This is a genomic window from Streptomyces hawaiiensis (genome assembly GCF_004803895.1).
Lineage (GTDB): Bacteria > Actinomycetota > Actinomycetes > Streptomycetales > Streptomycetaceae > Streptomyces > Streptomyces hawaiiensis.
This window is the reverse complement of sequence record NZ_CP021978.1, coordinates 2,449,996-2,676,885: the sequence shown is the minus strand read 5'-3', so window position 1 is coordinate 2,676,885 and position 226,890 is coordinate 2,449,996. Positions and strand designations below refer to the sequence as shown.

Below are 226,890 nucleotides of genomic sequence, written 5' to 3'. Positions count from 1 at the left end.
TGCTGGCCACGACCGGTGGTGCCATACCCGAGGTCGCCGGCCGCGACGGGGAGACGTGCCTGGCGGTACCGCCCGGCGACGCGGACGCGCTGGCCGCCGGCCTGGGCCGCCTGCTGTCCGACGCGGACCTGCGCGCCCGCCTCGGCACGGCCGGGCGCGAACGGGTGCTGCGGAACTTCACCTGGGCCAGGGCCGCGGAGGGCACGGTGGCCCGCTATCGCGAGGCGATCGCCCGCGCCGGGCGCGACGGCGGGAACGCCGACCCCGGGGCTCCCACCAGCTCCACAACGGCCCGGACCGGCTTCGTGCCGGTGGTTTCCGGCCGTTCCGCGCCGGGAGGCACCGGCTCCGTGCCGGCTCCCACAGATGTAGAAGGCGTCAACTCCGAAAGCAGGGCCACGTGCTGACCGTCGACTTCTCCCGGTTCCCGCTGGCACCGGGTGACCGTGTGCTGGATCTCGGCTGCGGTGCCGGGCGGCACGCGTTCGAGTGCTACCGGCGCGGCGCGCAGGTCGTGGCGCTGGACCAGAACGCCGAGGAGATCCGCGAGGTCGCGAAGTGGTTCGCGGCGATGAAGGAGGCCGGCGAGGCCCCCGAGGGCGCCACCGCCACGGCCATGGAGGGCGACGCCCTCGCCCTGCCCTTCCCCGACGAGTCCTTCGACGTCGTGATCATCTCCGAGGTGATGGAGCACATACCGGACGACAAGGGCGTCCTCGCGGAGATGGTGCGGGTGCTGAAGCCCGGCGGGCGCATCGCCGTCACCGTCCCGCGCTACGGCCCCGAGAAGGTCTGCTGGACCCTCTCCGACGCCTACCACGAGGTCGAGGGCGGCCACATCCGCATCTACAAGGCGGACGAGTTGGTGGAGAAGATCCGTGAGGCCGGCCTCGAGCCCTACGGCACGCACCACGCACACGCCCTGCACTCGCCCTACTGGTGGCTCAAGTGCGCGTTCGGCGTCGACAACGACAAGGCGCTGCCGGTGCGGGCGTATCACAAGCTGCTCGTCTGGGACATCATGAAGAAGCCGCTGGCCACCCGGGTCGCCGAGCAGGCCCTGAACCCGCTGATCGGCAAGAGCTTCGTGGCGTACGCGACCAAGCCGCACCTGCCGCGTCTGGCCGACACCGGGGCGGACGCCAAGTGACCACTCCCCGGACGGAACATCTGGTCCTGCCCGGGGTCCTCACCGCGGGGGAGGCCGCCGCGACCGTCGCCGGCATCCTCGCCGTGCAGCGCGAGGACGGTGCCATCCCCTGGTTCCGGGGGCACCATCTCGACCCGTGGGACCACGTCGAGGCGGCCATGGCCCTGGACACCGCCGGCGAGCACGAGGCCGCCGAGCGGGCCTACCTGTGGCTGGCCCGGCACCAGAACGAGGACGGCTCCTGGTACGCCGCCTACACCGACGGCGAGTTCGACGCGGTCACCGACCGGGGCCGCGAGACCAACTTCGTCGCCTACATAGCCGTCGGCGTCTGGCACCACCACCTCTCCACCGGCGACGACGCGTTCCTGGACCGGATGTGGCCGGCGGTGTACGCGGCGGTGGAGTTCGTGCTCCGCCTCCAGCAGCCCGGCGGCCAGATCGGCTGGCGGCGAGACGACGACGGTACGGAGACGACGGACGCCCTGCTGACGGGGAGCTCCTCCATCCACCACGCGCTGCGCTGCGCGCTGGCCATCGCCGAGCAGCGGGAAGAGCCGCAACCGGACTGGGAGTTGGCGGCGGGCGCGCTGCGGCACGCCATACGCCACCACCCCGAGCGGTTCCTCGACAAGAACCGCTACTCGATGGACTGGTACTACCCGGTGCTCGGCGGTGCGCTGACCGGCGCTCAGGCCAAGGCCCGCATCGAGGAGGCCTGGGACCGGTTCGTCGTCCCCGGGATGGGCGTGCGGTGCGTGGTTCCCAACCCGTGGGTGACGGGGGGTGAGTCCGCCGAACTCGCGCTCGCGTTGTGGGCGATGGGGGAGTCGGACCATGCGCTGGAGATCCTGCAGTGGATCCAGCACCTGCGCGATCCGGAGAGCGGGCTGTACTGGACCGGGTACGTCTTCGACGACGGCGCGATCTGGCCGCGTGAGCTGACGACGTGGACTGCGGGGTCGTTGTTGCTGGCCGTAGCCGCGCTCGGGGGCCACGAGGCCACGTGCCAGGTGTTCGGTGGGAACTTGCCCGTGGGGCTCGAGTCGGACTGCTGCGCCTAGGAGCTCGGGGGGTTTCGCCTGTGGTGCGGGCGCGGGTCGTGCGTGGTTGATCGCGCCCACGCGGCGGAGCCGCATATCGGCACGGACCCGCGCCCCTGGAGGGCGAGCCCCGTAGGGCGTCGTCAGTGGCGGTGGGCCCGGTTCGCGATGGCGTGGCCCACGAACAGGTACACCACCGCTGCCAGGCCGTAGCCGCAGACCACTCGGGCCCACGCCTCGTCGAAGGTGAACAGGTCGTGCGACCAGCCGGCGAGCCAGCGGGCCGCGTCGTGGATGAACTGGACGAACGAGTTGCCGGGGTTGGCGTCCAGCAGGTACATCAGGATCCAGAGACCCAGGATCAGGGCCATGATGTCGGCCACGACCGCCACGATCGTGCCGGCTTGATTCGCACCGTTGCGATATCGAGGGGACATACCTTCCGGATTGCCCTTGAACTCTGGATGAAACCAGGGGATTCGCTCAGGAGTTCAACTCCGCGAGAACGCGCAGGGTATGAGGATCGGGGCTGAGCACCAGCAGGTCCGTCACCGGGCCCTTGCGCCACAACTCCAGTCGCTGTGCGATCCGCTCGCGCGGACCGACCAGGGAGATCTCGTCGGCGAAGGCGTCGGGGACCGCCAGCACGGCCTCCTCCCTGCGGCCGGCGAGGAACAGCTCCTGGATGCGGCGGGCCTCTGCCGCGTAGCCCATGCGGGCCATCAGGTCGGCGTGGAAGTTGCGGGCCGCGTGGCCCATGCCGCCGATGTAGAAGCCGAGCATCGCCTTGACGGGCAGCAGGCCTTCGGCGACGTCGTCGCAGACCCGGGCCCGGGCCATCGGTGCGACCAGGAACCCCTCGGGCAGCTCCGCCAGGGCCGGACCGTAGACCTCCGGCCGGGTCGGCGCCCAGTACAGCGGCAGCCAGCCGTCGGCGATCCTGGTCGTCTGGGCGACGTTCTTCGGGCCCTCGGCGCCCAGCAGGATGGGCAGATCGGCGCGGAGCGGGTGGGTGATCGGCTTGAGAGGCTTGCCCAGGCCCGTGGCGTCCGGGCCCCGGTAGGGGTGGGAGTGGAAGCGGCCCGCCAGTTCGACGGGGGCCTCGCGGCGCAGCACCTGGCGCAGGACGTCGACGTATTCGCGGGTGGCGGTGAGCGGTGAGGCGGGGAACGGGCGGCCGTACCAGCCCTCGACGACCTGCGGACCGGAGAGCCCGAGGCCCAGCATCATGCGGCCGCCGGACAGATGGTCCAGCGTGAGGGCGTGCATGGCGGTCGTGGCCGGTGACCGGGCCGCCATCTGCGCGACGGCCGTGCCGAGCCGGATGCGGGAGGTGTGCGCCGCGATCCAGGTGAGCGGGGTGAACGCGTCCGAGCCCCAGGACTCCGCCGTCCAGACGGAGTCGTAGCCGAGCCGCTCGGCCTCCTGCGCGAGGGCCACATGGCCGGGAGAGGGGCCACGGCCCCAGTAACCGAGCGCGAGACCGAGCCGCATCTCAACTCCTTGACGGTCCGTCAGTTCCCAGCGGGACGCCGACTGTACGACAACGGCCCCCCGCCCGGAAGGGCGAGGGGCCGTGAAGGGCGCGTGGACTCAGCCGCGCTGGATGCCCGACGTGTCCTGCAGGACACCGCGGCGGCCGTCCTGCGTCTGGGCGACCAGGGCCGCTCCGCGCTGCTCGACGGCCAGGTACCAGGTACCCGGGGCGAGTTCGGCGATCGGCGTGGGCGAGCCGTCCTCCGCGAACAGCGGCCGCGGCACCGGCACCGCGAACCAGAACGGGGAGAAGTCCCCGGCCGGCGGCTGCGGAGCCTGGGCCTGCTGGGGCTGGCCGCCGAACGGCTGCCCGGCCTGCTGCGGCTGGCCCGGCTGCGGGTGGCCGTAGCCGCCGGGCTGCTGCGCGCCCGGGTAGCCGTAACCACCGGGGGCTGGGCGCCGTAGGGCTGCGGGGCGGCCGGTCGGGGCGCCGGCAGGAGGGCGCCCTTGAGGGCCGGGACGAGGGGGGTGGCGAGGGCGGCGGCGGCCATCAGCAGCGTGGCGACGAGGGCGAGGATCATGCCGATGCCGGGGCTCGGGGCGCCCTCGCTCGCGTTCTCCCCGATGTTGTCGAAGCCACTGGGCGCGTCGAAGACGTTGCCGAGCGCGCTCCACGCGGCGAACACCGTGAAGGCGGCGCCGAACTGGCCGAGCTCGATCCCCGCGACCTTCGGGGCCTGCGGCAGGCCCCTGGAGACGACGACGAGCGCGGCGCCGATGATCCCGGCCAGCACGACGCTGAACACGACCGGGCCGCTGCCCCACAGCATGGGGAGGTCGACGCTGTCGGGGACATTGTCGAACGAGTAGAGGTCGAGGAACGACGCGATCAACAGCAATACCGCTGCTCCGATCACCACGCCGTCGCCCCGAGTGAGGGAGCGGATATTCACTTCAGGTCCTTCGTAGGTCGTCTCATCGTCGGTAGAGGCGTCGCTGTCACCATGCCGCCGTCCGGACTCGGTGTGAAGCGCGGGGGTGGCCCCTCATCGTAGGAGGACCCTATCGTCCGCCCGGTCAGGGTGTCCGCCGGGATCTGCCGGTCTCGGACTACCCGCGCAGAAAACTCACGATTCCCTCGGAGATCCCTTGCGCCGCCTTCTGTCGCCACGCGCCGCTGGTGAGCAACGCCGCGTCCTTGCTATCGCGCATGTTGCCGCACTCGATGAACACCTTGGGAACCGTTGACAGATTGAGACCGCCCAAATCCTTACGCGTGACGAGACCGCTGCCGTCGCCGATGTAGTTGGAGGGCGCGCTGCCGGTGACGGCCACGAAGCGGCCCGCGACGCGCTCGCCGAGATCGCGGGACGGGCCGACGATCGCCCGGGTGTCCGCGGCGCCCGACTTGACCGCGCCGGGCAGGATCACGTGGAAGCCGCGGTTTCCGGCGCCCGAGCCGTCCGCGTGGACCGAGACCACGGCGTCGGCCTTCGCCTCGTTGCCGATCCGGGCCCGCTCGTCCACGCACGGCCCGAACGGCCGGTCGCCGTCCTGCGTCAGCTTCACTGTGGCGCCCTGCTCCTGAAGGAGCGTGCGCATCCGGTGTGCCACGTCCAGCGTGAACTTGGCCTCGGTGTAACCGTCGTTGGTGGAGGTGCCCGTGGTGTCGCACTCCTTCCAGTTCGTCCCGATGTTCACCTTGCGGTTGATCTCGGAGGCGTGCTGGAAGTTGCCCGGGTTGTGCCCCGGGTCGATGACGACGACCTTGCCCTTGAGCGGACCGGAGGCGGCAGGCGCGGAGGCCGAGGGCGTGCCGGTGGGCTTCGGTGAGGCGCCCGGCTCCTTGGCGTCGTCGGAGGGCGCGCTCGACGCGGCGGGCGGGGAGGACCGTACGGCCGCCTGTCCCGAACCCCCGTCATCCCCCGAGCCGCCCGCCGTCTCGTACACCAGCCAGCCGAGCAGCGCCCCCGGCACCAGCGCGGCGAGCGCGACGGTCAGGGGGCCGCGGCGGGGGCGGCGGGGCTGGGGAGGTTCGAAGTCCGGGCCTACGTACGACACGCCTGCCACCCTAGCGGCCGTGCGCGGGGGCGGTGGTCCGAGGACGGCCCGATCGGGTGGCGGCTACGTCCCGTTCCCGCCGCGGTCCCCGTGCCGTACCGCCTCCTTCACCCGCGCCTCGATCTCCTGGCGCGGTGTGCCCTCCTGCTTCGCGTACCCGGTCACCGCCGCCTGGACGTCCCGGGCGAGGTCGCGCCAGGCGCGCCAGGCCGTCTCCCAGGTGGTGGTCTGCCGGTCGCTCCACTTGGTCTGGGTGGGCGGCCCGTACGCGTCCTGGAGGTGACGCACGCGGGCGTACGCCTCGTCCGCCGCGCGCTGCTTCTCCACGAGCTCTGCGAAGGTGTGTGCCACGCGCCCGGATCCTTGGGCAGCGGCTCTCGCCCGCCGACTCGCCACGCCGCCCGTGGGCCGACCGGGAGGGGGTGCGGGGGGCGCGGTTCACCCGCCCAGCCGTTCGTTCAGATGCCCGGGCCCGTGCGTAGCACGACCGCCGCCCGAGTCCGTGAGCCAGACCTCGGCGAATGCCGCCGGGAGGGCGTGCCGGTGCGTCAGATGCCCGGCCCCGTACGCCGCAGGACGCGCAGCGAGTCCGTCGCCGAGACCTCGGTGAACGCGCCGGAGGCGAGGGCCCGGAGGTAGACCCGGTAGGGAGCCTGGCCGGTGAACTCGTCCTGCGGGTCGGGGAAGACGTCGTGGATGAGCAGCAGCCCGCCCTCGGCGACGTGCGGGGCCCAGCCCTCGTAGTCGGCGGTGGCGTGCTCGTCGGTGTGGCCGCCGTCGATGAAGACGAACCCCAGCGGCGTCCGCCAGAACGCGGCGATCCGCGGGGAACGCCCGACCAGCGCCACCACGTGCTCCTCCAGGCCCGCCCGGTGGAGCGTACGGCGGAACGTGGGCAGGGTGTCCATCAGCCCGACCTCCGGGTCGACGGTCTCCGGGTCGTGATACTCCCAGCCCGGCTGCTGCTCCTCGCTGCCGCGGTGGTGGTCGACGGTGAGCGCGCTGACCCCGGCCAGGCGGGCCGCGTCGGCGAGCAGGATCGTGGACCGGCCGCAGTAGGTGCCGACCTCCAGCAGCGGCAGCCCGAGCCGCCCGGCCTCCACGGCCGCCGCGTACAGCGCCAGGCCCTCACCGGCGGGCATGAACCCCTGCGCCGCCTCGAACGCGGCCAGGATCTCGGGCTTCGGGGCCGCGGGCATGGGGTTCCTCTCGGTCGTACGACGGTCGCCGCGCCCATCGTGCCGCACCCCCTGCCGCGGGGACGACAGGGGGTACCGGTGAGTAGGCGGGGCGGGCGGCAGGTCAGGCGGGGACCGTCTCACCCGGCAGCGACAGGTCCAGCTCGACCGGGCGCTCGTCGCCCGCGTGGGTCGCGGACGAGGCGAGCGGGCCATGGCCCGTGGCGCGTGCGGCCACGACGTAGGAGCCCTGGGCGGGGACGATGAGCGCGTAGCTGCCGTCCTCGGCGGAGAGCGTCGCGCCCGCCTGGCGGCCGCGGCGGTCGATCAGCGTGACCTTGGCGCGGGCGACCGGGGAGCCGTCGGCGCCCAGCACCCGGCCGCGGAAGCCGCGCAGGACCCGCTCGGCGCGCTCCAGCGCCGCGTCCTCCTCGCTGCTCGCCCGCAACTGCGGCTTGTCCGACGGCCGCCGGCCCGGCAGGAACAGCGCCAGGAGCAGGCCCACGGCCACCGCGCCCGTCGCGATCAGGAAGGAGACCCGGAAGCCGTGCATGGTCGGGACCTCGACGCCGCCGACGTTGTTCGCGGTGTTGGCCAGCACCATGCCGATCACGGCGCTCGACACCGACGTGCCGATGGAGCGCATCAGGGTGTTGAGGCCGTTGGCCGCACCGGTCTCCGACGCCGGGACCGCGCCCACGATCAGGGCGGGCAGGGAGGAGTAGGCGAGCCCGATGCCCGCGCCCAGGAGGACCGAGATGACCAGGCTCTGCCAGGCGGCGCTCATCAGGCCGAGGCCGGCGCCGTAGCCGATCGCGATGATCAGCAGGCCGAGGATCAGGGTGACCTTGGGGCCGTACTTCGCCGACAGCCGGGCGTAGACCGGCGCCGTGAACATCATCGTCAGGCCGAGCGGCGCGACCAGCAGACCCGCGACGACCATCGACTGGCCGAGGCCGTAGCCGGTGGACTTCGGCAGCTGGAGCAGCTGGGGCAGGACCAGGGAGACGACGTAGAAGGAGACGCCGACCATGATCGAGGCGAGGTTGGTGAAGAGGACGGCCGGGCGGGCCGTGGTGCGCAGGTCGACCAGCGGGGCCTTCAGGCGCAGCTCCATCACGCCCCACAGCACGAGCACGACCGCCGACGCGGCGAACAGGCCGAGCGTGGTGCCCGACGCCCAGCCCCAGTCGCTGCCCTTGGTGATCGGCAGCAGGAACAGGACGAGCCCGGCGGACAGGCCGAGCGCGCCCGGCAGGTCGAAGGTGCCCTCGGCGCGCATCGGGGACTCCGGTACGACGAGGAGGGTGAGGCCGATGGCGAGCACGCCGAGGCCGGCGGCGCCGTAGTAGAGGGCGTGCCAGTCGCTGTTCTGGGCGACCAGGGCGGCGGCGGGCAGGGCGAGGCCGCCGCCGACGCCTATGGAGGAGCTCATCAGGGCCATCGCCGAGCCGAGCTTCTCGCGGGGCAGCATGTCGCGCATCAGGCCGATGCCGAGCGGGATCGCGCCCATCGCGAAGCCCTGGAGCGTACGGCCGGTGATCATGAGCAGCAGATCGCTGGTGAGCGCGCTGACCAAGGCGCCGACGACCATCACGGCCAGGCTGAGGATCAGCATGCGGCGCTTGCCGTAGAGGTCGCCGAGGCGGCCCATGATCGGGGTGGCCACCGCGCCCGAGAGGAGGGTCGAGGTGAGGACCCAGGTCGCGTTGCTGGGGGTGGTGTCCAGCAGTTGCGGCAGATCCTTGATCACCGGAACGAGCAGGGTCTGCATCACCGCGACAACGATGCCCGCGAAGGCGAGCACCGGGACCACGGCCCCGCTCGCTCTGCCGGCGGGGCGGTCTGTCGTCGTCTGCGTCATTGAGGAGGGCCTCCAGGCCGGGGAGCGTCGGGTTACGTGGACTCTGAACCTTGTATCTCCAGGCAACTATTCCGTTGCTTCGGCACTCTAACGAAATCTTGACCTTCCCTTGGGATTACGGGAGGCCCCAGGCCCGGGGACCGAGGTCCCGGCCCGGCGAAGTAAAACCGCGGTCGGCGTGGCCGGGAACGGGGCCATGGCGGCCCGGCACGGGTGCGCCACCGGTATGTCACTCCGGGGGTGGGGTCGCCCGTCCCAGGGGCGTCCCCCCGCCGCGCGGCGGCCTGTGCACGGCCTTTCGATCCTGCTGAGCCACCCGCTCTGACCTGGCCTTTCAGTCCCTCGGGACCTACCGTTGGCGCATGCGGAAGGGGGACCGGATGGACCGGAACATACGCACCGTCGACGACGTACTCGCCCTGCTCGACGGCTTGTTCGCGCCCGAGACGGATCGGTGGACCGAACGCGGCGCCGACTGGTGGGACGGCTTCTACACCGACCGTTCCCGGCCGGTGCCGTTCTTCGTGGCGAAGCCGGACGAAAGCCTGGTGGCCGCCGTGGAGCGGGGGCAGGTCCGCGGAAGGCGGGCGCTCGATCTGGGGTGCGGGCCGGGGCGCAACGCGCTGTATCTGGCGGCGCGGGGCTTCGACGTCGACGCGGTCGACCTGTCCTCGGCGGCCGTCGACTGGGGCCGCGACCGGGCCCGTGCGGCGGGGGCCGAGGGCGTGCGCTTCCACTGTGGGGACGCGTTCGTGCTCGCCGGCAGGGAACTCACCGGTCCGTACGACCTCGTCTACGACTCCGGCTGCTTCCATCACCTGCCCCCGCACCGCCGGGTCAGCTACCTCGCCCTGCTGGAGCGACTCCTGGCGCCCGGCGGCCTGTTCGGTCTCACGTGTTTCGCTGCCGGCGCCGACGGGATGGGCTCGGAGCTGTCCGACGCGGACTTCTACCGTGAGGCGGCCGGACTGCGGGGCGGGCTCGCGTACACGCCCGAGGCGTTGCGCGGGATCTTCTCCGGTCTGACCGAGCTCGAACTGCGGCGGATGCGGGACGAGCCGGAGGAGTCGGAGCGCTTCGGGGAGTCCTTCCTGTGGACCGCGTTCTTCCAGCGGGCATAGGACTACAGCCAGACCTGGCGGCGGGCCTCGCGGAGGGCTTCCATGCGGTTTCGGGTGGCTGTCCTGCCGATGGCGGTCACGGGCTCGGGGCGGTGCGGCGGGTATCCAGCAGCGAGGTCAGCGTCTGGATGAACGCCCCCGTCGAGTAGTCCGCGTGGTCGCGGATGCGCGCCGCGACGGCCTCGGCGCCGCCGCCCTCCAGTAGGTGCACGAGCCGGTCGAGGTCCTGCCCGTGCCCCTCCTGGGTGGTCAGGTAGAAGTCCGTCGCGTCGTACGCCATGTGGAAGACGTGCTTCTTCACATCGCTCAGCGTCAGGTAGTCGTCGTGCGTCTTGGGGGTCGGCTCCGGCGCGCCGACACACACCGCCGGGGTACCGGCGCCCCAGGAGTTGACGGCCAGGTGGTACGTGTCCGTGATGACCAGCCGGTAGCGGGGGAGGACCCCGACCAGGTCGCCGACGGTGTGATCCCCCGGACGGACCTCGATGTGGCTCACCGGAGCGGGGACGTCCCGGTCGAACCAGGGCAGCCACTCCAGCGGGGCGCCCAGCCGGTCGGACAGGCCCTGGCAGAAGGCGGGCAGCCAGTCGGGGATCGGCGTACGGGCACCGAGGAAGACGCCGATCGCGCCGCCGTCGGGCACCGACCGGGACCACGCCGTGGTCGGGAGGTGGTCGAGGTCGCCGGGGCGGGACAGCAACGCCGCGTCCGAACCGAAGTGGTCGGTCGTACGGTCCCCGCGCAGATGCGCGATCTTCGCCGCCGAGAGCGGATCCCGCACCCACATCCGGTGGCTGCGCGTGACGAGGCGGGAGAACAGCGGGCCGTACTCCTTGTCCTCGTAGTCGGACTGCGTGTTGTGCAGGATCGTCCCGCCGTAGCTGAGGGTCCGCGCGAGGACCTCGTCCGGCTGGTCCGCGAACAGCAGGGCCCGGTTCAGCTGCACCCGGGCGTCGTCCCGGTCCGCGGCGAAGCCGAAGTCGAGCAGACGGTTCGTCGCGTCCTGCGCCAAGTAGTGCCGGGTGTGCAGGAAGTCGCCCCAGAAGACGACCGCGTCATGGTCGCGGAGCGTGTCGAGGTGCTCGGCCAGCGGATGGAAGCGGAACGGGAGATCGATGCCGCGCGCACCGTCGCGCAGCGGCACGGTCTCCGGGGTGTGCAGCGTGTACCAGGTGGCGTCGAACGCGGTGTCCATCCGCCGCCGCACGGACTCGAACGCCAAGTCCACGGTCAGCATGCCCGTGTTGCGGTACCCGATGTTCGGCGCGGTGATGACGGCGACGCGTCCCATGTGCTCCAGTTCTCCCAGCCGTTGCCGACGCCCTCGACGGGTGGGGGCGCGGACCACCGGTCAACGTACACGTCCGCGTCGCTGCGGAAACGTCCCGCCCCCGCGGGCCGCTCCTCCGCCGCATCCGGTGGCAACTCCACCGTCACCGCGACCCCGCCCCGGCCCCGCGACCCCGCCGCCAACGAACCACCCGCCGCCGCGAGACCTTCCCTCAGCCCGATCAGACCCGTACCGCCGGGACCGGCCGGCCCGGTGTGGTCGGTGATCCCGCCCTCCTTCCCGACTGTGCCGGCCAGGGGCACGGCCCGTCGGTCCCGCGTGGTCATGGCAGCGACGTTACGGACCGGCCGGGGCCCGCGGCAGAGGCGCTTGTACGGATGTACGGACTCCGGCAGGGCAAACGTCACCGCACACGCCGATCTGACACAGTGTCAGGAGCCTTCACAACTGCCGGACCCTCGGCTATACAGAGGGGCGCGGGACTGGAACGCGTTTCAGTTCGCGTCCCGGCCCGGTCCCAGACGGCCTCGGTGCGGCCGACGGTGCGGACGGCCGTACCGAGGTCCTTCCTCCGGCGATCAGGAGCCCCATGCCCATCGACGCAGCCAAGGCGCTCGCGGCCGAACCCCGGACCGCCGAGCTCTCCTGGGGCCACAAGGACGTGCAGCTCTACCACCTCGGCATCGGCGCGGGCAGCCCCGCCACCGACCCCGACGAACTGCGCTACACCCTGGAGTCCCGGCTGCACGTCCTGCCGAGCTTCGCCACCGTCGCGGGCGCCGGAAAACCCGGCGTGACCGGCGGTCTGTCCATGCCCGGCGTCGAGGTCGACCTGGCCCGCGTCCTGCACGGCGGCCAGAACCTCGTCATCCACCGGCCCCTCCCGGCGACAGGCTCCGCCACCGCGACCCACCGGATCGCCGCCGTGTACGACAAGGGCAAGGCGGCCGTCCTCGTGCTGCGCACCGAAGCCGCCGACACCGACGGCCCGTTGTGGACCAACGACGCCCAGATCTTCATCCGCGGCGAGGGCGGCTGGGGCGGTGACCGCGGCCCCTCGGCCCGGCTGGAACCCCCCTCCGGCGTACCCGACCGGACCGTGGAGCGGCCGATCCGCGAGGACCAGGCCCTGCTCTACCGCCTCTCCGGCGACTGGAACCCGCTGCACGCCGACCCGGAGTTCGCCAAGGTCGCCGGATTCGAACGGCCCATCCTGCACGGCCTGTGCACCTACGGCATCACGCTCAAGGCCGTCGTCGACACGCTGCTCGGCGGGGACGTGACCCGGGTGCGGTCCTACGCCACCCGGTTCGCCGGGGTCGTGTACCCGGGGGAGACCCTGCGGATCCGCATGTGGCACACGCCCGAGTCCACCCGGGCCGCCGTCAGCGCGGTCGAGCGGGACGACGCGCCCGTCCTCGCCGACACCATCGTCGAACACACCTGAGTTCTGAACGCCGTACGAGGGGAGCCCGCACCATGCGCGCAGCCGTACTGCACGAGATCGGCCAGGACAAGCTGGAGGTCCTCGACGACGTCGAGGCGGTGGGGTTCGGGCCCGGCAAGGTGAGGATCCGGGTGCGCGCCACGGGGCTGTGCCACTCGGACCTGTCCGCGATGAGCGGGGTGCTGCCGCAGCCCGCGCCGTTCGTGCCCGGGCACGAGGGGGCGGGCGAGATCCTCGAAGTCGGCGAGGGCGTCACCCGCGTGAAGGCCGGTGACCGGGTCGTCGTGTGCTGGCTGCCCGCCTGCGGTGCCTGCCCCGCCTGCAAGCGCGGGCAGACCGAGTTGTGCCTGGCTGGGTTCATGAACGCCGGCACTCCCAACTTCAAGCGCCCCGGCGGGGACGTCTTCGGCTTCGCCGGCACCGGCACCTTCACCGAGGAGGTCGTCGTCGACGCCGGCTGCGCGGTGCCGATCCCCGACGACGTGCCCTTCGACATCGCCGCCCTGATCGGCTGCGGGGTGACCACCGGCCTCGGCGCCGCGCTCAACACGGCCGACCTGGAGGCCGGTTCGTCGGTGGCGGTCATCGGCTGCGGGGGCGTCGGCATCTCCGTGATCCAGGGCGCCCGACTCAAGGGTGCCGCGGAGATCGTCGCCGTGGACCCCGTGGTCTCGCGCCGGGAGGCAGCCGTCCGCTTCGGCGCCACCCGGGCCGTCTCCCCGGACGAACTGCCCGGCGCCAAGCAGCAGATCACCGGCGGCGAGGGCTTCGACCACGTCTTCGAGGTCGTCGGCAAGTCGGCCACGGCACGCACCGCGTACGAGAACACCCGGCGCGGCGGCACCCTCGTCGTGGTCGGCGCCGGCGCCATGGACGACTTCCTCCAGCTCAACATGTTCGAGCTGTTCTTCGACGAGAAGCGGATCCTGCCGTCCATGTACGGCGGCGGAGACGTGCTGCGCTCCTACGAACGCACCATCGCCCTGTGGCGCGCGGGCCGGATCGACCTGGCGGGCCTGATCACCCACCGGGTCCCGTTCGCCGACGTCAACGAGGCCCTGGACCAGATGCGGACCGGGACCGCCCTGCGTACCTGCATCGAGATGTGAGGACCCACGCCATGCCGCTGCCGCTCCAGGGACTGTCCGCGATCGTCACGGGCGCGGGCCGCGGGCTCGGCCGGGCCGAGGCGCTGGAACTCGCCCGGCTCGGCGCCGCCGTCGTCGTCAACGACTACGGGCAGCCCGGCCGCGACGGCACGGGTGAGGCATCCGCAGGGCCCGCCGAGGAGGTCGCCGCCGAGATCCGCGCCACGGGCGGGACCGCCCTCGCGCACACCGGCGACGTCTCCGACTTCGAACAGGCGCGCACTCTAGTCGAGTTGGCCGTCGACGCGTTCGGCAGGCTCGACATCCTCGTCAACAACGCGGGCATCCTGCGCGACCGCATGGTGTTCTCGATGGCCGAGGAGGAGTGGGACTCCGTCCTGCGCGTGCACCTCAAAGGCCACTTCAACACCATCCGGTTCGCCGCCGCGCACTGGCGGGAGCGGTCCAAGCGGGCCGGGGAGCCGGTGTTCGGACGGATCGTGAACACCTCCTCGGAGGCGTTCCTCGCCGGTTCCGCCGGACAGCCCAACTACGCCGCCGCCAAGGGCGGGATCGTCGGCCTCACCACCTCCACGGCCCTCGCCCTCGCCAAGTACGGCGTGACGGCCAACGCCATCTGCCCTCGCGCCCGCACCCGGATGACCGAGGACGTCTTCGCGGGCCTCGAGCAGCCCTCCGGCACCGGCCTCGACCCGCTCGCCCCCGAGCACGTCGCCCCGCTCGTGGGCTATCTGGCCTCGCCGGCCGCCGCCCATGTCAACGGGCAGCTCCTCGTGGTGCACGGCGGGATGGTCGCCGTCGTCGAACGGCCGCGGGTCGCCGCCAGGTTCGACAGCAAGCAGGACACCTTCACGTACGACGAGCTGGAGGCCGTCCTCGGGCCGTACTACGCGGACCGGCCGGCGGGAGAGACCTTCGCGGCGGCCGAGGTGCTGGGGCTGAAACGCGGTTGAGTGACGGTGAGTGACACGCAACGGCCCTCCCCGCTTGTGGCGGGAAGGGCCGTTCGCCGTCTGGTGACCGGCGTGCCGTCAGGCCGCGGTCACGGACTGCTCGGTCTCCGCCACCGGCTTGCGGTGGCGTCCGCGCGGAGCCGTCTCGCCGTCCTGCGTGGAGACCTCACCACGGTGCCGGCCGGGGCCGGAGGAGGTCTGCTGGACATCGGCATGACGCGGCTGGTTCGTGCTGGCGTCGTTCATCGGTGGAATTCACCCCGTCAACATGATCTTTTTTACAGCCGGGTGAGTCTAACCGGCACCCCTGACCCCGGATCCAGGCAGCCACACCAACCGGCACTAGTTCGTTACAAGGCGTCCCAACGGCGCTTCCTGGAGCGGCACAGGACGTGGAGCCGAGGGTGTCGGAGGCTTGGTGGGCGGCCCGGAGTGTTCCGCGACCGGGGCCGCCGGATCCGCGACCGGGGCCGCCGGCTCCGAAGCCGGCTCCGCTTCCGGATACGACTCCGCATGCGGCTCCGGGTGCGGTGCCGACGCGGCCGCGGGCTCCGGCTCGGCGGCCGGCGGCGGGCTGACCCGCGCCACCCCGCAGGGCACGGCCTCCGTCGCGTACGGCAGCCGCAGCACCCCCTCCGGCGTCCACAGGCCCGTGCCCGCCAACCACCCGTCGGGCGCCCGGAGATGGTGCACCCGCCGCTCGGCGGGCCGCCAGACACCGACCCAGCTGCCCCTCGGCCCGTCCACCCGCAGTGCCACCGCACAGCTCTCCGGTGTCAGCACCTGCCCCGGCTGGATCGCGAACGGCGTGACGGAGCAGTCCCGCACCCGCAGGCACTCGGGAAACCGCACCGGCAGCGTGCTGCCGAGGACACCCCAGCCCAGCCGGTCCTGCCCCGGCGAGGGCGCGTCCGAGCGGACGATCAGCAGCCCGCTGTCTTGGTCGGCGAGCAGCAGCCGGTCGTCGCTCTCGGCGGCGATCTGCAGCAGCGGCGACACCTCGCCACCGCACTCCAGGTCCACCACGACGGCCTTGGTGCGGCCGCCCGTCTCCCGGTCCAGCGCCAGCAGCCGCCCCGTCCGGTCCAGCCAGACCCCGCCCGAGCAGCGGCCGGGCAGCTCGGCCAGCCGCTCGGGCCTGAAAGCGCCGCCCGCCACCAGCCACACCGACGTCGTACGCGGCCCGACAGCGAGCGCGTAGGCCCGTTCACCGCCCGGGGCGGGCGGCAGCAGCCGCAGCCGGGCGGTCCCGTCCGGGCACTCGACCGCGCCCAGGGGCAGCTCGCCGGTGCCCGGCCCGGTCGGATACAGCAACGAGAAGGCGTGCCGCCCGGCCACCACCCGGTGGATGAGGACCCGCCCGTCACCCATCGGCTGCACCTCGGTGCCGGGCTCCTCCGGCTGGTTGCGTGGCAGGGGCACCGCATACGGCTCGGGGCCGTCCAGAGTCCAGCGCTCCGGGAACCAGGAGTCGCCGGCCGACGCGAGGCGTGCGCCGTAGGCGCCGTCCGCAGTGAGCGTGCAGCCTGCCGGCGTGACCCCGTCCTCGTCCTCGGGTCCCGCCGAAGGCTCGATCGCACAGGCCGTCATCGTTCGGTCACCTCCAGTGACGAACCGTAGTTTCGCACGCACGGGCGGGGATTCCACGGGCGCAGGCTTCACACATAAGGGTGTTCCAGGAACGATTCGCCTGAGGAAAAGGGGGCGATTGTGCTGAGCGGGGCCATGGGTGCCAGGAGCGGGCGGCGGCGGTGCAACGCCACAGATCAGGCGGGTAGCCTTGCTCCTGTGCCCCGTCTGTCTGAAGTCATCGCCGCGCTGGAGACCCTGTGGCCCGCCGCGCGGGCCGAGTCCTGGGACGCGGTCGGCACCGTCGCGGGCGACCCGGACCAGGAGGTCACACGGGTCCTGTTCGCCGTCGACCCGGTCCAGGAGATCGTCGACGAGGCGGTGAAACTGGGCGCCGACCTGCTCGTCACCCATCACCCGCTCTACCTGCGCGGCACGACGACCGTCGCTGCGACGCACTTCAAGGGCCGTGTCGTGCACACCCTCATCAAGAACGACATCGCGCTGCACGTCGCCCACACCAACGCCGACACCGCCGACCCGGGTGTCTCCGACGCCCTCGCGGGCGCGCTGGACCTGCGCGTGACCGGGCCGCTCGTGCCGGACCCCACCGACCCCGAGGGCCGCCGCGGCCTCGGCCGGCTCTGCGCGCTGGACCACCCGCTGACCGTCCGCGCGTTCGTCGCCCGCGCCGCCGAGCGGCTGCCCGCCACCGCGCAGGGCATCCGCGTCGCCGGCGACCCCGAGGCGCTCGTGCGCACCGTCGCCGTCAGCGGCGGCTCCGGCGACAGCCTCTTCGACCACGTACGCGCGGCCGGAGTCGACGCCTTCCTCACCGCGGACCTGCGCCACCACCCGGTGTCGGAGGCCCGCGCCCACAGCCCCCTCGCGCTGCTCGACGCCGCGCACTGGGCCACCGAGTGGCCCTGGTGCGAGCTGGCCGCGAGCCAGCTCGACGAGATCTCCGACCGACACGGATGGGACCTGCGCGTCCACGTCTCGAAGACGGTCACCGACCCTTGGACCGCGCACGCGGCCTCTGCCACTTCCGACCCCCTTGGAGCCCCGAACTGAACGCCGCGCCCGCCGACCAGATCCGACTCCTCGACCTCCAGGACCTCGACGTCCGCCTCCAGCAGCTTGCGCACAAGCGCAGGTCGCTGCCCGAGCACGCCGAGATCGAGTCGCTGACCAAGGACCACACCCAGCTGCGCGACCTGCTCGTGGCCGCGCAGACCGAGGAGAGCGACACCGCCCGCGAGCAGACCAAGGCCGAGCAGGACGTGGACCAGGTGCGCCAGCGCGCCACCCGCGACCAGCAGCGCCTCGACTCCGGTGCCGTCACCTCCCCCAAGGACCTGGAGAACCTCCAGCGCGAGATCACCTCCCTCGCCAAGCGGCAGGGTGCTCTGGAGGACGTGGTGCTGGAGGTCATGGAGCGCCGGGAGTCCGCGCAGGAGCGGGCCGCCGAGCTGACCGAGCGCGTCACCTCCGTCCAGTCGAAGATCGACGACGCGACCGCGCGCCGCGACGCGGCCTTCGAGCAGATCGACGGCGAGGTCGCCACGGTCACCAAGGAGCGCGAGGTCATCGCCGGTTCGATCCCCGCTGACCTGCTCAAGCTCTACGACAAGCTGCGCTCGCAGCAGGGCGGCGTCGGCGCGGCGAAGCTGTACGCGCGCAGCTGCCAGGGCTGCCGGCAGGAGCTCGCCATCACCGAGCTGGCCGAGATCCGCAAGGCGGCGCCCGACACGGTGATCCGCTGCGAGAACTGCCGTCGCATCCTGGTGCGCACGTCCGAGTCCGGTCTCTAGGCCTTCAAGGAGCCCTTCCGGTGCGGGAGTTCATCGTCGAGGCCGACGGCGGCTCGCGGGGCAACCCGGGGCCCGCCGGCTACGGGGCCGTGGTCAGCGACGCGGCGACGGGGGAGACCCTGCGGGAGACCGCCGAGTACATCGGCGTCGCCACGAACAACGTCGCCGAGTACCGCGGCCTCCTCGCCGGCCTGCACGCCGCCCGGGAACTGGACCCGGCCGCGACGGTCCACGTCCGGATGGACTCCAAGCTGGTCATCGAGCAGATGTCGGGCCGCTGGAAGATCAAGCACCCCGACATGAAGCCACTGGCCGCGCAGGCGGCCCGGGTCTTCCCACCCGGGCGGGTCACCTACGAGTGGATGCCGAGGGAGCGGAACAAGCACGCCGACCGGCTGGCCAACGAGGCGATGGACGCGGGGGCCAGGGGCGAGCGGTGGTCGGAGACGGGGTCTACGGCCGAGCTGGACACGGCTGCGGGGGGTGCCGGGCGTGACCGGCGTGCCGGGCGTGCCGAGCCTGTCACGCCCTCCGGGCCGCCCGGTGACGCGGCGGCGGGTGCGGCGCGGGTCCGCGGAGCTCTGGCGGAGGGACGCGCGTCGGCGGCGGCAGGTGCGGCTGACTCGGGTTCGGATGCCGGGCGGGGTGCGGCGGAATCTTCCGGGGTGGTCTCGGCGGGGGCGGCGGCCGACTCGGGTTCGGATGCCGGGCGGGGTGCGGTGGAGTCCTCTCGGGCTGTCCCGGCCTTGCCGGTGGCGGGCTCGGGCGTGGATGCCGGGCGGGGTGCGGCGGAATCTTCCCGGGCCGTCCCGGCCGGGGCCGCCCCGGGTGCGGCGCCTGCTTCCGGCCGCGTCGCGACGAGCACGCCGGGCGGCGAAGCCGTGACGGCCGAGGCCGGCGAAGGCGGGGCCGTTTCTGGCTCGGCGACGGATGACGCCGGCACCCGTGCCGTGAGGGCCGTCGGGGATGCCCGTGCCGCGAAGGCCGATGCCGATGCCCGTGCCGCCAAAACCGTAGCCGCTCCGGGCTGGGCGCCCGCCGACATGGGCGCGCCCGCCACCTTCGTGCTGCTGCGGCACGGCGAGACGCCGCTGACCCCCCAGAAGCGGTTCTCCGGGAGCGGCGGCACCGACCCGTCCCTCTCCGGCACCGGCCGGGAGCAGGCCGAGCGGGCCGCCGCGCTGCTGGCCCGGCGGGGCACCATCCAGGCCGTCGTGTCGTCGCCGCTCGCCCGTACGCGGGAGACCGCGGGGATCGTCGCCGCCCGGCTCGGGCTCGACGTCGCCGTCGACGACGGGCTGCGCGAGACGGACTTCGGTGCCTGGGAGGGACTCACCTTCGCCGAGGTGCGCGAGCGCCACCCCGACGACCTGAACGCCTGGCTGACCTCCCCGGACGCCGAACCCACGGGCGGCGGCGAGAGCTTCGCGGCGACGGCCACCCGGCTCGCCGCCACCCGCGACAAGCTGGTCGCGGCCCACGCGGGCCGCACGGTCCTGCTCGTCACGCACGTGACCCCGATCAAGACGCTCGTCCGGCTCGCCCTGGGCGCCCCGCCGGAGTCCCTGTTCCGCATGGAACTGTCGGCCGCGTCCCTGTCGGTGGTCGCGTACTACGCGGACGGCAACGCCAGCGTACGGCTCCTCAACGACACGTCCCACCTGCGCTGAGCGCCGCCGCCGCACGGGCCAGCGCCTCGACGCGGCCCCAGTCGCGAGCCGCGACGGCATCCTGCGGCAGCATCCAGCTCCCGCCCACACAGCCGACATTGGGCAGGGCGAGGTAGTCCGGAGCGGAGGCCGGGCCGATCCCGCCCGTGGGGCAGAAACGGGCCTGGGGAAGCGGCCCCGACAGCGACTTCAGATACGCCGTGCCGCCCGCGGCCTGCGCCGGGAAGAACTTCATCTCCCGCACCCCGCGCTCCAGCAGCGCCACCACCTCGGACGCGGTCGACACCCCCGGCAGGAACGGCACCCCCGACGCCCGCATCGCCTCCAGCAGCACGTCCGTCCAGCCGGGACTGACCAGGAAGCGGGAGCCCGCGGCCACCGCCTCCGCGACCTGCCCGGAACGGATCACCGTCCCGGCCCCGACCACCGCCCCGGGCACCTCCCGGGCGATCTCCCCGATCGCCTCCAGAGCCGCGGGCGTCCGCAACGTCACCTCGATCGCGGGCAGCCCGCCCGCGACCAGCGCCCGCGCCAGCGGCACGGCGTCGCCGGCATCCTCGATGACGACGACAGGAACGACGAGCGCGAGGTCCAGCACGGAGGCGGGCAGGGGAGGGGAGGCCATGGCCACATCCTGCCGTCGGCGTGCAAGGAGCGCAAAGGTCGTTGCGTACAGCGCAACGCCCGCGTAACGCCCGCTAGTGCACCACGTCCACCAGCACATCCAGCGACCACGCCTGCCCCGACTTCGCCGGAGCCTGCCCCTCCACGACGTACCCGAGATCCCGGAGCGCCTCCACCAGCTCGGCCGGTCCCTTCGGGTCGGCCCCGGAGGCCAGCAGAGCGCGCACGATCCGCCCCTTGGTCGCCTTGTTGAAGTGGCTGACCACCTTCCGCGTGGGCGCGTGCAGCACCCGCACGGACGCCGTGCGCCCGGCGACCTCGCCCTTCGGCTTCCAGGCGGCTGCGTACGCGGCGGACCGCAGATCCAGCACCAGCCCACTCCCGGCCACCTCGGGCAGCACCGACGCCATCGGCGTACGCCAGTGCGCGCCCAGCGCCCCGAGCCCCGGCAGCTTCACCCCCATCGAGCACCGGTAGGACGGAATCCGGTCCGTCACCCGCACGGCACCCCACAGCCCGGAGAACACGAGCAGCGACCGCCCGGCACGCCGCTTGGCCGCCGTGTCGAGGGACGCCAGGCCCAGGGCGTCGTACAGCACACCGGTGTAGATCTCCCCGGCCGGCCGCGCCCCCGCCGTCCGCAACTCCGCGTTCTTCGCGACCTCGCCCCGCAGCCCCTCGCTGAGCCCCAGCACCTCACGTGCCTTGTCCTCGTCGCCGGCGCACAGCTCGACCAGCTCGGTGAGGACGGCCTCCCGGGCGTCGGTCAGCCCCGGCAGCGACAGCGACTCCGGCTTCAGCGGGGCACCGCGGCCGGAAGAGGCCTTGCCTTCGGACGGCGGCAGCAGGACAAGCACGCGTACTCCTTCGATCGAACCGCAGCCGACAGCGTACGGGGACGTACCGGAAGCTCAGACGCGCGCCCGGCCGAGGGCGCGGACCAGGCCGTCGGGGTCGTCGGCGTGGAAGCGGACGACCCGTACCTGGCGGCGCCGGCCGAGAAAGGTGAGGTGGGTGACCGGCTCGGTCAGTTCGAGCGTGACGGTGGTCTGCGAGCCGACCTCGACGTTCAGCTCGCCGTCGGCCGGCTCGTGCGTCATCCGCAGCTCACGCCGCACGGAGCCGATCCGCTCCAGTGGCACGCACAGATCGACATGGACGTACCGCCGTATCCGCAGCGAGCCGCCGTCCGCATCCAGCACATGCGGACGTACGACGGACGAGGCGTGCAGCGCTACGACGAACACGATCGTGTACACGTCCAGGAAGAGAAACGCCGCGTGCACGGCGGGCCAGTCCCGCAGCAGCACGGACAGCGCGACCGTCTCGACCAGGCACACGAACGCGAACCCGGCCATCATCGCCCCCTGCCCGCCCGCGTACCCGAAGGCCCGGCCCCCGCCCGTCCCGTGCGTACGCCGCGCCACCCACAGGGCAAGACTCACGAGCAACCGCACCTCGTGCCGCACCAGCAGCCCCCCGATACTCAGGCCGACCCTCATCGTCGCTCCTCGGTGAGAATCCGCAGCGCCCGGCGAACGGCCTCCGCCTGCCCGGGGCGAGATCGTCGTAGAACGCGCGCAGGACGTTGTCGTGCTGATCGAGCTCACCGACCTGAGGGAACAGCGTCGACGGAATGCAGCCGGCGAGCGCCCGGGCCGCCTCGTCGACGCGCGGGTCGTCCGGCTCGGCGCCGGCGAGCGCGTCGAGCAGCGCGTAGGCCTCACCGGCCCGCGCCACGGCCGCCGGACTGCCCAGCGCCTCACCCACCGACGACACCAGCCGCTCCCGGTCCCCGGCCGGCATGGCGGTATCCAGGAACGCGATGATCTCGCGGTCCTTCACGGCCATGGGCGAGTCCGACAGATGCGCGGTCCCCGCGAACAGGGCGGCCAGCCCGGGCGACACGGGCCCTTCGGCGGGCACCCCGCCCTCCGCGTCCAGCAGGGTCCGCAACCGCGCCCGCCGCCCCCGCAGGGCCTCCTCCTGCCGCGCCAGATCCTCGTCCAGCTCGGTCAGCACCTCGACGAGATCCTTCCCGGCGTCGTCCGCGAGTACGTCCCGCACCTCCGCCAGCCCCAGCCCCAGCTCGGTCAGCCGCCGGATCCGCGCCAGCACGACGGCATGCCGCAACCCGTACTCCCGATACCCGTTGGCCCGCCGCTCGGGCTCGGGCAGCAGCCCCAGATGGTGGTAATGCCGCACGGCCCGCGTGGTGACGCCGACGACCGCGGCGAGTTCTCCGATCCGCATGCCCCCAGTGAAGACGTTGACGCTGCGGCAGGGTCAAGCGAGCCGTTCGGCCTTCTGACGAGGACCGTGATCCTGTGCCACGATCGAGGGAACGGTTCCCGATCTCACGGACGGGTGGTTCGGCGATGTCCCAGTCTGGCGGGCGACAGAAGGAGGGGCGTGACATGACTGCCATGGCCCACGAGCCGCTCTCACAGGAAGACGTCCTGCTGGAGGGCTTCCTCGCCCTGGACACCCCGGAGGGTTTCCGGGCCGAGCTGATCGAGGGGGAGATCGTTGTGACGCCGCCGCCGGACGGGGATCACGAGGACTACATCGGGCTGATCGTGAACCAGGTGATCAGGCGTTCACGGACCGACATGCAGTTCTCAGGGAACAAGGGGCTGAAGTTGCGACGGGGAGGCGAATGCCCGAAGGACCATGTGGTCCCGGACGGCACGTTCGCTCCCATGGAACTGCGCCTGTACCGGGGAGCCGACTCCTGGATGCCCTGCGACGGCGTCGCCATGGTGATGGAGGTGACCTCCACCAAGCCGCAGGCCGACCGCGAGGCCAAGCGCCGCTGCTATGCCCGCGCGGGCATCCCGCTCTATCTGCTCGTCGACCGGGACACGGCCCAGGTCACGGTGTTCAGCGAGCCGAAGGAGGACGACTACCGCGAGCACTGCGCCCGCCCCTTCGGGAAGTCCATCACTCTCCCGGAACCCTTCGCCTTCGACCTGGACACCACGGATCTCCTCTGATCCCCTGTGGGGTGGGGGGCGCGACATGGGGACACCGGAACAGGCCAGATGGACCAGAGCCCGGCTGGGCCGGTCCGGGTCGCCCCTCGACCTCCTCACCGCCCACTTCGACCAGCACGTCTACGCACCCCACGCCCACGACGAATTCACCATCGGCGTCACCGTCGGCGGCTCGGAGGTCATCGCCTACCGGGGCGGGCACATCCACTCCTACCCCGGGTCGATCGTCGTCCTGGAACCGGGCGAGATGCACACGGGCGGCCCCGCAGCGGCCGACGGCTACGCCTACCAGGCCCTCTACGCCGAGCCGTCCCTCCTCACGGACGGCACTCTCGGCGGCGGCCTCCCGCACTTTCGAAACGCCGTCCTCCACGACCCGGAGCTGGCGGCGGCCCTGCGCGCCGCCCATACGGACATCAGCACCTGCCCCGACCCGCTGGAGACCGAGTCCCGGCTGCCCTGGCTGCTCACGGCCCTGGCCCGCCGCCACTCCACGGCCCGGGCGAGCGAGGACGCGGTGCCCGGTGCCGGCCACATCGCCAGGTCCGTACGCGACCGCCTCGCGGACGAGCTGCTGGACCCTCCGCCCCTGGCAGCCCTCGCCACCGACCTGGGCCTGTCCCGCTACCAGCTCCTGCGCGCCTTCCGCACGACCATGGGCGTACCGCCGTACGCCTGGCTCGCCCAGCACCGGGTGGCCAGGGCCCGCGGCCTCCTGGAAGCCGGACTGCGCCCCGCCGAGGTCGCCGGCCTCGTCGGCTTCGCCGACCAGGCGCACCTCACCCGCTGGTTCCGCAGGGTGCTGGGGGTGACCCCGGCGGCGTACCGCAACAGCGTTCAAGACACCACCGGGTGACACGGCCGAGACTCGCCGCATGACTGCACGCGGCTGGTTCCTGTTCTCCCTCATGGGAGTGATCTGGGGCGTCCCCTACCTGATGATCAAGGTGGCGGTGGACGAGCTGTCCCCGTCCATGGTGGTGTTCATACGCTGCGCCCTCGGCGCCGCGCTCCTGCTCCCCTTCGCGCTCCGCCAGGGCGGCCTCGGCCGCACCGTCCGGACCCACTGGAAGCCGATGCTGGCCTTCGCCGTCATCGAGATCATCGGCCCCTGGTGGACCCTGACCGACGCCGAACGCCATCTGTCCAGCTCCACCGCCGGACTCCTCATCGCGGGCGTGCCGATCGTCGCCGTACTCCTGGCCCGCTTCTTCGGCGCGGAGGAGCGCGTGGGCGCCCGCCGTGCCACCGGACTCGCCCTCGGCCTCGCGGGCGTCACCGTCCTCACCCTGCCGCACCTCACCGGCGGCGACGCCCGCTCCCTGGCCGAGGTGCTGGTGACGGTCATCGGCTATGCCACCGCCCCGCTGATCGCCGCCCGGCACCTCAAGGACGTCCCGACCCTCCAACTGATCACCCCCTGCCTCACGCTGGCCGCCGTCGTCTACGCCCCAGCCGCCTACCTGACGCGGCCCGCCACCGTGCCCTCGGCCGACGTCCTGGCCGCCCTCGCCGGCCTCGGCATCGTCTGCACCGCGATCGCGTTCGTGGCCTTCCTGGAGCTGATCAAGGAAATCGGCCCGACCCGGGCCGGCGTGATCACCTACGTCAACCCGGCGGTCGCCGTCGCCGCGGGCACCCTCTTCCTGGACGAGGAGCTGACCCTCGGCATCGGCGTGGCCTTCGCCCTGATCCTGGCGGGCTCGGTCCTGGCCACGGCCGCGGCGCCGAAGCGGGGCGTCCGCCGGGTACCATGGTCGACACGGCAGACGAGCCGGGCGGACGGCCGCGTGGAGTCCCCCTGACGGGGAGCTTCCCGAGGAACGTCCGGGCTCCACAGGGCAGGGTGGTGGCTAACGGCCACCCGGGGTGACCCGCGGGACAGTGCCACAGAAAGCAAACCGCCGGGGACCTCGGTCCTCGGTAAGGGTGAAACGGTGGTGTAAGAGACCACCAGTGCTTGAGGTGACTCAGGCAGCTAGGTAAACCCCACCCGGAGCAAGGTCAAGAGGGGGCACCTCGGTGCTCCTGCGCGGACGTTCGAGGGCTGCCCGCCCGAGTCCGCGGGTAGACCGCACGAGGCCGGTGGCAACACCGGCCCTAGATGGATGGCCGTCGCCCGGGGCTCCGCGAGGAACCCCGGGAACAGAACCCGGCGTACAGCTCGGCTCGTCTGCCGCTTATCAGGATTTCATCCGCGTCTCAGATGATGGATGAGTCGCTGGAACACGCTCCAGGTACCGGGGTCGCTTCCGTCTCCCAGGGAGTAGTGAAGGGCGGGCTTGGCTCCGAGCCCGAGCCGCTCGGGCACGGGGCCGAGGGGCGGATGCCCGGCACGGGCCTGACCGACGGCGTCAGCCTGGTCGCTGCCGAGGGTGAACGCGACGGGGACGGGCGGGGCTTCCAGGCGCGGCGGGGCCGTGAGGTCGCGACGACCTGCGCGCAGTGGCGTGAGCAGGGTGACCAGACCGTGCTCGGCGTCGAGTGCGGTCGCGAGTTCCTCGAAAGCGTCCAGGGGCGGTGTCTCGTCACCGCCGTAGCCGAGCGCGAGGGTGACGTCCTCCTCGACTCCCGCGGGTGTGCGGAGAACGCGGAGTGTGGCGAGGGCGGGCCGGTCGGGGTGTCCGACGGCGACGAGCCAGGTGGGCCTGGGAGCGCGGGCGCGGGCCAGGTCCGTCAACTGGCGGGTGGACCAGGGGAGGTTGACCGGCTCGGCGGTGCTCCATCCTGCGGGCGGTGCGCCGGTCAGGTGCCGGAAGGCCGTTTCGAGGGCGCGGCCCAGGACGAGGTTCTGGTCGGAGGCACTGGCCGACTACCTGAAGGTCCCCCAGCACCTGCGCGGATACGACATCGACGGAACCGGCCCCGTGCCGCGCCGTCGCGAGCCGTCGCGCGCCACACGCCGTTTCGAGATCTTCGAAGAACTGCTCAGCACCGCTCCGCGGTTCGCGACACGATCCGTTCCGTTCGCCGAGGCGGGAGAGCACACCTTCCGGGTGCAGGACCGTACCCACTCGGTGGTGTTCGACGAGGAACTGCTGACGGACACCCTGCCGCGCGCCCACGTGCTCGACGCACCACCCGCCGGGCAGGGAGAGCCCGTCGATGTCACCTGGAAAGAGCTCGAAAAGGCCGCCGGCGAGATGGACGCCGCCGCAGGGAGCGCGGGGCGGATGGGCCGGGCGGCTCCGGCGAGTGAAACTGCTCGTGCGCGACACGGAACTCGGCCGCTTCACCGAACAGGGACGGCTGAGGATCGACCGGCTGCTGCACCTCGTGGGGATGGTGGGAGCCGGCAAGTCCACCCTCCGGGACATCCTGACCTACCACCTTGTGACCCGAACACCCCGTCGGGTCACCATCGTCGTCGGCGACGTGGCCGAGACGCTCGCCGTGGTGGAGCAGTTCGACCGGCTCGGTGTACGGGCGGCGCCGATCCTCGGGCACTCCACCAGGGAGCGCAATATCAACCGGCTGCACCGCCGCACCGCCACGGCCGGCGCCGCCACCATGCTCGGGCACGACCACGCGGGCTTCGCCCACCTCAGCAGCGCCTGCCCCGTCGACGTACTGCGCGGTTTGGAAGCCCGCCGCCCGCTCGGCGTCCGTGAAGCACCGTGCATCACGCTGTACACCGTCCCCGAGCAGGAGACCACGGACGGCGATCCCCTCCTCGACGACGAGAACAGCACGCAGCGCGACGCACAAGGCCCGAAGCCACAGCGGAGACTGTGCCCGTTGTGGAACCGCTGTCCGCGCCACCGCGGGGCCCGTGATCTGGTCGACGCACAGGTGTGGGTCGCCACCCCGGCCGGTCTGGTGCACAGCTCCGTCCCGCTGCACCAGCACCAGGAACAGCTCCGGTACCTCGAACTCGCGTGCCGGCTCAGCGACCTGATCATCGTCGACGAGGCGGACCGGGTCCAGATGCAGCTCGACACAGCCTTCGCGCCGGCCAGCACTCTGGTCGGCAAGGCCCCGAACTCCTGGTTCGACGAGGTCGCCGTCCACAAGTTCCAGCAGATGGCCCGGGACGGGCGGCTCCAGCTGTCCGCCCGTGACGTCGACGACTGGACCAACGCCGTCAACACGGTCAGCGCAGCCACCGACCGCCTCTTCGCACTGCTCGTCAAGGACGACAAGCTCAGGCGGTGGATCAGCGTCGACTACTTCAGCGCCTTCACCCTCCACAACCTGCTGCTGGACAGCTGGTTCCCGGGGCGGAAGGAGGGCGAACGCCCACCTGCGGCGGCCCGGACGCTGGACGGTGCGCTCGGCCGGTTCCGCGACGACCCGCTGCACGAGCAGCAGAGCATGGGAGACGACGATGAAGTGACACCCTTGGTGAACACCTTCGTCCACCTCACCCTGGAACTCCTGCACGCGCCCCAGGGAGCACGGACGCGTGAGAGGCTGCGCGACACGCTCACCGGCATCGTCGGAGACGACAGCACGGTGCTCGCCGACGCCGGCCTCAAGGCCCGGCGCTTCGAGTTCACCCTGCTCCTTTCCGCCCTGCACAGCCGTCTCGACTTCATGACCACGCTGTGGCCGCGCGTCGAGGCCGCCCTCAATCTTGAGAGCGCCTCGAACGTGCTCTCCCGCAGGCCCCCGAAGGACTACGAGGCGGTCATCCCAGAGTCGCCCATGGGTAACGTGCTCGGCTTCCAGTTCCGCCACGACGACCGTGAGCGTGACGGCGACCGCAGCGGTGAACTCCGCTTCTTCCACTGTGCGGGCCCGGGCGGCCGTCCACGGCGCACAGGTCACCGAGCCGCATGAGCAGTTCGCGGGGAGATCGACGATCCGGACCGCCGCCGCATCCTGTTGCTCGTCGGCAGCTACGACGAGGCACGCCGGGCCGCCGAGTACCTCAACCAGATCCCCGAGTGGAACGGCCGCGTCACCCGGCTCGTATCCGACGACGCGGACTCCGACACCGCCTGGACCCGGCTGCCGGAGAATGCCGCCGCACGAACCCTGCCCCGCGGTGACGTAAAGGCATTCCCTGCGGTCGGCGGCGACATTCTCGTCGCGCCGCTGCTCGCCGTGGAGCGAGGACACAACATCGTCCTGCGCGGTGGCAAGGCCGCCATCGGCACCGTCTACTTCTTGGCACGCCCCCACCCTCGGCCCGACGACATCTCACTCGCCATTCAGTCCATCAACGACTGGGCCGTACGCCAACTCCGGGACCCCGGCGGGCCCTTCCGGCAGAACGCGCTCGCCGCCGCCACCCCCGACCAGGCGGCCGTGGCGTTCCGCAGCCGCGCACGCCGTCAGTGGAACCGCTTCCTCACCCGGCGGCTGGCCTGGTCCAGCCTGCGGGACGAGGAGAAGGCGGCGTTCACCTGGGACCAGCTCGTCGTCATGTGGCAGGTCATCGGTCGTCTGGTGCGCGGTGGCGTGCCGGCCCGGGTGGTCTTCGTCGACGCGGCTTTCTCCCCGCGAGAAGCCGGATTCCAGGACACGGACACCCCCGACACCAGCCTGCTGGCGAGCATGCGTGAGGTGCTCGCCCCCTACTTCGAGGACGGGAACGCGGCGGAGCGGGACCCCGCCCCGATCGACAAGTCCCTCGTCCGTGAGCTGTACGAACCGCTCTACCGCGCCCTGGTGGACATGGGCTGACGGCGTCCGTCACCACACCGCACCGCACCGCATCCGCGACGTGACTGCGTCGCGTCCGCGCACTTCACACCTGCCCCGAGGAGAACGGCACCATGGCCTACCAGTACAACCGCCCGGCGGCATACCTTCCCGACCCGGCACAGGGGCCCTTCGTGTCCCGATGCACACGCTCTCCCTGCCTGCCCACTGGGAGGAACCACTCCTGCGCCTCTACCACGGTGGAATGACCGAGGGGCAGGCCGAGCGACGGCGCCGCGTACCCACAGCGGCGGTCAACCAGCTGATGCGCGCCACCGCGCCGGACATCGTCACGGTCGACTCCACGGCACGGTTCGGCTCGGAGAGCCCCTGGCTGTACTGCCAGGACGCGTACCCGATGGCGGTGACGAACCTCTACATCGCCACCTGGCTCAAGAGCCTCCCGCGTGATGCCGACGATCCCGAGACCACGGCCCTGCTGATGAACTGCTTCCGTGATCTCGACACCGGGGCTCTCAGCTGGCGGCCCGGCAAGATCGACCTCCTCGAACAGGAGTTGTCGCCCGGGGGAACCGCTCTGCCCGCGTCCCACGTGTACCGGTTGCTTCCCGACATCCTCGCCGAACGGATCGTGCGCCAGGGACCGTACGAACACCACGGGCAGCAGCTGTCGTTCCGGCAGGTCGCCGGCCGCACGGGTGCCCGGGGTCAGGGAAGCGGGGGCGCCGAGCTGATGTCGAACGTGATCGAGTACGTACCCAGGCGGCGCGGCGGCGACGCCAAGCCGGCCTACTACGCGGCGACCCTCCGCATCACCGTGCGCACCGTTCCCTTCTCGCCCGTCCCGCGCGTCCATGTAGCCGCCGGTGTGCGCCGGTTCGTCACCGGCAAGGTCTACATGCCGTACGGCAAGGGCGTGTCCGCGTACCTCCTCCCCGACGACTCCCTCGTCCACGACGGCCCGCAGCCGCAGCGCTTTGCGGTCGCCATGCTGGAGTGGAAGAACGGCACCACAGACTGGCGTCAGGGCGGAGCTGAAGGAATGCTCGCCCGGATCAGCGCACTCGACGCACCGCCGTCCCCGGACCGGCTGGTGAAGGAGGCCGGCCACTGGATCCACGGCCGGGATGGCATCCGGATCGCGATCGGGCACCAGGCCGCCATGGGCAGGCACACGATCGGCACCGGACTGATGCCCAGTGAACGGCGACGGTTGATCGAGTGGGCGGAGCAGGCGATCGCTCCCGAGTTCGTTCCCGTTCCGAAGCTCGAGCGCAGCGCGTACGCGCGGCCGCCCAGGAAGCAGCTCAAGAAGCTGCCGTCCATTCCCAAGAACGTGGAAAGAAGGATCCCGAAGACCTCGCGGTCATCCTGGATGAGCGTGAGCTGAACGCGGCCCACAACGCTCAGGTGCTGCGGGCACGCCTGGCCGAAGCACTCGAAGGGGAAGACCTCACCGCGGTCGTGCTCCACCAGAGCGACGCCATCCGCGAGCAGATGATCGCCGCGGCGGAGACGGGGCTGGGGCTGGCCGGGCACCGGCGTGCGCAGGGTCCCGACACCTGGGTGTGGAAGACGGAGGAACTCACTGTTCAGCTGCACGCTCAGCCCCTGGGGGTTTTGGGTGCACCGCTGGGAGACGACAGTGCGCCGCGCCGGGGGCAGGAGCACGACAAGGCCATCGAGGAGCGCCGTACCGGTGTCGCGCGCGCCATGGCAGCCCTGCGGGAAGCCGTCCCCGGGGTCCGGCTGGCCTTCGTGGAACTCGACGGGCAGGACGCCTTCCGCCATGCCAAGCGACGGAGCGACCCCAAGCACGCCACCCGCCTCGGCTGCGCGGACGCAGGCCTGGTGACCCAGTTCATCCGGCCGCCAGACCCGGATATGGAGGCGGACGAGGCTCTCGCCGATGCAGGTCTGCGTGCAGCCGCAGCCTGGTCTGACGGCCTGCGTCAGACCGGCATGCGGCTGGTGCCCCAGCACACGCTCGGCGACACGCTCATCCCCGCGAACCTGAACCAGGTGGCCTTCCATCTGGTGGAACGCCGCCTAGACGGACCCACGGGCAAGCAGCAGTTCACGCCGATCGCGGTGCTCATCCGGCCGGGCGCGAAGTGCGTGCTGGGCAAGTCGGCCGACATGCACGAATGGGTGCCGTACCCCGAACTCCTCAAGACCTTGACGGGACGGGTTGAAGGACGGAAGAACAGCGCGGAGCAGTCGGCCCTCACGGCGGCCTTCGTCAAGAAGACCCTCGCGCAACTGCGCAGTACCCCGACGCTCGTCCTGGCCCACGCTCAGGACTTCCGGAAGCGATGGCCTTGGCTGAGGAACGACGGTTTGGAACGGGACAGGCTCGGCCTCGACGGAGGCCCCACCCAGCGGATCGGTCTGTACGGCAAGCAGCTTCGTGTCGTCCGGGTCGCCGACGGCAGTCGGGACGAGACGGCCCAGTGCTGGGCAGAGGCGGAGGAACGCTCTCCGGAGTTGGAGGGCCAGCAGCGCGGGGGCATCGCGATGGGGCTGTGGCGGCCCGGGGCGCGGGGCGACTCGGACCGCGTCTTCTACAGCACGACCGGCAAGTCCGGCACGCAGACGAAGCTCACCAACGATGACGCGAAGCTTGACTCCGCACACCAACGCAGCGGGTAACAACTCCTACCGTCCGACAGTGAATGCCTGGAACCCGGACCTCCTTGAGCTGACCGTTGCGTGCCTTCAGCCGGGCGATGACGCCGAGGCATGGTTCGCATTCGTACACCAGCAGCGTTTCAGTGAGGACTACCGCGTGGGCCGTGAAGGGTTGGCTCTACCGCTGATCTTGTACCTTGCACGGCTCGCGGACGACTACGCTCTGCCGCACGAGATCGACGAAGTTGTGGACCTGGCAGATCCTCAGACTACGGCCTCTCCGGACGACGCCCTATGGGGCCAGATCGCCTTCGACTTCTGCATCGATGGTGGAGTTATTGGCGAGTGACCTGCGTGCTTCCTGGGTGATGTGCGAGGGAGCTGCGCTCGCAGATCGGGTGGTTGTCCCCGGCGTACGCCCGACTGGTCCGCCACTTCGGCACACCTGCTTTTTCGCACACCCTCTTGAGACACCCGGACCCCACGCAGCCCCCCGTGCGGCATATCGCCCTGCTCGCAGCCGTCCCGCCGGCCGTCCCATCGCGCGGAGAATCGCCAGGTCAGGCCGGGTGGGACATCCCTGCCTCCCGTACCTTCCGCATCTGATTGACGCCCCCTGCCCGGCCATGACGACCATCCACCCGTGAACTCAGCGCCCTCGGACGAGCGCCGAGTCTGCAGCACACGCACACTCACCAGCCCATGGGGGACAATCACGTGAACAAGACCCGCGCACTGCGCTCCAAGTCGGCCATCTCCGCCGCCGCCGTCCTGCTGTCCTGCGCCGGGATCGGCCTGGCCACCGCGACACCGGCCGCCGCCTATGCGGGCTACTGCAATGCCGAGGTGACCAAGAAGAGGGCGGCCGCTTCCGGCGGCTCCTACAAGGCGTACCTCCCCGCCCACGGCGGCGATATCGACTGCTACATGAACCAGGGTGCGGAAAGCAAAGCCGTCAAGGCGCTGCAGAAGAACCTGAACTGGTGCTACGACCGCAACCTCGAAGTCGACGGAATCTTCGGCAAGGACACCAAGGAGGCGCTCGAGTACGCCCAGGGCAAGGAAGGCATCGGAAAGGACGGCAAGTACGGCGAGCAGTCGCGCACCAATCTCAAGTGGCGTTGGTACGAGAACCGCAATCTCTGGTACTGCGGTGAACTCCGAAACGGTGCCTGAGACGGTGAGGCGCGGCTGAACCTCCTTGCCCCGCGCCCGTCCCGATACCATCACTCCGTCTGCACGCGCACCGTGTCATCGGGGGAGGACCGGGATGGGGCACTGCGGAGGGACGGAGTTCGCGGCGGCGTTGCGGGAGTTGAAGGACCGTACACCGCACAGTTTCGAGACCTTGGCGGCGCGGACCGGTATCAGCCGGTCCGCGCTGCACCGTTACTGCTCGGGCACGTCGGTTCCGGCCGACTTCGCGACCGTGGAGCGCTTCGCCAAGCGGTGCGGGGCGGACCGGGACGAACTGGTCGGGCTGCACCGGCTGTGGGTCCGGGCGACCGAACCGGATGCCCCGGGGAGGGATGCGGAGCCGGACGAACCGGATGCTTCGGGACGGGCACCGAAACCGGTCGAGCCGGAGGTGCCTCGGCCGCGGGCGCGGCCGACCGTGGCCGCAAGGGCCCGGTGGAGGTCCAGGGACCTGGTCGGCGTCGCGGTCGCCGTCGTCGTCGGCGCGGGGCTGCTGGGTGTCGTACGGGGCACCGCGGGAGCATCCGACGAGGAGCGACTGCTGCTCTCGCAGGCCTGCGAGGGGCCGGTCGGCATGGGAGAGAGGGGAGAATGCGTCCGGGAGGTCCAGCGCCTGCTGGTGGAGGCCGGCGGGGATCTCGACGTCACCGGGCGTTTCATCGGGGACACCCGCAGTCTGGTCGTGGCCTTCCAGACGTTCGCCGGGCTGCACGACAACGGCGTCGTCGACACGGCGACCAAGCAGGCGCTGTACGACGAGGACATGGACGTCTCCCTGCAGACCTGGAGCGAGGAGCGCGTGGCGGACCGCATCCGCGAGGTCTTCGACCGGGACGCCGGGCAGGCCGTGCGCACAGCCGAGTGCCAGTCCCTGCTTGAGCCGCTCGCCACGACGTCCCAGGCCGATTCCACCCGTACCTGGGGCGTCTTCCAGCTCTCCGAGTCCCACCTGCGGGAGCTGGACGGAACCCCCGTGGACGCGCTGGACCCGGAGTGGAACATCCGGGCCGCCCACCGGCTGTGGTCCCGGCACGAGGACTTCCGTGCGTGGCCGCACTGCAACGTCACGGTGGAACCCGTGGATCAGCTGTGAACTCATCTGCATGCGACCACAGTTGATGCCGAAGCGCCCGCTTTTCCGTAGCATGGGCACCGCGTGCGCCGGGGGATCATGCTGCGGAGGTCCGAGAAGATGCAGGGCGATCGGGCCGAGGCCCGTGTCAGGGAGTTCGCCGAGGCGCTTCTCGCGCTGAAGGAACGCACGCCACACAGTTACGAGACGCTCGCCACCCGGCTGGACATCAGCCGTTCCGCGCTGCACCGGTACTGCTCGGGCAGGGCCGTACCCGCCGACTTCGACGTGGTCAGGCGGCTGGCCCGGCAGGCCGGGGCTGACCGGGACGAGGTGACGGAGCTGCACCGGCTGTGGGTGCTGGCGAGCGAGCCGCGTACGCCGTCTCCAGTGCCGGAACCCGCTGCCGCCGGGGTTCCGACGCCGACGCCTGTCGAAGACCGGCCCGTAGGCGACGAAGCCCTGAGACCGGCAGCAACTCCAGTTGCCGACGGGGGCGATGAGACCCCGGAGACCGGCGGCTCCCGTGCGCGCCGGTGGCCGTGGGCCGTTGCCGCCCTGCTCGCTGCCGCCGCGCTCGCCGCCGCCCTGACATGGAACAAGGGCGGTGACGAACCGTCCGAGACGGTGGCCGACAACCGTCCCCTGTTCACCGGTGAGTGCAAGGAGCCGGTCCGCGACGGTCAGAGCGACAGGTGCGTCCGGGAGGTCCAGCTGCTGCTGTCCAGAACCGGAGTGACCATAGGGATCGACGGCATCTTCGGCCCCGAGACCCTGCGCCGGGTCGAGGCGTTCCAGCTTCGGGTCGGACTGAACGTGGACGGCATCGTCGACGACGACACCAAGCGGGCGCTGTACGACGAGGACGTGTCCCTGAAGACCTGGAGCAAGAAGCAGGTGGCCGACCGTATCCACGAGGTCTTCGGGGAGAAGGCGGACACGGCCGTGCGGATCGCCCGCTGCCAGTCCTTCCTGGACCCCCTCTACATCACACCCAATACCAACGGCACCCGGAACTGGGGCGTCTTCCAGATTTCCGACGCCCGGCTGCGCGATCTGCGGGGCACTCCGGAGAAGGCCATGGACCCGGACTGGAACATCCGGGCGGCGCACCGGCTGTGGGCTCAGGACGAGGACTTCTCCGACTGGCCGCACTGCGCCGCCGCCGCCGAGGACCCCCCGCCGGACGAGGGCGGCGACGCCCCCTGACCGGCTCGGGTCAGTGATTCGCCGCCCGTCGGCCGGCCAGGTGCGCCGGCGGACCGTGCGTCGGTCAGCGGCAGTTGACCCACTTGTTGGAGAGGACCTTGATCGTCACTTCGTCGGAGCTGCCCTTCTGGCCACGCTTGAGCGTTCCGAGGGACTTGGTGTAGTTCTTACCGCCGTACACCTGCACATCGCAGCTGTTGCCGTTGTTGAAGGCGGAGCGGAAGCCGTTGGCGAAGACGGTGTGCGAGGACAGGTCCGCGTTGTCGTACTGGACCTTCTGCATGCGGCCGGTGTAGTTCTCGCCGGCCCAGACGCAGAACCAGCCCTTCGGGCAGTCGCCCGACGCGGCGGCCGCGGTGCCGCTCGTCGCGCCGATTCCCAGACCGGCCAGCAGCACGGCGCCCGAGACGACCCCCGCCTTGGTGCGCACCCCGCTGAACACGCTCATGTGTTTCCCCCTTCGTCGGATCGGAACTCAGCGCCTTCGTCCTTCCGCGCCGAGCCACGAAGAGGTCTCTCACACCGCTGCGTGACCGATCAACCGCCGAGGGCCCCTGTGGGAGGCTGGGATGTCTCACCCCCGCCGGCCTGCCGGTTCTCGGGGAGACGGGATGTCGCGAGGGAGGGAGAAACCGCCCCCAGTGACCGCTGCGCGACCCGCTCCAGATGCCCCCCGAACACCTCCCGCGCCTGAGGCGTCAGCGTCCGCAGTGCCATCAGCGCCGTGATGACGACGTCGCACAGCTCCGCCTGCACGTCGTCCCACGTGTGCGTGACGCCCTTGCGCGGGTTCTGTCCCGTCGCCCCGATCACCGCCTCCGAGACCTCGCCGACCTCCTCCGAGAGTTTCAGGATGCGTAGGAGGACGCCTTCGCGGCCCTCGACGGGGCGGGCGGTGTCGAGCCACTCCGACAAGGCGTCGATGGTGGACCAGAGTTCAGGGGTGGGGGTCTGCTCGTTCATAGGGGCGCAGCCTGCCACGAGGGTCTGACAACGCCCCGGCCCCGACCCCTGCCGCCCCCTACTCCATGTACTCCTCCTCGAACAACGACTCCTGCTCCCCCTCCTTCGCCTTCCGCAGGCGCCTCGCCCGGGCCCCCACCACCACCGCCGTGCCCGCCGCCGTCGCCGCGAAGGCCGCCGGGATCATCCAGCCGCGGTTCACCGCGTGGCCGAGCAGATGGTCCAGGGAGAGGCGGCCCGGGCCGGTGACGGCCAGGCCCGCTGCCGTCAGGCCCAGGGTCGCCGCGTACTCGTAGCCGCCGCCCTGGTTGAAGAAGCCGTTGGGGGCGTGCACCGCCGCCGCGCCGGCCATCGCGCCGGCGGCCGCCGCGCCCGCGGCCGGGGTGGCCAGGCCCAGGGCCAGCAGCGTGCCGCCGCCGGTCTCCGCGAGGCCCGCCGCCGTCGCGCTCGCCTTGCCGGGGACGTAGCCGACGGACTCCATGAACTGGCCGGTCCCCTCGATGCCGTGCCCGCCGAACCAGCCGAACAGCTTCTGCGCGCCGTGGGCGGCCAGCGCACCGCCCGTCCCCAGCCGGAGCAGCAGCAGGCCCAGATCACGTCGGTCGTTACGCCTCACGTCGACTCCCGGAGCAGACAGCAGGAACAACAGCAGGAACAGAGGAACGCTCCTCTTCGCGTTTCCACCGTCGCACCCCTCACACCCCGCGACACCCGGCGGACCCGTGCGGGACGCCGTTCGGGTGGCACGGGTGGCGTGGGGCGGTGGCCGGTACGAGGCTGGCTCACATGACGATTCAGACCACGCGCCTGAGCGATCCGGCCGTCCGGGCCTTCGTGGCCGCCGTGAACAACCACGACCGCGAAAGCTTCATGGCGCTCCTCGCGCCGGGCGCGACCGTGACGGACGACGGCTCCGACCGTGACCTCGACGACTGGGTGGACCGGGAGATCTTCTCCTCCCACGGCCACATGGAGGTCGACAACGAGTCCAACGGCGGCCGTTCCCTCATCGCCCGCTACAGCAACGACACCTGGGGCGAGATGCGCACCCGGTGGAGCTTCACCGTGGACGACGACGGCAGGATCACGCGCTTCGAGACCGGGCAGGCCTGAAAAACCCAGACCCCCGCGGGGCTTGTCCTCGCCTGCACTCCAACTTCTAGCCTCCCTGCATGGAGACCACACGGCCGCTGGGACGCAGCGGCATCGAGGTGAGCGCCCTCGGCTTCGGCTGCTGGGCGATCGGCGGTGAATGGCAGGCCGCGGACGGGCAGCCGCTCGGCTGGGGCAAGGTCGACGACGAGGAGTCGGTACGGGCGGTGCGGCGCGCCCTCGAACTGGGCGTCACCTTCTTCGACACCGCCGACACCTACGGCGCCGGGCACAGCGAACGCGTGCTGGGCCGGGCCCTCGGCAAGCACCGGGCCGATGTCGTTGTCGCCACCAAGTGGGGCAACGTCTTCGACGAGGCCACCAGGACCCTCACCGGCAACGACGACTCCCTGGGCTACCTGCGCCGCGCTCTGACCGCGTCCCTGCGCCGGCTCGGCACCGATTACGTCGATCTCTACCAGTTCCATCTCTCCGACGCCGGTCCCGAGCAGGCCGCCCTGCTCCGGGAGGCCTGCGAGGACCTGGTCCGCGAGGGACTCATACGGGCCTATGCGTGGAGCACCGACGATCCCGCACGCGCCGCCGTGTTCGCCGAGGGGCCGCACTGCGCCGCCGTCCAGCACGCTCTCAACGTCTTGAACGACGCGCCCGCGATGCTCCGGCTGTGTGAGGAGGCGGGCCTCGCGAGCGTCAACCGCAGTCCACTCGCCATGGGGCTGCTCACCGGGAAGAGCCGGGACCGGCAGCCGTTGGAGGCCGGGGACATCCGCAGCAGGCCCCCGGCCTGGTTGCGGGGTTTCGGCGACGGGTCCGGCGCCGACCCGGAGTGGCTCGCCCGCGTCGACGCCCTCAAGGATGTCCTCACCAGCGAGGGCCGTACGCTCGCCCAGGGCGCCCTGGCCTGGCTGTGGGCGCGCAGCCCGCGGACGGTTCCCATCCCCGGTTTCCGCTCGGTCGCCCAGGCGGAAGAGAACGCGGGAGCGCTGGAGAAGGGGGCGCTCACCAGCGCGCAGCTCGCAGAGGTCGACCGGCTGCTCGAGGCCGCACGCACGCGGTGAGCCTTGCGGGACCTTGGGCCAGTCTTTGAACGTTCCGGGCACGCCGGTGCGGTTCCGCTTCGTACCGTCGCGGGATGTGTGACTCTGCCCGGCTGTCCAGACGTACTCTGCTCGCCCTGGCCGCGGCGGTCCCCGTGGCCGTCGCCGCCCCGGCCTCCGCCGCCGGCCCCGTCCTCGGCGGCGACCGCCTCGCCGGTAACGCCGTGCAGGTGGGCAGCGCCGCCGGACTGCCTCGGCGGCTCACCGCCCGTTCCTGGCTCGTCGCCGATCACGACACCGGCGAGGTGCTGGCCGCCTACCGTGCGCACCGGCGGCTGCCGCCCGCGTCCACGCTGAAGATGCTGTTCGCCGACACGGTGCTCGACCGGTTCCCGCGCGGCGGACGGCACACCGTCACCGCCGCCGACCTCGCCGGCATTCCGGCGGGCTCCAGCCTCGTCGGCATCCAGGCCGGGACCACGTACACCGTCGACCAGCTGTGGCAGGGCGTCTTCCTGCGCTCGGGGAACGACGCCGTGCACGTCCTCGCCCACATGAACGGCGGGGTGGCGAGGACTGTCGCCCAGATGCGGGCCAAGGCGCGGGAACTGCGGGCCCTGGACACGCACGTGGTCAGCCCGGACGGCTTCGACCACCCCGGGCAGCTGTCGTCGGCGTACGACCTGACGCTGTTCGCCCGGCACGGGCTGCGCGACCCCGGGTTCCGTGCCTACTGCCGGACGAGGACGGCGGACTTCCCGGCGGGGGGCGGGAAGACGTTCCAGATCCAGAACACCGACCGGCTGCTGAGCGGGGCGTGGGGTCTGCGGGCGTATCCGGGGCTGATCGGTGTGAAGAACGGTTACACCAGCCACGCCGGCAACACCTACACCGGCGCCGCCACGCGCGGCGGGCGCACCCTGCTCGTCACCGTCATGCACCCCGGCAACAGTGCCAACGCCGTCTACGAGCAGGCCGCCGCGCTGCTCGACTGGGGCTTCGCGCAGGGTGCGTCGGCACGGCCGGTGGGCGCGCTGGTCGAGCCGGTGAGCGAGGGGCAAGGGGCGGTGAGCGAGGGGCGCGGGGCCGGGCCGTCACCCATGAGCGGGTCCGTCGCCGGCGGTACGGTCGCGCGCGGGCCCTCGGCGGGGCGGCTGGTGGAAGGCGCCGGAACCGCGGTCGCGCTGCTGGCGGGAGGCGCCTGGGCGCTGCGCCGGCGCCGGGCACCCGGGCGGGCGAGAGGACGGCACCGCGAATGACCTCCACCGGCCGCGGCGCGTCCGCTCCTTGACGTGTGCGGCAGTCGTTCCACGCCCACCGGTGCGTACTCCGCGGTCCCTCGCGGAATCCACCCCCACCCGGTGCCGTGGAACGACTGCCGTCTCCCCCTGGATGTGGTCGACGGGAGCGCTCTGCTCCAACTGTGAAGCTTTGGTGTAGGGGAGTTGAGCATAAGCGCCCTACCGGCCGCAATGGTGCGGACATTCCTATTCCGTTTGTGCAGGTTGACGACTTGACGAACGGCGCCGCGCGCTCAGCCGCGTCCGACGTACGGCATCGCCGTCGCCAGTACGGTCGCGAACTGCACGTTCGCCTCCAGCGGCAGCTCCGCCATGTGCCGCACCGTGCGGGCCACGTCCGCGACGTCCATGACCGGTTCCGGGGCGACTTCCCCGTTTGCCTGCAGGGCTCCCGACTGCATACGGGACGTCATGTCGGTGGCCGCGTTGCCGATGTCGATCTGCCCCACCGCGATGCCGTACGGCCGCCCGTCCAGGGAGAGGGACTTCGTCAGGCCCGTCAGCGCGTGCTTGGTCGCCGTGTAGGCCACAGACAGCGGGCGGGGCGTGTGCGCGGAGATCGAGCCGTTGTTGATGATCCGGCCGCCCCGCGGGTCCTGCTCCTTCATCTGCCGGTACGCCGCCTGCGCGCACAGGAACGCCCCGTTGAGGTTGGTGTCCACCACGTGCCGCCAGGCCTCGTAGGGCAGTTCCTCGACCGGCACGCCACCGGGCCCGAACGTGCCCGCGTTGTTGAACAGCAGGTCGACCCGGCCGAAGCGCTCGACGGTGGCGGCGAAGAGGGCGGCCACGTCCTCGGGGCGCGAGACGTCCGTCCGTACCGCGAGAGACGCGGCCCCGGGTGCCAGGGCCGCCGTCTCCTCCAGCGTCTCGACGCGACGGCCCGCCAGCGCCACCGACCAGCCCGCGCGCAGCAGTTCCACGGCGACCGCCCGGCCGATGCCGGAACCCGCCCCGGTCACCACCGCGATTGCATTGTCCTTGGCGTTCATGGGCCCGCAGCGTACGGGAGCCACTCCCGCCGAAGGGCCCATGCCTCCTGCGGGACCAGGACGTCAGGCCGGCGTGAGTTCCGGCTCGCCCGCCTCGTCGGGGTAGCGGACGCCGACGCGGTCCCGGATCGCGTCGAGCGTCCGCATCACGGCGAGCGTGCCGTCGAGCGGGACCAGCGGGGACTCGGTCTCACCGGCGCGCACGGCCCGCATCACCTCGGCCGCCTCGTGCCGCAGGCTGTTGCGGGGACCGTCCGCAGGGTCGGCCGTGAACTCCTCGGCGTCGCGGCCGTCCCGGTGCAGGACGAAACGGTCCGGGAAGAAGAACCCGTGCGGGATGTCGATCCGGCCCTTGGAGCCGGTCACCGAGGCGGAGGTCGCCGTACCGCCCACGATGGAGCAGTGCACCGAACCGAGCGCGCCGCTGTCGAAGGAGAGCACCGCCGCCGTCTGGAGGTCGACGCCCTCCTCGGAGAGCACCGCCCGCGCCGCGATGTCCGACGGTTCGCCGAGCAGCAGCTGCGCGAACGACACCGGATACACGCCGAGATCGAGCAGCGCGCCGCCGCCCAGCTCCGGGTTCCGCAGCCGGTGTGAGGGCGGGAAGGGGCCGGCCAGCCCGAAGTCGGCCTGGACGCTGCGCACCTCGCCGATCGCCCCGTCGTCGACCAGGGTCTTGAGCCGCCGTACCAGCGGGTTGCAGTACATCCACATCGCCTCCATCAGGAAGCGCCCGTGCTCCCGCGCCAACGCGACGAGTTCCTCCGCCTCGCGCACGTTCAGCGTGAAGGGCTTCTCGCACAGCACGTGCCGCCCGGCCGCGAGACACAGTCCGGCGGCGGTCCGGTGCGCCGTGTGCGGGGTCGCGACGTAGACGACATCGACGTCCTCGTCCTGCGCGAGCGCGTTCCAGTCGCCGTAGGCCCGGGGGATCCCGAACCGCTCCGCGAACGTCTTCGCCGACGCCTCGGACCGCGACGCCACCGCCACGACCTCCGCGTCCGGCAGATCGATCAGATCCGCGGTGAACGCGCTCGCTATCCCGCCGGTCGCCAGGATCCCCCACCGCACCGTGTCCGCCGTCATTGCGCCCCGCCTCCACCTCGTGACCCCGAGCAGTCCGTACGAGCTGAGAGCATAGGTGGCGATCGACTCGCAGAGGGAGGGACTCATGCCCGAGGGTGGGGCGCCCATATCGAAGACCACGCAGGAGGCATCGAGCACCGCGCAGGAGGCCGCAGCCGGGACGGAGCGGCCCGACCGCACACCGCACCGCCGCACCGGGCTGCTGGTCACCTTCCTCCTCGGAAGCCTGACCGCCGTGCCTCCGCTGGCGATGGACATGTACCTCCCGTCCCTGCCGGAGGTCACCCGCTCCCTGCACGCGCCCGCCGCGACCGTCCAGCTCACCCTCACCGCCTGCCTGGCCGGCATGGCGCTCGGGCAGCTCGTGGTCGGGCCGATGAGCGACCGGTGGGGGCGCCGCCGCCCGCTGCTCGCCGGGCTCGCCGTCTTCGTCGTCGCCACCGTCCTGTGCGCGCTCGCCCCGACCGTCGAGCTGCTGGTCGCCTTGCGGCTGGCCCAGGGCCTCGCGGGCGCCGCCGCCATCGTCATCGCCCGGGCCGTCGTCCGCGACCTCTACGACGGCATGGCCATGGCCCGCTTCTTCTCCACCCTCATGCTGATCTCCGGCGTCGCCCCGATCGTGGCGCCGCTGATCGGCGGGCAGGTCCTGCGCGTCACGGACTGGCGGGGCGTGTTCGCCGTGCTCACGGTCGTCGGCGTGCTGATCGGGGCCCTGGTCTGGGCGCGGCTGCCCGAGACCCTGGCGCCGGCCGACCGGCACAGCGGCGGCGTCGGCGAGGCCCTGCGTTCGATGCGCACGCTGCTCGCCGACCGTTCCTTCACCGGCTACACGCTCACCGGCGGCTTCGCCTTCGCCGCCCTCTTCGCCTACGTCTCGGCGTCCCCGTTCGTCATCCAGGAGATCTACGGCGCCTCCCCGCAGACGTTCAGCCTGCTGTTCGGACTCAACTCCGTCGGGCTGGTCCTCGTCGGCCAGATCAACGGCAAGATCCTCGTCGGCCGGGTCAGCCTCGACCGGGTGCTGGGGATCGGCCTCGCGATCGTCGTCACCGCCGCGACCGCGCTGCTGCTGATGTCCCTGGGCGTCTTCGGCGAGGTCGGGCTGGTGCCCGTGGCCGCCGCGCTGTTCGTGCTGATGTCCGCGATGGGCATCACCCTGCCCAACACCCAGGCCCTCGCCCTGATGCGCACCAAGCACGCGGCCGGTTCCGCGTCGGCCCTGCTCGGCACGTCTTCCTTCCTCATCGGCGCGATCGCCTCCCCGCTCGTCGGCGTCGCCGGGGAGGACACCGCCCTCCCGATGGCCGTCGTCCAACTGGCCGCCGCACTGGTGGCAGTGGCCTGCTTCGTGGGAATGTGCCGACCCTGGAAGAAGGAGAGCAGCCGCGCGAACGTGGAGGGAGCAGTCAGCTGAGCGCACCCAGACTGCGCGACGGCACGCCGGAGCGGGCCGGACTCGACCCCGCGGAACTGCGTCACCTCGTCCGGGAGATCCACGTCCTCACCACCGGGCAGCGCCCCTGGGCACCCGGCGCTGTCCTGGTCGTCGGACGCGGCCCGGTGATCGCGGTCGAGGAGGCGGCGGGCTGGGCCCTGCGCTACGCGGCCTACGACCCGGACGCCGACGCCGGGGTGGAGCTGCCGCCCGAGGAGCGGGTCCCGATGACCGTCGGCACGCCCTTCGACCTGGCGTCCCTGACCAAACTCTTCACGTCCGTGGCCGCCGTGCAGCAGATCGAGCGCGGCACGCTCGGCATCGACGCGAGGGTCGGGGCGTACCTGCCCGACTTCACGGCGGCCGCCCGGCACGGCATCACCGTACGGCAGCTGCTCACCCACACCTCCGGGCTGCGGCCCGAACTCCCGCTGTACGACTGTGCCGACGACGGACAGCGGCTGGCGGCGCTCCGGGCGGAGGCGCCGACCGGGGTGCCGGGCACGTACCGCTACTCCGACCTCAACATGCTCCTCCTCCAGTACGTCCTGGAGCGCGTCACCGGCCGCACCCTCGACGTCCTCGTCCACGACGGCATCACCCGGCCACTGGGCATGACGGCGACGGACTTCGGGCCGTGCCCGGGCGCCGCGGCGACGGAGGACCAGCGGCGGCCCTGGGCCAAGGCGGACCGGGGGATGCTGCGGGGCGAGGTCCACGACGAGAACGCCTGGGCCCTCGGGGGAGTGGCGGGCCACGCCGGGCTGTTCTCCACCGGCCGGGACCTCGCGGTGTTCTGCCGCACCCTCCTGGCCGGCGGCTCCTACGGGCCCGCCCGCATCCTCGGCCCCGACTTCGTCGAGCTGCTCTTCACCCCGCCGGGCCTCGGCTTCTCCCTCGACCAGCCGTGGTTCATGGGCGACCTGGCGGGCCGCGGCGCGGCGGGCCACACGGGCTTCACGGGCACGTCCCTCGTCCTCGACCCGGCCACGGACACGTTCCTGATCCTCCTCACCAACGCGGTCCATCCGCGCCGCCGCCGCCCGGACAGCGCGCCGAGGGCGGCAGCGGCGTCGCGAGTGGCCCGGGCGGTGCGGTGACCTCTGCCGGAGCTCCGCTGAGGGGTGTGTCGGGGGAGCCCGGTCAGGAGTGACGTCGTCGCGTCACGGCCTCGGCGGACTCGGACTCCATGGGGGCCGCCCCATCCTCCCGCGGTGACCGGCGCCGGCGGCCCGGGGGAGCCCGGTCTTGCTCCCAGCCCGTGCCGTGCTCCGGGCGGTCATGGCCCGGCCGCCGAGCCGAGCCGGGCCCGGAGCCGGGGCCGGTGGAGGCGGGTGGCGGCGGCGCCATCGGCCGGTGGTCGGGGAGCCGGGGGCGGGGGTCGCCCCCGGCTGCGGGGGCCGCCCTGGGTGACGCCGCGCCCGCCCCTGGCTGCCGCCCCGGCCCCTGGCTGCCGCCCCCACCCCCGGCCGCGGGGGCCGCCCTGGGCGACGCCGCGCCCGCCGCCGTCCGTCGCGCCCGCCCTCGGCTGCCGCGCGCGCCCCCGCCCGCCTCGTCCGCCCCCGGCCGCTGGGGCCGCCTGGGTGACGCCGCGCCCGCCCCCGCCCGCCTCGTAGAATCACCGGGTGAACGCCCCCGCACCCCCGGCCGAAAACCTCCGCGCCGCCCTCGCCGGTCTGCTCGACGGGCTGCCGCCCCGGCAGGCCTCGCAGGCGGTCGAGCGGCTGATCGCCAGCTACCGGGGGGCCACCCCGACCGACGCTCCCATCCTCCGGGACAGGGCCGACGTGGCGGCCTACGCCGCCTACCGGATGCCCGCGACCTTCGAGGCCGTGCGCTCCGCGCTGGAGGCGTTCGCGGACGCCGCGCCCCGGTGGGTGCCGGGCGGGCACACCGACCTCGGCGGGGGCACGGGCGCCGCGGCCTGGGCCGTGAGCGCGGTCTGGGGCGGGGAGCGGCCCGTCACCGTGCTCGACTGGGCCGAGCCCGCGCTCGCCCTGGGGCGCGAGATCGCCGCGGCCAACCCGGAGCTGAGGGACGTACGCTGGCAGCGCTCCCGGATCGGAGCGGCGCTCACCCTCGAGAGCACGGATCTCGTCACCGTCTCCTACGTCCTCAACGAGCTGACCGCCGCCGACCGCACCGCCCTGGTCGACGCCGCCGCGGACGCCGCCCAGGCCGTCGTGATCGTCGAACCCGGCACCCCCGACGGCTACGCCCGTCTCATCGAGGCCCGCGACCGGCTGATCACCGCCGGCTTCCGGATCGCCGCCCCCTGCCCGCACAGCGCCGCCTGCCCCATCGAGCCCGGCACGGACTGGTGCCACTTCTCCGCCCGGGTCAGCCGCTCCTCCCTGCACCGCCAGGTCAAGGGCGGGTCCCTCGCCTACGAGGACGAGAAGTTCGCCTACGTCGCCGCCGCCCGCTTCCCCGTCGAACCGGCACCCTCCCGCGTCGTCCGGCGCCCCCAGATCCGCAAGGGCCAAGTGCTCCTGGACCTGTGCGAGAGCGAACCGTCCCTGCGCCGCGCCACCGTCACCAAACGCCACGGCGACCTCTACAAGGCCGCACGGGACGCCGACTGGGGAGACACCTGGCCGCCCTCCGGCCCCGCCGTGTGAGCTACCTCCGGCCCGCCCAGCGGACCAGCGTGTCCTCCGCCGACGTCCGGTCGGCGGGGGGCAGGTCCGCGAGGTCGGCGCCGTGGTTGCCGCCCGGCACCCACAGCACCCGTGAGTCCGGGCCCCCGGGGCGGAAGTGCTCGGCCACCGCCGGGTCCTGGGTGCCGTAGAGGAACAGCAGCCTGCTGCCGTGCCGCCGGACCCAGCGGTCGATGTCGGGCATGGCGGCCCGGTCGAAGCGCAGGGGGATGTCCCGGGGGACGAAACTGCGCGGCTCGGCTGCGCCCGGGTGGCGGAGCAGGTCCGCGAGGTGGGCTGTGGGGAAGCTGCTGTACCCCAGCTGGGTGCCGATCTGGTACCAGTACGGGACGTAGTTCCGGGCGGTCGTGTCGGCGTACAGCGCCAGGCCCGCCGTGTCGTCCAGCCAGGTGTACAGCTCGCCGGCCGTCGCCCCCGGACCGGGGATCGCGGCGACGTCGGCCGGTGTGCCGCGCTGCCAGAACATGAACGGCACGCGCAGGACGGCGATTTCGAGTGCCTTGTCGGCACTGCCGACGAGCCGGAAGGTGTCGCCGGTGGCGGCCGCCCAGGCCTCGTAGCGGGCGGCCAGGTCGGCCCGGCGCAGCAGGATCGCCCGTTGGGCCGCCTCGAGGGACTCGCGGGCGGCGGGAGTGCCGACCGTCTCCAGGAAACGGAGGTACGCCGAGTCGTCGCGGTCGTCGACGTTGTTCGGGGCCGAGTAGACCACCGTGCCGGCCACGTCATGGGGATGGAAACGGCGGTGGTAGACGCTCGTCATGCCGCCCTTGCTGCCGCCGGTGGAGATCCAGGCGCCGGGGTAGAGCCGGCGGAAGAGCCGGACGACGCGGTGGTGGTCGTCGGCGGCCTGGCGGATGGTGAGGTGGGCGTAGCCGGGGTCCGCGGGGCGTGAGGCGCCGAAGTAGCGGTGTTCGACCTGGAGTTGGTTGGCGCCGAGCAGGACCGCCGGTTCGGTCCGCCGTGGGGTGAGGACCGCGTGGTAGCCCGTGCTGAACAGCACGGTGGGACGCTCGGCGGCGGTGTGGAGCAGGGTGAGGCGCTGTTCGAAGGTGCCTGCGGCGGGGTTCGTGTGGTCGACCGGCTGGCGCAGGCCCAGGACGAAGTGCCGGTACCCCGGCTCGGCGTCCTGCCGCTCCTCGATCAGGCGCAGTCCGGGCAGGGCTCGTAAGGCGTCGGCCACGTCGACGTCCCCCGGCGCCGTGGCCGTCGCGGCCGCCGCCCGGGCGGGCGGGGCCGCCGTGGTGGCGAGGCCCGCCGCCGTGACGGCCGTGGCCGCCGAGGTGAGCAGCCGTCGTCTGGTCCATGCGGTCATGAGCCGAGTCCTCCCGGGTGTCCGTGGGGCGAAGGTCCGCCGGTCGCAAGCCGCGACCGCCTCAGTACATCCGCCGGACAGCCCGGGAGGATCCCGCGCGCGGGGGTCCGCTCTCCCTCGCACGGGGGAGGCTCACGACGCCTCGCCGGCCGTGCCCTCCTCCGGTGCTTCCTGCTGCCGTTTCTCCTGGAGCTTGCGCAGCAGTTCGCGCTTGTGGGCCCGCGGGTCGAGACCGCCGCCGATCCGGTCGCCCCGGCCGCCGCCGCGCAGTGCCCTGCGGCCGAGGTTCTTGCGCGATCCGCCGACACCCAGCATGTTTCCGGCTCCGCCTCGGGTCATCTCGGTTCCTTCCCTGTCTCCTTTTCGCGACGAGACGGTTCGTCTCGTTCACGGGCTCCACTTTCCGCGAGACGCTCCGTCTTGTCAACCTGATAAATTCGACCCATGGCCGTCCAAAAGTCCGCCCAGCCCGCCCCCGGCAAGCCCGCCCCCGACTCCACCCGGCGCAGCGAGAAGTCCCGCCGCGCCATCTACGACGCCGCCCTCGCGCTCGTCGTGGAGGTCGGCTACCCGAAGACCACCATCGAGGGCATCGCCGCCCGCGCCGGTGTCGGCAAGCAGACGATCTACCGATGGTGGTCGTCCAAGGCGGACGTCCTGATGGAGGCGTTCCTCGACCTGGCCGAGCAGTCCATGCGGGAGGCCGGACCGGAGCCCTACGTCTTCCCGGACACCGGCGACCTCGCCGCCGATGTCAAGGCGGTCCTGCGCGCCACCGTCGACCAGATGTGCGACCCCAGGTTCGACGTGCCGTCCCGCGCGCTGGCCGCCGAGGGCGTCGTCAACGAGCAGCTCGGGCGCGAACTCGTGGCCAAGCTGATGCAGCCCTCACTCGACCTCTACGTCGGCCGGCTGCGCGCCGCACAGGAGGCCGGCCAGATGCGGCCCGAGATCGACCCGCGCATCGCCCTGGAGTTCTTCATCTCCCCGCTCGCCCAGCGCTGGCTCCAGCACACGGGCCCGATCTCCCACGAGTACACCGACACCCTCGTCGACTACGCCCTTCACGGCCTGGCCCCGCGCTGAGCGGCCCGGGCCAGCCGCCCCGGCGCGTCCGTGATCACACCGGAGCAGCCCAGCGCCAGCACCCGGTCCCGCTGCGCGTCCGTGACCACGGTGTGCGCCCACACCCGCGCGATCCCCGAGTTCACCGCCCGCACCAGATCCGCGTCGCGCGCCCGGTGGTCCACGTCCAGCAGGTCCACGTACGACCGCCAGCGCTCCGGGCGGTCCGTGCGCAGTTGCTCCGCCGAGCGCCACAACTGCGCGAGCAGCCCGAGGCGGTGGACACGCCGGGCCACCTCGGGGTCGTTGGAGTTCACGAACACCGAGCGGGTCAGGCCGCGGGCCCGGATCAGCGCGGCCAGCCGGTCCAGGCTCCGCGGGTCCTTCGCCTCCAGCATCAGCACGATCCGCCCGCCGAAACGATCCAGCACCTCGGCGACCGTCGGCGGCCGCTCCGACCGCCAGCTCCCGGGGAGCCTGTCCTTCGGGCGCAGCCGTACGCCCTGCCACTCCCGGGCGTCCAGGCCGCGCACCTCGCCGCCCAGGTACGTGGTGCGGTTCAGGGTCTCGTCGTGGAACACCACCGGCGTGCCGTCGCGCAGCAGCCGCGTGTCGAAGTCCAGCACCTGCGCCGTCCCGCGCTCGTAGGCGGCCACCAGCCCCGCCATGCTGTTCTCGGGGACCTCGCGGGCTCCGCCGCGGTGCGCGACGTACGTGATCCGGGGCAGGGCCGCCACGGTCAGCGGACCCGCCCCCCACTCCAGCGGGGCCGGGGCACGGCCGCCGGGTCCCGTGAGGGTCAGCGAGACCACGGAAGCCACGGAGGCCAGACCCGTCAGCGCGATCCAAGTGACCATGGCGACCACGGTAGGGCGCCATGTCATGGCAAAGCGGGCAATGACACCCGATCATGGGGCAGAGCGGGGCTCGCCGCTTCTCTCCCGTCGGGTGCCCGGTGTACGTTGCGTCCCTCCTGTCCCGGATGTGGGCACTGGCCCCCCGGTGCGCGCGAAGATGGGACCATGAGGCATGCTGTTGCGCACGACGGCGAGGCGAGGGGATAGATGAGCGCGGAGTTCGGCGGCCGGACCGGCCTGCGGGGCAAACTCACCCAGTGGCTGCGCGCCGGGCGCCGGCCGAAGGAGACCGCCGGGGACGGCGGCCGTGAGGCCCTGCTGCTCGCCGCCGCCGGCGCGGGACTGCCCCTCGCGCCCGCCGCGCACCCGGCCGGGTACCGCTGCTCCTGCGACCGGGTCGGCTGTCCCACCCCCGCCCGGCATCCGGTGTCCTTCGCCTGGCAGACGCAGTCCACCACCGACGGCGCCCAGATCGAGCGCTGGGCCCGCCATCAGCCGCAGGCCAACTTCATCACCGCGACCGGCATGGTGCACGACGTCCTCGACGTGCCCCTCGATGCCGGTCGCGAGGCGTTGGAGCGGCTGCTCGCCGCCGGTGTCGAGGTCGGGCCGGTCGCCGAGAGCGACGACGGCCGCATCCTCTTCTTCACGCTCACCCGCGGTACGCCCGAGGACGAGGACGAGTGGTGGCCGTGCGAGCTGGACTGCCACCCCGAGACCGTGGACGAGCACCCCGGGCTGCGCTGGCACTGCCGGGGCTCCTACGTCCTCGTACCGCCGGCGCGGCTGCCCGGTGACGACCAGACGGTGCGGTGGGTGCGCGGGCCGGAGCACGCGCTGCCGGATCCGCTGAGCCTGCTGGAGGTGCTCACGGAGGTCTGCGGGCGCTACGTCGGTGAGGACGACGCGGACCACGCCGCCGGGGCCAGCTGGCCGCTGCGGCGCTGAGCGCTGAGGCCTGTCGGCGACTGTGCCGTGCGGGCGGGCGGGCCTGGCTACGAGCCTTCCGCCGAGGTCAGGCCCTGGATCCTGCCCAGGATCGTCACCTTGCCCTGGCCCTTGGGGTCCAGCGCCACCTCGTTGGAGACGAACTCCATCGTGAGGGACTGCTTGATCTCGCCCTTCGTCAGGGCGAGGACGTCCTTGTTGGGGGCGGGGACGGACGTGCCCGCGTAGGCGGTCTGCTTCTCGTAGTGGCGTGTGGTGAAGAAGACCAGTGCCCCGCCGTCCGCCGTGCGCAGCCCCAGCGGTGCGTAGTCGCCGTTCGTCAGCGGCTCGTCGATGTACTGGGTGACCATGCCCGGCTTCTTGGAGTTCTTCTGGCGCAGGGCACGCCACTGGCTGGTGTGGGCGCCGTCCGCGAAGGTCTCTCCGCCGCTCTTCAGGTACGTCGCGTACGTCCGGCTCAGGGCGCCGGGGTCCGTGGCCAGGTCGGTGGAGTTGACGGGGACCGACTCGGCCCAGCCGTCGGCGTCCCTCTTGAACTGCGGGACCTTGCCCGGCGCGACGAGCGTCAGGTACGCGACCTGGAACGGGTCGTCCAGGCTGCTGCGGGTGAACACCAGCAGCCAGCGGGCGGTGCCGCCCTTGTTGCCGGCCGCGTCGACGACGAACCAGCGGGGCCAGCCGGCCTTCTTGGGGATGGTGAACTTCGCGTCCGTCAGCTTCAGCGGGGAGTGGCTCGGGTTGCCGTCCGGGTTGTTCGCCTTCCCGGCCTTCAGGCGGGCCGCGTCGATGTCGGCGAGGGCGCCGGTGGTGTGGTCGGCGTCCAGGGTGCCGTCGAAGGCCTTGTCGGCCTCGTTGTACGCGGTCGTGAACTCCTGGAGGGCCTTGGCGGCTTCGGCGCGGGTCGTGGACGGGAGGATCTCCCGTTCGCCGTGCACGACGACGCATCCGCTGGCCGTCAGCGACAAAGCGGTCGCCGAGGTTGCTATGAGGGCGCTCCGGGCGGGCCTGCGGAGCGTTCGAGGGTCGCGATCCCTGCTCATCGGGTACCTTCACCTTCCCCTTTCCGGAGGCGAACCCTACCGGGTGCCTCCGGCGGTTGGGCCGGGGGTGTGGGGTGTGGGGTGGAGGTGGGTGCGCGCCTTCGCCTGATCGCCGGGGGTGGGTCGGGGCCGTGTCGGGGGGTGTCCGTCCTCGGAACGGCGCGATGGGGTCTCACGCCGACTGACTGTCCGTTGACGCGCCAACCAGCTGCGGGCGGACACCCCCCGACACGTCCCCTTGCGTACGACGGCGGGTGCGGGCCGCCCCAGCTGCGGGCATGAGTGCCGCTAAGGGCGGCACGGGTGGGCGCAGCGGCGCCCCGCTGCGCCGGGTTGCGGGCCCACCCGGCCTCAGTGTCAGTGGCGGTGTGTTGTCACGCCCTGTCGTGCACCGGCGCCTTCACAGCGGTCCGGGCCGGGGCCAGGAAGAGGGCCAGGGTCGGGATCAAGTACAGGAGCCAGACCGCTACTTGGAGGGTGGTGGGGTCGGGCTGGAAGTTGAAGACGCCCTTGAGGAGCGTGCCGTACCAGCTGTCCGGAGGGATCGTGCCGGAGATGTCGAAGGCCTTGTCGGTGAGGCCGGGCAGGAAGTCGGCCTCCTGGAGGTCGTGGAAGCCGTAGGCCAGGACGCCGGCCGCGACGACCACCAGCATGCCGCCGGTCCACGTGAAGAACTTCGCCAGGTTGATGCGCAGCGCGCCCCGGTAGAACAGCCAGCCCAGGAGGATCGCCGTCAGGAGACCGAGGGCGACGCCGAGCAGGGGGCGGGGCGTGCCGTCGCTCGCCGCGTGGATCGACGCCCAGACGAACAGGGCTGTTTCCAGGCCCTCCCGGCCCACCGCGAGGAAGGCCGTGGCGACCAGCGCCCCCGTGCCCATCGCGAGGGCCGCGTCCAGCCTGCCGTGCAGCTCCGACTTGAGGTGGCGGGCCGTACGGCGCATCCAGAACACCATCCACGTCACCAGGCCCACCGCGAGGATCGACAGCGAGCCGCCGAGTGCCTCCTGCGCCTGGAACGTCAGCTCCTGGGAGCCGAATTCGAGGGCGCAGCCGAAGCCGAGTGCGAGGGCGATCGCGACGGCTATGCCGGTCCAGATCGGCTTCAGGGCGTCCCTGCGGTCCGTCTTGACCAGGTAGGCGATGAGGATGCAGACGACGAGGCTCGCCTCCAGGCCCTCACGCAGGCCGATCAGGTAGTTGGAGAACACGGGCTCAGGCCTCCTTGGAGAACAGCGTCCGGCCCCACCAGTCGTCCTGGTCGCGGACGCCCGGCGGGATGGCGAAGAGCGCCGAACCCACGTGCTGGATGTACTCGTTGAGCGCGTCCGCGGCCAGGCTGCGCTGGATCGGGATGAAGCCCTCGCGCACGTCGCGCTGGTAGGCCAGGAAGAACAGGCCCGCGTCCAGGCGGCCGAGGCCGTCCGTGCCGTCGGTGAAGGAGTAGCCGCGGCGCAGGATCGTCGCCCCGTGGTTGGTGTCGGGGTGCGCGAGCCGGACGTGAGCGTCGGGCTTCATCGCCTTCAGGAACGGCTCGTCGCGCTCCTTGGCCTTGCCGACCGGGGCGCCCTCGCCCTTGTCGCGGCCGAAGATGTCCTCCTGCTCCTGCAGCGAGGTGCGGTCCCAGGTCTCGATGTGCATGCGGATGCGGCGGGCGACCAGGTAGGAGCCGCCCTCCATCCAGGGCGGGCCGTCCTTGCCGTCCACCCAGACGAACTTCTTCAGGCGGTCCGTCTCCGTGCCCGCTATGTTGCGCGTACCGTCCTTGAAGCCCATGAGGTTGCGCGGGGTCTGGGCCTCGGGCGTCGTCGAGGAGGTCTTGCCGAAGCCGAGCTGCGACCAGCGGATGACGACCTTGCCGAAGCCGATGCGGGCCAGGTTGCGCACGGCGTGGACCGCGACCTGGGGGTCGTCGGCGCAGGCCTGGATACACAGGTCGCCGCCGCTGCGGTTCTTGTCGAGGTTGTCGCCCGCGAACTTCGGCAGGTCCACCAGGGCCTCGGGGCGGCGGTCCGTGAGGTCGAACTTCTCGAACAGGGACGGGCCGAAGCCGATCGTGAGGGTCAGGCGGGAGGGCTTCAGGCCCAGCGCCTCGCCGGTGTCGTCAGGGGGCGCCTCGGCCAGGCCGCCGTAGGCGCCCTCGCCGACGGCGTGCCCGGCCGTCATGCGCCGGGCGGCCGCCGTCCAGTCCTTCAGCAACCGGACGAAGGCGTCCCGGTCGTCGGTCGTCACGTCGAACGCGGCGAAGTGCAGGCGGTCCTGCACCGGGGTGGCGATGCCCGCCTGGCGCGGGCCGTGGAAGGCGATCGCCGAGCCGGCCGGTTCGCTGTCGTCCTCGGTGCGGGCCATCGCCACCGCGCCGCCTGCCGCTGCCGCGCCGATCGCCAGGCCCGCGCCGCCCCAGCCGAGCAGGGAACGGCGGCTGGGGGAGGGGGAGCCGGTGTCCGTCATCGCTACTTCACCACGGCCGCGGCGAGCTTCGACAGCGGCTCCGCCAAGGCGTTGACCGCGTCCGAGAGCTCCTTGCGGTCGGCCTTGCCGACCTTGTCGTAGGAGGTGAAGTCGTACGACCTCGGGTTCGGGCGGTACCGGTCGAGCAGCTTGTCCAGGGCCGCGAACTGCTCGTCGAGTTCGGTGACGAGGGCCGCGTCGTTCTCCTTCGCGACCGGCTTCAGCAGGGCGTACGACTTCTGCGCGCCTTCGACGTTGGCCTTGAAGTCGACCAGGTCGGTGTGCGAGTAGCGCTCCTCCTCGCCGGTGACCTTGCCGGTGGCGACCTCGTCGAGGAGTTCCTTGGCGCCGTTGGCCATGGAGGTGGGGGTGATCTCGGCCTTGCCGACCCGGTTCTGCCAGTCCTTCAGGTCCTTGATCAGCAGGTCGGCGAGGTCCTTCTCGCGGGTGCCGATCTTCTTGTCCTGCCAGAGGGCCTTCTCCAGGCGGTGCCAACCCGTCCAGTCGGTGGCGGGGTCCTGGCCGTCCTCCAGACCGTCCTCGCGGACGTCGACCTTGGGGTCGATGTCGCCGAACGACTCGGCGACCGGCTCGGTGCGCTCCCAGCCGATGCGGGAGAGGGCGTACGCCTTCTTCGCGGCTTCGAGGTCACCGGACTTGACCGCCTTGGCGAAGGTCTCGGCCTTCGGCAGCGTCTCGTCGGCCTGCTGCTGGACGTAGGCGCGGTAGGCCGCGACGGCCTTGTCCAGGCGCGGGTCGCGCTGGACGGCCTTGCCGCCGGTGGCCTTCACGGCCTGGCGGATGCCGTCGCCCTTCATGCCGGGCTTGCAGGCGATCTGGTAGTCGCCGGCCTTCACCTCGGCGGTGACCCGCTGCTTGGTGCCGGGGCCTATGTTCTCCCGCTCGGTGACCACGCGGTCGTCGGGGAAGAGGACGTAGACCTCGGTGACCTTGGAGCCCTTGTTCTCGACGGCCAGCTCGACGTGCCCGGCCGGGAACTCCTTCTTCGACACCTGGCACTTGTCGTCCGTCGCCGTCACGTTGATCACGTGGTCGCCGTCCTTCGCGTCGCTCTTCTCGGTGCAGCCGGTGACGGCGGCCAGGGCCGCCGCGGCGGCGATGACGACGGAAGCGGGGCGGGCGGGTCGCATGAGGGCTCCAGAAGAGAGAAGGTGAGGCTCACCTAAGACAGCCACATAAGGATCACCTAAGTGGCTCAAAATCGCTCCCATGGTGGAGTCAAGGGAAGGTCAAAGGTCGCACCACGACCCCTGCGTCCCCGGCCGGTGCCCTTGACCGGCGAGAATGCTCCTCGTGACTGACTACGACGTGCTCCGCGTCTTCTGCGGGCCGAACGGTGGGTACGGCAACGAGCTCGGGGTCGTGCGTGAGGGTTCCCAGATGCCTGAGCCGAGTGAGCGGCAGGCGTTCGCCGCGAAGATCGGGTTCAGCGAGACCGTGTTCGTCGACGATCCCGAGCGCGGAGTGATCGACATCTACACCCCGACGCTGCGGCTGCCCTTCGCCGGGCATCCCTGCGTGGGCACGGCTTGGCTGCTCGACGTGCCCGAGCTCGTCACCCCCGCGGGGGTGGTCGGCGCCCGGCAGGACGGGGAGTTCTGCTGGATCGAGGCCCGGGCGGAGTGGGTGCCGCCACGGACCCTGCGGCAGTACGGCAGCTCCGCCGAGGTCGACGACCTGGCCGTGCCGCCGCCGGGGGACTGGGTGTACGCCTGGGCGTGGGAGGACGAACCCGCCGGGCGGATCCGGGCCCGGGCCTTCCCCGGCCGGGACGACGGCATCGACGAGGACGAGGCGACCGGGGCCGCGGCCCTGCTGCTCACCGACCGGCTGGGCCGGGCCCTCAACATCACCCAGGGCGCGGGCTCCCAGATCCTGACGGCACCCCAGCCGGGCGGATGGACCGAGGTCGGCGGCCGGGTCCACCTCGAACGCTGACCCGCTGACCCGGGCGGAGCGCGTCCGTACGGGTGGAACAGCGTGTGTGCGCCGTGGTGAACGGGGACCTCTGGGCGTGACCGAGCACCACCGCGAGAGGAACCTCATACGCATTCGATCCGCTCTGGCCGTCGTCGCCCTCACCGCCGCCCTGTCCGCCACCGGTGCGGCGACGGCCTCCGCCAACGACGACGGCCCGGGGTACCGCAACGACCACCACGTGGCGTGCACCCCGTACTCCGCCGAGATCGAGTGGGGCGGGGCCGACTGCCACAACGGTCCGTTCGACATCTGAGCACGACAGGCCGGGCTCTCTCCCGAGCCGGAACCGGGGCCCCTCGCCGTGTGCGAGGGGCCCCGCCCGTTCACGCCATCAGGGGGAATTCCTCGCCCAGCGCCTCGAACATCCCGTTGTTCAGCCCGTACGCCCGCTTGCACTCGGCCACGATCCGCTGCCGCTCCAGCTCGTCACCGGGCACCGTGTCCAGCAGCCGCGCGTAAGTCCGCTTGAAGGCGGCCGGGTTGGGGATCTCCTCGAAGACGTAGAAGCGGACCCCATCGCCCCTCTTCGGGAAACCCCACGTCTTCTCAGCCGTGTCGCGGATGATCTGGCCGCCGGAGAGGTCGCCCAGGTAGCGGGTGTAGTGGTGGGCGATGTAGCCGGCCGGCCAGGTGCGGGCGCACGCCCTGATCCGTTCCGCGTACTCCAGGGTGGCCGGCAGTGCGCTGACCGTCGTCCGCCAGCCGGGGCCGCGCAGATACTCCAGGTCCCGCTCCAGCGCCGTCATGCGGAACAGCTCCGGACGGACGAAGGGGCCCACCACCGGGTCCGCGGCGAGCTGCCGGGCGCCGGACTCCAGTGCGCCGTACACGAACCACAGCTGCTCCGTGTAGCGCGCGAACGCGTCGACCCCCAGCCTGTGCCCCAGCAGGTCGCCGATGAAGGTCGAGCCCCTGACCTCCTCGTGCTGCTCACGGGAAGCGGTCCGAAGGAGCGTCGAGAAGGATTCCATGGTCGGTGACTTCCCGACGCCGTGTCGGTAAAAACCTGTCGGTACATACCTGTGGGTGGTTCCGGTCGTTCGGGTGGTTCCGTCGTTCGGGTCGTTCGGGTCGTTCGGGTCGTTCGGGTCGTTCGGGTGGTTCGGGTGGTTCGGGTGGTTCCGTGGTGCGGTGGTGCCTCCGGTGGGCCCCCTCACAGGGAACGGCCCGCCCTCCGGGGAGAGCGGGCCGTGCGGTGGTGTGCGGGTGGTGGTGCTACGGCAGCGTGAGGATCTCCGCGCCCGAGTCCGTCACCACCAGTGTGTGCTCGAACTGGGCCGTCCGCTTCCGGTCCTTCGTGACGACCGTCCAGCCGTCGTCCCACATGTCGTACTCGTGCGTCCCGAGCGTCAGCATCGGCTCGATCGTGAACGTCATGCCGGGCTGGATGACCGTCGTCGCGTGCGGGCTGTCGTAGTGCGGGATGATCAGGCCCGAGTGGAACGACGAGTTGATGCCGTGCCCGGTGAAGTCCCGGACCACCCCGTAACCGAAGCGCTTGGCGTACGACTCGATGACCCGGCCGATGATGTTGATCTGACGGCCCGGCCTGACCGCCTTGATCGCCCGCTCCAGGGACTCCCGGGTCCGCTCCACCAGCAGCCGCGACTGCTCGTCCACGTCACCCACCAGGTACGTGGCGTTGTTGTCGCCGTGCACACCGCCGATGTACGCCGTCACGTCGAGGTTGACGATGTCGCCGTCGCGCAGCACCGTCGAGTCCGGGATGCCGTGGCAGATGACCTCGTTGACGCTCGTGCACAGCGACTTCGGGAAGCCGCGGTAGCCCAGCGTCGAGGGGTAGGCGCCGTGGTCGCACATGTACTCGTGCGCGACCCTGTCCAGCTCGTCCGTGGTCACCCCGGGGGTGATCAGCTTCGCGGCCTCCGCCATCGCCCGGGCCGCGATCCGGCCGGCCACGCGCATCGCCTCGACGGTCTCGGGCGTCTGCACCTCCGGTCCGGTGTACGGCGTCGGCGCGGGCTTGCCGACATACTCGGGGCGGCGGATGTTTCCGGGCACGGAACGGGTGGGGGACAGTTCCCCTGGAACGAGCAGCGACTGGCCAGACATGCCAGCGAGTCTAACCAGCGGCCACGGGGGAACATGTCGGTGGCGAGAGGAGCTGGTCATGGCCCTGTTCAAGAAGCGGACGGTCGGCAAGCCGGGTGAGTGGTACTACTGCCTGGAGCACAAGAAGGTCGAGGAGGGGCCCGAGTGCCCCAACAAGGACCGGTTCGGGCCGTACGCCACCCGCACGGAGGCCGAACACGCGATGGCGACCGCCCGCGAGCGCAACCTCCAGTGGGAGAACGACCCCAAGTGGCACGACGCCCCGGCGGGCAGCCGGGACGACGAGAACTGAGCCCCACGCACGCCCTGGGCGACCGCAGCCCAGGGCGTGTGTGATGCCCGGGCGCCCCGGCGGACGGCGGGACGCCTGCACGTCACCAGCGGGCCGGCGGCGGTGCCGTCAGGTGCTCCGCCAGTCGCGCCACCCGGTCCCGCAAGCGGCGCCGCCCCCGCGGGACCGGCACGGCGTTCTCCCCGGCCGCCGCGCTGACCAGGTGCTGCACCGTGTCGAGGTCCAGTTCCGAGCCGTCGGGCACGGCCAGGGTCTCGTGCGCCAGGGACGGGAGCTCGCCCTGTCCGGAGCCGAGGGCCAGGACCGTCGCGCCGGCCCGACGCGCGTCGGACACCCGCTCCAGGAGGGGCGCCGCGGGCCCCTCGGGAGCGACCACAAGCAGCGTCTCGCCCCGCCGGGCCGCCTCCAGCCGGCCCAGACCGACCGCCAGATGAGCCGGATCCGAGGGGCGCGCGTCGTGCCGTACCAGCGTCGGGGCCAGCTCCGGCGTGCCCGACCAGGCGGCCTCGTCCACCAGGTGCGCGGCGAGATGCCACGGCTCGAACTCCGGCGTGCCGACGAGCAGCAGCCCGCCCCTGTGCGACACCACCGAGCCGCGCAGCGCCCCGGCGAACCGGCGCGTGGCGCCCAGCCACTCCGTCCCGGCGAGCACTTCCCGCAGCAGCGCGACCCGTACGGCATCCATGTGACCGCATCCTGCCCCAAACGGTCACCCGTGACGCGGAGTTCACCACGCGTTAGCCCGGCCTGGGTAGGCCGACCGGTCACCCGTACCGCCGTCGAACGTACGGGACCGGAGACTTCGGTGGCGGTGGCACGGTCGTAGAGTCGGGGCCATGACCTCTACCGACAGTGCTGCCACCGACAACGCCCAGAAGGCGCCCGCCAAGGACCCCTGGGACCTGCCCGACGTCTCCGGACTCGTGGTCGGCGTGCTCGGCGGAACCGGGCCTCAGGGCAAGGGCCTGGCCTACCGGCTCGCCAAGGCCGGCCAGAAGGTGATCATCGGCTCGCGGGCGGCCGACCGCGCCCGGGCCGCCGCGGACGAGCTGGGCCACGGCGTCGAGGGCGCAGACAACGCCGAGACCGCACGCCGCAGCGACGTCGTGATCGTCGCCGTGCCGTGGGACGGCCACGGCAAGACCCTCGAATCCCTGCGCGAGGAACTGACCGGCAAGCTCGTCGTCGACTGCGTGAACCCGCTCGGCTTCGACAAGAAGGGCGCCTACGCCCTCAAGCCCGAGGAGGGCAGCGCCGCCGAGCAGGCCGCCGCCCTGCTGCCGGACTCCCGGGTCACGGCCGCCTTCCACCACCTGTCGGCCGTGCTGCTCCAGGACCCGCAGGTCGACGAGATCGACACCGACGTGATGGTGCTCGGCGAGGTCCGCGCCGACGTCGAGATCGTGCAGGCCCTCGCCGGGCGCATCCCCGGCATGCGCGGCATCTTCGCCGGACGGCTGCGCAACGCCCACCAGGTGGAGTCACTGGTGGCGAACCTGATCTCCGTGAACCGTCGGTACAAGGCGCACGCGGGGCTCCGCGTCACCGACGTGTGAGCCGGTGAGGTCCATGGGGGACACTGGACGGCATCAGCGGTACCAGCTGTGCCGTCCGTGCCGTGTGTGCCAGAAGTGTCCCCCGACAGGAGCCGACCGACATGCCCCGCCTCGCCCTCTACGCCCTGATCGTCTGCGTCCTCTCCGTGGCCGCGGCCGTCGTCTCCTTCACGCGGGGCAGCTTCCTGGGGATCGTGTGGGTGCTGCTGGCGGGCCTGTCGTCCAACATGTGCTGGTACTACGTCAAGCGCGCCAAGCAGCACAGGTCGGTCAACGGCTGACCCGCGCCCGTCAGGGAGCCGCCGAGCAGAACTCGTTCGAACCCTGCCAGAAGCGGTAGAGCTCCTGACCGCAGTACGTCTCGAAGTCGCTGATCCCGAGGGACTTCAGGATCGTGTCGATCACGTCGAAGAAGACACCGTTCACCGCCGGCAGCCACAGCAGCGCGAACACGAAGAGCAGGCCGAACGGCGCGAACGGCTCCACCTGGCGCCGGATGCCGTACGACAGCCAGGGCTCGATCACGCCGTAGCCGTCCAGGCCCGGCACCGGCAGGAAGTTCAGCAGCGCGGCCGTCACCTGGAGCAGCGCGAGGAAGGCCAGCGCGAACCGGAAGTCGTTCGGTACGCCGTCCAGCGCGTCCAGCCAGAACGGGGCGGTGCAGACGACGGCGAACAGCACGTTCGTCAGCGGGCCCGCCGCCGAGATCAGGCTGTGCTTCCAGCGGCCCCGGATCCGCCCCCGCTCGATGAACACCGCGCCGCCGGGGAGACCGATCCCGCCCATGATCACGAAGATCACCGGCAGCACGATGCTCAGCAGGGCGTGCGTGTACTTCAGCGGGTTCAGGGTCAGATAGCCCTTCTCGCCGACCGAGATGTCGCCGCTGTGCAGGGCGGTGCGCGCGTGCGCGTACTCGTGCAGACACAGCGAGACGATCCACGCCGTCGTCACGAACAGGAACACGGCGACGCCGGGCTGCTCGGCGAACCCGGTCCAGGTCGCCCATCCCGTGACCGCCGTCACGGCGAGGATCCCGACGAACACGGGACTGATCCGCCGCTCGCTGTGGCGGGTGGTGGCGGTGGTCATGGGGCTCCCTGCACTCTCGGACATGGGGTGGGACGGCCCGACAGTACTGGGCGCAGGTGAAAAACGTCTCGCGCGGGGCGGTCGGTTCCGGAGAGGGTGGGGGCATGGGGCTGTGGCACGTGTTCTACGCGGACTGGCAGATGGAGTGCTGCGGCACGCCGTTCTCGGTGGGGGACGAGGTGAGCTGGCCCCTGCTGCTCCTCGACGCGGACGACGTGTTCGGCGGCGGCTGGCACGACCAGCTCACCGAGGTCGCCGGGCCGGTGGAGGACGTGGGCGGCGTGCGGATGGTGCGGGAGGAGACGGGCCTTCCGGTGGCTCTGGGGGCGGACCCGGACGCCGAGGAGGACCGGCGCCCTGAGCCGGGGGAGCGGACCAGGTCGGTAGGGCTGCTGTCCGTCGAGCGGCACGGCGCGCGGTGGCCCCAGGCCGGCGGGCGGGTGCGGGCCGTGCAGGTGCTGACCCAGGCCTGGGCCGAGACCGCGCCCGGATCGCGCTGCTACGAGCCGGTGGCGGGGCAGCGCGGGCTTCGGGGGGTGGACCGGTGCCCCAAGTGGTTCACGAAGACCGAGAGCGAGACCGAGGTGGAGCCGGCAGCCGACGGGCGGGGACGGCGATCGCGCGAGTCGGGGGTGGTGGTGACCCTGGACGTGCCGGGCACGGACTCCCGGCTCTCCCACGCCGTCCGCGGGGCCCGGGGCATCCCCCAGCGGGGCGCGGAACCCGGCGCGGAGACGCGGGGCATCCCGGCGGCGGATCTGGCGGTTCTGCTGGAGAGCCTGAGCACCCCGGCGAGACGAGGCCGGTCCGCCGCCGGGCGGCCGACGGACCCGAAGCCCGTCGCACGAGGCAGAGCAGACGAAAGACCGTGACGAGCCCCCGCTCCGGAGCCGTCGCCCCGTGCCCCGCTCCCGTGCCGTCGCCCCGTGCCCCGCTCCCGTGCCGTCGCCCCGCTCCGGGCCGGCAGCCCAGCCCCGGGGGCTGCCGTGCCCGGAGCCGTTCGCCGGTTCCAGTGGGCCGTGTCCGGCGGCGCCGGTGGTCCTGACGTCCTGCCGCCGGCCCCGGGTCCGGACGCTGCCCTGCCCGGCGTGGCCGGTGACCCTGGCGTCCCGCCGTCGGCGCCGGGCCTGGGTGCTGCCCTGTCCGGGCCCATTCGCCGGCTTCGGTCGGTCGTGTCCGGTGCCGCCGGTGGCCCTGACGTCGTGTCACCGGCGCCGGGCCTGGGTGCTGCCCTGTCCGGGCCCGTTCACCGGTTCCGGTCGGTCGTGTCCGGTGCCGCCGGTGGCCCTGACGCTCCGCCACACGCCTCTGAACGCCCCGCCGTGCCGTCAACCGTCGTGACCCGCCCCTGTACACCGGAGACAATGAGCCCGTGCACTACCGCATCCTCGGCACCACGCAGGCGCTCCGCAGCGACGGGACGGTCGTTCCGGTCGGTGGGGCGCGGCTGCGCGCGTTGCTGACCGTGCTCGCGCTGCGGGCAGGACGGACCGTGCCCGTGGGGCTGCTCGTCGACGAGGTGTGGGGCGGGCAGCCGCCCGCTGACGCGCCGGCGGCGCTGCAGGCGCTGGTCGGGCGGTTGCGCAGGGCGCTCGGGGCGGACGCGGTCGCCTCCGTCGACGGCGGGTACCGGCTCACGGCGCTGCCCGACGACGTCGACCTGCACCGGTTCGAGCGGTTGGCCGGCGAGGGTCTGCGGGCGCTGGCCGACGGCGACGCCGCCAAGGCCGCCGTGGTCCTCGACGACGCGCTCGCCCTGTGGCGGGGCCCCGCCCTCGCCGACCTGCCCGACCGCACCGCCGAGGCGGCCCGCTGTGACACCCGCCGCCTGGACGTGCTGCGCGCCCGCCACACCGCCGCCCTCGCCCTCGGCCGGGCCGAGCAGGCCCTGCCGGAACTGACCGCCCTGTGTGACGGCCATCCCCTGGACGAGTCCCTCCAGACCCTGCGCCTGCGCGCCCTGCGGGATGCCGGCCGTGCGGCGGAGGCGCTGGACGCCTACGAGGACCTCCGGCAGTTGCTCGCCGACCGCCTCGGCGTCGACCCGGGGCCGGAACTGCGTGCCCTGCACGCGGAGTTGCTCAGCCCGGGGGACGCGCCCGTACCCGTGCCCGTCGCCGGGGCGCCGGGCAGGTCCGCCGGCAACCTCCGCGCCCGCCTCACCTCCTTCATCGGCCGGGAAACCGACATCGAGACCATCCGCGCAGATCTCGCGGCGGCCCGGCTGGTCACCCTGCTCGGACCCGGCGGCGCCGGGAAGACCCGCCTGTCGCAGGAAACCGCGGAGACCGTGCGCGAGGCCATGACCGGAGGCGTGTGGCTGGCCGAACTCGCCCCCGTCGACGACCCCGACGCCGTACCGGAGGCCGTACTCACCGCCGTCGGCGCCCGCGAGACCGTGCTGTACGGTGCCGGCGCCGAGGGCATCCGGGCCGCCGTCGCCGACCGGCTCGACGACCCCGTGGAGCGGCTCGCCGAGCACTGCTCCCGGCCCCGCATGCTGCTGATCCTCGACAACTGCGAGCACGTCGCCGACGCCGCCGCCCGGCTCACCGAGGAGCTGCTGGCCAGCTGCCCGGACCTCACCGTCCTGGCCACCAGCCGCGAACCCCTCGGAGTACCGGGGGAACTGGTGCGCCCGGTGGAGCCGCTGCCCGAGCCGGTCGCGCTGCGCCTGCTCGCCGACCGGGGCGCGGCGGCCAGGCCCGGCTTCCGGATCGAGGACGACCCCGAGGCGTGCGCCGAGATCTGCCGGCGCCTGGACGGCCTGCCGCTGGCCATCGAACTGGCCGCCGCCCGGCTGCGGATGCTCACCCCCCGCCAGATCGCCGACCGGCTGGACGACCGCTTCCGTCTCCTCACCTCCGGCAGCCGCACCGTCCTGCCCCGCCAGCAGACCCTCAGAGCCGTCGTCGACTGGTCCTGGGACCTGCTCGACGAGGACGAACGCGACGTCCTGCGGCGGCTGTCGGTGTTCGCCGGCGGCTGCGACCTGCCCGCCGCCGAGGCCGTGTGCGGACCGGCCGCCCTGGAGGCGCTCGGCTCCCTCGTCGACCGCTCCCTGGTCGTGGCCGCCCCGCCCGGCGAATCGGCCGACGGGGAGATGCGCTACCGGCTCCTGGAAACGGTCGCCGAATACGCCGCCGAACGGCTGGACGAGTCCGGGCAGCGCGCCGACGCCGAACGCGCCCACCTGACGTACTTCCGCGAACTCGCCCGCCTCACCGACCCGTTGCTGCGCGGCCCGGGCCAGCTCGCCGCCATCCACCGGCTGGAGCGCGAGTACGAGAACCTGCGCACCGCGCTGCGGCACGCCGTCGCCCTGCGCGACGAGCAGGAGGCGCTGTGCCTGGCGCTGTCCCTCGTCTGGTACTGGCAGATGCGCGACCTGCGCATCGAGGCGCGCAACTGGTGCCGCGAGGTCATGGCGCTCGGCCCCGACCCCTTCACCGAGCCCGTCCGCCCCGCCACCGCGGTGTGGCAGCGCTGCACCGACGCCCCGCCCCCGATGACCGGCGAGGTCCTGTGGGAGGCCCGGCGCGGGATCCACCTGGCCCATCTCGCCTGCATGGACACCGAGCTGGACGCCTGGCAGAACCCGCGGTCCCAGGAGAAGCTGCGCACCATCGCCCGGACCTACGAGCCCGGCCTGCCGCAGAACTGCCGCCTTCCAGGCCTGCTCTGGTTCTTCGCCGTGATGCTCACCGGCGACATGGACCGCTTGCGCGTCATCATCGACACCTCCATCCGGACCTGCCGCCGGACCCCGGGCTTCGACTGGGAGCTGGCCTCCGGCCTCCAGATGCGGGCCAACTTCCTCGCCAACCGCACCGACTGGGCGGGCGACGCCGCGCGTGACGCCGACGAGTCGCTGGAGATCTACCGGCGCCTCGGCGACGCCTGGGGCACCGCCGAGGCCCTCTCCGCCCGCGCCGAGGCCCACGAACGCAAGGGCGACCACGCCCTGGCCGCCGCCGACTACGAGGCGGCCATCGCCCACGCCGAGCACCTCGGCGCCCGTGCCCAGGCAGCCGTCCTCGGCGCCCGGCTCGGCAACGCCCTGCTGGAGGCCGGCGAGGGCGAACGCGGCGAGCGGCTGCTGCGCGAGGTGATCGCCCAGCGCGAGGACTCGCACAGCGAGGCCATGCCCGCCGCCCGGCTGTTCCTCGCCGGCCGGCTCGGCATGACAGGCCGCATCCCCGAGGCCCGCGAGGAACTGCGGCGGCTGCGCAAGGACTTCCGTATCGCCCACTTCATCGTCTTCGACGCGTTCATCCTCGGCGCGGAGGCCTGGCTGGACGCCGCGGAGGGACGGTACGAGGAGTGCCTGGACCTGATCCGCAAGGCGCTTGAGCGGGCCGACGATCCGCTGTCCGCGGCCATCACGCCCCATATGCGCTCGGGGTACCTGGTCATCGGCGCCTGGGCCCTGGCCGGCCTGGACGGCGGGCGGCGTGCCGTGGACGCGGCCCGCTGCCTGGGCGCCTTCGACGCCCTGCTGCCGCCCGGCCATGTCGCCCGGCTGCAGGAGCGCGCGACCCGTGAGCAGGCGGAGCGGCACGCCCGGGCGTCGCTCGGCGACCCGGTGTACGAGGCCGCGTACGCCGAGGGCGGCGGCCTCTCCCTCGAAGAGGCCGTCGCCCTCGTCTGACGCGGACCGTGCGCCGTCCGGTCAGCTCTTGGTCCGGAACTTGTGGATCGCGACGGGCGCCATCACGGCCGTGATGGCCACCGACCAGCCGAGCGTCACCCACAGGTCGTGCGCGACCGGCCCGCCCACCATCAGACCGCGCGCGGCGTCCGCGAGCGTGGACAGCGGGTTGTAGTCGGTGAAGGCCTGCAGCCAGCCCGGCATCGACGTCGTCGGCGCGAAGATCGACGAGCCGAACTGGAGCGGGAACAGCACCAGGAAGCCCATCGCCTGTACGGACTGCGCGCTCTTCATGATCACGCCCAGGGTGAGGAACACCCACATGATCGACGAGGCGAACGCCGTGGACAGCGCCACGGCCGCGAACAGCCCGGGCCAGTTGGTGATCTCGAACCCGACCGCCACGGAGACGATCATCAGCACGGTGGTCGCGAACAGCATCCGCAGCAGTTCCACGGAGATCTTCGCGAACAGCACCGAGCCGCGCCCGATGGGCAGGGACCGGAAGCGGTCCATGACACCGGAGTTGAAGTCCTGGCTGAAGCCGGTGCCGACGCCCTGGGACAGCGTCATGCTCATCATCGCGATCATGCCGGGGATCACGTACTGCACGTACTGGTCCTGCCCGCCGCCCAGCGCCTGCCCGATCGAGCCGCCGAACACGAACACGAACAGCAGGGTGAAGATGACCGGCATCAGCAGTGCGTCGGCCATCGACTCCGGGTCCTGGCGGATCCACAGCAGATTGCGGCGGACGAGGGCCCCGGTGTGCCGCAGATGCCCGCGCAGTGAGATACGGGCGTCGTCGGTCGACGCGGGAGTGGAAAGGGCGGTGGCACTCATACGGCGACTTCCTCGCGGTCCTCGGCGGGCGCGGTGTCCTGCGGGGCACTGGCACGGTGGCCGGTGAGGGACAGGAACACCTCGTCCAGGCTGGGCAGTTCGGTGGTGACGGCGGCGAGCGTGATGCCGCGGGACGTGACGGCGCCCACGACGGCGGTCAGCTGCTCGTCGCTGAGGATCGGGACGAGGAGGGTGCCGGAGTCGGTGTCCACGGTGGTGGTCGCGAGCCCGGTGATGCCGAGATCGTCCAGGTACCCGGCCAGTGGCCGCAGGTGCACGGCGTCGGCCGGCCGGATCCGCAGGGTCCGCCCGCCGACCTTGGCCTTGAGCTCCTCGATACGCCCGCCCGCGACGACCTTGCCCTTGTCGACGACGGTCAGCTCGGAGGCGAGCTGCTCGGCCTCCTCCATGTACTGCGTGGTCAGCAGCACGGTCACGCCGTCGCCGACCATGGACTTGACCTCGTCCCACACCTCGTTGCGGGTGCGCGGGTCGAGGCCGGTGGTCGGTTCGTCGAGGAAGAGGACGGCCGGCCGCCCGATCATCGAGGCGGCCAGGTCCAGCCGCCGCCGCATACCGCCGGAGTAGGTGCTGGCGGGCCGTTTGGCGGCGTCGGTCAGCGAGAACCGCTCCAGCAGCGCGTCGGCACGCGCGCGGGCCTCCTTGCGGGGCAGGTCGAGCAGTCGGCCGATCATGTACAGGTTCTCCCAGCCGGGCAGCTTCTCGTCGACGGAGGCGTACTGCCCGGTGAGCCCTATCACCCGCCGCAGGTGCCGCGGCTGCCGTACGACGTCGTACCCGGCCACCGTGGCCTGCCCCGAGTCGGGGGCGAGCAGCGTGGACAGGATCCGCACGAGGGTGGTCTTCCCGGCCCCGTTCGGCCCGAGCACCCCCATCACGGTGCCCTCCCGCACCTCCAGGTCGACCCCGTCCAGCGCCTTGGTCTCCCCGTAGTGCTTCACCAGCCCCCGCACGGTGACAGCGGCGCCGCCGGTTCGTGTGTCGATTCGCGTCATGAGACAGACGGTCTCAGGCCCCACCGACAAATCACCGACAAGCCGCCGACACCCGCTGTCGGTGGTTCCGGCGGAGCCGGTGGGTCCCGGCACAAGCGGACAGCCCGCCGGCTGGGGGAAGGCCGGCGGGCTGTCCGTGGTACCGCGGTGGCTCTAGTGGACGGAGTTCTCCTCCTGCGGGAACGTTCCGCCGACGACCTCGTCGGCGAACGCCTTCACCGCGTTGCCCATGACCTCACGCAGGTTGGCGTACTGCTTCACGAACTTCGGCACGCGCCCGCCGGTCAGACCCAGCATGTCGGTCCACACCAGCACCTGCGCGTCGGTCTCGGGGCCCGCGCCGATCCCGACGGTCGGGATGTGCAGCACCCGGGTCACCTCGGCGGCCAGCTCCGCGGGAACCAGCTCCAGGACCACCGCGAACGCGCCCGCGTCCTGTACGGCCTTGGCGTCCCGCAGCAGCTGCTGGGCCGCCTCCTCGCCCCGCCCCTGCACGCGGTAGCCCATCGCGTTGACCGACTGCGGGGTCAGGCCGATGTGCGCCATGACCGGGATGCCGGACTCGACGAGCAGCCGGATCTGTTCGTGCGACCGCTCGCCCCCCTCCAGCTTCACGGCCTGCACGCCCGCCTCCTTCACCAGCCGGGTCGCCGAGCGCAGCGCCTGCACCGGACCCTCCTGGTAGGAGCCGAAGGGCAGGTCGCCGACGATCAGGGCACGCGAGGTGCCCCGTACGACCGCCGCCGACAGCATCGTCATCTCGTCGAGGGTGACGGGCACGGTCGTCTCGTACCCGAGGTGGCAGTTGCCCGCCGAGTCGCCGACGAGCATCACCGGGATGCCGGCCTCGTCGAAGACGGACGCGGTCATCGCGTCGTACGCGGTGAGCATCGGCCACTTCTCGCCGCGCTCCTTGGCGGCGGCGATGTCGCGCACGGTGATACGGCGGGTGCCCTTGCCCCCGTACAGCGCCTTGCCGCTGTCGGAGCTCTTGATCTGAGCATTCTGGGCAGCCGGAAGCTGCGTCATTGCACGGCTCCTAACACGTCATCTCGAGGCGCCCTGACGGCGTCCCCGGACCACGTCCATGGTGGCACCTCGTGCCATCGACGGCTAGGGGAGCCCCTGTGAGTTCCGCCCGGAACCCGGAAGCGGGCGCTGCGTAAGACCCCGGTAAGAGTATTCCAATACGAGACGGTCTCGTATCGAAATGGTTCTAGTCTCGACGTCATGACTACCCCTGCCGCCCCGGCCGCCCCCACCGGCCCGCGCATACCGGAAGCGGTGCACCGGCGCCGCTGGGCGATCCTCGGCGTGCTGATGCTGAGCCTGCTGATCGTCGTGCTCGACAACTCGATCCTGAACGTCGCCATCAAGACGATCTCCACCCCGGCCCCGACCGGCCTGGGCGCCACGCAGGGCGAGCTGGAATGGGCGATCAACGCCTACACCCTCGTCTTCGCGGGCCTGCTGTTCACCGCCGGGCTGCTCGGGGACCGGCTGGGGCGCAAGAAGGTGCTGATCGGCGGGCTCGTCGTGTTCGGCATCGGCTCCGCGTTCGCCGCGTTCTCCGGCTCGCCGGGCGAGCTGATCACCTTCCGGGCCGTGATGGGCTTGGGTGCCGCGTTCGTCATGCCCGCCACCCTCGCCGTCCTCATGAACGTCTTCGAGCGCGAGGAGCAGCCGAAGGCCATCGGTATCTGGGCGGGCGGCGTCGGCCTGGCCATCGCCATCGGCCCGATCACCGGCGGCGTGCTGCTCGACCACTTCTGGTGGGGCTCGGTCTTCCTCGTCAACGTGCCGATCGTGCTGCTCGCGCTCGCCCTGATGCTCTGGCTGGTGCCCGACTCGCGCGACCCGAACCCCGGCCGGGTCGACCCCGTCGGCGTCGTGCTGTCCGTCGTCGGCCTGGTGCTGCTCGTCTACGGCATCATCAAGGGCGGCCAGCTCGCCGACTTCACCGACGCCACCGTGCTGGCGACGATCGGCTCCGGACTCGCCGTGCTCGTCGCCTTCGTCGTGTTCGAAAAGCGCAGCGACCACCCTTCGATCGACGTGACGTACTTCCAGAACAAGGTCTTCTCGGCCGCCGTCGCCGCCATCGCGCTGGTCTTCTTCGCGCTGATGGGCGTGACCTTCTTCTCCGTCTTCTACACGCAGAGCGTGCGCGGCTACTCGCCGCTGCAGACCGGTCTGCTGATGCTGCCGCTGGCCGCCTCCCAGATGATCTTCGCGCCGCGCGCCCGGCTGGTGGTCGACCGCTTCGGCAACAAGGCCACGACCACGGCCGGACTGCTCGTCATCGCCGCCACGCTGGCCGCCTTCGCAACCCTGGAGGCCGACACGCCCATCTGGATCCTGGAAGTGATCTTCTTCCTCATGGGCACCGGCATGGCGCACATCATGACGCCGGTCAGCGTCGTCATCATGCAGGCCCTGCCCCGCGAGAAGGCCGGCTCCGCCTCCGCGCTCAGCAACACCTTCCGGCAGGTCGGCGGCGCCCTCGGCATCGCCGTCCTCGGCTCGGTGCTGTCCACGGCGTACCGCACGGGCATCGAGGACAAGCTCGGCGCCCTGCCCCGGCCCTGCGCCACACCGCGGGGGAGTCCATCGAGGCCACCCTCGGCATCGCGGACCGGCTGGGCCCGCAGGGCGAGTCCCTCGTCACCCCGGCCTACGACGCGTTCCTGCACGCGATGCACATCACCGCCCTGTGGGGCGCGGGCGTCGCCCTGATCGGCGCGGTCGTCGTGGCGCTGTTCCTGCCGGGGAAGCCTTCGGCGCCGCAGCGGGCCGAGGAGGAGAAGGAGTTGTCGCACACGGGCTCGTAGGCCTGCGGGAGAATGCGGCGACACCGGGTCGAGAAGGGACGCAGCGCGTGAGCCTCACCGAACGGCACACCCCGCACGACGGTCCGCAGAGGGGCCGCCCCAGAAGCGAGGCCGTCGAACGCGCCATCATCGAGGGCGTGATGAGGCTCCTGGAGGACGGCGTGCCCCTCGCGGAGCTGTCCATCGAGCGCGTCGCCCGCACCGCCGGCGTCGGCAAGGCCACGATCTACCGCCGCTGGAGCGGCAAGGAGGAACTCTTCGTCGACGTCGTGCGCGCCGCCGAACCCGCCGCTCTCCCGCTCCCCGGCACCTCCATGCGCGACGACATCGTGGCCCTGCTGGAGCAGGCGCGCCAACGGGGTCTGGCCAACCGCTCGTCGGCGATCCTGCACAGCGTGCACGCCCAGATGAAGAGCAGCCCGAAGGTCTGGGCGGCGTACCACGCCACGGTCGTCGCCCCGCGCCGCCGGCTCGGCACGGAGGTCCTGCGCCGCGGCCGGGACAACGGTGAACTGCGCACGGACCTCGACCTCGAACTGCTCTACGACCTGTTCGTCGGCCCGATGCTCCTGCGTTCCGTACTGCACCCGGACGACGACCTCCCCGACGACCTCGCCGCGCAGATCGTCGACACCCTTCTCGAAGGCCTGCGTCCTGTCGGTTCCGAGCCGCACCGGCCCGGGTGAGTGTGCGCGTTTCGTCACAGACGGCGCTTTCGACGGGCGTGCCCGGAACTCGCCGTGGGGACTCGAACGTCATCGCCCCCGTACGGCCGTCGAAGGACGGCGGGAACGGAACGGATCATCCCCTAGGGTCGTAAAGACACGGGGGCGATGGTGTGCACGGCAGGCGGTGAGGCGACGGTATGGCGCAGCAGGCGTACATGACGGAGACGGACAACGGCGGCTCGGGGCCCGAGCACCAGAGAACCCGGCTTCGGCGCCTGTTCGACCGGCTGGCGGGCTCCTGGCGGGGCGATCCGCAGATCTGGCGGCGCGGACTGGTCGTCGCCGCGTGCGCGGTGCTGCTGGCCCTGGTGATGGTGCTGCACTCGCGCATCCCGAACACGATCGGCAACCTGGGCAGCCTCATCGAGACGTTCCTGCCCTGGCTGGGGCTCCTCGTCCCGGTGCTGCTCGTCCTCGCCCTGGTCCGCAGGTCCGCGACCGCGCTGATCGCGCTGGTGCTGCCGTCCGTGGTCTGGCTGAACCTCTTCGGCGGCCAGGTCAGCGACAAGACCGCGACCGGCGGCGACCTCACGGTGGTCACGCACAACGTCAACGCCGACAACCCGGACCCGGCCGGCACCGCCCGTGACGTGGCCGCCTCCGGCGCGGACGTGCTGGCCCTGGAGGAGCTGACGCCGGCCGAGGTCCCGACGTACGAGAAGGCGCTGGCGTCGACGTACCGCTACCACTCGGTGCAGGGCACGGTCGGTGTGTGGAGCAAGTACCCGCTGAGCGGCGTGCGGGACGTCGACCTCGACATGGGCTGGACGCGCGCGATGCGTGCCACCGTGACCGCACCGTCCGGGCAGATCGCGGTCTACGTCGCCCATCTGCCGTCCGTGCGCGTGAAGATGGAGGCCGGCTTCACGGCTCGGCAGCGCGACCGGAGCGCCGACTACCTCGGCGAGGCCATCGCCCACGAACCGCTGAAGAACGTCGTCCTGCTCGGCGACCTGAACGGCACGATGAACGACCGCGCGCTCAACGCCGTCACCTCCCAGATGCGCTCCACGCAGGGCGCGGCCGGCAACGGCTTCGGCTTCAGCTGGCCCGCGTCGTTCCCGATGGCGCGCATCGACCAGATCATGGTCCGGGGTCTGAAGCCGGAGAGTTCGTGGACCCTCCCGCAGACGGGCAGCGACCATCTGCCGGTCGCGGCCCGTGTGAGGGTCACCACAAGCGGCTCCTGAAAACCGCTGGTCAGGGCAGTTCCGTCAGAAATCGGCAACCTCGGCGTCACCGCGTGGAATAGTGCGCCTGAGAGACTTTGTTCCGTACTTGAACATACGCGTACGGATCTCCAAGCAAGTCTCGAAAGGCTCCTTCATGCCCCTGGCCCTGCTCGCCCTCGCCGTGGGCGCCTTCGGCATCGGTACGACCGAGTTCGTGATGATGGGGCTGCTGCCCGATGTCGCGGACGATCTGAACATCTCGATACCCAGCGCCGGCCATCTGGTGTCGGCGTACGCGCTGGGCGTGGTCATCGGTGCCCCGCTGCTGGCCGCGCTCACCGCGAAGATGTCCCGGCGCACGGTCCTGATCGGCCTGATGGGGCTGTTCGTCGTGGGCAACGCCCTGTCGGCCCTCGCGCCCGACAACGGCTGGCTGCTGGCCGCCCGCTTCCTGAGCGGTCTGCCGCACGGCGCCTTCTTCGGCGTGGGCGCCGTCGTCGCGACGAGCATGGTCGCCCCCGAGCGCAAGGCGCGCTCGGTCTCGCTGATGTTCCTCGGCCTGACGGTCGCGAACGTCGCGGGCGTGCCGGTCGCGACCCTGATGGGCCAGAACCTCGGCTGGAGGGCGACCTTCCTCGGCGTCAGCGCCATCGGCCTGGTGGCGATCGCCGCGCTCGCGTTCCTCATCCCGCAGGACCACGAGCACACCACCGCCCGGGGCCTGCGCGGCGAACTCGCCGCCCTGCGCTCCGTGCCGGTCTGGCTGTCGCTCGGCACGACCGTCGCGGGCTTCGGTGCCCTGTTCTCGGCCTACAGCTACATCACGCCGATGCTCACGGACGCCGCCGGCTACGCCGACGCCAGCGTCACCCTGCTGCTGGCGCTGTTCGGCGTCGGCGCGACCGCCGGCAACCTGCTGGGCGGCCGCCTGGCCGACCACTCCCTGCGCGGCACGCTGTTCGGCGGCCTCGCCTCCCTGGTGGCGGTCCTGGCACTGTTCCCGCTGCTGATGCGCACGGAGCTCACGGCCGCCGTGGCCGTGATCCTGCTCGGCATGGCCGCCTTCGCCACCGGCTCCCCGCTCCAGCTGATGGTCATGGAGAAGGCCTCCTCGGCCCCGTCCCTGGCCTCCTCGGCCAACCAGGCCGCCTTCAACCTGGCCAACGCCGGCGGCGCCTGGATCGGCGGCCTCGCCCTGGCCGCGGGCTTCGGCGTCACCTCCCCGGCCCTGGCCGGTGTGGCCCTGGCCGTCCTCGGCCTGGCCGTGGCGTCGCTGGCCTACACGGTGGACCGGCGCCGGGCTCCGGTGCCGGGGCGCGAGCGGATCGTGGCGAGCCATGTCCCGCAGGAGGCGGAAGCGGTGCGTCACTGACGGCTTCCGATACGCGGCAGCTCGTGGACCCGGTCCCGCGAGCTGCCGTTCCGTCTACCGGGGCGCCCGGCGGCGCGCCGCGACGACCGGGTTTCGTCCACCGACTGCTGCGGAGGTGCCGCCGGCCTACTCCTGCGGCTGGGTCGCGAGCTGGATCAGGTTGCCGCAGGTGTCGTCGAAGACGGCCGTGGTGACGGGGCCCATGTCCAAGGGCTCCTGGGTGAAGCGGACGCCGAGGCCGCTGAGGCGCTCGTACTCGGCCCGGACGTCGTCCACGGCGAACTGGGCCAGCGGGATGCCGTCCGCGGCGAGTGCGTCGCGGTAGGGCTTGACGGCCGGGTGGCCGGCGGGCTCCAGGAGCAGTTCCGTGCCGCCGGGGTTCTCGCGGGAGACGACGGTCAGCCAGCGGTCCGTCTCGCCGACCGGGACGTCGTACTTCTTCACGAAGCCGAGGATTTCGGTGTAGAAGCGGAGGGCCTTGGCCTGGTCGTCGACGAAGACGCTGGTCAGATGGATCTTCACGGCGGGCTCTCTTCCGGTGCGGAGGGGTCGGGTGCCGGCCAGCGCTCCGTGATCTGCCGGAGCGGGGCCGTGTTCAGGTCGTGGAACTTGTAGCGGCCCTCCCGCCTCGTCTCGACCAGCCCGGCGGCCTCCAGCACGGCGAGGTGCTGGGAGACCGCCTGGCGCGAGATGCCGAGCCGGTGCTTCATGCTCAGCCGCGAGCAGATCTCGAACAGTGTCTGCCCGGACTGCTCCGCGAGCTCGTCGAGGATGGTGCGACGGGTGGGGTCGGCCAAGGCTTTGAAAAGGTCGTCGGCCACGGCCCCAGCATAGGCAAGTATTCACTTGCCTATCAAGCCCCTCCCCGGCCCGCCCGTCAGAGCGACTCCCGCCACCCGTTCGTGATCGGCAGCCGCCGGTCCTTCCCGAAGCCCTTGGGCGAGATCTTCGTGCCCGGCGGGTACTGGCGCCGCTTGTACTCGGCCGTGTCGACCATGCGCAGCGTCTTCGCCACCAGCTCCGCGTCGAACCCGGCCGCCACGATCTCGTCCGCGCCCCGGTCCCGGTCGACGTACAGCTCCAGGATCGCGTCCAGCACCGGGTAGTCCGGCAGCGAGTCCGTGTCGACCTGACCCGGGCGCAACTCCGCGCTCGGCGGCTTGGTGAGGGAGTTCTCCGGGATCGGCGGGGTCTGGCCGCGTTCCCGGGCGGCCCGGTTGCGCCACTCGGCCAGGCGGAAGACCGACGTCTTGTAGACGTCCTTGATCGGGCCGTACGCGCCGACCGAGTCGCCGTAGAGCGTGGAGTAGCCGACCGCCAGTTCCGACTTGTTGCCGGGCGCCAGGACGATGTGGCCCTCCTGGTTGGAGATCGCCATGAGGAGGGTGCCGCGCAGACGCGACTGGAGGTTCTCCTCCGCCAGGCCCGTCAGGCCCAGCGAGCCCATGTACGCGTCGAACATCGGCTCGATGGCCACGGTCCGGTAGTTCAGGCCCGTGCGGCGGGCCAGGTCGGCCGCGTCGTCCTTGGAGTGGTCCGAGGAGTACTTCGACGGCATCGACACGCCGTACACGTTCTGCGCGCCCACCGCGTCGCACGCGATCGCCGCGACCAGCGCCGAGTCGATGCCGCCCGACAGGCCGATCAGGACCGACGTGAAGCCGTTCTTCGCGACGTACGCCCGCAGGCCCACGACCAGCGCCGAGTAGACCTCCTCGTCGTCGTCCAGCCGGTCCGCGTAGCCGCCCGTGAGCTCGGGCTCGTAGGGGGCCAGCGGCTTCTCCGAGAGCACCACGCGGTCGATGCGCAGCCCGTCGTCCACCACTCCCGCGGGCGCGTCGGGGGACGCCGCCGGCAGGTCCAGGTCCAGGACCACACAGCCCTCGGCGAACTGCGGCGCCCGCGCCACGACCTCGCCGTCCTTGTCGACGACGATCGAGTCGCCGTCGAACACGAGCTCGTCCTGGCCGCCGATCATCGCCAGGTACGCCGTGGTGCAGCCGGCCTCCTGGGCCCGCTTGCGGACCAGCTCCAGACGCGTGTCGTCCTTGTTGCGCTCATAGGGGGAGGCGTTGATCGAGACCAGCAGGCCCGCCCGCGCCGAACGGGCGGCGGGGACACGGCCGCCGTCCTGCCAGAGGTCCTCGCAGATGGCCAGGGCGACATCGACGCCGTGCACCCGCAGCACCGGCATGCTGTCACCGGGCACGAAGTAGCGGAACTCGTCGAACACGCCGTAGTTCGGCAGGTGGTGCTTGGCGTAGTTCAGGACCACCTCACCGCCGTACAGCACCGCACCCGCGTTCTGCGGCGCACCGGCCGGCTGGCCGTACTTGGGCTGGGCGGTCGCACTGCGGTCGAGGTAGCCGACGATCACCGGCAGCTCTCCGAAGCCCTCCTCGGCCAGGCGCGCGGCGAGCGAGCGCAGCGCCGCGCGAGAGGCCTCCACGAAGGACGACCTGAGCGCCAGGTCCTCGACGGGATACCCGGTCAGCACCATCTCGGGGAACGCCACGAGATGCGCTCCCTGTTCGGCGGAGTGCCGGGTCCAGCGGACGATCGACTCGGTGTTCCCGGCGAGGTCGCCGACGCCGGCGTCGATCTGGTTCAGGGCGAGACGTAGTTGAGGCACGCCGCCCAGTGTAATCGTCAGTGCGACACAATGGGGTGGTGTGGGTCACCCACACCACCCCGGCCCCCTTGCGGAGGTCAGTGCCGCCGGTACGACTCCACGTAGCCGCTCGCGGGCGTGCCCACGCCGGTGACGTCGTCGTAGCCCTTCACGGCCGCGAGCGAGCTGTCCTTGCCGAGACTGCGTACGGACGTGTCGAGACCGTCCGTCGTGTCGTAGCCGTTGTGGAAGTCGACCCTTGCCACGGCGAGGCCGGAGCCCGTCGGGTTGTCGGTGACGTCGTGGTAGACCTTCGAGCCGGCCTTGGCGTAGATCGCCGGGTTGGCGAAGCCGATCGCCTTGCCGCGGGCCTCCTGGGCCAGGGCCTGGATGGCCGCGATGGTCGGGGCCGCGAGCGAGGTGCCGCCGATGCGGTACTCGCTGTAGGCCTGCTTCCTGCCGTCCGGCGAGCTCTGCGTCTGGCCGACCAGGAAGCCGGTGTTGGGGTCGGCGATCGCCGCGATGTCCGGGACGACCCGGTTGCCGTCCGCGCTGTTGGCCTTCGCCAGCGCGTCCGGCACGACACCCTGCTGGTAGGAGGGCTCGGCGACCGTCTTGCTGGTGCCGCCGCCCGCGCCGGAGGTGAAGGCGCCGGGGAAGTCCGTCCAGCTCTTGCCGTCGGCCGACAGAGCGGCCTTGTCGGTGCCCCAGCCGGTCTCCCAGAGGTACGTGTCGTTCTTGCCGACGGCCAGCGAGGTGCCGCCGACGGCGGTGACCCACGCCGAGTTGGCCGGGGAGTCGACCTGCTTCGTCCCGGAGCTGGCGACCTCGTCGCCGTCGTCGCCGGAGGAGAAGTAGAAGCCGATGCCCTCGACCGCGCCCAGCTGGAACACCTGGTCGTAGGCGGCCGCGAGGTCGGGAGTCTGCACGGCCTCGATCTCGCCCCAGGAGTTGGAGACGATGTCCGCCAGGTGGTTGTCCACGACCTTGCCCAGGGCGTCGAGCAGGTCACCGTCCCCGCAGGAGGCGGCGCCCACGTACGTGACGTCCGCGGCCGGTGCGACCGCGTGCACGGCCTCGACGTCCAGGGTCTCCTCGCCGTACCAGCCGGAGGCCGAGCAGTCCTTGGTGTCGGTGTACTTCTTCGGCAGCACCTGGTGCAGCTGGCCGGTCTTCCACGCGGCGTCGCCGTTGCGCTTGGCGTAGGTGCCGGCGTCGTAGGCGATCGTCGGGGAGGCGTACGCGTCCGTGATAGCGACCCGGACGCCCTTGCCGGTGCGCTTGCCCGCGCCGTAGGCGGCCCGCAGCTGCTTGCCCGTGTAGCCCTTCACGGTGTACGGGATCTTCTTGCCGTACGCGTCCGGGAGTGTGCTCGCGGTGTTCGAGCCGTAGTACGAGGAGAGCGGCCCGGCGTTGCGGAACACGGTGTCCGGCGGCGGCAGTTGATCGTCGTGCGTGGCCATGTGCGGCGCGTTGTCCAGGCCGGTCACGGTCAGGACGGCGTCGGCCAGGCTCTGCGGCACGGAGGCGGTGCTCGCGGGGGCGCGGTAGGTCTTCGAGCCCTTGGCGAAGTTGTGCAGCTGGGCACCGAACGCCTTCTCGGCGGCGGCCACGTCACCGGTGACGGAGACGTAGTGCCGCGTGACGCCGGTGACCTTCAGGCCGGCCGCCGTCAGCCAGGACTTCACGGCCGCCACCTGGGCCTCGGTCGCGCCGAAGCGGGCCTGCGCCTGCCGGGCCGTCAGGTACTTGCCGTACGAGGCCGAGGCCGGGTCGGAGACGGCCTTCGCGTAGGCGGCGAGGCCCGTGGCGTCCTTGCCGGCGAGGTAGACCCGGGCCGAGACCTGGGCGCCGTCGGAGGTGGCGCCCTTGTCCGCTCGGGCCGTGGCCCACGCCGGCCGGGTCCCGGACAGCAGGTCGCGGAGCGGGTGGTCGGCGGCGTGTGCCGCGGGTATGCCGAGCGCCAGCGCGCCGGCGAGCATCGGCAGTGTCGCTGCCATGCTCACCCCGGCGCGCACCTTGGCGCGTTTGGATCTCATGGAACCCCCTGTGCGGTTCGTCGCGAGTGGATCACTCGACGGTCGCCACTCTCGCGACGAACCGTTCATGTCAGGGGAATGCGAAACCCAAGAAGCGCCCTGCGCAGGCCAAGAAGTAGCCAAGGCGCCTTGATGCAGGGCGATTTGGGGCTTACGCCCTAGCCGGGTGCCGGGTGCCGGGTGCCGGGTGCCGGGTGCCGGGCGTCGCAGGACAGGCGGGACTCTGGGGGGCACCCCCTCAGGGACGCGGCGCGGCGCCGCGCTCCTCGAGCATGTCCGCCATCAGGGAGATCTCCGACTGCTGCGCGTCCACCATGCCCCGCGCGAGCCGCTTCTCCACGCCGACCGTGCACCTGTCCACGCAGCCCTGGGCCATGTGGACACCGCCCTTGTGATGGTCCGTCATCAGCTGGAGGTAGAAGACCTCCGCCTGCTTGCCGCTGAGCCCGCCGAGCTTCTTCATCTCGGAGTTGGTCGCCATGCCCGCCATCAGCGCGCCGTCCTTGCCGGAGGCCATGCCGCCCATGTCCATCCAGGTCATCGGCGGCTCGGAGGACACCTTGGGCAGGCCCCACAGGTCGAGCCAGCCGAGCATCATGCCGCGCTGGTTGGCCTGCGTCTGAGCGATGTCGTACGCCAGGCGCCGGACCTCCTCGTCCTTGGTGCGGTCGCGCACGATGTACGACATCTCCACGGCCTGCTGGTGGTGCACCGCCATGTCCCGGGCGAAACCGGCGTCCGCGGACTCGGCGGACGGCGTCCTGCCGTTGCCGTCGTCCCCGGCGGCGGCGTAGGTGATCGCCCCGGCCGCGACGAGCGCCACCCCAGCGGCCCCGGCGATCATCCCGACGTGCCTCACTTGGACAGCCCGTTCGTGCAGGCGGCACCCGGCTCAGGGGTCTGCTCGCCCTGGACGAACTTCTCGAAGAACTTGTCCACGTTCGGGTCGCTCGCGCCCGTCACCGTGCGCTGGTGACCCCACGCCGAGAGCATGATCGGGTCCTTCTGGTCGTCCATCGGGCTCATCAGCGTGTACGGCGTCTTCTTCACCTTCGCCGCGAGCGCGTCGATGTCGGCCTTCTTCGCGTCGGCATTGTACGTCACCCACACCGCGCCGTGCTCCAGCGAGTGCACGGCGTTGGTGTTGTCCAGCTGCTCGGTGTAGACGTCACCGTTGCAGTTCATCCAGACCTGGTTGTGGTCACCGCCGACCGGCGGCTCGGAGGCGTACTTCACGGCCTTGGCGACGTGGTTGCGGGACAGCTTGCCCTCCCACGTCTTCACGCCGTCCTTGCCCGTCACGAACTTGCCCTTGCCCGAGGAGTCGCTCGCCGCGGTGGCACTGCCCTTGTCGTCCTGGGACCGCACGAGCACGACGCCGCCGACGACGAGAGCGGCGACGATCACCACGCTGGCCGCGATGGTGAGGATCCGGCTACGGCGCTCACGGGCCTGCTCGGCGCGCCGCATCTCCTCTATTCGCGCCTTGCGGTCCGTGCTGCTCTTCTTGGCGGAGCCCATGGGGTGTCCTTCGTGGGAAAAGTGACGGTCGGGAGAACTGATCGTAATGGGGGAGGCGGGGCGCCTCGTAGAGCTGCCAACGGAATGGGCCGAATCGATACGGCACCGACAGCTGCACGACAGCTTCACCGATCCCGGCGCCGATCTCCCGCCGGATAATTTGAACCGCGGATTCCCATTACCTACGCTGCCTGCATGCGGCTGCTGCGCTCCACCGACCTCGCCCTGCGGGTCCTGATGCGGCTCGCCGTCGCGGGCGGGTCGAGTCCGACGACCCGGGACGTCGCGGACGGCATGGACGTGCCGTACACCCACCTGGCGAAGGTCGTCGCCGAGCTCCAGCACATGGGACTGCTTCAGGCCCGCCGCGGTCGCGGCGGCGGGCTCACCCTCACCGAGCAGGGCCGCACGGCCTCGGTGGGTGCGGTGGTCCGCGCCTTCGAGGGCGGCGGCGACGTCGTCGACTGCGAGGGCCCCACCCCCTGCCCCCTCAACTCCGCCTGCCGCCTGCGCACAGCCCTGCGCCGGGCCCAGGAGGCGTTCTTCACCTCCCTGGACCCGGTCACGGTGCGGGACATCGTGGCGGAGCCGACGGAGGCGCTGCTCCTGGGGATCTCGCGGGGCGCCGATCCCCGTGACCACACCCCCTAGGCCTGCCCCGCCAGCCACAGGTCCGGGCCGAACACCTCGTAGTGGATGTCGGCGGGGGACACGCCCTTCGCGATCAGCTGGGTCCGCACCGCCCGCATGAACGGGAGCGGACCGCACAGGTACGCGCGCGTGCCCGGGGCGAGCGGAACGCCGGTGAGGTCGGCCAGGCCGGGGTGGGTGCCCGCCGGGGCGTCCTGCTCATACCAGAGGTGGACGGCCGCGTCCGGGAGCTTGGCCGCGTAGGCCTCGTGGTCGGTGCGCAGGGCGTGGGTCGCGGGGGAGCGGTCGGCGTGCACGACGGTGACGGGGCCGCGGTGCCCCGAGTCGGCGAGGTGGGCCAGCATCGCGGTCATCGGGGTCACGCCGATGCCCGCCGAGGCCAGCAGCAGGGGCGTGTCGGGGCCGGCGTCCAGGACCAGGTCGCCGTACGGCTCCGACAGTTCCAGGACGTCATCCACCTGCACGCGCGCGTGCAGGTGGTTGGAGACCTCGCCGTCGGGTGCGCCGCCCTCGCGCACGCGCTTCACGCTGATCTGCCGCAGGTCCGGGCCGGGCGCCCCGGACAGGCTGTACTGCCGTATCTGCCGGGCACCGTCCGCGAGGGTGACGCGGACGGAGACGTACTGGCCCGCGAGGAAGTCCCGCACCGGGCCGCCGTCGGCCGGCCGCAGCCGGAACGTGGCGACGTCGGCGGTCTCGGCGACCCGCTCGACGACCTCCCAGGGCCGCCAGGCGGGCCCGCCGCGCTCCTCGCACAGCCGCTGCTCCACGGCGATCAGCGCGTTCGCCATCAGCCAGTAGACCTCGTCCCAGGCGGCGGCGACCTCGGCCGTGACCGCGTCGCCGAGCACTTCGGCGATGGCGGCGAACAGGTGCTCGTGGACGATGCGGTACTGCTCCGGCGTGACGCCGAGCGAGGCGTGCTTGTGGGCGATGCGCGCCAGCATCGTGTCCGGCCGCTGCTCCGGACAATCCAGCAGGTGCGTCGCGAACGCGGCGACGGAACCGGCCAGCGCCTGCCGCTGGGTGCCGGAGGCCTGGTTCCCCCGGTTGAACAGGTCCCGCAGCAGTTCCGGGTGGGCCTCGAACAGCCCGGCGTAGAAGCGCTCGGTGATCGTGCCGAGGGCCGCTCCGACGGCGGGGAGCGTGGCGCGGACGGTGGCGGCGGACTGCTCGGACAGCATCAGGGCTCCTCAGGGCTCGACTGTGCGCACGGTATTTAAAGTTGCATATGAGATGCAAATTAAGTGGGTGGCGCAGCGAGAGGAACCGGCCGTTACGGATGTCGGCGCTAGCAGGCACTATGGGCGGGAGAGCAGTTCACCCGCCGTATGCGAGGCGTTCGGCCCCGGGCCGCCCGGGCGATCATGGTCCGCAACGCGTACGAAATGGTGGTGTGGTGGGATGCTCAGGTGCCCGACCGCCTCCCGTGGTACGGAAGACAGGCGGCCTGACCAGCAAGGATGGGGAAGCGGAAGATGGACAAGCAGCAGGAGTTCGTGCTCCGGACGTTGGAGGAGCGCGACATCCGGTTCGTACGGCTGTGGTTCACGGACGTACTGGGCTTCCTCAAGTCCGTCGCCGTGGCCCCGGCCGAACTGGAACAGGCCTTCGACGAGGGCATCGGATTCGACGGCTCCGCGATCGAGGGCTTCGCCCGGGTCTACGAGTCCGACATGATCGCCAAGCCGGACCCCTCGACCTTCCAGATCCTGCCCTGGCGCGCGGAGGCCCCGGGCACGGCCCGCATGTTCTGCGACATCCTCATGCCGGACGGCTCCCCGTCCTTCGCCGACCCGCGCTACGTGCTCAAGCGGGCCCTCGCCCGCACCTCCGACCTGGGCTTCACCTTCTACACCCACCCGGAGATCGAGTTCTTCCTGCTGAAGGACCGGCCGCTGGACGGCAGCCGTCCGACGCCCGCCGACAACTCCGGCTACTTCGACCACACCCCGACCAACGTCGGCATGGACTTCCGCCGCCAGGCGATCACCATGCTGGAGTCGATGGGCATCTCGGTGGAGTTCTCCCACCACGAGGGCGCGCCGGGCCAGCAGGAGATCGACCTCCGCTACGCCGACGCGCTGTCCACGGCCGACAACGTCATGACGTTCCGCCTCGTGATGAAGCAGGTGGCCCTGGAGCAGGGTGTGCACGCCACGTTCATGCCGAAGCCCTTCTCCGAGCACCCGGGCAGCGGCATGCACACGCACCTGTCGCTCTTCGAGGGCGACCGCAACGCGTTCTACGAGTCGGGCTCGGAGTACCAGCTCTCCAAGGTGGGCCGCTCCTTCATCGCGGGACTGCTGCGGCACGCGGCGGAGATCTCCGCGGTCACCAACCAGTGGGTCAACTCCTACAAGCGCATCTGGGGCGGTGCGGAGCGCACCGCGGGCGCGGGCGGCGAGGCCCCCTCGTACATCTGCTGGGGCCACAACAACCGCTCGGCGCTGGTCCGCGTCCCGATGTACAAGCCCGGCAAGACGGGCTCCGCGCGGGTCGAGGTCCGCTCCATCGACTCCGGCGCCAACCCGTACTTGGCCTACGCGCTGCTGCTGGCCGCCGGCCTCAAGGGCATCGAGGAGGGCTACGAGCTCCCGCCGGGCGCCGAGGACGACGTCTGGGCCCTCTCCGACGCGGAGCGCCGCGCGATGGGCATCGAGCCGCTTCCGCAGAACCTGGGCGAGGCCCTGACCCTGATGGAGCGCAGCGACCTGGTCGCCGAGACCCTCGGCGAGCACGTCTTCGACTTCTTCCTGCGCAACAAGCGGCAGGAGTGGGAGGAGTACCGCTCGGAGGTCACGGCGTTCGAGCTGCGGAAGAACCTTCCGGCGCTGTAGGTCCCTCCGGCCGGGCCCGGCGGACGTCCCGCGGCACCGTTCACACCGGCGCGTCCTCCGACGCCGTCGTCCACGCGAAACCGTCCGGGTCGGTGAACGGCCCGGCGCCGCTGGTGATCGTGAGGCGGTGGGAGCCGGTGCCGTCGGGGGAGACGCCGGCGACCTTGGCGAGGCCGCGGCGCTTGTACAGGGCCAGCTTCACGGGGCCCGGCCCGGTGGCGAACTCGACGTACTTACTGCCGAAGCTCTTGGCCACGGCCAGGCCGTGATCGACGTAGAACTGCTTGCCGGCCTTCACGTCCTCGACGCCGAGCAGCAGGACGAACTCGTCGACCCGCCGGGTCGCCGGGCCGGTGTTCTTCTTCGACGACGACGCGATCTGCCAGATCGTCCCGTCGGGGGCCTGGACGACACCGCCGTAGCCCCAGAGCGACTTGGCGGCGGGCTTCAGCGTCGTCGCGCCGGCCTGCACGGCCGCGTCGACGAGGGCGTCCACATCGGCCGGCTGGGAGACCACGAGCGACAGCGTGAACCCGCGGAAGCCGGAGGTCGGTGCCTCCGACGCCCGCAGACGCAGCCGATCGTCCAGACCGAAGGCGGTGGAGTAGAAGCGCTCGGCGGCGGCGAGGTCGGCCACCTCGAGAGTGACGGATGCGATGGAAGTCATGACAACGACGCTAATCGCGCTCCGGGACCCGTGCTTCTCGATTCCTGACCAGGTTGTCAGGCCTGCTGCCGCTTCAGATCCGCCAGCAGCCGGTGCAGCGGCTCGGTGGCCCGGCGCCGGTACTCCTGCACCGCCCATCCGTTGCCGTCCGGGTCCTGGAAGTGCATGAACGTGGCGCCGTCGTCCGGGGAGTACTGCACCGGTTCCGAGACGTCGAGGCCGCGGGCGACCAGCTCCGTGTAGGCCGCCTTGATGTCGGCGACGCACAGTTGCAGGCCCTGGTAGGAGCCCGGGGCCGGGGTGGGACCGGGGGTCATCTGCCATATCGACTCGCCCAGGGCGATCGAGCAGCCGGAACCCGGAGGGGTCAGCTGGATGATCCGCATCCCGGGCATGACCTCCTGGTCGATGTCCACATGGAAGCCGACCTTGTCCCGGTAGAAGTCCCGGGCGCGGTCGATGTCGGTCACGGGCAGCGGGATGACTTCAAGGGTGATGTCCATGGCGTGACTCCTTCGTCCGACGTCATGCGAACCGCCACCTCGTCTGGCTGAACGGCTCCCCCTTACCGAAGCCGAAAACGGTGCGCGGCGCCACCGAGTAGACGGCAGCGTGGCCCGCGCCGTGGTGGAAATAGCCCTCCCGTACCTCGTAGTGCCAGAAACTGCCGTACTTCGCCTCCCACTCCGCGGCCAGTTCGCGTAGCCGGGCGTCGTCGGTCACGCGCCTCGCCTCGCCCTCCACGACCAGGTCGTAGCCCTCGTTCCAGGTGTTCGTGCCGGTGGTCAGCACGACGTGCGGATTCTCCGCGAGGTTTCGCGCCTTGCGTTCCTCCGGGCCCGTGCAGAAGTGCAGGGCGCCGTCCGACCAGACGGACGGCAGCGGGGTGACGTGGGGCCGTCCGTCCGGTCGTACCGTGGTGATCCAGAACAGCTCCGCGGCGGTGAGCCGTGCCCGCGCCTCCTGCCAGGCCGTGGCCGTGGCCGTCTCGCTGCTGTAGCGCGGGTCCAGACGGGTCTGCGGGTGCAGGGTGGTCATGAGTGTCCTCCCGGTCTCGGTGCTCACCGGTGCAGACCCCGTCCGCCCGCCGAACTCACCGGCGCTTCCCGCGGCCCGTGCGGTTAGGCTCACAGCCGTACGACCTTGATCCGATGCATGTCCGAGGAACAGTGCGAGGGAGGCCCGGATGACGGCGGCGCCGGGGCGCAGGAGCAGTACTTTCACACGGCTGCTGCGGCACGGATTCACCGACGCCTCCGCCGCCGAGCGGCTCCTGGACAGTCCGGAGCTCGCGCCCCTGCGCGACGACCCGGTGCTGCTGGAGGCGCTGGGCGCCACCGCCGACCCCGATCTCGCGCTGCTCGGCCTCGTCCGGCTGCTGGAGGCCCAGCAGAGCCCCGGCGCCCGCCGGGAACTGCTCGACACGCTGATCGCGGCCAAGCCCCTGCGCGACCGCCTCCTCGGCGTGCTCGGTGCCTCCACCGCCCTCGCCGACCACCTCACCCGGCACCCGGACGACTGGCAGGCCCTCGTCATGTACGAGGCGTACGACCTGCACCCCGGGGTGGAGGAGTTCGAGGCCGGCCTCGCGGAGGCCGACGACCCGGTCTCCCTGCGGGTCGCCTACCGGCGCTGCCTGCTGTCCATCGCCGCCCGGGACGTCTGCGGCACCACCGGCGTCGCCGAGTCCGCCGCCGAGCTGGCCGACCTCGCCACCGCCACCCTGCGCGCCGCCCTCGGTATCGCCGAGGCGGCCGCGCCGCAGGACACCGGCCTGTGCCGGCTCGCCGTCATCGCGATGGGCAAGTGCGGCGGCCACGAGCTGAACTACGTCTCGGACGTGGACGTCATCTTTGTCGGCGAGGCCACCGAGGGGACCGACGAGACCAAGGCCGTACGCGCCGCGACCCGGCTCGCCTCGCACATGATGCGGATCTGCTCCGAGACGACCGTCGAGGGCTCCATCTGGCCCGTCGACGCCAACCTCCGCCCCGAGGGCCGCAACGGCCCCCTCGTGCGGACCCTCTCCAGCCACCTCGCCTACTACCAGCGCTGGGCCAAGACCTGGGAGTTCCAGGCGCTGCTCAAGGCCCGCCCGGTGGCCGGCGACCTCGACCTCGGCGAGGAGTACGTCGCCGCCGTCCAGCCCCTGGTGTGGAAGGCCGCCGAGCGCGAGAACTTCGTCCCCGACGTGCAGAAGATGCGCCGCCGGGTCGTGGAGAACATCCCCGTCGCCGAGGTCGACCGCCAGCTGAAGCTGGGCCCGGGCGGCCTCAGGGACGTCGAGTTCGCCGTGCAGCTGCTCCAGCTGGTGCACGGCCGGGCCGACACCTCCCTGCGCAGCGGTACGACCCTGGACGCGCTCAGGGCCCTGGCCGCCGGCGGTTACGTCGGACGCTCCGACGCGGCCCAGCTCGACGAGGCCTACCGCTTCCTGCGCTCCCTGGAGCACCGCATCCAGCTGTTCCGGCTGCGGCGCACCCACCTCCTCCCCGAGGACGAGGCCGACCTGCGCCGCATCGGCCGTTCCCTCGGCCTGCGCACGGACCCGGTGGCCGACCTGCGCCGCGAGTGGCGGCGGCACACCGGCGTCGTACGCCGGCTGCACGAGAAGCTCTTCTACCGGCCGCTGCTCGACGCGGTCGCCCAGCTCGCCACCGGCGAGGCCCGGCTCAGCACCGAGGCGGCCCGGGAACGCATGGTCGCCCTCGGCTACGCCGACCCGGCCTCCGCCCTGCGTCACCTGGAGGCCCTGGCCTCCGGCGTCACCCGCAAGGCCGCCATCCAGCGCACCCTGCTGCCCGTCCTGCTCGGCTGGTTCGCCGACTCCGCCGACCCGGACGCGGGCCTGCTCAACTTCCGCAAGGTCTCCGACGCGCTCGGCAAGACCCCCTGGTACCTGCGGCTGCTCCGGGACGAGGGCGCCGCCGCGCAGAACCTCGCCCGTGTGCTGTCCGCCGGCCGCCTCGCGCCCGACCTGCTGATGCGCGCGCCGGAGGCGGTCGCGCTGCTCGGCGACGGGGACGGCGGCGGCCTGGAACCTCGGCCGCGCGCCCACTTGGAGCAGGAGATATACGCCGCGGTGAAACGCGCCGACGGCGGCGCCCAGGCGGTCACGGCCGCCCGCGGCGTGCGCCGCCGCGAGCTGTTCCGTACGGCCGCCGCCGACATCGTCGGCTCCTACGGCACCGAGGAGCAGCCCGCCGAGGCGGATCAGGGCGCCCTGGTGGACCGGGTCGGCGGCGCGGTGTCGGACCTGACCGCCGCGACCCTGGCCGGCACGCTCCGCGCGGTCGTGCGGGACGGCTGGGGGGACGACCTGCCCACCCGGTTCGCGATCATCGGCATGGGCCGTTTCGGCGGCCACGAGCTGGGCTACGGCTCCGACGCGGACGTGCTGTTCGTGCACGAGCCGTGCGACGGCGTCGACGAGCGGGAGGCCTCCCAGGCTGCCAACAAGGTCGTCTCCGAGATGCGCAGGCTGCTCCAGATCCCCAGCGCCGACCCGCCCCTGCTGATCGACGCCGACCTGCGCCCGGAGGGCAAGTCCGGCCCGATGGTCCGCACCCTCACCTCGTACGAGGCGTACTACCGCCGGTGGGCCCTGACGTGGGAGTCGCACGCGCTGCTGCGGGCCGAGCCGGTCGCCGGCGACGAGGAACTGGGCCGCCGCTTCATCGAGCTGGTCGACCCGCTGCGCTACCCGGCGGACGGGCTCGCCGACGAGGCCGTCCGCGAGATCCGGCGGCTGAAGGCCCGCATGGAGTCCGAGCGGCTGCCGCGCGGCGCCGACCCCAAGCTGCACGCCAAGCTCGGGCCGGGAGGCCTGTCCGACGTGGAGTGGACCGTGCAGCTCATGCAGCTGCGGCACGGCTCGGCGGAGCCCGGCCTGCGCACCACCCGCACCCGCGAGGCCCTGGCCGCCGCCCGCGCGGCCGGGCTCATGACGGAGGAGGACGCGGCGATCCTCGACGAGGCCTGGGTCCTCGCGACCCGCGTCCGCAACGCGGTGATGCTGGTCCGCGGCCGCGCCGGCGACACCTTCCCGACGGAGCCCCGGGAACTGGCCGCAGTCGGCAGGTATCTGGGATACGGCCCCGGCCACGCGGGCGACATGCTCGACGCGTACCGGCGAACGGCACGCCGGGCGCGCGGTGTGGTGGAGGAACTGTTCTACGGCATCGCCGAGCGCTAGGTCGTGTCCGCGGAGTCCCGCCTGCTCGCAACACCCGGCACTCCCTCTCGCGACGTTGCGGACACCTCCCGGGACCGGCCCGGCACGCTATGCCTCGGCCGTGCGGGCCGGGCGTCACTCGGCCTGGGCGCCGGCACCGTCCGCGGCAGCGCGTACGGCTGCCTTCCGTACCAGAGCCGCGCGACCGTGAACCCGAAGGCCAGGCACAGCACGCCACCGACCGCATCCAGCCAGAAGTGGTTGGCCGTGGCGACGATGACCACCAGCGTCAGCGCCGGGTACAGCAGACCCAGCACCCGCACCCAGGGAACCGCCGCCAGGGCGAAGATCGTCAGCCCGCACCACACGGACCAGCCGATGTGCATCGAGGGCATCGCGGCGTACTGGTTGGACATGTGCTTCAGGTCGCCGGACGCCATCGAACCCCAGGTCTGGTGGACCATGACCGTGTCGATGAAGTCGCGGCCGTTCATCAGCCGCGGGGGCGCCAGCGGATACAGGTAGTAACCGACCAGGGCGACGGCGGTGGTCGCGAACAGCACCGTGCGGGTTGCCGCATAGCGGCCGGGATGGCGACGGTAGAGCCACACCAGGACACCCAGCGTGACGATGAAGTGGAGCGTCGCGTAGTAGTAGTTCATCCCGACGATGAGCCAATGCACCGAGTCCACGGCGTGGTTGACCGACTCCTCGACGGCGATGCCCAGATGGTGCTCGGCCCGCCAGATCCAGTCGGCGTTGCGCAGCGCCTCGGCCTTCTGCTCGGGCACGGCGTTGCGGACGAGCGAGTACGTCCAGTAACTCACCGCGATCAGCAGGATCTCGAACCAGAACCGGGGCCGGCGCGGGGTGCGCAGCCGGCACAGCGGACCACGCCCCGTATGGGCCGCAACGGGGTCCGGGAGGGCCGCTTCCATGCCCTCCGGCTTCGTTACGGTCGTTTCACCCATAGGTGCAAAGTCTGCCAGAAGAGGACTTACCCACCGATCATCCCGCGGCGCCGTGCGGGCCGCATGTCCTACGGCGAAATCAAGCCGCAGGCTTCAGGAGCGACCGCGTTCCCCCGGAGCCGAAGCGGTCGAACCGCGCACCACCAGTTCGGGCATGAACACGAACTCGCTGTGCGGGGCGGGCGTCCCGCCGATCTCCTCCAGCAGCGTGCGCACCGCCGCCTGCCCCATCGCCGGGACCGGCTTGCGGACCGTGGTCAGGGGCGGGTCGGTGAAGGCGATCAGCGGGGAGTCGTCGAAGCCGACCACCGAGATGTCCTTCGGCACGTCCAGACCCAGCTGCCGGGCCGCCCGGATCGCGCCCAGCGCCATCATGTCGCTGGCGCACACCACGGCCGTGCAGTTCCGCTCGATCAACGCCGTGGCCGCCGCCTGACCACCCTCCAGGGTGTACAGGGAGTGCTGCACCAGCTCCGACTCGACGGTCTCGGCACCCAGACCCAACTGGTCCTGCACCGTGCGCACGAACCCCTCGATCTTGCGCTGCACCGGCACGAACCGCTTGGGCCCGAGGGCCAGACCGATCCGGGTGTGCCCCAGGGACACCAGGTGCGTGACCGCGAGGTTCATCGCCGCGCGGTCGTCGGGGGAGATGAACGGCGCCTGCACCTTCGGCGAGAAACCGTCGACCAGCACGTAGGGCACGCCCTGGGCGCGCAGCCGGTCGTAGCGCTGCATGTCGGCGGTGGTGTCCGCGTGCAGCCCGGAGACGTAGATGATGCCGGCGACCCCGCGGTCCACGAGCATCTCCGTGAGCTCGTCCTCGGTCGAGCCGCCCGGGGTCTGGGTGGCCAGCACCGGGGTGTAGCCCTGGCGCGTCAGCGCCTGGCCGATGACCTGCGCCAGGGCCGGGAAGATCGGGTTCTCCAGCTCCGGGGTGATCAGCCCGACCAGCCCCTCGCTGCGCTGGCGCAGGCGCACCGGGCGTTCGTAGCCCAGCACGTCGAGAGCGGCCAGCACGGACTGGCGGGTGGTGGCGGCGACGCCCGGCTTCCCGTTGAGGACGCGGCTGACGGTCGCTTCGCTCACCCCCGCCTGCACAGCGATGTCGGCAAGCCGTGTGGTCACAGCACCGGACTGTAGCGGCCGGGGTTCTCCTTGCACACCGACGGGACGCCTGATGCGCGCCGTCGCACGGCCCGCTGCGGGTGGCTTGGTCATCGCGGTCCCTCGGAATTCGTGGTCGGCGTCCGATCCGCAACGGATGATTCCCCCGGCGGACCCGGATGGCAAGTGCTTGCAGAGTCTTGCACAGCTGTCCGACTCGCTGTCGAACAGCTGGATATGCGGGCTGCGGCGCGGTGGAGGAGAGGCCGTAGGGAGGTCACGGCGGGATAACCTTCCCTCCCCCTTGCAACTTTTTGCTGCAAGGTCTTTCGCAACTCGTTGCAGCGCGGCTAATCTCACCGACGCCCGGCCGCCAACGGCGCAGTCGGCAGCACGAACGGGCTTTCACCCTCAAGGAGAACTCATGCGGCGTGGCATAGCGGCCACCGCGCTGGTGGCGTCCCTCGCCCTGGCGGCGACGGCCTGCGGCGGAAGCGACAGCGGCGACGAGGCCGGCGGCCCGGTCACCATCACCTGGTGGGACACCTCCAACGCGACCAACGAGGCGCCGACGTACCAGGCCCTGGTCAAGGAGTTCGAGGCCGCCCACAAGGACATCAAGGTCAACTACGTCAACGTCCCCTTCGACCAGGCGCAGAACAAGTTCGACACCGCCGCCGGTTCCAAGGGCGCCCCCGACGTGCTGCGCTCCGAGGTCGGCTGGACCCCCGCCTTCGCCAAGAAGGGCTTCTTCGCGCCGCTGGACGGCACCGAGGCCCTCGCCGAGCAGGACAAGTTCCAGCCCAGCCTGATCCAGCAGGCCACGTACGAGGGCAAGACCTACGGCGTCCCCTTCACCACGGACACCCTCGCCCTCGTCTACAACAAGGCCCTCTACGAGAAGGCCGGCGTCGAGGCCCCCAAGACCTGGGAGGACCTGAAGAAGGCCGCCGCCACGATCAAGGACAAGACCGGCGTCGACGGCTACTGGGGCTCCACCCAGGCCTACTACGCCCAGTCCTTCCTCTACGGCGAGGGCACCGACACCGTGGACGCGGACGCCAAGAAGATCACCGTCACCTCGCCCGAGGCCAAGAAGGCCTACGGCACCTGGCGGGGCCTCTTCTCCGGCAAGGGCCTGCACAAGGCCGACACCACGGCCGACGCCTACGCCCACATCCAGGAGGCGTTCGTCAGCGGCAAGGTCGCCTCGATCGTCCAGGGCCCGTGGGAGATCACGAACTTCTACAAGGGCTCTGCCTTCAAGGACAAGAACAACCTCGGCATCGCCACCGTCCCGGCCGGTTCCACCAGCAAGGCGGGCGCCCCGACCGGCGGCCACAACCTCTCCGTGTACGCGGGCTCGGACAAGGCCCACCAGGAGGCCTCGCTGAAGTTCGTGAAGTTCATGACCTCGGCCAAGGCCCAGGAGACCATCGCGCTGAAGAACTCCACGCTTCCCACCCGCGAGGACGCCTACACCGCGAAGGTCAAGGCCGACCCGGGCATCGCCGGCTACCAGGGTGTGTTGTCCTCCGCCCAGCCGCGCCCGGCGCTGCCCGAGTACAGCTCCCTGTGGGCCCCGCTGGACGACGAGCTGATCGAGATCGCGGGCGGCAAGGAGTCCCTGGACAAGGGCCTCGGTGACGCCGAGACCGCCATCGCCAAGCTGGTGCCGGACTTCTCCAAGTGACCGCCGCGTGGCCGCCGGACCCCCTGTCATGGGAGAGGGGACCGGCGGCCACCGGCCCGCGCCCGGGCAGCCCCCTGACCTCCTTGAACCTCCAGAAGGTGTCGAACCATGACAGTCGCCATCGACCGAGCGACCGGCAAGCGGCGCGGTGAGCGGGAACCACGGCCCGGACCGGTGCAGCGGCTGAGGAACGGCCTGAACAAGCACTGGTACGCCTACGCGATGGTCGCCCCGGTGGCGATCGTCCTCGGCGTCCTGGTGCTGTACCCGCTGGCGTACGGCCTGTACCTGACGCTCACCGACGCCACCAGCCTCAACACCGCCCGCACGATCGGCGTCAACGAGATCGACGCCACCTACAAGTTCATCGGCCTGGACAACTACGCCGACATCCTGTGGGGCCCCACGGCGTACGACCGTTTCTGGTCGCACTTCCTCTGGACGGTCTTCTGGACGGCGGCCTGCGTCACCCTGCACTACGGCCTCGGTCTCGGCCTCGCCCTGCTGCTCAACCAGAAGCTGCGCGGCCGCACCCTCTACCGCATGATCCTGGTGCTGCCCTGGGCGGTGCCGACCTTCGTCACCGTGTTCGGCTGGCGGTTCATGCTCGCCGACGGCGGCATCATCAACTCCGGCCTGGAACTGCTGCACCTGCCGACGCCCTCGTGGCTGGAGGACACCTTCTGGCAGCGGTTCTCCGCGATCATGGTCAACACCTGGTGCGGTGTGCCGTTCATGATGGTCTCGCTCCTCGGTGGCCTGCAGTCGATCGACGCGAGCCTGTACGAGGCCTCCGAGATGGACGGCGCCAGCGCCTGGCAGCGGTTCCGCTACGTCACCCTGCCCGGTCTGAGGTCCGTCAGCACGACGGTCGTACTCCTCGGCGTCATCTGGACCTTCAACCAGTTCGCCATCATCTTCCTGTTGTTCGGCAACACCGCCCCGGACGCCCAGATCCTCGTGACGTGGGCCTACCACCTGGGCTTCGGGCAGCAACCGCGCGACTACGCCCAGTCCGCCGCCTACGGAATCCTGCTCCTGTCCATCCTGATCGTCTTCACCTCCTTCTACCGCCGCTGGCTGAACCGCAACGAGCAGCAGCTCGCGATCTGAGGCAGGAGTCCGAAATGAGTACTACCACCGTCGAGACCCCCGCCCCGGCGGCCGAGCGGCGCCCCGCGGGCGCCCCCGGCAGGACGCGCCGGCGCGGCGAGCAGAGCCGCGCGGCCGCCCTCGCCTCGCACGCCGTGCTGATCGGCGCGAGCCTGACCGCGCTCTTCCCGATCGCCTGGCTGGTCTTCCTGTCCCTCGGCCCGGACAAGGACGACTACCTCCACCCCGGGCGCATCTGGGACAAGATGACGTTCGACAACTACGCGTTCGTCCTGCAGGACACCGGCTTCTTCGACTGGCTGAAGAGCACGCTGGTCGTGGTGCTGGGCACGACGCTCATCGGCGTCATCGTCGCCGCGTCCACCGGCTACGCCGTCTCCCGCATGCGGTTCCCCGGCTACCGGAAGCTGATGTGGGTGCTGCTGGTCACCCAGATGTTCCCGATCGCGGTACTGATCGTGCCGATGTACCAGATCCTCTCGGATCTGCAGCTCATCGACAGCTACCTTGGTCTCATCCTTGTCAACTGCACCACGATCGTGCCGTACTGCGCCTGGCTGATGAAGGGCTATTTCGACACCATCCCGTTCGAGATCGACGAGGCCGGGCGCGTCGACGGGCTGACCCCCTTCGGCACGTTCGCGCGGCTCATCCTGCCGCTCGCCAAGCCGGGCCTCGCGGTCGCGGCGTTCTACAGCTTCCTCACGGCCTTCGGTGAGGTCGCGTTCGCCTCGACGTTCATGCTGAGCGACGACAAGTACACGTTCGCCGTCGGTCTGCAGACGTTCGTGAGCGAGCACGACGCACAGCGCAACCTGATGGCCGCGACGGCTGTGCTGATCGCGATACCGGCCGCCCTGTTCTTCTACCTCGTGCAGAAGAACCTGGTGACCGGGCTCACCGCTGGTGGCACGAAGGGGTGACCCCGCGCCCTGCGGGGCGCGGTCCCACCGCACTCCACAAGCCCGAGGCGGCCGCGGTGCCCATCCGACCCCGCTGTGCCGCGGCCGCCTCGTCACCCACCCCACGTCTCACATGACCACACCTCTCCCCCCACTCTCGAACCCGCTCGAGCGGGGGGACCCCCATCGCATCAAGGACGACATGAGCCAGCACCCAGCCGCACCTGCCCCCACCCCCACGTCCGCAGTCGCCGTCGCCAAGCGCCGCGACTGGTGGCGGGAGGCGGTGATCTACCAGGTGTACCCGCGCAGCTTCGCCGACAGCAACGGTGACGGCATGGGCGACCTGGAAGGTGTCCGCACCCGCCTGCCGTACCTGCGCGACCTCGGCGTGGACGCCGTGTGGCTCAGCCCCTTCTACGCCTCGCCGCAGGCCGACGCCGGCTACGACGTCGCCGACTACCGCGCCGTCGACCCGATGTTCGGCAACCTCCTGCACGCCGACGCGCTGATCCGCGACGCCCACCGGCTGAGCCTGCGGATCATCGTCGACCTGGTCCCGAACCACTCCTCCGACCAGCACGAGTGGTTCAAGCGGGCCGTCGCCGAAGGCCCGGGCTCCTCGCTGCGGGAGCGCTACCACTTCCGCCCCGGCAAGGGGGAGAACGGCGAGTTGCCGCCCAACGACTGGGAGTCGATCTTCGGCGGGCCGGCGTGGACCCGCGTCACCGAACCCGACGGCACGCCCGGCGAGTGGTACCTGCACCTCTTCGCCCCCGAGCAGCCCGACTTCAACTGGGAGCACCCGGCGGTCGGCGACGAGTTCCGCTCCATCCTGCGCTTCTGGCTGGACATGGGCGTCGACGGCTTCCGGATCGACGTCGCCCACGGTCTGGTGAAGGCCGAGGGGCTGCCCGACCTTGGATCCCATGACCAGGTGAAACTGCTGGGCAACGATGTCATGCCCTTCTTCGACCAGGACGGTGTGCACGAGATCTACCGGCAGTGGCGGCTCATCCTCGACGAGTACGCGGAAAGGAAGGGGCCCGAAGGGCCTTCGACAGAAGGGCGGTGGTGGGAGACGGGTGGGCGGATCTTCGTGGCGGAGGCCTGGACCCCCACCATCGAGCGCACCGCGAACTACGTCCGCCCCGACGAGCTGCACCAGGCCTTCAACTTCCAGTACCTCAGCACCCACTGGGACGCCGAGGAGATGCGCGAGGTCATCGACCGCACCCTGGAGGCCATGCGCCCGGTCGGTGCCCCCGCCACCTGGGTGCTGTCCAACCACGACGTGACCCGGCACGCCACCCGCTTCGCCAACCCGCCCGGCCTCGGCACGCAGATCCGCCTGGCCGGCGACCGTGAACTGGGGCTGCGCAGGGCCCGGGCGGCGAGCCTGCTGATGCTGGCGCTTCCCGGCTCGGCGTACGTCTACCAGGGCGAGGAGCTCGGCCTGCCCGACGTCGTCGACCTGCCGGACGAGGTGCGCCAGGACCCGGCGTACTTCCGGGGCGCGGGCCAGGACGGTTTCCGTGACGGCTGCCGGGTGCCGATCCCGTGGACCCGGACGGGTTCGTCGTACGGCTTCGGTGACGGTGGCAGCTGGCTGCCGCAGCCGGAGGGCTGGGGCGAGCTGAGCGTCGAGGCGCAGACCGGTGAGCCCGGCTCGACCCTGGAGCTGTACCGGGCCGCGCTCGCGGTGCGCCGCGAGCAGCCCGACCTCGGCGCCGGCACGTCCGTGGAGTGGCTGCGGGCGCCCGAGGGCGTGCTGGCCTTCCGGCGCGGGGAGTTCGTGTGCGTCGCGAACACCACCGGCGAGTCGGTGGCGATGCCGGCGTACGGCCGGGTGCTGGTCGCCAGCGGGGAGATCGTCCAGGTCGACGACGAGGCGAAGGTGCCCGCCGACACCACGGTGTGGTGGACGACGGCGATCACCGCCTGATTTTCCTTTGAATTTCGTACGGCCCGCTGCCCTTTCGGGCGGCGGGCCTCTACTATCTGCGGCACCGCAAGGTTTCTGAACCTTGCTGCAAGAACCTTCAACGAAGAAGGAAACCCCACATGACACGCAGACACCTCGCCGCCGTCGCGCTCGCCGCGGCTTCGGTTGTCATGAACCCGACTGGTGCGCAGGCCTCCCCACCTGGCACCAAGGACGTCACCGCCGTCCTCTTCGAGTGGAACTTCGCCTCGGTCGCCCGTGAGTGCACCAGCACCCTCGGGCCCGCCGGGTACGGCTACGTCCAGGTCTCCCCGCCCGCCGAGCACATACAGGGCCCGCAGTGGTGGACCTCGTACCAGCCGGTCAGCTACAAGATCGCCGGCCGGCTCGGCGACCGCACGGCGTTCCGCAACATGGTGAACACCTGCCACGCGGCCGGTGTGAAGGTCGTCGCCGACACCGTCATCAACCACATGGCGGCGGGCGACGGCACCGGCACCGGCGGCTCGCAGTACACCAAGTACGACTACCCGGGCCTGTACTCCGCGCCCGACTTCGACGACTGCACGAGCCGGATCGGCAACTACCAGGACCGCTGGAACGTCCAGCACTGCGAACTGGTCGGCCTCTCCGACCTCGACACGGGCGAGAACCACGTCCGCGGCGCGATCGCCGGTTACATGAACGACCTGCTCTCCCTCGGCGTCGACGGCTTCCGCATCGACGCGGCCAAGCACATGGACGCCGCCGACCTGGCGAACATCAAGTCCCGGCTGAGCAACCCGTCGGCGTACTGGAAACAGGAGGTCATCCACGGCTCGGGTGAGGCCGTCCAGCCCACCGAGTACACCGGCAACGGCGACGTCCAGGAGTTCCGCTACGCCTACGACCTCAAGCGGGTCTTCACCAACGAGAACCTCGCCTATCTGAAGAACTACGGCGAGGGCTGGGGCTATATGAACAGCGGTGTCTCCGGTGTCTTCGTCGACAACCACGACACCGAGCGCAACGGCTCGACCCTCAGCTACAAGGACAACGCGAACTACACCCTCGCCAACGTCTTCATGCTGGCCTGGCCCTACGGCGCCCCCGACATCAACTCCGGCTACGAGTTCACCGACCACGACGCCGGCCCGCCGAACGGTGGCCAGGTGAACGCCTGCTGGCAGAACGGCTGGAAGTGCCAGCACGACTGGCCGGAGATCAGGTCCATGGTCGGCTTCCGCAACGCCACCCGGGGCCAGGCCGTCACCGACTGGTGGGACAACGGCGGCGACGCCATCGCCTTCGGCCGGGGCGGCAAGGGCTTCGTGGCCATCAACCACGAGCCGGGCTCCCTGACCCGGATCTACCAGACCTCGCTGCCGGCGGGAACCTACTGCGACGTGCAGAACAACAGGACGGTGACGGTCGACTCCAGCGGCCGGCTCACGGCCACCCTCGGCTCGAACACCGCCCTGGCGATCTACGCGGGGAAGTCCAACTGCTAGGCACCGGCGCTCAGTTGCGGTGCGAGCGGGATTGACGCTTCCGGAACGCTGCTCTACGTTCCCTCACCAGTGCCAACTCCCTGAACGCTGTTCAGCATCTCGAACTCGCCCCTCGGAAACCCCGAGGGGCGACCGCATACCACTGGGAGCGCTCCCATGACGGGACGGATCACGCTGCGCAGGATCAGAACCTGGACGGTCACCTCCCTCGCGGTGCTGCTGACGACCGCCGGAGTCACCGCCGAGGCCCTGCCGGAGGACCTCCGGGCGGACGCCTCCGCCACCATCAACGGCTCCACCCGGCACCAGCCCATCGACGGCTTCGGCATCTCCGAGCACTTCGGCAGGGCCGAGATCATGCGGGGCTCGCAGGGCCTGCCCGCCGAACGGCAACGCGAGATCCTCGACCTGCTCTTCAGCCGGAGCACCGGCGCCGGGCTGAGCATCCTGCGCCTCGGCATCGACTCGGGCATCCAGCCGACCGACCCCGGCGGCCCGGACGCGACCCCGAATTACGTGTGGGACCGCGACGACAAGGGCCAGGTGTGGCTCGCCCAGCAGGCCAAGGCGTACGGCGTGAACCGCTTCTACGCCGACGCCTGGACCGCGCCCGGGTACATGAAGACGAACGGCACCGACGCGAACGGCGGCACCCTGTGCGGCCTGTCCGGAGCCACTTGCGCGAGCGGCGACTGGCGCAAGGCGTACGCGAACTACCTGGTCCAGTACGCCAGGTTCTACGCACAGGAGGGCATCCGGATCAACGACCTCGGGTTCACCAACGAGCCCGACTACACCGCCACGTACGACTCCATGCGGCTCACGCCCGCCCAGGCGGTCGAGTTCACCAAGGTTTTCGGACCCGTGGCGCGGGCGGGCGGCCACAGAATCGTCTGCTGCGACTCCTTCGGCTGGAACCAGCAGAAGAACTACACCAGGGCGATCGAGGCCGACGCGACCGCTCGGGGCTATGTCGACACCCATGCCGGGCACACCTACGCCAGCCCCGTCGACGGCCCGCTGCCGACGCGGAAGCGGACCTGGATGTCGGAGTGGTCGCCCAACGGCACCACCTGGAACGAGGCCTGGGACGACGGCAGCGGCTACGACGGCTTCACCGTAGCCTCCGCCGTGCACGACGCGCTCACCAAGGGCAACACCAGCGGCTACGTCTACTGGTACGGCGCCTCGGTCGGCGCCACCCGCGGGCTGATCCAGATGGACGGCGCGAACTACCACGTCTCCAAGCGCCTGTGGGCGCTGGCGAACTACAGCCGCTTCATCCGGCCCGGGGCCACCCGCATCGGCGCCACCGCCTCCGACACCAACCTCAGGCTGTCGGCGTTCCGCAACACGGACGGATCCGTGACGGTCGTGGCGCTCAACGCGGCCGGCAGCGCCACCCCGGTCTCGTTCAGCCTGCGGAACATCGGATTCACCACTGGAACGGTGACCCCCTACCTGACCGACGGCTCCCGCAGCACCGCCCGGCAGTCGGCCGTACCTGTCACCGGGGGGTCGCTGAAGGCCACGGTTCCGGCCCGCTCGCTCGTCACCTACACCATCAAGCGATAGGAGATGCGATGCGCCTGACAAGACTCCTGGGGGTCCTGGCCGCCGGACTGGCCCTGCCGCCTTCAACGACCAGTTGCTCACCGTCAACCCCTGCCGGCTCCAGTACCTGTACCAGGGCATGGACCCCTCGGCGAGCGGCCCCTACAACACCCTCCCGTGGCGGCTGGGTCTGCTGACGCAGACCAACTCGACCTGCTGAAGGATCCGCTGAAATTTCTTGCCAGCGGTTTCAGGACTCTTGCTGTAAGCGTTTCGACGGCGATACGGTCGCGCGGGGTCGGACCCGAGAGAGCCGCGATGCAAGGAGTCCACGTCAGTGATACCGAGATGGCGTGCGCCCGCAAGGCGCAGAACCGCCCGTGCCGGACGGGTCGCCGCGGTCACCGCCACCGCGCTGGCCGCAGCACTCGTCCAGCCGCTCGCCGCCGGGGCGGCCACCCCTCCGGCACCCCCGTCCGACGCCGCGCTGGCCGCCGAGCCCGCCCGGCACGACGCCACCCGTGAGCAGTTCTACTTCGTCCTGCCGGACCGTTTCGCCAATGGCGACCCGCGCAACGACGACGGCGGCCTGACCGGCTCCCGCCTCACCACCGGCCACGACCCCACCGACAAGGGCTTCTACCAGGGCGGCGACCTCAAGGGCCTGACCAAGCGGCTCGACTACATCAAGGGCCTGGGCACCACCGCCCTGTGGATGGCCCCCATCTTCAAGAACCAGCCCGTACAGGGCACGGGGGCGAACGCCTCGGCCGGCTACCACGGGTACTGGATCACCGACTTCACCCAGGTCGACCCGCACTTCGGCACCAACAAGGACCTCGAGACCCTCATCGACAAGGCCCACGCCAAGGGCATGAAGGTCTTCTTCGACGTCATCACCAACCACACCGCGGACGTCGTCGACTATGAGGAGAAGTCGTACGACTACCTCTCCAAGGGGGCCTTCCCCTACCTGACGAAGGACGGGAAGCCGTTCGACGACGCCGACTACGCGGACGGCGAGCGGGACTTCCCGGAGGTCGACCGCGACTCCTTCCCGCGCACGCCCGAAGCGACCCGGAAGAACAAGGTCCCCTCGTGGCTCAACGACCCGACGATGTACCACAACCGGGGCGACTCCACCTTCGCCGGTGAGAGCTCCACCCACGGCGACTTCTCCGGCCTCGACGACCTGTGGACCGAGCGGCCCGAGGTCGTCAGCGGCATGGAGAAGATCTACCGGCGCTGGGTGCGGGACTTCGACATCGACGGCTTCCGGATCGACACCGTGAAGCACGTCAACATGGAGTTCTGGACGCAGTGGGCCACCGCCCTCGACGCCTACGCCGCCCGGCGGGGCCGGGACGACTTCTTCATGTTCGGCGAGGTGTACTCCGCCGACACGTCCGTCACCTCGCCGTACGTCACCCAGGGCCGGCTCGACGCCACACTCGACTTTCCCTTCCAGGAGGCGGCCCGCCAGTACGCCTCGCAGGGCGGCAGCGCCCAGCGGCTCGCCAAAGTCTTCGGCGACGACTACAAGTACACGACCGGCAAGGCCAACGCGTACGAGCAGGTCACCTTCCTCGGGAACCACGACATGGGCCGGATCGGGTCCTTCCTGAAGCAGGACGACCCGAAGGCCACCGACGCCGAGCTGCTCAGGAAGGACAAGCTCGCCAACGAGCTGATGTTCCTCAGCCGCGGCAACCCCGTCGTCTACTACGGCGACGAGCAGGGCTTCACCGGCCCGGGCGGCGACAAGGACGCCCGGCAGACCATGTTCGCCTCCCGTACCGCCGACTACCTCGACGACGACCGGATCGGCACCGACCGCACCCACGCCGAGGACGCCTACGACACGAAGGCACCGCTCTACCGGCAGATCAGCGCCCTCGCGGGACTCCGCAAGGCCAACCCGGCCCTCACCGACGGTGTCCAGCAGCAGCGCTACGCGGCCGACGGCCCGGGCGTCTACGCCTTCTCCCGCACGGACGCGAAGAACGGCACCGAGTACGTCGTCACCTTCAACAACGCGGGCGAGGCGAAGACCGCGACCTTCCCGACCGGCTCGGCCGGCATGACCTTCAAGGGCATCCACGGCACCGACGCCACCCTGAAGAGTGACGGCGACACGTTGCTCACCGTCACCGTCCCGGCCGGCTCGGCGCTCGTCCTCAAGGCGTCCCGCAGGCTCGCCGAGCCCGCCACCGCCCCGACGGTCACCCTGAAGGCCCCGCAGGCCGGCGCCACCGGCACCGTCGAGCTCAGCGCCGACGTGGACGGCGGGCGGCTCAACCGGGTCGTCTTCGCCGCTCAGACCGGCAACGCGAAGTGGCAGGTCCTCGGCTCCGCCGACCACGCCCCGTACAAGGTCACCCACACCATCGGGAAGAACGTGGCACCCGGCACGGCCCTGCGCTACAAGGCCGTGGTGGTCGACGCGGCCGGCCGTACCGCGAGCGCCCTGGCCGCCTCCACCACCGGCACCCCGCCCGCCGAGGAGCCGCCCACCGCGTCCTCCCGCGACTACGCGATCGTCCACTACAAGCGCGCCGACGGGGACTACGCCGACTGGGGCCTGTACGCCTGGGGCGACCTCGCCGAGGGCGAGACCACCGAGTGGCCGAACAGCCACCCCTTCACCGGCCGCGACGCCTACGGTGCCTTCGCCTACGTCAAGCTGAAGCCCGGCGCCTCGAACGTCGGCTTCCTCGTCATCGACAAGGACGGCGACAAGGACGTCGCCGCCGACCGCACGATCGACGTCACCAAGACCGGCGAGATCTGGATCGAACAGGGCAAGGAGACCGTCACCACCGAGCGCCCCGACTACCCGGCGCCCGACAAGGGCAAGGCCGTCCTGCACTACCACCGGGCCGACGGGAACTACGACGGCTGGGGCCTGCACGTCTGGACCGGCGCCGCGAACCCCACCGACTGGTCGAACCCCCTTGAGCCGGTCAAGACTGATACCTATGGCGCAGTCTTCGAGGTACCGCTCACCGACGGAGCCACCAGCCTCAGCTACATCCTGCACAAGGGCGACGAGAAGGACCTGCCCACCGACCAGTCGCTCGACCTCAAGGCGAACGGCCACGAGGTGTGGCTGGTGAACGGCCAGGAGAAGTACCTGCTCCCGCAGCCCGCCGGCTCCGCGGCCGCCCTCGACCCGACCACCTCCAAGGCGGTCTGGATCGACCGGAACACCCTCGCCTGGAACGGCTCCGACGCCGCCGCCTCCACCCAGTTGCTCGCCTCCCGCGACGGCTCGATCGCGGTGCGGGACGGCGCCCTGACCGGTGACGCGACGTGGCTGCGCCTGTCGAAGAGCGAGCTGACCGACGCCCAGAAGGCGAAGTTCCCGCATCTGAAGGAGTACGACGCCTGGACCGTCGACCCCCGCGACCGCGACCGGGTCCGCGAGGCCCTGCGCGGCCAGGTCGTCGCCACACAGCACTCGGCGAACGGGGCCGTGCTCGCGGCGACCGGCGTCCAGATCGCCGCAGTCCTCGACGACCTGTACGACGCCACGAAGGCCGGCCTGGGGCCGACGTTCCGAAAGGGCCGCCCCACGCTGTCCGTCTGGGCGCCGACCGCACAGCAGGTGTCCCTGGAGATCAGTGACTCCACCGTGCCGATGAAGCGCGACGCCGCCACCGGCGTCTGGTCCGCCACCGGCCCGAAGTCCTGGAAGGGCAAGCCCTACCGGTACGTCGTGAAGGTCTGGGCGCCCAGCGTCCGCAAGGTCGTCACCAACAAGGTGACCGACCCCTACGCCCTCGCCCTCACCGCCGACTCCGAGCGCGGCCTCGTCGTCGACCTGGACGACAGGGCGCTCAAGCCCTCCGGCTGGTCGGCGTACACCAAGCCCAAGGCCGTACCGCTGCGGGACGCGCAGATCCAGGAGCTGCACATCCGGGACTTCTCCGTGGCGGACCGGACGGCGAAGCACCCCGGCACCTACCTCGCCTTCACCGACAAGGCCAGCGACGGCTCCCGGCACCTGCGCGAGCTGGCGAAGGCGGGCACCTCGTACGTACATCTGCTGCCCGCGTTCGACATCGCCACCATCCCGGAGAAGAAGGCCGACCAGGCGAGGACCGACTGCGACCTGGCCTCCTACCCGGCCGACTCCGACAAGCAGCAGGAGTGCGTCGGGAAGACCGCCGCGAAGGACGCCTACAACTGGGGCTACGACCCGTACCACTACACGGTCCCCGAGGGCTCCTACGCCACCGATCCGGACGGCACCGCCCGCACGGTCGAGTTCCGCGAGATGGTCAAGGCCCTCAACGACGACGGGCTGCGGGTCGTCATGGACGTCGTCTACAACCACACCGCCGCGAGCGGCCAGTCGGACACCTCCGTCCTGGACCGGATCGTGCCCGGCTACTACCAGCGGCTCCTCGCCGACGGCTCGGTCGCGAACAGCACCTGCTGCGCGGGCACCGCCACCGAGAACGCGATGATGGGCAAACTCGTCGTCGACTCGGTCGTCACCTGGGCCAAGGAGTACAAGGTCGACGGCTTCCGCTTCGACCTCATGGGCCACCACCCGAAGGCCAACATCCTCGCGGTCAGGAAGGCCCTCGACGCGCTGACCCTCGCCGAGGACGGAGTCGACGGCAAGAAGATCATCCTCTACGGCGAAGGCTGGAACTTCGGCGAGATCGCCGACGACGCCCGGTTCGTCCAGGCCACGCAGAAGAACATGGCCGGCACCGGCATCGCCACCTTCTCCGACCGTGCCCGGGACGCCGTGCGCGGCGGCGGCCCCTTCGACGAGGACCCCGGCGTCCAGGGCTTCGCGTCCGGCCTGTACACCGATCCCAACTCCTCGAAGAACAACGGCACTCCGGCCGAACAGAAGGCCCGCCTGCTGCACTACCAGGACCTCATCAAGGTCGGCCTCACCGGCAACCTCGCCGGCTACCGGTTCACCGACACCGCCGGCCAGGAGGTCAAGGGCTCCGAGGTCGACTACAACGGCGCCCCCGCCGGATACGCCGATGCGCCGGGCGACGCCCTGGCCTACGCCGACGCGCACGACAACGAGTCCCTGTTCGACGCGCTCGCCTTCAAGCTGCCCGCGTCGACGAGCCCCGCCGACCGGGCCCGGATGCAGGTCCTCGCCATGGCGACGGCCACCCTCTCGCAGGGCCCGGCCCTCTCCCAGGCGGGCACCGACCTGCTGCGCTCCAAGTCCCTGGACCGCAACTCCTACGACAGCGGCGACTGGTTCAACGCCGTCCACTGGCGGTGCGAGGACGGCAACGGCTTCGGCCGCGGCCTGCCCATGACGGCCGACAACGCCGACAAGTGGCCGTACGCCAAGCCGCTGCTGACCAAGGTCGAGGTGGGCTGCGAGCAGATCGAGGGCACCTCGGCCGCGTACCGCGACCTGCTGCGGATCCGGAGCACCGAGAAGGACTTCTCCCTCGGCACGGCCGGGCGGGTGCAGTCCCGGCTCTCCTTCCCGCTGTCCGGCAAGGACGAGACACCCGGCGTGATCACCATGCGGCTCGGTGACCTCGTCGTCGTCTTCAACGCCACGCCTCAGCGGCAGGAACAGCGCGTCCCCGCACTCGCCGAGGCCGGGTACCGGCTGCATCCGGTCCAGGCGGCGGGGGCGGACTCCACCGTCAGGTCCTCCTCCTATGCGGCGGAATCGGGCACGTTCGCGGTTCCGGGGCGCACGGTCGCCGTCTTCACCCGGGCCGCCGGATAGCGCACGACGTGGGGTGGGGCAGGCCGTGACCCACGGGCTGCCCCACCCCCATGTGCCGGACAGGCTCTAAGGTGAGCCCACTGGCCCAGAAAACTGGAGTACTGATGCCGCAGATCACCGTCGACTATTCCGCCGACCTCGCGGACGGCTTCGACCGGCCCGGATTCGCGAAGGCGCTGCACGAGGCGACGGTCGAGATCGCGGCCGCCAAACCGCCGGCGTGCAAGACCCGGTTCCGCCCGACCGAGGACATCGTGGTCGGCCCCGAGGCCGAGGGGCACGCCCATGTGCACGTCCACATCGCGCTGCTCGCAGGCCGCACCGACGAGACCAAGGCCCGGCTCACCCAGGCCGTGCTGGAGCTGCTGCGGACCCACCTCAAGCCCGCCGAGGGGCTCGCGCTGCACGCCTCCGCCGAGGTCCGCGACCTGGACCCGTCGTACGCGAAGTTCGAGAGCTGAGCCGGCTCAGCTCGCCAGGGCGATGAGCCGGCCGGCCAGCAGCGCGAACGGGCCGTCGGCCGGCTCGTCCTTGACGATGCCCCGCAGCAGCGCGGCCATCTCCTCGTCATAGGCGGCACTGACCGCGGCGAGGGCGGCGAAGTCGTTGACGAGCTGGGACTCCAGCTCCTCGCGCGGGATCCGCCGGCCGTCCAGCCAGATCAGGGCCGTCGACTCGGCGAGCGAGATCCAGGAGCGGACGACCAGTTCGAGGCGCGCGGGCGGATTGGTCACGCCCAGGTGCGAAAGGATCTGGACATACGCGGCCTGCCGTACGGAGTCGACGAGCGCGTTGGTCGTCGACGAACCGACGGCCGGGCCGCCGCGCATCAGTGCGGAGAAACCGGGCCCGTGCTCGTCCACGAAGTCGAAGTAGCGGCGCATTACACGCAGCAGCCGCGCCCCCAGCGGACCCTCGTGCGGTTCCACGAACCGGCCCGCCAGATCGTCCGATGCCCGCTGCAACGCGGCTTCGTACAGGCTGAGTTTGCCCGGGAAGTAGTGGTAGACCAACGGGCGTGAGATGCCCGCGGCCGACGCTATCTCGTCGATGGAGACCTCGTCGGGCGAGCGGCGGCTGAACAGTTCGAGGGCGACGCCGATCAACTGCTGCCGCCGCTCCTCGACTCCCATTCTGCGGCGAACCCCGGTAGTCATACGAACACCTTACCGATCGATTCCGGCCTCGAACGGGCCGGATCGATCACGGGGTTCGCCCGGCCTCACCGGACGGGCCCGGAAACCGCCCCGTCAGCGCAGGCCGCGGAGCGAACGCCCGTCCTTCAGGGTCCCCTTGAGCTGAGCCTGTGCTCCCTGCTCGGCCGGCACGGTCAGCAGACTGCTCTGCGCCACCCCGTCCACACCGCCCGTTGCCCGGATCGACGCCGTCTTCCGGCTTCCGGCGGCCAGCAGGTACCAGTCGCCTGCCTTCGACTTCCACAGCACCCCGGCCAGCACGTGCGGGTCCCGCGGCCCGCACGCCGGGACGTTCTCCGCCTTCGCCGCCACCGCACCGTACGCCCCGCCCGGGGTGTGGAACTGCGCCAGCACCCGCGCCCCGCCGCCCCGCCAGGTCTCGGCCCGCGTGCACACCCACGCCGCAGAGCCGCTCGCGTCGGGCAGCGACTGCGTGTTGAACGCCCAGGCGTTGACGCTCCGCACCCCCGCCGAGCGCACCGTGCCCAGCGAGCAGGCGAACGGCTGCCAGGTGCGCAGCGCCGCGGCACCGGACACCTCACGGGGTGAGCCCGGCCGTCCGGCGGTGAGCCGGGCCGGGACCAGCTCGCCGAGGTCGGTCAGCAGCCGCGTCGTGCTGCCGTCGGTCATTTGCAGCACGTTCCACGAGGTGCAGGGGCCGGACCGCAGGGCCGGACTGGCCAGTGGCGCGGTCACCCCGTCGGTGAGCGTGAGGTCCATCGCGCCGGAGACCGGCTTCATCAGGTCCCGCTCGCCCGCCTTCCTCACCCAGGGGGCCGTCAGATAACGGACGTTGCCGTCGGACCGGCCCAGGACCACCGCGCCCGCCTCGGCCCGGCCGGCCCCGTCGACCCGGGCGAAGTCGAGGGCGGCGCCCTGCGTGCCGTCCTTCGGCTCGGCGTACCGGGCGATGCGCAGACCGTCGTAGAGGATCACCACGCGCGCGGCGTCGACCGTCCCCGCGTACAGCAGCTGGGGCGGTCCGGCCGGGCCGCCGGAGAGGGTGCCGGGGGTCGCCGACACCTGGACCGTCTCGCCGGGGCGGGCCCACACGGCCAGGGCGCGGCGCAGCAGGGCCCGGTCGTCGGTGCGGTCGCCGCGGGCCGGCCACACGGAGAAGTCGGTGCGCGCCGAGCTGCGCCACGCGCCGGGCGGGACCCGGGTCAGCTTCGCCGGGTCCAGGGCGGCCTGCGCGGCCGGGTTGCGCGCGTACGGGGGTGCCGCGGCGCCCTCGGGGCCCCAGCCCTCACCGGGCAGGCCGAGCAGCGCACCGCACACCAGCAGGGCTGCACCGGCGGCCAGTGCGGCCTTCAGGTGCTGGCGGCGGCGCATCAGGTCGGTGGGGCGGGCCTGGAGCGAGCAGGGGTCGAACTCGGGGGAGTCGAGCAGCCCGTACTGGGCGGGGATCCCGTCGGCCTCCAGTACCGCACCCTCCGGGTCGGCGACGCCCGCTGCCGCGAGGACCTTGCACACCCCGTCGTCCGTGAGCCGCTCCAAGCCGCGCAGCGCGTAGGCGGCCCGGGCCGGGCCCGACAGGGTGGCCAGCCGCTGGTCCAGGGCGAGTTCGTCGGCGCCGCCGGAGCGCGGGAACAGCTTCAGGCCCCACACGTGCGGCAGCAGCGGCGGCAGCTGGGACCTCTTGGGCCACGCCTTCGCCTTCAGCGGCAGCCCCGCCTCCAGCGCCGTGCGCAGCACCTGGAGACGGATCAGTGCGTACCCCGGGTCGCCGTCCCGGCCGGTGGACTGGGCCGGGATCACCGGGGCCGGGGTGCGGTTGCGGGGCAGGGCCCGCTGGGTGAGAGCGTGCGCGGCCAGGACGCGGCGGCTGCGGCCCAGCCGGGGTGGCAGCACCAGGTAGGCCAGCCGGACGAGCCGCGGGTAGTGCTCGACGAGCGCGGCCTCGGCCTGCTCGACGTCGACGACCGGGCCGGCGGGGGCGGGGGGTGCGGGGCGCTGGGCGACATCCTGTGACTGCACGTTCAGCAGAACGAGCGAATCATTGGATGGTCACCTGCTGCGGAGCGTCACGCCTGCGGGTGCTCGGCCGGTTCCACGAGCAGCCGGGCGTAGTTCGCCGTCGACCGCTGGTAGCGCGGCAGGTGCGGGGCCAGGGCGCCCAGGGTCAGCGCCAGGGCCTCCCGGTCGCGGCCGAGACTCGACAGGCACAGGGCGAGGAAGGCGCGTACGGGGTCGTCCAGCTCGTCGGACGGGGCGACCAGCTCGGGCGTCAGCAGCGCGACGCCCTCCTCGGCCCGGCCGGTGTTCCGCAGCGAGCTGGCCAGCTGGATCTTCGTCCGGCGGGCCTTGTGGGGGCTGACGTCGGCGAGGCCGTTGTCCAGCGCCTCGCGGTACAGCGGGACCGCCTGGTCCGAGCGGCCCGTGGAGTCCCAGGCGCAGGCCTGCTCGAACGGGCCGTGCGGGCTGCCCTCGGGCAGCTCGGCGACGAGGGCGTCGACGTCGGCGCGGAAGCGGGCCTCGTCTTCCTCCGTCTCGGCGTAGTCGTCGAAACGGTCCCACAGGGCGGCCACGCGGTCTTCCCAGTCCTGATCCACCGGGACACCCTCGCACAGGTGTGCACACCGAGGCAGCGGAATTTGAGCACGGCGGGCGCCGCAGCCGTATCGAAGGCGAGAGCCTCTTGCCGGGGCTCCGTGCGGCATGCGTCCGGACCGTGCCGACAAGGACCGGAGGAACAGATGAGGGTGACCCGACCGATGCTCGCGCTGAGCGGCGCGGTGGTGATACTGGCGCTGGCCGGCTGCGGCGGATCCGGCGGCAAGGACGAAGCGGCCGTCCCGGAGGCGGTGACCGGCAGCCTGGAGCACATCGCGGCCGAGGCCGACTGCAAGCCGAACATGCAGACCGACGCGGACACCATCCGCCAGGCCCTCTGCAAGAAGGGCAAGGAGAAGTACGTCCTCGCGACCTTCGCCACCGACCGCGGCCAGCGCGAGTGGCTGAACAGCGCCAAGGACTACGGCGGCTACTACCTCGTCGGCCGCAAGTGGGTCGCCGTCGGCCAGCAGAAGACGGTCACGGCGTTGCAGGGCGCCCTCGGCGGGACCATGGAGGAGGGCTCCGAGCATATGAACCCCGGCGGCAGCCACAACAAGGGCGGTCACGGCGGCGGCAGCGGCCACGGCTGACCGCACGGAATATTGGGCAAGCGAAAGCCGGCGGTGGGAATTCCCACCGCCGGCTTTTCACCGGGTGAGGACTACTGGCAGTCCTCGCCGTTGTTGATGCACTGGACCATCTCGTTCATCACGTTCTCGTCGAAGAAGTTGATGAAGTCGTTGTGGTCGGTGATCGGCTTGTGCAGCTGCTCCGGGAAGGAGTCGAGCGCGAAGGCGTTCTGCACCTGCCCATTGTTGATCTGCGGAGCCTGGATGTCGTACACCAGACGGACCTGCAGCTGGGGAATGGCCTGGAAGCCGTTCGAGCAGCTGCCGTCCGCCTCCACGAAGTCCACGTGGGTGCGGTGGTTGGCGCTGTCGGTGTTCTGGCCGTCCCAGCAGCTCTGGAAGTTGGACGTCCGGACCACGGAGCTGCCCTCGGGGCAGAGCGGGTACTTGTCCGTCACCTGCCGGTCCTCGAAGCCGGTGCAGCTCCACGCGGTGTTGGCGTTGTTCAGGCCGTTGGTGAGGGACTTGGCGTCACCGGTGATGATGCGCAGGGCCTTCGGCATCGCGACGACGTCGCCCGTCCGGTTGCCGACGAACTTCAGCTGGGCCTCGCTGGGGCCGACGATCTTGCCGACGTTGCCGTCCTGACCGCCACCGGGCTGACCCTGGTCGGCTTCCTGCGTGCCGTCCTGGATTCGGATGACCGGCCAGAAGTACGTCGACTTGTCGCCCTGGTTCTGGCAGCTCGTCTGGCCGTTGGCCAGGTCCTCGTCGCTCGCGAAGGCGTTGTTGTTCTGGTTGCCGACGTAGTCGTGCATGTGCTGCGCACCGTTGGAGACGCCGGGCGCCGCGATCACGTTGTCCGAGTTGCGGTTGTTGTTCTCGTTGGTGCCGCAGTTCGTGGTGAACGTGCCCGTGGAGCCGCCGTCGCCGTTCGCGGGGAGGCCGTTCGGCAGGTTGCGGGAGTTGGGCTGGACGTCCTCGATGTTGATGAAGTCGTCCGCCGACGGGCCGTTGCCGTTCTGCCCGCCGTTGCCGCCCTGCCCGTTGTCCTGACCGCCGTTGTCCTGGCCCTGATCCTGACCGCCGTCGTTCTGACCGCCGTCGTTCTGGCCGTCGTTGTTCTGGCCGTCGTTGTTCTGACCACCGCCGGCCTGGCCGTCGTTGGTGTTGGCGTCGGCCGCCATGCCCTTGCACTCGGCGAGCTGCTCGAGGTTGCCCGGGGCCTGACCGCCCACCCGCCGGATGTTGATGCCGATCCGGTCGATGACCGCGACACGCTTCGACTTCAGCGGGCCGAGGATGGCGTTGTTGACGAAGCCCGAGTCACCGGCCTGGGCCTGACGCGTGGAGGCGAGCCGGGTGTAGGCCTCGCTGATCTGCTTGTCGAGGTTGGCCAGCTCCTTGTCCACCCCCTGGCGAGCACCGTCCGGCACATCGGTCAGCTTCTGGCCTACGTCCGGGCACTGGATCGTGGCGATCTGCGCACCCGCGGCCTTCGTCTGGTTCGCCGAGTTCTCCTCATGTGCCGAGGCGTAGAAGTTTGCCCAGATCAGCCCGCCCCCACCGAGCGCTAGGGCCGCCGATGCGGCAATGGCCTTGGTGGCCAGCGGCGTACGGCGTTTTCTTGTGTTGCGTCCCATGGAACTCCTCTGACTTCCTTTTTCGGGGGCATCGAGGCGCCCGACAGGAGTGAAGCGGCTCCCTTCCATACGGAAGGCGTCCCACGGGTGTTCAGGGGTCCCGGAAATTGATGCGAGATTCGTGAGGGACCTGTGTTCTCAACAACCCCTGAAGCACCGGGAGTTGCCGATCACCCACAATGAGTGAAGAGATGGGTCCGGTTTCACCGGCCGTGGTCGAGATAGGCGAGAACCGCCAGCACGCGGCGGTTGTCGTCGTCCGAGACCTCCAGTCCCAGCTTTGCGAAGATGTTGGCGGTGTGCTTGGCGATCGCCCGTTCCGTCACGACCAGCTTCCCGGCGATCGCCGCGTTGGTCCGGCCCTGTGCCATCAGCTCCAGCACCTCCCGCTCCCGGGGCGTCAGCCGTGCCAGCGGCCGGTCGTCGCCCGAACGGCGGGCCAATAGCTGCTGGATGACCTGCGGATCCATCGCCGTACCACCGGCGGCGACCCGCCGTACGGCGTCCACGAACTGCTCGGCGTCGAACACCCGGTCCTTCAGCAGATAGCCGATCCCGCCGCTGCCGTCGGCGAGCAGCTCACGCGCGTACAGCTGCTCCACGTGCTGGGAGAGCACCAGCACCGGCAGTCCGGGCCGCTTCCCGCGGGCGTCGAGCGCGCACTGCAGGCCCTCGTCGGTGTGCGTGGGCGGCAGACGTACGTCGACCACGGCGACGTCCGGGTCCAGCTCGGCCAGCGCGGCGGCCAGTTCGGGCCCGGACTCGACGGCCGCCGCGATCTCGAAACCGTGCGCCTGCAGCAGCCGGACGAGTCCGTCGCGCAGCAGGAAGAGGTCTTCGGCCAGCACTACGCGCAAGGGATCTCCACGGTGACCATGGTGGGGCCGCCCGCGGGACTGCTGACGGCCAGGACGCCGTCGAATGTACCCAGTCGCCGCTCCACCCCGGCCAGCCCCGAACCGGCCCCGATCACCGCACCGCCCTTGCCGTTGTCCGTGACGCTCGCCCGCAGCATGCCGTCCGCCTGGTGCAGGTCGACCCAGATCCGGTCGGCGCCCGAGTGCTTCACAGCGTTGGTGAGCACCTCACTGACGGCGAAGTACGCGGCCGACTCCACGGGCGCCTGAGCCCGCTGGGGCAGGTCCACGCTCACCTCGGTGGGAACCGGCAGCCGCAGCGCCAGCGCCCGGACCGCGTCGCCCAGGCCGCGCTCGGCGAGGACCGGCGGGTGGATGCCGCGCACCAGCTCCCGCAGCTCGGACAGCGCCTCAACCGAGGACGTGCGGGCCTGCGCGATCAGCTCCTTGGCCTGCGCCGGGTCCTTGTCGAGGAGCGCCTCGATGGTGCCCAGGTCCATGCCGACGGCGACCAGCCGGGCCTGGGCCCCGTCGTGCAGGTCCCGCTCGATGCGCCGCAGTTCGGCGGCGGAGGCGTCGACGGCGTCGCGCCGCGTCTCGGTCAGGATCCGCACCCGCTCGGCCAGTTCGCCCTGGTTGCTGCCGAGCACGGCCCGGGTGAGCCGGAAGTGGACGTCCAGCAGGCGCGGGGTGAAGAAGTGGGCGAGGAACAGCAGCACCAGGCCCAGGGCCGCCGCTCCGAACGCGGAAGCCTGCCCGCTGACCGGCACGAACCCGTACCAGTACCCGTCGGGGAAGACCCGCCACAGCCCGATCGCGAGCGCGAACCCCTCCAGCGGATAGAGGAACAGCACCGCCGGCAGCAGTGCCGTGACGAACCCCGCGGTCATGTCGACCGGCAGCCACCGCAGGTCCCGCCAGGTCGCCGGGTCGCGCAGCATCGCGAAGGTGCGCGCCCAGGGGTTGGCGTCCTTCGGCAGCGGCCGGTACGCCGGGGGGATCCGCACCCCGCCCCACTCCGCCGCGAGCACCCGCCGCCCGTTCGCGAACGCCCGCACCCCCGTGAGCACGTACGGCGTCGTGACGAGCCCGACCCCGATCGGGATGAGCGCGATCGACACCAGGGACAGGCAGAAGCACAGCACCGCCCCCGGCAGGGAGAGGAGGGCCAGCGCCAGCCCCCGCACCGCGGCGAGCCCGATGCCCCGCCCTGCCGTCCGCCCGTTGCCGTTCTTCGTGTCCATGGTCATGGCGTCAGTCTCGTCGAGCGCGCGTGCCGGGTCACGGGGCCGGGACACCCGGTGGGGGGTGGTGCTACGTACACCTCGTGCGCCTCAGCCGGCCGCGAGCACCTTCGCCTCCACCTCCGGGTCGAGGCCCGAGCGCGGCCGGTCCGGGCGCTGGGGCGCCACACCCCCGACGTCCTCAAGCCACCGCCAGGTGTCCGCCACCGTCTCCTCGACGGGCCGGCAGACCAGCCCGGCCCCGACCGCCCGGGAGACATCGGCGCTGTGCAGGGCGTCGTGCAGGTCGCTGCCCGGCGGCACCCACACCGGCAGCTCGGTCCACGGCTCGATGCCCGCCTCCAGGATCACCCCGGGCTCGGTCCAGCGGAGTTCGGCGACGCCGCCGGTGACCCGCACGCAGGCGTCCAGCAACGCGCCCATGGTGGCGTGCCCCTGCGGACTGACCAGGTTGTACGGCCCGCTCAGCGCCCGCTCGGCCGCGTGGAGGATCCACCCGGCCAGGTCGCGCACGTCCACGTACTGGAGGGGCAGTTCACGCGGGCCCGGCGCCAGCACCGGCCCCCCGCGTGCCGTCCGGCCCAGCCACCAGGGCAGCCGGCCGATGTTCTCGTACGGGCCGAGGATCAGCCCCGACCGTACGAGCACCGACCGGTCCGCGCCGAAGGCGTCCAGCACGGCCAGCTCGCCGCCCCGCTTGTCCTGCGGGTACGCGCTCTGCTCCGCGTCGGCCGACGCCCCCTCCACCAGGGGCGCGTCCTCGTCGTACCCGGCGGGCGGGGCCCACGCGTACACCGAGCAGCTCGACACGTACACGTATTGGCCGGCGCGGCCCCGCAGCAGCCGCGCCGTGTCCCGCACGGCGCGGGGCGCCGCCGACCACGTGTCGACGACGACGTCCCACTCGCCCGGATCCTCGTCGAGGGCTGCCAGGCCGCCGGGCGCGGTGCGGTCGCCGAGCAGCGACCGCACGCCCGGCGGCGCGTCGTGCCGCCCCCGGTGGAAGACGGTCACCTCCCAGCCCCGCCCCAGCGCCGCCTCCACGACGGCCCGCCCCACGAACTCCGTACCACCCAGCATCAGTAGCCTCATGCCGGTGACTCTGCCCGGTGGGGCGAGGGGACGGAACGGGGATCTGCTGTCAGCAGAGGCGGCGCGGCGGGACAGGGCGTGCGGGGGCGTGTCTCAGTGCGCTGTCGGCGGCACGTACGTGTAGCCCACGCGGCGCACGGTGCGGATCGTGTCGCGGTGCTCCACGCCCAGCTTGCGGCGCAGGCGGGCGATGTGGACGTCGACCGTGCGGCCGTCGCCCACGTGCCCGTAGCCCCACACCGTGCCGACCAGCTGGTCGCGGGTGTGTACCCGGCCCGGGTGCGCCACCAGGTGCGCCAGCAGCTCGAACTCCAGGTACGTGAGGTCGAGGGGCCGTCCGGCCACCCGGGCGGTGCGCTGCACGGTGTCGACCCGGATCAGCGGCTCGCCGCCCGGCTCGGCCACGGTCTCCGGGCCGGTGGCCTGCGGCAGGTCGGGAACCGCCACCGGGAACGGCGGCTGCTGGTCGGCCGGGACGAGCACCAGGTAGCCGATCATCGGCGGCTGCCCCGGCAGGACGGGCAGGGTGTGCTGCGGCGCCGGCAGCCAGGTGGCACCCGGCAGCAGGTCCGCGACCGTCACCACCTCGTCCCGGTCGACGGCACGCAGCCGATGCCGGGGGCCGTGCGGCGCGGGGGCGTTGTGAGGGGCGGCGGGGGACAGAGAACGAGTGGTCGCCATGAGAGGTCAGCTCTTTCGCGCGAGGAGTTCGTCGGGGAGGTCGACGGCCGCGATTCGTGGTCGGGCTCGCCGAGGGACGTACGCGGTTCGCGCTGGCCGAAGGCCGGGTGTACGGCGTTAGAGGGCCGGCGCGTTCATCGCGCGGCAACACACCCGGTCGAAGTCGTGGTCCTGGCGGGACGGCCAGAACGGCTCGAGGTCATGGCGACCCGTCGCGGTGTGCTTCTGGTAGCCGGCCATGGGCCCATTGAAGCAGACACCCGTCCGTGGCAGCAGACTCCTCTCACTGCGTGGACGGTTCCCGGCGGAAAGCCGACCTCGATCCACGACCCGGGCGGTCCCCGGCAGGTTGCGGACGGCGGCCCGGACGACGTAGTCCGGATGCGGGCCGTCACCGAGCCGTACGCCCGCACTCGCCCCACTCCTTCGGTCCCCAGGACGGCGCACGGTACGCAAAAGAGGCGCCCGCCAAGACGGCGGGCGCCTCCCTCGGGAAAGCGTGTGGATCAGGCCTGGCCGGCCTTCTCCAGCGCCGAGCAGCAGGTGTCGACGATCAGCCGGGTCACCACGTACGGGTCGACGTTGGCGTTCGGGCGGCGGTCCTCGATGTAGCCCTTGCCGTCCTTCTCGACCTGCCACGGGATGCGGACCGAGGCGCCGCGGTTGGAGACGCCGTAGGAGTACTCGTTCCACGGGGCGGTCTCGTGCAGACCGGTCAGGCGGTCGTCGATGCCGGCGCCGTAGTTCTTGACGTGGTCGAGCGGCTTGGAGCCCTCACCGAGCGACTCGCACGCGGTGATGATCGCGTCGTAGCCCTCGCGCATCGCCTTGGTGGAGAAGTTGGTGTGCGCACCGGCGCCGTTCCAGTCGCCCTTGACCGGCTTGGGGTCGAGGGTGGCGGCGATGTCGAAGTCCTCGGCGGTGCGGTAGAGCAGCCAGCGGGCCACCCACAGGTGGTCGGAGACCTCCAGCGGGGAGACCGGGCCGACCTGGAACTCCCACTGGCCGGGCATGACCTCGGCGTTGATGCCGGAGATGGCGAGACCGGCCGTCAGGCAGTTGTCGAGGTGGGCCTCGACGACGTCACGGCCGAAGATCTCGTCCGCGCCGACACCGCAGTAGTAGCCGCCCTGCGGGGCCGGGAAGCCGCCCTTGGGGAAGCCGAGCGGGTAGCCGTCCTTGAAGAACGTGTACTCCTGCTCGATGCCGAAGATCGGCTCCTGCGCCGCGAACCTCTCCTCGACCTCGGCCAGCGCGGCACGGGTGTTGGTGGCGTGCGGGGTGAGGTCGATGTTCAGGACCTCGCACAGCACCAGGATGTCGTCGCCGCCGCGGATCGGGTCCGGGCAGGTGAAGACCGGCTTGAGGACGCAGTCCGAGGCGTGGCCCTCGGCCTGGTTGGTGGAGGACCCGTCGAAGCCCCAGATCGGCAGCGCGTCGAGACCGGCGGGAGAGCCCGCGATGATCTTCGTCTTGGAACGCAGCTTGGCCGTCGGCTCGGTGCCGTCGATCCAGATGTACTCAGCCTTGAAGGTCACGGGCCTCATCCTTCGGGGTGTGTCTAGGCGCGATGCGGGTGCTGCGGCGCTGCGGCACTGGGGCGCCGCCTCAGCTGCCCGGCAGCCTGTCAACAGGCGATTTCCCGGCCATTGCTCGGATGTGAACCCCGTGTTACCTGGCGCTGCTGTGCCGCACTTCACGCCGAGAGGGCGTTTTGCCGGGGCGGTGCCGGTCACCGGCTTCCCTCCGTCAAACCGGTGACCGGCGCCGCACGGCCCGGACACGCCGGTCCTGCTGCCCCTGGCCGGGAGCAGCAGGACCGGTGACACGTACGAGGGGGCGGCCGAGGGGGTGGCCGCCGCCTCATCCCTTCAGCCGGCCGTACGGCGTCACCCCACCTTCTCGATCAGGGCCCGGCGGATCAGGAACTTGCCGGGCTCACGGACCTGTTCGAAGGCCGCGTTGTTGAGCAGCGCACAGCTGCCGGAGACCGAAGTGACCTCCACCGTCGTGGACTTGTCGTTGTCCAGGTTGGTGACCTTCAGCTTCGTGCCGGCTGGGAACTGGTTGCTGGACGCGGCAGGCGCACCGCCCTCGCCGGAGAGCGTGACAGTGGAGCCGTTGCACACCTGCTGCCCGGAGGCCGCGGCACCGCCGCCGGGGTTTGCGGCGGGGGCGGATGCGGCGGGCTGCGAGGGCTGCGCCGACTCCGCGGGGTCAGCGGGCTGCGACGGCTGTGCGGTCTGGGAGTCCTGAGCCGACTCCCCGACGGCGCACCCCGACGCCTCCTGCTTCCGCTTGATCTCCGCGACGACCGCCTCGCGGTTGGCGATCCGCGCTTCGGACTGCGCGTCCGGGGCGGCCCGCTGGTCCGCGATGAACTTCTGGTTGTTGCCGAGGGCGGTGGCGAGACCCACGCAGACCGTCGACTCCGACGCCGACTTGGGGGTCTGCGCGGCGTTCGACGTGCTCGCCATGACGAAGGCCCCGCCTCCCGCCACCGTCGCCGCGCTCACCAGCAGTGCGATCTTCTTCTTCGTGCCGAGTGTTCTCCTGCGCGACATGCGCGCCTCCTGAAGAGGTAGGGGAGCGTACGCCGCTATGTACGAGATACCGAACGGGGTTACTCAGCGGTTTACAGGAGTCACTGAAGTGACCTGCGCCACATGGGGGATGGCGTGCCGTCAGCGCGACAGGGCGTCCCGCACGGCCTCGTCGGTGCGGCCGACCACCGCCGTTCCGTCGTCCGCGGTGATGATCGGACGCTGGATCAGCTTCGGATGCTCGGCGAGCGCCGTGATCCAGCGGTCGCGCGAACCGGCGTCCCGCGGCCACTCCTTGAGCCCGAGCTCCTTGGCGTCGGCCTCCTGGGTGCGGGTGATGTCCCACGGTTCGAGACCGAGGCGCTCGAGCACGCCCCGGATCTCGTCCTCGCTCGGCACGTCCTCCAGGTAGCGGCGGACGGTGTAGTCGGCACCCTCGGCGTCGAGCAGCGTCAGGGCGCTGCGGCACTTCGAACACGCGGGGTTGATCCAGATCTCCATGTTCACACGGTACGCGCCGGACGGTCTTGTTCGATTTTCCGACACCCCACCCGTACCTCGTAAACCTGCCGTGACGGGACGCCAATTTCCTGCCTCACCTGGGCGTTTGCCGGTCTCTGCGCACTCCCCGTTGTCAGTGCCGGGCGGTAGACTGTAAGCAGTGTTCGAGGGTGGCGCCGGGGATGTCGACGTCTTCGGTGAGCCGCCCGACCGCGACAGGAGGATGCCTGTGCCCGCTGCCGCCCTGAAGTCGAAGCCGTTGCCCACCCAGTCCACCGCGAAGCGTTCCGTCCTGCTCGACCTGCCGTACGTGCCCGTGGAGAAGCGGCCGCTGCCGCCGGGCCGGCCGCGCCAGTGGTACGTGACGCACAACCGCCGCCTCAAGGCGATGCGCCTGGCCATCGCCCTGCTCGACTCGGGCGTCTACATGCCGAACCAGGCCCGCAACGAGACGATCCGCGACGCCGCGGAACTGATCGGCGTCCACCCGCCGTCGGACACGACGTGCCACATGGTGCGGGCGTTCATGCGGTACGCGCGCTGAACCGCTGCGGTCCCAGCGCCGGGTGCCCCGGATCACGGGGTGCCCGGCGCTCGCTCATGCCGCCCGGCCGGGTGCCGTGAAGACCGGCGGGTTCAGGCGGGCGAAGCCCTCCTGGCGCTCGTAGGGGAAGTAGGGGTACGGCGCCGGGCGGTGACTCGCCGCGTCGAGCTTCGCCACCTGCTCGGGGGTGAGGCTCCAGCCGACGGCGCCGAGGTTCTGGCGCAACTGTCGCTCGTCCCGGGCGCCGATGAGGACGGAGGACACGGTCGGCCGCCGCAGCAGCCAGTTCAGGGCGATCTGCGGCACCGCCTTGCCCGTCTCCTGTGCGATCTCGTCCAGTGCGTCGACCACGCCGTAGAGGTGCTCGTCGGAGACGGGCGGGCCGTGGTCGGCGGTGCGGTGCAGGCGGCTGTCGGGCGGGAGCGGTGTGCCGCGGCGGACCTTGCCGGTGAGACGCCCCCAGCCGAGCGGGCTCCAGACGATCGCGCCGAGGCCTTGGTCGAGGGCGAGCGGCATCAGCTCCCACTCGTAGTCGCGGCCGATCAGGGAGTAGTACACCTGGTGCGCCACATAGCGTGGACGGCCGTGCCGCTCGGCGGCCGCGAGGGACTTCATCACCTGCCAGCCGGAGAAGTTGGAGACACCGGTGTAGCGCACCTTGCCCGCCTGGACCAGTGAGTCGAGCGCGGCCAGCACCTCTTCGACCGGCGTCCCGGCGTCGAAGGCGTGGAGCTGGAAGAGGTCGACGTGGTCCGTGCCGAGCCTGCGCAGGGCGTCCTCGCAGGCGCGGATCAGCCGGGAGCGGGAAGAGCCCGCGTCGCCCGGTCCGTCGCCCATCGGCAGGCTCGTCTTGGTGGACACGATCACCTGATCGCGGCGGCCCTTGATCGCTTCCCCGAGCACCTCCTCGGACGCGCCGGCGGAGTAGACGTCGGCGGTGTCGAACATCGTGACCCCGGCGTCCAGGCAGATGTCCACCAGGCGGCGCGCCTCCTTCGCGTCGGTCGTGCCCCAGGCGCCGAAGAGCGGACCCCGGCCGCCGAAGGTGCCGGCTCCGAAGCTCAGTGCCGGGACCATGAGCCCGGACGCGCCCAATCGCCTGTATTCCATCTTGGACCCCTCTCGACGGCGACCCCTGCTTAATGGGTCTGTGGTTCTGTTAGTAGTCACTAAGGTAACGGAGTGGAGTATCTAATGGAACTGGAGTGCCGTTATGCTTGACGGGGGCGAGCCGGGGACCGTACGGCCCGGGGGGCGCACGGCGCGGGTGCGGGAGGCGGTGCTGCGGGCGGCCGAGGACGCCCTGACCGAGCAGGGCTTCACCGGCCTGGACCTGGCCGACATCGCGCGCCGCGCGGGCGTGGGCAAGACGACCGTCTACCGCCGCTGGGGAACGGTGACCGGTCTGGTGACGGACCTCCTGGAGGACATGGCCGAACAGTCCGCGCCGCGCACCGAGACCGGCTCACTGCTCGGCGACCTGACGGCCAACGCCCGCCTCGTGCAGCGCACGTTGACGGACCCTCGGCAGGGGCCGCTGTTCAAGGCGCTGATCGCCGCCGCCACCGGCGACGCGAAGACGGCCGCAGCGCTGCACCGCTTCTACGACATCCGCGTCCGGGAGTGGGCCCCCTGCGTCCGGCAGGCCGTCGACCGGGGCGAGGCACCCGAGGGCACCGACGCGCACGAGGTGGTCCGCGCGGTCTCCGCCCCGCTCTACTACCACCTGCTGATCAGCGGCGGCCGACTCGACGAGGCCACGGCCGACCGGGCCGCCGAGGTGGCGGTGACGGCGGCGAGGGCGGGGGTGTACGTGCGGGGCGGAGGCAAGCTCCGGCGCGTGTGACCGGCGGTGCCGGTCCTGGGCGCTGGCCGACTGGTCGGTGGCGTCGGCTCGATGGAGCGTGGCTGGCCGGGATGCCTTGGCGGGGGTGAGGGCGGCAAGGGGGGCGTAGGTGCGGTGCGGAGGCCAGTCTCGGCGCGTGTGACTGGCGGCGCCGGTTCCGGGCGCCGGCTGGCTGGTCGGTGGCGGTCGGCTCACGGCCCGTGGCTGGCCGGGCTGCCCTGGCGGCGGCAAGTGCGGGGGTGCAGGTGCGGGGCGGAGGCAGGTCTGTGGGACCGGCGAGGCCCGTCCCGGGCGCCGGTCGGCTGATCGGTGGCTGCCGGCCCGACGGGGCGTGCCCGACCGGGCCGTCCTGGCGGCGGCCGGCGTGCCCCGGCGCGGGTGTCCGGTGGGGCTTCCCGGCGGTCGCCCACTGGGCGGCGGCCGTGTCCGCCGCCGTCTCAGCCTGCCGTCAGCTCCTTCTCCAGTGGTGTGCGGAAACGCGGCGTGATCCTGGTCGTCCCGACCCAGCCGCTGAGCCGCTCCGCCTCCGACTCGATCGCCGCGAGGGCCTCCCGGCCGATGCCCTCCCCGGCGAGGATCCGCCAGGTGATCTCCCCGTCGGGCCGCTGCGCCCAGCCGCCGATCACCCGCCCGTCCCACCACACCGTCGGCCCGACGTTGCCGCTGCCGTCGAACAACAGGGGCCGCAGCTCCGGCGCGAGATACCAGTCGCGCTGCTGCCACCCCATCGCCGTCGGGTCGAGACCGGGCAGTAGCGCGGCCCACGGCTCGGGCGCGGGAACCGGGCTTGTGTCGCCCTCGGCGACATACCCCGTGCCCTCGTCCAGTGACACCGGCTCCGCTCCGATCGCGGCCAGGGCCCTGCGGACCTCCGTCACGCGCCACCCCGTCCACCACTTCAGATCGGCCTCGGTCGCCGGACCGCACGCGGTGAGCCACCGTCTCAGCAGCTCCGCCTGCGCCCCGGCCGTGTCCAGCTCGGCATGCTCGGGTGCCACAGCCCAGCGAAACTGACTGGACGTCCAGGAGCCGAGCGGCCGGCCGCGCACGACCTTCCCCTCGACGCCCAGCACCTTCAGCAGCCGGGTCGAGACCGTGTGCATCCCCTCGTAGCTCTTCCCGGGCGCGTACACGAACTGCTCCCGCAGACGCGGCTCGTCCTGGGCGAGTTCGGCCGCCGTCGCCTGCCCGCGCCGGGCGAGGGCGGCCAGCGTCGACTCCTCGACCTCCTTCAGCCAGACCGCGTCCGGCGCCCCGGCCCCGGCCATGTGCTTGAGCAGCGCGGCCCTCTCCCGGGCGGCGACCACCAGACCCGTCGAGGCGTGCACCACGGCGGTCAGGGCCGTGGGGAACACGAACACCGTGTGCCGCATGCCGTGCATCCGCACCAGGGAACGGTCCTCGTACAGGGCCCGCCCGGTCTCCTCGACGGTCCTGGCGGGGTCCGCGAGCCGCGCGCCCACGGCCAGGTAGACCGTCGCCGGGTCCGTGCCGTGCAGCGCGACCAGCGCACCGGCGACCTCCTCGGGCGTCCCCGCCCTGGCCGACCCGGCCAGCCGCTGGCGCAGCGCGAGCCGAACCCGCCGCTCGTCCACGCCGATGTACCGCTGCGCACCCATGACGGCCTCCGCTCGTCGCGCCCCCCGAACGCCTCATCATCTCGGACGCCACTGACAATCACCCCGTCAGACGCCTCAGGCGTACCGCTTCAGCAGCCCCGTCACATATGCCTCCAGCCGCTCGCCCAGCACCTCGGGCGTCAGATCGGTCCGGCCCAGCTCCCGCCACGGCCCCGCCAGCTTCGCCGCGTCGGGGACGTAGGCCAGGGCATCGAGCAGCCGCCAGTACAGATGCTCCGGGCCGTCGGCCAGGCGCCGACCGCCCTGAGCCTCGTAGCGCTCCCGGAAGCCGAGGCCGTACTCGGGTCCGTGCAGCAGTGCGAGTGCTGTCGAGCAGTGGGCGACGTCCAGGTCGGCAGGACCCCACGAGGTCTCCACCCAGTCGACGACACCACTGACCCGCAGACCGGCCCCCGAACCCGTGAACAGGACGTTCCCGGGGTGGAAGTCGCGGTGCAGGAAGCAGCCGTCGTAGGGCGGGGGATCGCGGCGGATGACGTCCACGGCCCGCTCCCACCCCGGGGGGACCGCCGTCGGCGACGTCCATGCCTGGTACGCACGCGGGCGCTCCCGGGGGACGATCCGGTGGATCCGGGCCAGCTGACCCGCCAGCAAGTCCACCCGCGGGCCGAGTTCCTCCTCGTCGACCCGGACCCGCCCCGGCAGCACGGACATCAGCAGGGACGGATGGTCGCAGTGCTCGCCGGTCGCGTCGACGCCGATCAGCTCGGCGGCCGGCACCCCCTCCTGCTCCGCGAGCAGCGTGAGGATCTCCGCCTCGCGGGCCAGCAGCCCGGGCGCATGCCGCCGGAAGAAGGGCTTCACGATGGTCCGCAGGGCCAGCTCGGTGCCGTCGTCGAGGGTGAGCCGCCGCATCTGGGCGCTCCAGCCGCCGGCCAGAAAAGCCGACTTGTCGACCGTACGGCCCTCCGGGAGTTGCCTGGCCACCCACGCGCGGGTCGCCGTCCAGCCATGCTCGCCGAGCCCGGTCAGGACGGCGGCGACGAACTCCCGCCGGTCGTCGGGGTGGTCGCGGAACCACCGGCCCAACCGGTGCCTCGCGTCGGGGAGTTCCCAGTGGGTGAACTGGGCGCGCCGGGCCAGCGCCTGGGAGAACGCCTCCGTCACGGCGGGCGGGATGACCTCGTCCGTGCCCGGCACCGCGAGCACCGCCCGTCCCTCGAACGCCCGCAGGACGTCGAGCCCGGGAGCCGCGTGCCAGCTCCCGGGCCCGCGGATGATCTCGCTGAACCGCCCGTCACCCGCGCCGAACGGCACGTCCCACGCCTCGGCCGCGTACACCGCCGGCGCGCACAGCCCCAGGGCCGCCACCCGGTCCCCGTAGTGCCGCACGAGATCCGCCACCGTCTGGCCGCTCATGCTGAACCCGGCCAGGACCAACGGCCCGTCCACGCGCGCGCGGGCGTCGATGACGGAGACGGCCTGTTCGAAGCGGCGGCGCAGACTCAGTTCCGGCAGCAGGCCCGTACTCTCCCCGTGTCCCGAGAAGTCGAAGGCGAGGGCGTGGCAGCCGTGGGCGGCGAACTCCGCCAGCAGCGGCACCAGTCGCTCCTTGCCGCCGTTGCCCGCACCGTGCAACAGGACGACCGTGGCCCGGGCCCTCTCCCCGCCACCGGAGGCCAGCCCGCTGAGTCGTTCACCGCCGATGACGTGTGTGAAGGGGATCAGCTCACTCATACGGCCATTCCCTCACGCGGCCCCGGCCCATGAGGGGCGTTCACAGTCCCGGCGCTCCCCACACCGGGAACCAGCGGCTCAGGTCCTGCTCGATGCGCAGATCGCCGGAGAGCGCGGCCCGCACCTGGAGTTCGAGTGCGTTGTCGCGCCGCCGCGTGCCGTCCGGCGGGGGCGCGAACGGGTAGAACGTGCCGCGTTTGTAGAGGTAGACCAGCGCGAGACGCCGGCCGGAGAGATCCTCGAACCCGGCCAGCGAGCACAGCAGTTGGGGGCCAAATCCGTTGACCTCCATCTGGCTGTTCACGGCGTGCAGGTCGTTCACGAGCGCGGAGAGCTGGTCGGAGGAGCGGCGCGAGACCAGCCAGGAGTAGCCGTAGTCGTCCCGCCGCAGCTCCACCGGTGGGCCGTCGCGGTCGGTGTCGGCGTCCAGGAGGGCCTGCACCTCGCGGTGGGACTGCTCGAAGGCCGCGCCCTCGACCGTGGCGAAGCACACCGCGCCCTGCCCGGTCGGCGTGAAGCCCGCGGCGGCCTCCAGCGTCACGGCCGCCGAGGGCAGCGCGAAGAGCCGGTCGAGATCCGCCACGACCGGCTTGGTCCGGCCCAGCAGGATGTCCATCAGCCCCATGGTCCGCTCACACCCCTCCGGGTGCCGCCGCCTCGCCCAGCTCGGCGGAGATCCGGCCCAGCTGGTCGAGGCGCTGCTCCAGGCTCGGGTGGGTCGAGAAGAGCCGTGCGATGCCGGGCTCCCTGCCCAGGGCCGGCGTGAAGTAGAAGGCGTTGAAGGCCTGGGCCGTGCGCAGGTCCTTGGTCGGGATGCGGGCGATGTCGCCGGAGACCTTGGTGAGCGCGGAGGCCAGCGCCGAAGGCCGGCCGGTGAGCAGCGCGGCCGCCCGGTCCGCGGCCAGTTCCCGGTACCGGGACAGGGCCCGGATCAGCAGGAAGCTGATCGCGTAGACGGCCGCCGACACGCCCATCACCGCGGCGAACACGGCAGCGGTGTTCTGGTCCCTCCGGCCTCCGCCGAACAATTGCGAGTAGAAGGCGAACCGCACGATCAGCCCCGCGATCACACCGAGGAACGACGCGACGGTGATCACGGCGACGTCCTTGTGCGCCACGTGCGACAGCTCGTGCGCCAGCACGCCCTCCAGCTCGGCCGGCTCCAGCCGCCGCAGCAGCCCGGTCGTCACACACACCACCGCGTGATCGGGGTTCCGCCCGGTCGCGAACGCGTTCGGCATGTCCATCTCGGACACCGCGACCACCGGCCCCGGCATGTCGGCCAGGGCGCACAGCCGGTCGATCACCGCGTAGAGCTCGGGATACTCCTCCCGCTCCACCACCCGCCCGCGCATGGCGTACAGCGCGATCCGGTCGGAGAACCAGTACTGCGCGCCGAGCAGCGCCGCCGCGATCACCACGACCAGCACCCACGACTTCAGCAGCACGATCAACGCGGCGACGAACCCCACGTACAACAACCCGAGCAGGAACAGCGTGATCCCCATACGGGTGGTCAACCGCCGATCGCTCCGGAACCGGCTGTGCATCTGCATCACCCCGCAGTCGCGCACTCGTCCCACAGCCAGTGTGCACCCGGGCCCGCCCATGAAGGGGTCGTGATCGTCCCCAGGACCGGCAAAGCCGTCAGCCGCCGGCGGTCACCGCGTAGCCGGGCACGGACGGCCACCGCACCGTCAGCACCACCGACTCCTCCTCCGCGTACCAGGAGTGATCGACACCGCGCCCCCACACGACGTAGTCCCCCTGCCGCTCCAGCAGCACACCGCGCCCGGGGAGTTCGACGCGGAAGCGCCCACTGACGAGCACGAGCAGCGCGGTGCGTTCCTCCCCCCGCACCCACTCCGCCCGCTCGTCACCCCGAGGATGCACACCCCACTTGATCTCCACGGCCTCGCTGTGCCGCGGATCCCCGGCGTCTTTGAAATGCCCGAGGATCCATCCCCGGTCCAGAGCGGCGTCCGCACCGGCGTTGCCCACGTACACGCTGTCGTTCACGGGGCCGGACGTTAGCAGTGGCTCGCGAGCAGCCATCGGGCACGGGCCAACAGCTCGCTCCCTTCCTCGTCCTCGCGCACCGCCGCCGGATACCAGCCCCGCGCCGACCGCGCGGCCCGGGCGCGCGGTTTCACGTCCGGGTCCCCCAGGAGCCCCACCGCGGCCCGCAACCGGGCGATCCCACCCTGCTGCTCCAGCAACCGGAACGCGGCGACGCGCACATGGGGCCGCTCCGGAACGAGCCGCTCGGTCAGCCATGCCTCGGGCAGCAGGGGCGTGGACGGAGCGAGGGATACTCAGCGGCCCAGGCGAGGGCCTCCTCGCGCGTCCGGCCGTCGGGATGGCACAGAGCGAGCGCGAGCCGGGGCTCCACCGCGGGCCCGGCCGCGGAATCGGCCGGGGAGTCGGGCCGCCGGCGGACGAGCCGACGCGGTGCGTCGCCGGCCCCCACGCCCCGGCTCGCGACCCACTTCGCGTCCGGCAACTCCGGGAACGAGTACCACGCCCAGGTGCGTACCGCGACGTCCAAAGCGGTCCAGGCTCCGGGATCGGCGCTGTCGAGAACCTCCCCCAGGGGCGTCCCCCGCACCAGCCGTGCCACGGCCGTTTCTCCGCCCCGGATGTCTTCGTCCATGCCCGACCCCCAGGCTTGACCTGTCATTTTCGAAGGGATCGTAGCGGGCGTCGGAGCGACCGGCGCCGAATCGGGGTGCGGACCGCCGGAGCGGTGGTGTGTGATCGGGGCCATGACGATCGTGTTGCACGTGCCGGATATCGACGGCTTGAGCGAGGCTGTGGGCGTGCTGCGGGAGTGGCAGTACGACGGGGCGCCGATGCAGCTGCACCCGGGGGACGTGGGCTCGGTTCGTCGAGCGCGGTCGTCTGCACCCCGACCTCCAACGCCGGAGCCGTCGCCACCTACAAGGCGGCCGGCTTCGAGCAACTCCCCGAGACCCGGGACCGACGCCGTGACGCCCAGGTGTCCCCGAACGCCGGTGAGGTGCCCGGGTCCGCCTAGTACGGCGCCCGGAAGTTGATGTATCCCAGCAGCACGATCACCGCCGCCACGCAGCCCAGCACCACGGCGGTCGAGATCCAGGAGGAGCGGCGGCGGGACGAGACGTGCTCCGGGTCCGCGCGGAACGGCACGGGCCCGGGTGGGTTGTCCTTCCAGCGCGCGGCGAGCATACGGGCCCGGGCCGAGGGCTCCTTGTGCTCGGCTCCGTCCGCCCATCTGAGGTCGAACTCCCGCTGCTGGTCGTCCTGTTCGTGCTCGGGCATTTCCGCTCCACCCCCGTGTGGTCCTGACCCAAGAATAGAACATACGCCCGCGCCCCCGCTGTCGGAAACAACAGCGGGGGCGCGGGCATCATGCCTGGATCAGGCGTCGATCACACGTCGAAGTACAGCTCGAACTCGTGCGGGTGCGGACGCAGCTGCAGCGGCGCGATCTCGTTCGCGCGCTTGAAGTCGATCCACGTCTCGATCAGGTCCGGGGTGAACACGTCGCCCTGGAGCAGGAACTCGTGGTCGGCCTCCAGGCGGTCCAGGACCGCGCCGAGGGAGGTCGGGACCTGCGCGACGTTCGCGTGCTCCTCGGGAGCCAGCTCGTACAGGTCCTTGTCGATCGGCTCGGCCGGCTCGATCTTGTTCTTGATGCCGTCCAGGCCGGCCAGCAGCAGCGCCGAGAAGGCCAGGTACGGGTTGCCGGAGGCGTCGGGCGCGCGGAACTCGACGCGCTTGGCCTTCGGGTTCGAGCCCGTGATCGGGATACGCATCGCGGCGGAGCGGTTGCGCTGCGAGTACACCAGGTTCACCGGCGCCTCGAAGCCCGGCACCAGGCGGTGGTACGAGTTCACCGTCGGGTTGGTGAAGGCCAGCAGCGACGGGGCGTGCTTGAGGATGCCGCCGATGTAGTAGCGGGCGGTGTCCGACAGGCCCGCGTAACCGGCCTCGTCGTAGAAGAGCGGCTGGCCGCCGGTCCACAGCGACTGGTGGACGTGCATGCCCGAGCCGTTGTCACCGAAGATCGGCTTCGGCATGAAGGTCGCGGTCTTGCCGTTCTGCCAGGCGACGTTCTTCACGATGTACTTGAAGAGCTGGAGGTCGTCGGCGGCGGCGAGCAGCGTGTTGAACTTGTAGTTGATCTCGGCCTGGCCGGCGGTGCCCACCTCGTGGTGCTGGCGCTCCACCTGAAGACCGGCGCGGTTCAGCTCCAGGGAGATCTGGGCACGCAGGTCGGCGAAGTGGTCGACCGGCGGGACCGGGAAGTAGCCGCCCTTGTAGCGGACCTTGTAACCACGGTTGTCCTCGAGGGCACCGGTGTTCCAGGCGCCGGCCTCGGAGTCGATGTGGTAGAAGGACTCGTTCGCGGTGGTCGCGAAGCGGACGGAGTCGAAGACGTAGAACTCGGCCTCGGGACCGAAGTACGCCGTGTCGGCGATGCCGGTCGACGCGAGGTAGGCCTCGGCCTTCTTCGCCACGTTGCGCGGGTCGCGGGAGTACTGCTCGCCCGTGATCGGGTCGTGGATGAAGAAGTTGATGTTCAGCGTCTTGTCACGGCGGAACGGGTCGACCCGGGCGGTCGAGAGGTCCGCGCGCAGCGCCATGTCGGACTCGTGAATGGCCTGGAAGCCCCGGATCGAGGAGCCGTCGAAGGCGAGCTCCTCGTCAGCGTCGAACGCCTCCGCAGGCACCGTGAAGTGCTGCATCACGCCCGGGAGGTCGCAGAACCGGACGTCTACGAACTTGACATCCTCGTCCGCGATGTACTTCTTGGCCTCGTCGGCGTTCTGGAACATCCAGCTCCTCCTACTCCCGACCGTCCCGCCGGGGTGGTAGTTCGTTCGTGCGGCCAGTGCGGGTGGCACACGCTGACCTCGACCCTAGGGACGGGTGGTTTCTCGGGCGTGACTCATTTGTTTCGCACAAGTTAACCGGCTCACCTCCCACCGTAGCCCGGACACACCCCGCCGTGCCCTGGTCATTTACGGGCGCAGTACCGTGGACGGGTGGACAACAGGCAAGCACTCGGATCGTGGCTTTCCGGGCCCCGCGCGGCCGCGGAAGAGGCCGGTGTCGACTTCGGATACCGCGGCGAGCAACTCGGTCTGCCCGAGGAGGGACCCGGCTCGATCGCCCGCCCGGGCCGCCGGCTCGGCGCCCTCGCGGTCGACTGGGGTCTGTGCCTCCTGATCGCATACGGCCTCATCACGCAGAGCTACCACGACGCGGCTCAGATCTGGGCGCCGCTCATCATGTTCGCGCTGATGGTCCTCACGGTCGGTTCGGTGGGCTTCACCCCCGGTAAACGCCTCCTCGGGCTGCGGGTGCTCGCCCTGGACACCGGCCGGGTCAGCCCGTGGCGCGCCGCACTGCGCACGGTCCTGCTCTTCCTCGCGATCCCCGCCCTGATCTGGGACCGCGACGGCCGCGGCCTGCACGACCGGCTGGCGGGCACGGTCGAGGTCCGTATCTGACCCGGACCGACATGAACGACATGAACGAGGGGCGCCCGGTGTGATCCGGGCGCCCCTCGTTCATGTCGTGTGCGGGGATGTCAGCGGGTCTTCGGCCCGCCCTTGGGCAGCCGCATGCCCTTCGGCATCGGCCCCTTCGGCAGCGGCATGTTGCTCATCAGGTCACCGAGGGCGCGCAGCCGGTCGTTGGTGGACGTGACCTGCGGGCCGGTCAGCACGCGCGGGAGCTTCAGCATGGTCGTCCGCAGCTTCTTCAGCTCGACCTGGCCCTCGCCCGTGCCCACGACCAGGTCGTGCACCGGGACGTCCGCGACGATGCGGTTCATCTTCCGCTTCTCGGCGGCCAACAGGGTCTTCACCCGGTTCGGGTTGCCCTCGGCGATCAGCACGATGCCGGCCTTGCCGACCGCCCGGTGCACCACGTCCTGGCTGCGGTTCATCGCCACCGCGGGGGTCGTCGTCCACCCCCGGCCGATGTTGTCGAGCACCGCCGCCGCGGCACCGGGTTGTCCCTCCATCTGCCCGAAGGCGGCCCGCTCGGCCCGTCGCCCGAACACGATCGCCGACGCGAGGAAGGCGAGCAGGAGGCCCAGGATGCCGAGATAGATGGGGTGACCGATCAAGAAACCGATCGCGAGGAAGACACCGAAGGTGACGATTCCGACTGCCGCGAGTACAAGACCGATCTTCTTGTCGGCCTTGCGGGTCATCTTGTAGGTCAGAGCGATCTGCTTCAGTCGCCCGGGGTTCGCAGCGTCCGCTGCGGGTTCCTTCCTCGCCATGCCCCGAAGTCTACGTGGCCCCACAAGCGCCGACGACGGCAGTGCCCGCGGGGGTCCCTGGGGGAGGGCGGGGAGGTCAGGGACGGACGGACAGGGACTGCTCGATGACGCGCTGCGTCTCGACCCGGTCCTTGGCGCGACGGCGGTCCTCCAGCACGGAGGTCCAGGCGTTGCGGCGGGCGGTGCGCTGACCGCTGCTCATCAGCAGCGACTCGACGGCACGCAGTGCGGTCGTGAAGGACGGAATGGCGGTGGCGCGGACGGGCGGCGCGGCCTGCATGGGTGAGGTCCCCCCTCGGGTGCGGGTGTACGTGCTGTGAGTTCAGCGTCACTGATTGGTGTTACCAGGGCGTGACCGACCGGTCAAACACCCATGAAGCCCTGGCGGGGAGTGGTGGAACGCCGACGCGGTCCTGACATGTGCCCTCATCTGCGAGGACGGTCAGGACCGCGTCGAATCGGTCACTACCGGCAGGTAGTCTCTTGTGCGCGAATTCACACGATTGTCTCGCCCCCTGCTGGGCAGGGGCGGTGACGGTCTGTCAGACGGCCTGGGCGGCGATGTGCCCGTCCCCCCGCCGCGGAGCGGCCGAATGACGCTGCTCCATGGCCATCTGGTAGAGCCGCCCGGCGCGGTACGAGGAGCGCACCAGCGGCCCGGACATCACGCCTGAGAAGCCGATCTGCTCGGCCTCCTCCTTCAGTTCCACGAACTCGTGCGGCTTCACCCAGCGCTCCACCGGGTGGTGGCGCACGGAGGGCCGCAGGTACTGCGTGATGGTGACCAGCTCGCAGCCCGCCTCGTGCAGCTGCCGCAGCGCGTCGCTGACCTCCTCGCGGGTCTCGCCCATGCCGAGGATCAGGTTCGACTTGGTGACCAGGCCGTAGTCGCGCGCCTCGGTGATCACCTTCAGGGAGCGCTCGTAGCGGAAGCCGGGGCGGATGCGCTTGAAGATCCGCGGGACCGTCTCGACGTTGTGCGCGAAGACCTCGGGGCGGGAGGAGAAGACCTCCTCCAGCTGCTCCGGGACGGCGTTGAAGTCGGGGGCCAGCAGCTCGACCTTGGTGCGTCCGGCCTCGCGGCCCGCGGTCTGCTGGTGGATCTGGCGCACGGTCTCGGCGTACAGCCAGGCGCCGCCGTCCTCCAGGTCGTCGCGGGCGACGCCGGTGATCGTGGCGTAGTTCAGGTCCATCGTGACGACGGACTCGCCGACCCGGCGGGGCTCGTCGCGGTCGAGCGCCTCGGGCTTGCCGGTGTCGATCTGGCAGAAGTCACAGCGCCGGGTGCACTGGTCGCCGCCGATGAGGAAGGTCGCCTCGCGGTCCTCCCAGCACTCGTAGATGTTGGGGCAGCCGGCTTCCTGGCAGACCGTGTGCAGGCCCTCGCTCTTCACGAGCTTCTGCATCGCGGTGTACTCGGGACCCATTTTCGCCCGGGTCTTGATCCACTCGGGCTTGCGCTCGATGGGGGTCTGGCTGTTGCGGACCTCCAGGCGCAGCATCTTGCGTCCGTCGGGTGCGACTGCGGACACGACCGGCTCCCTAGCGATTGATTCTTCGGCGTCCTCAAGGGTACGCCCGTTGATTTGAATGCCTGTGCGGGCGCTACCCCTCTAGCTCCTCCACGGGCCGATTTATGCCGCCGAGGTCTTCTCGATCTCCCGCGGCTTCAGCTCCGCGTTCTCCAGGACCTCCCGCAGGTGGCGCTCGACCACCGGCAGGACCTCCTCGATCGTCACGTCCCGGCCGAGCTCGCCGGCCAGCGAGGCGACGCCCGCGTCCCGGATGCCGCACGGGATGATCCGGTCGAACCACTTGTTGTCGGGGTTCACGTTGAGCGCGAAGCCGTGCATGGTGACGCCCTTGGCCACGCGGATGCCGATCGCGGCGATCTTGCGGTCCTCACGGCGCTGGCCCGCGTTGGACGGCGCGTACTCGGGGCCGTTCATGCGCGGGTCGAACTCCTCGTCGTGCAGCCGGGGGTCGAAGTCCAGCGACAGCCCGCCGAGCGCGGGGCGCTGCTCGACCGGGTCGCCCAGGATCCACACACCGCTGCGGCCCTCGACCCGGCTCGTCTCCAGGCCGAACTCCGCGCAGGTGCGGATCAGGGCCTCTTCGAGGCGGCGTACGTGCGCCACGACGTCCACCGGGCGCGGGAGCTTCTGGATCGGGTAGCCCACCAGCTGGCCGGGGCCGTGCCAGGTGATCTTGCCGCCGCGGTCCACATCGATGACGGGCGTGCCGTCGAGGGGCCGTTCGCTGTCCGCCGTGCGCCGTCCGGCCGTGTAGACCGGGGGGTGCTCCAGGAGCAACACGGTGTCGGGGACCTCGTCGGCGAAGCGCGCCGCGTGCACCCGGCGCTGCTCGTCCCACGCCTCCTGGTACTCGACGGCCTCGTCACCGAACCCCATGCGGACGAACCGCAACCCACTCACGGCAAGCGCCTCCCTCGGACGGGTGTGTCAGGCACGTAGCGCGCCCAAGCCACTGTACGTCCGGCCCGGACACGTCAGCCCAGGGGGCAATCCTCACACGATCGGATGAATGTCCGGGAAAATATGTGATGGGGTGCTTACTCTCCGCTACATTCGCGCCGTCCAGCAAGCCAAAAGGCCTGCTCACAGGCAATCCGGCACGTCACCAACACCGGAAGGCAGGAGACCGCACCGCACCATGACGGAACGACCCGCGCAGCGCACCCCCAACCGACAGCTCGCCGCGCTCATCGCAGAAGCGGGGTTCTCCAACGCGGGACTCGCCCGTCGCGTGGACCAGCTCGGTCTCGAACACGGGCTTGATCTGAGGTACGACAAGACATCCGTCACCCGGTGGCTGCGCGGTCAGCAGCCCAGGGGTACCACGCCCGCCCTGATCGCCGAGGTCTTCACCCGGCGCCTGGGCCGCCGCCTCACCGCCCAGGACCTCGGCCTGGACGCCTGCGCCCCGGTCTACGCCGGGCTGGAGTTCGCCGCCACCCCCGAGGAGGCCGTCGACATCGTCAGCGGGCTGTGGCGCAAGGACTCCGGCAGCCACGCCGAGCTCCGCAAGATCGCCTTCACTCCGGCCGGGCTCGTGGTGCCCAGCCGCGACTGGCTGATCGGCCGGGCCGACGAGAAGGTCGCCCGGGGCGAGCCGGCCGCCGCCCGCATCCCGACGCAGGGCCACCCGGCCCCACGCCCCACGGGCGCCACGACCGAGCCGGGCGTGCCGTCCCTGCCCCGCCAGCGCGGCCAGGCCGAACGAGGACCCGGCCAGAAGGTCACCGCCGGCGACATCGCCGCCCTGCGCTCGGTCGGCGAGCTGTTCCGCACCCTCGACGACGCCTACGGCGGCGGCCACGCCCGCCAGGCCCTCGTGCGCTACCTGGAGCACGAGTGCGAGCCCATGCTGCGCGGCACCTACGGCGAGCAGACCGGCCGCCGGCTCTTCGCGGCCGCCGCCGACCTGACCCGGCTCGCGGGCTGGACGTCGTACGACATCGCCGCGCACGGACTCGCCCAGCGCTACTTCGTGCAGGCGCTGCGGCTCTCCCAGGCGGCCGGGGACCGGACGTACGGGGCGTACGTGCTGGTCACCATGAGCCGCCAGGCCGTCTACCTCGGGCACGGGCGGGAGGCCGTCCAGCTCGCCCGCGTGGCCCAGCAGGGCGCCGGCACCTCCGGCCCGCCCGTCGTCCAGGCCCTGCTGCACGCCTCCGAGGCGCGCGGGCACGGGGTGCTCGGCGAGGTCCGGGCCTGCACCGCGGCCCTGGTCCGCGCCGAACGCGCCCTGGAGACGGCCCGGCCCGGGGACGACGTTCCGCACTGGGCGAAGTTCTTCGACGAGGCCCAGCTCGCCGACGAGTTCGGCCACTGCCACCGCGACCTGCAGCAGTTCCGCGCCGCCGCCCAGCACGCGGAACGCTCACTCCAGCTCCGGGCCCCCTCCTACGCCCGCAGCCGCCTCTTCTGCCGGATCGTCCTGGCCACCGCCCGCCTGGGCCTCGGCGAACTCGACCAGGCCTGCCAGCTCGCCGCGGAAGCGGCAGGCCAGGCGGCGGAGATGCGCTCGGTGCGGGCGGTGGAGTACGTGAGGGACTTCGAGCGCCGCCTGGAGCCTTACAAGGACGCGGCCCCGGTACGGACTTACCGCGACAAGGTAGCGGCCTTGGGGTGAGGTGTTCGGGGGCGCGGGGCTGGGTCGATCTGCGGCTCCGCCGCGTGGGCGCGACCAGCCCCCACGCACCCGCACCCGACGAACCACCTACGCAGCCCGAGGAACCGTCGGCAGCGGATCGGCAACATGCATCGACCGCCCCGCCCCCAAGTCCGCCAAGATCGCCGCGGACACCCGGTGCCCGGAGTGCAAAGCGCCCTGAACGGTACTGGTATCGCGGTGATCCCCGCACACGTACAGCCCTGCGATCAACCGCACCGGCCGCCGCAGATCATGCGGCGGCCGCATCGCGGGTACGGCCTCGGCCGTGTGATGCACGGCCAGCGTCTCCCAGCGCGCGGTCGACGTCCCGTACAGCCGCGCCAGATGCATTCGCACCGCGGTGTCGACATCGCCCGGAGGACGCCCCAGCACCGTCGACGACACCAGCGCCCGCCCCGCCGGCGCCCGGGACGGATCGACCTGGCTGACCACCGCCGTGTGCGCGACAGGCCCGCCGAGGTCCGCGTCGAGCAGCAGCGACGACCCCGTCGTAGGCGGCTCGTCCGTCGTGTGGTGCACCACCGTCACCGGATGGAACTCCGGCACCCGCAGCCCGGGCAGCAGCTCCGCGGCGGCCCGCGCACCCGTCGCCACCAGTACCGCCCGGCACCGGATCTCGCCGTGCTCCGCGGTGGTCACCGACGTCGTCGATACGGAGGTGACGCGTACGCCGGTGTGCACCGTGCCCGGCGGCAGTGTGCGCGCCAGCAGGTCCGGCAGGGCGTCGGCGCCGCCCTCCGGCAGGCACAACCGGCCCCGTGCGAAGGAGCGCAGCGCGAGGTCCGCGCACCGGCTGGACGTCGTCAGGCCCGGGTCGCACAGCAGGGCGGCGAGCAGCGGACGCAGGAAGCCGTCGATCGTACGGGCGGGCAGTCCGCGCGCCGCCAGGGCCTCACCGGCGGGCAACTCCGGGCGGGCCAGCAGCCGTTCGGCCGGGGTGCCCGCCAGCCGGGTCAGGGCGGCACCCAGCCGGGCCTGGTCGACGGCCGTGCCGAGCGGGGCGCCGGACCGGCTCCGGGGGACGGAGACCTGCCGGCCGGGCACGGCCACGGGCCTCCTGGGCGGCCTCGGTGCGGACGGCGGCCGGGGAGCACTCGCCAGCGCGCGAACCGCGTGCAGTGCGCCCCGTGCGCCCCCTGCGCCCGGCTGGACGCCCGCGCGGTGGTGGCGCCCGTCGCCGTGCAGCAGGACACCGGGCGCGAAGGGCCGCAGCACCAGCCCGTCGAGGCCGGGTGTCAGCCGTAGTTCGGGATACGCCGTGGACAGCAACTGGCCGATCCTGTCGAGCCGGAAGCCGTCGACCTTCTCCGTCGCCATGCGGCCGCCGACCCCGTGGGCGGCCTCCAGGACCATGGTCGTCACTCCTGCGCTGGTCAGCCGGTGCGCGGCCGAGAGTCCGGCGACCCCGGCCCCCACGACGACCACGTCCGCCTGGTACGCGGGCTCAAGCACGTGCCCCTCCTCGAGGTTGCGCGGGCGCTGGAGACGTCATGCCCTCAACAGGCCGCAGGGATACGCGAGTTCTGGTCGAGGGTAGGACCGTGATCGGTCAGCGGGAGTCGCGCATCGGCAGGGCACGGTCGCACGGCGGTCGCATACGGACGCCTTGTGGGCATGAAGTGGTCGCAGGGGGCTGGTGTGCGGCTCGGGGAGCTGTCTCGGAAAAGCCGGTCGGATCCCGGACAGGCGGCCGGTGTGCGCCGTCGAGGCCCGTCCCGGCGGGGCGGGCGGCCGTCACAGCGCCGCCCGGATCGCTCCCTCGATCTCCGGGAAGGCGAACCGGAAGCCCGACTCCAGCAGACGCGCCGGCAGCACCCGGGCGCTACCGAGCACGTCCTCGGCCATTTCGCCGAGCACGGTCCGCAGGACGGTCGCGGGCACCGGGAACAGCGTCGGGCGGTGCAGCACGCGCCCCATGGCCGCCGTCATCTCACGGTTCGTCACGGGGTGCGGTGCGGTGACGTTGAACGGCCCGGACAGGCCGTCGGTCTCGATCAGATGGCGGATCGCGGCGACCTCGTCGTGCAGCGCGACGAACGACCAGTACTGCCGCCCGTCGCCCATCCGCCCGCCGGCCCCCGCCCGGAACAGCGGGAACAGCCGCCCCCAGGCGCCGCCCTCGCGGGAGACGACCAGCCCCGTCCGCGTGAACACCGTGCGGACCCCGGCCTCCTGGGCGGGTGCGGTGGCCCCCTCCCACTCCACGCACAGCGAGGGCAGGAAACCCTCTCCCGCGGGCGCGCTCTCGTCGACCGTGCGCTCCCCGGTCTCGCCGTAGTAGCCGACGGCGCTGCCGTTGACGAAGACCCGCGGCCGGTCCTTCGCGTCCAGTGCGGCCACCGCCTCGGCGAGGGCCGCCGTGCCCTTCACACGGCTGTCGCGGATCCGCCGCTTGTAGGCCTCCGTCCAGCGCCGGTTGCCGACGCCGGCCCCCGCCAGATTGACCACCGCGTGGCACCCGGCGAGCCCGGCCGCGTCCACCCGCCCGCCCTCGGGGTCCCAGTGGATCTCTCCGGCCGTCCGGGGCGTGCCGCGCACCAGGCGGCGCACCTCGTGCCCGTCGGCGGTCAGGGACCGCGCCAGGGCGCTGCCGATGAGACCGGACGCACCCGCCACCGCGATTCTTGAACGTTCCATGAACCCCATCCTGCCGGGTGGCTCCGTAAAACCCTTGCAAGGCCTTGATCCGCTCGCCGTAGGGTGACGCCCATGCCCGAGCTCCCCGCACCGCGCATCCGCGCCGCCCGGCCCGAGGACGACGGTGAGCTGGCCCTGCTCGACCGGCTCACCTGGTCGCATCTGCACGCGGTGATGCCCGAGCCCCAGCCGCCGTACTCTCCCTTTTTCAGCGAGCGGCACACCCCCGAGGACTGCCTGGTGGCCGAGCTCGACGGCCGTCTCGCGGGCTATGTCCACCTCGGATTCCCCACTCCGCTCGACTCGAACCGGCACGTCCGCCAGATCCAGGGTCTCGCCGTCGCCGAGGGGGCGCGCGGCCGGGGAGTCGGGCGGGCGCTGGTCCGGGCCGCTGTCGAGGAGGCCCGCCTGCGCGGCGCCCGCCGCATCACTCTGCGGGTCCTCGGGCACAACACCCCGGCCCGGGCGCTCTACGCGGCCGAGGGGTTCACCGTCGAGGGGATCCTGCCCGAGGAGTTCCTGCTCGAGGGCACGTACGTCGACGACGTGTTCATGGGGCGCTTCCTGTGAGCCGGGGCTACGACGCGGCCAGCTCGCCCGTGTCCACCGGTGCCGTCGCCTCCGCGGCGCGGCGTGCGTCGGAGGCGACCTCGTCCGCCGTCAGGACGTAGCCCGTCTCGGCGTCCGTGGTGGAGCGGGCGAAGACCACGCCGAACACCCGGCCGTCGGTGGTGAGCAGGGGGCCGCCGGAGTTGCCGGGACGGACCGTGGAGCGGATCGAGTAGATCTCCCGGGTGGCCGTCCCGTCGTTGTAGATGTTCTGGCCCGTCGCCCGCACCCGGTTCGCGACCGTCGCCGCCTGGAGGTTCAGGTCGCCGTCCTGCGGATAGCCCGCGACGACCGCCGAGTCGCCGCGCCCGGCGTCGTCGTCGAACCGCAGCACGGGCGCCTTGAGACCCGGCACGTACAGCACGGCCACGTCCTTCTGCGGGTCGAAGAGCACCACCCGCGCCTCATACGTCCGCCCGACCCCGCCGATCTGCACGGTCGGCTCGTCGATGCCCGCCACCACATGGGCGTTGGTCATCACGTGCTCGCGCGCGTAGACGAACCCGCTGCCCTCGCGGCCCTGCGTGCCCGCGACGCCCTCGACCTTCACCGTGCTCCGCTTGGCGGCCTCGGTGGCGGCGGCCGTGACGCTGTCGCCGGTGGGTTTGGCGACCTCGGCCGTCGACTCGTTCTCGAAGGGGTTGAAGACCTGCGGGAAACCCGCCTGCGTCAGCGCGGACGTGGCCCCCGAGAACCAGGCCGGCGTCGTGTCCGGCATCGTCCGCTGCACGGCGCCGAGCAGTCGGGAGTCCCGGATCGCCGAGGTGACCAGCGGCGACGAGGACGCGCCCAGGACGCTCGCGGCCACCCACGCCACGATCAGCACGGCCACCGCGTTGGCCACGGCCCCGCCGATCCCGTCCGCCACTCTCAGCGGCCCCCGGTCCAGTTCCCGCCGCAGCCGCAGCGCGAGGCGCCCCGCCAGCTCGTGGCCCACCACCGCCGGGAGCAGCACCGTGAACACCGCCGTCACCGTCGCCCGCGTGGTCCCCGGCTCCACCAGGTCCATGACCCACGGCAAAATCCACACGCCGACGACCGCGCCGCCCACGAAACCCGCCAGCGACACACAGCCGGCCACCAGCCCGCGCCGGTACCCGGACGCCGCGTAGGCCAGGACGACCAGCAACAGCAGGATGTCGAGCAGGTCCACGCACGCCGCCTTTCTCTCGGAACCCCTTAATACGCGGGGGAGGGCCCGGTGATCAGTCACACGCGCGCGGGGTGATCGGAATCGGCCACGCGGGCGTGCACTCGGAAAAACGTCGCGGACCGTGACGATGGTTCCACCGGGTGGCACATCACACATCGCGGACGGCCCGGATCAGGCCGACAGTGGGACCATGCGTGTCTTCCGAAGACGGCGGGGCGCACGCGGGCACTCCGCCGAAGGGGCACCCGGCACAGCCGGCCTGCCGCGCGCGGCCCGGGTCCTGCTCGGCTGCCTGCCGGGCGTCGCCGCCGTCGTGGCACTGGTGCTGTGCGCCCACGGCGTCGAGAACGCCGCCGAGACCGGCTCCCGCGCCGCCCCGGCCCGCTCCACCGCCACGCCCTACGCCGCCCCCCGCCCGCACATCGTGCCGAGAGCGCACTGGCTGGGCGACGCCGCCCGCGCGCAGCCCCGCCCCCGCTACGACGACCGGGTCGCCGCCGTCTTCGTCCACCACACCGACTCGCCCAACGGCTACGACTGCGCCGACGCGCCACGCATCATCCGGGACCTCTACACCGGCCAGACCGGCACCCGCGACTGGGACGACATCGGCTACAACTTCGTCGTGGACCGCTGCGGCACCGTCTACGAAGGCCGCGCCGGGGGCGTGGAGCGCGCCGTCACCGGCGCCCACACCCAGGGCTTCAACCACCGCACCACGGGCATCGCCGCCCTCGGTACCTTCACCGAGGGCATGCCCGTCCCGCGGCCCATGATCCGTGCGATCGCCGCGCTGTCCGCCTGGAAGCTGGGCCTGACCGGCACCGACCCGCGCTCGGACGTCCGCCTGGTCTCCAGTAACGGCCTGAGCCGGTACGCGGCCGGCTCCACCGCCAGGCTGCCCGCCCTCGCGGGCCACAACGACGGCTACATGACCAGCTGCCCGGGCGCCGCCCTGCACGCCCGCCTGCCCGAGATCAGACAGCTCGCCGCCCGTCTCCAGGGCCGGCCGGACGGTCCACAGCAAGACCACAGCGAACGCGCAGCGTCCTGAGATCCCGGCCCCCTACGGTCGTCCGCACAGGCAGCCGACTGGAGGTGGGGACCATGAGCAACGGTCGTACGAAGGCCCCGGGGGACACGGGGAACGCGGGTGTGCGGTCGGGAGCCGCGCGTGGCCCCTGGGCGGTGCTCTGCGCGGCCCTGACCGTGGTCCTGGGCCCGGCCGCGGTCACCGCGTCCGCTCTCGACCAGGCCAACGCGGCACCGATGCACCACGCGGTGCGGGCCGACGGGGCGCACGCGTACATCCCGTCCGACGCGAGCCGCCGCCGGGTCGCCTGATCAGCCCCTGAAGCGCTCCCACAGCCGGGGGTAGCGCTCGGCGAGCAGCCCCTCGTTCTCGAAGTCGAGCGGTGTGCCCTCCGGTTCCGGGGGCGCCGGCGCGATCTCCAGGTCGGGGGCGACCGCGCCGGTGAGCTGCTCGTAGGCCTCGTCCGCCGCGTAGCCGAGCTCCTCGGCGTCGCCGTCGATCTCCTCGTCGAAGTCGTCCAGCAGATCGGCGAGCGCGTCCGGGTCGTGCACGGCGCCCTCGAACACCTCCCGGCCCTGGCCGATCAGCCAGCACCGGAAGAAGTCGAAGGCGTCGTCGCTCGCCCCGTCGAGCAGCACCCAGGCGGCGCCCCACAGGTCCCAGCGGTAGGCGCGGTTGTAGCGGGACTCGAAGTGCCGGGCGAAGTCCAGGACCGAGTCCGGGTCCAGCTGGGCGAGCCGGTCCACGAGCAGGTCGGCCTGCTCCTCCGGGTCGCCTTCGGCGGCCTCCCGGGTGTCGTCCACCAGCTCCCAGAACTCCGTCTCGTCCATCACGGGTCAAGCATCGGCCCTGGGACACAGGGGCGCACCCGGAGTGCGCGGGATCGTTATGCGCCGCCCTCGGGCCGGTAGAGCCGCGCCAGCCGCGCCGCGTCCGCGGCGAACCGCTCACGCAGGCCCTCCGGAGCCAGCACCTCCACCTCCGGGCCCAGGGCCGCCAGCTGCGTGTGGGCGACCTCCTCGGACTCCACCGGCAGGGCAACGGTCACCCAGCCGTCGCCGTCCGGGGCCTCCGCGTCCGCCAGTGCCTCCCGGGCGGTCGGCGAACCGAGGGCGTACGGCAGTCCGCGCACGCCGTCGGGGGAGAGGCGCACCACGACCCGCGCCCGCAGGATGGACCGCGCGAACTGCTCCGCCCGCTCCTCCCAGAACGCGGGCAGGTCGAACTCCGGCTCCCGCTCGAAGCGCTCGGCGCCCGGCTCCACGGCCGTGAACCGGTCGATCCGGTACACCCGGAAGGAGCCCCCGGCCACCCGCGCGCACAGGTACCAGACGCCGGCCTTCAGCACGAGCCCGTACGGCTCCAGCTCCCGGACGACCTCGTCCTCCCCGCGCCGGTAGCGGGCGCTGATCCGCCGGTCGTCCCAGACCGCGTCCGCGACGGCCGGCAGCAGGGCGGGCGTCTTCGGCTCCTTGAACCAGTTCGGCGCGTCCAGATGGAACCGCTGGGCCGCCGTCCTGGACGCGTCCCGCAGGGACGGCAGCAGGGCCGCCGACACCTTCAGCTGGGCCGCCGAGGCCGCGTCCTCCAGGCCCATCTCGCGCAGCGCGCCCGGCACCCCGGACAGGAACAGCGCCTCGGCCTCGCCGCGGTGCAGCCCGGTCAGCCGCGTCCGGTACCCGCCCACCAGCCGGTAGCCACCGGCCCGCCCCCGGTCCGCGTACACCGGCACACCGGCCTCCGACAGCGCCTGCGCGTCCCGTGTGACGGTCCGCTCCGAGACCTCCAGCTCACATGCGAGCTCGGCGGCCGTCATGGAGGGCCGGGACTGGAGCAGCAGCACCATCTTGATCAGCCGGGCAGCGCGCATGCCCACATCATGCAGCAGGCCCCCGCCGGGGCGGGGGCCTGCCGATCACCGGTCCTTACTACAGGCCGTACTTCGCGCGCGCTTCCTTCACGGCCGTCGCCTGCACCTCGCCGCGCTTGGCGAGCTGGGCCAGGGCCGCGACGACGATCGACTCGGCGTCGACACCGAAGTGGCGGCGGGCCGCCTCACGGGTGTCCGAGAGGCCGAAGCCGTCGGCGCCCAGCGAGGACCAGTCCTGCTCGACCCACTGCGCGATCTGGTCCGGGACCTGGCGCATGTAGTCGGAGACCGCCAGCACCGGGCCGTCGGCACCCTGGAGCGCCTGCCGCACGAACGGCACCCGCTCCTCGCCGCGCAGCAGCGCCTCGTCCGCCTCCAGGGCGTCCCGGCGCAGCTCGCTCCAGGACGTCGCCGACCACACGTCGGCCGCCACGCCCCACTCCTCGGCGAGCAACCGCTGCGCCTTGAGCGCCCAGTGGATCGCCGTACCGGAGCCGAGCAGCTGGATCCGCGGGGCGTTGGCCGGGGGTGTGATGCCCGCGGACTCCGCCGTGTTGAAGCGGTACAGGCCCTTGACGATGCCCTCGTCGACACCGTCGACGGACGGCTTCGCGGGCTGCGGCATCGGCTCGTTGTAGACGGTCAGGTAGTAGAAGACGTCCTGGTCCTCACCCGGGGCCACCTCGCCGTACATCCGGCGCAGGCCCTCCTTGACGATGGCCGCGACCTCGTAGGCGAACGCCGGGTCGTACGACAGCGCCGCCGGGTTGGTCGCCGCGATCACGGGGGAGTGGCCGTCGGCGTGCTGCAGGCCCTCGCCCGTCAGCGTCGTACGGCCGGCCGTGGCGCCGACGAGGAAGCCGCGGCCGAGCTGGTCGCCGAGCTGCCACATCTGGTCGGCCGTGCGCTGCCAGCCGAACATCGAGTAGAAGATGTAGAACGGGATCATCGTCTCGCCGTGCGTCGCGTACGACGTCGAAGCGGCGATGAAGTCGGCCATCGAACCGGCCTCGGTGATCCCCTCGTTGAGGATCTGGCCGTTCTTGGCCTCCTTGTAGTACATCAGCTGGTCGCGGTCGACCGGCTCGTACGTCTGGCCCTTGGGCGAGTAGATGCCCAGCGAGGGGAACAGCGACTCCATGCCGAAGGTGCGCGCCTCGTCCGGGACGATCGGCACCCAGCGCTTGCCGGTCTCCTTGTCGCGGACGAGGTCCTTGACCAGGCGGACGAACGCCATCGTCGTCGCCACGTTCTGCGCACCCGAGCCCTTGTCGAAGGACGCGAACGCCTTCTCCGCCGGGGCGGGCAGCGGCGCGACCGGGTGCACGCGACGGGCCGGGGCCGGACCGCCGAGGGCGGCACGCCGCTCCTGGAGGTAGCGGACCTCGGGGGAGCCGGCGCCCGGGTGGCCGTAGGGGACCACGCCGTCGACGAAGTCGCTGTCCTTGATCGGCAGCTCCAGCAGGTCGCGCATGTTCTTGAACTCGTCCACCGAGAGCTTCTTCATCTGGTGGTTGGCGTTCTTCGACGCGAACCCCTCGCCGAGGGTGTGGCCCTTGACCGTCTGGGCCAGGATCACGGTCGGCGCGCCCCGGTGCTCGACGGCCGCCCGGTACGCGGCGTACACCTTGCGGGCCTCGTGACCACCGCGCGAGAGGTGGAAGCACTCGAGGATCTTGTCGTCGCTCAGCAGCTTCGCCATCTCCGCGAGCGCCGGGTCGCCGCCGAAGAAGTCCTGGCGGATGTAGGCCGCGTCGCGGGTCTGGTACGTCTGGATCTGCGCGTCCGGTACCTGGCGCAGACGGCGTACGAGCGCGCCCGTGGTGTCCAGCCGGAACAGCTCGTCCCAGGCCGTGCCCCACAGCGTCTTGATCACGTTCCAGCCGGCGCCGCGGAACTGGGCCTCCAGCTCCTGCACGATCTTGAAGTTGGCGCGGACCGGGCCGTCGAGGCGCTGGAGGTTGCAGTTGATGACGAACGTGAGGTTGTCCAGCTCCTCACGGGCCGCGAGCGCCAGGGCCGCCGTCGACTCCGGCTCGTCCATCTCGCCGTCGCCGAGGAACGCCCACACGTGCGAGGCGGAGGTGTCCTTGATGCCGCGGTTGGCCAGGTAGCGGTTGAAGCGCGCCTGGTAGATCGCCGACAGCGGGCCGAGGCCCATCGAGACCGTCGGGAACTCCCACAGCCAGGGCAGCCGGCGCGGGTGCGGGTAGGAGGGCAGGCCGTTGCCGCCCGCCTCCCGGCGGAAGTTGTCGAGCTGCTCCTCGTTCAGCCGGCCGTCGAGGAACGCGCGGGCGTAGATGCCGGGGGAGGCGTGGCCCTGGATGTAGAGCTGGTCGCCGGAGCCGTCGGCCTCTTTGCCCTTGAAGAAGTGGTTGAAGCCGGTCTCGTACAGCCAGGCGGCGGAGGCGAAGGTGGCGATGTGGCCGCCGACGCCGTATTTGCTGCCCCGGGTCACCATCGCGGCCGCGTTCCAGCGGTTCCACGCGGTGATCCGCTGCTCCATCGCCTCGTCGCCGGGCACGGCCGGCTCGGCGGCGGTGGGGATGGAGTTGACGTAGTCGGTCTCGAGGAGCTTCGGCAGCGCGATGCCGGCGCCCTCTGCGCGCTCCAGCGTGCGGCGCATCAGGTATGCGGCACGGTGCGGCCCGGCAGCCTGGGTGACCGCGTCCAGGGAGGCCTGCCATTCGGCGGTCTCCTCCGGGTCCCGGTCGTGGAGCTGGTCGAGCTCGCTCGGCTGGATGGCGTTGGGGTCGGTCATGTCGCCGCCTTCCTCAGTCGAAGGGGGTTCCCTCACATAAGGGGATCGGGGGTGCCCTTTGTCTTTGGCAGGACAGGGCGCTGGGCTCGGGTGCAAGCCCGTCGGCGACTGTAACTCGCTGATCGATGATCGATCAAAGGGTTGAGGGGCAAAACCTCTTGATCACGAGAAAATAGGCACGCGGTGCCTCCGACGGTGGCACGCGGTGACCGATTCTCGAACGGTTTTCGCAGGTCGGAGGTGTTTGAGCGGGGGTGCGCTCGGGTGTCACGCCCGGGGCGCGCAGCCCAGGACGTGCGCCTTCACCAGTTCGGCGATACGGGGGTCGCGGCGCTTGAACGCGGCGACGAGCTCCTCGTGCTCCTCGGCGTAGGACTGCTGCTGGGTGCCCAGCCAGCGGATCGACAGGGCCGTGAACACCTCGATGCCGAGGCCTTCCCACGTGTGCAGCAGGACGGAGTTGCCCGCGGCGCGGACCAGTTCGCGGTGGAAGGCGACGGTGTGGCGGACCTGGGCCGTGCCGTCGCAGACGCGGTCGGCCTCGTACAGGGCGCTGACATGGGGTTCCAGTGCCGAGCAGTCCTCCGCGAGGCCCTGGGCGGCCAGCTCCGCGGCGATGGCCTCCAGGCCGGCCCGGACCGGGTAGCTCTCCTCCAGATCGGCGGCCGTGAGGTTGCGGACGCGCACGCCCTTGTTCGGAGCGGACTCGATCAGGCGCAGGGACTCCAGCTCGCGCAGGGCCTCGCGGACCGGGGTCTGGCTGACCTCCAGCTCGGTGGCGATCCGCCGCTCGACGATCCGCTCGCCCGGCTGCCAGCGTCCGCTGATGATCCCCTCCAGGATGTGCTCGCGGATCTGCTCGCGGAGCGAGTGGATGACGGGCGCGGTCATGAGGGCTCCTTACGCGGGATTGACGTTTAGACAATACGGCCGGTTCGCTCCGCGGGTGGGGCCGACGTGGGGGCTGTCGCGCAGGTGAGACGAGGCGCACATGGTGATTGCGGCGCCTGTGAGTTCGGTCCGGACGGTGTGCGGGCGGCTGCGGGCCGTCGGTGCCTGATCGCGCAGTTCCCCGCGCCCCTGGGGACGACGATGCCCCGCCCGGGAAAGCCGGACGGGGCATCGATGCGTACTGCTGGTCGGCGACTACAGGCCGAGCTCGACCTCGAACTCGCCCGCCTCCAGGATGGCCTTGACCGCCGTCAGGTAACGGGCGGCGTCGGCGCCGTCCACCAGGCGGTGGTCGTAGGACAGGGTCAGGTACGTCATGTCGCGGACGCCGATGACCGTGCCCTCCTCCGTCTCGATGACGGCGGGACGCTTGACCGTCGCGCCGATGCCGAGGATCGCGACCTGGCCCGGCGGCACGATGATCGTGTCGAAGAGCGCGCCGCGCGAGCCGGTGTTGGAGATGGTGAAGGTCGCGCCGGACAGCTCGTCCGGGGTGATCTTGTTGGCCCGGACCTTGCCCGCGAGCTCGGCCGTCGCCTTGGCGATACCGGCGAGGTTGAGGTCACCGGCGTGCTTGATGACCGGGGTCATCAGGCTCTTCTCGGAGTCCACCGCGATACCGATGTTCTCGGTGTCGAAGTAGGTGATTGTCCCCTCGGCCTCGTTGATCTTGGCGTTGATCGGCGCGTGCGCCTTCAGCGCCTGGGCCGCGGCCTTGACGAAGAACGGCATCGGGGAGAGCTTGACGCCCTCACGCGATGCGAACGCGTCCTTGGCGCGGGCGCGCAGCTTCATCAGCCGCGTGACGTCGACCTCGACGACCGAGGACAGCTGGGCCTGCTCGTGCAGGGCCTTGACCATGTTGTCGCCGATGACCTTGCGGATCCGCGGCATCTTGATGGTCTGGCCGCGCAGCGGGGACGCCTCCAGCGCCGGAGCCTTCTTCGAGGCGGCCGGAGCGGCGGCGGCCGGAGCTGCGGTGGCGGCCTTCGCGGCCTCGGCGGCGGCGACGACGTCCTGCTTGCGGATACGGCCGCCGACGCCGGTGCCCTTGACGCCGGCCAGGTCGACGCCGTTCTCGGCGGCGAGCTTGCGCACCAGCGGGGTGACGTAGGCGCCGTCGTCGGCCGGCTTGGCGGCGGCCGGAGCGGCCGGGGCCTGGGCCGGAGCCGGGGCGGGCGCCGGAGCGGCCGGGACCGGGTCGGGGGCCGGGGTGGTCTGCTGCTGCGGTGCCGGGGCCGACGGGGCCTGCGGAGCCGGAGCCTGCTGGGCCGGGGCGGCCTGCTGCGGCGCCGGGGCCGGGGTGGGCTCGGGCTGCGCCGGGGCGGCCGGGGCCTCCTGCGCGGGGGCGGCTGCCGGAGCGGCACCCGCCTCGCCGATGACGGCGAGCTTGGCGCCGACCTCGGCGGTCTCGTCCTCGCCGACCACGATCTCCAGCAGGATGCCCGAGGTGGGCGCCGGGATCTCGGTGTCGACCTTGTCGGTGGAGACCTCGAGCAGCGGCTCGTCGGCCTCGACGCTGTCACCGACCGACTTCAGCCAGCGGGTGACGGTGCCCTCGGTGACGGACTCGCCGAGCGCGGGCAGGACGACGTCCGTGCCCTCGGCGGAGCCCCCGCCGGCAGCGGCGTCGGCGGTGGGAGCGGGCGCCGGGGCGGCCTGCTCGGTGGACGGGGCGGCCGGGGCCGGCTCGGGGGCGGGCTCGGAGACCTGCTCGGCCTCCGGGGCCGGGGCGGCGGCGGGCGCGCCGCTGCCGTCGTCGATCAGGGCCAGCTCGGCGCCGACCTCGACCGTCTCGTCCTCGGCGACCTTGATGGAGGCCAGGATGCCGGCGGCGGGCGAGGGGATCTCGGTGTCGACCTTGTCGGTCGACACTTCGAGCAGCGGCTCGTCGGCCTCGACGCGCTCGCCCTCGGCCTTCAGCCAGCGGGTGACAGTGCCCTCGGTGACGCTCTCGCCGAGCGCCGGAAGGGTTACGGAAACCGCCATGGTTTCGGTTGCTCCTTACGGAAAGTGCGGAAGTCTGTGTCGTCGCGTTCGTCGACCGAGGGGTCAGTCGTGCGCGTGGAGGGGCTTGCCGGCCAGGGCCAGGTGGGCCTCGCCGAGCGCCTCGCTCTGGGTCGGGTGGGCGTGGATGAGCTGCGCGACCTCGGCGGGCAGCGCCTCCCAGTTGTAGATCAGCTGGGCTTCGCCGACCTGCTCGCCCATGCGGTCGCCGACCATGTGGACGCCGACGACGGCACCGTCCTTGACCTGGACGAGCTTGATCTCGCCCGCGGTGTTCAGGATCTTGCTCCTGCCGTTGCCCGCGAGGTTGTACTTCAGAGCGACGACCTTGTCCGCGCCGTAGATCTCCTTGGCCTTGGCCTCGGTGATACCCACGGAGGCGACCTCCGGGTGGCAGTACGTCACCCGCGGGACACCGTCGTAGTCGATCGGAACGGTCTTCAGACCGGCCAGGCGCTCCGCCACCAGGATGCCCTCGGCGAAGCCGACGTGCGCGAGCTGGAGGGTCGGGACGAGGTCGCCGACGGCGGAGACGGTCGGCACGTTCGTGCGCATGTACTCGTCGACCAGGACGTAGCCGCGGTCCATGGCGACGCCCTGCTCCTCGTAGCCCAGGCCCTGGGAGACCGGGCCGCGGCCGATGGCGACCAGCAGGACCTCGGCCTCGAACTCCTTGCCGTCGGCGAGGGTGACCTTGACGCCGTCCTGGGTGTATTCGGCCTTCTCGAAGAAGGTGCCCAGGTTGAACTTGATGCCGCGCTTGCGGAACGCGCGCTCCAGGAGCTTGGAGGAGTTCTCGTCCTCGACCGGGACGAGGTGCTTCAGGCCCTCGACGATGGTGACCTCGGTGCCGAAGGACTTCCACGCGGAGGCGAACTCGACGCCGATGACACCGCCGCCCAGGATGATCGCGGACTTGGGCACGCGGTCCAGGACGAGGGCGTGGTCGGAAGAGATGATCCGGTTGCCGTCGATCTCCAGGCCGGGCAGCGACTTCGGCACGGAGCCGGTCGCGAGCAGGATGTGGCGGCCCTCGACGCGACGGCCGTTCACGTCGACGGACGTGGGGGAGGACAGCCGCCCCTCACCCTCGATGTACGTCACCTTCCGGGAGGCGACCAGGCCCTGCAGGCCCTTGTACAGACCGGCGACCACGCCGTCCTTGTACTTGTGGACCCCGGCGATGTCGATGCCCTCGAAGGAGGCCTTCACACCGAACTGCTCGCTCTCGCGGGCCTGGTCGGCGATCTCGCCCGCGTGCAGCAGGGCCTTGGTGGGGATGCATCCCCGGTGCAGGCAGGTGCCGCCGACCTTGTCCTTCTCGATCAGGGCGACGTCCAGGCCCAGCTGCGCCCCGCGCAGGGCCGCGGCGTAACCACCGCTACCACCGCCGAGGATCACTAGGTCGAAAACGGTGCTGGCGTCGTTCGCCACGTCACGTCCTCCATGCATGTGCGCCGTGAGCCGGTCTTCAGTGACCGGCAGGCGGCTGGTGTCCGGCCGCTCGTTCTTCGGCCCTTCGGTGGGGCCCTGTCCTGCCGAGCCCCATCTTCGCACTTGTCAGCACACAAGGAGACGCCGGGCTGCGGTGTGAGACGCCCCACGTTCAGATGAGCCGCCCCGGGGGCAGCGCCCCAGGGTCGGGGCGGTGTCTGATCTGCGGCTCCGCCGCGCGGGCGCGACCAACCCTGTCGCTGGCGGCGGAATCACGCCCTGAAGGGGCGCGGGGAACTGCGCGAACAACCCCCACGCCCCCGCGCTCGCCACGCGGCGGACGAGACCGAGCTCTCAGGCGAAGGTCAGCCCAGATCCCCGGCGGCGGTCAGCTCGGCCAGCCGCACCAGCGTCCGCACGCCACTGCCCGTGCCACCCTTCGGCGTGTAGCCGAACGGCCCGCCCTCGTTGAAGGCCGGCCCGGCGATGTCCAGGTGGGCCCAGGTGATGCCCTCGCCCACGAACTCGCGCAGGAACAGACCGGCGACCAGCCCGCCGCCCATCCGCTCACCCATGTTCGCGATGTCGGCCGTGGCCGAGTCCATCCCCTTGCGCAGGTGCTCCGGCAGCGGCATCGGCCACGCCGGCTCCCCGACCTCCTCGGCGGCCTCGCACAGCGCGGCGCGGAACGCGTCGTCGTTGCCCATGATCCCGAACGTCCGGTTGCCCAGCGCCAGCACCATCGCCCCGGTCAGCGTCGCCACGTCCACGATCGCGTCCGGCTTCTCCTGCGACGCCGCCCACAGCGCGTCCGCCAGCACCAGCCGGCCCTCGGCGTCGGTGTTGAGCACCTCCACCGTCTTGCCGCTGTACATCCGCAGCACGTCACCCGGACGGGTCGCGGACCCGGAGGGCATGTTCTCGGCCAGGGCGAGCCAGCCGGTGACGTTGACCTCCAGGCCGAGACGCGCGGCGGCGACGACCGCGGCGAACACCGAGGCCGCGCCGCTCATGTCGCACTTCATCGTCTCGTTGTGACCGGCCGGCTTCAGCGAGATGCCGCCCGAGTCGTAGGTGATGCCCTTGCCGACGAAGGCGAGGTGCTTCTTCGCCTTCGAGGAGGTGTACGACAGCTTCACCAGGCGCGGTCCCGCCGCCGAGCCCGCGCCGACGCCGAGGATGCCGCCGTAGCCGCCCTTGACCAGGGCCTTCTCGTCGAGCACCTGCACCTTGATGCCGTGCTCCTTGGCCGCGGCCTGGGCGATCGCGGCGAACGACTCGGGGTTCAGGTCGTTCGGCGGGGTGTTGACCAGGTCGCGGGCGCGGTTGAGCTCCTCGGACACGGCGGCGGCACGCTCGACCGCGGCCTTGTACGCCTTGTCGCGGGGCTTGCCGCCGAGCAGGGCGATCTCGGCGAGGGGAGCCTTGCCGTTCTTCGCCCTGGGGTCCTTGCCGTTGTCCTTGTAGGTGTCGAAGGAGTACGCGCCGAGCAGCGCGCCCTCCCCGATCGCGGCGGCGTCGGCGGCGTCGCTCAGCGGCAGTGCGAAGGCGGCCTTCCTGGACCCGGCCAGGGCGCGGGCGGCGACACCGGCGGCCTTGCGCAGGGCCTCGGTGCCGTACTCGGCGTCCTTCTCCGGGACCGCGCCCAGGCCGACGGCCAGGACGAGCGGCGCTTTGAAGCCGGACGGCGCCGGCAGCTTCGTCACCTCGCCCTCGCCGCCGGATGCGCCGAGAGTCTCCAGAACGCCGGCGAGCCTGCCGTCGTACGCCTTGTCCACGGCCTCGGCGCCCGGTGCGACGACCGGCCCCTTGGCACCCTTGGCGACACCGATCACGATCGCGTCGGCCCGCAGACCGGACGCCGCGGCGGTGCTGAGAGTGAGAGCAGTCACGGTGGTGAAATCTCGCTTCCGATGTGAAGTTGCTGTGGTCGAACGGTGTGGGTCGACCGGGCCCGACAGCCGACCCTAGTCCGACCTCAGGGTCTGGGGTCCGCGGGGCCTTCCCCGGTGCGGCGAACACTCGACGTCGAGACTACGCGCGTGGCCTGGTTCGCTCATTCATGCGGGCGTTCACCTGTCGGTGGCGTAGTGGCCATTTCTTGATCCTTCATGTCGGTGAACTGAGTCACACTCGTCGCGATCCGGTGAGCGCCCTGCTCGCCGCTTTGCATGATTTCCACGGATCCTCCTCTGTTCGACCGCAAGAGGATTCCTGGGATCTTCTGGGGGAGGAACCATGGCGCAGCGTGCGCGCAGATGGAGAAACACGGCCGCCGCGGTGACGGCGGCAGGCATGATCACGGCCGGGGTGACAGCGCCCGGGGCGGCGGCCGCGGAGGAACCACGCATCGATCTGAAGGTGCTGGTGGTGGACAACGGCGACAGCCCCGTGAAGGCCGTCACCGCCCACCTGAAGAGCACGGGCATCCCGTACACCACCATCGACCTGAACGACTCCGGCCGGCCGAAGATCACAGCGTCGTTCCTGAGCGACACCGTCGACGGCCGGCCCCGCGCCAAGTACCAGGGCGTCGTCCTGCCCAACGAGGCGCCGTTCGGCGCGGGCTCCGCCGAGCAGACCGTGCTGGAGACCTACGAGCGGACGTACGGCATCCCGCAGGTCGACGCCTACACCTGGGCGCACCCGGAGGTCGGCCTCGACTACACCAGTGAGGGTGGCTGGGCGGGCCCTCTTGACGGACGCGAGGCAGCCGTCACCGCGGCCGGGAAGGCGGGCTGGTTCGGCTACCTCGACGGCGCGTTCCGCTTCGAGGACAACGCCCCGGCCGTGCAGGAGAGTTACGGCTATGTCGCCCGGCCCCGTACCGGCTTCACCAGCTACGTCGACATCCCCGTACCCGGCGGCACCGGCCGCGGCAGCCTCGTCGGGGAGTACGCCCACGACGGCCGCCGCGAACTCGTGGTGACCTTCGCCTACAACAACAACCAGCAGCAGTTCCGGCTGCTGGCCCGCGGCATCGTCGAGTGGCTCACCCAGGGCGTGCACCTGGGGCAGACCCGCAACTCCTTCGCCGTGCACGTCGACGACGTGTTCGCCCCGGACAGCCGCTGGGACACCGCACGCAACTGCACCCCGGGCGACTTCGACTGCGCGGGCGGCGACGGCGAGGGCACCACGCCGATCCGCATGACCGCGGACGACGCCGCCTACGCCGCCCAGTGGCAGCGCGAGCACGGCTTCACCATGGACATGGTCTTCAACGCCGGGTCCGGCGAGGAGTGGAAGACCGAGCACGGCGGCGCCGACGCCCTCACCGACCGGCTGCTCGCCGACAAGGCGCAGTACCGCTGGGTCAACCACACCTACACGCACCCCTTCCTCGGCTGCGTCCAGGACACCTCCAGCGTGCCCTGGAGCTGCGCGAAGAACGCCGACGGCACGACGAAGTACATGAGCCGCGCCGAGATCGCCGCGCAGATCCGGGACAACCACAACTGGGCCGTGAACAAGGGCCTGCCCGTCGACCGCGCCGAGCTGGTCACCGGTGAGCACTCGGGCCTGAAGACCCTGCCGCAGCAGCCGAACGACAACCCGGGCCTGGCCGGCGCCCTCGCCGACACCGGCGTCAAGTGGATCGCCTCGGACAACTCCCGCGAGCCCGAGCAGCGCCCGGTCGGCAACGCCCTGACCGTCCCGCGCCACCCGATGAACGTGTACTACAACGTGGGCACGGCGGCCGAGATGGCCGACGAGTACAACTGGGTCTACACCTCGCGCGGTGACGGCGGCAGCGGCGTCTGCGAGGACAATCCGACGTCGACGTGTCTCGACGAGCCGCTCGACCCGGCCACGGGTTACGCCGAGCACATCGTCCCGCAGGAGGCGCGCACCGCCCTCGGACACGTCCTCGCGGGCGACCCCCGGCCGCACTACGCGCACCAGTCCAACCTGGCCGAGGACCGGTTGCTCTACCCGGTCATGGAGAAGGTGCTCGCCGACTACCGGGCGCTGTTCACCGACAGCACCCCGCTGGAGAACCCCCGGCACAGCGCCATCGGCACCGAGGTGCAGCGCCGCGCCGCCTGGCAGACCGCCCTGGCGGACAACCGCGTGACGGCGTACCGGATCGGCGGCACGGTCACGGTCACCGCCCCGTCCGGAACGCAGATCCCGATGACCGCCCCGGAGGGCACGAAGAAGCAAGTCCTGCTCGGCACAAGCGCCTTCGGCACGGCCTACGCGGGAGCCCGCTCGGCCTGGACGACCCCGGCAGCACTCCAGTCGGCTCTCACGCTGAAGCTGCCCTGAAGGGGCGCGGGGAACTGCGCGACCAGCCCACCACGAGCCCGCACACGGGATCCGGGCAGCGGTTCCCCGCACAACATCCGCAATACAGGGGGAAACACCGCATGAGGCGAACAGGCCGTCATGTCACCATGCTCACGGAAGGCACCTACCCGCACGTCCACGGCGGCGTCAGCACCTGGTGCGACCAGCTCGTCAAGGGCATGCCGGAGGTCGACTTCCACATCGTCTCGCTCACCGGCAGCGGCCGTGAACCCGTCACCTGGGAGCTGCCGCCCAACGTCTGCCGCCACACCTCCGTACCGACCTGGGGCCCGCGCCCCGGCCGCGCCAGACCCCCGTACGGCAGGGCCCGCCGCCGCTTCTCCGAGAGCTACGAGCGGTTCCTGCTCTCCTTCCTGGACCCCGGCTCGCACGCCGACTTCGGTGAGTCCCTGAACGAGCTGGCCGAACTCGCCCGGGACGGACGCCTGTCGGCCGCCCTGCGCACCGAGTCGGCGCTGCGGTCGCTGATGTGGATCTGGACCATGCCGCATCTGCCGACGGCCGCCGCCCGCCCGACCGTGCACGACGCGCTGACCGCGACCGACCTGCTGGAGCACGCCCTGCGCCCGCTCGGCGTCCGCATACCCGAGGACTCCGTGGCACACGCCGTGAGCAGCGGCCTCGCGACCCTGCCCGCGCTCGCCGCCCGCCACCTGGACGGCGTGCCGTTCCTGCTCACCGAGCACGGCATCTACCTGCGCGAGCGCTACCTCGGCTACCGCCGCGACGCCCAGCGCTGGCCCGTGAAGGCGTTCATGCTCGGCTTCTACCGTGAGCTGAACTCCTGCGGCTACCGGGCCGCCGACCTGATCACGCCGTGCAACCAGTACAACCGCCGCTGGGAGGAGCGCGGCGGCGCCGACGCCGACAAGATCCGCACGGTCTACAACGGCGTCGACCCGGCCGCCTTCCCGCACGCCGGCCCCGAACCCGACGTCCCGACCCTGTCCTGGTGCGGCCGGATCGACCCCATCAAGGACCTGGAGACCCTGATCCGCGCCTACGCGATGGTGCGCGCCGAGATCCCGGCGGCCCGGCTCAGGCTGTTCGGCCCCGTCCCGCCCGGCGGCGAGGCCTACCGCACCCGGCTGGAGAAGCTCGCCGCCGAACTGGGCGTCACCGACGGCCTGACCTTCGAAGGCCGCATCACCGAGGTCTGGCGCGCCTACGCGGCCGGGCACCTCGTCATGCTGTCGTCGATCTCCGAGGGCTTCCCGTTCTCCATCATCGAGGCCATGTCCTGCGGCCGTACGACGGTGTCCACCGATGTCGGCGGGGTGCGCGAGGCCGTCGGCGACACGGGCCTGGTGGTGCCCCCGCGCGAGCCGGAGAAGATGGCCGCCGCCGCGCTGACCCTGCTGAAGGACGACCAACGACGTCTGAAGCTGGGCGAGTTGTCCCGTCAGCGGGTCATCGACCGATTCACGCTGCGCCGCTCGGTGGACGCCTTCCGCACCATCTACAAGGAACTCGCGGGCGAGGACGAGGTGTACGAGCCGACGCTGGAGACCGTCGCCGACTGGACCCTGGAACTGCGCGACCCCTGGTACGCGTCCGTCGCGACGGACGGGGCCGGCTGGTGAGCGGAAGCGTCTGGCTGCCCCCGGGCTCCCGCCCGGACACCCTCCCCGGGATCCCCCGGCAGCGCACCCCCAGCTGGGCCCGGCCCGACCCGGTGGACGAACTCGCCGACCGCCTGGAGGACTTCATAGCCGCGGCCGTCCACCCGGACGAGATAGCCGCCCTGCTGGAGTCCGACGGCCTCTCCGACGACCAGATACGCGAGCGGTACGGCGTGAAGAACTCCTTCGCCCTCGCCGAGACCCTCTACGAACGCGTCGAGCGCCGCTACCCCGAGCCCGATGGCCCGGCCCCCGACCCTTGGCGGATCGGCCTGCTCGGCTGCCTGCTGCGCGGCGTCGTCTTCGCGCTGCCCGGCCTCGCCTACGTCCTCGGCGCCCCCCTGTTCACCGGCCCCGGCGACTTCGGACTCCCCGCGGGCACGGTCCCGCTCCTCGCCGGCGCCCTGTGCGGCTGGACCTGGAACCAGGGCCTGGCTCACCGGGCGTACGCGTGGCTGGGGCTCGGCGACCGGATGGCCGCCCGGCGCGCCCTGCTGCTCGGCGCCCCGGCGGGCGCGCTGCTCGGCTCCCTGGTCGCCGTGTCGTGCGCGGGGGGCGCGGCCCCGGCCGTGGTCGCCTTCGCCGCCGGGCAGTCCTGCTATCTGGCCGCGGCGACCGTGCTACTGGTGATGGGCCGCGAACGGCTCCTGCTGGCCGCCCTCGCACCGATGGCGGCGGGCGCGGTCCTGTCCCTCGTCGACCCGCTGCCCGAGACCGCGAGCCTGGCCCTGCTGCCGGCCTCCCTGGCGGCGGTCGCCGTGCTCGCACTGCGCGAGGTGGCACCCGCCCTCAAGGACGAGCACGGCTGGACCGCGGGCCTGGTCGCCCTGCTCCCCTTCGGCGCGTTCGGCACCCTCCCCGCCCACCGCCGCCCCGCCGCCCCCCGGCTCACGGGCTCCCTGCCGTACGCCCTGTTCGGGCTCGCCACCGGTGTGCTCGTGCTGTACGCGGCGCTCGGCGACGTCCTCGCCGGCGAGACGACCGGTGCGGTCGCCGCGCCCGCCGCCGTGGCGCTCACGCTCAGCATGGGACCCGCCGAGTGGCTGCTGTACCGCTTCCGCAGCGACAGCCTCGCCGGACTGCGCTCCAGCGGCACCGCCCGGGACTTCCGGCGGACCACCGTCCTGACGGTCGTCCAGTGCCTGTCCGCCTATCTCGCCGCCCTCCTCGCCCTGGGCCTCGCCGCCTCCGCCCTGTGGCCGCACGCCCCGGTCCCGGGCGGGGTCCGGCTGGCCGGGCTGCTCCTGCTGGGCGTGGTCCTGTGGACGGGCCTGCTGCTCCAGTCGTTCGGGGCGGTGACCGGCGCGACGGCGGTGTGCTGCGCCGCGGCCCTCGTCCAGACCCTGCTCCTCGTCACCCGCACCGGCGATCCGCACATGGCGGGAGCGGCCGTGTACGGCACGGCAGCCGCCGCCCAAGCCGCCCTGGTGTGCGCCCTGCTGGGAAGGGCAACCGCCCACCGATGAGTACTCTCCTGGTCCCGTACTACGAGCACCCGTCCGCCCGCCCCGCCGAATGGGACGCGATCGTCGCGGCGGCGCCCCGCCTCTACGGGGTCGTCCTCAACCCGGCCAGCGGCCCCGGCGACCGCCCCGACCCGGCGTTCGCCGAGGTCGCCGCCCGGCTGCGGGCCGCGGGGGTGAGGGTCCTCGGGTACGCCGACACCGACTACGGCCGCCGCGCCGCCACCGACGTCGTACGCGACCTCACTCGGCACCGCGACTGGTACGGCACCGACGGCGCCTTCCTCGACCAGGTCCCGTCCGGCCCCGAGGGGTTCGAGCACTACCAGAAGCTGGCGGTCGCGGCCTGGGGCGTCGGCTGCGCCACCCTCGTCCTCAACCACGGCACTTCACCGCACCCCTGCTACGCCCGCATCGCCGACGTCCTGGTCACCTTCGAGGGCACCTGGGCCTCGTACCGCGCGCTGCCCCCGCAGCCCCGCCCCGGCGGCCCGGACGTACGGCTGTGCCACCTCGTCCACGGCGTGCCGCCCGGCGCCGACCCGGAGGGCCTGGCCCGGGCGCGGGGCGCGGCGGTGCACTGCGCGGTGCCCGGCACCGGAGATCATCCTTGGGGCACCCTGCCGTACACCCTGGAGAACCTTCTGTGAGACGCCCGCTGTTGCTCGCCGCCCTGCTCGTCCTGCTGCTCGCGGGCTGCACTCAGGCCCCCGACGACAAGCCCGGCCCCCGCTGGCAGCCCCGGCCCGGCACCGCCTGGCAGTGGCAGCTCAGCGGGCGCCTCGACACCTCCGTCGACGTGCCGGTCTACGACATCGACGGCTTCGACCACTCCGAGGACACGGTCGCCCGGCTGCACCGCGAGGACCGCAAGGTCATCTGCTACCTCTCCACCGGCGCCTGGGAGGAGTTCCGCCCGGACGCGGGGAAGTTCCCCGAGGAGGTGCTGGGCCGCGGCAACGGCTGGAAGGGCGAGCGCTGGCTCGACATCCGCCGCACCGACGTCCTGGAGCCGCTCATGGCGGCCCGGATCGACATGTGCCGCGACAAGGGCTTCGACGCGGTGGAGCCGGACAACATGGACGGCTACCGCAACGACACGGGCTTCCCGCTCACGGCCACCGATCAGCTGCGCTACAACCGCCTCATCGCCCGGCTGGCCCACGACCGGGGCCTGGCCGTCGGCCTGAAGAACGACCTGGACCAGATCCCGGAACTGGTCGGGGACTTCGACTTCGCGGTCAACGAGCAGTGCGCCCAGTACGGCGAGTGCGCGGCTCTCAAGCCGTTCGTCGAGGCCGGCAAGGCCGTCTTCCACGTCGAGTACGAGGTCCCCACCGGCCGCTTCTGCGCCGACTCCCGTCGGCTGAAGCTGAGTTCGCTGCTCAAGAAGTACGAACTAGGGGCGTGGCGACGGGACTGCTGAGCCCGATCCCCGTGACCGCGGTGCCCGCGATCCGGTCGGCGAGGGACCGGCGGCCGGGGGAGAGGACCGGCAGCGCGTTCAGCAGGAACAGCACCACCGCGACCGCCCACACCAGCACCGACAGCACGACCTGGCCCTCGACCAGCAGCACGCACGCCACGGCGTACACGGCGACGTCCGCGGCGGTGGTGACCGCGGCCCGCCGTGCCGCCCTGACCCTGCGCGGGAGGTTCGGGGTGACCTTCAGCCCGGTCAGCGCCTTGCCGACCGTGCGCCCGGCCAGGGCCAGGCACGCCCACTGGTAGAGGAACACCGTCAGCACCAGCAGCCCGAAGGCCTGCTCGACGTACAGCACCGACTTGTTCCACAGCGTCAGCCCCAGGTCCTGGGAGGCGACGACCACGTCACCGCGCGAGGTCAGCAGGTCGAAACCGCCGCGGGTGGCCAGCTCGGGCACGTCGGTGACGAGCGCGGAGACCCGGTGGAAGGTGAGCACGGCGAGCGCCGAGGCCAGCGCCGCCACCAGCGCGAAATCAACGAGCCAGGCCATGACGCGGCGCAGCTTCGGCATGAACGTCCCCCGATCACTTGTGTGTCGGGGCAGGAAGCTAGCGGTTGAGCGGCCCGTGCAGGAGAGGGACGAGAAGATCGTTTCAACCCAGTGACAGAACGACCAGCGCGGTGGTCGCCGCCGTCTCCGCCAGACCGCCGAAGACATCGCCCGTGACCCCGCCGAAGCGGCGCGTGCAGTGCCGCAGCAGCGCCTCGGCGGCGGCCAGGGAGAGGACGACCGCGAGCACGCTCCGGACCATGTCGTACGGCCCGAGGAGGGCACCGGCCGCCGTAGCGGCCCCTGCGACGGCCACGGCGGCGGCCACCGCCCCCCGCGGCGGCACCACACCCGCGACCGCCGCCCCCAGCCCCTCCGGGCGCGCCGCCGGCACCCCGGCCCGGGCCGCCAGGGTCAGGGCCAGCCGGGCGAGGGTCGCGGAGACGACGGCGGCGCAGGCGCCCCGGGCCCAGGAGGCGTCGTACGCCTGGGCGAGCGCGGCGATCTGCGCGAGCAGGGTGAGAACGAGGGTGATGACCCCGAACGGCCCGATGTCCGACTGCTTCATGATCCGCAGCGCGTCCTCGGCGGGCTTGCCGCTGCCCAGCCCGTCGGCGGTGTCCGCGAGCCCGTCGAGATGCAGTCCCCGGGTGAGGGCGGCCGGCACGGCGACAGTCGCCACGGCGGCCAGCGGGGCGCCCGCACCGAGGAACAGCAGCACCAGCCCGAGCAGGGCGGCGGCGGCACCGACCACGAGCCCGGCCAGCGGAGCGCACAGCATGCCGCCGCGTGCGGCCTCTCTGTCCCACCGGGTCACCCGGACCGGGATCACCGTGAGGGTGCCGAAGGCGAAGCGGAGGGCGTCGAGGGGCGAGGATCTGGGCACCGGCGCAGGCTACCGGCCGGTCAGGAGAGCGGGCCCGGCGGCCGAGGATAAAGTGCCCATATGGGATGGTTCGAGCGGAACATCATGGAACCCGGCAAACTGCCGTTGCTTCTCGCTCTCGTCTCCTTCGTGCTGACCTTCCTGATCACCCGGGGCATCACCCGTCTCATCCGGGCGGGCAAGGGCCCCTTCCGCAACATCAGCGGCAGCGGCGGTGTCCACGTCCACCACGTGGTCCCCGGCGTCATCCTGACGATCATCGGCGGCTTCGGCGCGGTCGCCGGCGGCCAGTACGGCTTCGGCTCGGCGCTGGCCGCAGTGATCTTCGGCATCGGCGCGGGCCTCGTCATGGACGAGTTCGCCCTGGTCCTGCACCTCGCCGACGTCTACTGGACCCCGGACGGACGCAAGAGCGTGGAGATGGTCGTCCTCACCGCCTCCCTCGTCGGCCTGCTCCTGATCGGCTTCTCGCCGCTGGGCGTCAACGACCTCAACGAGGACCAGCAGCAGAACCGCGCCGCCGTCCTCGCGAACGTCCTCGTGAACTTCGCGTTCGCCCTCGTCGCCCTGTTCAAGGGGAAGGTCCGCATCGCCGTCCTGGGCGTGATCGTCCCCCTCGTCGCCCTGATCGGCGCCGTACGGCTGGCCCGCCCCACCTCCCCGTGGGCCAAGCGGTTCTACCGGAACCGCCCCCGCGCCCGGGCCAAGTCCGGCCTGCGCGCCTACCATCACGACCGCCGCTGGGTGGGCCCCCGGCGCACTTTTCAGGACTGGATCGGCGGCGCACCGGACTCCGAGCCGGCCCGTTCCCTCGAACGCCGCTGACGCAGCTCGCCGACCGCGCACAGCACCAGCACCGCCACGATCGCCGCGAGGTGCTCCTTGCCCGCGAGGTTCTCCTTCAGCATCACTTCGACCACCATCGCCACGATCACCGCCGAGGCCGTGACGTACGCGCGGTAGTGCCACCCGAGGTACACGGCCAGCCCCACCACCGCCGCCGACGGCCCGGTGTCCACCACCCACCGGTCCGAGGCGGGCAGACCCAGCGGGGAGTCCGGGCCGAGCCGGATGCCCAGGCGCGCGTACAGCGTGCCCGCGAGCGTGGCGACATAGGCGATGACGAGGGCCCGCCGCCGGCCCATGCACAGCTCCGCGATGGCGAACACCAGCAGGATCTGCGCGAGCGAGCCCCACACCGGCAGATCCAGCGCGGGCACGAACAGCGACAGCGGTGTCCGCAGCAGCGCCTGCCACAACGGGTCCGCGGCCCGCACCCCGCCGACGCTCTGCACGAACTGATGGCCCCACGCCTGGTGGTGCGCGAAGTGCAGCGCGGCCGTGAGGCACACGGCCGCGACCGCCATCGGCACGGCCCGCCACCGCCGTTCGGCCAGCGGCCCGCGCACCGCGACGTACAGCGCACCCCATTCGGCGCGGGCCCAACGGGCGAGCGTGGTCATCCGGCGGTCGTCCTCGTCCGTGCGTGGCGATGTCTGAGGGTGTCTGCGACTCAGTCAAACCGACACCACGTACCAAGACCGACCGGAACGGGACGAAGTTGAGCCAGGCGTGAGTGACCTGGATCTCGGGGTGTTACTGCTCGGCGGGCGCCTCGGAGGCCTCCGGCCCGGCCGGCTCCTCGGACTCCTTCGGCTTCTCGGGCAGCTCCGCCGCCAGCGCGGCCGCGGCCTGCACGAGCGGCAGCGCCAGCAGACCGCCCGCACCCTCTCCGACGGTCACCCCGTGGGTCAGCAGCGGCTCCAGGGCCATCCGGTCCAGCGCCTTCGCCTGCCCGGGCTCCCCGCTGTCGTGCGCGGCCAGCCACCAGTCCGGCGCCCGGAACGCGATCCGCTGCCCGACCAGCGCGCACGCGGCCGTCACGACCCCGTCGAGCACCACCGGCAGCTTGCGCACCGCGCTCTGCAGCAGGAAACCCGTCATCGCGGCGAAGTCGGCCCCGCCCACCGCCGCCAGCAACTGCAACTGGTCCCCGAGCACCGGCCGGGCCCGGCGCAGCGCGTCGCGGATCGCCGCGCACTTGCGCATCCACGCCAGGTCGTCGATCGCCAGCCCGCCGCGCCCGGTGACGACCGACGCGTCGACCCCGCACAGCGCCGCGACCAGCACGCCCGCCACCGTGGTCCCGCCGACGCTCACATCGCCGAGCACCACCAGGTCCGTGCCCGAGTCCGCCTCCTCGTCGGCCACCGCGACCCCGGCCCGGAACGCCGCCTCGGCCTCCTGAAGGGTCAGCGCGTCCTCGATGTCGATCCGCCCGCTGCCGCGCCGCACCCGGTGCCGTACGACGTCCTCGGGCAGGGTCTCGGGGTCGCAGTCCAGGGCCATGTCGACGATCCGAACCGGCACGCCCAGCCGCCGCGCCAGCACCGACACGGGCCGGCCGCCCTCCAGCACCTCGCGCACCGACTCCCCGGCACTGCCCGCAGGCCGGGCCGAGACGCCCAGCTCGGCGACGCCGTGGTCACCGGCGAAGAGCACCACCCGCGGTCGTTCGACCGGCCGGACCGGCACGGCGGACTGCGCCGCCGCCAGCCACTCACCCAGTTCGTCGAGGCGGCCCAGCGATCCTGGCGGCACGATCTGTCGCTCCCGGCGCGCCTCGGCGTCACGGCGGATCCCGCCGTCCGGACGCTCGATCAGATCGGTGAAGTCGTCGAGATTAAGCGAGCTCATTCGCCGAACAGTACCGGCCCTGGTCGAACAGCAGGGCGCCACGTGACCACCTCGTCACGGCGACGTCGTTGCACCCAAGATCGGCATCCCATACGTTCCGTTTTGCAGCGGATTGTCGTACGTGGTGCGTGCGACGTCCCCGCCGTACGTCCCTTGCCGTACGCCGTCGCGCCCGGGAGCCGCCCATGCCCGCACATCCCGCCTCCTCAGCACTCCCCGCCCCCCAGGCGACCGTCCGGGTGCACGAACCGCGCCGGGAGGACTGCCCCTGGTGCGGCTCCGCCCGGCTGCGGAACCGGCTGCGCACCGGTGACCTGCGGCAGTACAAGCCGGGCGGCTTCACCGTCGACGCGTGCCGGGACTGCGGCCACACTTTCCAGAACCCCCGCCTCACGGTGGAGGGCCTGGCCCTCTACCACCGGACCGTGCGCGGGGCGCCCCGGGACCCGGCGAGCGACGGCCTCCTCGCCCTGCGCGGCAGCCCGCGCCGCCACCGCTCGGCCGCCCGCGCGATGCTGCGCTGCGGCGAACCGGAGAGCTGGCTCGACGTCGGGACGGGCCACGCCCGCTTCCCCGCCACGGCCCGGCGGTTCTTCCCGTACACCGCCTTCGACGGCCTGGACCCCACCCCGCGCGTGGTCCGCGCCCGCACGGCCGACCGCGTCGAGGAGGCCCACGTCGGCCGCCTGACGGACCCCCGGATCGCCACCCCCCTGCGCGCCCGTTACGACGTGGTCAGCATGCTCCACCACCTGGAGGGCACACCCGACCCCCGGGCGGAACTCCGGGCCGCCCTCTGCGTCCTGCGCCCGGGCGGCCACCTGCTCATCGAGACCCTGAGCCCCCGCAGCGTCTTCGCGGCGCTGCTGGGCCGCTGGTGGCTCCCCTATGACCAGCCGCGCCACCTCCACCTGCTGCCCCCGCAGAACGTCCGCGCGGAACTGGAGTCGGCCGGCTGCACGATCCTGACGCTCGACCACCGGCCGGTCCACGTCCCCCACGACCTCGCGGGTGCCACGTCCCTGGCCCTCTCCCACGCCCTGCCGGCCCCGGACACCCCCTGGCGGGCGATCCCCCCGCCCCCCGCCCAGCGGCACACCCGCACGGCCCTGCTCCGCGCCGGCATCCCCCTGGTGGCCCTGGCGGCGCTGGCGGACCACCTGATCGCCCCGGTGACCCGCCGCACGCGTTTCGCGAACACCTACCGGGTGATCGCCCGCAAGGCTCCGTAAGCCGGCAGGCCGAGAGAAGGTGCCGCGGGGTCCCGGTCAGCCCCGCAGCACCACGGCCTGCCCCGCCATCACCAGCAGCACATGCTCGCACTCGTGTGCGAACCCCGCGTTCAGCCGCCCGAGTTCATCCCGGTAGCGCCGCCCCGACGCCGTCGACGGCACGATCCCCGACCCCACCTCGTTCGACACGGCCACCACGGTCCGCCGGGTGACCCGCACCGCCTCCGTGAGCTCTCGCACCCGCTCCCGCAGCACCTTCTCCCCCCGCTCCGCCCACACCGCGTCGTCCCACGCCCCGGCGGAATCCATCGCGTCGGTCAGCCACAACGACAGACAGTCGATGAGCAGGGGCGGCCCCTCCGCCTCCAGCAACGGCACCAGATCGCAGGTCTCGACCGTCTGCCACGACCCCGGCCGCCGCTCCCGGTGCGTCGCCACCCGCGAGGACCACTCCGTGTCCCCGTTGCGCGACCCGCCCGTCGCCACGTACAGCACGTCCGGGAAGGCCTCCAGCCTCCGCTCCGCCTCCACCGACTTACCCGACCGCGCCCCGCCCAGCACCAGCGTCCGCCGCGGCACGTCCGGCACGTCCTCGTACGCCCCCACCACCAGCGTCACCCCGTCCGGCACGGCCCGCGCCCCGGCCGCCGCGAGCCGCCGCCCGAGCTCCGGGCCGGGCGGCAGGTCGTGGTCCAGGTGGACGGCCACCACATCGGTCGTCGGCCCGGCCGCCCCCACCGCCCGCAGCTTCGCCAGCGAGTCCGGCCGCCCCACGACGTCCGCGAGGACCATGTCGTACGACTCGGCCGGCTCCTCCAGGCCCGCGGGCGCCCCGCCCGGCGGCAGATACAGCAGCCGCTGCCCCTCCGGCCCGGTCACCGCGTACCCCGTGCCCGGCGCGTCCAGCGCAACCGCCCGCACCCGATGCCCCGTCAGCAGCGTCAACTCCCGCCCGTCCGGCACCCGTCCGGGCTGCGGCAGCCCCGCGGGCACCTCCACCGCCGGCCCGTCGTGCGGATGCGACAGCAGCACCTGCCGTACGCCGGTCAGGGAACGGCCCGCCCGGGCCGCCGCGAACGCCGCGCCCGGTGTCAGGTCGAGCAGCAGCGCCCCGTCCAGGAGCAGCGCGGTGGCCGCCCGCGCGTCGGGGCCGAGGGCGGCCGCACAGGCCGCGCAGGGACAGTCGGGTCGGGGGAGTCCGGAGGGCGCGCCGGTGCCAAGCAGAGTCAGTTCCACGCACCGATTCTCACCCGTGCGCATGGGACACGCGTGATGAAGACGCCCCGAAGGGGCGCGGGCCGTATCGATATGCGGCTCCGCCGCGCGGGCGCGATCCGCCCACAACGACCCGCACGCGCTCAATCACCCGCACACCTGACCACATATCCCGCCCCACCCAGCGGAGCGCATAGGCTCTGGACGGGAGCCGGACCAAGATCCGGCTTTTGCTGTGCAGTGTGCTCACACACATGGGAGGCGTACATGGCGGCATGGACGTGGCGGTTCGAGAAGACCGACGGGACGGAGGTCCAGCCCGCGGTGCCGCCGGAGGAGTTCCCCACCCAGGGGGACGCCGAGTCCTGGATCGGGGAGCACTGGAAGGCCCTGCGGGAGGGCGGTGCCGATCAGGTGCGGCTGTTCGAGGAGGCCACGCAGATCTACGGGCCGATGAGTCTGGACGCGGCCGAGGCGTGAGCCCGGGGGCGGGGGCCGACGGCCCCCGCCCAGCCCCCTTCGAGGGTCAGCCGCGCACGCCGCACAGGTGCAGCAGCGCGGCCACCCCGCGGTACGGATCCGTCCGCCCGGCCTTCTCCTCCACCGCGAGCAGCGTCTCCACGCCGGCCGGGACCTCCGCGCCGTCCGCCGCCGTGTCGGTGAACACCCGCACCCCGTACCAGGCGTGCAGCGGCGCCCCGATCCCCGCGAGCGTCGACGTCAGGTCCTTGAGCCGGTCGGCCCGCACGTCCAGGCCCAGCCGGTTGCGATAAGCCGTCGTGTCGAACGCGGCCAGCGCGCCCGCCCAGTCGCCGGACAGCCCCGGCCGTAGCGCGAGCGCGTCCCCGTTGCGCACGAGCAGGGACAGCAGCCCGCCGGGCGCGAGCATCCGGGCCAGGCCCGCCAGCAGCGGGTCGGGCTCCTCGACGTACATCAGGACGCCGTGGCACAGCACCACGTCGAAACTGCCCGGCAGGAAGTGCACGCCGGTGTCCCGGCCGTCGCCCTCGATGATCCGCATCCGCTCCCGGATGCCCTCCGGTTCCCCGGCGAGGGACTCCCGGGCCACGGCGACCATCTTCGCGTCCTGCTCCAGACCGGTCACCTGGTGCCCGGCCCGGGCCAGCCGCAGCGCCTGCGTGCCCTGACCCATCCCCACGTCGAGCACCCGCAGCCGCTTCCCGACCGGGAACCGACCGACTATCTGCTCGTCCAGCTGGCGGGTCACCAGCTCCTGCCGGACGACATCGCGCAGCCCGCCCAGCTTGTCCAGCCAGGCATCCGCCGCACCCCCGGAGAACGGCGTCGTGGTCAGGGCCGCTCTCCGCGCTTGACCTGCGGCTTCGGTAGCCGGAGCCGGCGCATCTGGAGGGAGCGCATCAGGGCGTAGGCGACGGCGCCGCGCTTGTTCTCACCCGCGAAGCGCTCGCTGAGCTGCTTCTTCAGACGGAAGGCCGTGACGAACGAGTCGAGCACGATCAGCACGATCACCACGAGCCACAGCAGCAGCGCGATGTTCTGCAGCGCGCCCACCCGCACCATGCTCAGCACGAGGATGACCACGGCCATCGGCAGGAAGAACTCCGCGATGTTGAACCGGGAGTCGACGAAATCGCGCGCGAACCGGCGGACCGGTCCCTTGTCACGCGCGGGCAGATACCGCTCGTCGCCGCTCGCCAGCGCCTGGCGCTGCCGCTCCATCGCGGCACGGCGCTCCTCGCGCTGTCGCTTGGAGGCCTCCTTGCGCGTCGTCGACGTGTTGGCCACGCTGCGGCGCGAGGACTGGGCCTGGCTGCGCTTGGGCGTGGGGCGGCCCTTGGGGGCCTCGGGGTGACGGGGCTGACTGGAGTCGGTCACCGGCGCCTTGTCGGCGTCCTGGGCCTTCTCATCCTTCGCACGGCTACGGAACACAAAACCCAAGGGTAAGGGCTTCCGGGCATGGACCACAGCCCGGTGGGGAACGATCCGGCAACACCAGTCGTCAGTAAGGGGACAGAGGGGACGTTGTGTACGCCTCCGGATGTTCCCGGGGTGTACGGCTCCGGTAACCCCGGGGACCACCTACTCCCTACGCCGGAGCGGGAGCGCACGCAGTCGTCCTTGGGGATGAGCGCATCCGTCCCCGAACAGTGCGGTAATGGATGCAGGGCCCGTACTGTGGGTTCTGTCGCAGGAGCAGCTGCCGGAGTCGGTCAGAAGGGGGCGCGCGAAGCCCATGAGCGGTGTCATGAAGCGTATGGGGATGATCTTCCGCGCGAAGGCGAACAAGGCCCTTGACCGGGCCGAGGACCCGCGCGAGACCCTCGATTACTCGTACCAGAAACAGCTGGAGCTGCTGCAGAAGGTCCGCCGTGGCGTCGCCGACGTGGCGACCTCCCGCAAGCGCCTGGAGCTCCAGCTGAACCAGCTGCAGTCGCAGTCCGGCAAGCTGGAGGACCAGGGCCGCAAGGCGCTCGCGCTGGGCCGTGAGGACCTGGCCCGCGAAGCGCTCTCCCGCCGGGCCGCCCTCCAGCAGCAGGTGACGGACCTGGAGACCCAGCACGCGACGCTCCAGGGCGAGGAGGAGAAGCTCACCCTCGCGGCCCAGCGGCTCCAGGCCAAGGTCGACGCCTTCCGCACGAAGAAGGAGACGATCAAGGCGACGTACACCGCGGCCCAGGCGCAGACCCGGATCGGAGAGGCCTTCTCCGGCATCTCCGAGGAGATGGGCGACGTCGGCCTGGCGATCCAGCGCGCCGAGGACAAGACGGCGCAGCTCCAGGCCCGCGCCGGCGCGATCGACGAGCTGCTCGCCTCCGGCGCCCTGGACGATCAGTCCGGCATGCACAAGGACGACATCCAGGCCGAGCTGGACCGGCTCTCCGGTGGTACGGATGTAGAGCTGGAACTGCAGCGCATGAAGGCCGAACTGGCCGGAGGCTCGGGCAGCGGGCAGCAGGCCCTCGAAGGCGGTACGGACCGGCAGCAGTCCCAGCAGCAGCCGCAGGACACTCCGCGCTTCGACAAGCAGTAGGGGTCCACGCCTAGGAGGGCGACATGATCGTACGGATCATGGGGGAGGGCCAGGTGAGCCTGGCCGACGGCCACCTCGCCGAGCTGAACAAGCTGGACGACGAACTCCTGGCGGAAATGGAGAACGGCGACGGCCCCGGCTTCCGCCGCACCCTCCAGGCCCTCCTGGCCCGGGTCCGCGACCTGGGGGACCCCCTCCCGGACGACTCCCTGGAGCCGTCGGAGCTGATCCTGCCGTCTCCGGACGCCACGCTGGAGGAAGTCAGGGAGCTCCTGAGCGACGACGGATTGATCCCCGGTTGACCTCGCTGCGGGCATGCGTGCCGCCAAGGGCGGCACGGGTGGGCGCAGCGGCACCCCGCACCGCCGGGTTGCGGACCCACCCGACCTCAGGCCTGACGCCGAGCACCTCACACAGGCACAGCCGGCCCAGCTACCGTAAACAGCCGTGAGCACCATCGCGCGGGCCCGCTGTCAGGCCAAGGCGCATCCCCTGGCGGTGGACGCCCTCCTGGCCGCCGCCGTCCTCCTCTGCATGGTCGCCGGCTCCTTCGTGGAGCCCCGGCACCGGGACAGCGTGAGCTGGGCCCTGCGCACTCCCGATTCCCTCAGCCTCGTCCTCATCGCCCTCGGCGCCGCCGCCCTGGTCTTCCGCCGCCGCGCCCCGATGACGGTCCTCGCCCTGACCGGCACGGTCTCCGTGCTCGAGTCCGTCACCGGAGACCCCCGCGCCCCCGTGGCCATGTCCGCCGTCGTCGCCCTCTACACCGTCGCCTCCACCACCGACCGCCCCACCACCTGGCGCGTCGGCCTGCTCACCATGACCGTGCTGACCGGCGCCGCCATGTCGGCGGGCTCCCTGCCCTGGTACGCCCAGGAGAACCTCGCGATCTTCGCCTGGACCGGCATCGGCGCCACCGCCGGCGACGCCGTCCGCAGCCGCCGCGCCTTCGTCCAGGCCATCCGGGAGCGCGCCGAACGGGCCGAGCGCACCCGCGAGGAGGAGGCCCGCCGCCGGGTCGCCGAGGAACGCCTGCGCATCGCCCGGGACCTGCACGACGTCGTCGCCCACCACATCGCCCTGGTCAACGTGCAGGCCGGTGTCGCCGCCCACGTCATGGACAAGCGCCCCGACCAGGCCAAGGAGGCTCTCGCGCACGTCCGCGAGGCCAGCCGCTCCGCGCTCAACGAACTGCGCGCCACGGTCGGGCTGCTCCGGCAGTCCGGAGACCCGGAGGCCCCCACCGAACCCGCCCCGGGCCTGGACCGTCTCGACGAACTCACCGGCACCTTCCGCAGCGCCGGCCTGCACATCGAGGTCGCCCGCGCCGACCAGGGCACCACCCTGCCCGCGGCCGTCGACCTGGCCGCGTACCGGATCATCCAGGAAGCCCTCACCAACGTGCAGAAGCACGCCGGGCCCCACGCCAAGGCGGAGGTCAGCGTCGTACACGTGGGACCGAACATCGAGATCACCGTGCTCGACGACGGCGGCGGCGAGCACGAGACCCAGGACAGCGGCGGCGGCCACGGACTGCTCGGCATGCGCGAGCGCGTCAGCGCCCTGCGCGGCACCCTCACCACCGGTCCCCGCTACGGCGGCGGCTTCCGCGTCCATGCGATCCTGCCGCTCAAGAACCGCACACCGACCGGGGAGGACCCCGCATGACCATCCGTGTCCTGCTCGCCGACGACCAGGCCCTGCTCCGCAGCGCCTTTCGCGTGCTCGTCGACTCCGAGCCCGACATGGAGGTGGTCGGCGAGGCCTCCGACGGCGCCGAAGCGGTCCGGCTGGCCAGGGAACAGCACGCTGACGTCGTGCTCATGGACATTCGCATGCCCGGCACCGACGGTCTCGCCGCGACCCGCATGATCAGCGCCGACCCCGGCCTCGCCGACGTCCGGGTGGTCATCCTGACGACGTTCGAGGTCGACGACTACGTCGTGCAGTCGCTGCGCGCCGGGGCCTCCGGCTTCCTCGGCAAGGGCTCCGAGCCCGAGGAACTGCTGAACGCCATCCGCATCGCGGCCGGCGGCCAGGCCCTGCTCTCCCCGGCGGCCACCACGGGCCTGATCGCCCGGTTCCTCGCCACGGAGGACCCCGCCGACGGCGACCGCGACCCGGCCCGCGGTGAACGGCTCGACTCGCTGACCGTCCGGGAGCGCGAGGTGCTGGTCCAGGTCGCCGGCGGGCACTCCAACGACGAGATCGCCGAGCGCCTCGAAGTCAGCCCGCTGACGGTGAAGACGCACGTCAACCGCGCCATGGCCAAACTGGGCGCCCGGGACCGCGCCCAGCTCGTGGTCACCGCGTACGAGTCCGGCCTGGTCCGTCCACGGGTGGAGTGAGTTCAACCCGGGTGTACTGCGCCGGGAGTATGCGCCGCATAAGGAACGGGACCTGGGGCCTACGGAACCCCGTTCCCGGATGGCGCAGGGTGTAGGGGCGGGCGCTCATCTGCGCGCTCGCTGCCGCTTCTGCCGCTAAACAGAAGAGAGACCCTCACCCATGTCCTGGCTGTCGAGATTCAGCCTCGCGCAACGGGCCCTGATAGGGCTGATGTCGATCATCGCGCTCGTCTTCGGGGCGATCGCGATACCCCAGCTCAAGCAGCAGCTGCTGCCCACCATCGAACTGCCCATGGTGTCCGTGCTGGCGCCGTACCAGGGCGCGTCACCGGACGTGGTCGAGAAGCAGGTCGTCGAACCCATCGAGGACACCCTCGAAGGCGTCGACGGCATCAGCGGCGTCACCTCCACCGCCAGCGAGGGCAACGCCTTGATCATGGCGTCCTTCGACTACGGCAACGACACCAAGCAGCTGGTCGCCGACGTCCAGCAGGCCGTCAACCGGGCCCGCGCCCAGCTCCCGGACGCCGTCGACCCGCAGGTCGTCGCCGGTTCCACGGACGACATCCCGACCGTCGTCCTGGCCGTCACCTCCGGCCGCGACCAGCAGGCCCTGGCCGACCAGCTCGACAAGACCGTCGTGCCGGACCTGAAGAGCATCGACGGCGTCGGCCAGGTCACCGTCGACGGGGTCCGCGACGTCCAGGTCACCGTCACGCCCGACGGCGCCGAGCTCGCCAAGGCGGGCCTGACCTCGCAGTCCCTCTCCGAGGCGCTCCAGGCGGGCGGCGCGACCGTCCCGGCCGGCTCCTTCGACGAGGGCGGTGCCAACCGCACCGTCCAGGTCGGCGGCGGCTTCACCTCGCTGAAGCAGATCCAAGACCTGATGGTCACGGGCGAGTCCGGCAAGGGCAAGCCGGTGCGCCTCGGCGACGTCGCCACGGTGAAGCAGCAGGAGGCCACGGCCGACTCCCTCACCCGCACCGACGGCAAGCCCAGCCTCTCCGTCGCCGTGACGATGGACCGCGACGGCAGCGCGGTCGCCATCTCCGACGCCGTCCAGGACAAGCTCCCCGACCTCCGCAAGGACCTCGGTTCCGGCGCGAACCTCACGGTCGTCAGCGACCAGGGCCCGGCCGTGTCCAAGTCCATCAAGGGCCTCACCACCGAGGGCGCGCTCGGTCTGCTCTTCGCGGTCCTGGTGATCCTGGTCTTCCTGGCCTCGATCCGCTCGACCCTCGTGACCGCGGTGTCCATCCCGCTGTCCGTGGTCCTCGCCCTGATCGTGCTGTGGACGCGCGACCTGTCGCTGAACGTCCTCACACTGGGCGCCCTGACCATCGCCATCGGCCGGGTCGTCGACGACTCGATCGTGGTCCTGGAGAACATCAAGCGCCACCTCGGCTACGGCGAGGAGCGCCACTCGGCCATCCTCAACGCCGTCCGCGAGGTCGCCGGCGCGGTGACGTCCTCGACGCTCACCACGGTCGCGGTGTTCCTGCCGATCGGCCTGGTCGGCGGCATGGTGGGCGAGCTGTTCGGCTCGTTCAGCCTGACCGTCACGGCCGCGCTGCTGGCATCCCTTCTCGTCTCCCTGACGGTCGTACCGGTCCTGTCGTACTGGTTCCTGCGGCCCCCGAAGGGCACTCCCGAGGACGCGGACGAGGCCCGCCGGATCGCCGAGGAGAAGGAGGCGAAGAGCCGCCTGCAGCGCATCTACGTCCCGGTCCTGCGCTTCGCGACCCGCCGGCGCCTCACCAGCGTGGCCATCGCGATCGTCGTCCTGGTCGGCACGTTCGGCATGGCACCGCTGCTGAAGACGAACTTCTTCGACCAGGGCGAGGTCGAGGTCCTCACCGTCAAGCAGGAGCTGAAGCCCGGCACCAGCCTCTCCGCCACCGACGCCCAGGCGAAGAAGGTCGAGCGGCTGCTCGCCGGCACCAAGGGTGTGAAGGACTACCAGGTCACCATCGGCTCGTCCGGCTTCATGGCGGCCTTCGGCGGCGGCACGGACACCAACCAGGCGTCCTACCAGGTGATGCTGGACGACTCGGCGTCGGCCGAGGACGTCCAGGACGACATCGAGAAGGGCCTGGCCGGGCTCAAGGGCATCGGCACGACCACCCTCACCGCCGGTGACGGCTTCGGCGCCCAGGACCTCAGCGTGGTCGTGAAGTCCGCCGACGCCGACGCCCTGCGCACGGCCTCCGAGGAGGTCCGCAAGGCGGTCGCCTCGCTCGACGACGTCACGGACGTCACGAGCGACCTGTCGCAGAGCGTCCCGCGCATCTCGGTGAAGGCCAACGACAAGGCCGCCGCGGCCGGCTTCAACGACCAGACCCTCGGCGCCGTCGTCGCCCAGGCCGTTCGCGGTACCCCGACGGCCAAGGCCGTCCTGGACGACACCGAGCGCGACGTCGTCATCCGCTCGGCGAAGCCCGCCACGACCCTGAAGCAGCTTCAGAACCTGCGGCTGGGCGGCGCGGTGAAGCTCGGCGACATCGCCACCGTCAAGTTGGTCGACGGCCCGGTCTCCATGACCCGCATCGACGGCCAGCGCGCCGCCACCATCACCGCGAAGCCGACCGGCGACAACACCGGCGCGGTCAGCACCCAGCTCCAGTCCAAGATCAACGCGCTGAACCTCCCGGACGGCGCCACGGCGTCGATCGGCGGTGTCTCCGAGGACCAGGACGAGGCGTTCGTCAACCTGGGCCTGGCGATGGTGGCAGCGATCGCGATCGTGTTCATGCTGCTGGTGGGCACCTTCCGGTCCCTGATCCAGCCGCTGATCCTGCTCGTCTCCATCCCGTTCGCCGCCACCGGCGCGATCGGCCTCCTGATCGCCACCGGCACCCCGATGGGCGTACCGGCCATGATCGGCATGCTGATGCTGATCGGCATCGTGGTGACGAACGCGATCGTGCTGATCGACCTGATCAACCAGTACCGCAAGCAGGGCTACGGCGTCGTCGAGGCCGTGGTCGAGGGCGGCCGGCACCGGCTGCGCCCGATCCTCATGACCGCCCTGGCGACGATCTTCGCCCTGCTCCCGATGGCGCTCGGCATCACGGGCCAGGGCGGCTTCATCGCCCAGCCGCTGGCCGTGGTCGTGATCGGCGGCCTGGTCACGTCGACCCTGCTGACGCTGCTTCTGGTCCCGACGCTCTACGCGATGGTCGAGCTCCGCAAGGAGCGCCGGGCGAAGAAGCGCGCGGCGAAGAAGGGCCTCCCGGCCCAGGAGAAGACCGCGCAGGAGCCGGAGCCGGCGCAGGTCTGACCCCCGTAGGACGGCGAAGGCCCCACCCGGACACCGGGTGGGGCCTTCGCCGTGACAGGGGCGGTTACGGCAGCGCCAGCATCCGCTCCAAGGCCAGCTTCGCGAACGCCTCGGTCTCCTTGTCCACCTCGATGCGGTTGACGAGGTTGCCCTCGGCCAGCGACTCCAGGGCCCAGACCAGGTGGGGGAGGTCGATGCGGTTCATGGTCGAGCAGAAGCAGACCGTCTTGTCGAGGAAGACGATCTCCTTGCCCTCGGGCGCGAAACGGTTCGCCAGGCGGCGGACCAGATTCAGCTCCGTGCCGATGGCCCACTTGGAGCCGGCCGGCGCGGCCTCCAGGGCCTTGATGATGTACTCCGTCGAGCCGACGTAGTCCGCCGCGCCCACGACCTCGTGCCGGCACTCGGGGTGGACCAGGACGTTCACGCCCGGGATGCGCTCGCGCACGTCGTTCACCGAGTCCAGGCTGAAGCGGCCGTGGACCGAGCAGTGGCCGCGCCACAGGATCATCTTCGCCGCGCGCAGCTCGTCGGCGGTCAGGCCGCCGTTGGGCTTGTGCGGGTTGTAGAGGACGCAGTCCTCCAGGGACATGCCCATGTCCCGCACGGCGGTGTTGCGGCCCAGGTGCTGGTCCGGCAGGAACAGCACCTTCTCGCCCTGCTCGAACGCCCAGTCCAGGGCCCGCTCGGCGTTGGACGAGGTGCAGATGGTGCCGCCGTGCTTGCCCGTGAACGCCTTGATGTCGGCGGAGGAGTTCATGTACGAGACGGGCACGACCTGCTCGGCTATGCCGGCCTCGGTCAGCACGTCCCAGCACTCGGCGACCTGCTCGGCCGTCGCCATGTCGGCCATCGAGCAGCCGGCGGCGAGGTCGGGCAGCACGACCTTCTGGTCGTCGGAGGTCAGGATGTCCGCGGACTCCGCCATGAAGTGCACGCCGCAGAACACGATGTACTCGGCCTCCGGGCGGGCGGCCGCGTCCCGGGCCAGCTTGAACGAGTCACCGGTCACGTCGGCGAACTGGATGACCTCGTCGCGCTGGTAGTGGTGGCCGAGCACGAAGACCTTGTCCCCGAGCTTCTCCTTCGCCTTGCGGGCGCGCTCCACCAGGTCCGGGTCGGACGGCGAGGGCAGGTCGCCGGGACACTCCACACCGCGCTCGCTCTTCGGGTCGGCCTCACGGCCGAGGAGCAGCAGGGCGAGGGGCGTCGGCTGTACGTCGAGCTCCTGGGTCTGGGCGGTGGTCACGACACGCACCCTTTCTGTTTCTGCGACTTTTCGTCGATTTGACGCTATCTATCATAACCGCTTCACGTCACTTTGACGATGGCCATAGCGTCTGTGTGACGTGAATCCCGGTGAGCCGCCGTTCATTCCCGGGAAGACCCGGAAAGAGCCGTTTTCCGGTTCCCGGTGCGTGTGCGAGCATGAAAAGGAGCCGAGATCGAGCGCCCGGCCCCGGAATGAATCCGAGGCCCCGCCGGTTGGAACCGTCGGCAAGCAGTCTCCGTACAACCCGGGAGAGATGTAGATGTCCGTATCGGACGAGACCAGCACCGTCACCGACGGCATCATCCTGACCGACGCCGCCGCGTCCAAGGTCAAGGCGCTGCTCGACCAGGAAGGCCGCGAAGACCTCGCGCTGCGTGTCGCCGTCCAGCCCGGCGGCTGCTCCGGCCTGCGCTACCAGCTCTTCTTCGACGAGCGCGCCCTCGACGGCGACGTCGAGAAGGACTTCGGCGGTGTGAAGGTCGTCACCGACCGCATGAGCGCCCCGTACCTGGGCGGTGCCACGATCGACTTCGTGGACACCATCGAGAAGCAGGGCTTCACGATCGACAACCCGAACGCGACGGGCTCCTGCGCCTGCGGCGACTCCTTCAGCTGAGCCGGCCGAGCCGCCACCGGCGGACGCGGACACGACGAAGGCGGCGGCCCCCTCCGACGGGGCCGCCGCCTTCGCGCTGTCCAGCCGCTCCTACCGCTCCCGCGCCGGGGGAGCCGGCAGCCGCGCGCCCTCCTTGGCCAGCGGGACCGCCTTGCCGTCCGCGTCGACGACCGCCCGGTCACCGAGCGGCTCGTCCAGCCGCACGGTCTCCTGGAACTGTTTGGCGATCATGACGCAGACCTTGTCCGGCCACGGGGTCGACGTCACCGTGACCGTCACCTCGTCGCCCTTCTCGCCCGCCTTCACGTCGTAGTCGGCGCACACCCCGCCCGTGAAGGTCACCGTCAGCTCCGAGCCCTCGGCCCGGTAGCCGTCCACCTTCACCTCGCGCGGACCGGGAGCCTGCGTCGGCTGGTCACCCGGCTCGCTCGGCTCGGGGGAGGCCAGGTACTTCGGCTCCACCGCCGGGTACGTCACCGTGAACGGGTCCTGCGCGCCCGGCGCCCTCACCTCGAACAGCCAGGACGGCACCAGTGCCTGCCGCCCGTCCACGACGTGCGCGGCCAGCCCGAACACCGCGTTCTCGACCGTGACCGCGTCCTGCCCGGGAGCGCCGCTCGCCGGCTGCTCACAGGGCTGCTCCAGCCGGTCCTTCAGCGGCACGGGACTGGCGCAGCCGCCGATGCCCATCCGGTGCTCGTTCTTCGGCTGCCCGTTCATCAGCTCCAGTGCCTTCTCGGCGCCGACCACGGGGTACGTGTCGCCCTTCACCGGCGTCTTCAGCTGACCGCTGCCGCCGACGACCTCGCCGTCCGAGCCGACCGTGATCCCGGTCGTCCAGCCGTGCGTGGGCAGTCCGCCGACCTCGGGAGTGGCGTTCACCACCCGCTGGGCCCCCATGACCTGGCTCGCATCACGCTTCGCGTCGTCCTGACCCACCGCCTTCAGGACGGGCGAGGCGGCCTTCTCGGCCACCTCCTCGCTCACCGGTGTGCCACCGGACTGCGGGGCGGTGCAGGTGTCGGTGCCCTTGCAGTTGTCGGTGCCGGGGGCGTAGCGGGTGAACGTCCAGGACCCAGGCGCCTGCCGGTTCACCTGGAGGCTCGGCCCCGACCCGTCCTGGCCCCCGATCTTCCAGGCCTCGCCCTGCGCCACCGGCGTCCCCTCGACCCCGAGGGCCTTCGCCAGCCGGGCCACGTCCTCCTTGGCGACCTCGCCCCGCGCCCGGTACACCGGCGCCTTGCCGGGGCCGTCCGGCAGGGTGCCGTCGACGCGGTAGGTGGCGCCGTAGGGGTTGGGCTCGCCGGGTGCGATGCCGTTGCCGCCGGCCGTGGAGTCCGAGTACCCGTCGAGGGCGAGCGGCGGGGGAGTGCCGTCCCCGCCGGGCGCACCGGACGTCGTACCACCGCCCGATCCGCTCGACGCGTTGGAGGCGAGCCAGGCCCCGCCGCCGCCGATCAGCAGCACGGCCGCGGCGACGGAGGCGATGATCGCGGGCGTACGGGGGCGGCCACCGCCGTGCCGGACCAGCACCTCGTGGTCGCGGGGGAGATCACCGCCCGGCGTGGAGGTGGAGCCGGAGCGGACCGCGTCGCCGCCGGAGCCGTCCGCCGCGAGGCCGCGATCCAGTGCCGGTGCCGGGGCCGGTGCCGGTCCGGGACGGGCTTCCCCGGCCTGTGTGTCGGCCCCTGCGGCGTCGCGGGCCGGGCCTGGTCCGGAGTGGGCTTCCCCGGCCTGTGTGTCGGCCCCTGCGGCGTCGCGGGCCGGGCCTGGTCCGGAGTGGGCTTCCCCGGTGTCTGAGTCGGTTGCCGCGGTGTCACGGCCCAAGGTCGGGGCCGATCCGGAGGCGGCGTCTTCGGCGCCTGTGCTTGTGGCGGCGGCCTCGCGATCCGGCGCCGATTCGGTCTCGGCGTCCGGAGCCTCGGCCGTCATGGCCCGCTCGCCGTCGGCTTGCGGGTCTTCGGGCGCGGCCGTCTTCCCGGCTTGCGGCGCACCGGCCCTTGCGCCGGGCGGGGCCGAGTCGCCCTGGCCGCCGCCCTCGGCGGCATCCCCCTCGGCGGCGCGCGTGTCAGCACCTGCTACCTCGGAAGCTCCTGCGGCCTCGGCGGAAGCCTCTGCGGCCACGGTGGCGGCCTCTGCGGCCTCGGCGGCAGCTTCTGCGGCCTTGGCGGGTGCCTCTGCAGCCTTGGCGGGTGCCTCTGCAGCCTCGGCGGAAGCTTCTGCGGCGTCGGTGGGTGCCTCTGCGGTCTCGCCGGAAGCCTCTGCGGCCCCGGCCGGCTCAGCGGTGCCCGGCGACGCCCCGGCCTTCGCCGACGCCCCGGTGTCCGCCGCGCCCGGGTCCCCGGCCTCCGGGGCGTCGGCGGTTCCGGCGGCGCCCGCTTCCCTGGCGTCGTCGTCGTTGTCGGGTCGCTCGGTGTTCACCGCATCGCTCCTTCGGCTGCACAGCTGTCCCATGGGACCCGGCCCGTCACATACGGGCCCGCTGGTGGGTCGTATCCCGCCTCCCCTTTACGGGGGACAGCGATGGGACGCAGCGGGGGAGCACACGGTTCCCGCGAATGCGCCGTTCAGTCCCCGTAGTCCTCCATGGCGTCGAGCAGCCGCGCCGACGCCGGGGGTACGGACACGCCGTGGATGAGGGCCGGGGAGACCGGCCGCGAGGCGACCCGGTCGGGGACCGCCCAGTGCGGAGCCATCCGCGCCCCGTCACCGGGCAGCGACGCCAGTTCGCCTTCCAGATCGACCGGAGCGGGCGCGTGGACCTTGAGGTTCGCCATAACGGCACCGTATGCACGGTCGAGCTCACGGAGAAAGATCTACTATCGGGTAGTTTCGATGTCTTCAGAGCCGCCCTGCCCACCCGATAGCGTGAACCGTCAAGGTCCGCCTCCCTCAGGAGAGTCCACGCCGTGCGCATCGCAGTCTCCGGCTCCATCGCCACCGACCACCTCATGACCTTCCCCGGCCGCTTCGCCGACCAGCTCGTAGCGGACCAGCTGCACACGGTCTCGCTGTCGTTCCTGGTCGACAAGCTCGACGTCCGCCGCGGCGGCGTCGCCGCGAACATCGCGTTCGGCATGGGACAGCTCGGCACCCGGCCGATCCTGGTCGGCGCCGCGGGCGCGGACTTCGACGAGTACCGGGCCTGGCTGGAGCGGCACGGCGTCGACACCGACTCCGTCCGCATCTCCGACACGCTGCACACCGCCCGCTTCGTGTGCACGACCGACGCCGACCACAACCAGATCGGCTCCTTCTACACCGGTGCCATGAGCGAGGCCCGCCTCATCGAGCTGAAGACCGTCGCCGACCGCGTCGGCGGCCTCGACCTGGTCTCCGTCGGCGCGGACGACCCGGAGGCCATGCTCCGCCACACCGAGGAGTGCCGCTCCCGCTCGATCCCGTTCGCCGCCGACTTCTCCCAGCAGATCGCCCGGATGGACGGCGAGGAGATCCGCATCCTGCTGGACGGGGCGACGTACCTCTTCTCCAACGAGTACGAGAAGGGCCTCATCGAGTCCAAGACCGGCTGGAGCGACGAGGAGATCCTGTCCCGCGTGGGCCACCGGGTGACCACCCTCGGCGCGCGCGGCGTACGCATCGAGCGGGCCGGCGACGACCCGATCGAGGTCGGCACGCCCGACGAGGAGCGCAAGGCCGACCCGACGGGCGTCGGCGACGCGTTCCGCGCCGGTTTCCTCTCGGGTCTGGCCTGGGGCGTCTCCCTGGAGCGGGCCGCGCAGGTCGGGTGCATGCTGGCGACCCTCGTCATCGAGACCGTGGGCACGCAGGAGTACCAGCTGCGGCGCGGGCACTTCATGGAGCGGTTCACGAAGGCGTACGGGGACGAGGCGGCGACGGAGGTCCGGGGGCATCTGGCCTGACCGTCGACGGCTGCGGGCGCGTGGGGGCTGGTCGCGCAGCGCCCCGCGCCCCTGAGCCGGTCAGCTCGCTCGGCGGATCAAGTACGACGTTCCTCGGTCCGCCGGCTCCTCGCCCACGTACTCCTGGTTCCTCATCTCGCACCACGCCGGGATGTCCAGGCGGGCCGCCTCGTCGTCGGACAGGACCCGGACCAGGCCGCCCACGGGCACGTCACCGATGACCTTCGCGAGTTCGATGACGGGGATGGGGCAGCGCTTGCCGAGGGAGTCCACGACCAGGACGTCCTGCTCGCGGACCACGTCCGAGGCGGCCGGCGCGCCCAGCTTCTCCCGCACCGCCGCCACAGCCCGGGGAAGCACCTCCAGGAACCGCTCCACGTCCTCCTCCGCCACCCCGGACGGCAGCGACACCCGCACATTTCCCTCACTCAGCGCGCCCATCGCCCGCAGTACGTGGCTGGGCGTCAGCGTGCTGCTCGTGCAGGACGATCCGGACGAGACGGAGAAGCCCTCCCGGTCCAGCTCGTGCAGCAGCGCCTCCCCGTCGACGTAGAGGCAGGAGAAGGTGACGACCCCGGGCAGCCGGCGCACCGGATGGCCCACCACCTCTACGTCGGAGACCAGGCGCGGCACCCGGGCCCGGATCCGGTCCGTCAGCTCCCGCAGGCGCACGGCCTCCTCGGCAGCCTCCGCCCGCACGGCCCTGAGCGAGGCGGCCGCCGCGACGATCGCCGGGATGTTCTCGAAACCGGGCGCCCGCCCCGACTCCCGCTCGTCCACCGGCCCTTGCGCCGCGAACCGCACACCCTTGCGGACCACGAGCAGCCCGACCCCGGACGGCCCGCCCCACTTGTGCGCACTGGCCGTCAGCAGCGACCAGCCCCCGTCCACCGGCCCCCACCCCAGCGACTGCGCCGCGTCCACCAGCAACGGCACCCCGGCCTCCCGGCACACCTCGGCCACCGCCCCGACCGGCTGCTCGGTCCCCACCTCGTGGTTGGCGGACTGCAGACACGCCAGCGCGGTGTCCTCGCGCAGGGCGTCGCCGTAGGCCGCCGGGTCCACCAGCCCGGTGCGGTCCACCGCGACCTGGGTGACGGCCCCTCCGGCCCCCTCGAGGAGCTCCGCCGAATGCAGTACAGAGGAGTGTTCGACCGATGACACGATCAGGTGACGCCCGATCCGCCTGCGTCCGGCCAGCGCCCCGGCAACCCCCGTGTGCACGGCACGGGTTCCGGAGGAGGTGAAGGCCAGCTCGTCCGGCCGGCACCCCACCGCCTCGGCGGCAGCCTCCCGCGCCGCGTCCAGCAGCACCCGGGCACGCCGCCCCTCCCTGTACAGACGTGCGGGATCCGCCCACCCCTCGTCGAACGAGGCCAGCAGCGCCTGCCGGGCAACGGGATGGAGAGGAGCACTGGAAGCAGCGTCGAAGTAGGGCACACGGCAACGCTAGAACGTTCCTGGGGGCAGCGGACCTCAGGGGCGCGGGGAACTGCGCGAACAGCCACAAACAACCCGCAGCCGCCAAATCAGCGAACCACCCGGGTGACTAGGGACCCCTCCCCGAGAACCCCCGGAGGGCGTCGGCTAGGGTTTGGTCCGCATAAACATCCAAACCCCTGCCCGACGCAGGGCCGCGACCGACCAGCGAGAAGGCCAGGCCGCAGCCGATCCGCGCGGGCGAGACTCTCGGGAAGGCGCTACGTGAGTCCCAACGGCTCCGACCGCTCGCCGCGGCGCCCGATGCGGCGGAAGCTGCTGCAGGCACTGACCGCGGGCTTGGTCTTGGCGACAGCCACCGGTTGCTCGTACAACTGGGAAGACTTCCCCCGCCTTGGTATGCCCACCCCGACCACGGAAGAGGCTCCGCGGATCCTCTCCCTGTGGCAGGGGTCCTGGGCGGCTGCGCTCGCCGTTGGCGTGCTGGTGTGGGGTCTGATCCTGTGGAGTGCTTTCTTCCACCGGCGCAGCCGCACCAAGGTCGAGGTTCCCCCGCAGACCCGGTACAACATGCCCATCGAGGCGCTGTACACCGTGGTCCCGCTCATCATCGTCTCGGTGCTGTTCTACTTCACCGCCCGTGACGAGTCCGAGCTGCTCAGCCTCAAGAAGAAGCCCGACGTCACGGTCAACGTGGTCGGCTTCCAGTGGAGCTGGTGCTTCAACTACATCGAGCCGGTCGCCGGTTCCACCGGGGACGCCAAGACCTCGAAGGACCTGGACGCGATCCCGGACCGCTTCAAGAAGGACTTCCCGGCCAACGCGGGCGGCGTCTACGACTGCGGCACCCCCGGTACGCGGAACCCCCAGACCAACAACCCGGGCCCGACGCTCTGGCTCCCCGAGGGCAAGACGGTCCGCTTCGTCCTGACCTCGCGTGACGTCATCCACTCCTTCTGGGTGGTGCCCTTCCTGATGAAGCAGGACGTCATCCCGGGCCACACCAACTCCTTCCAGGTGACCCCCAACAAGGAGGGCACCTTCCTGGGCAAGTGCGCCGAGCTCTGCGGCGTCGACCACTCCCGGATGCTCTTCAACGTGAAGGTCGTCTCCCAGGAGCGTTACGAGCAGCACCTCAAGGACCTCGTGGACAAGCAGCAGAACGGTTACGTTCCTGCCGGCATCGCGCAGACGAGCCACGAGAAGAACCGGGAGACGAACAACCTGTGAGCATCCTCAACGAACCCCAGGGTGCCGCGGCGGCAGGGTCCCACTACCAGGACGAGCTGCCGGTCAGGCGCCAGAACCGCGGCAGTGTCGTGGTCAAGTGGATGACGACGACGGACCACAAGACCATCGGCACGATGTACCTGGTCACGTCGTTCGCGTTCTTCGTCATCGGCGGCGTGATGGCGCTGCTCATGCGCGCCGAGCTGGCCCGGCCTGGTCTGCAGATCATGTCGAACGAGCAGTTCAACCAGGCGTTCACGATGCACGGCACGATCATGCTGCTGATGTTCGCGACGCCGCTGTTCGCCGGTTTCGCGAACTGGATCATGCCGCTGCAGATCGGCGCGCCGGACGTGGCGTTCCCGCGGCTGAACATGTTCGCCTACTGGCTGTACCTGTTCGGCTCGCTCATCGCGGTGGGCGGCTTCCTCACCCCGCAGGGCGCGGCCGACTTCGGCTGGTTCGCCTACAGCCCGCTCTCGGACGCGGTCCGCAGCCCGGGTATCGGCGCCGACATGTGGATCATGGGTCTGGCCTTCTCCGGCTTCGGCACCATCCTCGGCTCGGTCAACTTCATCACCACGATCATCTGCATGCGCGCCCCGGGCATGACGATGTTCCGCATGCCGATCTTCGTGTGGAACGTGCTGCTGACCGGTGTCCTGGTCCTGCTCGCCTTCCCGGTGCTGGCCGCGGCCCTGTTCGCGCTGGAGGCCGACCGCAAGTTCGGCGCGCACATCTTCGACTCCGCCAACGGCGGGGCGTTGCTGTGGCAACACCTCTTCTGGTTCTTCGGCCATCCAGAGGTGTACATCATCGCGTTGCCGTTCTTCGGCATCATCTCCGAGGTCATCCCGGTCTTCTCCCGCAAGCCGATGTTCGGTTACACGGGTCTGATCGGCGCGACCATCGCGATCGCGGGTCTGTCCGTGACGGTGTGGGCCCACCACATGTACGTCACCGGCGGTGTGCTGCTGCCGTTCTTCTCCTTCATGACGTTCCTCATCGCCGTCCCGACCGGCGTGAAGTTCTTCAACTGGATCGGCACCATGTGGAAGGGCTCGCTGTCCTTCGAGACACCGATGCTCTGGGCGACCGGCTTCCTGATCACCTTCACCTTCGGTGGTCTGACCGGTGTCATCCTGGCCTCGCCCCCGATGGACTTCCACGTCTCCGACTCGTACTTCGTGGTGGCGCACTTCCACTACGTCGTCTTCGGCACCGTGGTCTTCGCGATGTTCTCCGGCTTCCACTTCTGGTGGCCGAAGTGGACCGGCAAGATGCTGGACGAGCGCCTCGGCAAGATCACCTTCTGGACGCTGTTCATCGGCTTCCACGGCACGTTCCTCGTCCAGCACTGGCTGGGCGCCGAGGGCATGCCGCGCCGGTACGCCGACTACCTGGCGGCCGACGGCTTCACCGCGCTGAACACGATCTCGACGATCAGCTCGTTCCTGCTCGGCATGTCGATCCTGCCCTTCCTCTACAACGTGTGGAAGACGGCCAAGTACGGCAAGCCGGTCGGCGTCGACGACCCGTGGGGCTACGGCCGCTCCCTGGAGTGGGCGACCTCCTGCCCGCCGCCGCGGCACAACTTCATCACCATGCCGCGGATCCGCAGTGAATCCCCGGCGTTCGACCTGCACCACCCGGAGATCGCGGCTCTCGACCAGCTCGAGAACGCCGGTCACGGCGAGAAGGCCATCGCTGGTGGCAAGGAGGCCGGCAAGTGAAGATCCAGGGTCAGATGTTCATGTGGCTGAGCGTCTTCGTCCTCGCCATGGCTGTGGTCTATGGCTTCTGGTCGAAGGAGCCGGCCGGCACCACGGCCCTCTTCCTGACCTTCGGCCTGTGCATCATGATCGGCTTCTACCTCGGCTTCACGGCCAAGCGGGTCGACGTGGGCGCGCAGGACAACAAGGAGGCGGACGTCGCGGACGACGCCGGCGAGGTCGGGTTCTTCAGCCCGCACAGCTGGCAGCCGCTCTCCCTGGCCATCGGTGGTGCCCTCGCCTTCCTGTCGATCGCGATCGGCTGGTGGCTGATGTACTTCTCGCTGCCGATCATCCTGATCGGCATCTGGGGTTGGGTCTTCGAGTACTACCGCGGTGAGAACCGCACCCAGTAACACGCGCCGAGCGCCGCAGGGGCCCGGACACTCCGAGAGGAGCGTCCGGGCCCCTGCTTTTGCCGTAATGCGCGTCACTCGTACGAGTCGCTCGGCGTGCCGCTCTTGACGCGGCTTCCTAGCGTGAGGTCATGAGCCACACAGCGATCTCCCGCCCCCGCACCGTCGTCAGCTGCACGCTGCTGGTGATAGCCCTCTGCGCGGGCGTCACCGCCTGCGGCTCGGACGGCAACCCGCTCGCCGCCCGCCCCTACGACGCGGCGGACCAGATCTCCTTCAACGCCCCCGACGGCGGCCGTAAGAAGGCCGACCCGGACAAGCCCCTGGAAGTCGTCGAGGACTCCGACGGGCGCATCACGGACGTCACGGCCCACGACGCCTCAGGACGCTACGTGGCGGGCGAACTCGCCGCCGACGGCAGCCGCTGGCACAGCACCACCCCGCTGGCCGCCAACGCCAGCTACACGGTCCGTGTGAGCACCGAGGACGAGGACGGGGCGCCCGGCCGCAAGGTCGTCACCTTCGACACCGGCAAGCCCACCACCAAGAAGCGCCTGGACGTCACCTTCGGTCCCAGGACGGGCACCTACGGCGTCGGCCAGCCCATCACGGCCGAGCTGAGCCTGCCCGTCAAGGACAAGACCCAGCGTGCCGTCGTGGAACGGGCCCTCAAGGTCTCCTCCACGCCCGCCACGGACGGCGCCTGGCACTGGGTGGACGACAAGAAGCTCCACTACCGCCCGAAGGACTACTGGCCCGCCCAGGCGACCGTCCAGGTCCGCAGCAACCTGCAGGGCATCAAGATCGGCGACCGGATGTGGGGCGGCAAGGCCAAGCCGCTGACCATCACGACCGCGGACAAGCTCATAGCCGTCACGGACGCCTCCGCCCACCAGATGACCGTCTACAAGAACGACGAGATCGTCCGGCAGATCCCGGTCACCACCGGCATGCCCGGCTACGACACCCGCAACGGCGTCAAGGTCGTCCTGGCCAAGGAGGGCACCGTCCGCATGACCAGCGCCAGCATCGGCGCCTCGGACTTCTACGACCTGATCGTGCACCACTCGGTCCGGGTCACCAACAGCGGCGAGTACGTCCACGCCGCCCCCTGGTCCGTCGGCTCCCAGGGCTACGCCAACGTCAGCCACGGCTGCACCGGCATGAGCACCGAGAACGCCGCCTGGTTCTACGACACCGTCCGCGAGGGCGACATCGTCAAGGTCATAAACTCCGGCGGCGACACGATGGCCCCCTTCGGCAACGGCTTCGGCGACTGGAACCTCGACTGGCCGAAGTGGCGCACCGGCAGCGCCCTGGTGGGCGGCACCCCGGACGGCCCGACGGAGGCCGACAGGGCCCGGCTGCGGCCCCAGAGCGTCTAGACGCCCTCAGGGGCATCGCCCCTTCAGGGGCGCGGGGAACTGCGCGAACAACCCCCACGCGCCCGCAGCCGCCGAACAACAAGGCGAACCGCACCCCTAGGCGTTCAAAGCCGCCTTCTCCCGCAACAGCGAAGCCAGCGCGGAGGCGAACTCCACCGGCTCCACCGGCAGGGTCACCGCGGACTCGGCCCGGCTCCACGTCGCCAGCCACGCGTCCTGAGGCCGTCCGATCAGCAACAGAACCGGCGGACAGTCGAACACCTCGTCCTTGATCTGCCGGCACATCCCCATGCCGCCCATGGGCACGGCCTCACCGTCCAGCACACAGATGTCGATCCCGCCCCGGTCCAGCTCCGTGAGGACCGCGGCGGGAGTCGCGCACTCCACGAACTCCACCACGGGAACGTCCGGAGCCGGCCTCCGTCCCGTGGCGAGCCGCACCTGCTCGCGGGTGTTGGAGTCGTCGCTGTAGACCAGCACCGTGGCGGTCGGCTGCATTGTTCCTCCGTGACGTCAGCGTCGTAAGGACAGGCCCGTTGGGCCGGATGCTACTCCCTTGAACACCACGTCAACACCGGTACGACCGGCAAAGACACTCCGAACGGCACCCCCCGGAGTGAGGGCGGGATAAGCGACCGACATAATGTCGGTCGTGGCGACAGCAACGACAGTAGAAACCGGGCACGCGCACCCGTCGGTCAACCGGCCGAACCTCACCAGCGTCGGAACCATCATCTGGCTGAGTTCCGAGCTGATGTTCTTCGCGGCCCTCTTCGCGATGTACTTCACCCTGCGATCGGTGACGGGTCCCGATCACTGGAAGGAGATGGCGAGCCATCTCAACTTCCCGTTCTCGGCGGCGAACACCACCATCCTGGTGCTCTCCTCGCTCACCTGCCAGCTCGGCGTCTTCGCCGCCGAGCGCGGTGACGTGAAGAAGCTGCGGATGTGGTTCATCGTCACCTTCGTGATGGGTGCGATCTTCATCGGAGGTCAGGTCCTCGAGTACACGGAGCTGGTCAAGGAGGCGGGCCTGTCCCTGTCCTCCGATCCGTACGGCTCGGTGTTCTACCTGACCACCGGCTTCCACGGCCTGCACGTGACGGGCGGTCTCATCGCCTTCCTGCTGGTCCTGGGCCGGACCTACGCGGCCCGGAGGTTCACCCACGAGCAGGCGACGGCCGCGATTGTCGTGTCCTATTACTGGCACTTCGTCGATGTCGTCTGGATCGGTCTCTTCGCCACGATCTACATGATCAAGTAGCAGGGCCCGCATCCGCGCGTGCTCGACGCAGCGCGCATCCCAGAAGCATCGACGCAGAAGATCCTGACACCGGGGTAATCCGTGAAAAAGCTCTCCGCACGACGACGCCACCCGCTGGCGGCGCTCGTCGTCCTACTCCTCGCGCTGGCATGCACCGGGGGGCTGTACGCCGTGTTCGCACCCGCGGACAAGGCGCAGGCCGACGAAACCGCCCAGTCCCTCACCATCGAGGAGGGCAAGAAGCTCTATGCCGTCGGCTGCGCCAGTTGCCACGGCACCGGCGGTCAGGGCACCTCCGACGGGCCGAGCCTGGTGGGTGTGGGCGCCGCGGCCGTCGACTTCCAGGTGGGCACCGGCCGGATGCCGGCCGCCACCTCCCAGGGTCCCCAGGTCCCGGAGAAGAAGAACATCTACTCGCAGGCCGAGATCGACCAGCTCGCGGCGTACATCGCCTCGCTGGGTGCCGGTCCGTCCGTCCCGACGGAGGAGCAGTACGGCCCCGAGGGTGCCGACATCGCCAAGGGCGGTGAGCTGTTCCGCACCAACTGCGCGCAGTGCCACAACTTCACCGGCAAGGGCGGCGCGCTGACGCACGGCAAGTACGCGCCGACCCTCGAGGGCGTCTCCCCGAAGCACATCTACGAGGCCATGCAGACCGGCCCGCAGAACATGCCGTCCTTCCCCGACACCACGCTGTCGGAGAAGAACAAGAAGGACATCATCGCGTACCTCGACGCGGTCAACAGCGAAAAGACCGAGAGCCCCGGCGGCCTCGAACTGGGTGGCCTCGGGCCGGTCAGTGAGGGCCTGTTCGGCTGGATCTTCGGTCTCGGCGGTCTGATCGCCGTCGCCGTGTGGGTCGCCGCCCGGACCGCAAAGGCCAAGAAGTCATGAGTAGCCAAGACATTCCAGAAGAGAACCTGCCTGCCGCGCAGTCCGCAGGGCATGACGAGCACGGGCACGGCGCGGTGAGCCCCGCGGACGACAAGCACCCGTTCGCCGACCCGGGCCTGCCGCCCCACGAACACCGGATCCAGGACGTCGACGAGCGGGCCGCCAGGCGGTCCGAGCGCGCGGTCGCCCTGATGTTCACGGTGTCGATGCTGGCCACCGTCGCCTTCATCGCCTCGTTCGTGGCGATCCCGGTCGACAAGTCGGTCTACATCTTCCCGCTCGGGCACATCAGCGCGCTGAACTTCGCGCTGGGCATGACGCTCGGCATCGCGCTGTTCTGCATCGGCGCGGGCGCCGTCCACTGGGCCCGCACCCTGATGTCGGACGTGGAGATCGCCGACGAGCGGCACCCGATCGAGGCGGAGCCGGAGGTCCGCGAGAAGGTCTTCGCGGACTTCAAGCAGGGCGCCAAGGAGTCGGCGCTCGGCCGTCGCAAGCTGATCCGCAACACGATGTTCGGCGCGCTCACGCTGGTGCCGCTCTCCGGCGTCGTGCTGCTGCGCGACCTCGGTCCGCTGCCCGGCACCAAGCTCCGCCACACGCTGTGGTCCAAGGGCAAGCTGCTCGTCAACATGAACACGAACGAGCCGCTGCGTCCCTCCGACGTCGCGGTCGGTTCGCTGACCTTCGCCAAGCCCGAGGGCCTGGAGGAGCACGACCACGAGTTCCAGAACGAGATCGCCAAGGCCGCCCTGATGATCGTCCGGATCCAGCCGGACAACATCAAGGACAAGCGCGAGCTCGAGTGGTCGCACGAGGGCATCGTCGCGTACTCGAAGATCTGCACCCACGTCGGTTGCCCGATCTCCCTGTACGAGCAGCAGACGCACCACGTGCTCTGCCCCTGCCACCAGTCCACCTTCGACCTCTCCGACGGTGCCCGAGTGATCTTCGGTCCCGCCGGTCACGCCCTGCCGCAGCTCCGCATCGGCGTGAACGACGAGGGCTACCTCGAGGCGCTCGGCGACTTCGAAGAGCCCGTCGGCCCTGCTTTCTGGGAGCGCGGATGAGCACTGCACAGACACGCCGCAAGGCGCCCGCGGGTGAGCGGGTCGCCGACTGGGCCGACGGCCGCCTCGGGATCTACTCCCTGGCCAAGGCCAACATGCGCAAGATCTTCCCGGACCACTGGTCCTTCATGCTCGGTGAGATCTGCCTCTACAGCTTCATCATCATCATCCTCACGGGTGTGTACCTGACGCTGTTCTTCCACCCGTCGATGAACGAGGTGGAGTACCACGGCAGTTACGTCCCGCTCCAGGGGCAGCTGATGTCGGAGGCGTTCGCCTCCACGCTGGACATCAGCTTCGACGTCCGCGGCGGTCTGCTCATCCGGCAGATCCACCACTGGGCGGCGATCATCTTCCTCGCCGGCATGTTCGTGCACATGATGCGCGTCTTCTTCACCGGCGCGTTCCGCAAGCCGCGTGAGATCAACTGGATGTTCGGCTTCCTGCTGTTCGTCCTGGGCATGTTCACCGGCTTCACCGGTTACTCGCTCCCGGACGACCTGCTCTCCGGCACCGGTGTCCGCTTCACGCAGGGCGCGATCCTGTCCGTGCCGATCGTGGGCACGTACATCTCGATGTTCCTGTTCGGCGGGGAGTTCCCGGGCACCGACTTCGTCGCCCGGTTCTACTCGATCCACATCCTGCTGCTGCCGGGCATCATGCTCGGGCTCGTGGTCGGCCACCTGATCCTGGTCTTCTACCACAAGCACACCCAGTTCGCGGGTCCCGGCCGGACCAACAAGAACGTCGTCGGCATGCCGCTGCTGCCGGTCTACATGGCCAAGGCCGGAGGCTTCTTCTTCCTGGTCTTCGGTGTCATCTCGGCCCTCGCCGCCATCGCGACGATCAACCCGATCTGGGTCCTGGGCCCGTACCGGCCCGACCAGGTGTCGACCGGTGCCCAGCCCGACTGGTACATGGGCTTCGCCGAGGGTCTGATCCGAGCGATGCCGGGCTGGGAGATCAACCTCTGGGGTCACACCCTCGTTCTGGGTGTGTTCATCCCGCTGGTGCTCTTCGGTGTCTTCCTCGGGATCATCGCCCTCTACCCGTTCATCGAGTCGTGGGTCACCGGGGACAAGCGCGAGCACCACATCCTGGACCGGCCGCGCAACGCCCCGACCCGCACCGGCGTCGGTGTCGCGTGGGTCACCGGCTACATCATCATGCTGATCGGCGGTGGCAACGACATCGTCGCCACGCACTTCCATCTGTCGATCAACGCGGTCACCTGGTTCGTCCGGATCGGGTTCTTCGTCGGACCGGTCATCGCCTTCATCGTCACCAAGCGCATCTGCCTCGGGCTGCAGCGCCGGGACAAGGAGAAGGTGCTGCACGGCCGCGAGACCGGCATCATCAAGCGCCTGCCGCACGGTGAGTTCATCGAGGTGCACGAGCCGCTCAGCCAGGAGCAGATGTACACGCTCACGGCGCACGAGCAGTACGAGCCGGCCGAGATCGGCCCGACGGTCGACGAGAACGGTGTCGAGCGCAAGGTGAAGGGCTCCGAGAAGCTGCGCGCCAAGCTCAGCGACGCCTACTTCGGCGAGGGTGCCCAGATCCCCAAGCCCACCGCCGAGGAACACCGGGAGATCACGAGCGGCCACGGCCACCACTGATCACTGCTTCGCCACGCCACACGAAGGGCCCCGTCCGATCGTCGGACGGGGCCCTTCGCCCTGCCCCGGGCTGGATAGGGTGGACCTCGTTGAGACTCTCGTCCCGTAGTGCGGGACGCCTGACCCTGGAGCGGCTTATGAGCGCTGTGACCCCCGCTGGAGGCGACACCGCGGCGGGCCGCTCCTGGCCCCTGCTGCTGAACGGCCTGCTGGACGGCCGGCACCTGAGCGCGGACGACACGGCCTGGGCGATGGACCGGATCATGCGCGGCGAGGCGACCGAGGCGCAGATCGCCGGGTTCGTCGTGGCCCTGCGCGCCAAGGGCGAGACCGTCGAGGAGATCAACGGCCTCGTCCGCACGATGTACGAGCACGCCAACGTGATCGAGGTGCCCGGCGCGACGGTCGACATCGTCGGCACGGGCGGTGACGGCGCGAAGACGGTCAACATCTCCACGATGTCCTCGATCGTCGTCGCGGGCACCGGCGCGAAGGTCGTCAAGCACGGCAACCGGGCCGCGTCCTCGGCGTCCGGCGCGTCCGACGTGCTGGAGAAGCTCGGGGTCAACCTGGAGCTGCCGCTGCACCGGGTCCCGGAGGTCGCCGAGGAGGCCGGGATCACCTTCTGCTTCGCGGTGAAGTTCCACCCGGCGCTGCGGCACGCGGGTGCGGCCCGCGGCCAGTTGGGCATCCGCACGGTGTTCAACGCCCTCGGCCCGCTCACCAACCCGGCCCGGGTCCGTGCCCAGGCCGTCGGGGTGGCCGACCCGCGCATGGCGCCGATCGTCGCGGGCGTCTTCGCCGAGCGCGGCAACTCGTCCCTGGTCTTCCGGGGCGACGACGGCCTGGACGAGCTGACCACGACGGCCACGTCCCGGGTGTGGATCGTCCGGGGCGGCGAGGTGACCGAGGAGGCCTTCGACCCGCGCGACGTGGGCCTCGAACTGGTTCCCGTGGAGGCGCTGCGCGGTGCGGACGCCTCCTACAACGCCGAGGTGGCCCGCCGTCTGCTGGAGGGCGAGACCGGCCCGGTCCGTGAGGCGGTCCTGCTGAACTCGGCGGCGGCGCTGGTCGCTCTGGAGCCGACGGCGGCACCACTGGCCGACCAGATCCGTGCCGGGATGGCGAAGGCGGCGGAGTCGATCGACTCGGGGGCGGCGAAGCGGACACTGGAACGCTGGGTGGCGGCCAGCAACGCGTAACCGAGGTGAGCGTGGTCCCGCGATGCGGACTCGACTTGCGGGACCGCGCTCACGTCACGTACTTTCCTGATCAGGTCATGAGTGACAGTCAAAAGGCCCCGGCCGACTGTCCGGCAACCCTCCGTCCGTGGCGGGGTGCCCCGGGTGAAGACCAGGCCGCAGGCAGCGAGGTCTGTGGCAAGCGCGTGACGAGGAGTCTCTCGTGAACCAGCGAATGCGATAGGGCCGCAGAGCCCCGCCTCCGCATCCCTCTTTTCTTCACCCCCCGCTTGTAGCCGTACGTGCTCGCGGGCGGATTCCACCTGCCTTCACGGGAGTTCACCCATGTCCGTCTCCACCGTTGTCACCGCCCCGTCGGTTTGTGCCCCGCTGCCCGTTCTGGGGCGGGATGTCACCGTCCCCCTCGTGACCGGCGGCGAGGTCACCTACGCCGCGCTCGACTACGCCGCCAGCGCCCCGGCGCTCCAGCGGGTCTGGGACGATGTCGCCGCCTACGCGCCGTACTACGGCAGCGTCCACCGCGGTGCCGGGTACCTCTCCCAGCTGTCGACCGACCTGTTCGAGAACGCCCGCCGGACCGTCGCCGAGTTCCTCGACTGCCGCGAAGGCGACCAGGTCGTGTTCACCCGGTCGACCACCGACTCCCTCAACCTCCTCGCCGCAGTGCTCCCCGCCGACTGCCAGGTCTTCGTCTTCGAGACCGAGCACCACGCCTCCCTGCTGCCGTGGCGCAACGCCCGCGTCACCTTCCTCGACGCCCCGCGCGGCCCCCGCGAGGCCGTCGAGACCCTGGAGCGGGCCCTGGCCGACCGGGACTCCAACGGGCCGGCCCTCGTCTGCGTCACCGGCGCCTCGAACGTCACCGGCGAGCTGTGGCCCGTACGGGAACTCGCGGCGGCCGCGCACGCCCACGGCGCGCGGATCGTGCTGGACGCCGCCCAGCTGGCCCCGCACCACCCGGTGTCCCTCGCCGGCCTCGACGTCGACTGGGTCGCCTTCTCCGGGCACAAGCTGTACGCGCCCTTCGGCTCCGGCGTCCTGGCCGGGCGGTCCGACTGGCTGCGTGCGGCCGAGCCCTACCTCGCGGGCGGCGGCGCCAGCCGCAAGGTCAGCCGGCGAGAGGACGGGGGAGTGGACGTGGAGTGGCACGACAGCGCCGCCCGCCACGAGGCCGGGTCGCCCAACGTCATCGGCGCCTACGCCCTCGCCTCGGCCTGCAAGGCGCTGACCGAGGCCGGCTTCGACACCCTCGTCGCCCGTGAGGAGTACCTGGTCCGCGCGGTGCGGGAGGGGCTGGCCGACGTCCCTCAGGTGCGGTTCCTGTCCCTCTTCGGGGACGACGCGCCGCGCGTCGGCGTGCTCTCCTTCGTCGTCGAGGGCTGGAACAGCTCGCACTTCGCCGCCGCCCTGTCCGCCGAGTACGGCATCGGCGTACGGGACGGGCTGTTCTGCGCCCACCCGCTGGTGCGCACGCTGCTCGGCAGCGACCCGCAGTCGCAGGGCGAGTGCGGGTCGCCCGAGGCCGAGCCCGGGGAGAAGTCGCTCAACGCCATCCGGGTCAGCTTCGGCGCGGGCACGCCGGACGAGCACGTGGAGCGGTTCGTGCGGGCGGTGAAGGAGCTCGTGACGGACGGGGCGAAGTGGAACTACCGCACGGAGGACGGGCGCTGCGTGCCGGACACCTCCGCCTGAACCGGTAGCCGGGTGCCCAGGACGATCATGCGCAGGGCGCGTTCGGTGGCGTCCGTGAGGAGTTCGCTCGCGCGGAGCAGGGCCTCGGCCAGCTCCATCGGGGCGGGCAGGATGCCGTGGCAGGCGTCCACGCCCGGCACCTCGCCCGCGCCCTCCCCGAGCGTGCCGGCCAGGGCCAGGACGGGACGGCCGTAGAGCTTGGCGCGGCGGGCCACCTCGGCGGGGACCTTGCCGCGCGGCGTCTGGAGGTCCAGGGCGCCCTCGGCGGTGACGACCAGGTCGGCGCGGGCCAGCCGGGCGTCCAGGTCGAGGTGGTCCAGCAGCACGTCGAAGCGGGGGAGCAGCCGGGCGCCCAGGGCGGCCAGCCCGGCTCCCAGGCCGCCGGAGGCTCCCGTGCCGGGCCCGCAGCGAAGGTCGCTGTCCGGCACGGCGGCGTCGCGGGTGAGGACGAACGCCCAGTTCTCCAGGGCCGCCGACAGCTCCTCCACCTGCGCGGGCGTCGCGCCCTTCTGCGGACCGAAGACCCGGGCCACGCCCCGCTCGCCGCACAGCACGTTGTACGGGTTGCAGGCGACGAGCAGCTCCACCTCCGTCAGGCGGGGGTCCAGGCCCCTCGGGTCGACTCGGTGCAGGCGGGTCAGCTCCCGCCCGCCCCGGGCGAGTTCCCGGCCGGCCTCGTCCAGCAGCCGGGCGCCCAGCGCCTGGAGCGCGCCCGCGCCCCCGTCCGAGGTGCCCGAGTCGCCGCAGCCGACGAGGATCCGCCGGACGCCCGTGTCCAGGGCGGCGCGGATCAGTTCGCCGACGCCGTACGTGGTGGTGGCGCCCGGGTCGCGCAGGTCGCGCGGGACGAGGGAGAGGCCCGCGACCGCCGCCATCTCCACCACGGCGGTGTCCCCGCCGCCCAGCAGGGCGAAGTGCGCGGCGATGGTCTCCCCGACCGGGCCGGTGGCCGGTGTGGTGACGATCCTGCCCCCGGTCGCGGCGGCCAGGGCGAGAGCCGTGCCCTCACCGCCGTCCACCAGCGGGATCAGGTCGATCTCGGCGCCGGGCAGGACTCGGCGTACGCCGGCCGCGATGGCGTCGGCGGCGGCCTCCGCGGACAGGGACTCCTTGAAGCCGCTGGGGGCTACGACGACACGGTTCAGCATGGAGAGCTCCTCAACGGGTGACGGACACGCCGAGCAGCGGCCACACCGCGACGGCGAAGAACAGGACGAGCGCCGCGGTCAGCGGGGCCAGGACGGCGGACAGCCGCAGCAGGTCGCGCGGGGCGTAGGTGGGAGCCCCGGTGATCTGCGAGAAGAGAGTGACCGGCTTGGCCGAGGCAGGCAGGGTGTGGCAGAAGCCCGCGGCGGCGGTCGAGGCGAGGGCTGCGGCCACCGGATTGACGCCGACTCCGACAGCGGCCGCCACGACCAGGGGGACCAGGACCGACGAGCGGGCCGAACGGGACTGCAGGAGCAGGTGGGCCGCCGTGCTGACCGCGATCACGACCGTCAGGAAGAGCACCGGGGACTCGTTCGTCGGCAGCCCGGACACCAGCCACTGCGCCGCTCCCGAGTCGGCGAGCGCAACCCCCATCGCCATCGTCGCGGCCATGAACAGCAGCAGCGACCAGGGGACGGTCTTCAGCGCGTCCTTCAGGCGCACCGTGCCGAGGGCGGGCGAGGAGGCGATGACGGCGCCGATCAGGGCGACGAGCGCCGGCGGCACCCGGTGCAGCGGCTCACTGCACCACAGGACGATCACGGTGGCGAGCAGCAGGGTGCAGCGCTTCTCGGCCTGGCTCCAGGGGCCGGTGACCGGCTGCTCGCTGTGCCGCTGGATCTGCTCGGGGGTGATGTGCACCGGGCCGCGGCGGTCCGCGCGCCGGGTCGTCGTCAGCAGGACCAGCTCCGCGGCCAGGTGGGAGGAGGCCACGGCCAGCGGCAGGCCCAGCAGCAGCCACTGCGTGAAGCCGATGTGCTGTCCGGTCGTCTCCCACAGCACCGACACGGTGATCAGATGCGCTCCCGCGCCGATCAGAGTCGCCACCGCCGACAGAAGGATCACGGTCGGAAACAGCAGCGCCAGCATCACGACCAGTCGTTTCCGGTCGGCCAGGACCTTCGCGAGGGCGAGGAACACCGGCAGCGCGAGCGCGGCCCGGCCGGAGGTGGCGGGCACCGCGAACGCCGTGACGACCAGGGCGGCCGTCGTGAGATGCACCAGCTGCCGGACGGTGCGCGCCCCGCTGACCAGGAACACCGCCGCCCGGCCGGCGAGCCCGGTCCGGCTCACCGCGGCCGCCAGCACGAAGGCGCAGATCAGCAGCCACACCGTGGCGTCGCCCAGCGTGCCGAACAGGGTGTCGCTGCTGATCACCCCGGTCACCGTGAGGGCGAGCCCGGCGCCCAGCGCGATGTAGGTGTCGTCGATCGACGTCCCGATCCAGGCGCAGGTCGCGAGTACGAACACGACGAGCGTGAGCCGGGCGTCGCCGCCGAGCCCCGGGAAGTTACGGGGGATCGCCAGCAGCGCGCACAGCGACAGCGCCACGCACAGGGCGGTGGTGGAGCGCAGATTCAAGGTCACGCCATAGACGATCGGCGAGAGCGGTGAGCCGCCCATGAGCCCCACATGAAGGAGTTTTCACACGCCTTCAGGGGCGCGGGGCTGTATCGATCTGCGGCTCCGCCGCGGGGGCGCGCCAAGCCACGGACGACCCGCACCCGGCAACGGCGCCCGAGCGCCACTACGGCAGCCGGTACCCCATCCCCCGCACCGTCTCCACCCGCTCCGCGCCCAGCTTCTTCCGCAGTGTCCGCACGTACACGTCCACGATGTTGGACCCCGGATCGAAGTCGTAGCCCCACACGTGGGACAGGATCTGCTCCCTCGACAGCACCTGCCCCGGGTGCCGCAGGAACAGTTCCAGGAGGACGAACTCACGGGCCGTCAGGTCGACCGTCCGCTCCCCGGAACGGGCCCGGCGCGTACGCAGGTCCAGGCTGAGGGAGCCCGACCTGAGGACCGTCACCTCCGGCGCCCGCGCCGCCGTACGGAGCCTCAGCCGCACCCGGGCGAGCAGCTCCTCGAAGCGGAACGGCTTGGTCATCCAGTCGTCGGCACCGCCCTCGAGACCGGCCACCGTGTCCCGTACGGAGTCCCGCGCGGTCAGCACGATCACCGGCACCGACACCCGCGCCTCACGCAGCCCCCGCAGGACCGTGAAGCCGTCCCGGCCGGGCAGCCCGATGTCCAGGACGACGAGGTCGAAGCCGCCGGTCAGGGCGTACTCGTAGCCCGCGTCGCCGTCGGTGACGACGGTCGTGGTGAAGCCGTTGGAGCGCAGGCCCTTCTCCACGAAGGAGGCGATGCGCTCCTCGTCCTCGACGATGAGGATGCGGTTCACGTGGGGTCCCCTTCCGGTGCCCGGGGCGCGTGCAGGACGAGGGCGAAGGTGGCGCCGCCCCCGGGAGTGCCGTAGAGCCGTACGTGGCCCCGGTGGCCCTCGGCGATCGCCTTGACGATGGACAGCCCGAGTCCGGCGCCGGAGCCCCGGGCGCCGCGGCGGGCCGTGCCGCGCCGGAAGCGTTCGAAGATCACCTCGGCGTCCTGAGGCTGCACTCCGGGCCCCGAGTCGGCGACGTACAGCTCCAGGTGCGGGCCGTTTGTGCGGGAGCCGATGCGGATGGCCTGGCCGGCCGTGGTGTGCTGCACGGCGTTCTGGGCGAGCTGCACCATGGCCTGGGTGATCCGCTGCGGATCCAGCTCGGCCTCCAGATCGGCGACCTCCGCGAGCTGCCAGTCGCGGTCGCCCAGGGTGCGGGCCTTGACGTAGACGTCGGCGGTGAGTTCGGCGACCTGGAACGGCTCTGGGGAGACGAAGTCGGGGCGTTCGGCCTTGGCGAGCAGCAGCAGGTCCTCGACGATGCGGCTCATCCGGTCCAGTTCGTCGGTGACCAGCCGGACGGTCTCCTCGCGTTCGGCGGGGTCGTCGCCCATGACCTCCAGATGCCCGCGCACGATGGTGATGGGGGTGCGCAGCTCGTGGCCGGCGTCGTCGACGAACTCGCGCTGCGCGGCGAAGGCCCGCTCCAGCCGGTCGAGCATGCCGTTGAACGTCTCGGCGAGGGCCGCTATGTCGTCGTGGCCGTGCACCGGGATCCGGCGGGTGAGGTCCTGCTCGGTGAGCTGCGCCGCCGCCGTGCGCACCACCCGCACCGGTTTGAGGATCCGCCCGGCGACCGCCCAGGCGATGCCGACGGTCAGCAGCAGGGCCACCCCGGAGATGACGAGCAGCGTGCGGAACACGCTGTTCACGCGCGCCTGCTCGCGCCCCGGGTGGAACGCCACGACGAACGCGGCGTCCGGTGCCCGGCCCGGCTGGGCCACGGTGACCTTCGCCCAGCGGATCTCGCCCTGCGGCCGGCCGAGCACGCCGGAGGACGCGGGCGAGCCGAAGATGCGGCGCCGGGCCTCGGGATCCTCGTGCAGGGGCAGGGCGACGGGCAGGTCGTGCGGCTGGCGGATCTGCCGGGGGCCGGCACCCGCCCGGCCGACCAGGCCGATCAGCTCCTCGTCGCTGTCGGGGTACTGCCGTTCCAGGAACACCGTCAGCAGCCGGTCCGCGTCGGTGAACGGGCGGCCCGTGCGCGGATCCCCGCCGCGCTCCTCGAAGTTCGCGAACTCGCCGGTCTCCTGGGCGAGCAGGCGGTTGACCCGGTGGTCGACGTCCCGCAGCAGGAACGAGCGGGTGGTCATGGCCACCGAGGCCAGCGCGAGCGCCATCACGAGCAGCAGCCACAGCAGGATCCGGACCCGGGCGGAGACCCGCCGGTGGCCGGTGTCAGTGGTCGGAACCGGGGCCGTCGTCGTCGCCCGGTCCGTCGTCTCCGGTGCCCTGGCCGCGGTCGTCGTCATCATCGTCACTCGCTGAGCTGTCGGTCACCGGAGGCCGGGAGACGACCTCGTCATCCGGCGTGGTGCCGGGCGGCGTGGCCTGCGGGGTGGGCCGGAGCGTGGAGGTGGGCGTGGGCGTGGGCGAGCCGTGGTCCAGCTCCACCTGCTGGGAGGGCACCTTGGGCGACTCGGGGCTGTCCGCGAGCGCGTAGCTGGTCGCGGCGATGCCCAGCGGGATCAGCACGACGGCGGACAGTGCCGCCATCCGGCGAGTGAAAACCATGGGCCCGATCCTGCGGGCGGAACCCGGGGCGCGGGATGAAGCCCGGATGAAGAACTCTTCATCCGGCACACCCGGCATCCGGCATCCGGCGGCGGCCCGGACGGTCCTAGTTGTCCAGCCCGATCGAGAACGCCGCCTCGAGGTCGTGCTGCGAGTACGTACGGAACGCCACGTGCGTGTCCGTCCCCTCCACTCCGGGGATCTTGCTGATCCGGCCCGGGATGACCTCCGCCAGGTCCTCGTGCTCCTTCACCCGGACCATCGCGATCAGGTCGTAGGTGCCGGTGACGGAGAAGACCTCGCTGACGCTGTCCAGCGCCGCGATCGACTCGGCGATCTCGGGGATCCGGTCCACGCTGGTCTTGATCAGGACGATCGCGGTGATCACGGCTGGTTCTCTCCCTCGGGGGCCGGAGCAGGGGCGGCCTTCACTCTAGTAGGGCCGGTGGGGCGGCCGTAGCGGACCGACGCATAGCCGAAGCCCAGACCGAATCCGATGAGGTGGGCGAGGTAGGCGACCCCCGGCCCGTCCGAGGCGCGCCCCGCCGCCAGCCACTGCAGCGCCGCCCAGAACGGCAGCACGACCCACGCCGGGAAGCGCACCGGCAGGAAGAAGAGGAACGGCAGGAGACTGGTCACCCGGGCACGGGGGAACAGGTACAGGAACGCACCGAGGACCGCGGAGATCGCCCCCGAGGCACCGACCAGGGACTGCCCGGAGTCCGCGTTGGCGACGGCGTACCCCAGCAGGGCCAGGTAGCCGCAGCCGACGTAGAACAGGGTGAAGTGCACCCGGCCCATCCGTTCCTCGGTCATCGCCCCGAAGACGTAGAGGAAGAGCATGTTGCCGAGCAGGTGCACCCAGCCGCCGTGGACGAAGAGCGCGGTCGCGGGGGTGAGGGCCGACCCCGCGGACCCTTCGAACAGTTCTGCGGGAATCACGCCCCAGCGCCGGAAGTAGGCCCGCTGCACGGCGAGCAGCTCGTCGCCCGTGCCGTACGCCGGATTCAGGCCCGAGGCGGGTCCGGCCAGGAAGGTCAGGCAGCACAGGGCGATCAGTGAGTACGTCACCGGCGCCGACGACCCCCTGACCGATCTGCCGGCCCGGACGATCGACGCACTCCACTTGCGGATCATGAACACAGAGCATGACGTAACCGGACGCAACCTCCCAGACCGCCTCGCCGCCGTGGGCGCGCAGGCGGCGAGGACCCGCCAGGCCGTAGGGTTACGAGCCACACGCACCGGGGATGCCGGTCGCGTCACGGACACTAGAAGGAAAGAGAACAGGTCACGATGACGGTTCCCCTGCCGACCGCCGAGACGCGGTGGCGCTGCACCCTCTGCGGCAACCTCACGAGGTTCGACGTGACCCGCTCGTCGAAGGTCGTCGAGTACGTCCACCTCGACCTGGCCGGAGAGCCGAAGGTCGAGGAGCGCGACGTGCTCAGTGAGACCATCGAGTCGGTGCGCTGCCGCTGGTGCAACGCGGTGGACCAGGTGGAACTCGTGGACAGGCCGGGCGCCGGCTCCTGAACGGGAGCCGGCCCCGCACAGGCATTGGGGTGTGACGGATGGCGGAGACCACGGGCGGGGGGCCGGGCGACGGCGCCGCCGAGGTGCTCGACCGTCCGCTGCCCGACGGCGTGCGCCGCAGGGTCGTGCAGATCGTCTCGGACGGCTTCGGCTCGCTGACGGTCGCCGAGCTGCCCGCGCAGCTCAGGCAGTACGCCCGGTTCGCACCGAACCGCCGGGCGAAGTTCGCCGGCAACGCGATGGCGGCCGCGCTGGAGACCGATCCGCTGTTCCGCCAGCGCATCGGGGAGAAGCTCAGAGAGACCCAGCCGGAGCTGACCGGCGCCCTCGACTCAGGCTCCCCGCCCCCGGCCGCGGACCCGCTCGACGTGGCGGCCGCGGCCTACGTACTGCGGCCGACGGACTGGGTGAAGCTGGTGACCGCCGCCGGCGAGGAGGCCCAGCGGGCCGACGCCGAGCGCGCCGACGAGGAGAGCCGGGCCGAGCTGGAGCGGCTGCGCGCCGAACTCGACCGGGCCCGCGACCACACCCGGGCCGAGACCGAGCGGCTGCGCACGGAGCTGGAATCGGCCAAAAAGGAAACCGAGTCGCTGCACCGCAAGCTGCGCGCCGCCCTCAGCGACGTCAAGCGCGGCGCGGCCGCCCTGCGCAAGGCGCACGGCGAGACCGAGGCCGTCCGCGCCGAGGCGCACGCCCAGGTGTCCGCCGCCGAGAGCGAGACCCGGCGGCTCAAGTCCCGGCTGGGCGAGACCGAGGCCGCCCTGGAGGCCACGCGCCGGGCCGCCCGCGAGGGCCGCAGCGTCGAGGACATGCGGGTACGGCTGCTGCTGGACACCCTGCTGGACGCCACCCAGGGGCTCCGCCGCGAACTGGCCCTGCCGCCGGTGTCGGTGCGGCCCGCCGAGACCGTCGACGCCGTCGAACCGGGCCGGATGACCCCGAAGGACATCGCCGCCCGCGCCCTGTCGGAGAACGACCCGCAGGTCCTGGACCAGCTGCTGGCGCTACCGCAGGCCCATCTGGTCGTCGACGGCTACAACGTCACCAAGACCGGCTATCCGCAGATGCCGCTGGAGAAGCAGCGCCTGCGACTGCTCGGGCAGCTCTCCCAACTGGCCGCGCAGACCGGCGCCGAGGTGACCTGCGTCTTCGACGGCGCCGAGCTCGCCGCACCGGTGCTGCTGGCCCCGCCGCGCGGTGTACGCGTCCTGTTCTCGAAGCCGGGCGTCACCGCCGACGAGCTCATCCGCCAGCTGGTGCGCGCCGAACCCCCGGGCCGCCCGGTCATCGTGGCGTCCACCGACCGCGAGGTCGCCGACGGGGTGGCCCGGGCCGGTGCCCGCCCGGTGGCCTCGGCGATGCTCCTCAAGCGCCTTTCGAGGGCCTAGAGGGCATACGCCCCATGCGTAACCTCCGAGCGTGATGCCCGAATTGATGGGACCTGTGGGCCACGTTGCGTCAAGTGGGTCTCACCGCCTGTGAGTCCAGATGAAAAGATGGCCTACCGTGACGCGATTTTTCATCTGAGGATTTGAACTGATCACAGGAAGGTCACTAGGGTCAGGCCGAACCTCCGCTCGGGTGATCACTCATCGGGAGAGACGGCGGAGGGGCCAGAAGGAGCTTTTCACCCGTGGCGTCCCACCGTCGTCCTAAGCAGCCGAGCCGCGCACGTGTGACCGTGCTGACCACCGCCGCCGCCGCTGCCGTCGCCTTCAGCTCGCAGGCCGCCAACGCGGCCCCCAGTGAGAAGCCGAGCAAGGACGAGGTCAAGGCCAAGGTCGACAAGCTCTACGAAGAGGCGGAGCAGGCCACCGAGAAGTACAACGGGGCCAAGGAGAAGCAGGAGAAACTCCAGAAGGAGATCTCCACCATCCAGGACAACGTGGCCCGCGGCCAGGAGGAGCTCAACGAGCTCCGCGACAGCCTGGGTCTCGCCGCCGCGTCGCAGTACCGCACCGGCTCCATCGACCCCTCCGTGCAGCTGTTCCTCTCCGCCGACCCGGAGGACTACCTCGACAAGGCCTCCACGCTCGACCAGCTGAGCAGCCAGCAGGTCGAGGCGCTGAAGAAGGTCCAGGAGAAGCAGCGCGAGCTCGCCCAGGAGCGCGCCGAGGCCTCCGAGAAGCTGAAGGACCTCGCCTCCACCCGGACCGAACTCGGCAAGAAGAAGAAGGAAGTCCAGGGCAAGCTCTCCTCCGCGCAGAAGCTGCTCAACAGCCTCACCGCCGCCCAGAAGGCCGAACTGGCCGCCGAACAGAACCGCGCCAGCCGCACCAGCGAGCGCGACGCCCTCGACGTCGACGTCCCGCCCGGCTCGGGCCGCGCCGCCGCCGCCTTCGCCTTCGCCCAGAGCCAGCTCGGCAAGCCCTACGTCTACGGCGCCACCGGCATGAGCTCCTTCGACTGCTCCGGCCTCACCTCCCGGGCGTATGCGGCGGCCGGCGTGCAGATCCCGCGCACCTCCGAGGCGCAGACCGGGGCCGGCACCAAGATCTACTCGGTCAGCCAGCTCAAGGTCGGCGACCTGGTCTTCTTCTTCAACGACCTGCACCACGTGGGCCTCTACGCCGGCAACGGGCAGATCATCCACGCCCCGCGCACCGGCACGGTCGTCCGCTACGAGTCGATGGACACCATCGGCGGCCCCTTCATGTTCGGCGTCCGGGTCTGACATCCGACCTGCGAAACCCGCTCGGCGTCCTCAGGATCAGGACACCGTGTCCGCCGTTCGGGCGAATCACGACAGCCTTGAGTGAGCCCACGCCCCGCCATTGACCTGCGTCAGCGGCGGGGCGCCCTGCCGGATACCCACGGATGGTCGTTGGCGGCCCCCTGTCGCGGGGCTACTGTCTGCCGCGTTCCAAGTCCGCCAGCGGAAGGAGAGCGGCTTCCCGTGGGGTCCCATCGCCGCCTTGCACCGTCCGGGTTCGACCGGGGCGCCAGTGCCGCGGTCAGCTTCCTGTCCGTCGCGGCCGCCGCCGTGGGCGCGGTACCGGCCGCCGCCGCACCGTACGACGACACCCGGGCCAAGGTGGACCGGCTCTACGAGCAGGCCGAGAAGGCGACCGAGGTGTACAACCAGGCCGACGAGCGCGCCGACGAGCTGCGCGATCACGTCGGCACCGCCCGGGACCGCATCGCCCGCCAGCAGCAGCGCGTCAACTCCATGCGGGAGTCCCTCGGTTCGCTCGCCGGCGCCCAGTACCGCGAGGGCGGCATGGACCCGTCCCTCGCCCTGCTGTTCTCCGACGACCCGGACGACTACCTCGACCACGCGTCCCGGCTCGACCGCCTCACCGCCCGCCAGGCGAGCGAGCTGAAGGAACTCCGGATCGCGCTGCGCGAACTGGCACAGGACCGCGAGGAGACCGCCGGGAAGCTCCGCGAACTGGACAGGAGCCGTAAGGCCGTCGCCGCCCACAAGAAGACCGTCGAGCAGAAGCTCGCCACGGCCCGGCGGCTGCTCAACTCCCTGCCGGACGCCGAGCGCGACGCCTACGGCCGCGCCTCCCGCTCCGGCCGCCCCGGCATGCCCGACCTCGGCGGCGCCACCGCCGCCTCGGGACGCGGGTCCGCCGCGGTCGCCGCAGCCCGCAGCGTGCTCGGCAGGCCCTACGTCTGGGGCGCCAACGGACCCTCCGGCTTCGACTGTTCGGGCCTGATGCAGTGGTCGTACGCGCAGGCCGGGGTCTCCCTGCCGCGCACCTCGCAGGCCCAGCGGTACGCCGGCCGGCAGGTCCCGCTGTCCGAGGCGCGCCCCGGTGACCTGGTCGTCTACCGGGGCGACTCCAGCCATGTCGGGATGTACATGGGCAACGGCCAGGTCATCCACGCGCCCTACCCCGGCGCGCCCGTGCGCTACGACCCGGTCGGGATGATGCCCGTCTCGTCGGTCACCAGGGTCTGACCAGGGCGGCCCGGCGCCCGTACGATCGGGAACGTGGCTGGTCGAAGGTGGGGGTCCGCGCTCGTCGTGCTCGTCGTGCTGCTCACCGCCCTGGCCGGGTGCGGCGGGCGGTCCGCGGCCGACAGTGCCACGGCCGACGTCCAGCGGCTCCTGGACAGGCGGGCCGCCGCGGTCGTCGACCGTGACGCGCGGGCCTACGAACGGACGGGCACGGGGACGGATTTCGCCGCACTGCGCGCGCTGCCCGTGGCCGCGTGGTCGTACCGGGTGACCGCGGTGCGCCGCACCGGCGACACGGCCACCGCCGACGCCGAACTGCGCTATCGCGTCGCCGGGTACGACCAGGCGCCGGTGACCGCCGGGCGCACTCTGCGGCTGAGCCGGGACGCGGACGGGCAGTGGTCCGTGGACACCGACCGGCCGGCAAGGAAGTCCGCGCAGCAGCTCTGGGACCAGGGGACGGTGCACCTCGTCCGGGGCCGGCACAGCCTCGTCCTCGGCGTCGGGCAGTCCGGGCGGTCGCTGCGGGACTTCGCGGACCTGGCCGACCGTGCGGTGCCCGCCGTGTCGGACGCGTGGGGCACGGACTGGAGCCGGCGGGTCGTCGTGCTCGTACCGAAGTCACTGGAGGGGATGGCGGGGCTGCTCGGCTCGCCCGCCTCCTCCTACCGCGGGATCGCGGCGGTCACCACCGGCGAGACGGGCGCGCGGGACCGGGCGCCGGCGGACCGGATCATCGTCAACCCGGACGCGTTCGCGCTCCTCGGCGGTTTCGGTGAGCAGGTCGTCGTCACCCACGAGACGACCCATGTCGCCACCCGCGCCCGCACCACGGCCGCCACGCCCCTGTGGCTGTCCGAGGGGTACGCCGACTGGGTCGGCTACCGCGACGGCGGCCGCACCCCCGCCGAGGCCGCGCCCGAACTGTCCCGGGCGGTCGGTGAGGGCCGCGTCCCCACGGCACTCCCGGACGACGAGGACTTCGGCTTCACCGGCGACGCGAGCCGCCTGGCCCGCTCCTACGAGAGCGGCTGGACGGCGTGCCGGCTGATCTCCGACCGCTGGGGCGAGGCCCGGCTGGGCGATTTCTACCGGGCCGTCGGGGAGCACCGGGAGCGGGCCGGGGCGGTGGAGGACGCGATGCGGAAGGTACTGGGGACGACGCCGGAGGCCTTCACGGAGCAGTGGCGGGCATATCTGCGGGATCAGCTGGGCTGACCCGGGGCCGGGCAGCGGCCGGCGTGGCGGGCGGTACGGTCGCCCGCCACAGGGCGCCGGCCGCGATCAGCGTGGCGGCCACCAGGAGGCCGTTGCGCAGGAACAGCAGGGTGAGGCCGAGACCGTCGCTCGCCACGACGTTGGCGAAGTAGTACGGGAACTCCAGCACCGTCACGAAGCACGCCACCAGCACCAGGACGACCGGCAGCCGCATCCGGCTCCCGGGGAAGTACACGCACACCGCCGCCAGCCCGATCAGCCACACCATGTACTGCGGGCTGATCACCCGGCTGGTGGTGGTGAACATCAGCACCGCCACGAAGGCCGCGTCGGCGAGCGTGTGCTGCTCGAAGCGCCGGGCCAGCAGCCGCCACAGCACCAGCCAGCCGAAGGCCGTCCCGGTCAGGAACAGTGCGCCCGTGCTCACCTCGCTCACATACGGCCCGATGAACTCGATCGAGCCGTAGTTCAGCCTCACCTCGCCCTGCCAGCCGAAGTGTCGGGCGACATGGAAGACCAGCGCGCCCAGCGACTCGACCTCGGTGCCCCGGTCGCGCTGGAAGGTCAGGAACGCGAACGCGCCCGGCATGGCCAGCGCGAACACACCCGTCACCGCGATGCCGGCCGCCAGGGCCGACATCCAGGCGCTGCGGCTCCGGGCGGCCAGGAGCAGCATCGCCGGCCACACCTTCAGCAGCGCCCCGAAAGCGGCCAGGGCCCCCATCGCCTTCGGGTGCCGGGCGCCCGCGAGCAGCGCGGCCATCGCCACCGCCGTGACCATCACGTCGTAGCGGGCGTACACCGTGGGGCCCAGCAGCGGCACGCCGATCACCCACACCCAGGCGCCGCGCAGCGAGCGGCCCGGGCGGCGTCCCGCGTACGTCATCAGGGCCAGCACGGCCAGGTCGGTTACGCAGACCAGCACGAAGAACGCGGTCGCGTAGTCCAGGAAGGGCAGCAGGCCGGGGGAGAGGATCGCCAGCGCGGCGGCGGGCGGGTACTGCCAGGTGACATCGTTCAGCGGGAACGTTCCGGTGCTCAGGACGTCGTACCAGCCCTGGTAGATCACGTGCACGTCGCTCGTGACGTCCGGGCCCGGGAAGACGTACACCTTCAGCACGAACAGCAGCAGCATCAGCCTCGTGAGACACCAGACCACCGGCAGCCATGCCAGGGACCGCCTCGTGCCCGTCGTCTTCACGTGATCCCTGCCCGTTCGCGTGCCGTGCTGATGGGGCCATGATGGGCCCGTCAGCTGTGAGCGTGCCATACCTGCTGCCGCGCACGGCTGTGAGGGGCGGTTCGGTAGGGTCGGCGGCGTGCGCAAGACCCTGATCGTGACCAACGACTTCCCGCCCCGGCCCGGTGGCATCCAGGCGTTCCTGCACAACATGGCCCTGCGGCTGGACCCGCAGCAGCTGGTCGTCTACGCCTCGACCTGGAAGCGGACCCGGGAGGGCGTCGAGGCGACCCGCGCCTTCGACGCCGAGCAGCCCTTCACCGTCGTACGGGACCGGACGACCATGCTGCTGCCGACGCCGGGTGCCACCCGGCGGGCCGTCGGCCTGCTGCGGGAGCACGGGTGCACCTCGGTGTGGTTCGGGGCGGCGGCCCCGCTCGGCCTGATGGCCCCGGCCCTTCGGGGCGCGGGCGCCGAGCGGCTGGTCGCCACCACGCACGGCCACGAGGCCGGCTGGGCGCAGCTGCCCGCCGCCCGGCAGCTGCTGCGCCGGATCGGCGACGCCACGGACACGATCACCTACCTCGGCGAGTACACACGCTCGCGCATCGCCTCCGCCCTGACACCCGAGGCGGCCGCCCGGATGGCGCAGCTGCCGCCCGGGGTCGACGAGAAGACCTTCCACCCCGGCTCGGGCGGCGAGGAGGTGCGGGCCCGGCTGGGCCTGACGGACCGGCCCGTGGTGGTCTGCGTCTCCCGCCTCGTGCGGCGCAAGGGGCAGGACACCCTGATCCGGGCCATGCCCCGCATCCTGGCCGCCGAGCCGGACACCGTGCTGCTGATCGTCGGGGGCGGCCCGTACGAGAAGGACCTGCGGCGGCTCGCGCACGAGACCGGCGTCGCCTCCGCCGTCCGCTTCACCGGCGCCGTGCCCTGGTCCGAACTGCCCGCTCACTACGGCGCCGGCGACGTCTTCGCGATGCCCTGCCGCACCCGCCGCGGCGGCCTGGACGTCGAGGGCCTCGGCATCGTCTATCTGGAGGCCTCCGCGACGGGCCTCCCGGTCGTGGCCGGCGACTCGGGCGGCGCCCCGGACGCGGTCCTCGACGGCGAGACCGGGTGGGTGGTGAGAGGCGGCTCCCCTCAGGCGGCCGCCGACCGCATCACGACCCTCCTCGGCGACGCCGAGCTGCGACGCAGAATGGGCGAGCGGGGCAGGGAGTGGGTCGAGGAGAAGTGGCGCTGGGACCTGCTTGCGGAGAACCTCAAGAGCTTGCTTTAGGGACACAAGGGGCGCGGGGAACTGCGCGACAAGCCACCAAAGGCCCGCACCCGCCCACAAGGATCAAGTGGCACCCCACTAGGCGGAACCCCAAAATCCGCCGATGCTGCGCCCATGACAGCAAACCTGACACATCGTCACCTGACAAGACGTCAAATCCTGGGCGTGGCAGCTCTGCAGACCGCTGCCACCCTCGGCTTCACCCGCATCGGCCTCGAAAGCGCCCGAGCCGCCCAGCCCGACGCGGCCGACACCGCCCCGGCGATCGTCGTCGGATCCGGCTACGGCGCAGCGGTCGCCGCCCTCCGTCTAGGCCAGGCCGGCATCCGCACGATCGTCCTGGAGATGGGCCGCCTCTGGAACACCTCCGGCCCCGACGGCAAGGTCTTCTGCGCCACCAGCGCACCCGACCACCGCTCCATGTGGTTCCGTACCCGCACCGAGGCTCCCCTGTCCACGTTCCTGTGGCTGGACGTGGTCAACCGGGACATCAGCCCCTACCCCGGCGTCCTGGACCGCGTGCACTTCGACCACATGTCCGTGTACGTCGGCCGGGGCGTCGGCGGCGGCTCCCTGGTCAACGGAAGCATGGCGGTCACCCCGCCCCGGTCGTACTTCGCCGAGCAGTTCCCCACCGTCGACGCCGACGAGATGTACGGCACCTACTTCCCGCGCGCCCGCGCCGCCCTGGGCGTCAACACCGTCGACCCCGCCTGGTTCGAGTCGACGGAGTGGTACCGCTTCAGCCGCGTCTCCCGCAAGCACGCCGAGAAGACCGGCCTGCGGACCACCTTCGTGCCGAGCGTCTACGACTTCGGCCACATGCGGCGCGAGGCGGCCGGCACCGCCCCGAAGTCGGCGCTCGCCGGCGAGGTCATCTACGGCAACAACCACGGCAAGCGCAGCCTCGACAAGACCTACCTCGCCGCCGCGCTCGGCACCGGCAACGTCACCATCCACACCCTGGAGAAGGTGCGCGCGATCAGCCGCGCGCCGGACGGGACCTACGTCCTGACCGCCGACCGCGTCGACGAGACCGGCCGCGTCGTCGAGACCAAGGAGTACGGCTGCGCGTACCTCTTCCTCGGCGGTGGCAGCCTCGGCACCACCGAACTGCTGCTGCGCGCCCGGGAGACGGGCACCCTGCCCGGCCTCGACGCCAGTGTCGGCGCGGGCTGGGGCACCAACGGCAACGTGATGCTGGGCCGGGCCAACCACCTGTGGGACACGGTCGGCGCGAACCAGTCGACCATGCCGGTCATGGGCATCGACGACTGGGCCAACACCGCCAACCCGGTGTTCGCCGAGATCGCCCCGCTGCCGACGGGCCTGGAGCACTGGGTGAGTCTCTACCTGGCGATCACCGGGAACCCGGAGCGGGCGTCCTTCTCCTACGACACCGGCTCGGACCGATTGCGGCTCGGCTGGACGGCCGCCCACTCCGCGGTCTCCGTGGCCATGGCCAAGAAGCTGTTCGACCGGATCAACGCGGCCAACGCGACGATCTACCGGTACGACCTGTTCGGTTCGGGGAACAAGGTCTTCGCCGACGACTTCACCTACCACCCGCTGGGCGGCTGCGTGCTGGGCAGGGCGACGGACCACTACGGCAGGGTCAGGGGATATCCCCGGCTGTATGTCACCGACGGCTCGCTCGTGCCCGGGTCGCTCGGGGTGAACCCCTTCGTGACCATCACCGCGCTCGCCGAACGCACGATGGCGCGAGTCCTCGCCGAGGACACCGCGCCATAGGCGACCCGACCCGGTGGGTCACTTCGCGTAGATCGCCTCGATCTCGTGCGCGTAGTCCTTCGCCACCACGTTCCGCTTCAGCTTCAGCGAGGGCGTCAGGTGGCCCGACTCCTCCGTGAACTGGGAGGACAGAATGCGGAACTTCCGCACCGATTCCGCCTTCGACACCGCGGCGTTGCCGTCGTCGATCGCCGCCTGGATCGCGGCCAGCAGGTCCGGGTCCTCGCTCAGCGACGCCGCGGTGGCACCCGCCGGTTTGCCGTGGTCGGAGCACCAGCGGCCCAGGAACTCCTCGTCGACGGTGACCAGCGCGCCCACGAACGGCCGCCCGTCGCCCACCACCATGCACTCCGCGACCAGCGCGTGCGCCCGGATGCGGTCCTCGATCACGGCCGGGGCGACGTTCTTGCCGCCCGCGGTGACGATGATCTCCTTCTTGCGGCCGGTGATCCTGAGGTAGCCGTCCTCGTCGAGGGTGCCGATGTCACCGGTGTGGAACCAGCCGTCGGCCAGGGCCTCCGCGGTCGCGCCGGGGTTGTTCCAGTACTCCTTGAACAGGTGCTCGCCGTGCAGCAGCACCTCGCCGTCGTCGGCGATCCGCACCACCGAGCCGGGCAGCGGCTGGCCGACCGTGCCGATCTTCTGCCGGTCCCAGGGGTTGAACGCGGTGGCCGCGCAGGACTCGGTCAGGCCGTAGCCCTCCAGGACCGTGAAGCCGATGCCGCGGAAGAAGTGGCCGAGGCGCTCGCCGAGCGGGGCGCCGCCGGAGATGGCGAACTCGCCCCGGCCGCCGAGGACCGCGCGGAGCTTGGTGTAGACGAGCTTGTCGAACGTCTTGTGCTTGATCCTCAGACCGAGGGACGGGCCCGAGGGAGAGTCCAGCGCCTTGCTGTAGGCGATCGCGGTGTCGGCGGCCTTGTCGAAGATCTTGCCCTTGCCGTCGGCCTGGGCCTTGGCACGCGCCGAGTTGTAGACCTTCTCGAAGACGCGCGGCACGCCGAGGATCAGCGTCGGGCGGAACGCGGCCAGCTCGTCGGTGAGGTTCTTGATGTCCGGGACGCAGCCGAGCTTGATCGGCGCCATCATGGGCGCGATCTGCACCAGCCGGCCGAAGACGTGCGCGAGCGGCAGGAAGAGCAGCACCGAGCACTCGCCGGTGCGGAACAGCGGACGCAGCCGCTCCACGATGTTGCCGCACTCCGCGAAGAAGCTGCGGTGGGTGAGCACACAGCCCTTGGGGCGGCCGGTGGTGCCCGAGGTGTAGACGATGGTCGCCGGGTCGTCGGCCTTGGCGAACGAGCCGCGCTCCTCGACCGTCTCGTCCGTGACGTCCTGGCCGAGCCGGCCCAGCTCGTCGAGGCCGCCGCCGTCGATCTGCCACACGTGCTTGAGCGCCGGCAGCCCGTCGCGCACCGACTCGATCGCGGCCGAGTGGGCGTCCGACTCCACGACGCAGGCGGTCGCGCCCGAGTCGCCCAGGATCCACTGCACCTGCTCCGGCGAACTGGTCTCGTACACCGGCACGGTCACCGCGCCCGCGCTCCAGATCGCGAAGTCCAGCAGCGTCCACTCGTAGCGGGTACGCGACATCAGGCCCACCCGGTCGCCCGGCTGGACCCCGGCGGCGATCAGGCCCTTCGCCGCCGTGTGCACCTCGGCGAGGAAGGTGGTGGCCGTGACGTCCTGCCAGCTGCCGCCGATCTTGCGGGCGATGACGGCGACGTCCGGATGCTGCGCGGCGTTTCTGCGGACGATGTCGGTCAGATTTCCGTCCGCAGGGACCTCGTACAAAGCCGGAAGGCTGAACTCGCGCAAGACTGCTGCTCCTCATAGGGCGCCGGCGCCACGACGGTGTGTGCTGCGACGGTGCGGTCCAAGGCTCGGGGAGGTACTCAGGCATTCACTTGTTGAAATGCAGAGCACGACTGGACTGCCCGGACGTTACCCGCCGGTATGGCTTCTCCGACAGGGGGTCCCGTCGAGATGTTCGCTGCGTCACACAGTTGGGTATTCCTTCGCGCACAGTAGTCCACGCACTAACTGACTGGCCAGTAACCGCAGGCCCGGCCGCCACTGTTCACCTCTGCCGCACACGCTTACGCTTGATCGTCATGGCACCCACACCAGCCGGAAACCACCGGACGCGCGTACACGTGGTCAGCGACGTGCACGGCAACGCCCGTGACCTGGCCAGGGCCGGCGAGGGCGCCGACGCCCTGATATGCCTGGGCGACCTCGTCCTCTTCCTCGACTACGCCAACCACTCGCGCGGCATCTTCCCCGACCTGTTCGGAGTCGAGAACGCCGACCGCATCGTCGCGCTGCGCACCGCCCGCCGCTTCGAGGAGGCCCGGGTGCTCGGGACCGAGCTGTGGGCCTCTCTCCAGGGGAACCGTGCCACGGTGATCGAGGAAGCGGTGCGCAAGCAGTACGCCGAGCTGTTCGCCGCGTTCCCCTCTCCTACGTACGCCACCTACGGCAACGTCGACATGCCGACGCTGTGGCGGGAGTACGCGGGCCCCGGCACGACCGTCCTCGACGGCGAGCGCGTCGAGATCGGCGGCAGGGTCTTCGGCTTCGTCGGCGGCGGCCTGCGCACGCCGATGCGCACGCCGTACGAGATCAGCGACGAGGAGTACGCGGCGAAGATCGAGGCCGTGGGCGAGGTCGACGTGCTCTGCACGCACATCCCGCCCGAGGTCCCCGAGCTCGTCTACGACACCGTCGCCCGCCGCTTCGAGCGCGGCAGCGGGGCCCTGCTGGACGCCATCCGCCGCACCCGGCCCCGGTACTCCCTCTTCGGGCACGTGCACCAGCCACTGGTGAAGAGGATGCGGATCGGGGCGACCGAGTGCGTGAACGTGGGGCACTTCGCGTCGACCGGAACGCCCTGGGTGCTGGAATGGTGAGGACGCCGCAGCTCGGGTGAGATCGGCGGGTCCCGTGCGCGGTAGCCTTCACGCTGCACACGCGTGCGCACGACCTCATATTCGGCCCGCATCTGGAGGAGCCACGGCGATGGCGGAACACACCAGCTCGAGCATCACCATCGAGGCGGCCCCGGCCGACGTCATGGCGGTCATCTCCGACTTCGCCCGCTACCCGGACTGGACCGGCGAGGTGAAGGAGGCGGAGGTCCTGAAGACCGACGCCCAGGGCCGCGCCGAGCAGGTCCGCCTCGTCATGGACGCGGGCGCGATCAAGGACGACCAGGTTCTCGGCTACACCTGGACCGGAGAGAACGAGGTGTCCTGGACGCTGGTGAAGTCCCAGATGCTGCGCTCCCTCGACGGCACGTACCTCCTCAAGCCGTCCGGCGCGGGCGGCACGGAGGTCACATACGTACTGACCGTGGACGTCAAGATCCCCATGCTCGGCATGATCAAGCGCAAGGCGGAGAAGGTCATCATCGACAGGGCGCTGGCAGGTCTGAAGAAGCGCGTGGAATCGGGCCAGTAGGAGCCGCGCCGTAGCGGGTTGCCCGCGTAGTGCCGGGTGCGGGTCCCTCGTGGCTGGTCGCGCGGTTCCCCGTGCCCCCGGCCGCCAGCCCCGGGGTAGCGTTCCACCCCATGCGCACCATCCTGATCACCGGCCCCGGCGGCAGCGGTCGTACCACCCTCGCGGCCGCGACCGCCCTGGCCGCGGCAGCCGAGGGCACCCGCACCCTCGTCCTCGGCACCGACCGCGCGGACACCCTCGGTGCCGCCCTGGGGGTGCGGACCGGCCCGGCCCCGGTCCAGGCAGCCCCGCAGCTCACCGCCTGGCGACCCGACGCCGCCCAGGACTTCCGCAGGGACCTCACCGCCCTCCAGGACCGCGCCGCCACCGCCCTGGACTTCCTCGGCGCCTCCCGCCTGGACCCCGAGGAACTCACCCCCCTGCCCGGCGCCGAGGAACTCGCCGTGCTGCGCGCCCTGCGCGACGCCGTGCTGTCAGAGAAGTACGACACCCTCGTCGTCGACCTCCCCCCGGCCCCGCAGGCCCTCGCCCTCCTCGCCCTGCCCGAGGAACTCCGCCGCTACCTGCGCCGCCTGCTCCCGCCCGAACGGCAGGCCGCCCGCGCCCTGCGCCCCGTCCTGGGCCGCCTCGCCGGCGTCCCCATGCCCGCCGAGTGGCTCTACGAGACGGCAGCCCGCTGGGACCTGGAACTGGCCGCCGTCGAGGCGGTCCTCGCCGACCGCGACACCGTCGTACGCCTGGTCGCCGAACCCGGCCCGGCCGGCGCCGACGCGCTGCGCACCGCCGGCCTCGGCCTCGCCCTGCGCGGTCTGCGCACCGACGTCGTGGTCGCCAGCCGCGTCCTGCCCGAGGCCTCCCCGGACACCTGGCTCGCCGGCGCGGTCGCCCAGCAGCGCAAGACGCTGGAGGAGTGGCGGGAGACCTACGACGTCCGCACCGTCCCCCACCTCGGACACGACCCGCGCGGCACCGACGACCTCACCGCGCTCGCCGTACCCGGCGTCGGGCAGGCGCCCCCCGCGGCCGACTGGCCCGTGACCGACCGGCTCGGCGATGACGGCGTCCTCGTCTGGCAGATCCCGCTGCCCGGCGCCATACGCGAGGAACTGGACCTCGTCCGGCGCGGTGACGAACTCGTCGTCACGGCGGGGCGGTTCCGCCGGATCGTCCCGCTGCCCTCCGTGCTGCGCCGCTGCACCGTCGACGGAGCCGCCCTGCGCGAGGGCGAGCTGCGGATCCGCTTCGCACCCGACCCGAAGCTGTGGCCGCGGGCCCGGTGAAACAGCAGGGCGCCGGACCGGGGAGACACGGCAGGCCCCGGCCCGTGAACGCGGTACGCCCGTTCGGGTAATGTCGTAGGGACGAGCCGTAGTCAGGAGTCCGTCATGAGCGAAGAACTCCCCCCGTTCGACGCCGCCCGCGATGAGGCCGCGGACGAGGTGCGGGCGAGCGACACCGACGCCTGGGCGACCGCATGCGCCGAGGACCTCCAGGCGGAGAAGACCCGCCGCCGCACCCAGTACGGCACGCCCCCGGGCTCCGCCGCCGAAGAGCTGAAGAAGCTCGTCGACACCGTCGCCGAGAAGCTGTCCGGCGTCCAGTCCCCGCTGCTCGGCGCGGTCGCGGGGCCCGCCGCGCAGCAGGTCGTCCGGCAGGTCGTCCAGCAGGCCAAGGGCGCCGTGGAACCCGTCATCGAGCGCAATCCGGATGTCTTCGACCACCTGGCAGCGGCCGGGAACGAGCTGCTCGCCGCCTACCGCTCCGCCGTCCAGGCCCAGGAGCGCCGCTGGACCGGCCGCGACGATCAAGGCGACCCCCGTGACCAGGGCGAACGCCGGGACGGCGGCGACGACGCCGGTCCCGGGGAGCGCATCGACCTGGACTGAGTCCCCGGCCCCGGCCGAGCGGCGGGCCCGGAGCGGCCGGCCGGGGTGCCCACCGTGCGGACGACAGCCAACCCGACGGCAGGGCCTCGGGTACCGTTGGCCGTAGCGGGGCTCGACCGAAACTGAGGGATTCATGGGACTCACCATCGGCGTCGACATCGGCGGCACGAAGATCGCGGCCGGCGTGGTCGATGAGGAAGGCAACATCCTCTCGACCCACAAGGTGCCGACCCCGGGCACGGCCGAGGGCATCGTGGACGCCATCGCCTCGGCGGTGGAGGGCGCACGCGTCGGTCACGACATCGTCGGCGTGGGCATCGGTGCCGCCGGCTACGTGAACCGCCAGCGCTCCGAGGTCTACTTCGCGCCCAACATCCACTGGCGCAACGAGCCGCTCAAGGAGAAGGTCGAGGCCCGCGTGGGCCTCCCGGTGGTCGTGGAGAACGACGCGAACGCGGCGGCGTGGGGCGAGTACAAGTTCGGTGCCGGCAAGGGCCACCGCAACGTCATCTGCATCACGCTGGGCACCGGCCTCGGCGGCGGCATCATCATCGGCAACAAGCTGCGCCGCGGGCACTTCGGCGTGGCCGCCGAGTTCGGCCACATCCGCATGGTGCCGGACGGCCTGCTGTGCGGCTGCGGCTCGCAGGGCTGCTGGGAGCAGTACGCGTCCGGCCGGGCGCTGGTGAGGTACGCCAAGCAGCGCGCCAACGCCACCCCCGAGAACGCCGAGATCCTGCTCGGCCTCGGCAACGGCACGCCCGACGGCATCGAGGGCAAGCACATCTCCATGGCCGCCCGCCAGGGTGACCGGGTCGCCGTCGACTCCTACCGCGAACTGGCCCGCTGGGTCGGTGCGGGCCTCGCCGACCTCGCCTCCCTCTTCGACCCCTCGGCGTTCATCGTCGGCGGCGGCCTCTCCGACGAGGGCGAACTGGTCCTGGGCCCGATCCGCAAGTCGTACAAGCGCTGGCTGGTCGGCGGCAACTGGCGCCCGGTGGCCGAGGTCCGGGCAGCGGAACTGGGCAACAAGGCCGGTCTGGTAGGAGCGGCCGACCTGGCCCGCGAGCCCGACCCGATCATGTAAACGCCGTCAGGGTGCGCGCCCAGGGGCGCGGGGAACTGCGCGATCGACCACATGCGACCGGCATTCGCGCACCATCCCCGCGCCCCGCCCCGTTGGGCGTAAATTGATCACATGTCGCTGCTCCCCAACTCCCGTACCGAGCCCGACGGTTCCGCGGTCATCAGGGTCCTCGGTTACAACATCCGCTCCCTGCGCGACGACACCGACGCCCTGGTCCGGGTCATCAGGGCGTGCGAGCCCGACCTCGTCCTCGTCCAAGAAGCCCCCCGCTTCTTCCGCTGGCGCAAGAAACTCGCCCGCCTGGCCCTCGCATCCGACCTGGTGATCGTCACCGGCGGCGCCACCACCACAGGACCGGCGATCCTCAGCTCGCTCCGGGTCGGCGTCGAACGCACGGAGGACATCCTCCTGCCCCCCACCCCCGGCCTGCACCGCCGCGGCTTCGCCACCGCGGTCGTCCGCGTCGCCGGCACCCGCCTCGGCGTACTCAGCTGCCACCTGTCCCTCCAGAAGGACGAGCGCCACGAGCAGTCCGGCATGCTCCTGGACCGGCTCGCCGGCATGGGTGTGGAGCACGCGATCGCCGGCGGCGACCTCAACGAACGCCCCGACGGCCCCGCCTTCCGCCGGCTGGCCGACAGCCTGACCGACTGCCGGGCCGCGGCCCCCTGGGGCGGCGAGCACACCTGGACGCCCGGCGACCCCTACCAGCGCATCGACGCGATCTTCGCGACGCAGGACATCGAGGTCCTGGGCTGCGGCGTGCCTTCCGGGCACCCGGGGGTGTCCGACGCAGACCTGAGGGCGGCCACGGACCACCTCCCGGTCCTGGCCGCCCTCAGAGTCCCGGCTTCCTAGACGACCGCGCCCCGCCCGGGGTCGTCATCGCCCTCGTCGTCCGTCCGCATCCGCATCACCAGCGTCGTGAACCCGCCGAGGAACCCGCCGATCCCCAGCGTGGCCAGCCACCAGGTCATGTCCCAGCCGAGCAGTACGGCCAGCAGGAGCAGCACCGGGCCGCCGAGCACGCCGAGCCAGGCGAACTTGGCCGTCGGGTCGGCGGTGGGCAGCGGGGGAGGCTCCGGGGGCACGAAGTGGCCCTCGTCGTCCTCGTCGAAGTCGTCCTCTGCGGGCTCGGACACGGAGTAGTCGCGCGGGCCGGTGCCGGGCGCGAAGGAAACCGAGCCGCCCAGGGGCTTCACGGGCTGGTCCCCGGGCTCCCCGGAATCCTGCGGCTCGGCGGGCTTGACGGCGTCCTCGGACTTCACGGCCGTGTCGCCCCCGCCGCCGTCGATCACGGCGTCGTTGGTCCCGGTCGCCGGCAGGGCCAGGTCCTCGACCGACTTGAACGGCTTGGCGCCCGGCGGGTCCGGCGGCTCGTCGCCGTACCCGGCGACGATCGCCGCCCAGGCGGCCTCCTCGTCGATGGGGACGCCCTTCTCGTCCGGCTCCCGGCCCTCGCGGTCGGAGTCGTGCTCAGCCACCTGCGGTCGTCCCTTCCTTGCCGAACCCGGGCTCCTTGCCGAGGCCGGACGCGATGCGGCCGATGAACGCGAGGCTCTCCTCGTGGATCCGGTCCGCGTCATGGTCCAACGTGGCGACGTGGTAGCTCTGTTCCAGGATGACCTCTTTCACATCCGTCGACGAGATACGGCTGAGGATCCGGGCCGAGTCGGCGGGCGGCACCACATGGTCCTGCGGGCTGCGCAGCAACAGCACCGGCTGGGTGACCTGCGGCAGCTCGCGGTCGGTGGCCTGGAAGAACCGGCGCAGCGAATGCGCCGCGTGCAGCGGCACCCGGTCGTAGCCGAGCTCCCTGCCGTCCGGCTTGGCGATGTCGCTGGCGATGCCCTTCGTCGCGGGGACGAGGTGGCGCACCACCGGCAGGGCGTGCGCGGCCAGGCCGTGGACCTTGTTCGCGGGGTTGACGACCACGACACCGCGGACGGCGTCGCCGTGCTTCGCGGCCAGTCGCAGGGCCAGTGCGCCGCCCATGGACAGACCGGCCACGAAGACCGTTTCCCGGCGCTCGCACAGGAGGCGCAGCTCGCGGTCCACCTCCGCGTACCAGTCCTGCCAGCCGGTGATCCGCAGGTCCTCCCAGCGCGTGCCGTGCCCCGGCAGCAGCGGCAGGGAGACGGTCAGGCCATGCTCGGCGAGGTGCTCCGCCCAGGGGCGCAGCGACTGCGGTGATCCGGTGAAGCCGTGGCAGAGGAGGACGGCGACCTCTCCGCCCTCGTGGTGGAACGGCTCGGCTCCGGCAAGGACCGGCACCTTCGGCCTCCTGGTCGTGAGAAGGGACTGGCACGATCACGGAATGTCACGGAACGTCATGGAAGGTGTTCGCGCGTCGTGCGCGGGACCTTCACCGTACGCGACCGCACTGACACCGACCAGGGCCGTCGGAGCCTTTGACAGTGCTCCGGGTTAAGGTCTGACCGACACATACAGGAGGCACTCGGTTGTTGTACGGCGCGATGAAGGTCACCATCGGGGGTCCGCTGAAGCTCGCCTTCAGACCCTGGGTGGAGGGCCTGGAGAACGTACCCGCCGAGGGCGCTGCGATCCTGGCGAGCAATCACCTGTCGTTCTCCGACTCCTTCTTCCTGCCTGCCGTCCTCGACCGCAAGGTCACCTTCATCGCCAAGGCCGAGTACTTCACCACGCCCGGTGTGAAGGGCCGGCTGACGGCCGCCTTCTTCAAAGGAGTCGGGCAGCTCCCCGTGGACCGCTCCGGCGCGCGCGGCGCGGGTGAGGCCGCCATCAGGAGCGGCATAGAGGTGCTGGAGCGCGGTGAGCTGTTCGGGCTCTACCCGGAGGGCACGCGCTCGCCCGACGGACGGCTCTACCGGGGCAAGCCGGGCGGCCTCGCGCGCGTGGCGCTCGCGACCGGCGCGCCGGTCATCCCCGTCGCCATGATCGACACGGAGAAGATCCAGCCACCCGGGAAGGTCATGCCGAAGCTGATGCGGCCCGGCATCCGGATCGGCAAGCCCCTGGACTTCAGCCGCTACCAGGGCATGGAGAACGACCGGTTCGTGCTGCGCGCCGTGACCGACGAGGTCATGTACGAGATCATGAACCTCTCCGGCCAGGAGTACGTCGACATGTACGCGACGGCCATGAAGCGGCAGCTCACGGAAGCGGCGAAGGCGGAGAAGGAAGCCGAGAAGGCGGCCAGGGCCGCTCTCGCGAAGGCCGAGAAGGAACAGGCCGAGAAGGAAAAGCAGACGGAGCAGCGGCGGACCGAGCCCTAGCGGGGGCTTCGGTCGGGGGGCGGGGGAGATGGCCGAGCGCGAGCGTGTCATGAGGATGTCGGTCGAGCAGCCGCTGTGGCGTGCGCTCACCGCCTACCGGGTGCTCACGATGCTGTACGCGGTCGGCCTGTTCGCCACCGCCTACACCGAGTTCGTCCGCCCCTGGATCGCCGTCGCCTACTACGCCGTGCTGTGCGGCTGGACCCTGGCCACCCTGCCCCGGGTCGCGAACGCCGCCCGCTGCACCAAGCGGTTCCTCGCCGCCGACCTCACCATCGCCGTCGTCGGCATCCTGCTCACGCCCGTCGCCGACGCGCACGAGCGGGTCCAGGCGGGCGGCCCGACCCTGCCGTCGATATGGACCGCCGGTGCCGTCCTCGCCTTCGCCGTCAAGGGCGGCTGGCGCTGGGCGGCCCTCGCCTCCGGCCTCGTCGCCGTCGCCAACCTGATCGAGCGCGGCAGCCCGGCCCGCGACACCGTCCACAACGTCATCCTGGTCTGCATCGCCTCCGTCGCCATCGGCTACGTCGTCGAGGTCGCCCGCGCCTCCGAGCGCACCCTCGCCCGCGCCCTGGAGATCGAGGCCGCCACGCGAGAGCGGGAGCGCCTCGCCCGGGACATCCACGACAGCGTGCTCCAGGTGCTGGCCATGGTGCAGCGCCGCGGGGCCGTGATCGGGGGAGAGGCGGCCGAGCTGGGCCGGATGGCCGGTGAGCAGGAGGTCGCGCTGCGCACCCTGGTCTCCGGCGGACTCGTCCCCGTCTCCCGGGTCTCCGAAGACGCCGCCGAGGGCGCGCTCGTCCGGGCCGTCGACGAGGAGCCGGACGAGCGCGGCCCCGTCGACCTGCGCGCCCTGCTCGCGCCGTACGCCGGGGCCATGGTCAGCCTCGCCGAGCCCGGCGCGCCCGTGCCGCTGGCGCCGGTCGCCGCCCGGGAGGTGGCCGCCGCGGTCGGGGCCGCCCTGGACAACGTCCGCCGGCATGCCGGGGAGGAGGCGCGCGCGTGGATCCTGGTCGAGGACGAGCCGGACGAGGTGATCGTCACCGTACGGGACGACGGACCCGGCATCCCGGAGGGGCGGCTCGTCGAGGCCGAGGGCGAGGGGCGGCTCGGCGTCGCCCTGTCGATCCGCGGCCGGCTGCGTGAGCTCGGCGGCAGCGCGGAGCTGATCTCGGTGCCGGGCCAGGGCACCGAGGTCGAGCTGAAGGTACCGAAGGCCGTGACGGACACACGGGGGAAGGCGGAGCAGCGATGACGGAGACCACCGGAGAGCGGCAGGGCCCGATCAAGGTCATGGTCGTCGACGACCACCCCATGTGGCGTGACGCCGTCGCCCGCGACCTGGCCGAGTCCGGCTTCGAGGTGGTCGCCACCGCGGGCGACGGCGACCAGGCCGTACGCCGGGCCAAGGCCGCCGCACCCGACGTCCTCGTGCTCGACCTGAACCTGCCCGGCAAGCCCGGCGTCCAGGTCTGCAAGGAGGTCGTCGCCGCGAACCCGGCGCTGCGGGTCCTCGTGCTGTCCGCGAGCGGTGAGCACGCCGATGTCCTGGAGGCGGTGAAGTCCGGCGCGACCGGCTATCTGCTGAAGTCGGCCTCCACCGGGGACCTCCAGGACGCGGTCCGCCGCACGGCCGTCGGCGACCCGGTCTTCACCCCCGGCCTCGCCGGGCTGGTCCTCGGCGAGTACCGCCGCCTGGCCTCCGAACCCGCCCCCGCGCAGGACACCGGCGAACCGAAGGCGCCCCGGCTCACCGACCGCGAGACCGAGGTGCTGCGCCTGGTCGCCAAGGGCCTGAGCTACAAGCAAATCGCCGAACGCCTGGTCATCTCCCACCGCACGGTGCAGAACCACGTCCAGAACACCCTCGGCAAGCTCCAGTTGCACAACCGAGTGGAGCTCGTCCGGTACGCGATAGAGCGCGGCCTCGACGACGAGTGAGGCGCGCGTCACACTGACCCTTCGTCAGGCACCTGCGGCGAAGGGACTGTTCCATGCGCGTCGGAGTACTGACCGGAGGCGGCGACTGCCCCGGCCTCAACGCCGTCATCCGGGCCATCGTCCGCAAGGGCGTGCAGGAGTACGGCTACGACTTCACCGGCTTCCGGGACGGCTGGCGAGGACCCCTGGAGAACGACAGCGTCCGGCTCGACATCCCCACCGTGCGCGGCATCCTGCCCCGCGGCGGCACCATCCTCGGCTCCTCGCGGACCAACCCGCTGAAGGTGGAGAACGGCATCCGCCGGATCAAGGAGAATCTCGCCGAGCTGGAGGTCGGGGCGCTCATCGTCATCGGCGGCGAGGACACCCTCGGCGTGGCCGCCCGCCTGTCCGACGACCACGGGCTGCCCTGCGTGGGCGTCCCGAAGACGATAGACAACGACCTGTCCGCCACCGACTACACCTTCGGCTTCGACACCGCCGTCGGCATCGCGACCGAGGCCATCGACCGGCTGCACACCACCGCCGAGTCCCATATGCGGGTCCTGGTCTGCGAGGTGATGGGCCGGCACGCCGGCTGGATCGCCCTCCACTCCGGACTGGCCGGCGGCGCCAACGTCATCCTCATTCCCGAGCAGCGCTTCGACGTCGAGCAGGTGTGCACCTGGGTGACCTCCCGCTTCCGGGCGTCGTACGCGCCGATCGTGGTCGTCGCCGAGGGGGCGATGCCCAAGGACGGCGACATGGTCCTCAAGGACCAGTCGCTCGACTCCTTCGGGCACGTCCGGCTGTCCGGGGTCGGCGAGTGGCTCGCCAAGGAGATCGAGAAGCGCACGGGCAAGGAGGCCCGCACGACCGTGCTGGGCCATGTGCAGCGCGGCGGCACCCCCAGCGCCTTCGACCGCTGGCTCGCCACCCGCTTCGGGCTGCACGCCATCGACTGCGTCCGCGACCGCGACTTCGGCAGGATGGTCGCCCTGCGCGGCACGGACATCGTCCGCGTCCCCATCGCGGACGCCACGGCCCGCCTGAAGACGGTGGATCCGGCGCTGTACGAGGAGGTCGGGGTGTTCTTCGGCTGACCGGGAACGGACGTCCGGGGGCGCCGGCCCCCGGACGGCTACACGGTCGTGTTGCGCACCTGGCAAACCAACTCCCGTACGACAGCCGCGCCGTTCAGCGTCAGGACCGACTCCGGGTGGAACTGGACACCCGCGAACCCGGGACCGCGCAGCGCGTGCACCTCCCCGTTCGCGGCGCGGGAGACCTCGACGCCGTGCGTCCTCAGCCCGGCCGCCGCCTCGTCGTCGCAGCGCGCCACGAAGCTGTTGTAGAACCCGACGGTCTCCCGCCGCCCGAACAGCTCGATCTCCGTCTGCGCCCCCTGGTACGGCACTTCCTTGCGGACGATGTCCAGCCCCAGCTCGGCCGCGATCAGCTCGTGTCCGAGGCAGACACCCAGCACGCCCTGCCCCTCGCCCCTGATCACCTCGGCGGTCAGCGAGCGCAGGAACCGCATCTTCGGATCGGCGAGGTCGCAGGGGTCGCCCGGGCCCGGGCCGAGCACGACCGGCCCTTCGTGCGCGAGCACCGCTTCCCGGAGCCCGTCCTCGTCGTACCGCCGCACGCTCACCTCCAGGCCGCTGGAGCGCAGCACGTGCGCGAGCATCGCCGTGAAAGTGTCCTCACCGTCGACGACCAGGGCGTGGCCGGTCAGTTCCCCGGAGCGCTCCTGCATCCGCAGCCAGAAGGGCGCGAGCGAGGCCCGGCGGCCGTCCAGCGCCGCCCGGACCCGCGGGTCGTCCGTCAGCTGTGGCCCTACGGCCTCCGCGCACGGCCGGGACGGGCGTACGCCCAAGGCCGCCAGCACACCCGCCGCCTTCGCATGGGTCTCCGCCACCTCGCTCGCCGGGTCCGAACCCCGCACGAGCGTGGCGCCGACGGGAACCCGCAGGCGCCCCTCGGAGGAGATGTCGGCGGTGCGGATGAGAATGGGGGAGTCGAGGGTCTGGGCCCCGCCCGGGTCCCGGCCGATCAGGGCCAGCGCCCCGGCGTAGTACCCGCGCCCCCCGCTCTCGTGCCGCTCGATCACCCGGCAGGCGTTCTGCACGGGGGAACCGGTGACGGTCGCCGCGAACATGGTCTCCTTCAGCACGTCCCGCACGTCCAGCGAGGACTTCCCGCGCAGCTCGTACTCCGTGTGCGCGAGGTGCGCCATCTCCTTCAGCCGGGGCCCGATCACGACCCCGCCCATGTCGCCGACGGTGCACATCATCTTGAGCTCCTCGTCGACGACCATCGACAGCTCCTCGATCTCCTTGCCGTCGGCGAGGAAATCCAGCAGGTGCCCGGGCGTGGGGCCCTCGGCGGGGTAGCGGTACGTGCCGCTGATCGGGTTCATGACGACCGTGCCGCCGGACATCCGGACGTGCACCTCCGGGCTCGCCCCGACCAGGGTCCGGTCCCCGGTGTGCACGACGAACGTCCAGTACGCCCCCCGCTCGCCCTCCAGCAGCCGCCGGAACAGCGCCAGCGCGTCGGCCCGCCCGAACCCGGGGACCTCGCCCTCGTACGTCCGCCGGATCACGAAGTTCGCGCCCTCGCCCCGCCCGATCTCCTCCCGCAGCACGCGTCCGACGATCTCCGCGTACTCCTCGTCGGCGACATCGAAGCCACCGCCCTCGACGCGCACGTCGTGCGCCGGGAGTTGCTCAAGGGCGTCGGCCAGCGGGACGCCGTACGACTCCTGGGGCGTGAGTGCCAGCAGGGGCGTGCCGTCGTCGCGGACGTCGAAGCCCCGCTCGCGGATCTGCCGGAAGGGCACCAGCGCGAGGCTCTGGTCGGGGAGGTCGGCGAGGCGGTCGTGCGGGGCGACCGGGCCGATGAGGACCTCGACCAGGTCGTGGTCGTGGCCCGGGGCGCGGCGGCGCAGCAGGGCGAAGGGACGGGGGTCGTCCAGCAAGCCGAGCAGGTTCATGGGTCCGTGCTCCATCTCGGTGAGAGAGGAACGGACCCCGGGAAACACCGAAGGCCGCCCCTCGGGCGGCCTTCGCGAAGTCTTGAGTACGCGCAGTCAGCGGGCCGCCGGATGAGCGGTCCACCACCAGGTCTGGGTCGAGTGCGCGAACATGCGAGGCACCCTACCCCACGTCCGAGGGGTGTTCGCGGTGTCTCACTTGCTGGGCATGGGTCAGGACGTCCGACACGACCCCGTAATGTGGAGGTCGTGACCGTGAACGCTAAGACCAGCGCCTCCGCTGGCAACACCTGGCGAGACCTGCCCGCGGCGCAGCAGCCCGAGTACCCCGACACCGAGGCTCTGCGCGCAGTGATCGCGGACCTCGAGTCGTATCCGCCGCTCGTCTTCGCGGGCGAGTGCGACCAGCTGCGCGCCCGGTTGGCGGCCGTCGCCAAGGGAGAGGCGTTCCTCCTCCAGGGCGGCGACTGCGCCGAGGCCTTCGACGCGGTGTCCGCCGACCACATCCGCAACAAGCTGAAGACGCTGCTCCAGATGGGCGCCGTGCTCACGTACGCCGCGTCCGTGCCGGTCGTGAAGGTCGGCCGGATCGCCGGGCAGTACTCCAAGCCGCGCTCCAAGCCGACCGAGACCCGCGACGGCGTGACACTGCCGACGTACCGGGGCGACTCCGTCAACGGGTTCGACTTCACCGAGGCCGCCCGCATCCCGGACCCCGAGCGCCTGAAGCGGATGTACCACGCGTCCGCCTCCACGCTGAACCTGGTGCGCGCCTTCACCACCGGCGGCTACGCCGACCTGCGCCAGGTGCACGCCTGGAACCAGGACTTCGTGAAGTCGTCCCCGTCGGGGCAGCGCTACGAGCAGCTGGCGCGCGAGATCGACAACGCGCTGAACTTCATGCACGCCTGCGGGACCGACCCGGAGGAGTTCAAGACGGTCGAGTTCTACGCTTCGCACGAGGCGCTGCTGCTCGACTACGAGTCCGCGCTGACCAGGGTCGACTCGCGCACCGGGCAGCTGTACGACGTCTCCGGGCACATGGTGTGGATCGGTGAGCGCACCCGTCAGCTGGACCACGCGCACATCGAGTTCGCCTCGCGGATCCGCAACCCGATCGGCATCAAGCTGGGCCCGACGACCACCGCCGAGGACGCGCTGCAGTACATCGAGCGCCTCGACCCCGAGCGGGAGCCCGGCCGGCTGACCTTCATCGTCCGCATGGGTGCCGACAAGGTCCGCGACAAGCTCCCCGAGCTGGTCGAGAAGGTCACCGCCTCGGGCGCGACCGTGGCCTGGATCACCGACCCGATGCACGGCAACACCTACGAGGCGGCCTCGGGTCACAAGACCCGCCGCTTCGACGACGTGCTCGACGAGGTCAAGGGCTTCTTCGAGGTCCACAAGGCCCTCGGCACCCACCCGGGCGGCATCCACGTGGAGCTCACGGGCGACGACGTCACGGAGTGCGTGGGCGGCGGCGACGAGATCTTCGTCGACGATCTGCACCAGCGCTACGAGACGGCCTGCGACCCGCGGCTCAACCGCAGCCAGTCGCTCGACCTGGCGTTCCTCGTGGCCGAGATGTACAGGGACCAGTAACGGGTCCGCCTGTTACCGGGGCATGGACTGGGGCGCGGATCACACGATCCGCGCCCCTCTCCACTTTTGCGCTCCGGACCCGCCGGGTAAGGTTAGGTTAGCCTCACCGATCAACGGGGACGGCGCCAGAGAACGACCCCGTCGGGAGGTGAACCGCGTGTACGTCTGCAGTTGCTTCGGGATCACCGAACAGCAGGTCAAGCAGCACGCGGACGGCGGCGCCTGCACCCCCCGCCAGATAGCCTCCGCCTGCAAGGCGGGCACGGACTGCGGGTCCTGTGTGCGCCGCATCCAGGCGATTCTGGGCAGGGGAGCATGCCCTCGCCGCGATCTGGCCGAACGGGGCGAGCCGGTGCTCGCCGAACTGGAAGACGCCGCCTGACGGCAGGGGCCCTAGCTCGGCTGCTCGATCTGCTGCGCGAGGTACAGCGCCTCGCCGAGCTTGTCGATCAGCTCCAGCTGCGTGTCCAGATAGTCGATGTGGTGCTCCTCGTCCTCGAGGATCGACTCGAAGAGGTTCGCGGACGTGATGTCGCCCTTGCTGCGCATCACCTCGACACCGCGCTTGAGCCGGTCGATCGCCTCGACCTCGACCTGCCGGTCCGCCTGGAACATCTCGGTGACCGTCTGGCCGACGCGTACGTGGAAGAGCCGCTGGTAATTGGGCAGGCCGTCCAGCATGAGGATGCGCTCGGTGATCTTGTCCGCGTGCTTCATCTCATCGATGGACTCTTCACGCGTGTACTTGGCGAGCTTGGTCCAGCCTTTGTTGTCCTGGATCCGGTAGTGCAGCCAGTACTGGTTGATCGCCGTCAGCTCGCCGGTCAACTGCTCGTTGAGGAATTCGAGGACCTCGGGGTCGCCCTGCATCGCAGAGGCTCCTTCCGCGCGGGGGGAACTGGCAAGATGCGCCGCATGATTCCACTGGTGAAGAAGATCGTCCAGTAAGTCTCCACTTACTAAGTAAGGGCATGCTTAGTTCGGTTTGTCCCGTTTCGAAGTGGGTCCGGTCAGGGGCATCACCCAGGGTCTGTCAGGATGGAGTCATGGGTCAGCCGCTGGAACACGAACCGGGAGAAGGGCGCGATTCAGCAGGAGCGACGCAGCCGGAGCTGCCCCCGGGACAGCGGCTGCAACGCGGCTGGCCGGTCACGCACTACGGGCCCGTCCCCAAGTTCCGGCCCGAGCGCTGGGAGTTCCGGGTCTTCGGCGCCACCGCCGGCGGCGGCAAGCACTGCTGGACCCACGAGGAGTTCACGGCCCTGCCCCACACCACCGTCGTGGCCGATCTGCACTGCGTGACGAAGTTCAGCATGCTGGGCGCGGAGTGGGGCGGCATCCCCGCGCGCACGGTCCTCGACCTCGCCCCGCCCGCGGACGATGTCACCCATGTGATGGTGTGGGCCGAGTACGGCTTCAGCTCCAACCTCCGGCTGTCCGATTTCGCCGACGAGCAGGTTCTGTTCGCCACGCACAAGGACGGCGAGCTGCTCACCGCCGAGCACGGCTTCCCGCTGCGCCTGATCGTGCCCCGCCTCTATGCGTGGAAGGGCCCGAAGTGGGTGCGCGGCGTGGAGTACATGACCGCCGACCGGCGGGGCTTCTGGGAGGAGCGCGGCTACCACAACATCGGCGACCCCTGGCAGGAGCAGCGCTACTCGTACCAGGAGGAGCCCGGGGACGGCCCCGACCTCTGACGCGCTCAGCCGTCGCGCAGCTTCTTCAGCCGCTCCACGTCGGCCGCGTGCCCCTGCTTGCCGCCCGGCGTCTCGATGATCAGCGGCACGCCCTCGGTCGCGGGGTGCGTCATCAGGGCCCGGAACGGGTCCTCGCCGATGTGGCCGACGCCGATGTTCTCGTGCCGGTCCTTGTGGGCGCCGGCCACGTCCTTGGAGTCGTTGGCGTGGATCAGCTTCAGCCGGCCCTCGCCGACCGTGTCCACCAGCAGGTCCAGCGTCCGGTGCATGCCGCTGGGGCCGGTCAGGTCGTGCCCGGCGGCGAAGATGTGGCAGGTGTCCAGGCACACGCCGAGCATCGGGTGGGCGTCCAGCGCCTCGAAGTACGGGCCGAAGTCCCATGTCCGCGAGCACAGGGAGGCGCCCTGGCCGGCGGTCGACTCCAGCAGCAGGAACGGGTCGTCGTCGTGGGTCAGTTCGTCCAGCAGCGGCAGCAGGTGCTCCCGTACCTGCTTCAGCGCCACGGACCGCTCCCGGCCGCCGGTCGCGCTGCCGGTGTGCACGACCACGCCCAGCGCCCCGATCTTCCGCCCGCGCCGCAGCGAGTGCCGCAGCGACTCCACCGACCGCTCCACGGTCGCCTCGGTGTGCGAGCCGAAGTTGATCAGGTAGGGGGCGTGCACGTACGCCGGGATCGACTCGGCCGCGCACGCCGCGCGGAACGCCTCGTCCTGCTTCGGGTTCCCGGTCGGCGTGGCCCAGCCGCGCGGGTTGGCGACGAAGACCTGGACGGCCTCCGCCTTCAGGTCACGGGCGTACGACAGGCCTACGGAATGGAGCCCACCGGCCACGGGGACGTGGCCGCCCACGGGGTTGCGGGAGGGGCCGGACAGCTGACTGTTCACCCGTTCAGGGTGTCATGCGTCCGGCCCTGCTCCGGCCACTGGCCTGCGCCCGTGCCCGTCACCTGATCTTGATGGTGATCGTCGAGCCCTTGGGCGCACTCTCGCCGCCCTCGACGGACTGGCTCTTGACCTCGTCGCCGAACAGGCCGAGCAGACCGCGGTCCTCGTCGACCTGGAACCCGGCGCCCTCCAGCTTCCGCTTGGCGTCGTCGACGCTGTCGCCGACCACGTCGGGGACCTCGATCATCTCGGGGCCCTTCGACAGCGTCAGCGTCACCGTGTCGCCCTCGGCCGCCCGGCCGCCGGACTTCGGCGTCTGCCGGACGACCTGGCCCTTGTCGTACTCGGAGGAGTTGACCCGCTCGGTGGCGATCTTCACCTTGAGACCGGCGTCCCGCAGCTCGGACCGCGCGTCTGCCTCGTCCGAGCCGGTGACGTCGGGAATGTCGATGGGGCTGCCCTTGCTGACGACCAGCGCTACGGCCGTGCCCGCGCGCACCTTCGTGCCGTCCGCCGGACGCGCGGAGACCACCGAGCCGCGCGGCACGTCCTCGCTGAACTCCCGGGTGACCATGCCCGGCTCCAGCCCGTCCTCCCTCAGCTGGTCCCGCGCCTTGTCCAGCTTCTGCCCCGCCAGGGCGGGCACCCGCACGGTCTCGGGGCCGTCGGAGATGGTGAACGACACGGAGTCGTTGACGCGGATACGGGCGCCCGGCCCGGGGTCGGTGCCGATGATCGTGCCGCGCTTGACGGTGTCGCTGTGGGCGTGACTGACCTTGCCGACCTCGAGACCGGCCTTCTCCAGCTGGTCGT

The 226,890-nt window shown here is 71.5% G+C and carries 209 protein-coding genes, 1 other RNA gene, 8 pseudogenes and 1 riboswitch (2 of these 219 cut by a window edge); of the genes and pseudogenes, 107 read left to right on the top strand and 111 right to left on the bottom strand.

The window, feature by feature from the left end; genetic code table 11:
* The 3 genes in view from CEB94_RS12360 to CEB94_RS12350 are tightly spaced (each overlapping or abutting the next) and all read left to right on the top strand, a layout consistent with a single transcriptional unit that may run on beyond the window.
* Positions 1-407: the 3' portion of a glycosyltransferase family 4 protein gene (locus tag CEB94_RS12360; RefSeq protein WP_175432267.1), read on the top strand. It extends 1,060 nt beyond the left edge of the window; only the last 407 of its 1,467 coding nucleotides appear in the window; its start codon lies off the left edge, out of view; it ends in the stop codon at positions 405-407.
* Positions 401-1,150 carry a class I SAM-dependent methyltransferase gene (locus tag CEB94_RS12355; protein WP_175432266.1) on the top strand — a complete coding sequence of 250 codons (750 nt, stop codon included), beginning with the start codon at positions 401-403 and terminating at the stop codon, positions 1,148-1,150. Before CEB94_RS12360 ends, CEB94_RS12355 begins: the two co-directional genes overlap by 7 nt.
* On the top strand, positions 1,147-2,214 hold the full coding sequence (locus tag CEB94_RS12350) for a prenyltransferase/squalene oxidase repeat-containing protein (RefSeq protein WP_175432265.1): 1,068 nt from the start codon (positions 1,147-1,149) through the stop codon (positions 2,212-2,214). Before CEB94_RS12355 ends, CEB94_RS12350 begins: the two co-directional genes overlap by 4 nt.
* Positions 2,215-2,336: 122 nt before the next feature.
* On the opposite strand, the gene CEB94_RS12345 is transcribed toward CEB94_RS12350, so the two are convergent.
* The 7 genes and pseudogenes from CEB94_RS12345 to CEB94_RS12310 form a co-directional block, all read right to left on the bottom strand.
* Positions 2,337-2,630 carry a hypothetical protein gene (locus CEB94_RS12345; protein ID WP_175432264.1) on the bottom strand — a complete coding sequence of 98 codons (294 nt, stop codon included), beginning with the start codon at positions 2,628-2,630 and terminating at the stop codon, positions 2,337-2,339.
* A gap of 46 nt (positions 2,631-2,676) precedes the next feature.
* Positions 2,677-3,687 carry an LLM class F420-dependent oxidoreductase gene (locus CEB94_RS12340; RefSeq protein ID WP_175432263.1) on the bottom strand — a complete coding sequence of 337 codons (1,011 nt, stop codon included), beginning with the start codon at positions 3,685-3,687 and terminating at the stop codon, positions 2,677-2,679.
* 99 nt (positions 3,688-3,786) lie between these two features.
* Positions 3,787-4,622, bottom strand: a pseudogene (locus CEB94_RS40840) (hypothetical protein).
* A gap of 157 nt (positions 4,623-4,779) precedes the next feature.
* Positions 4,780-5,730, bottom strand: a complete 951-nt coding sequence (locus tag CEB94_RS12325; RefSeq protein ID WP_175432260.1) for an N-acetylmuramoyl-L-alanine amidase — start codon at positions 5,728-5,730, stop codon at positions 4,780-4,782.
* Between the two features lie 63 nt (positions 5,731-5,793).
* Entirely contained in the window at positions 5,794-6,081 is a 288-nt protein-coding gene (locus CEB94_RS12320) for a hypothetical protein (RefSeq protein ID WP_175432259.1), read from the bottom strand.
* 197 nt (positions 6,082-6,278) lie between these two features.
* A complete protein-coding gene (locus tag CEB94_RS12315) occupies positions 6,279-6,929 on the bottom strand; it encodes a class I SAM-dependent methyltransferase (RefSeq protein ID WP_175432258.1) in 651 nt (216 codons plus the stop codon).
* Positions 6,930-7,032: 103 nt separating this feature from the next.
* On the bottom strand, positions 7,033-8,772 hold the full coding sequence (locus tag CEB94_RS12310) for an MFS transporter (RefSeq protein WP_175432257.1): 1,740 nt from the start codon (positions 8,770-8,772) through the stop codon (positions 7,033-7,035).
* Positions 8,773-9,152: 380 nt separating this feature from the next.
* Here CEB94_RS12310 and CEB94_RS12305 point away from each other — a divergent pair, with 380 nt between their 5' ends.
* A complete protein-coding gene (locus CEB94_RS12305; protein WP_175432256.1) occupies positions 9,153-9,893 on the top strand; it encodes a class I SAM-dependent methyltransferase in 741 nt (246 codons plus the stop codon).
* Positions 9,894-9,969: 76 nt separating this feature from the next.
* Here the strand turns inward: CEB94_RS12305 and CEB94_RS12300 are convergent, their stop codons facing one another.
* A complete protein-coding gene (locus tag CEB94_RS12300) occupies positions 9,970-11,184 on the bottom strand; it encodes a hypothetical protein (RefSeq protein ID WP_175432255.1) in 1,215 nt (404 codons plus the stop codon).
* Positions 11,185-11,773: 589 nt separating this feature from the next.
* On the opposite strand from CEB94_RS12300, the gene CEB94_RS12295 reads away from it, so the two are divergent.
* From CEB94_RS12295 to CEB94_RS12285, 3 genes are read left to right on the top strand one after another with little or no spacing between them, the layout of a single operon-like run.
* Complete coding sequence (locus CEB94_RS12295; RefSeq protein WP_175432254.1) at positions 11,774-12,631, top strand: MaoC/PaaZ C-terminal domain-containing protein; 858 nt, start codon at positions 11,774-11,776, stop codon at positions 12,629-12,631.
* A gap of 32 nt (positions 12,632-12,663) precedes the next feature.
* On the top strand, positions 12,664-13,740 hold the full coding sequence (locus CEB94_RS12290) for a Zn-dependent alcohol dehydrogenase (RefSeq protein ID WP_175432253.1): 1,077 nt from the start codon (positions 12,664-12,666) through the stop codon (positions 13,738-13,740).
* A gap of 11 nt (positions 13,741-13,751) precedes the next feature.
* A complete protein-coding gene (locus tag CEB94_RS12285; protein ID WP_175432252.1) occupies positions 13,752-14,693 on the top strand; it encodes a 3-oxoacyl-ACP reductase in 942 nt (313 codons plus the stop codon).
* A 78-nt stretch (positions 14,694-14,771) separates the two neighbouring features.
* On the opposite strand, the gene CEB94_RS12280 is transcribed toward CEB94_RS12285, so the two are convergent.
* On the bottom strand, positions 14,772-14,939 hold the full coding sequence (locus CEB94_RS12280; RefSeq protein ID WP_175432251.1) for a hypothetical protein: 168 nt from the start codon (positions 14,937-14,939) through the stop codon (positions 14,772-14,774).
* A gap of 96 nt (positions 14,940-15,035) precedes the next feature.
* Complete coding sequence (locus CEB94_RS12275; RefSeq protein WP_175432250.1) at positions 15,036-16,283, bottom strand: hypothetical protein; 1,248 nt, start codon at positions 16,281-16,283, stop codon at positions 15,036-15,038.
* A 198-nt stretch (positions 16,284-16,481) separates the two neighbouring features.
* Here CEB94_RS12275 and CEB94_RS12270 point away from each other — a divergent pair, with 198 nt between their 5' ends.
* From CEB94_RS12270 to CEB94_RS12260, 3 genes are read left to right on the top strand one after another with little or no spacing between them, the layout of a single operon-like run.
* Complete coding sequence (locus CEB94_RS12270; protein ID WP_175432249.1) at positions 16,482-17,336, top strand: Nif3-like dinuclear metal center hexameric protein; 855 nt, start codon at positions 16,482-16,484, stop codon at positions 17,334-17,336.
* Entirely contained in the window at positions 17,333-18,076 is a 744-nt protein-coding gene (locus tag CEB94_RS12265) for a zinc ribbon domain-containing protein (protein ID WP_179956582.1), read from the top strand. Before CEB94_RS12270 ends, CEB94_RS12265 begins: the two co-directional genes overlap by 4 nt.
* A 20-nt stretch (positions 18,077-18,096) precedes the next feature.
* Complete coding sequence (locus CEB94_RS12260) at positions 18,097-19,746, top strand: bifunctional RNase H/acid phosphatase (RefSeq protein WP_175432247.1); 1,650 nt, start codon at positions 18,097-18,099, stop codon at positions 19,744-19,746.
* Here CEB94_RS12260 and eda read toward each other — a convergent pair.
* The 4 genes and pseudogenes from eda to CEB94_RS12240 form a co-directional block, all read right to left on the bottom strand.
* Positions 19,721-20,371: a bifunctional 4-hydroxy-2-oxoglutarate aldolase/2-dehydro-3-deoxy-phosphogluconate aldolase gene (eda, locus tag CEB94_RS12255; protein WP_175432246.1), complete on the bottom strand. Its 651-nt coding sequence runs from the start codon at positions 20,369-20,371 to the stop codon at positions 19,721-19,723. The two genes, CEB94_RS12260 and eda, sit on opposite strands and share 26 nt — an antisense overlap.
* A gap of 73 nt (positions 20,372-20,444) precedes the next feature.
* A complete protein-coding gene (gene yaaA, locus CEB94_RS12250; protein WP_175432245.1) occupies positions 20,445-21,227 on the bottom strand; it encodes a peroxide stress protein YaaA in 783 nt (260 codons plus the stop codon).
* Positions 21,228-21,281: 54 nt separating this feature from the next.
* The gene (locus tag CEB94_RS12245; protein ID WP_175432244.1) at positions 21,282-21,872 is read right to left on the bottom strand and encodes a hypothetical protein; all 591 of its coding nucleotides are present in this window, start codon (positions 21,870-21,872) and stop codon (positions 21,282-21,284) included.
* A pseudogene (locus tag CEB94_RS12240) lies at positions 21,869-22,623 on the bottom strand (MerR family transcriptional regulator). Before CEB94_RS12240 ends, CEB94_RS12245 begins: the two are co-directional and overlap by 4 nt.
* A 164-nt stretch (positions 22,624-22,787) precedes the next feature.
* Between CEB94_RS12240 and CEB94_RS12235 the strand changes: the two are divergent.
* The 4 genes and pseudogenes from CEB94_RS12235 (at position 22,788) to rnpB (ending at position 25,542) form a co-directional block, all read left to right on the top strand.
* Positions 22,788-23,366, top strand: a complete 579-nt coding sequence (locus CEB94_RS12235; RefSeq protein ID WP_175432243.1) for a Uma2 family endonuclease — start codon at positions 22,788-22,790, stop codon at positions 23,364-23,366.
* A gap of 25 nt (positions 23,367-23,391) precedes the next feature.
* Positions 23,392-24,222 carry an AraC family transcriptional regulator gene (locus CEB94_RS12230; RefSeq protein WP_175432242.1) on the top strand — a complete coding sequence of 277 codons (831 nt, stop codon included), beginning with the start codon at positions 23,392-23,394 and terminating at the stop codon, positions 24,220-24,222.
* 19 nt (positions 24,223-24,241) lie between these two features.
* A pseudogene (locus tag CEB94_RS42205) lies at positions 24,242-25,021 on the top strand (DMT family transporter); the annotation flags it as partial.
* Between the two features lie 115 nt (positions 25,022-25,136).
* Positions 25,137-25,542: RNase P RNA component class A (rnpB, locus tag CEB94_RS12220), an RNA gene on the top strand.
* A gap of 15 nt (positions 25,543-25,557) precedes the next feature.
* Here rnpB and CEB94_RS12215 read toward each other — a convergent pair.
* A complete protein-coding gene (locus CEB94_RS12215) occupies positions 25,558-26,115 on the bottom strand; it encodes a DUF6177 family protein (protein WP_246112149.1) in 558 nt (185 codons plus the stop codon).
* On the opposite strand from CEB94_RS12215, the pseudogene CEB94_RS40825 reads away from it, so the two are divergent.
* The 8 genes and pseudogenes from CEB94_RS40825 to CEB94_RS12190 form a co-directional block, all read left to right on the top strand.
* A pseudogene (locus CEB94_RS40825) lies at positions 26,009-26,371 on the top strand (pPIWI_RE_Z domain-containing protein); the annotation flags it as partial. The gene CEB94_RS12215 and the pseudogene CEB94_RS40825 sit on opposite strands and share 107 nt — an antisense overlap.
* Positions 26,372-26,573: 202 nt before the next feature.
* The gene (locus CEB94_RS40820; RefSeq protein ID WP_246112233.1) at positions 26,574-28,148 is read left to right on the top strand and encodes a hypothetical protein; all 1,575 of its coding nucleotides are present in this window, start codon (positions 26,574-26,576) and stop codon (positions 28,146-28,148) included.
* A gap of 45 nt (positions 28,149-28,193) precedes the next feature.
* Positions 28,194-28,997: a hypothetical protein gene (locus tag CEB94_RS40815; protein ID WP_246111774.1), complete on the top strand. Its 804-nt coding sequence runs from the start codon at positions 28,194-28,196 to the stop codon at positions 28,995-28,997.
* 160 nt (positions 28,998-29,157) lie between these two features.
* Positions 29,158-30,366 (top strand): pPIWI_RE module domain-containing protein, encoded by a 1,209-nt coding sequence (locus CEB94_RS40810; RefSeq protein ID WP_246111773.1) that lies wholly within the window; start codon positions 29,158-29,160, stop codon positions 30,364-30,366.
* A 107-nt stretch (positions 30,367-30,473) separates the two neighbouring features.
* Positions 30,474-31,956 (top strand): annotated as a pseudogene (locus tag CEB94_RS40805) (RNaseH domain-containing protein).
* Between the two features lie 368 nt (positions 31,957-32,324).
* The gene (locus tag CEB94_RS12200) at positions 32,325-32,783 is read left to right on the top strand and encodes a peptidoglycan-binding domain-containing protein (RefSeq protein ID WP_175432240.1); all 459 of its coding nucleotides are present in this window, start codon (positions 32,325-32,327) and stop codon (positions 32,781-32,783) included.
* A 94-nt stretch (positions 32,784-32,877) separates the two neighbouring features.
* Entirely contained in the window at positions 32,878-33,897 is a 1,020-nt protein-coding gene (locus CEB94_RS12195; protein WP_175432239.1) for a helix-turn-helix domain-containing protein, read from the top strand.
* 99 nt (positions 33,898-33,996) lie between these two features.
* A complete protein-coding gene (locus CEB94_RS12190; RefSeq protein ID WP_175432238.1) occupies positions 33,997-35,085 on the top strand; it encodes a peptidoglycan-binding protein in 1,089 nt (362 codons plus the stop codon).
* 64 nt (positions 35,086-35,149) lie between these two features.
* Here the strand turns inward: CEB94_RS12190 and CEB94_RS12185 are convergent, their stop codons facing one another.
* The 3 genes from CEB94_RS12185 to CEB94_RS12175 all read right to left on the bottom strand — a co-directional run bounded on the left by CEB94_RS12185 (position 35,150) and on the right by CEB94_RS12175 (position 36,664).
* Positions 35,150-35,533 (bottom strand): peptidase inhibitor family I36 protein, encoded by a 384-nt coding sequence (locus CEB94_RS12185; protein WP_175432237.1) that lies wholly within the window; start codon positions 35,531-35,533, stop codon positions 35,150-35,152.
* A gap of 89 nt (positions 35,534-35,622) precedes the next feature.
* Entirely contained in the window at positions 35,623-36,048 is a 426-nt protein-coding gene (locus CEB94_RS12180) for a MazG-like family protein (RefSeq protein ID WP_246111772.1), read from the bottom strand.
* A gap of 58 nt (positions 36,049-36,106) precedes the next feature.
* Entirely contained in the window at positions 36,107-36,664 is a 558-nt protein-coding gene (locus tag CEB94_RS12175) for a DoxX family protein (protein ID WP_175432236.1), read from the bottom strand.
* A gap of 170 nt (positions 36,665-36,834) precedes the next feature.
* On the opposite strand from CEB94_RS12175, the gene CEB94_RS12170 reads away from it, so the two are divergent.
* The 3 genes from CEB94_RS12170 to CEB94_RS12160 all read left to right on the top strand — a co-directional run bounded on the left by CEB94_RS12170 (position 36,835) and on the right by CEB94_RS12160 (position 39,457).
* Complete coding sequence (locus CEB94_RS12170; RefSeq protein WP_175432235.1) at positions 36,835-37,161, top strand: nuclear transport factor 2 family protein; 327 nt, start codon at positions 36,835-36,837, stop codon at positions 37,159-37,161.
* A 59-nt stretch (positions 37,162-37,220) separates the two neighbouring features.
* On the top strand, positions 37,221-38,219 hold the full coding sequence (locus CEB94_RS12165; protein ID WP_175432234.1) for an aldo/keto reductase: 999 nt from the start codon (positions 37,221-37,223) through the stop codon (positions 38,217-38,219).
* A 74-nt stretch (positions 38,220-38,293) separates the two neighbouring features.
* Positions 38,294-39,457, top strand: a complete 1,164-nt coding sequence (locus tag CEB94_RS12160) for a D-alanyl-D-alanine carboxypeptidase family protein (protein WP_175432233.1) — start codon at positions 38,294-38,296, stop codon at positions 39,455-39,457.
* Between the two features lie 275 nt (positions 39,458-39,732).
* Here the strand turns inward: CEB94_RS12160 and CEB94_RS12155 are convergent, their stop codons facing one another.
* Together CEB94_RS12155 and CEB94_RS12150 are read right to left on the bottom strand one after the other, a co-directional pair.
* Positions 39,733-40,491 (bottom strand): SDR family oxidoreductase, encoded by a 759-nt coding sequence (locus CEB94_RS12155; protein WP_175432232.1) that lies wholly within the window; start codon positions 40,489-40,491, stop codon positions 39,733-39,735.
* Between the two features lie 63 nt (positions 40,492-40,554).
* Positions 40,555-41,577, bottom strand: a complete 1,023-nt coding sequence (locus tag CEB94_RS12150) for a Gfo/Idh/MocA family protein (protein WP_175432231.1) — start codon at positions 41,575-41,577, stop codon at positions 40,555-40,557.
* Between the two features lie 85 nt (positions 41,578-41,662).
* Here CEB94_RS12150 and CEB94_RS12145 point away from each other — a divergent pair, with 85 nt between their 5' ends.
* From CEB94_RS12145 to CEB94_RS12135, 3 genes are all read left to right on the top strand, one after another.
* On the top strand, positions 41,663-42,991 hold the full coding sequence (locus tag CEB94_RS12145) for a multidrug effflux MFS transporter (RefSeq protein ID WP_175432230.1): 1,329 nt from the start codon (positions 41,663-41,665) through the stop codon (positions 42,989-42,991).
* On the top strand, positions 42,934-44,112 hold the full coding sequence (locus CEB94_RS12140; RefSeq protein ID WP_175432229.1) for a serine hydrolase domain-containing protein: 1,179 nt from the start codon (positions 42,934-42,936) through the stop codon (positions 44,110-44,112). The genes CEB94_RS12145 and CEB94_RS12140 overlap by 58 nt, the downstream gene beginning before the upstream one ends.
* 525 nt (positions 44,113-44,637) lie before the next feature.
* Positions 44,638-45,633, top strand: a complete 996-nt coding sequence (locus tag CEB94_RS12135; RefSeq protein WP_175432228.1) for a small ribosomal subunit Rsm22 family protein — start codon at positions 44,638-44,640, stop codon at positions 45,631-45,633.
* A 1-nt stretch (position 45,634) separates the two neighbouring features.
* On the opposite strand, the gene CEB94_RS12130 is transcribed toward CEB94_RS12135, so the two are convergent.
* Positions 45,635-46,984 carry a S28 family serine protease gene (locus tag CEB94_RS12130; RefSeq protein WP_175432227.1) on the bottom strand — a complete coding sequence of 450 codons (1,350 nt, stop codon included), beginning with the start codon at positions 46,982-46,984 and terminating at the stop codon, positions 45,635-45,637.
* A gap of 132 nt (positions 46,985-47,116) precedes the next feature.
* Positions 47,117-47,323: a DUF6243 family protein gene (locus tag CEB94_RS12125; RefSeq protein ID WP_175432226.1), complete on the bottom strand. Its 207-nt coding sequence runs from the start codon at positions 47,321-47,323 to the stop codon at positions 47,117-47,119.
* A 105-nt stretch (positions 47,324-47,428) separates the two neighbouring features.
* Here CEB94_RS12125 and CEB94_RS12120 point away from each other — a divergent pair, with 105 nt between their 5' ends.
* Positions 47,429-48,070: a TetR/AcrR family transcriptional regulator gene (locus CEB94_RS12120; protein WP_175432225.1), complete on the top strand. Its 642-nt coding sequence runs from the start codon at positions 47,429-47,431 to the stop codon at positions 48,068-48,070.
* Here CEB94_RS12120 and CEB94_RS12115 read toward each other — a convergent pair.
* Positions 48,049-48,906, bottom strand: a complete 858-nt coding sequence (locus CEB94_RS12115) for a glycerophosphodiester phosphodiesterase (RefSeq protein WP_175432224.1) — start codon at positions 48,904-48,906, stop codon at positions 48,049-48,051. The genes CEB94_RS12120 and CEB94_RS12115 overlap by 22 nt on opposite strands.
* Before the next feature lie 207 nt (positions 48,907-49,113).
* Between CEB94_RS12115 and CEB94_RS12110 the strand changes: the two genes are divergently transcribed.
* Positions 49,114-49,854 carry a bifunctional DNA primase/polymerase gene (locus tag CEB94_RS12110; RefSeq protein WP_175432223.1) on the top strand — a complete coding sequence of 247 codons (741 nt, stop codon included), beginning with the start codon at positions 49,114-49,116 and terminating at the stop codon, positions 49,852-49,854.
* A gap of 47 nt (positions 49,855-49,901) precedes the next feature.
* On the opposite strand, the gene CEB94_RS12105 is transcribed toward CEB94_RS12110, so the two are convergent.
* The 4 genes from CEB94_RS12105 to efeO form a co-directional block, all read right to left on the bottom strand.
* Positions 49,902-50,894: an SCO2278 family lipoprotein gene (locus CEB94_RS12105; protein ID WP_175432222.1), complete on the bottom strand. Its 993-nt coding sequence runs from the start codon at positions 50,892-50,894 to the stop codon at positions 49,902-49,904.
* A gap of 374 nt (positions 50,895-51,268) precedes the next feature.
* Positions 51,269-52,102 (bottom strand): iron uptake transporter permease EfeU, encoded by an 834-nt coding sequence (gene efeU, locus CEB94_RS12100; protein ID WP_175432221.1) that lies wholly within the window; start codon positions 52,100-52,102, stop codon positions 51,269-51,271.
* 4 nt (positions 52,103-52,106) lie between these two features.
* A complete protein-coding gene (gene efeB / locus CEB94_RS12095; protein WP_175432220.1) occupies positions 52,107-53,342 on the bottom strand; it encodes an iron uptake transporter deferrochelatase/peroxidase subunit in 1,236 nt (411 codons plus the stop codon).
* 2 nt (positions 53,343-53,344) lie between these two features.
* Positions 53,345-54,493: an iron uptake system protein EfeO gene (efeO, locus tag CEB94_RS12090; RefSeq protein ID WP_175432219.1), complete on the bottom strand. Its 1,149-nt coding sequence runs from the start codon at positions 54,491-54,493 to the stop codon at positions 53,345-53,347.
* Between the two features lie 163 nt (positions 54,494-54,656).
* Between efeO and CEB94_RS12085 the strand changes: the two genes are divergently transcribed.
* Positions 54,657-55,301, top strand: coding sequence for a PhzF family phenazine biosynthesis protein (locus CEB94_RS12085; RefSeq protein ID WP_175432218.1), 645 nt, complete (start codon positions 54,657-54,659; stop codon positions 55,299-55,301).
* A gap of 76 nt (positions 55,302-55,377) precedes the next feature.
* On the top strand, positions 55,378-55,596 hold the full coding sequence (locus CEB94_RS12080) for a hypothetical protein (protein WP_175432217.1): 219 nt from the start codon (positions 55,378-55,380) through the stop codon (positions 55,594-55,596).
* 70 nt (positions 55,597-55,666) lie between these two features.
* Here the strand turns inward: CEB94_RS12080 and CEB94_RS12075 are convergent, their stop codons facing one another.
* Together CEB94_RS12075 and map are read right to left on the bottom strand one after the other, a co-directional pair.
* Positions 55,667-56,314: a biliverdin-producing heme oxygenase gene (locus CEB94_RS12075; protein ID WP_175432216.1), complete on the bottom strand. Its 648-nt coding sequence runs from the start codon at positions 56,312-56,314 to the stop codon at positions 55,667-55,669.
* 244 nt (positions 56,315-56,558) lie between these two features.
* Entirely contained in the window at positions 56,559-57,416 is an 858-nt protein-coding gene (map, locus tag CEB94_RS12070) for a type I methionyl aminopeptidase (protein ID WP_175432215.1), read from the bottom strand.
* Between the two features lie 58 nt (positions 57,417-57,474).
* Here map and CEB94_RS12065 point away from each other — a divergent pair, with 58 nt between their 5' ends.
* Positions 57,475-57,708, top strand: a complete 234-nt coding sequence (locus CEB94_RS12065; RefSeq protein ID WP_175432214.1) for a hypothetical protein — start codon at positions 57,475-57,477, stop codon at positions 57,706-57,708.
* An 82-nt stretch (positions 57,709-57,790) separates the two neighbouring features.
* Here CEB94_RS12065 and CEB94_RS12060 read toward each other — a convergent pair whose 3' ends face one another.
* Positions 57,791-58,393 (bottom strand): hypothetical protein, encoded by a 603-nt coding sequence (locus CEB94_RS12060; RefSeq protein ID WP_175432213.1) that lies wholly within the window; start codon positions 58,391-58,393, stop codon positions 57,791-57,793.
* 151 nt (positions 58,394-58,544) lie between these two features.
* Between CEB94_RS12060 and npdG the strand changes: the two genes are divergently transcribed.
* Together npdG and CEB94_RS12050 are read left to right on the top strand one after the other, a co-directional pair.
* Positions 58,545-59,264 carry an NADPH-dependent F420 reductase gene (gene npdG, locus CEB94_RS12055; RefSeq protein WP_175432212.1) on the top strand — a complete coding sequence of 240 codons (720 nt, stop codon included), beginning with the start codon at positions 58,545-58,547 and terminating at the stop codon, positions 59,262-59,264.
* 101 nt (positions 59,265-59,365) lie between these two features.
* Entirely contained in the window at positions 59,366-59,545 is a 180-nt protein-coding gene (locus CEB94_RS12050; protein WP_175432211.1) for a hypothetical protein, read from the top strand.
* A 10-nt stretch (positions 59,546-59,555) separates the two neighbouring features.
* Here the strand turns inward: CEB94_RS12050 and CEB94_RS12045 are convergent, their stop codons facing one another.
* On the bottom strand, positions 59,556-60,356 hold the full coding sequence (locus CEB94_RS12045) for a site-2 protease family protein (protein WP_175432210.1): 801 nt from the start codon (positions 60,354-60,356) through the stop codon (positions 59,556-59,558).
* Positions 60,357-60,460: 104 nt separating this feature from the next.
* On the opposite strand from CEB94_RS12045, the gene CEB94_RS12040 reads away from it, so the two are divergent.
* Positions 60,461-61,228: a DUF6578 domain-containing protein gene (locus tag CEB94_RS12040; RefSeq protein WP_246111771.1), complete on the top strand. Its 768-nt coding sequence runs from the start codon at positions 60,461-60,463 to the stop codon at positions 61,226-61,228.
* Positions 61,229-61,728: 500 nt separating this feature from the next.
* On the top strand, positions 61,729-65,007 hold the full coding sequence (locus CEB94_RS12035; protein WP_246111770.1) for an ATP-binding protein: 3,279 nt from the start codon (positions 61,729-61,731) through the stop codon (positions 65,005-65,007).
* Positions 65,008-65,028: 21 nt separating this feature from the next.
* Here CEB94_RS12035 and CEB94_RS12030 read toward each other — a convergent pair whose 3' ends face one another.
* The 3 genes from CEB94_RS12030 to panB form a co-directional block, all read right to left on the bottom strand.
* Complete coding sequence (locus tag CEB94_RS12030; RefSeq protein WP_175432209.1) at positions 65,029-65,850, bottom strand: ABC transporter permease; 822 nt, start codon at positions 65,848-65,850, stop codon at positions 65,029-65,031.
* Positions 65,847-66,866, bottom strand: coding sequence for an ATP-binding cassette domain-containing protein (locus tag CEB94_RS12025; RefSeq protein ID WP_175432208.1), 1,020 nt, complete (start codon positions 66,864-66,866; stop codon positions 65,847-65,849). The genes CEB94_RS12030 and CEB94_RS12025 overlap by 4 nt, the downstream gene beginning before the upstream one ends.
* Before the next feature lie 153 nt (positions 66,867-67,019).
* Positions 67,020-67,895 (bottom strand): 3-methyl-2-oxobutanoate hydroxymethyltransferase, encoded by an 876-nt coding sequence (gene panB, locus CEB94_RS12020; protein ID WP_175432207.1) that lies wholly within the window; start codon positions 67,893-67,895, stop codon positions 67,020-67,022.
* 201 nt (positions 67,896-68,096) lie between these two features.
* On the opposite strand from panB, the pseudogene CEB94_RS12015 reads away from it, so the two are divergent.
* The 4 genes and pseudogenes from CEB94_RS12015 to CEB94_RS12000 all read left to right on the top strand — a co-directional run bounded on the left by CEB94_RS12015 (position 68,097) and on the right by CEB94_RS12000 (position 72,969).
* A pseudogene (locus CEB94_RS12015) lies at positions 68,097-69,697 on the top strand (MFS transporter).
* Between the two features lie 47 nt (positions 69,698-69,744).
* Complete coding sequence (locus CEB94_RS12010) at positions 69,745-70,383, top strand: TetR/AcrR family transcriptional regulator (protein WP_175432206.1); 639 nt, start codon at positions 69,745-69,747, stop codon at positions 70,381-70,383.
* Positions 70,384-70,562: 179 nt separating this feature from the next.
* Positions 70,563-71,615, top strand: coding sequence for an endonuclease/exonuclease/phosphatase family protein (locus tag CEB94_RS12005; RefSeq protein ID WP_175432205.1), 1,053 nt, complete (start codon positions 70,563-70,565; stop codon positions 71,613-71,615).
* A gap of 136 nt (positions 71,616-71,751) precedes the next feature.
* Positions 71,752-72,969: an MFS transporter gene (locus CEB94_RS12000; protein ID WP_175432204.1), complete on the top strand. Its 1,218-nt coding sequence runs from the start codon at positions 71,752-71,754 to the stop codon at positions 72,967-72,969.
* A gap of 126 nt (positions 72,970-73,095) precedes the next feature.
* Here CEB94_RS12000 and CEB94_RS11995 read toward each other — a convergent pair whose 3' ends face one another.
* The 6 genes from CEB94_RS11995 to CEB94_RS11970 all read right to left on the bottom strand — a co-directional run bounded on the left by CEB94_RS11995 (position 73,096) and on the right by CEB94_RS11970 (position 79,140).
* Positions 73,096-73,491: a VOC family protein gene (locus tag CEB94_RS11995; protein WP_175432203.1), complete on the bottom strand. Its 396-nt coding sequence runs from the start codon at positions 73,489-73,491 to the stop codon at positions 73,096-73,098.
* Entirely contained in the window at positions 73,488-73,790 is a 303-nt protein-coding gene (locus CEB94_RS11990; protein ID WP_175432202.1) for an ArsR/SmtB family transcription factor, read from the bottom strand. Before CEB94_RS11990 ends, CEB94_RS11995 begins: the two co-directional genes overlap by 4 nt.
* 56 nt (positions 73,791-73,846) lie before the next feature.
* Positions 73,847-75,601, bottom strand: a complete 1,755-nt coding sequence (locus CEB94_RS11985; protein WP_175432201.1) for an NAD+ synthase — start codon at positions 75,599-75,601, stop codon at positions 73,847-73,849.
* A gap of 77 nt (positions 75,602-75,678) precedes the next feature.
* Positions 75,679-77,619: a S53 family peptidase gene (locus CEB94_RS11980; protein ID WP_175432200.1), complete on the bottom strand. Its 1,941-nt coding sequence runs from the start codon at positions 77,617-77,619 to the stop codon at positions 75,679-75,681.
* Positions 77,620-77,857: 238 nt separating this feature from the next.
* Complete coding sequence (locus tag CEB94_RS11975; RefSeq protein ID WP_175432199.1) at positions 77,858-78,463, bottom strand: DUF305 domain-containing protein; 606 nt, start codon at positions 78,461-78,463, stop codon at positions 77,858-77,860.
* A gap of 11 nt (positions 78,464-78,474) precedes the next feature.
* Entirely contained in the window at positions 78,475-79,140 is a 666-nt protein-coding gene (locus CEB94_RS11970; RefSeq protein WP_175432198.1) for a thioredoxin-like domain-containing protein, read from the bottom strand.
* A 195-nt stretch (positions 79,141-79,335) separates the two neighbouring features.
* On the opposite strand from CEB94_RS11970, the gene CEB94_RS11965 reads away from it, so the two are divergent.
* A complete protein-coding gene (locus tag CEB94_RS11965; RefSeq protein WP_175432197.1) occupies positions 79,336-79,791 on the top strand; it encodes an RrF2 family transcriptional regulator in 456 nt (151 codons plus the stop codon).
* On the opposite strand, the gene CEB94_RS11960 is transcribed toward CEB94_RS11965, so the two are convergent.
* Complete coding sequence (locus CEB94_RS11960) at positions 79,788-80,975, bottom strand: globin domain-containing protein (RefSeq protein ID WP_175432196.1); 1,188 nt, start codon at positions 80,973-80,975, stop codon at positions 79,788-79,790. The genes CEB94_RS11965 and CEB94_RS11960 overlap by 4 nt on opposite strands.
* 294 nt (positions 80,976-81,269) lie before the next feature.
* Between CEB94_RS11960 and glnA (CEB94_RS11955) the strand changes: the two genes are divergently transcribed.
* Positions 81,270-82,631 (top strand): type I glutamate--ammonia ligase, encoded by a 1,362-nt coding sequence (gene glnA, locus CEB94_RS11955; RefSeq protein ID WP_031131671.1) that lies wholly within the window; start codon positions 81,270-81,272, stop codon positions 82,629-82,631.
* Positions 82,632-82,671: 40 nt separating this feature from the next.
* Here glnA (CEB94_RS11955) and CEB94_RS11950 read toward each other — a convergent pair whose 3' ends face one another.
* The 3 genes from CEB94_RS11950 to CEB94_RS11940 are packed head-to-tail and all read right to left on the bottom strand — an operon-like array spanning position 82,672 to position 84,336.
* Positions 82,672-83,298 (bottom strand): VOC family protein, encoded by a 627-nt coding sequence (locus tag CEB94_RS11950; RefSeq protein WP_175432195.1) that lies wholly within the window; start codon positions 83,296-83,298, stop codon positions 82,672-82,674.
* Between the two features lie 56 nt (positions 83,299-83,354).
* Complete coding sequence (locus CEB94_RS11945; protein WP_175432194.1) at positions 83,355-83,801, bottom strand: VOC family protein; 447 nt, start codon at positions 83,799-83,801, stop codon at positions 83,355-83,357.
* Between the two features lie 22 nt (positions 83,802-83,823).
* Positions 83,824-84,336 (bottom strand): pyridoxamine 5'-phosphate oxidase family protein, encoded by a 513-nt coding sequence (locus CEB94_RS11940; RefSeq protein WP_175432193.1) that lies wholly within the window; start codon positions 84,334-84,336, stop codon positions 83,824-83,826.
* Positions 84,337-84,484: 148 nt separating this feature from the next.
* Between CEB94_RS11940 and CEB94_RS11935 the strand changes: the two genes are divergently transcribed.
* Positions 84,485-87,493, top strand: coding sequence for a bifunctional [glutamine synthetase] adenylyltransferase/[glutamine synthetase]-adenylyl-L-tyrosine phosphorylase (locus CEB94_RS11935; protein ID WP_175432192.1), 3,009 nt, complete (start codon positions 84,485-84,487; stop codon positions 87,491-87,493).
* Here the strand turns inward: CEB94_RS11935 and CEB94_RS11930 are convergent.
* Both CEB94_RS11930 and CEB94_RS11925 read right to left on the bottom strand, forming a co-directional pair.
* Positions 87,490-88,443, bottom strand: a complete 954-nt coding sequence (locus CEB94_RS11930; RefSeq protein WP_175432191.1) for a phosphatase PAP2 family protein — start codon at positions 88,441-88,443, stop codon at positions 87,490-87,492. The genes CEB94_RS11935 and CEB94_RS11930 overlap by 4 nt on opposite strands.
* Positions 88,444-88,536: 93 nt before the next feature.
* Complete coding sequence (locus tag CEB94_RS11925; RefSeq protein WP_175432190.1) at positions 88,537-89,571, bottom strand: LacI family DNA-binding transcriptional regulator; 1,035 nt, start codon at positions 89,569-89,571, stop codon at positions 88,537-88,539.
* A gap of 403 nt (positions 89,572-89,974) precedes the next feature.
* Between CEB94_RS11925 and CEB94_RS11920 the strand changes: the two genes are divergently transcribed.
* From CEB94_RS11920 to CEB94_RS11885, 9 genes and pseudogenes are all read left to right on the top strand, one after another.
* The gene (locus tag CEB94_RS11920; protein ID WP_175432189.1) at positions 89,975-91,243 is read left to right on the top strand and encodes an extracellular solute-binding protein; all 1,269 of its coding nucleotides are present in this window, start codon (positions 89,975-89,977) and stop codon (positions 91,241-91,243) included.
* Positions 91,244-91,351: 108 nt separating this feature from the next.
* Positions 91,352-92,356: a carbohydrate ABC transporter permease gene (locus tag CEB94_RS11915; RefSeq protein WP_175432188.1), complete on the top strand. Its 1,005-nt coding sequence runs from the start codon at positions 91,352-91,354 to the stop codon at positions 92,354-92,356.
* 14 nt (positions 92,357-92,370) lie between these two features.
* Positions 92,371-93,279 (top strand): sugar ABC transporter permease, encoded by a 909-nt coding sequence (locus tag CEB94_RS11910; protein WP_175432187.1) that lies wholly within the window; start codon positions 92,371-92,373, stop codon positions 93,277-93,279.
* Positions 93,280-93,460: 181 nt separating this feature from the next.
* Positions 93,461-95,203, top strand: a complete 1,743-nt coding sequence (locus tag CEB94_RS11905; protein ID WP_175432186.1) for a glycoside hydrolase family 13 protein — start codon at positions 93,461-93,463, stop codon at positions 95,201-95,203.
* 119 nt (positions 95,204-95,322) lie between these two features.
* Complete coding sequence (locus CEB94_RS11900) at positions 95,323-96,693, top strand: alpha-amylase (RefSeq protein WP_175432185.1); 1,371 nt, start codon at positions 95,323-95,325, stop codon at positions 96,691-96,693.
* Between the two features lie 156 nt (positions 96,694-96,849).
* A complete protein-coding gene (locus CEB94_RS11895; protein WP_175432184.1) occupies positions 96,850-98,268 on the top strand; it encodes a glycoside hydrolase family 30 protein in 1,419 nt (472 codons plus the stop codon).
* Positions 98,269-98,335: 67 nt separating this feature from the next.
* A pseudogene (locus tag CEB94_RS40400) lies at positions 98,336-98,467 on the top strand (non-reducing end alpha-L-arabinofuranosidase family hydrolase); the annotation flags it as partial.
* 117 nt (positions 98,468-98,584) lie between these two features.
* A complete protein-coding gene (gene pulA, locus CEB94_RS11890) occupies positions 98,585-103,978 on the top strand; it encodes a pullulanase-type alpha-1,6-glucosidase (RefSeq protein ID WP_175432183.1) in 5,394 nt (1,797 codons plus the stop codon).
* Between the two features lie 104 nt (positions 103,979-104,082).
* Complete coding sequence (locus CEB94_RS11885) at positions 104,083-104,439, top strand: 5-carboxymethyl-2-hydroxymuconate Delta-isomerase (RefSeq protein ID WP_175432182.1); 357 nt, start codon at positions 104,083-104,085, stop codon at positions 104,437-104,439.
* A gap of 6 nt (positions 104,440-104,445) precedes the next feature.
* On the opposite strand, the gene CEB94_RS11880 is transcribed toward CEB94_RS11885, so the two are convergent.
* The 3 genes from CEB94_RS11880 to CEB94_RS11870 all read right to left on the bottom strand — a co-directional run bounded on the left by CEB94_RS11880 (position 104,446) and on the right by CEB94_RS11870 (position 107,726).
* Positions 104,446-105,135, bottom strand: a complete 690-nt coding sequence (locus tag CEB94_RS11880) for a TetR/AcrR family transcriptional regulator (RefSeq protein WP_175432181.1) — start codon at positions 105,133-105,135, stop codon at positions 104,446-104,448.
* Between the two features lie 93 nt (positions 105,136-105,228).
* Entirely contained in the window at positions 105,229-107,151 is a 1,923-nt protein-coding gene (locus CEB94_RS11875; RefSeq protein WP_175432180.1) for a hypothetical protein, read from the bottom strand.
* A gap of 47 nt (positions 107,152-107,198) precedes the next feature.
* A complete protein-coding gene (locus CEB94_RS11870; protein WP_175432179.1) occupies positions 107,199-107,726 on the bottom strand; it encodes a tetratricopeptide repeat protein in 528 nt (175 codons plus the stop codon).
* 144 nt (positions 107,727-107,870) lie between these two features.
* Here CEB94_RS11870 and CEB94_RS11865 point away from each other — a divergent pair, with 144 nt between their 5' ends.
* A complete protein-coding gene (locus CEB94_RS11865) occupies positions 107,871-108,320 on the top strand; it encodes a hypothetical protein (RefSeq protein ID WP_175432178.1) in 450 nt (149 codons plus the stop codon).
* Between the two features lie 71 nt (positions 108,321-108,391).
* Here the strand turns inward: CEB94_RS11865 and CEB94_RS11860 are convergent, their stop codons facing one another.
* The 9 genes from CEB94_RS11860 to CEB94_RS11825 form a co-directional block, all read right to left on the bottom strand.
* Positions 108,392-109,942, bottom strand: coding sequence for a DUF1996 domain-containing protein (locus CEB94_RS11860; RefSeq protein WP_175432177.1), 1,551 nt, complete (start codon positions 109,940-109,942; stop codon positions 108,392-108,394).
* A gap of 203 nt (positions 109,943-110,145) precedes the next feature.
* On the bottom strand, positions 110,146-110,799 hold the full coding sequence (locus CEB94_RS11855) for a LuxR C-terminal-related transcriptional regulator (protein WP_175432176.1): 654 nt from the start codon (positions 110,797-110,799) through the stop codon (positions 110,146-110,148).
* Complete coding sequence (locus CEB94_RS11850; RefSeq protein WP_175432175.1) at positions 110,790-112,049, bottom strand: sensor histidine kinase; 1,260 nt, start codon at positions 112,047-112,049, stop codon at positions 110,790-110,792. The genes CEB94_RS11855 and CEB94_RS11850 overlap by 10 nt, the downstream gene beginning before the upstream one ends.
* Positions 112,050-112,133: 84 nt before the next feature.
* Positions 112,134-113,135: an SDR family oxidoreductase gene (locus CEB94_RS11845; RefSeq protein WP_246111769.1), complete on the bottom strand. Its 1,002-nt coding sequence runs from the start codon at positions 113,133-113,135 to the stop codon at positions 112,134-112,136.
* Positions 113,136-113,228: 93 nt separating this feature from the next.
* Positions 113,229-113,816, bottom strand: a complete 588-nt coding sequence (locus CEB94_RS11840) for a winged helix-turn-helix domain-containing protein (RefSeq protein WP_175432174.1) — start codon at positions 113,814-113,816, stop codon at positions 113,229-113,231.
* 117 nt (positions 113,817-113,933) lie between these two features.
* A complete protein-coding gene (locus CEB94_RS41690; RefSeq protein WP_267960807.1) occupies positions 113,934-114,056 on the bottom strand; it encodes a hypothetical protein in 123 nt (40 codons plus the stop codon).
* Between the two features lie 266 nt (positions 114,057-114,322).
* Positions 114,323-115,354, bottom strand: coding sequence for a glutamine synthetase (glnII, locus tag CEB94_RS11835; protein WP_175432173.1), 1,032 nt, complete (start codon positions 115,352-115,354; stop codon positions 114,323-114,325).
* Positions 115,355-115,705: 351 nt separating this feature from the next.
* The gene (locus tag CEB94_RS11830) at positions 115,706-116,380 is read right to left on the bottom strand and encodes an RlpA-like double-psi beta-barrel domain-containing protein (protein WP_175432172.1); all 675 of its coding nucleotides are present in this window, start codon (positions 116,378-116,380) and stop codon (positions 115,706-115,708) included.
* A 120-nt stretch (positions 116,381-116,500) separates the two neighbouring features.
* Entirely contained in the window at positions 116,501-116,860 is a 360-nt protein-coding gene (locus CEB94_RS11825) for an arsenate reductase family protein (RefSeq protein WP_175432171.1), read from the bottom strand.
* A gap of 229 nt (positions 116,861-117,089) precedes the next feature.
* Between CEB94_RS11825 and CEB94_RS11820 the strand changes: the two genes are divergently transcribed.
* Complete coding sequence (locus CEB94_RS11820; RefSeq protein WP_175436972.1) at positions 117,090-117,404, top strand: hypothetical protein; 315 nt, start codon at positions 117,090-117,092, stop codon at positions 117,402-117,404.
* 54 nt (positions 117,405-117,458) lie between these two features.
* Here the strand turns inward: CEB94_RS11820 and CEB94_RS11815 are convergent, their stop codons facing one another.
* Positions 117,459-118,514, bottom strand: coding sequence for an aldo/keto reductase (locus CEB94_RS11815; protein ID WP_175432170.1), 1,056 nt, complete (start codon positions 118,512-118,514; stop codon positions 117,459-117,461).
* A gap of 103 nt (positions 118,515-118,617) precedes the next feature.
* Here CEB94_RS11815 and CEB94_RS11810 point away from each other — a divergent pair, with 103 nt between their 5' ends.
* Complete coding sequence (locus CEB94_RS11810; RefSeq protein ID WP_175432169.1) at positions 118,618-119,250, top strand: TetR/AcrR family transcriptional regulator; 633 nt, start codon at positions 118,618-118,620, stop codon at positions 119,248-119,250.
* A 437-nt stretch (positions 119,251-119,687) separates the two neighbouring features.
* Here CEB94_RS11810 and CEB94_RS11805 read toward each other — a convergent pair whose 3' ends face one another.
* The 7 genes from CEB94_RS11805 to CEB94_RS11775 form a co-directional block, all read right to left on the bottom strand.
* Complete coding sequence (locus CEB94_RS11805) at positions 119,688-120,869, bottom strand: winged helix DNA-binding domain-containing protein (protein ID WP_175432168.1); 1,182 nt, start codon at positions 120,867-120,869, stop codon at positions 119,688-119,690.
* Between the two features lie 75 nt (positions 120,870-120,944).
* On the bottom strand, positions 120,945-122,567 hold the full coding sequence (locus tag CEB94_RS11800; RefSeq protein ID WP_175432167.1) for an alpha/beta fold hydrolase: 1,623 nt from the start codon (positions 122,565-122,567) through the stop codon (positions 120,945-120,947).
* A gap of 40 nt (positions 122,568-122,607) precedes the next feature.
* Entirely contained in the window at positions 122,608-123,192 is a 585-nt protein-coding gene (gene pspAB, locus CEB94_RS11795; protein WP_175432166.1) for a PspA-associated protein PspAB, read from the bottom strand.
* Between the two features lie 7 nt (positions 123,193-123,199).
* Positions 123,200-124,117, bottom strand: a complete 918-nt coding sequence (gene htpX, locus CEB94_RS11790; protein WP_175432165.1) for a zinc metalloprotease HtpX — start codon at positions 124,115-124,117, stop codon at positions 123,200-123,202.
* Positions 124,118-124,214: 97 nt separating this feature from the next.
* Complete coding sequence (locus tag CEB94_RS11785) at positions 124,215-124,586, bottom strand: cupin domain-containing protein (RefSeq protein ID WP_175432164.1); 372 nt, start codon at positions 124,584-124,586, stop codon at positions 124,215-124,217.
* Positions 124,587-124,597: 11 nt separating this feature from the next.
* The gene (locus CEB94_RS11780; protein ID WP_175432163.1) at positions 124,598-124,807 is read right to left on the bottom strand and encodes a hypothetical protein; all 210 of its coding nucleotides are present in this window, start codon (positions 124,805-124,807) and stop codon (positions 124,598-124,600) included.
* A gap of 29 nt (positions 124,808-124,836) precedes the next feature.
* Entirely contained in the window at positions 124,837-125,247 is a 411-nt protein-coding gene (locus CEB94_RS11775; RefSeq protein ID WP_175432162.1) for a hypothetical protein, read from the bottom strand.
* Positions 125,248-125,373: 126 nt separating this feature from the next.
* Between CEB94_RS11775 and CEB94_RS11770 the strand changes: the two are divergent.
* Positions 125,374-125,604, top strand: a pseudogene (locus tag CEB94_RS11770) (hypothetical protein); the annotation flags it as partial.
* Here the strand turns inward: CEB94_RS11770 and CEB94_RS11765 are convergent.
* Complete coding sequence (locus tag CEB94_RS11765) at positions 125,601-125,867, bottom strand: SCO2583/SCO2584 N-terminal domain-containing protein (RefSeq protein ID WP_175432161.1); 267 nt, start codon at positions 125,865-125,867, stop codon at positions 125,601-125,603. The pseudogene CEB94_RS11770 and the gene CEB94_RS11765 sit on opposite strands and share 4 nt — an antisense overlap.
* A gap of 110 nt (positions 125,868-125,977) precedes the next feature.
* Positions 125,978-127,387 (bottom strand): type I glutamate--ammonia ligase, encoded by a 1,410-nt coding sequence (gene glnA / locus CEB94_RS11760; protein ID WP_175432160.1) that lies wholly within the window; start codon positions 127,385-127,387, stop codon positions 125,978-125,980.
* 210 nt (positions 127,388-127,597) lie between these two features.
* Here glnA (CEB94_RS11760) and CEB94_RS11755 point away from each other — a divergent pair, with 210 nt between their 5' ends.
* The gene (locus CEB94_RS11755; RefSeq protein ID WP_175432159.1) at positions 127,598-128,065 is read left to right on the top strand and encodes an RDD family protein; all 468 of its coding nucleotides are present in this window, start codon (positions 127,598-127,600) and stop codon (positions 128,063-128,065) included.
* Between the two features lie 80 nt (positions 128,066-128,145).
* On the opposite strand, the gene CEB94_RS11750 is transcribed toward CEB94_RS11755, so the two are convergent.
* The 4 genes from CEB94_RS11750 to lipB form a co-directional block, all read right to left on the bottom strand.
* Positions 128,146-128,847 (bottom strand): DUF4191 domain-containing protein, encoded by a 702-nt coding sequence (locus tag CEB94_RS11750; RefSeq protein ID WP_175432158.1) that lies wholly within the window; start codon positions 128,845-128,847, stop codon positions 128,146-128,148.
* A gap of 76 nt (positions 128,848-128,923) precedes the next feature.
* Positions 128,924-129,127 carry an SCO2195 family GlnR-regulated protein gene (locus CEB94_RS11745; protein ID WP_030837456.1) on the bottom strand — a complete coding sequence of 68 codons (204 nt, stop codon included), beginning with the start codon at positions 129,125-129,127 and terminating at the stop codon, positions 128,924-128,926.
* 262 nt (positions 129,128-129,389) lie between these two features.
* On the bottom strand, positions 129,390-130,379 hold the full coding sequence (lipA, locus tag CEB94_RS11740) for a lipoyl synthase (RefSeq protein ID WP_175432157.1): 990 nt from the start codon (positions 130,377-130,379) through the stop codon (positions 129,390-129,392).
* 102 nt (positions 130,380-130,481) lie between these two features.
* Positions 130,482-131,282 (bottom strand): lipoyl(octanoyl) transferase LipB, encoded by an 801-nt coding sequence (gene lipB / locus CEB94_RS11735; protein ID WP_175432156.1) that lies wholly within the window; start codon positions 131,280-131,282, stop codon positions 130,482-130,484.
* A 238-nt stretch (positions 131,283-131,520) separates the two neighbouring features.
* Here lipB and CEB94_RS11730 point away from each other — a divergent pair, with 238 nt between their 5' ends.
* A complete protein-coding gene (locus tag CEB94_RS11730; protein ID WP_175432155.1) occupies positions 131,521-133,002 on the top strand; it encodes an NsdA family TPR-like regulatory protein in 1,482 nt (493 codons plus the stop codon).
* 87 nt (positions 133,003-133,089) lie between these two features.
* Here CEB94_RS11730 and CEB94_RS11725 read toward each other — a convergent pair whose 3' ends face one another.
* Together CEB94_RS11725 and CEB94_RS11720 are read right to left on the bottom strand one after the other, a co-directional pair.
* Positions 133,090-134,496 carry an NAD(P)/FAD-dependent oxidoreductase gene (locus CEB94_RS11725; RefSeq protein ID WP_175432154.1) on the bottom strand — a complete coding sequence of 469 codons (1,407 nt, stop codon included), beginning with the start codon at positions 134,494-134,496 and terminating at the stop codon, positions 133,090-133,092.
* Between the two features lie 282 nt (positions 134,497-134,778).
* Positions 134,779-135,681: a TIGR01777 family oxidoreductase gene (locus tag CEB94_RS11720; protein WP_175432153.1), complete on the bottom strand. Its 903-nt coding sequence runs from the start codon at positions 135,679-135,681 to the stop codon at positions 134,779-134,781.
* A gap of 72 nt (positions 135,682-135,753) precedes the next feature.
* Between CEB94_RS11720 and CEB94_RS11715 the strand changes: the two genes are divergently transcribed.
* On the top strand, positions 135,754-136,251 hold the full coding sequence (locus CEB94_RS11715) for a GNAT family N-acetyltransferase (protein WP_175432152.1): 498 nt from the start codon (positions 135,754-135,756) through the stop codon (positions 136,249-136,251).
* 7 nt (positions 136,252-136,258) lie between these two features.
* On the opposite strand, the gene CEB94_RS11710 is transcribed toward CEB94_RS11715, so the two are convergent.
* Positions 136,259-137,443 (bottom strand): MarP family serine protease, encoded by a 1,185-nt coding sequence (locus CEB94_RS11710; RefSeq protein ID WP_175432151.1) that lies wholly within the window; start codon positions 137,441-137,443, stop codon positions 136,259-136,261.
* A gap of 190 nt (positions 137,444-137,633) precedes the next feature.
* Between CEB94_RS11710 and CEB94_RS11705 the strand changes: the two genes are divergently transcribed.
* Positions 137,634-138,497 (top strand): peptidoglycan recognition protein family protein, encoded by an 864-nt coding sequence (locus CEB94_RS11705; protein ID WP_246111768.1) that lies wholly within the window; start codon positions 137,634-137,636, stop codon positions 138,495-138,497.
* A 53-nt stretch (positions 138,498-138,550) separates the two neighbouring features.
* Positions 138,551-138,787 carry a hypothetical protein gene (locus tag CEB94_RS11700; protein ID WP_175432150.1) on the top strand — a complete coding sequence of 79 codons (237 nt, stop codon included), beginning with the start codon at positions 138,551-138,553 and terminating at the stop codon, positions 138,785-138,787.
* Here the strand turns inward: CEB94_RS11700 and CEB94_RS11695 are convergent, their stop codons facing one another.
* From CEB94_RS11695 to CEB94_RS41685, 8 genes are all read right to left on the bottom strand, one after another.
* Positions 138,788-139,306, bottom strand: a complete 519-nt coding sequence (locus tag CEB94_RS11695) for a DUF4240 domain-containing protein (RefSeq protein ID WP_175436970.1) — start codon at positions 139,304-139,306, stop codon at positions 138,788-138,790. It lies immediately after the preceding gene.
* Positions 139,307-139,362: 56 nt separating this feature from the next.
* Positions 139,363-140,346, bottom strand: a complete 984-nt coding sequence (locus tag CEB94_RS11690) for a helix-turn-helix transcriptional regulator (protein WP_175432149.1) — start codon at positions 140,344-140,346, stop codon at positions 139,363-139,365.
* A 58-nt stretch (positions 140,347-140,404) separates the two neighbouring features.
* Positions 140,405-143,107, bottom strand: a complete 2,703-nt coding sequence (gene aceE, locus CEB94_RS11685) for a pyruvate dehydrogenase (acetyl-transferring), homodimeric type (protein WP_175432148.1) — start codon at positions 143,105-143,107, stop codon at positions 140,405-140,407.
* A gap of 267 nt (positions 143,108-143,374) precedes the next feature.
* A complete protein-coding gene (locus tag CEB94_RS11680; protein ID WP_175432147.1) occupies positions 143,375-143,998 on the bottom strand; it encodes a GntR family transcriptional regulator in 624 nt (207 codons plus the stop codon).
* Between the two features lie 255 nt (positions 143,999-144,253).
* Positions 144,254-146,047 carry a 2-oxoglutarate dehydrogenase, E2 component, dihydrolipoamide succinyltransferase gene (gene sucB, locus CEB94_RS11675; protein ID WP_175432146.1) on the bottom strand — a complete coding sequence of 598 codons (1,794 nt, stop codon included), beginning with the start codon at positions 146,045-146,047 and terminating at the stop codon, positions 144,254-144,256.
* 63 nt (positions 146,048-146,110) lie between these two features.
* Positions 146,111-147,499: a dihydrolipoyl dehydrogenase gene (gene lpdA / locus CEB94_RS11670; RefSeq protein WP_175432145.1), complete on the bottom strand. Its 1,389-nt coding sequence runs from the start codon at positions 147,497-147,499 to the stop codon at positions 146,111-146,113.
* Positions 147,500-147,864: 365 nt separating this feature from the next.
* A complete protein-coding gene (locus tag CEB94_RS11665; protein WP_175432144.1) occupies positions 147,865-149,391 on the bottom strand; it encodes a leucyl aminopeptidase in 1,527 nt (508 codons plus the stop codon).
* 164 nt (positions 149,392-149,555) lie between these two features.
* On the bottom strand, positions 149,556-149,681 hold the full coding sequence (locus CEB94_RS41685) for a hypothetical protein (RefSeq protein WP_281292501.1): 126 nt from the start codon (positions 149,679-149,681) through the stop codon (positions 149,556-149,558).
* Positions 149,682-149,737: 56 nt separating this feature from the next.
* On the opposite strand from CEB94_RS41685, the gene CEB94_RS11660 reads away from it, so the two are divergent.
* From CEB94_RS11660 to CEB94_RS11640, 5 genes are all read left to right on the top strand, one after another.
* On the top strand, positions 149,738-151,771 hold the full coding sequence (locus tag CEB94_RS11660) for a hypothetical protein (RefSeq protein ID WP_175432143.1): 2,034 nt from the start codon (positions 149,738-149,740) through the stop codon (positions 151,769-151,771).
* Positions 151,772-151,872: 101 nt separating this feature from the next.
* Positions 151,873-153,396 carry a GT4 family glycosyltransferase PelF gene (gene pelF, locus CEB94_RS11655; RefSeq protein ID WP_175432142.1) on the top strand — a complete coding sequence of 508 codons (1,524 nt, stop codon included), beginning with the start codon at positions 151,873-151,875 and terminating at the stop codon, positions 153,394-153,396.
* A complete protein-coding gene (locus CEB94_RS11650) occupies positions 153,393-154,901 on the top strand; it encodes a hypothetical protein (RefSeq protein ID WP_175432141.1) in 1,509 nt (502 codons plus the stop codon). The genes pelF and CEB94_RS11650 overlap by 4 nt, the downstream gene beginning before the upstream one ends.
* Complete coding sequence (locus CEB94_RS11645) at positions 154,898-155,548, top strand: spherulation-specific family 4 protein (RefSeq protein WP_175432140.1); 651 nt, start codon at positions 154,898-154,900, stop codon at positions 155,546-155,548. Before CEB94_RS11650 ends, CEB94_RS11645 begins: the two co-directional genes overlap by 4 nt.
* Entirely contained in the window at positions 155,545-156,324 is a 780-nt protein-coding gene (locus CEB94_RS11640) for an endo alpha-1,4 polygalactosaminidase (protein ID WP_175432139.1), read from the top strand. Before CEB94_RS11645 ends, CEB94_RS11640 begins: the two co-directional genes overlap by 4 nt.
* Here the strand turns inward: CEB94_RS11640 and CEB94_RS11635 are convergent.
* Positions 156,284-156,895 (bottom strand): RDD family protein, encoded by a 612-nt coding sequence (locus tag CEB94_RS11635; RefSeq protein WP_246111767.1) that lies wholly within the window; start codon positions 156,893-156,895, stop codon positions 156,284-156,286. The genes CEB94_RS11640 and CEB94_RS11635 overlap by 41 nt on opposite strands.
* An 82-nt stretch (positions 156,896-156,977) precedes the next feature.
* Positions 156,978-157,760 (bottom strand): adenosylcobinamide-GDP ribazoletransferase, encoded by a 783-nt coding sequence (locus CEB94_RS11630; RefSeq protein ID WP_175432138.1) that lies wholly within the window; start codon positions 157,758-157,760, stop codon positions 156,978-156,980.
* Between the two features lie 60 nt (positions 157,761-157,820).
* On the opposite strand from CEB94_RS11630, the gene CEB94_RS11625 reads away from it, so the two are divergent.
* Entirely contained in the window at positions 157,821-158,585 is a 765-nt protein-coding gene (locus CEB94_RS11625) for a hypothetical protein (protein WP_175432137.1), read from the top strand.
* Here the strand turns inward: CEB94_RS11625 and CEB94_RS11620 are convergent.
* On the bottom strand, positions 158,525-159,223 hold the full coding sequence (locus CEB94_RS11620; RefSeq protein WP_175432136.1) for a hypothetical protein: 699 nt from the start codon (positions 159,221-159,223) through the stop codon (positions 158,525-158,527). The genes CEB94_RS11625 and CEB94_RS11620 overlap by 61 nt on opposite strands.
* Positions 159,224-159,356: 133 nt before the next feature.
* Positions 159,357-160,457 (bottom strand): nicotinate-nucleotide--dimethylbenzimidazole phosphoribosyltransferase, encoded by a 1,101-nt coding sequence (gene cobT, locus CEB94_RS11615; RefSeq protein WP_175432135.1) that lies wholly within the window; start codon positions 160,455-160,457, stop codon positions 159,357-159,359.
* A gap of 185 nt (positions 160,458-160,642) precedes the next feature.
* Between cobT and CEB94_RS11610 the strand changes: the two genes are divergently transcribed.
* Complete coding sequence (locus CEB94_RS11610) at positions 160,643-161,689, top strand: class I SAM-dependent methyltransferase (RefSeq protein ID WP_175432134.1); 1,047 nt, start codon at positions 160,643-160,645, stop codon at positions 161,687-161,689.
* Positions 161,690-161,725: 36 nt separating this feature from the next.
* Here CEB94_RS11610 and CEB94_RS11605 read toward each other — a convergent pair whose 3' ends face one another.
* Positions 161,726-162,925: a bifunctional adenosylcobinamide kinase/adenosylcobinamide-phosphate guanylyltransferase gene (locus CEB94_RS11605; RefSeq protein ID WP_175432133.1), complete on the bottom strand. Its 1,200-nt coding sequence runs from the start codon at positions 162,923-162,925 to the stop codon at positions 161,726-161,728.
* A gap of 246 nt (positions 162,926-163,171) precedes the next feature.
* Here CEB94_RS11605 and CEB94_RS11600 point away from each other — a divergent pair, with 246 nt between their 5' ends.
* A complete protein-coding gene (locus CEB94_RS11600) occupies positions 163,172-163,384 on the top strand; it encodes a hypothetical protein (protein ID WP_175432132.1) in 213 nt (70 codons plus the stop codon).
* A 46-nt stretch (positions 163,385-163,430) separates the two neighbouring features.
* Here the strand turns inward: CEB94_RS11600 and CEB94_RS11595 are convergent, their stop codons facing one another.
* Together CEB94_RS11595 and CEB94_RS11590 are read right to left on the bottom strand one after the other, a co-directional pair.
* Positions 163,431-164,132, bottom strand: coding sequence for a class I SAM-dependent methyltransferase (locus CEB94_RS11595; protein WP_175432131.1), 702 nt, complete (start codon positions 164,130-164,132; stop codon positions 163,431-163,433).
* A gap of 83 nt (positions 164,133-164,215) precedes the next feature.
* Positions 164,216-164,815 (bottom strand): DUF3043 domain-containing protein, encoded by a 600-nt coding sequence (locus CEB94_RS11590; RefSeq protein WP_175432130.1) that lies wholly within the window; start codon positions 164,813-164,815, stop codon positions 164,216-164,218.
* A gap of 316 nt (positions 164,816-165,131) precedes the next feature.
* Between CEB94_RS11590 and CEB94_RS11585 the strand changes: the two genes are divergently transcribed.
* From CEB94_RS11585 to CEB94_RS11565, 5 genes are all read left to right on the top strand, one after another.
* Complete coding sequence (locus tag CEB94_RS11585; RefSeq protein ID WP_281292500.1) at positions 165,132-165,917, top strand: PspA/IM30 family protein; 786 nt, start codon at positions 165,132-165,134, stop codon at positions 165,915-165,917.
* A gap of 23 nt (positions 165,918-165,940) precedes the next feature.
* Positions 165,941-166,219, top strand: coding sequence for a PspA-associated protein PspAA (gene pspAA, locus CEB94_RS11580; protein ID WP_175432129.1), 279 nt, complete (start codon positions 165,941-165,943; stop codon positions 166,217-166,219).
* A 145-nt stretch (positions 166,220-166,364) separates the two neighbouring features.
* Entirely contained in the window at positions 166,365-167,585 is a 1,221-nt protein-coding gene (locus tag CEB94_RS11575) for a sensor histidine kinase (protein ID WP_175432128.1), read from the top strand.
* Positions 167,582-168,265 carry a response regulator gene (locus CEB94_RS11570; protein WP_175432127.1) on the top strand — a complete coding sequence of 228 codons (684 nt, stop codon included), beginning with the start codon at positions 167,582-167,584 and terminating at the stop codon, positions 168,263-168,265. The genes CEB94_RS11575 and CEB94_RS11570 overlap by 4 nt, the downstream gene beginning before the upstream one ends.
* Positions 168,266-168,425: 160 nt before the next feature.
* Entirely contained in the window at positions 168,426-171,545 is a 3,120-nt protein-coding gene (locus CEB94_RS11565; protein ID WP_175432126.1) for an efflux RND transporter permease subunit, read from the top strand.
* Positions 171,546-171,609: 64 nt separating this feature from the next.
* On the opposite strand, the gene nadA is transcribed toward CEB94_RS11565, so the two are convergent.
* Positions 171,610-172,794, bottom strand: a complete 1,185-nt coding sequence (gene nadA / locus CEB94_RS11560; protein WP_175432125.1) for a quinolinate synthase NadA — start codon at positions 172,792-172,794, stop codon at positions 171,610-171,612.
* Between the two features lie 283 nt (positions 172,795-173,077).
* On the opposite strand from nadA, the gene CEB94_RS11555 reads away from it, so the two are divergent.
* Positions 173,078-173,434 carry a HesB/IscA family protein gene (locus CEB94_RS11555; protein WP_031109243.1) on the top strand — a complete coding sequence of 119 codons (357 nt, stop codon included), beginning with the start codon at positions 173,078-173,080 and terminating at the stop codon, positions 173,432-173,434.
* 90 nt (positions 173,435-173,524) lie between these two features.
* Here CEB94_RS11555 and CEB94_RS11550 read toward each other — a convergent pair whose 3' ends face one another.
* Both CEB94_RS11550 and CEB94_RS11545 read right to left on the bottom strand, forming a co-directional pair.
* Positions 173,525-175,366, bottom strand: a complete 1,842-nt coding sequence (locus tag CEB94_RS11550) for a hypothetical protein (RefSeq protein WP_246112146.1) — start codon at positions 175,364-175,366, stop codon at positions 173,525-173,527.
* Between the two features lie 635 nt (positions 175,367-176,001).
* Positions 176,002-176,211: a hypothetical protein gene (locus CEB94_RS11545; protein WP_175432124.1), complete on the bottom strand. Its 210-nt coding sequence runs from the start codon at positions 176,209-176,211 to the stop codon at positions 176,002-176,004.
* 132 nt (positions 176,212-176,343) lie between these two features.
* On the opposite strand from CEB94_RS11545, the gene CEB94_RS11540 reads away from it, so the two are divergent.
* Positions 176,344-177,318 carry a carbohydrate kinase family protein gene (locus tag CEB94_RS11540; protein ID WP_175432123.1) on the top strand — a complete coding sequence of 325 codons (975 nt, stop codon included), beginning with the start codon at positions 176,344-176,346 and terminating at the stop codon, positions 177,316-177,318.
* Between the two features lie 60 nt (positions 177,319-177,378).
* Here the strand turns inward: CEB94_RS11540 and CEB94_RS11535 are convergent, their stop codons facing one another.
* On the bottom strand, positions 177,379-178,758 hold the full coding sequence (locus CEB94_RS11535; protein ID WP_175432122.1) for a cysteine desulfurase/sulfurtransferase TusA family protein: 1,380 nt from the start codon (positions 178,756-178,758) through the stop codon (positions 177,379-177,381).
* A 264-nt stretch (positions 178,759-179,022) separates the two neighbouring features.
* Here CEB94_RS11535 and ctaC point away from each other — a divergent pair, with 264 nt between their 5' ends.
* From ctaC to CEB94_RS11515, 4 genes are all read left to right on the top strand, one after another.
* Positions 179,023-179,988: an aa3-type cytochrome oxidase subunit II gene (gene ctaC, locus CEB94_RS11530; protein ID WP_175432121.1), complete on the top strand. Its 966-nt coding sequence runs from the start codon at positions 179,023-179,025 to the stop codon at positions 179,986-179,988.
* The gene (gene ctaD, locus CEB94_RS11525) at positions 179,985-181,721 is read left to right on the top strand and encodes an aa3-type cytochrome oxidase subunit I (RefSeq protein WP_175432120.1); all 1,737 of its coding nucleotides are present in this window, start codon (positions 179,985-179,987) and stop codon (positions 181,719-181,721) included. The genes ctaC and ctaD overlap by 4 nt, the downstream gene beginning before the upstream one ends.
* A complete protein-coding gene (locus CEB94_RS11520) occupies positions 181,718-182,116 on the top strand; it encodes a cytochrome c oxidase subunit 4 (protein WP_175432119.1) in 399 nt (132 codons plus the stop codon). Before ctaD ends, CEB94_RS11520 begins: the two co-directional genes overlap by 4 nt.
* Positions 182,117-182,247: 131 nt before the next feature.
* Positions 182,248-183,501, top strand: a complete 1,254-nt coding sequence (locus CEB94_RS11515) for a L,D-transpeptidase (RefSeq protein ID WP_175432118.1) — start codon at positions 182,248-182,250, stop codon at positions 183,499-183,501.
* 96 nt (positions 183,502-183,597) lie between these two features.
* On the opposite strand, the gene CEB94_RS11510 is transcribed toward CEB94_RS11515, so the two are convergent.
* Positions 183,598-183,999: a response regulator gene (locus CEB94_RS11510; protein ID WP_175432117.1), complete on the bottom strand. Its 402-nt coding sequence runs from the start codon at positions 183,997-183,999 to the stop codon at positions 183,598-183,600.
* A gap of 145 nt (positions 184,000-184,144) precedes the next feature.
* Between CEB94_RS11510 and ctaE the strand changes: the two genes are divergently transcribed.
* The 6 genes from ctaE (at position 184,145) to CEB94_RS11480 (ending at position 191,242) form a co-directional block, all read left to right on the top strand.
* Positions 184,145-184,765 carry an aa3-type cytochrome oxidase subunit III gene (ctaE, locus tag CEB94_RS11505; protein WP_030249479.1) on the top strand — a complete coding sequence of 207 codons (621 nt, stop codon included), beginning with the start codon at positions 184,145-184,147 and terminating at the stop codon, positions 184,763-184,765.
* Between the two features lie 81 nt (positions 184,766-184,846).
* On the top strand, positions 184,847-185,659 hold the full coding sequence (gene qcrC / locus CEB94_RS11500; protein ID WP_175432116.1) for a cytochrome bc1 complex diheme cytochrome c subunit: 813 nt from the start codon (positions 184,847-184,849) through the stop codon (positions 185,657-185,659).
* Positions 185,656-186,729 (top strand): cytochrome bc1 complex Rieske iron-sulfur subunit, encoded by a 1,074-nt coding sequence (gene qcrA / locus CEB94_RS11495; protein WP_175432115.1) that lies wholly within the window; start codon positions 185,656-185,658, stop codon positions 186,727-186,729. Before qcrC ends, qcrA begins: the two co-directional genes overlap by 4 nt.
* Positions 186,726-188,348: a cytochrome bc1 complex cytochrome b subunit gene (gene qcrB, locus CEB94_RS11490; protein ID WP_175432114.1), complete on the top strand. Its 1,623-nt coding sequence runs from the start codon at positions 186,726-186,728 to the stop codon at positions 188,346-188,348. Before qcrA ends, qcrB begins: the two co-directional genes overlap by 4 nt.
* A 137-nt stretch (positions 188,349-188,485) precedes the next feature.
* Positions 188,486-189,550: an anthranilate phosphoribosyltransferase gene (gene trpD / locus CEB94_RS11485; protein WP_175432113.1), complete on the top strand. Its 1,065-nt coding sequence runs from the start codon at positions 188,486-188,488 to the stop codon at positions 189,548-189,550.
* Between the two features lie 73 nt (positions 189,551-189,623).
* Positions 189,624-189,740: riboswitch (SAM riboswitch) on the top strand.
* 134 nt (positions 189,741-189,874) lie between these two features.
* On the top strand, positions 189,875-191,242 hold the full coding sequence (locus CEB94_RS11480; protein ID WP_175432112.1) for an aminotransferase class V-fold PLP-dependent enzyme: 1,368 nt from the start codon (positions 189,875-189,877) through the stop codon (positions 191,240-191,242).
* Here CEB94_RS11480 and CEB94_RS11475 read toward each other — a convergent pair.
* From CEB94_RS11475 to CEB94_RS11445, 7 genes are all read right to left on the bottom strand, one after another.
* Entirely contained in the window at positions 191,197-192,390 is a 1,194-nt protein-coding gene (locus CEB94_RS11475; RefSeq protein ID WP_175432111.1) for a glycerate kinase, read from the bottom strand. The two genes, CEB94_RS11480 and CEB94_RS11475, sit on opposite strands and share 46 nt — an antisense overlap.
* Positions 192,391-192,400: 10 nt before the next feature.
* Positions 192,401-193,816, bottom strand: coding sequence for an SLC13 family permease (locus CEB94_RS11470; RefSeq protein ID WP_175432110.1), 1,416 nt, complete (start codon positions 193,814-193,816; stop codon positions 192,401-192,403).
* Positions 193,817-193,976: 160 nt separating this feature from the next.
* Positions 193,977-194,636, bottom strand: coding sequence for a response regulator transcription factor (locus CEB94_RS11465; protein WP_175432109.1), 660 nt, complete (start codon positions 194,634-194,636; stop codon positions 193,977-193,979).
* Positions 194,633-196,147 carry a sensor histidine kinase gene (locus CEB94_RS11460; protein WP_175436966.1) on the bottom strand — a complete coding sequence of 505 codons (1,515 nt, stop codon included), beginning with the start codon at positions 196,145-196,147 and terminating at the stop codon, positions 194,633-194,635. The genes CEB94_RS11465 and CEB94_RS11460 overlap by 4 nt, the downstream gene beginning before the upstream one ends.
* Positions 196,074-196,409: a small secreted hydrophilic protein gene (locus CEB94_RS11455; RefSeq protein WP_175432108.1), complete on the bottom strand. Its 336-nt coding sequence runs from the start codon at positions 196,407-196,409 to the stop codon at positions 196,074-196,076. The genes CEB94_RS11460 and CEB94_RS11455 overlap by 74 nt, the downstream gene beginning before the upstream one ends.
* Before the next feature lie 106 nt (positions 196,410-196,515).
* Positions 196,516-196,797 carry an Lrp/AsnC family transcriptional regulator gene (locus CEB94_RS11450; RefSeq protein ID WP_030848030.1) on the bottom strand — a complete coding sequence of 94 codons (282 nt, stop codon included), beginning with the start codon at positions 196,795-196,797 and terminating at the stop codon, positions 196,516-196,518.
* A complete protein-coding gene (locus CEB94_RS11445) occupies positions 196,794-197,546 on the bottom strand; it encodes a rhomboid family intramembrane serine protease (RefSeq protein WP_175432107.1) in 753 nt (250 codons plus the stop codon). The genes CEB94_RS11450 and CEB94_RS11445 overlap by 4 nt, the downstream gene beginning before the upstream one ends.
* A 159-nt stretch (positions 197,547-197,705) precedes the next feature.
* On the opposite strand from CEB94_RS11445, the gene CEB94_RS11440 reads away from it, so the two are divergent.
* From CEB94_RS11440 to CEB94_RS11420, 5 genes are all read left to right on the top strand, one after another.
* The gene (locus tag CEB94_RS11440) at positions 197,706-197,945 is read left to right on the top strand and encodes a hypothetical protein (RefSeq protein ID WP_031106126.1); all 240 of its coding nucleotides are present in this window, start codon (positions 197,706-197,708) and stop codon (positions 197,943-197,945) included.
* A gap of 38 nt (positions 197,946-197,983) precedes the next feature.
* A complete protein-coding gene (locus CEB94_RS11435; protein WP_175432106.1) occupies positions 197,984-199,333 on the top strand; it encodes an NYN domain-containing protein in 1,350 nt (449 codons plus the stop codon).
* A gap of 245 nt (positions 199,334-199,578) precedes the next feature.
* Positions 199,579-200,619: a C40 family peptidase gene (locus CEB94_RS11430; RefSeq protein WP_175432105.1), complete on the top strand. Its 1,041-nt coding sequence runs from the start codon at positions 199,579-199,581 to the stop codon at positions 200,617-200,619.
* 222 nt (positions 200,620-200,841) lie between these two features.
* Positions 200,842-201,855 (top strand): C40 family peptidase, encoded by a 1,014-nt coding sequence (locus CEB94_RS11425; protein WP_175432104.1) that lies wholly within the window; start codon positions 200,842-200,844, stop codon positions 201,853-201,855.
* A gap of 33 nt (positions 201,856-201,888) precedes the next feature.
* Positions 201,889-203,073 (top strand): hypothetical protein, encoded by a 1,185-nt coding sequence (locus tag CEB94_RS11420; RefSeq protein WP_175432103.1) that lies wholly within the window; start codon positions 201,889-201,891, stop codon positions 203,071-203,073.
* Here the strand turns inward: CEB94_RS11420 and CEB94_RS11415 are convergent.
* Positions 203,030-204,274: a glycosyltransferase family 87 protein gene (locus CEB94_RS11415; RefSeq protein WP_175432102.1), complete on the bottom strand. Its 1,245-nt coding sequence runs from the start codon at positions 204,272-204,274 to the stop codon at positions 203,030-203,032. The two genes, CEB94_RS11420 and CEB94_RS11415, sit on opposite strands and share 44 nt — an antisense overlap.
* A gap of 118 nt (positions 204,275-204,392) precedes the next feature.
* Between CEB94_RS11415 and CEB94_RS11410 the strand changes: the two genes are divergently transcribed.
* Together CEB94_RS11410 and CEB94_RS11405 are read left to right on the top strand one after the other, a co-directional pair.
* The gene (locus CEB94_RS11410; protein ID WP_175432101.1) at positions 204,393-205,535 is read left to right on the top strand and encodes a glycosyltransferase family 4 protein; all 1,143 of its coding nucleotides are present in this window, start codon (positions 204,393-204,395) and stop codon (positions 205,533-205,535) included.
* Positions 205,536-205,649: 114 nt separating this feature from the next.
* Positions 205,650-207,287 carry a GMC oxidoreductase gene (locus tag CEB94_RS11405; RefSeq protein ID WP_175432100.1) on the top strand — a complete coding sequence of 546 codons (1,638 nt, stop codon included), beginning with the start codon at positions 205,650-205,652 and terminating at the stop codon, positions 207,285-207,287.
* An 18-nt stretch (positions 207,288-207,305) separates the two neighbouring features.
* Here the strand turns inward: CEB94_RS11405 and CEB94_RS11400 are convergent, their stop codons facing one another.
* On the bottom strand, positions 207,306-209,102 hold the full coding sequence (locus CEB94_RS11400; protein WP_175432099.1) for an AMP-dependent synthetase/ligase: 1,797 nt from the start codon (positions 209,100-209,102) through the stop codon (positions 207,306-207,308).
* Between the two features lie 296 nt (positions 209,103-209,398).
* Here CEB94_RS11400 and CEB94_RS11395 point away from each other — a divergent pair, with 296 nt between their 5' ends.
* From CEB94_RS11395 to CEB94_RS11370, 6 genes are all read left to right on the top strand, one after another.
* On the top strand, positions 209,399-210,196 hold the full coding sequence (locus tag CEB94_RS11395) for a metallophosphoesterase family protein (protein ID WP_175432098.1): 798 nt from the start codon (positions 209,399-209,401) through the stop codon (positions 210,194-210,196).
* 109 nt (positions 210,197-210,305) lie between these two features.
* Positions 210,306-210,746 (top strand): SRPBCC family protein, encoded by a 441-nt coding sequence (locus CEB94_RS11390; RefSeq protein WP_175432097.1) that lies wholly within the window; start codon positions 210,306-210,308, stop codon positions 210,744-210,746.
* Positions 210,747-210,856: 110 nt separating this feature from the next.
* A complete protein-coding gene (locus tag CEB94_RS11385; RefSeq protein ID WP_175432096.1) occupies positions 210,857-212,026 on the top strand; it encodes an ArsA family ATPase in 1,170 nt (389 codons plus the stop codon).
* 105 nt (positions 212,027-212,131) lie between these two features.
* A complete protein-coding gene (locus CEB94_RS11380) occupies positions 212,132-212,632 on the top strand; it encodes a DUF5304 domain-containing protein (protein ID WP_175432095.1) in 501 nt (166 codons plus the stop codon).
* Positions 212,633-212,765: 133 nt separating this feature from the next.
* Positions 212,766-213,719 (top strand): ROK family glucokinase, encoded by a 954-nt coding sequence (locus CEB94_RS11375; RefSeq protein ID WP_175432094.1) that lies wholly within the window; start codon positions 212,766-212,768, stop codon positions 213,717-213,719.
* Between the two features lie 111 nt (positions 213,720-213,830).
* Positions 213,831-214,577 (top strand): endonuclease/exonuclease/phosphatase family protein, encoded by a 747-nt coding sequence (locus CEB94_RS11370; protein ID WP_175432093.1) that lies wholly within the window; start codon positions 213,831-213,833, stop codon positions 214,575-214,577.
* Here the strand turns inward: CEB94_RS11370 and CEB94_RS11365 are convergent.
* Both CEB94_RS11365 and CEB94_RS11360 read right to left on the bottom strand, forming a co-directional pair.
* Entirely contained in the window at positions 214,574-215,203 is a 630-nt protein-coding gene (locus tag CEB94_RS11365; RefSeq protein ID WP_175432092.1) for a hypothetical protein, read from the bottom strand. The two genes, CEB94_RS11370 and CEB94_RS11365, sit on opposite strands and share 4 nt — an antisense overlap.
* On the bottom strand, positions 215,196-215,993 hold the full coding sequence (locus CEB94_RS11360; protein WP_175432091.1) for an alpha/beta hydrolase: 798 nt from the start codon (positions 215,991-215,993) through the stop codon (positions 215,196-215,198). Before CEB94_RS11360 ends, CEB94_RS11365 begins: the two co-directional genes overlap by 8 nt.
* 203 nt (positions 215,994-216,196) lie before the next feature.
* Between CEB94_RS11360 and CEB94_RS11355 the strand changes: the two genes are divergently transcribed.
* From CEB94_RS11355 to CEB94_RS11340, 4 genes are read left to right on the top strand one after another with little or no spacing between them, the layout of a single operon-like run.
* Entirely contained in the window at positions 216,197-216,976 is a 780-nt protein-coding gene (locus CEB94_RS11355; protein WP_175436965.1) for a lysophospholipid acyltransferase family protein, read from the top strand.
* A gap of 28 nt (positions 216,977-217,004) precedes the next feature.
* Positions 217,005-218,231, top strand: a complete 1,227-nt coding sequence (gene macS / locus CEB94_RS11350) for a MacS family sensor histidine kinase (protein ID WP_175432090.1) — start codon at positions 217,005-217,007, stop codon at positions 218,229-218,231.
* A complete protein-coding gene (locus CEB94_RS11345) occupies positions 218,228-218,917 on the top strand; it encodes a response regulator (protein WP_175432089.1) in 690 nt (229 codons plus the stop codon). Before macS ends, CEB94_RS11345 begins: the two co-directional genes overlap by 4 nt.
* Positions 218,918-218,970: 53 nt before the next feature.
* Positions 218,971-219,999 (top strand): 6-phosphofructokinase, encoded by a 1,029-nt coding sequence (locus CEB94_RS11340; RefSeq protein WP_175432088.1) that lies wholly within the window; start codon positions 218,971-218,973, stop codon positions 219,997-219,999.
* Positions 220,000-220,037: 38 nt separating this feature from the next.
* Here the strand turns inward: CEB94_RS11340 and CEB94_RS11335 are convergent, their stop codons facing one another.
* Both CEB94_RS11335 and CEB94_RS42200 read right to left on the bottom strand, forming a co-directional pair.
* Entirely contained in the window at positions 220,038-221,894 is a 1,857-nt protein-coding gene (locus tag CEB94_RS11335) for an anthranilate synthase family protein (protein ID WP_175432087.1), read from the bottom strand.
* Between the two features lie 96 nt (positions 221,895-221,990).
* Positions 221,991-222,047: a trp operon leader peptide gene (locus CEB94_RS42200; protein ID WP_078625594.1), complete on the bottom strand. Its 57-nt coding sequence runs from the start codon at positions 222,045-222,047 to the stop codon at positions 221,991-221,993.
* Between the two features lie 96 nt (positions 222,048-222,143).
* Here CEB94_RS42200 and CEB94_RS11325 point away from each other — a divergent pair, with 96 nt between their 5' ends.
* Both CEB94_RS11325 and CEB94_RS11320 read left to right on the top strand, forming a co-directional pair.
* Positions 222,144-223,496 carry a class II 3-deoxy-7-phosphoheptulonate synthase gene (locus CEB94_RS11325; protein ID WP_175432086.1) on the top strand — a complete coding sequence of 451 codons (1,353 nt, stop codon included), beginning with the start codon at positions 222,144-222,146 and terminating at the stop codon, positions 223,494-223,496.
* Between the two features lie 148 nt (positions 223,497-223,644).
* Entirely contained in the window at positions 223,645-223,878 is a 234-nt protein-coding gene (locus tag CEB94_RS11320) for a (2Fe-2S)-binding protein (RefSeq protein ID WP_175432085.1), read from the top strand.
* A gap of 11 nt (positions 223,879-223,889) precedes the next feature.
* Here CEB94_RS11320 and bfr read toward each other — a convergent pair whose 3' ends face one another.
* Positions 223,890-224,366 (bottom strand): bacterioferritin, encoded by a 477-nt coding sequence (bfr, locus tag CEB94_RS11315; RefSeq protein WP_175432084.1) that lies wholly within the window; start codon positions 224,364-224,366, stop codon positions 223,890-223,892.
* Between the two features lie 176 nt (positions 224,367-224,542).
* On the opposite strand from bfr, the gene CEB94_RS11310 reads away from it, so the two are divergent.
* Positions 224,543-225,193 carry a sulfite oxidase-like oxidoreductase gene (locus CEB94_RS11310; protein ID WP_175432083.1) on the top strand — a complete coding sequence of 217 codons (651 nt, stop codon included), beginning with the start codon at positions 224,543-224,545 and terminating at the stop codon, positions 225,191-225,193.
* Between the two features lie 5 nt (positions 225,194-225,198).
* Here CEB94_RS11310 and CEB94_RS11305 read toward each other — a convergent pair whose 3' ends face one another.
* Both CEB94_RS11305 and pknB read right to left on the bottom strand, forming a co-directional pair.
* Entirely contained in the window at positions 225,199-226,077 is an 879-nt protein-coding gene (locus tag CEB94_RS11305) for a deoxyribonuclease IV (protein WP_175432082.1), read from the bottom strand.
* Positions 226,078-226,135: 58 nt separating this feature from the next.
* A protein-coding gene (gene pknB, locus CEB94_RS11300; RefSeq protein ID WP_175432081.1) for a Stk1 family PASTA domain-containing Ser/Thr kinase crosses the window boundary here: on the bottom strand, positions 226,136-226,890 show its 3' end. 1,168 nt of this gene lie beyond the right edge of the window; 755 of the gene's 1,923 nt are visible here — the last part of the coding sequence; its start codon lies beyond the right edge, outside the window; its stop codon occupies positions 226,136-226,138.

What these genes read in the sequence shown, in the direction of transcription:
- CEB94_RS11545 (WP_175432124.1), bottom strand. Translation starts at nt 176,211, where the DNA reads ATGGCGAACCTCAAGGTCCACGCGCCCGCTCCGGTCGATCTGGAAGGC.
- CEB94_RS12125 (WP_175432226.1), bottom strand. Translation starts at nt 47,323, where the DNA reads ATGACCCGAGGCGGAGCCGGAAACATGCTGGGTGTCGGCGGATCGCGC.
- pelF (WP_175432142.1), top strand. Translation starts at nt 151,873, where the DNA reads ATGAGGCGAACAGGCCGTCATGTCACCATGCTCACGGAAGGCACCTAC.
- CEB94_RS12290 (WP_175432253.1), top strand. Translation starts at nt 12,664, where the DNA reads ATGCGCGCAGCCGTACTGCACGAGATCGGCCAGGACAAGCTGGAGGTC.
- CEB94_RS11840 (WP_175432174.1), bottom strand. Translation starts at nt 113,816, where the DNA reads ATGGCGACCACTCGTTCTCTGTCCCCCGCCGCCCCTCACAACGCCCCC.
- CEB94_RS11885 (WP_175432182.1), top strand. Translation starts at nt 104,083, where the DNA reads ATGCCGCAGATCACCGTCGACTATTCCGCCGACCTCGCGGACGGCTTC.
- glnA (WP_031131671.1), top strand. Translation starts at nt 81,270, where the DNA reads ATGGACAAGCAGCAGGAGTTCGTGCTCCGGACGTTGGAGGAGCGCGAC.
- efeO (WP_175432219.1), bottom strand. Translation starts at nt 54,493, where the DNA reads ATGCGACCCGCCCGCCCCGCTTCCGTCGTCATCGCCGCCGCGGCGGCC.
- pspAA (WP_175432129.1), top strand. Translation starts at nt 165,941, where the DNA reads ATGATCGTACGGATCATGGGGGAGGGCCAGGTGAGCCTGGCCGACGGC.
- CEB94_RS12145 (WP_175432230.1), top strand. Translation starts at nt 41,663, where the DNA reads ATGCCCGAGGGTGGGGCGCCCATATCGAAGACCACGCAGGAGGCATCG.
- map (WP_175432215.1), bottom strand. Translation starts at nt 57,416, where the DNA reads ATGTCTGGCCAGTCGCTGCTCGTTCCAGGGGAACTGTCCCCCACCCGT.
- CEB94_RS12235 (WP_175432243.1), top strand. Translation starts at nt 22,788, where the DNA reads ATGACTGCCATGGCCCACGAGCCGCTCTCACAGGAAGACGTCCTGCTG.
- CEB94_RS11775 (WP_175432162.1), bottom strand. Translation starts at nt 125,247, where the DNA reads ATGACAGGTCAAGCCTGGGGGTCGGGCATGGACGAAGACATCCGGGGC.
- CEB94_RS11730 (WP_175432155.1), top strand. Translation starts at nt 131,521, where the DNA reads ATGACGGAACGACCCGCGCAGCGCACCCCCAACCGACAGCTCGCCGCG.
- CEB94_RS11910 (WP_175432187.1), top strand. Translation starts at nt 92,371, where the DNA reads ATGAGTACTACCACCGTCGAGACCCCCGCCCCGGCGGCCGAGCGGCGC.
- CEB94_RS11830 (WP_175432172.1), bottom strand. Translation starts at nt 116,380, where the DNA reads ATGTCGCGCAGGAGAACACTCGGCACGAAGAAGAAGATCGCACTGCTG.
- CEB94_RS40810 (WP_246111773.1), top strand. Translation starts at nt 29,158, where the DNA reads ATGCACACGCTCTCCCTGCCTGCCCACTGGGAGGAACCACTCCTGCGC.
- CEB94_RS12190 (WP_175432238.1), top strand. Translation starts at nt 33,997, where the DNA reads ATGCAGGGCGATCGGGCCGAGGCCCGTGTCAGGGAGTTCGCCGAGGCG.
- CEB94_RS11810 (WP_175432169.1), top strand. Translation starts at nt 118,618, where the DNA reads ATGCTTGACGGGGGCGAGCCGGGGACCGTACGGCCCGGGGGGCGCACG.
- CEB94_RS11920 (WP_175432189.1), top strand. Translation starts at nt 89,975, where the DNA reads ATGCGGCGTGGCATAGCGGCCACCGCGCTGGTGGCGTCCCTCGCCCTG.
- CEB94_RS12150 (WP_175432231.1), bottom strand. Translation starts at nt 41,577, where the DNA reads ATGACGGCGGACACGGTGCGGTGGGGGATCCTGGCGACCGGCGGGATA.
- CEB94_RS11715 (WP_175432152.1), top strand. Translation starts at nt 135,754, where the DNA reads ATGCCCGAGCTCCCCGCACCGCGCATCCGCGCCGCCCGGCCCGAGGAC.
- CEB94_RS12345 (WP_175432264.1), bottom strand. Translation starts at nt 2,630, where the DNA reads ATGTCCCCTCGATATCGCAACGGTGCGAATCAAGCCGGCACGATCGTG.
- CEB94_RS12130 (WP_175432227.1), bottom strand. Translation starts at nt 46,984, where the DNA reads ATGACCGCATGGACCAGACGACGGCTGCTCACCTCGGCGGCCACGGCC.
- CEB94_RS11705 (WP_246111768.1), top strand. Translation starts at nt 137,634, where the DNA reads ATGCGTGTCTTCCGAAGACGGCGGGGCGCACGCGGGCACTCCGCCGAA.
- CEB94_RS12065 (WP_175432214.1), top strand. Translation starts at nt 57,475, where the DNA reads ATGGCCCTGTTCAAGAAGCGGACGGTCGGCAAGCCGGGTGAGTGGTAC.
- CEB94_RS12295 (WP_175432254.1), top strand. Translation starts at nt 11,774, where the DNA reads ATGCCCATCGACGCAGCCAAGGCGCTCGCGGCCGAACCCCGGACCGCC.
- CEB94_RS11555 (WP_031109243.1), top strand. Translation starts at nt 173,078, where the DNA reads ATGTCCGTATCGGACGAGACCAGCACCGTCACCGACGGCATCATCCTG.
- qcrB (WP_175432114.1), top strand. Translation starts at nt 186,726, where the DNA reads ATGAGCACTGCACAGACACGCCGCAAGGCGCCCGCGGGTGAGCGGGTC.
- CEB94_RS11905 (WP_175432186.1), top strand. Translation starts at nt 93,461, where the DNA reads ATGAGCCAGCACCCAGCCGCACCTGCCCCCACCCCCACGTCCGCAGTC.
- qcrA (WP_175432115.1), top strand. Translation starts at nt 185,656, where the DNA reads ATGAGTAGCCAAGACATTCCAGAAGAGAACCTGCCTGCCGCGCAGTCC.
- CEB94_RS11680 (WP_175432147.1), bottom strand. Translation starts at nt 143,998, where the DNA reads ATGACCGCGCCCGTCATCCACTCGCTCCGCGAGCAGATCCGCGAGCAC.
- CEB94_RS41690 (WP_267960807.1), bottom strand. Translation starts at nt 114,056, where the DNA reads ATGGCCGGCTACCAGAAGCACACCGCGACGGGTCGCCATGACCTCGAG.
- CEB94_RS11510 (WP_175432117.1), bottom strand. Translation starts at nt 183,999, where the DNA reads ATGCAGCCGACCGCCACGGTGCTGGTCTACAGCGACGACTCCAACACC.
- CEB94_RS11895 (WP_175432184.1), top strand. Translation starts at nt 96,850, where the DNA reads ATGACGGGACGGATCACGCTGCGCAGGATCAGAACCTGGACGGTCACC.
- CEB94_RS12310 (WP_175432257.1), bottom strand. Translation starts at nt 8,772, where the DNA reads ATGACGCAGACGACGACAGACCGCCCCGCCGGCAGAGCGAGCGGGGCC.
- CEB94_RS12040 (WP_246111771.1), top strand. Translation starts at nt 60,461, where the DNA reads ATGGGGCTGTGGCACGTGTTCTACGCGGACTGGCAGATGGAGTGCTGC.
- CEB94_RS11880 (WP_175432181.1), bottom strand. Translation starts at nt 105,135, where the DNA reads ATGACTACCGGGGTTCGCCGCAGAATGGGAGTCGAGGAGCGGCGGCAG.
- CEB94_RS11460 (WP_175436966.1), bottom strand. Translation starts at nt 196,147, where the DNA reads ATGACGACGACCGCGGCCAGGGCACCGGAGACGACGGACCGGGCGACG.
- CEB94_RS12045 (WP_175432210.1), bottom strand. Translation starts at nt 60,356, where the DNA reads ATGACCACCGCCACCACCCGCCACAGCGAGCGGCGGATCAGTCCCGTG.
- CEB94_RS11390 (WP_175432097.1), top strand. Translation starts at nt 210,306, where the DNA reads ATGGCGGAACACACCAGCTCGAGCATCACCATCGAGGCGGCCCCGGCC.
- CEB94_RS12110 (WP_175432223.1), top strand. Translation starts at nt 49,114, where the DNA reads ATGAGCGCGGAGTTCGGCGGCCGGACCGGCCTGCGGGGCAAACTCACC.
- CEB94_RS11355 (WP_175436965.1), top strand. Translation starts at nt 216,197, where the DNA reads ATGAAGGTCACCATCGGGGGTCCGCTGAAGCTCGCCTTCAGACCCTGG.
- pspAB (WP_175432166.1), bottom strand. Translation starts at nt 123,192, where the DNA reads ATGGGGCTGATGGACATCCTGCTGGGCCGGACCAAGCCGGTCGTGGCG.
- CEB94_RS12115 (WP_175432224.1), bottom strand. Translation starts at nt 48,906, where the DNA reads ATGGTCACTTGGATCGCGCTGACGGGTCTGGCCTCCGTGGCTTCCGTG.
- CEB94_RS11765 (WP_175432161.1), bottom strand. Translation starts at nt 125,867, where the DNA reads ATGCCCGAGCACGAACAGGACGACCAGCAGCGGGAGTTCGACCTCAGA.
- CEB94_RS12275 (WP_175432250.1), bottom strand. Translation starts at nt 16,283, where the DNA reads ATGACGGCCTGTGCGATCGAGCCTTCGGCGGGACCCGAGGACGAGGAC.
- CEB94_RS11480 (WP_175432112.1), top strand. Translation starts at nt 189,875, where the DNA reads ATGTCCGTCTCCACCGTTGTCACCGCCCCGTCGGTTTGTGCCCCGCTG.
- CEB94_RS11860 (WP_175432177.1), bottom strand. Translation starts at nt 109,942, where the DNA reads ATGGGACGCAACACAAGAAAACGCCGTACGCCGCTGGCCACCAAGGCC.
- trpD (WP_175432113.1), top strand. Translation starts at nt 188,486, where the DNA reads ATGAGCGCTGTGACCCCCGCTGGAGGCGACACCGCGGCGGGCCGCTCC.
- CEB94_RS11940 (WP_175432193.1), bottom strand. Translation starts at nt 84,336, where the DNA reads ATGACCACCCTGCACCCGCAGACCCGTCTGGACCCGCGCTACAGCAGC.
- CEB94_RS11620 (WP_175432136.1), bottom strand. Translation starts at nt 159,223, where the DNA reads ATGACCACGCTCGCCCGTTGGGCCCGCGCCGAATGGGGTGCGCTGTAC.
- cobT (WP_175432135.1), bottom strand. Translation starts at nt 160,457, where the DNA reads ATGAGCTCGCTTAATCTCGACGACTTCACCGATCTGATCGAGCGTCCG.
- CEB94_RS12025 (WP_175432208.1), bottom strand. Translation starts at nt 66,866, where the DNA reads ATGACGCGAATCGACACACGAACCGGCGGCGCCGCTGTCACCGTGCGG.
- CEB94_RS11720 (WP_175432153.1), bottom strand. Translation starts at nt 135,681, where the DNA reads ATGGAACGTTCAAGAATCGCGGTGGCGGGTGCGTCCGGTCTCATCGGC.
- CEB94_RS11445 (WP_175432107.1), bottom strand. Translation starts at nt 197,546, where the DNA reads ATGATCCGCAAGTGGAGTGCGTCGATCGTCCGGGCCGGCAGATCGGTC.
- CEB94_RS11585 (WP_281292500.1), top strand. Translation starts at nt 165,132, where the DNA reads ATGAAGCGTATGGGGATGATCTTCCGCGCGAAGGCGAACAAGGCCCTT.
- CEB94_RS11815 (WP_175432170.1), bottom strand. Translation starts at nt 118,514, where the DNA reads ATGGAATACAGGCGATTGGGCGCGTCCGGGCTCATGGTCCCGGCACTG.
- CEB94_RS12285 (WP_175432252.1), top strand. Translation starts at nt 13,752, where the DNA reads ATGCCGCTGCCGCTCCAGGGACTGTCCGCGATCGTCACGGGCGCGGGC.
- CEB94_RS12195 (WP_175432239.1), top strand. Translation starts at nt 32,878, where the DNA reads ATGGGGCACTGCGGAGGGACGGAGTTCGCGGCGGCGTTGCGGGAGTTG.
- CEB94_RS11980 (WP_175432200.1), bottom strand. Translation starts at nt 77,619, where the DNA reads ATGAGATCCAAACGCGCCAAGGTGCGCGCCGGGGTGAGCATGGCAGCG.
- CEB94_RS12005 (WP_175432205.1), top strand. Translation starts at nt 70,563, where the DNA reads ATGGCGCAGCAGGCGTACATGACGGAGACGGACAACGGCGGCTCGGGG.
- CEB94_RS11865 (WP_175432178.1), top strand. Translation starts at nt 107,871, where the DNA reads ATGAGGGTGACCCGACCGATGCTCGCGCTGAGCGGCGCGGTGGTGATA.
- CEB94_RS11475 (WP_175432111.1), bottom strand. Translation starts at nt 192,390, where the DNA reads ATGCTGAACCGTGTCGTCGTAGCCCCCAGCGGCTTCAAGGAGTCCCTG.
- CEB94_RS11825 (WP_175432171.1), bottom strand. Translation starts at nt 116,860, where the DNA reads ATGGAGATCTGGATCAACCCCGCGTGTTCGAAGTGCCGCAGCGCCCTG.
- CEB94_RS11945 (WP_175432194.1), bottom strand. Translation starts at nt 83,801, where the DNA reads ATGGACATCACCCTTGAAGTCATCCCGCTGCCCGTGACCGACATCGAC.
- npdG (WP_175432212.1), top strand. Translation starts at nt 58,545, where the DNA reads ATGACCTCTACCGACAGTGCTGCCACCGACAACGCCCAGAAGGCGCCC.
- CEB94_RS11570 (WP_175432127.1), top strand. Translation starts at nt 167,582, where the DNA reads ATGACCATCCGTGTCCTGCTCGCCGACGACCAGGCCCTGCTCCGCAGC.
- CEB94_RS11385 (WP_175432096.1), top strand. Translation starts at nt 210,857, where the DNA reads ATGCGCACCATCCTGATCACCGGCCCCGGCGGCAGCGGTCGTACCACC.
- sucB (WP_175432146.1), bottom strand. Translation starts at nt 146,047, where the DNA reads ATGGCGGTTTCCGTAACCCTTCCGGCGCTCGGCGAGAGCGTCACCGAG.
- CEB94_RS12245 (WP_175432244.1), bottom strand. Translation starts at nt 21,872, where the DNA reads ATGAGGGTCGGCCTGAGTATCGGGGGGCTGCTGGTGCGGCACGAGGTG.
- CEB94_RS11405 (WP_175432100.1), top strand. Translation starts at nt 205,650, where the DNA reads ATGACAGCAAACCTGACACATCGTCACCTGACAAGACGTCAAATCCTG.
- CEB94_RS11695 (WP_175436970.1), bottom strand. Translation starts at nt 139,306, where the DNA reads ATGGACGAGACGGAGTTCTGGGAGCTGGTGGACGACACCCGGGAGGCC.
- CEB94_RS12230 (WP_175432242.1), top strand. Translation starts at nt 23,392, where the DNA reads ATGGGGACACCGGAACAGGCCAGATGGACCAGAGCCCGGCTGGGCCGG.
- efeB (WP_175432220.1), bottom strand. Translation starts at nt 53,342, where the DNA reads ATGACGGACACCGGCTCCCCCTCCCCCAGCCGCCGTTCCCTGCTCGGC.
- CEB94_RS11375 (WP_175432094.1), top strand. Translation starts at nt 212,766, where the DNA reads ATGGGACTCACCATCGGCGTCGACATCGGCGGCACGAAGATCGCGGCC.
- CEB94_RS11340 (WP_175432088.1), top strand. Translation starts at nt 218,971, where the DNA reads ATGCGCGTCGGAGTACTGACCGGAGGCGGCGACTGCCCCGGCCTCAAC.
- CEB94_RS11550 (WP_246112146.1), bottom strand. Translation starts at nt 175,366, where the DNA reads ATGACGGCCGAGGCTCCGGACGCCGAGACCGAATCGGCGCCGGATCGC.
- CEB94_RS11690 (WP_175432149.1), bottom strand. Translation starts at nt 140,346, where the DNA reads ATGCGCGCTGCCCGGCTGATCAAGATGGTGCTGCTGCTCCAGTCCCGG.
- CEB94_RS11750 (WP_175432158.1), bottom strand. Translation starts at nt 128,847, where the DNA reads ATGGCGAGGAAGGAACCCGCAGCGGACGCTGCGAACCCCGGGCGACTG.
- CEB94_RS12120 (WP_175432225.1), top strand. Translation starts at nt 47,429, where the DNA reads ATGGCCGTCCAAAAGTCCGCCCAGCCCGCCCCCGGCAAGCCCGCCCCC.
- CEB94_RS11700 (WP_175432150.1), top strand. Translation starts at nt 138,551, where the DNA reads ATGAGCAACGGTCGTACGAAGGCCCCGGGGGACACGGGGAACGCGGGT.
- CEB94_RS11965 (WP_175432197.1), top strand. Translation starts at nt 79,336, where the DNA reads ATGCGGCTGCTGCGCTCCACCGACCTCGCCCTGCGGGTCCTGATGCGG.
- CEB94_RS11930 (WP_175432191.1), bottom strand. Translation starts at nt 88,443, where the DNA reads ATGGGTGAAACGACCGTAACGAAGCCGGAGGGCATGGAAGCGGCCCTC.
- CEB94_RS12305 (WP_175432256.1), top strand. Translation starts at nt 9,153, where the DNA reads ATGGACCGGAACATACGCACCGTCGACGACGTACTCGCCCTGCTCGAC.
- aceE (WP_175432148.1), bottom strand. Translation starts at nt 143,107, where the DNA reads ATGACCGACCCCAACGCCATCCAGCCGAGCGAGCTCGACCAGCTCCAC.
- CEB94_RS11435 (WP_175432106.1), top strand. Translation starts at nt 197,984, where the DNA reads ATGGCGGAGACCACGGGCGGGGGGCCGGGCGACGGCGCCGCCGAGGTG.
- CEB94_RS11610 (WP_175432134.1), top strand. Translation starts at nt 160,643, where the DNA reads ATGCCCGCACATCCCGCCTCCTCAGCACTCCCCGCCCCCCAGGCGACC.
- CEB94_RS11800 (WP_175432167.1), bottom strand. Translation starts at nt 122,567, where the DNA reads ATGAGTGAGCTGATCCCCTTCACACACGTCATCGGCGGTGAACGACTC.
- CEB94_RS12050 (WP_175432211.1), top strand. Translation starts at nt 59,366, where the DNA reads ATGCCCCGCCTCGCCCTCTACGCCCTGATCGTCTGCGTCCTCTCCGTG.
- CEB94_RS11625 (WP_175432137.1), top strand. Translation starts at nt 157,821, where the DNA reads ATGGGATGGTTCGAGCGGAACATCATGGAACCCGGCAAACTGCCGTTG.
- CEB94_RS12030 (WP_175432209.1), bottom strand. Translation starts at nt 65,850, where the DNA reads ATGAGTGCCACCGCCCTTTCCACTCCCGCGTCGACCGACGACGCCCGT.
- CEB94_RS11970 (WP_175432198.1), bottom strand. Translation starts at nt 79,140, where the DNA reads ATGGGCTCCGCCAAGAAGAGCAGCACGGACCGCAAGGCGCGAATAGAG.
- CEB94_RS11565 (WP_175432126.1), top strand. Translation starts at nt 168,426, where the DNA reads ATGTCCTGGCTGTCGAGATTCAGCCTCGCGCAACGGGCCCTGATAGGG.
- CEB94_RS11440 (WP_031106126.1), top strand. Translation starts at nt 197,706, where the DNA reads ATGACGGTTCCCCTGCCGACCGCCGAGACGCGGTGGCGCTGCACCCTC.
- CEB94_RS12105 (WP_175432222.1), bottom strand. Translation starts at nt 50,894, where the DNA reads ATGAGCAGGGATCGCGACCCTCGAACGCTCCGCAGGCCCGCCCGGAGC.
- CEB94_RS11645 (WP_175432140.1), top strand. Translation starts at nt 154,898, where the DNA reads ATGAGTACTCTCCTGGTCCCGTACTACGAGCACCCGTCCGCCCGCCCC.
- CEB94_RS12000 (WP_175432204.1), top strand. Translation starts at nt 71,752, where the DNA reads ATGCCCCTGGCCCTGCTCGCCCTCGCCGTGGGCGCCTTCGGCATCGGT.
- CEB94_RS12280 (WP_175432251.1), bottom strand. Translation starts at nt 14,939, where the DNA reads ATGAACGACGCCAGCACGAACCAGCCGCGTCATGCCGATGTCCAGCAG.
- CEB94_RS11600 (WP_175432132.1), top strand. Translation starts at nt 163,172, where the DNA reads ATGGCGGCATGGACGTGGCGGTTCGAGAAGACCGACGGGACGGAGGTC.
- CEB94_RS11310 (WP_175432083.1), top strand. Translation starts at nt 224,543, where the DNA reads ATGGGTCAGCCGCTGGAACACGAACCGGGAGAAGGGCGCGATTCAGCA.
- CEB94_RS12185 (WP_175432237.1), bottom strand. Translation starts at nt 35,533, where the DNA reads ATGAGCGTGTTCAGCGGGGTGCGCACCAAGGCGGGGGTCGTCTCGGGC.
- CEB94_RS12060 (WP_175432213.1), bottom strand. Translation starts at nt 58,393, where the DNA reads ATGGATGCCGTACGGGTCGCGCTGCTGCGGGAAGTGCTCGCCGGGACG.
- CEB94_RS12165 (WP_175432234.1), top strand. Translation starts at nt 37,221, where the DNA reads ATGGAGACCACACGGCCGCTGGGACGCAGCGGCATCGAGGTGAGCGCC.
- CEB94_RS11845 (WP_246111769.1), bottom strand. Translation starts at nt 113,135, where the DNA reads ATGAGGCTACTGATGCTGGGTGGTACGGAGTTCGTGGGGCGGGCCGTC.
- CEB94_RS11455 (WP_175432108.1), bottom strand. Translation starts at nt 196,409, where the DNA reads ATGGTTTTCACTCGCCGGATGGCGGCACTGTCCGCCGTCGTGCTGATC.
- CEB94_RS11805 (WP_175432168.1), bottom strand. Translation starts at nt 120,869, where the DNA reads ATGGGTGCGCAGCGGTACATCGGCGTGGACGAGCGGCGGGTTCGGCTC.
- CEB94_RS11345 (WP_175432089.1), top strand. Translation starts at nt 218,228, where the DNA reads ATGACGGAGACCACCGGAGAGCGGCAGGGCCCGATCAAGGTCATGGTC.
- CEB94_RS12075 (WP_175432216.1), bottom strand. Translation starts at nt 56,314, where the DNA reads ATGGAATCCTTCTCGACGCTCCTTCGGACCGCTTCCCGTGAGCAGCAC.
- CEB94_RS11975 (WP_175432199.1), bottom strand. Translation starts at nt 78,463, where the DNA reads ATGATCGCCGGGGCCGCTGGGGTGGCGCTCGTCGCGGCCGGGGCGATC.
- CEB94_RS12340 (WP_175432263.1), bottom strand. Translation starts at nt 3,687, where the DNA reads ATGCGGCTCGGTCTCGCGCTCGGTTACTGGGGCCGTGGCCCCTCTCCC.
- CEB94_RS12160 (WP_175432233.1), top strand. Translation starts at nt 38,294, where the DNA reads ATGTGTGACTCTGCCCGGCTGTCCAGACGTACTCTGCTCGCCCTGGCC.
- CEB94_RS11915 (WP_175432188.1), top strand. Translation starts at nt 91,352, where the DNA reads ATGACAGTCGCCATCGACCGAGCGACCGGCAAGCGGCGCGGTGAGCGG.
- CEB94_RS11850 (WP_175432175.1), bottom strand. Translation starts at nt 112,049, where the DNA reads ATGACCATGGACACGAAGAACGGCAACGGGCGGACGGCAGGGCGGGGC.
- CEB94_RS11635 (WP_246111767.1), bottom strand. Translation starts at nt 156,895, where the DNA reads ATGCCGAAGCTGCGCCGCGTCATGGCCTGGCTCGTTGATTTCGCGCTG.
- CEB94_RS11745 (WP_030837456.1), bottom strand. Translation starts at nt 129,127, where the DNA reads ATGCAGGCCGCGCCGCCCGTCCGCGCCACCGCCATTCCGTCCTTCACG.
- ctaE (WP_030249479.1), top strand. Translation starts at nt 184,145, where the DNA reads ATGTCGGTCGTGGCGACAGCAACGACAGTAGAAACCGGGCACGCGCAC.
- glnA (WP_175432160.1), bottom strand. Translation starts at nt 127,387, where the DNA reads ATGTTCCAGAACGCCGACGAGGCCAAGAAGTACATCGCGGACGAGGAT.
- CEB94_RS11950 (WP_175432195.1), bottom strand. Translation starts at nt 83,298, where the DNA reads ATGACTTCCATCGCATCCGTCACTCTCGAGGTGGCCGACCTCGCCGCC.
- panB (WP_175432207.1), bottom strand. Translation starts at nt 67,895, where the DNA reads ATGACGCAGCTTCCGGCTGCCCAGAATGCTCAGATCAAGAGCTCCGAC.
- CEB94_RS11900 (WP_175432185.1), top strand. Translation starts at nt 95,323, where the DNA reads ATGACACGCAGACACCTCGCCGCCGTCGCGCTCGCCGCGGCTTCGGTT.
- eda (WP_175432246.1), bottom strand. Translation starts at nt 20,371, where the DNA reads ATGGCCTCCCCTCCCCTGCCCGCCTCCGTGCTGGACCTCGCGCTCGTC.
- CEB94_RS11660 (WP_175432143.1), top strand. Translation starts at nt 149,738, where the DNA reads ATGGCGCAGCGTGCGCGCAGATGGAGAAACACGGCCGCCGCGGTGACG.
- CEB94_RS11515 (WP_175432118.1), top strand. Translation starts at nt 182,248, where the DNA reads ATGAGCCACACAGCGATCTCCCGCCCCCGCACCGTCGTCAGCTGCACG.
- htpX (WP_175432165.1), bottom strand. Translation starts at nt 124,117, where the DNA reads ATGCACAGCCGGTTCCGGAGCGATCGGCGGTTGACCACCCGTATGGGG.
- CEB94_RS12170 (WP_175432235.1), top strand. Translation starts at nt 36,835, where the DNA reads ATGACGATTCAGACCACGCGCCTGAGCGATCCGGCCGTCCGGGCCTTC.
- bfr (WP_175432084.1), bottom strand. Translation starts at nt 224,366, where the DNA reads ATGCAGGGCGACCCCGAGGTCCTCGAATTCCTCAACGAGCAGTTGACC.
- CEB94_RS11395 (WP_175432098.1), top strand. Translation starts at nt 209,399, where the DNA reads ATGGCACCCACACCAGCCGGAAACCACCGGACGCGCGTACACGTGGTC.
- CEB94_RS11380 (WP_175432095.1), top strand. Translation starts at nt 212,132, where the DNA reads ATGAGCGAAGAACTCCCCCCGTTCGACGCCGCCCGCGATGAGGCCGCG.
- macS (WP_175432090.1), top strand. Translation starts at nt 217,005, where the DNA reads ATGGCCGAGCGCGAGCGTGTCATGAGGATGTCGGTCGAGCAGCCGCTG.
- CEB94_RS11335 (WP_175432087.1), bottom strand. Translation starts at nt 221,894, where the DNA reads ATGAACCTGCTCGGCTTGCTGGACGACCCCCGTCCCTTCGCCCTGCTG.
- CEB94_RS11370 (WP_175432093.1), top strand. Translation starts at nt 213,831, where the DNA reads ATGTCGCTGCTCCCCAACTCCCGTACCGAGCCCGACGGTTCCGCGGTC.
- CEB94_RS12180 (WP_246111772.1), bottom strand. Translation starts at nt 36,048, where the DNA reads ATGAACGAGCAGACCCCCACCCCTGAACTCTGGTCCACCATCGACGCC.
- CEB94_RS12315 (WP_175432258.1), bottom strand. Translation starts at nt 6,929, where the DNA reads ATGCCCGCGGCCCCGAAGCCCGAGATCCTGGCCGCGTTCGAGGCGGCG.
- CEB94_RS12300 (WP_175432255.1), bottom strand. Translation starts at nt 11,184, where the DNA reads ATGGGACGCGTCGCCGTCATCACCGCGCCGAACATCGGGTACCGCAAC.
- CEB94_RS11935 (WP_175432192.1), top strand. Translation starts at nt 84,485, where the DNA reads ATGACGGCGGCGCCGGGGCGCAGGAGCAGTACTTTCACACGGCTGCTG.
- CEB94_RS12155 (WP_175432232.1), bottom strand. Translation starts at nt 40,491, where the DNA reads ATGAACGCCAAGGACAATGCAATCGCGGTGGTGACCGGGGCGGGTTCC.
- CEB94_RS11960 (WP_175432196.1), bottom strand. Translation starts at nt 80,975, where the DNA reads ATGCTGTCCGAGCAGTCCGCCGCCACCGTCCGCGCCACGCTCCCCGCC.